This is a genomic window from Nonomuraea montanisoli, assembly GCF_013363975.1.
GTDB lineage: Bacteria > Actinomycetota > Actinomycetes > Streptosporangiales > Streptosporangiaceae > Nonomuraea > Nonomuraea montanisoli.
The window spans coordinates 1-226,375 of sequence record NZ_JABWGN010000005.1; the positions used below are offsets into that span (position 1 = coordinate 1).

At 71.9% G+C, this 226,375-nt stretch carries 211 protein-coding genes and 4 tRNA genes (1 of these 215 cut by a window edge); 104 read left to right on the forward strand and 111 right to left on the reverse strand.

All coding sequences use genetic code 11. From position 1 onward, the window contains the following. Positions 1–474 precede the first annotated feature (474 nt). A complete protein-coding gene (locus HTZ77_RS48170) occupies positions 475–2,592 on the forward strand; it encodes a S9 family peptidase (protein ID WP_328808556.1) in 2,118 nt (705 codons plus the stop codon). Then, positions 2,589–3,590 (forward strand): L-glyceraldehyde 3-phosphate reductase, encoded by a 1,002-nt coding sequence (mgrA, locus tag HTZ77_RS12605; RefSeq protein ID WP_175589744.1) that lies wholly within the window; start codon positions 2,589–2,591, stop codon positions 3,588–3,590. Before HTZ77_RS48170 ends, mgrA begins: the two co-directional genes overlap by 4 nt. Here the strand turns inward: mgrA and HTZ77_RS12610 are convergent. Then, the gene (locus tag HTZ77_RS12610) at positions 3,559–5,937 is read right to left on the reverse strand and encodes a lysylphosphatidylglycerol synthase transmembrane domain-containing protein (RefSeq protein ID WP_175589745.1); all 2,379 of its coding nucleotides are present in this window, start codon (positions 5,935–5,937) and stop codon (positions 3,559–3,561) included. The genes mgrA and HTZ77_RS12610 overlap by 32 nt on opposite strands. A gap of 251 nt (positions 5,938–6,188) precedes the next feature. On the opposite strand from HTZ77_RS12610, the gene HTZ77_RS12615 reads away from it, so the two are divergent. After that, positions 6,189–8,228, forward strand: a complete 2,040-nt coding sequence (locus tag HTZ77_RS12615; protein ID WP_175589746.1) for a molybdopterin-containing oxidoreductase family protein — start codon at positions 6,189–6,191, stop codon at positions 8,226–8,228. On the opposite strand, the gene HTZ77_RS12620 is transcribed toward HTZ77_RS12615, so the two are convergent. Further along, a complete protein-coding gene (locus HTZ77_RS12620; protein ID WP_175589747.1) occupies positions 8,194–8,979 on the reverse strand; it encodes an alpha/beta hydrolase family protein in 786 nt (261 codons plus the stop codon). The genes HTZ77_RS12615 and HTZ77_RS12620 overlap by 35 nt on opposite strands. Before the next feature lie 67 nt (positions 8,980–9,046). Between HTZ77_RS12620 and HTZ77_RS12625 the strand changes: the two genes are divergently transcribed. Next, entirely contained in the window at positions 9,047–9,589 is a 543-nt protein-coding gene (locus tag HTZ77_RS12625; RefSeq protein ID WP_175589748.1) for a PadR family transcriptional regulator, read from the forward strand. On the opposite strand, the gene HTZ77_RS48705 is transcribed toward HTZ77_RS12625, so the two are convergent. Then, entirely contained in the window at positions 9,568–10,491 is a 924-nt protein-coding gene (locus HTZ77_RS48705; protein ID WP_175589749.1) for a GNAT family N-acetyltransferase, read from the reverse strand. The genes HTZ77_RS12625 and HTZ77_RS48705 overlap by 22 nt on opposite strands. Positions 10,492–10,552: 61 nt before the next feature. Between HTZ77_RS48705 and HTZ77_RS12635 the strand changes: the two genes are divergently transcribed. Then, a complete protein-coding gene (locus HTZ77_RS12635) occupies positions 10,553–10,939 on the forward strand; it encodes a VOC family protein (RefSeq protein ID WP_175589750.1) in 387 nt (128 codons plus the stop codon). On the opposite strand, the gene HTZ77_RS12640 is transcribed toward HTZ77_RS12635, so the two are convergent. Beyond that, positions 10,936–11,376, reverse strand: a complete 441-nt coding sequence (locus HTZ77_RS12640) for a hypothetical protein (RefSeq protein WP_205302594.1) — start codon at positions 11,374–11,376, stop codon at positions 10,936–10,938. The genes HTZ77_RS12635 and HTZ77_RS12640 overlap by 4 nt on opposite strands. Before the next feature lie 82 nt (positions 11,377–11,458). Next, the gene (locus tag HTZ77_RS12645; protein WP_235994649.1) at positions 11,459–12,256 is read right to left on the reverse strand and encodes a class I SAM-dependent methyltransferase; all 798 of its coding nucleotides are present in this window, start codon (positions 12,254–12,256) and stop codon (positions 11,459–11,461) included. Positions 12,257–12,359: 103 nt separating this feature from the next. Between HTZ77_RS12645 and HTZ77_RS12650 the strand changes: the two genes are divergently transcribed. The 5 genes from HTZ77_RS12650 (at position 12,360) to HTZ77_RS12670 (ending at position 17,157) form a co-directional block, all read left to right on the forward strand. Beyond that, positions 12,360–14,165: an acyl-CoA dehydrogenase gene (locus HTZ77_RS12650; protein ID WP_175589752.1), complete on the forward strand. Its 1,806-nt coding sequence runs from the start codon at positions 12,360–12,362 to the stop codon at positions 14,163–14,165. 155 nt (positions 14,166–14,320) lie between these two features. Further along, complete coding sequence (locus HTZ77_RS12655) at positions 14,321–15,259, forward strand: MBL fold metallo-hydrolase (protein ID WP_175589753.1); 939 nt, start codon at positions 14,321–14,323, stop codon at positions 15,257–15,259. A 65-nt stretch (positions 15,260–15,324) separates the two neighbouring features. Continuing rightward, positions 15,325–15,549: a DUF6458 family protein gene (locus HTZ77_RS12660; RefSeq protein ID WP_175589754.1), complete on the forward strand. Its 225-nt coding sequence runs from the start codon at positions 15,325–15,327 to the stop codon at positions 15,547–15,549. Between the two features lie 73 nt (positions 15,550–15,622). Further along, positions 15,623–16,156, forward strand: coding sequence for an RNA polymerase sigma factor (locus HTZ77_RS12665; protein WP_175589755.1), 534 nt, complete (start codon positions 15,623–15,625; stop codon positions 16,154–16,156). After that, a complete protein-coding gene (locus HTZ77_RS12670; RefSeq protein ID WP_175589756.1) occupies positions 16,156–17,157 on the forward strand; it encodes a CU044_5270 family protein in 1,002 nt (333 codons plus the stop codon). The genes HTZ77_RS12665 and HTZ77_RS12670 overlap by 1 nt, the downstream gene beginning before the upstream one ends. Here HTZ77_RS12670 and HTZ77_RS12675 read toward each other — a convergent pair. From HTZ77_RS12675 to pdhA, 4 genes are all read right to left on the reverse strand, one after another. Next, positions 17,147–17,440, reverse strand: a complete 294-nt coding sequence (locus tag HTZ77_RS12675; RefSeq protein ID WP_175589757.1) for a Dabb family protein — start codon at positions 17,438–17,440, stop codon at positions 17,147–17,149. The genes HTZ77_RS12670 and HTZ77_RS12675 overlap by 11 nt on opposite strands. Positions 17,441–17,523: 83 nt before the next feature. After that, complete coding sequence (locus HTZ77_RS12680) at positions 17,524–19,026, reverse strand: dihydrolipoamide acetyltransferase family protein (protein ID WP_175589758.1); 1,503 nt, start codon at positions 19,024–19,026, stop codon at positions 17,524–17,526. 16 nt (positions 19,027–19,042) lie between these two features. Beyond that, entirely contained in the window at positions 19,043–20,023 is a 981-nt protein-coding gene (locus tag HTZ77_RS12685; RefSeq protein WP_175589759.1) for an alpha-ketoacid dehydrogenase subunit beta, read from the reverse strand. After that, complete coding sequence (pdhA, locus tag HTZ77_RS12690; protein WP_175589760.1) at positions 20,020–21,114, reverse strand: pyruvate dehydrogenase (acetyl-transferring) E1 component subunit alpha; 1,095 nt, start codon at positions 21,112–21,114, stop codon at positions 20,020–20,022. Before pdhA ends, HTZ77_RS12685 begins: the two co-directional genes overlap by 4 nt. Positions 21,115–21,338: 224 nt before the next feature. Here pdhA and purS point away from each other — a divergent pair, with 224 nt between their 5' ends. The 4 genes from purS (at position 21,339) to purL (ending at position 25,322) form a co-directional block, all read left to right on the forward strand. Then, positions 21,339–21,584 carry a phosphoribosylformylglycinamidine synthase subunit PurS gene (purS, locus tag HTZ77_RS12695; RefSeq protein ID WP_175589761.1) on the forward strand — a complete coding sequence of 82 codons (246 nt, stop codon included), beginning with the start codon at positions 21,339–21,341 and terminating at the stop codon, positions 21,582–21,584. Between the two features lie 221 nt (positions 21,585–21,805). Next, entirely contained in the window at positions 21,806–22,192 is a 387-nt protein-coding gene (locus tag HTZ77_RS12700; RefSeq protein WP_175590240.1) for an ATP-binding protein, read from the forward strand. 134 nt (positions 22,193–22,326) lie between these two features. Beyond that, complete coding sequence (gene purQ, locus HTZ77_RS12705; protein WP_175589762.1) at positions 22,327–23,007, forward strand: phosphoribosylformylglycinamidine synthase subunit PurQ; 681 nt, start codon at positions 22,327–22,329, stop codon at positions 23,005–23,007. Next, the gene (purL, locus tag HTZ77_RS12710) at positions 23,004–25,322 is read left to right on the forward strand and encodes a phosphoribosylformylglycinamidine synthase subunit PurL (RefSeq protein ID WP_175589763.1); all 2,319 of its coding nucleotides are present in this window, start codon (positions 23,004–23,006) and stop codon (positions 25,320–25,322) included. Before purQ ends, purL begins: the two co-directional genes overlap by 4 nt. Positions 25,323–25,379: 57 nt before the next feature. Here the strand turns inward: purL and HTZ77_RS12715 are convergent, their stop codons facing one another. Continuing rightward, complete coding sequence (locus tag HTZ77_RS12715; RefSeq protein WP_235994650.1) at positions 25,380–26,183, reverse strand: collagen-like domain-containing protein; 804 nt, start codon at positions 26,181–26,183, stop codon at positions 25,380–25,382. Between the two features lie 232 nt (positions 26,184–26,415). Between HTZ77_RS12715 and HTZ77_RS48175 the strand changes: the two genes are divergently transcribed. The 5 genes from HTZ77_RS48175 to HTZ77_RS12740 are packed head-to-tail and all read left to right on the forward strand — an operon-like array spanning position 26,416 to position 31,152. Continuing rightward, positions 26,416–28,434, forward strand: a complete 2,019-nt coding sequence (locus tag HTZ77_RS48175; protein ID WP_328808557.1) for an adenylate/guanylate cyclase domain-containing protein — start codon at positions 26,416–26,418, stop codon at positions 28,432–28,434. 34 nt (positions 28,435–28,468) lie between these two features. Next, complete coding sequence (locus HTZ77_RS12725) at positions 28,469–29,131, forward strand: Crp/Fnr family transcriptional regulator (protein ID WP_175589765.1); 663 nt, start codon at positions 28,469–28,471, stop codon at positions 29,129–29,131. After that, positions 29,121–30,581: an MFS transporter gene (locus HTZ77_RS12730; protein ID WP_328808558.1), complete on the forward strand. Its 1,461-nt coding sequence runs from the start codon at positions 29,121–29,123 to the stop codon at positions 30,579–30,581. The genes HTZ77_RS12725 and HTZ77_RS12730 overlap by 11 nt, the downstream gene beginning before the upstream one ends. A 29-nt stretch (positions 30,582–30,610) precedes the next feature. Then, positions 30,611–30,835 (forward strand): hypothetical protein, encoded by a 225-nt coding sequence (locus tag HTZ77_RS12735; RefSeq protein ID WP_205302596.1) that lies wholly within the window; start codon positions 30,611–30,613, stop codon positions 30,833–30,835. Beyond that, positions 30,832–31,152, forward strand: a complete 321-nt coding sequence (locus HTZ77_RS12740) for a type II toxin-antitoxin system PemK/MazF family toxin (protein ID WP_175589766.1) — start codon at positions 30,832–30,834, stop codon at positions 31,150–31,152. Before HTZ77_RS12735 ends, HTZ77_RS12740 begins: the two co-directional genes overlap by 4 nt. On the opposite strand, the gene HTZ77_RS12745 is transcribed toward HTZ77_RS12740, so the two are convergent. After that, positions 31,145–31,894 carry a methylenetetrahydrofolate reductase gene (locus tag HTZ77_RS12745; RefSeq protein WP_175589767.1) on the reverse strand — a complete coding sequence of 250 codons (750 nt, stop codon included), beginning with the start codon at positions 31,892–31,894 and terminating at the stop codon, positions 31,145–31,147. The two genes, HTZ77_RS12740 and HTZ77_RS12745, sit on opposite strands and share 8 nt — an antisense overlap. Positions 31,895–31,903: 9 nt before the next feature. Continuing rightward, positions 31,904–32,557 carry a TetR/AcrR family transcriptional regulator gene (locus HTZ77_RS12750; RefSeq protein ID WP_235994680.1) on the reverse strand — a complete coding sequence of 218 codons (654 nt, stop codon included), beginning with the start codon at positions 32,555–32,557 and terminating at the stop codon, positions 31,904–31,906. Between the two features lie 68 nt (positions 32,558–32,625). Between HTZ77_RS12750 and HTZ77_RS12755 the strand changes: the two genes are divergently transcribed. After that, positions 32,626–34,065, forward strand: a complete 1,440-nt coding sequence (locus tag HTZ77_RS12755; protein ID WP_328808559.1) for an MFS transporter — start codon at positions 32,626–32,628, stop codon at positions 34,063–34,065. On the opposite strand, the gene HTZ77_RS12760 is transcribed toward HTZ77_RS12755, so the two are convergent. Together HTZ77_RS12760 and HTZ77_RS12765 are read right to left on the reverse strand one after the other, a co-directional pair. Continuing rightward, the gene (locus HTZ77_RS12760; RefSeq protein ID WP_175589769.1) at positions 34,020–35,906 is read right to left on the reverse strand and encodes an ABC transporter ATP-binding protein; all 1,887 of its coding nucleotides are present in this window, start codon (positions 35,904–35,906) and stop codon (positions 34,020–34,022) included. The two genes, HTZ77_RS12755 and HTZ77_RS12760, sit on opposite strands and share 46 nt — an antisense overlap. A 46-nt stretch (positions 35,907–35,952) precedes the next feature. Further along, the gene (locus HTZ77_RS12765) at positions 35,953–37,956 is read right to left on the reverse strand and encodes a PhoX family protein (protein ID WP_175590245.1); all 2,004 of its coding nucleotides are present in this window, start codon (positions 37,954–37,956) and stop codon (positions 35,953–35,955) included. 214 nt (positions 37,957–38,170) lie between these two features. Here HTZ77_RS12765 and HTZ77_RS12770 point away from each other — a divergent pair, with 214 nt between their 5' ends. After that, a complete protein-coding gene (locus HTZ77_RS12770) occupies positions 38,171–38,611 on the forward strand; it encodes a sterol carrier family protein (RefSeq protein ID WP_328808560.1) in 441 nt (146 codons plus the stop codon). A gap of 15 nt (positions 38,612–38,626) precedes the next feature. Here the strand turns inward: HTZ77_RS12770 and HTZ77_RS12775 are convergent, their stop codons facing one another. Beyond that, entirely contained in the window at positions 38,627–39,679 is a 1,053-nt protein-coding gene (locus HTZ77_RS12775; protein ID WP_175589771.1) for a DUF4190 domain-containing protein, read from the reverse strand. A 197-nt stretch (positions 39,680–39,876) separates the two neighbouring features. On the opposite strand from HTZ77_RS12775, the gene purF reads away from it, so the two are divergent. Both purF and purM read left to right on the forward strand, forming a co-directional pair. After that, entirely contained in the window at positions 39,877–41,313 is a 1,437-nt protein-coding gene (purF, locus tag HTZ77_RS12780; protein WP_175589772.1) for an amidophosphoribosyltransferase, read from the forward strand. Continuing rightward, positions 41,310–42,335, forward strand: coding sequence for a phosphoribosylformylglycinamidine cyclo-ligase (gene purM, locus HTZ77_RS12785; RefSeq protein WP_175589773.1), 1,026 nt, complete (start codon positions 41,310–41,312; stop codon positions 42,333–42,335). The genes purF and purM overlap by 4 nt, the downstream gene beginning before the upstream one ends. Before the next feature lie 245 nt (positions 42,336–42,580). Here the strand turns inward: purM and HTZ77_RS12790 are convergent, their stop codons facing one another. Both HTZ77_RS12790 and HTZ77_RS12795 read right to left on the reverse strand, forming a co-directional pair. Beyond that, the gene (locus HTZ77_RS12790; RefSeq protein WP_175589774.1) at positions 42,581–42,799 is read right to left on the reverse strand and encodes a DUF3073 domain-containing protein; all 219 of its coding nucleotides are present in this window, start codon (positions 42,797–42,799) and stop codon (positions 42,581–42,583) included. Positions 42,800–42,950: 151 nt separating this feature from the next. Further along, on the reverse strand, positions 42,951–44,030 hold the full coding sequence (locus HTZ77_RS12795) for a Leu/Phe/Val dehydrogenase (RefSeq protein ID WP_175589775.1): 1,080 nt from the start codon (positions 44,028–44,030) through the stop codon (positions 42,951–42,953). A gap of 107 nt (positions 44,031–44,137) precedes the next feature. Between HTZ77_RS12795 and HTZ77_RS12800 the strand changes: the two genes are divergently transcribed. Then, complete coding sequence (locus tag HTZ77_RS12800; protein ID WP_175589776.1) at positions 44,138–45,001, forward strand: hypothetical protein; 864 nt, start codon at positions 44,138–44,140, stop codon at positions 44,999–45,001. Between the two features lie 322 nt (positions 45,002–45,323). After that, the gene (bldC, locus tag HTZ77_RS12805; RefSeq protein ID WP_013133571.1) at positions 45,324–45,527 is read left to right on the forward strand and encodes a developmental transcriptional regulator BldC; all 204 of its coding nucleotides are present in this window, start codon (positions 45,324–45,326) and stop codon (positions 45,525–45,527) included. A gap of 203 nt (positions 45,528–45,730) precedes the next feature. Here the strand turns inward: bldC and HTZ77_RS12810 are convergent, their stop codons facing one another. Further along, the gene (locus HTZ77_RS12810) at positions 45,731–46,381 is read right to left on the reverse strand and encodes a TetR/AcrR family transcriptional regulator (protein ID WP_328808561.1); all 651 of its coding nucleotides are present in this window, start codon (positions 46,379–46,381) and stop codon (positions 45,731–45,733) included. 161 nt (positions 46,382–46,542) lie between these two features. On the opposite strand from HTZ77_RS12810, the gene HTZ77_RS12815 reads away from it, so the two are divergent. From HTZ77_RS12815 to HTZ77_RS12830, 4 genes are all read left to right on the forward strand, one after another. Then, entirely contained in the window at positions 46,543–47,583 is a 1,041-nt protein-coding gene (locus HTZ77_RS12815) for a LacI family DNA-binding transcriptional regulator (RefSeq protein WP_175589778.1), read from the forward strand. A 121-nt stretch (positions 47,584–47,704) separates the two neighbouring features. Next, positions 47,705–47,953 (forward strand): hypothetical protein, encoded by a 249-nt coding sequence (locus HTZ77_RS12820; RefSeq protein ID WP_175589779.1) that lies wholly within the window; start codon positions 47,705–47,707, stop codon positions 47,951–47,953. A 64-nt stretch (positions 47,954–48,017) separates the two neighbouring features. Continuing rightward, the gene (locus tag HTZ77_RS12825) at positions 48,018–48,902 is read left to right on the forward strand and encodes an N-acetylmuramoyl-L-alanine amidase (protein ID WP_175589780.1); all 885 of its coding nucleotides are present in this window, start codon (positions 48,018–48,020) and stop codon (positions 48,900–48,902) included. Continuing rightward, the gene (locus HTZ77_RS12830; protein WP_175589781.1) at positions 48,899–50,509 is read left to right on the forward strand and encodes a beta-N-acetylhexosaminidase; all 1,611 of its coding nucleotides are present in this window, start codon (positions 48,899–48,901) and stop codon (positions 50,507–50,509) included. The genes HTZ77_RS12825 and HTZ77_RS12830 overlap by 4 nt, the downstream gene beginning before the upstream one ends. A gap of 35 nt (positions 50,510–50,544) precedes the next feature. Here HTZ77_RS12830 and HTZ77_RS12835 read toward each other — a convergent pair whose 3' ends face one another. From HTZ77_RS12835 to HTZ77_RS12845, 3 genes are read right to left on the reverse strand one after another with little or no spacing between them, the layout of a single operon-like run. Beyond that, positions 50,545–51,096, reverse strand: a complete 552-nt coding sequence (locus HTZ77_RS12835) for a GNAT family N-acetyltransferase (RefSeq protein ID WP_175589782.1) — start codon at positions 51,094–51,096, stop codon at positions 50,545–50,547. Beyond that, on the reverse strand, positions 51,093–52,175 hold the full coding sequence (locus HTZ77_RS12840; RefSeq protein ID WP_175589783.1) for a quinone-dependent dihydroorotate dehydrogenase: 1,083 nt from the start codon (positions 52,173–52,175) through the stop codon (positions 51,093–51,095). The genes HTZ77_RS12835 and HTZ77_RS12840 overlap by 4 nt, the downstream gene beginning before the upstream one ends. Before the next feature lie 6 nt (positions 52,176–52,181). Then, complete coding sequence (locus HTZ77_RS12845; RefSeq protein ID WP_175589784.1) at positions 52,182–52,832, reverse strand: response regulator; 651 nt, start codon at positions 52,830–52,832, stop codon at positions 52,182–52,184. An 18-nt stretch (positions 52,833–52,850) separates the two neighbouring features. Between HTZ77_RS12845 and HTZ77_RS12850 the strand changes: the two genes are divergently transcribed. Then, on the forward strand, positions 52,851–53,225 hold the full coding sequence (locus HTZ77_RS12850) for a tautomerase family protein (RefSeq protein WP_175589785.1): 375 nt from the start codon (positions 52,851–52,853) through the stop codon (positions 53,223–53,225). Between the two features lie 9 nt (positions 53,226–53,234). Here the strand turns inward: HTZ77_RS12850 and HTZ77_RS12855 are convergent, their stop codons facing one another. After that, on the reverse strand, positions 53,235–53,918 hold the full coding sequence (locus HTZ77_RS12855; RefSeq protein ID WP_175589786.1) for a hypothetical protein: 684 nt from the start codon (positions 53,916–53,918) through the stop codon (positions 53,235–53,237). Between the two features lie 89 nt (positions 53,919–54,007). On the opposite strand from HTZ77_RS12855, the gene lpdA reads away from it, so the two are divergent. Further along, entirely contained in the window at positions 54,008–55,387 is a 1,380-nt protein-coding gene (gene lpdA, locus HTZ77_RS12860) for a dihydrolipoyl dehydrogenase (protein ID WP_175589787.1), read from the forward strand. A 55-nt stretch (positions 55,388–55,442) separates the two neighbouring features. On the opposite strand, the gene HTZ77_RS12865 is transcribed toward lpdA, so the two are convergent. Both HTZ77_RS12865 and HTZ77_RS12870 read right to left on the reverse strand, forming a co-directional pair. Then, a complete protein-coding gene (locus tag HTZ77_RS12865; RefSeq protein WP_175589788.1) occupies positions 55,443–55,895 on the reverse strand; it encodes an anthrone oxygenase family protein in 453 nt (150 codons plus the stop codon). Between the two features lie 56 nt (positions 55,896–55,951). Continuing rightward, the gene (locus HTZ77_RS12870) at positions 55,952–57,808 is read right to left on the reverse strand and encodes a serine/threonine-protein kinase (protein WP_175589789.1); all 1,857 of its coding nucleotides are present in this window, start codon (positions 57,806–57,808) and stop codon (positions 55,952–55,954) included. Positions 57,809–57,828: 20 nt separating this feature from the next. Here HTZ77_RS12870 and HTZ77_RS12875 point away from each other — a divergent pair, with 20 nt between their 5' ends. Both HTZ77_RS12875 and HTZ77_RS12880 read left to right on the forward strand, forming a co-directional pair. Beyond that, on the forward strand, positions 57,829–58,434 hold the full coding sequence (locus tag HTZ77_RS12875) for a GNAT family N-acetyltransferase (protein ID WP_175589790.1): 606 nt from the start codon (positions 57,829–57,831) through the stop codon (positions 58,432–58,434). A gap of 49 nt (positions 58,435–58,483) precedes the next feature. Further along, a complete protein-coding gene (locus HTZ77_RS12880) occupies positions 58,484–59,242 on the forward strand; it encodes a hypothetical protein (protein ID WP_175589791.1) in 759 nt (252 codons plus the stop codon). On the opposite strand, the gene HTZ77_RS12885 is transcribed toward HTZ77_RS12880, so the two are convergent. From HTZ77_RS12885 to HTZ77_RS12905, 5 genes are all read right to left on the reverse strand, one after another. Continuing rightward, on the reverse strand, positions 59,239–59,925 hold the full coding sequence (locus HTZ77_RS12885) for a response regulator (protein WP_175589792.1): 687 nt from the start codon (positions 59,923–59,925) through the stop codon (positions 59,239–59,241). The genes HTZ77_RS12880 and HTZ77_RS12885 overlap by 4 nt on opposite strands. Beyond that, the gene (locus HTZ77_RS12890; protein WP_175589793.1) at positions 59,922–61,091 is read right to left on the reverse strand and encodes a sensor histidine kinase; all 1,170 of its coding nucleotides are present in this window, start codon (positions 61,089–61,091) and stop codon (positions 59,922–59,924) included. The genes HTZ77_RS12885 and HTZ77_RS12890 overlap by 4 nt, the downstream gene beginning before the upstream one ends. A gap of 35 nt (positions 61,092–61,126) precedes the next feature. Continuing rightward, complete coding sequence (locus tag HTZ77_RS12895) at positions 61,127–61,570, reverse strand: hypothetical protein (protein WP_175589794.1); 444 nt, start codon at positions 61,568–61,570, stop codon at positions 61,127–61,129. Between the two features lie 192 nt (positions 61,571–61,762). Beyond that, the gene (locus HTZ77_RS12900; protein ID WP_175589795.1) at positions 61,763–62,956 is read right to left on the reverse strand and encodes a MarP family serine protease; all 1,194 of its coding nucleotides are present in this window, start codon (positions 62,954–62,956) and stop codon (positions 61,763–61,765) included. 108 nt (positions 62,957–63,064) lie between these two features. Next, the gene (locus tag HTZ77_RS12905; protein WP_175589796.1) at positions 63,065–64,108 is read right to left on the reverse strand and encodes an FAD-dependent monooxygenase; all 1,044 of its coding nucleotides are present in this window, start codon (positions 64,106–64,108) and stop codon (positions 63,065–63,067) included. 123 nt (positions 64,109–64,231) lie between these two features. Between HTZ77_RS12905 and HTZ77_RS12910 the strand changes: the two genes are divergently transcribed. Further along, positions 64,232–65,107: a LysR family transcriptional regulator gene (locus HTZ77_RS12910; RefSeq protein ID WP_175589797.1), complete on the forward strand. Its 876-nt coding sequence runs from the start codon at positions 64,232–64,234 to the stop codon at positions 65,105–65,107. Positions 65,108–65,122: 15 nt separating this feature from the next. Here HTZ77_RS12910 and HTZ77_RS12915 read toward each other — a convergent pair whose 3' ends face one another. Next, positions 65,123–65,758, reverse strand: coding sequence for an NAD(P)-dependent oxidoreductase (locus tag HTZ77_RS12915; RefSeq protein ID WP_175589798.1), 636 nt, complete (start codon positions 65,756–65,758; stop codon positions 65,123–65,125). A 97-nt stretch (positions 65,759–65,855) separates the two neighbouring features. Next, complete coding sequence (gene sigJ, locus HTZ77_RS12920; RefSeq protein ID WP_175589799.1) at positions 65,856–66,740, reverse strand: RNA polymerase sigma factor SigJ; 885 nt, start codon at positions 66,738–66,740, stop codon at positions 65,856–65,858. Between the two features lie 182 nt (positions 66,741–66,922). Here sigJ and HTZ77_RS12925 point away from each other — a divergent pair, with 182 nt between their 5' ends. Beyond that, positions 66,923–67,438 carry an RICIN domain-containing protein gene (locus HTZ77_RS12925; protein WP_175589800.1) on the forward strand — a complete coding sequence of 172 codons (516 nt, stop codon included), beginning with the start codon at positions 66,923–66,925 and terminating at the stop codon, positions 67,436–67,438. 284 nt (positions 67,439–67,722) lie between these two features. On the opposite strand, the gene HTZ77_RS12930 is transcribed toward HTZ77_RS12925, so the two are convergent. From HTZ77_RS12930 to HTZ77_RS12955, 6 genes are all read right to left on the reverse strand, one after another. Continuing rightward, positions 67,723–67,983: a Txe/YoeB family addiction module toxin gene (locus tag HTZ77_RS12930; protein ID WP_175589801.1), complete on the reverse strand. Its 261-nt coding sequence runs from the start codon at positions 67,981–67,983 to the stop codon at positions 67,723–67,725. Beyond that, entirely contained in the window at positions 67,980–68,246 is a 267-nt protein-coding gene (locus HTZ77_RS12935) for a type II toxin-antitoxin system Phd/YefM family antitoxin (RefSeq protein WP_175589802.1), read from the reverse strand. The genes HTZ77_RS12930 and HTZ77_RS12935 overlap by 4 nt, the downstream gene beginning before the upstream one ends. 298 nt (positions 68,247–68,544) lie before the next feature. Then, positions 68,545–68,618 (reverse strand) — tRNA-Phe (locus HTZ77_RS12940). A 5-nt stretch (positions 68,619–68,623) separates the two neighbouring features. After that, positions 68,624–68,698 (reverse strand) — tRNA-Asp (locus HTZ77_RS12945). A gap of 100 nt (positions 68,699–68,798) precedes the next feature. Beyond that, positions 68,799–68,871 (reverse strand) — tRNA-Glu (locus tag HTZ77_RS12950). Further along, positions 68,872–70,371 (reverse strand): metallophosphoesterase family protein, encoded by a 1,500-nt coding sequence (locus tag HTZ77_RS12955; protein WP_328808562.1) that lies wholly within the window; start codon positions 70,369–70,371, stop codon positions 68,872–68,874. A 111-nt stretch (positions 70,372–70,482) separates the two neighbouring features. Here HTZ77_RS12955 and HTZ77_RS12960 point away from each other — a divergent pair, with 111 nt between their 5' ends. Together HTZ77_RS12960 and HTZ77_RS12965 are read left to right on the forward strand one after the other, a co-directional pair. Next, positions 70,483–70,833: a metallopeptidase family protein gene (locus tag HTZ77_RS12960; RefSeq protein WP_205302598.1), complete on the forward strand. Its 351-nt coding sequence runs from the start codon at positions 70,483–70,485 to the stop codon at positions 70,831–70,833. 110 nt (positions 70,834–70,943) lie between these two features. After that, the gene (locus HTZ77_RS12965; RefSeq protein WP_328808563.1) at positions 70,944–72,227 is read left to right on the forward strand and encodes an MFS transporter; all 1,284 of its coding nucleotides are present in this window, start codon (positions 70,944–70,946) and stop codon (positions 72,225–72,227) included. On the opposite strand, the gene HTZ77_RS12970 is transcribed toward HTZ77_RS12965, so the two are convergent. Then, positions 72,228–72,533, reverse strand: a complete 306-nt coding sequence (locus HTZ77_RS12970; protein WP_175589806.1) for a PspC domain-containing protein — start codon at positions 72,531–72,533, stop codon at positions 72,228–72,230. Between the two features lie 104 nt (positions 72,534–72,637). Between HTZ77_RS12970 and HTZ77_RS12975 the strand changes: the two genes are divergently transcribed. The 10 genes from HTZ77_RS12975 to HTZ77_RS13020 all read left to right on the forward strand — a co-directional run bounded on the left by HTZ77_RS12975 (position 72,638) and on the right by HTZ77_RS13020 (position 88,207). After that, a complete protein-coding gene (locus HTZ77_RS12975) occupies positions 72,638–73,792 on the forward strand; it encodes an acyl-CoA dehydrogenase family protein (RefSeq protein WP_175589807.1) in 1,155 nt (384 codons plus the stop codon). A gap of 34 nt (positions 73,793–73,826) precedes the next feature. Continuing rightward, positions 73,827–74,714: an SseB family protein gene (locus HTZ77_RS12980; RefSeq protein ID WP_175589808.1), complete on the forward strand. Its 888-nt coding sequence runs from the start codon at positions 73,827–73,829 to the stop codon at positions 74,712–74,714. Next, a complete protein-coding gene (locus HTZ77_RS12985) occupies positions 74,711–75,115 on the forward strand; it encodes a hypothetical protein (RefSeq protein ID WP_175589809.1) in 405 nt (134 codons plus the stop codon). The genes HTZ77_RS12980 and HTZ77_RS12985 overlap by 4 nt, the downstream gene beginning before the upstream one ends. Before the next feature lie 161 nt (positions 75,116–75,276). Continuing rightward, a complete protein-coding gene (locus HTZ77_RS12990) occupies positions 75,277–75,618 on the forward strand; it encodes a YbaB/EbfC family nucleoid-associated protein (protein ID WP_235994651.1) in 342 nt (113 codons plus the stop codon). Between the two features lie 14 nt (positions 75,619–75,632). Continuing rightward, a complete protein-coding gene (locus tag HTZ77_RS12995) occupies positions 75,633–75,956 on the forward strand; it encodes a hypothetical protein (protein ID WP_175589811.1) in 324 nt (107 codons plus the stop codon). Positions 75,957–75,966: 10 nt separating this feature from the next. Next, positions 75,967–86,553 carry a WXG100-like domain-containing protein gene (locus tag HTZ77_RS13000; protein WP_175589743.1) on the forward strand — a complete coding sequence of 3,529 codons (10,587 nt, stop codon included), beginning with the start codon at positions 75,967–75,969 and terminating at the stop codon, positions 86,551–86,553. Positions 86,554–86,603: 50 nt separating this feature from the next. Further along, on the forward strand, positions 86,604–87,128 hold the full coding sequence (locus tag HTZ77_RS13005; protein WP_175589812.1) for a hypothetical protein: 525 nt from the start codon (positions 86,604–86,606) through the stop codon (positions 87,126–87,128). Next, on the forward strand, positions 87,121–87,675 hold the full coding sequence (locus tag HTZ77_RS13010; RefSeq protein WP_175589813.1) for a hypothetical protein: 555 nt from the start codon (positions 87,121–87,123) through the stop codon (positions 87,673–87,675). The genes HTZ77_RS13005 and HTZ77_RS13010 overlap by 8 nt, the downstream gene beginning before the upstream one ends. A 141-nt stretch (positions 87,676–87,816) precedes the next feature. Continuing rightward, positions 87,817–87,892 (forward strand) — tRNA-Lys (locus HTZ77_RS13015). 45 nt (positions 87,893–87,937) lie between these two features. Further along, entirely contained in the window at positions 87,938–88,207 is a 270-nt protein-coding gene (locus HTZ77_RS13020) for a hypothetical protein (RefSeq protein WP_175589814.1), read from the forward strand. Here the strand turns inward: HTZ77_RS13020 and HTZ77_RS13025 are convergent. From HTZ77_RS13025 to HTZ77_RS13055, 7 genes are all read right to left on the reverse strand, one after another. After that, positions 88,185–88,616 carry a hypothetical protein gene (locus HTZ77_RS13025; protein WP_175589815.1) on the reverse strand — a complete coding sequence of 144 codons (432 nt, stop codon included), beginning with the start codon at positions 88,614–88,616 and terminating at the stop codon, positions 88,185–88,187. The genes HTZ77_RS13020 and HTZ77_RS13025 overlap by 23 nt on opposite strands. 186 nt (positions 88,617–88,802) lie before the next feature. Next, entirely contained in the window at positions 88,803–89,747 is a 945-nt protein-coding gene (locus HTZ77_RS13030; RefSeq protein WP_175589816.1) for an aldo/keto reductase, read from the reverse strand. A gap of 32 nt (positions 89,748–89,779) precedes the next feature. Then, on the reverse strand, positions 89,780–90,529 hold the full coding sequence (locus HTZ77_RS13035; RefSeq protein WP_175589817.1) for an SDR family NAD(P)-dependent oxidoreductase: 750 nt from the start codon (positions 90,527–90,529) through the stop codon (positions 89,780–89,782). Continuing rightward, entirely contained in the window at positions 90,526–91,374 is an 849-nt protein-coding gene (locus HTZ77_RS13040; RefSeq protein WP_175589818.1) for a fumarylacetoacetate hydrolase family protein, read from the reverse strand. Before HTZ77_RS13040 ends, HTZ77_RS13035 begins: the two co-directional genes overlap by 4 nt. Then, positions 91,371–92,213, reverse strand: a complete 843-nt coding sequence (locus tag HTZ77_RS13045) for an amidohydrolase family protein (RefSeq protein WP_175589819.1) — start codon at positions 92,211–92,213, stop codon at positions 91,371–91,373. The genes HTZ77_RS13040 and HTZ77_RS13045 overlap by 4 nt, the downstream gene beginning before the upstream one ends. Beyond that, positions 92,210–92,515 carry an L-rhamnose mutarotase gene (locus HTZ77_RS13050; RefSeq protein ID WP_175589820.1) on the reverse strand — a complete coding sequence of 102 codons (306 nt, stop codon included), beginning with the start codon at positions 92,513–92,515 and terminating at the stop codon, positions 92,210–92,212. Before HTZ77_RS13050 ends, HTZ77_RS13045 begins: the two co-directional genes overlap by 4 nt. Before the next feature lie 74 nt (positions 92,516–92,589). Next, the gene (locus HTZ77_RS13055; protein WP_175589821.1) at positions 92,590–94,680 is read right to left on the reverse strand and encodes an alpha-L-fucosidase; all 2,091 of its coding nucleotides are present in this window, start codon (positions 94,678–94,680) and stop codon (positions 92,590–92,592) included. On the opposite strand from HTZ77_RS13055, the gene HTZ77_RS47420 reads away from it, so the two are divergent. Beyond that, a complete protein-coding gene (locus HTZ77_RS47420; protein WP_268959983.1) occupies positions 94,679–94,810 on the forward strand; it encodes a hypothetical protein in 132 nt (43 codons plus the stop codon). The genes HTZ77_RS13055 and HTZ77_RS47420 overlap by 2 nt on opposite strands. Here the strand turns inward: HTZ77_RS47420 and HTZ77_RS13060 are convergent. Genes HTZ77_RS13060 through HTZ77_RS13080 form a run of 5 tightly spaced genes read right to left on the reverse strand, consistent with a single transcriptional unit; the run spans position 94,792 to position 100,245 of the window. Beyond that, the gene (locus tag HTZ77_RS13060; protein WP_205302599.1) at positions 94,792–96,291 is read right to left on the reverse strand and encodes a sugar ABC transporter ATP-binding protein; all 1,500 of its coding nucleotides are present in this window, start codon (positions 96,289–96,291) and stop codon (positions 94,792–94,794) included. The genes HTZ77_RS47420 and HTZ77_RS13060 overlap by 19 nt on opposite strands. After that, positions 96,288–97,211 (reverse strand): ABC transporter permease, encoded by a 924-nt coding sequence (locus HTZ77_RS13065; protein WP_175590247.1) that lies wholly within the window; start codon positions 97,209–97,211, stop codon positions 96,288–96,290. The genes HTZ77_RS13060 and HTZ77_RS13065 overlap by 4 nt, the downstream gene beginning before the upstream one ends. Positions 97,212–97,213: 2 nt before the next feature. Continuing rightward, positions 97,214–98,200, reverse strand: coding sequence for an ABC transporter permease (locus HTZ77_RS13070; protein WP_205302601.1), 987 nt, complete (start codon positions 98,198–98,200; stop codon positions 97,214–97,216). After that, entirely contained in the window at positions 98,197–99,285 is a 1,089-nt protein-coding gene (locus HTZ77_RS13075; RefSeq protein ID WP_175589822.1) for a mandelate racemase/muconate lactonizing enzyme family protein, read from the reverse strand. Before HTZ77_RS13075 ends, HTZ77_RS13070 begins: the two co-directional genes overlap by 4 nt. 9 nt (positions 99,286–99,294) lie before the next feature. Next, on the reverse strand, positions 99,295–100,245 hold the full coding sequence (locus HTZ77_RS13080) for a substrate-binding domain-containing protein (protein ID WP_205302602.1): 951 nt from the start codon (positions 100,243–100,245) through the stop codon (positions 99,295–99,297). A 210-nt stretch (positions 100,246–100,455) separates the two neighbouring features. On the opposite strand from HTZ77_RS13080, the gene HTZ77_RS13085 reads away from it, so the two are divergent. From HTZ77_RS13085 to HTZ77_RS13095, 3 genes are all read left to right on the forward strand, one after another. Then, a complete protein-coding gene (locus tag HTZ77_RS13085; RefSeq protein WP_205302603.1) occupies positions 100,456–101,118 on the forward strand; it encodes a GntR family transcriptional regulator in 663 nt (220 codons plus the stop codon). 141 nt (positions 101,119–101,259) lie between these two features. After that, positions 101,260–101,904: a hypothetical protein gene (locus HTZ77_RS13090; protein ID WP_175589824.1), complete on the forward strand. Its 645-nt coding sequence runs from the start codon at positions 101,260–101,262 to the stop codon at positions 101,902–101,904. Between the two features lie 264 nt (positions 101,905–102,168). Continuing rightward, positions 102,169–102,747 carry an AAA family ATPase gene (locus HTZ77_RS13095; protein WP_175589825.1) on the forward strand — a complete coding sequence of 193 codons (579 nt, stop codon included), beginning with the start codon at positions 102,169–102,171 and terminating at the stop codon, positions 102,745–102,747. Positions 102,748–102,804: 57 nt separating this feature from the next. Here the strand turns inward: HTZ77_RS13095 and HTZ77_RS13100 are convergent, their stop codons facing one another. Continuing rightward, positions 102,805–104,088: an MFS transporter gene (locus tag HTZ77_RS13100; protein ID WP_175589826.1), complete on the reverse strand. Its 1,284-nt coding sequence runs from the start codon at positions 104,086–104,088 to the stop codon at positions 102,805–102,807. A 53-nt stretch (positions 104,089–104,141) separates the two neighbouring features. Here HTZ77_RS13100 and HTZ77_RS13105 point away from each other — a divergent pair, with 53 nt between their 5' ends. Continuing rightward, a complete protein-coding gene (locus HTZ77_RS13105) occupies positions 104,142–105,017 on the forward strand; it encodes a winged helix-turn-helix transcriptional regulator (RefSeq protein WP_175589827.1) in 876 nt (291 codons plus the stop codon). Positions 105,018–105,039: 22 nt separating this feature from the next. Here the strand turns inward: HTZ77_RS13105 and HTZ77_RS13110 are convergent, their stop codons facing one another. Then, complete coding sequence (locus HTZ77_RS13110; RefSeq protein WP_175589828.1) at positions 105,040–105,663, reverse strand: hypothetical protein; 624 nt, start codon at positions 105,661–105,663, stop codon at positions 105,040–105,042. A 63-nt stretch (positions 105,664–105,726) separates the two neighbouring features. Then, positions 105,727–106,395 (reverse strand): SRPBCC family protein, encoded by a 669-nt coding sequence (locus tag HTZ77_RS13115; protein WP_175589829.1) that lies wholly within the window; start codon positions 106,393–106,395, stop codon positions 105,727–105,729. Between the two features lie 152 nt (positions 106,396–106,547). Here HTZ77_RS13115 and HTZ77_RS13120 point away from each other — a divergent pair, with 152 nt between their 5' ends. Then, positions 106,548–107,192 (forward strand): TetR/AcrR family transcriptional regulator, encoded by a 645-nt coding sequence (locus tag HTZ77_RS13120; protein WP_175589830.1) that lies wholly within the window; start codon positions 106,548–106,550, stop codon positions 107,190–107,192. Positions 107,193–107,205: 13 nt separating this feature from the next. Here HTZ77_RS13120 and HTZ77_RS13125 read toward each other — a convergent pair whose 3' ends face one another. Further along, the gene (locus HTZ77_RS13125; RefSeq protein ID WP_175589831.1) at positions 107,206–107,898 is read right to left on the reverse strand and encodes a TetR/AcrR family transcriptional regulator; all 693 of its coding nucleotides are present in this window, start codon (positions 107,896–107,898) and stop codon (positions 107,206–107,208) included. Between the two features lie 75 nt (positions 107,899–107,973). Between HTZ77_RS13125 and HTZ77_RS13130 the strand changes: the two genes are divergently transcribed. The 3 genes from HTZ77_RS13130 to HTZ77_RS13140 all read left to right on the forward strand — a co-directional run bounded on the left by HTZ77_RS13130 (position 107,974) and on the right by HTZ77_RS13140 (position 111,155). Continuing rightward, on the forward strand, positions 107,974–108,870 hold the full coding sequence (locus HTZ77_RS13130) for an alpha/beta fold hydrolase (protein ID WP_175589832.1): 897 nt from the start codon (positions 107,974–107,976) through the stop codon (positions 108,868–108,870). A gap of 159 nt (positions 108,871–109,029) precedes the next feature. Beyond that, complete coding sequence (locus HTZ77_RS13135) at positions 109,030–110,496, forward strand: sialidase family protein (RefSeq protein WP_175589833.1); 1,467 nt, start codon at positions 109,030–109,032, stop codon at positions 110,494–110,496. Between the two features lie 152 nt (positions 110,497–110,648). After that, entirely contained in the window at positions 110,649–111,155 is a 507-nt protein-coding gene (locus tag HTZ77_RS13140; RefSeq protein ID WP_175589834.1) for a hypothetical protein, read from the forward strand. 35 nt (positions 111,156–111,190) lie between these two features. Here the strand turns inward: HTZ77_RS13140 and HTZ77_RS45210 are convergent, their stop codons facing one another. The 6 genes from HTZ77_RS45210 to HTZ77_RS13170 all read right to left on the reverse strand — a co-directional run bounded on the left by HTZ77_RS45210 (position 111,191) and on the right by HTZ77_RS13170 (position 118,796). Beyond that, on the reverse strand, positions 111,191–112,561 hold the full coding sequence (locus HTZ77_RS45210) for a serine/threonine-protein kinase (protein WP_328808564.1): 1,371 nt from the start codon (positions 112,559–112,561) through the stop codon (positions 111,191–111,193). Positions 112,562–112,668: 107 nt separating this feature from the next. Further along, the gene (locus HTZ77_RS13150; RefSeq protein ID WP_175589835.1) at positions 112,669–113,142 is read right to left on the reverse strand and encodes a S26 family signal peptidase; all 474 of its coding nucleotides are present in this window, start codon (positions 113,140–113,142) and stop codon (positions 112,669–112,671) included. Then, complete coding sequence (locus tag HTZ77_RS13155) at positions 113,139–115,028, reverse strand: ABC transporter ATP-binding protein (protein WP_328808565.1); 1,890 nt, start codon at positions 115,026–115,028, stop codon at positions 113,139–113,141. Before HTZ77_RS13155 ends, HTZ77_RS13150 begins: the two co-directional genes overlap by 4 nt. Then, positions 115,025–115,582: a TlpA family protein disulfide reductase gene (locus HTZ77_RS13160; RefSeq protein WP_175589836.1), complete on the reverse strand. Its 558-nt coding sequence runs from the start codon at positions 115,580–115,582 to the stop codon at positions 115,025–115,027. Before HTZ77_RS13160 ends, HTZ77_RS13155 begins: the two co-directional genes overlap by 4 nt. 160 nt (positions 115,583–115,742) lie before the next feature. Further along, the gene (locus tag HTZ77_RS13165) at positions 115,743–115,922 is read right to left on the reverse strand and encodes a hypothetical protein (protein ID WP_175589837.1); all 180 of its coding nucleotides are present in this window, start codon (positions 115,920–115,922) and stop codon (positions 115,743–115,745) included. A 126-nt stretch (positions 115,923–116,048) separates the two neighbouring features. Continuing rightward, complete coding sequence (locus HTZ77_RS13170) at positions 116,049–118,796, reverse strand: BTAD domain-containing putative transcriptional regulator (RefSeq protein WP_175589838.1); 2,748 nt, start codon at positions 118,794–118,796, stop codon at positions 116,049–116,051. A gap of 191 nt (positions 118,797–118,987) precedes the next feature. On the opposite strand from HTZ77_RS13170, the gene HTZ77_RS13175 reads away from it, so the two are divergent. From HTZ77_RS13175 to HTZ77_RS13185, 3 genes are read left to right on the forward strand one after another with little or no spacing between them, the layout of a single operon-like run. Then, complete coding sequence (locus HTZ77_RS13175; RefSeq protein ID WP_175589839.1) at positions 118,988–119,797, forward strand: NAD(P)H-binding protein; 810 nt, start codon at positions 118,988–118,990, stop codon at positions 119,795–119,797. Next, the gene (locus HTZ77_RS13180; RefSeq protein ID WP_175589840.1) at positions 119,794–120,189 is read left to right on the forward strand and encodes a pyridoxamine 5'-phosphate oxidase family protein; all 396 of its coding nucleotides are present in this window, start codon (positions 119,794–119,796) and stop codon (positions 120,187–120,189) included. The genes HTZ77_RS13175 and HTZ77_RS13180 overlap by 4 nt, the downstream gene beginning before the upstream one ends. Positions 120,190–120,199: 10 nt before the next feature. Then, entirely contained in the window at positions 120,200–121,060 is an 861-nt protein-coding gene (locus HTZ77_RS13185; RefSeq protein WP_175589841.1) for a haloalkane dehalogenase, read from the forward strand. 40 nt (positions 121,061–121,100) lie between these two features. Here the strand turns inward: HTZ77_RS13185 and HTZ77_RS13190 are convergent, their stop codons facing one another. Further along, positions 121,101–121,889, reverse strand: coding sequence for an IclR family transcriptional regulator (locus HTZ77_RS13190; protein ID WP_175589842.1), 789 nt, complete (start codon positions 121,887–121,889; stop codon positions 121,101–121,103). A gap of 91 nt (positions 121,890–121,980) precedes the next feature. Between HTZ77_RS13190 and HTZ77_RS13195 the strand changes: the two genes are divergently transcribed. From HTZ77_RS13195 to HTZ77_RS13205, 3 genes are read left to right on the forward strand one after another with little or no spacing between them, the layout of a single operon-like run. After that, positions 121,981–122,913 carry a 5-dehydro-4-deoxyglucarate dehydratase gene (locus tag HTZ77_RS13195; RefSeq protein WP_205302604.1) on the forward strand — a complete coding sequence of 311 codons (933 nt, stop codon included), beginning with the start codon at positions 121,981–121,983 and terminating at the stop codon, positions 122,911–122,913. An 8-nt stretch (positions 122,914–122,921) separates the two neighbouring features. Then, positions 122,922–123,197, forward strand: coding sequence for an ATP-binding cassette domain-containing protein (locus HTZ77_RS47425; protein WP_205302651.1), 276 nt, complete (start codon positions 122,922–122,924; stop codon positions 123,195–123,197). Positions 123,198–123,245: 48 nt separating this feature from the next. Next, positions 123,246–124,736 (forward strand): flavin monoamine oxidase family protein, encoded by a 1,491-nt coding sequence (locus HTZ77_RS13205; protein WP_328808566.1) that lies wholly within the window; start codon positions 123,246–123,248, stop codon positions 124,734–124,736. A gap of 20 nt (positions 124,737–124,756) precedes the next feature. Here the strand turns inward: HTZ77_RS13205 and HTZ77_RS13210 are convergent, their stop codons facing one another. The 4 genes from HTZ77_RS13210 to HTZ77_RS13225 form a co-directional block, all read right to left on the reverse strand. Continuing rightward, positions 124,757–125,041 (reverse strand): hypothetical protein, encoded by a 285-nt coding sequence (locus HTZ77_RS13210; protein ID WP_175589843.1) that lies wholly within the window; start codon positions 125,039–125,041, stop codon positions 124,757–124,759. A 38-nt stretch (positions 125,042–125,079) separates the two neighbouring features. Beyond that, positions 125,080–127,242 (reverse strand): hypothetical protein, encoded by a 2,163-nt coding sequence (locus HTZ77_RS13215; RefSeq protein WP_328808567.1) that lies wholly within the window; start codon positions 127,240–127,242, stop codon positions 125,080–125,082. A 164-nt stretch (positions 127,243–127,406) separates the two neighbouring features. Next, entirely contained in the window at positions 127,407–129,026 is a 1,620-nt protein-coding gene (locus HTZ77_RS13220) for a peroxidase family protein (protein WP_175589844.1), read from the reverse strand. Continuing rightward, complete coding sequence (locus tag HTZ77_RS13225) at positions 129,023–130,330, reverse strand: cytochrome P450 (RefSeq protein WP_175589845.1); 1,308 nt, start codon at positions 130,328–130,330, stop codon at positions 129,023–129,025. The genes HTZ77_RS13220 and HTZ77_RS13225 overlap by 4 nt, the downstream gene beginning before the upstream one ends. Before the next feature lie 234 nt (positions 130,331–130,564). Here HTZ77_RS13225 and HTZ77_RS13230 point away from each other — a divergent pair, with 234 nt between their 5' ends. From HTZ77_RS13230 to HTZ77_RS13240, 3 genes are all read left to right on the forward strand, one after another. Continuing rightward, positions 130,565–131,521: an acyl-CoA desaturase gene (locus HTZ77_RS13230; RefSeq protein ID WP_328808568.1), complete on the forward strand. Its 957-nt coding sequence runs from the start codon at positions 130,565–130,567 to the stop codon at positions 131,519–131,521. Positions 131,522–131,615: 94 nt separating this feature from the next. Then, positions 131,616–132,818, forward strand: coding sequence for a low temperature requirement protein A (locus tag HTZ77_RS13235; RefSeq protein ID WP_328808569.1), 1,203 nt, complete (start codon positions 131,616–131,618; stop codon positions 132,816–132,818). A 100-nt stretch (positions 132,819–132,918) separates the two neighbouring features. Then, the gene (locus HTZ77_RS13240; protein WP_175589847.1) at positions 132,919–133,317 is read left to right on the forward strand and encodes a hypothetical protein; all 399 of its coding nucleotides are present in this window, start codon (positions 132,919–132,921) and stop codon (positions 133,315–133,317) included. 1 nt (position 133,318) lies between these two features. On the opposite strand, the gene HTZ77_RS13245 is transcribed toward HTZ77_RS13240, so the two are convergent. Beyond that, a complete protein-coding gene (locus tag HTZ77_RS13245; RefSeq protein ID WP_175589848.1) occupies positions 133,319–133,786 on the reverse strand; it encodes a hypothetical protein in 468 nt (155 codons plus the stop codon). Positions 133,787–134,038: 252 nt separating this feature from the next. Between HTZ77_RS13245 and HTZ77_RS13250 the strand changes: the two genes are divergently transcribed. Beyond that, on the forward strand, positions 134,039–136,105 hold the full coding sequence (locus HTZ77_RS13250) for a cellulose binding domain-containing protein (protein ID WP_175589849.1): 2,067 nt from the start codon (positions 134,039–134,041) through the stop codon (positions 136,103–136,105). Positions 136,106–136,199: 94 nt separating this feature from the next. On the opposite strand, the gene HTZ77_RS13255 is transcribed toward HTZ77_RS13250, so the two are convergent. Then, on the reverse strand, positions 136,200–137,228 hold the full coding sequence (locus HTZ77_RS13255; protein ID WP_175589850.1) for an NADP-dependent oxidoreductase: 1,029 nt from the start codon (positions 137,226–137,228) through the stop codon (positions 136,200–136,202). A 142-nt stretch (positions 137,229–137,370) separates the two neighbouring features. On the opposite strand from HTZ77_RS13255, the gene HTZ77_RS13260 reads away from it, so the two are divergent. Further along, positions 137,371–138,216: an SCO6745 family protein gene (locus HTZ77_RS13260; protein ID WP_175589851.1), complete on the forward strand. Its 846-nt coding sequence runs from the start codon at positions 137,371–137,373 to the stop codon at positions 138,214–138,216. On the opposite strand, the gene HTZ77_RS13265 is transcribed toward HTZ77_RS13260, so the two are convergent. The 4 genes from HTZ77_RS13265 to HTZ77_RS13280 form a co-directional block, all read right to left on the reverse strand. Further along, entirely contained in the window at positions 138,213–139,028 is an 816-nt protein-coding gene (locus tag HTZ77_RS13265) for a transcriptional regulator domain-containing protein (protein ID WP_175589852.1), read from the reverse strand. The two genes, HTZ77_RS13260 and HTZ77_RS13265, sit on opposite strands and share 4 nt — an antisense overlap. Before the next feature lie 91 nt (positions 139,029–139,119). Then, complete coding sequence (locus HTZ77_RS13270) at positions 139,120–139,563, reverse strand: GNAT family N-acetyltransferase (protein ID WP_175589853.1); 444 nt, start codon at positions 139,561–139,563, stop codon at positions 139,120–139,122. Between the two features lie 87 nt (positions 139,564–139,650). Continuing rightward, positions 139,651–139,878, reverse strand: a complete 228-nt coding sequence (locus tag HTZ77_RS13275; RefSeq protein ID WP_175589854.1) for a hypothetical protein — start codon at positions 139,876–139,878, stop codon at positions 139,651–139,653. 11 nt (positions 139,879–139,889) lie between these two features. Further along, entirely contained in the window at positions 139,890–140,189 is a 300-nt protein-coding gene (locus tag HTZ77_RS13280) for a hypothetical protein (protein ID WP_175589855.1), read from the reverse strand. A gap of 479 nt (positions 140,190–140,668) precedes the next feature. Between HTZ77_RS13280 and HTZ77_RS13285 the strand changes: the two genes are divergently transcribed. Further along, entirely contained in the window at positions 140,669–141,757 is a 1,089-nt protein-coding gene (locus HTZ77_RS13285) for a hypothetical protein (protein ID WP_175589856.1), read from the forward strand. Between the two features lie 11 nt (positions 141,758–141,768). On the opposite strand, the gene HTZ77_RS13290 is transcribed toward HTZ77_RS13285, so the two are convergent. The 3 genes from HTZ77_RS13290 to HTZ77_RS13295 form a co-directional block, all read right to left on the reverse strand. Beyond that, the gene (locus HTZ77_RS13290; protein WP_175589857.1) at positions 141,769–142,134 is read right to left on the reverse strand and encodes a DUF4260 domain-containing protein; all 366 of its coding nucleotides are present in this window, start codon (positions 142,132–142,134) and stop codon (positions 141,769–141,771) included. 91 nt (positions 142,135–142,225) lie between these two features. Beyond that, the gene (locus HTZ77_RS47430; RefSeq protein ID WP_268959984.1) at positions 142,226–142,357 is read right to left on the reverse strand and encodes a hypothetical protein; all 132 of its coding nucleotides are present in this window, start codon (positions 142,355–142,357) and stop codon (positions 142,226–142,228) included. Next, positions 142,354–142,557 (reverse strand): hypothetical protein, encoded by a 204-nt coding sequence (locus tag HTZ77_RS13295; RefSeq protein ID WP_175589858.1) that lies wholly within the window; start codon positions 142,555–142,557, stop codon positions 142,354–142,356. Before HTZ77_RS13295 ends, HTZ77_RS47430 begins: the two co-directional genes overlap by 4 nt. A gap of 171 nt (positions 142,558–142,728) precedes the next feature. Between HTZ77_RS13295 and HTZ77_RS13300 the strand changes: the two genes are divergently transcribed. Further along, on the forward strand, positions 142,729–143,988 hold the full coding sequence (locus HTZ77_RS13300; protein ID WP_175589859.1) for a C39 family peptidase: 1,260 nt from the start codon (positions 142,729–142,731) through the stop codon (positions 143,986–143,988). 136 nt (positions 143,989–144,124) lie between these two features. Here HTZ77_RS13300 and HTZ77_RS13305 read toward each other — a convergent pair whose 3' ends face one another. The 3 genes from HTZ77_RS13305 to HTZ77_RS47435 form a co-directional block, all read right to left on the reverse strand. Then, positions 144,125–144,910 carry a hypothetical protein gene (locus tag HTZ77_RS13305; protein WP_175589860.1) on the reverse strand — a complete coding sequence of 262 codons (786 nt, stop codon included), beginning with the start codon at positions 144,908–144,910 and terminating at the stop codon, positions 144,125–144,127. Positions 144,911–144,980: 70 nt separating this feature from the next. Continuing rightward, on the reverse strand, positions 144,981–145,577 hold the full coding sequence (locus HTZ77_RS13310) for an SLATT domain-containing protein (protein WP_175589861.1): 597 nt from the start codon (positions 145,575–145,577) through the stop codon (positions 144,981–144,983). After that, entirely contained in the window at positions 145,574–146,074 is a 501-nt protein-coding gene (locus HTZ77_RS47435; RefSeq protein ID WP_175589862.1) for a DUF4231 domain-containing protein, read from the reverse strand. Before HTZ77_RS47435 ends, HTZ77_RS13310 begins: the two co-directional genes overlap by 4 nt. A 130-nt stretch (positions 146,075–146,204) precedes the next feature. Here HTZ77_RS47435 and HTZ77_RS13320 point away from each other — a divergent pair, with 130 nt between their 5' ends. From HTZ77_RS13320 to HTZ77_RS13335, 4 genes are all read left to right on the forward strand, one after another. Continuing rightward, on the forward strand, positions 146,205–149,657 hold the full coding sequence (locus HTZ77_RS13320; RefSeq protein WP_175589863.1) for a toll/interleukin-1 receptor domain-containing protein: 3,453 nt from the start codon (positions 146,205–146,207) through the stop codon (positions 149,655–149,657). 139 nt (positions 149,658–149,796) lie between these two features. Then, entirely contained in the window at positions 149,797–154,125 is a 4,329-nt protein-coding gene (locus HTZ77_RS13325) for a HAMP domain-containing protein (RefSeq protein WP_235994654.1), read from the forward strand. Between the two features lie 66 nt (positions 154,126–154,191). Next, positions 154,192–156,558: a SpoIIE family protein phosphatase gene (locus HTZ77_RS13330; protein ID WP_175589864.1), complete on the forward strand. Its 2,367-nt coding sequence runs from the start codon at positions 154,192–154,194 to the stop codon at positions 156,556–156,558. Between the two features lie 143 nt (positions 156,559–156,701). Continuing rightward, the gene (locus HTZ77_RS13335) at positions 156,702–157,466 is read left to right on the forward strand and encodes a LamG domain-containing protein (protein ID WP_175589865.1); all 765 of its coding nucleotides are present in this window, start codon (positions 156,702–156,704) and stop codon (positions 157,464–157,466) included. Positions 157,467–157,471: 5 nt separating this feature from the next. Here the strand turns inward: HTZ77_RS13335 and HTZ77_RS13340 are convergent, their stop codons facing one another. After that, a complete protein-coding gene (locus HTZ77_RS13340) occupies positions 157,472–157,873 on the reverse strand; it encodes a hypothetical protein (RefSeq protein WP_175589866.1) in 402 nt (133 codons plus the stop codon). 185 nt (positions 157,874–158,058) lie between these two features. On the opposite strand from HTZ77_RS13340, the gene HTZ77_RS13345 reads away from it, so the two are divergent. From HTZ77_RS13345 to HTZ77_RS13355, 3 genes are all read left to right on the forward strand, one after another. Continuing rightward, complete coding sequence (locus tag HTZ77_RS13345; RefSeq protein ID WP_235994655.1) at positions 158,059–158,496, forward strand: nuclear transport factor 2 family protein; 438 nt, start codon at positions 158,059–158,061, stop codon at positions 158,494–158,496. A gap of 208 nt (positions 158,497–158,704) precedes the next feature. Next, on the forward strand, positions 158,705–159,952 hold the full coding sequence (locus HTZ77_RS13350; protein ID WP_175589867.1) for a glucokinase: 1,248 nt from the start codon (positions 158,705–158,707) through the stop codon (positions 159,950–159,952). A 199-nt stretch (positions 159,953–160,151) separates the two neighbouring features. Next, entirely contained in the window at positions 160,152–160,307 is a 156-nt protein-coding gene (locus HTZ77_RS13355; protein WP_175589868.1) for a hypothetical protein, read from the forward strand. A 243-nt stretch (positions 160,308–160,550) separates the two neighbouring features. On the opposite strand, the gene HTZ77_RS13360 is transcribed toward HTZ77_RS13355, so the two are convergent. Together HTZ77_RS13360 and HTZ77_RS13365 are read right to left on the reverse strand one after the other, a co-directional pair. Further along, positions 160,551–160,964: a pyridoxamine 5'-phosphate oxidase family protein gene (locus tag HTZ77_RS13360; RefSeq protein WP_175589869.1), complete on the reverse strand. Its 414-nt coding sequence runs from the start codon at positions 160,962–160,964 to the stop codon at positions 160,551–160,553. 123 nt (positions 160,965–161,087) lie between these two features. Further along, a complete protein-coding gene (locus HTZ77_RS13365) occupies positions 161,088–161,501 on the reverse strand; it encodes a winged helix-turn-helix transcriptional regulator (RefSeq protein WP_175589870.1) in 414 nt (137 codons plus the stop codon). 137 nt (positions 161,502–161,638) lie between these two features. Here HTZ77_RS13365 and HTZ77_RS13370 point away from each other — a divergent pair, with 137 nt between their 5' ends. Then, positions 161,639–162,493, forward strand: coding sequence for an SDR family oxidoreductase (locus HTZ77_RS13370; protein ID WP_175589871.1), 855 nt, complete (start codon positions 161,639–161,641; stop codon positions 162,491–162,493). Positions 162,494–162,637: 144 nt separating this feature from the next. Further along, entirely contained in the window at positions 162,638–163,591 is a 954-nt protein-coding gene (locus tag HTZ77_RS13375; RefSeq protein WP_175589872.1) for an NAD-dependent epimerase/dehydratase family protein, read from the forward strand. A 9-nt stretch (positions 163,592–163,600) separates the two neighbouring features. Here HTZ77_RS13375 and HTZ77_RS13380 read toward each other — a convergent pair whose 3' ends face one another. The 4 genes from HTZ77_RS13380 to HTZ77_RS13395 all read right to left on the reverse strand — a co-directional run bounded on the left by HTZ77_RS13380 (position 163,601) and on the right by HTZ77_RS13395 (position 166,792). Further along, on the reverse strand, positions 163,601–164,095 hold the full coding sequence (locus HTZ77_RS13380; RefSeq protein WP_175589873.1) for a hypothetical protein: 495 nt from the start codon (positions 164,093–164,095) through the stop codon (positions 163,601–163,603). Between the two features lie 100 nt (positions 164,096–164,195). Next, positions 164,196–165,209: an NAD(P)/FAD-dependent oxidoreductase gene (locus HTZ77_RS13385; protein WP_175589874.1), complete on the reverse strand. Its 1,014-nt coding sequence runs from the start codon at positions 165,207–165,209 to the stop codon at positions 164,196–164,198. Next, positions 165,206–165,736, reverse strand: a complete 531-nt coding sequence (locus HTZ77_RS13390; protein ID WP_175589875.1) for an isoprenylcysteine carboxyl methyltransferase family protein — start codon at positions 165,734–165,736, stop codon at positions 165,206–165,208. The genes HTZ77_RS13385 and HTZ77_RS13390 overlap by 4 nt, the downstream gene beginning before the upstream one ends. A 3-nt stretch (positions 165,737–165,739) precedes the next feature. Beyond that, a complete protein-coding gene (locus tag HTZ77_RS13395; RefSeq protein WP_175589876.1) occupies positions 165,740–166,792 on the reverse strand; it encodes a type III polyketide synthase in 1,053 nt (350 codons plus the stop codon). A gap of 161 nt (positions 166,793–166,953) precedes the next feature. On the opposite strand from HTZ77_RS13395, the gene HTZ77_RS13400 reads away from it, so the two are divergent. Beyond that, on the forward strand, positions 166,954–167,814 hold the full coding sequence (locus HTZ77_RS13400; RefSeq protein WP_175589877.1) for a UbiA family prenyltransferase: 861 nt from the start codon (positions 166,954–166,956) through the stop codon (positions 167,812–167,814). Between the two features lie 3 nt (positions 167,815–167,817). Here the strand turns inward: HTZ77_RS13400 and HTZ77_RS13405 are convergent, their stop codons facing one another. Next, positions 167,818–168,987, reverse strand: a complete 1,170-nt coding sequence (locus tag HTZ77_RS13405; protein WP_328808570.1) for an NAD(P)/FAD-dependent oxidoreductase — start codon at positions 168,985–168,987, stop codon at positions 167,818–167,820. 125 nt (positions 168,988–169,112) lie between these two features. On the opposite strand from HTZ77_RS13405, the gene HTZ77_RS13410 reads away from it, so the two are divergent. Next, positions 169,113–169,481: a nuclear transport factor 2 family protein gene (locus HTZ77_RS13410; RefSeq protein ID WP_175589879.1), complete on the forward strand. Its 369-nt coding sequence runs from the start codon at positions 169,113–169,115 to the stop codon at positions 169,479–169,481. A 90-nt stretch (positions 169,482–169,571) separates the two neighbouring features. On the opposite strand, the gene HTZ77_RS13415 is transcribed toward HTZ77_RS13410, so the two are convergent. The 7 genes from HTZ77_RS13415 to HTZ77_RS13445 form a co-directional block, all read right to left on the reverse strand. After that, positions 169,572–169,907, reverse strand: a complete 336-nt coding sequence (locus HTZ77_RS13415) for a cupin domain-containing protein (RefSeq protein ID WP_175589880.1) — start codon at positions 169,905–169,907, stop codon at positions 169,572–169,574. Between the two features lie 13 nt (positions 169,908–169,920). After that, positions 169,921–172,662 carry an ATP-binding protein gene (locus HTZ77_RS47445; protein WP_175589881.1) on the reverse strand — a complete coding sequence of 914 codons (2,742 nt, stop codon included), beginning with the start codon at positions 172,660–172,662 and terminating at the stop codon, positions 169,921–169,923. Between the two features lie 54 nt (positions 172,663–172,716). Next, positions 172,717–173,214: an RrF2 family transcriptional regulator gene (locus HTZ77_RS13425; protein WP_175589882.1), complete on the reverse strand. Its 498-nt coding sequence runs from the start codon at positions 173,212–173,214 to the stop codon at positions 172,717–172,719. 5 nt (positions 173,215–173,219) lie between these two features. Beyond that, a complete protein-coding gene (locus tag HTZ77_RS13430; RefSeq protein ID WP_175589883.1) occupies positions 173,220–174,080 on the reverse strand; it encodes an ABC transporter permease in 861 nt (286 codons plus the stop codon). 38 nt (positions 174,081–174,118) lie between these two features. After that, positions 174,119–174,952: an ABC transporter ATP-binding protein gene (locus HTZ77_RS13435; RefSeq protein ID WP_175589884.1), complete on the reverse strand. Its 834-nt coding sequence runs from the start codon at positions 174,950–174,952 to the stop codon at positions 174,119–174,121. Between the two features lie 10 nt (positions 174,953–174,962). Next, entirely contained in the window at positions 174,963–176,021 is a 1,059-nt protein-coding gene (locus HTZ77_RS13440) for an ABC transporter substrate-binding protein (protein WP_175589885.1), read from the reverse strand. A 98-nt stretch (positions 176,022–176,119) separates the two neighbouring features. Next, positions 176,120–178,246 carry a SpoIIE family protein phosphatase gene (locus HTZ77_RS13445; protein WP_175589886.1) on the reverse strand — a complete coding sequence of 709 codons (2,127 nt, stop codon included), beginning with the start codon at positions 178,244–178,246 and terminating at the stop codon, positions 176,120–176,122. Positions 178,247–178,401: 155 nt separating this feature from the next. Between HTZ77_RS13445 and HTZ77_RS13450 the strand changes: the two genes are divergently transcribed. Further along, positions 178,402–179,184, forward strand: coding sequence for a CPBP family intramembrane glutamic endopeptidase (locus HTZ77_RS13450; protein WP_175589887.1), 783 nt, complete (start codon positions 178,402–178,404; stop codon positions 179,182–179,184). A 42-nt stretch (positions 179,185–179,226) separates the two neighbouring features. Here the strand turns inward: HTZ77_RS13450 and HTZ77_RS47450 are convergent, their stop codons facing one another. From HTZ77_RS47450 to HTZ77_RS13475, 4 genes are all read right to left on the reverse strand, one after another. Beyond that, the gene (locus tag HTZ77_RS47450; protein WP_205302606.1) at positions 179,227–180,492 is read right to left on the reverse strand and encodes a hypothetical protein; all 1,266 of its coding nucleotides are present in this window, start codon (positions 180,490–180,492) and stop codon (positions 179,227–179,229) included. Between the two features lie 91 nt (positions 180,493–180,583). Continuing rightward, positions 180,584–183,841, reverse strand: coding sequence for a discoidin domain-containing protein (locus HTZ77_RS13465; RefSeq protein WP_235994656.1), 3,258 nt, complete (start codon positions 183,839–183,841; stop codon positions 180,584–180,586). Further along, positions 183,838–185,250, reverse strand: a complete 1,413-nt coding sequence (locus HTZ77_RS13470) for a glycoside hydrolase family 43 protein (RefSeq protein ID WP_175589888.1) — start codon at positions 185,248–185,250, stop codon at positions 183,838–183,840. The genes HTZ77_RS13465 and HTZ77_RS13470 overlap by 4 nt, the downstream gene beginning before the upstream one ends. Positions 185,251–185,977: 727 nt before the next feature. Further along, positions 185,978–186,577: a helix-turn-helix domain-containing protein gene (locus tag HTZ77_RS13475; RefSeq protein WP_175589889.1), complete on the reverse strand. Its 600-nt coding sequence runs from the start codon at positions 186,575–186,577 to the stop codon at positions 185,978–185,980. A 164-nt stretch (positions 186,578–186,741) separates the two neighbouring features. On the opposite strand from HTZ77_RS13475, the gene HTZ77_RS13480 reads away from it, so the two are divergent. Continuing rightward, positions 186,742–187,665, forward strand: a complete 924-nt coding sequence (locus HTZ77_RS13480; protein ID WP_175589890.1) for an aminoglycoside phosphotransferase family protein — start codon at positions 186,742–186,744, stop codon at positions 187,663–187,665. A gap of 23 nt (positions 187,666–187,688) precedes the next feature. Here the strand turns inward: HTZ77_RS13480 and HTZ77_RS13485 are convergent, their stop codons facing one another. Continuing rightward, positions 187,689–187,898, reverse strand: a complete 210-nt coding sequence (locus HTZ77_RS13485) for a hypothetical protein (RefSeq protein WP_175589891.1) — start codon at positions 187,896–187,898, stop codon at positions 187,689–187,691. Positions 187,899–188,189: 291 nt separating this feature from the next. Between HTZ77_RS13485 and HTZ77_RS13490 the strand changes: the two genes are divergently transcribed. From HTZ77_RS13490 to trpS, 3 genes are all read left to right on the forward strand, one after another. Further along, the gene (locus tag HTZ77_RS13490; protein WP_175589892.1) at positions 188,190–189,620 is read left to right on the forward strand and encodes an MFS transporter; all 1,431 of its coding nucleotides are present in this window, start codon (positions 188,190–188,192) and stop codon (positions 189,618–189,620) included. Positions 189,621–189,893: 273 nt separating this feature from the next. Further along, on the forward strand, positions 189,894–190,121 hold the full coding sequence (locus tag HTZ77_RS13495; RefSeq protein WP_175589893.1) for an ArsR/SmtB family transcription factor: 228 nt from the start codon (positions 189,894–189,896) through the stop codon (positions 190,119–190,121). Positions 190,122–190,293: 172 nt separating this feature from the next. Continuing rightward, complete coding sequence (trpS, locus tag HTZ77_RS13500; RefSeq protein ID WP_175589894.1) at positions 190,294–191,406, forward strand: tryptophan--tRNA ligase; 1,113 nt, start codon at positions 190,294–190,296, stop codon at positions 191,404–191,406. A 411-nt stretch (positions 191,407–191,817) separates the two neighbouring features. On the opposite strand, the gene HTZ77_RS13505 is transcribed toward trpS, so the two are convergent. Both HTZ77_RS13505 and HTZ77_RS13510 read right to left on the reverse strand, forming a co-directional pair. Continuing rightward, a complete protein-coding gene (locus HTZ77_RS13505) occupies positions 191,818–191,973 on the reverse strand; it encodes a hypothetical protein (protein ID WP_175589895.1) in 156 nt (51 codons plus the stop codon). After that, positions 191,970–192,125, reverse strand: a complete 156-nt coding sequence (locus HTZ77_RS13510) for a hypothetical protein (protein WP_175589896.1) — start codon at positions 192,123–192,125, stop codon at positions 191,970–191,972. The genes HTZ77_RS13505 and HTZ77_RS13510 overlap by 4 nt, the downstream gene beginning before the upstream one ends. Before the next feature lie 210 nt (positions 192,126–192,335). Here HTZ77_RS13510 and HTZ77_RS13515 point away from each other — a divergent pair, with 210 nt between their 5' ends. Further along, on the forward strand, positions 192,336–192,713 hold the full coding sequence (locus HTZ77_RS13515) for a hypothetical protein (RefSeq protein ID WP_175589897.1): 378 nt from the start codon (positions 192,336–192,338) through the stop codon (positions 192,711–192,713). Here HTZ77_RS13515 and HTZ77_RS13520 read toward each other — a convergent pair. Further along, on the reverse strand, positions 192,643–193,539 hold the full coding sequence (locus HTZ77_RS13520; RefSeq protein WP_328808572.1) for a LysR family transcriptional regulator: 897 nt from the start codon (positions 193,537–193,539) through the stop codon (positions 192,643–192,645). The genes HTZ77_RS13515 and HTZ77_RS13520 overlap by 71 nt on opposite strands. A 36-nt stretch (positions 193,540–193,575) precedes the next feature. Between HTZ77_RS13520 and HTZ77_RS13525 the strand changes: the two genes are divergently transcribed. Both HTZ77_RS13525 and HTZ77_RS13530 read left to right on the forward strand, forming a co-directional pair. After that, a complete protein-coding gene (locus HTZ77_RS13525; RefSeq protein ID WP_235994658.1) occupies positions 193,576–194,313 on the forward strand; it encodes an SDR family NAD(P)-dependent oxidoreductase in 738 nt (245 codons plus the stop codon). A gap of 73 nt (positions 194,314–194,386) precedes the next feature. Further along, on the forward strand, positions 194,387–195,310 hold the full coding sequence (locus tag HTZ77_RS13530) for an NADP-dependent oxidoreductase (RefSeq protein WP_175589898.1): 924 nt from the start codon (positions 194,387–194,389) through the stop codon (positions 195,308–195,310). Here HTZ77_RS13530 and HTZ77_RS13535 read toward each other — a convergent pair. Further along, positions 195,307–196,515 (reverse strand): alpha/beta hydrolase family protein, encoded by a 1,209-nt coding sequence (locus HTZ77_RS13535; protein WP_175589899.1) that lies wholly within the window; start codon positions 196,513–196,515, stop codon positions 195,307–195,309. The two genes, HTZ77_RS13530 and HTZ77_RS13535, sit on opposite strands and share 4 nt — an antisense overlap. 186 nt (positions 196,516–196,701) lie before the next feature. Here HTZ77_RS13535 and HTZ77_RS13540 point away from each other — a divergent pair, with 186 nt between their 5' ends. Beyond that, a complete protein-coding gene (locus tag HTZ77_RS13540) occupies positions 196,702–197,619 on the forward strand; it encodes a hypothetical protein (RefSeq protein ID WP_175589900.1) in 918 nt (305 codons plus the stop codon). Between the two features lie 29 nt (positions 197,620–197,648). Here HTZ77_RS13540 and HTZ77_RS13545 read toward each other — a convergent pair whose 3' ends face one another. After that, on the reverse strand, positions 197,649–197,831 hold the full coding sequence (locus HTZ77_RS13545; RefSeq protein WP_175589901.1) for a hypothetical protein: 183 nt from the start codon (positions 197,829–197,831) through the stop codon (positions 197,649–197,651). A gap of 46 nt (positions 197,832–197,877) precedes the next feature. Here HTZ77_RS13545 and HTZ77_RS13550 point away from each other — a divergent pair, with 46 nt between their 5' ends. Both HTZ77_RS13550 and HTZ77_RS13555 read left to right on the forward strand, forming a co-directional pair. Then, the gene (locus tag HTZ77_RS13550) at positions 197,878–198,204 is read left to right on the forward strand and encodes a hypothetical protein (RefSeq protein ID WP_175589902.1); all 327 of its coding nucleotides are present in this window, start codon (positions 197,878–197,880) and stop codon (positions 198,202–198,204) included. A gap of 93 nt (positions 198,205–198,297) precedes the next feature. Next, complete coding sequence (locus HTZ77_RS13555) at positions 198,298–198,453, forward strand: hypothetical protein (protein ID WP_175589903.1); 156 nt, start codon at positions 198,298–198,300, stop codon at positions 198,451–198,453. Between the two features lie 359 nt (positions 198,454–198,812). Here the strand turns inward: HTZ77_RS13555 and HTZ77_RS13560 are convergent, their stop codons facing one another. From HTZ77_RS13560 to HTZ77_RS13575, 4 genes are all read right to left on the reverse strand, one after another. Beyond that, positions 198,813–199,079, reverse strand: coding sequence for a hypothetical protein (locus HTZ77_RS13560; protein ID WP_205302607.1), 267 nt, complete (start codon positions 199,077–199,079; stop codon positions 198,813–198,815). 380 nt (positions 199,080–199,459) lie between these two features. Then, a complete protein-coding gene (locus HTZ77_RS13565) occupies positions 199,460–200,623 on the reverse strand; it encodes a pyridoxal phosphate-dependent aminotransferase (RefSeq protein ID WP_175589905.1) in 1,164 nt (387 codons plus the stop codon). 76 nt (positions 200,624–200,699) lie between these two features. Beyond that, the gene (locus tag HTZ77_RS13570) at positions 200,700–202,778 is read right to left on the reverse strand and encodes an ATP-binding protein (protein ID WP_235994704.1); all 2,079 of its coding nucleotides are present in this window, start codon (positions 202,776–202,778) and stop codon (positions 200,700–200,702) included. Positions 202,779–202,824: 46 nt separating this feature from the next. Next, complete coding sequence (locus tag HTZ77_RS13575) at positions 202,825–205,170, reverse strand: LuxR C-terminal-related transcriptional regulator (protein ID WP_175589907.1); 2,346 nt, start codon at positions 205,168–205,170, stop codon at positions 202,825–202,827. A 199-nt stretch (positions 205,171–205,369) separates the two neighbouring features. Between HTZ77_RS13575 and HTZ77_RS13580 the strand changes: the two genes are divergently transcribed. After that, a complete protein-coding gene (locus HTZ77_RS13580) occupies positions 205,370–206,566 on the forward strand; it encodes a cytochrome P450 (protein WP_175589908.1) in 1,197 nt (398 codons plus the stop codon). A gap of 15 nt (positions 206,567–206,581) precedes the next feature. On the opposite strand, the gene HTZ77_RS13585 is transcribed toward HTZ77_RS13580, so the two are convergent. Next, positions 206,582–207,376, reverse strand: a complete 795-nt coding sequence (locus HTZ77_RS13585; protein WP_328808573.1) for a DeoR/GlpR family DNA-binding transcription regulator — start codon at positions 207,374–207,376, stop codon at positions 206,582–206,584. A 286-nt stretch (positions 207,377–207,662) separates the two neighbouring features. On the opposite strand from HTZ77_RS13585, the gene HTZ77_RS13590 reads away from it, so the two are divergent. The 4 genes from HTZ77_RS13590 to HTZ77_RS13605 all read left to right on the forward strand — a co-directional run bounded on the left by HTZ77_RS13590 (position 207,663) and on the right by HTZ77_RS13605 (position 213,138). Continuing rightward, entirely contained in the window at positions 207,663–208,964 is a 1,302-nt protein-coding gene (locus tag HTZ77_RS13590) for an extracellular solute-binding protein (RefSeq protein WP_175589910.1), read from the forward strand. Further along, positions 208,961–209,878, forward strand: coding sequence for a carbohydrate ABC transporter permease (locus HTZ77_RS13595; protein ID WP_175589911.1), 918 nt, complete (start codon positions 208,961–208,963; stop codon positions 209,876–209,878). The genes HTZ77_RS13590 and HTZ77_RS13595 overlap by 4 nt, the downstream gene beginning before the upstream one ends. Continuing rightward, a complete protein-coding gene (locus tag HTZ77_RS13600) occupies positions 209,875–210,687 on the forward strand; it encodes a carbohydrate ABC transporter permease (protein WP_328808574.1) in 813 nt (270 codons plus the stop codon). The genes HTZ77_RS13595 and HTZ77_RS13600 overlap by 4 nt, the downstream gene beginning before the upstream one ends. Before the next feature lie 111 nt (positions 210,688–210,798). After that, on the forward strand, positions 210,799–213,138 hold the full coding sequence (locus HTZ77_RS13605; RefSeq protein WP_235994659.1) for a LuxR C-terminal-related transcriptional regulator: 2,340 nt from the start codon (positions 210,799–210,801) through the stop codon (positions 213,136–213,138). 189 nt (positions 213,139–213,327) lie between these two features. On the opposite strand, the gene HTZ77_RS13610 is transcribed toward HTZ77_RS13605, so the two are convergent. Beyond that, on the reverse strand, positions 213,328–213,522 hold the full coding sequence (locus HTZ77_RS13610) for a DUF5999 family protein (RefSeq protein ID WP_175589913.1): 195 nt from the start codon (positions 213,520–213,522) through the stop codon (positions 213,328–213,330). Between the two features lie 136 nt (positions 213,523–213,658). Continuing rightward, positions 213,659–215,611 (reverse strand): beta-galactosidase, encoded by a 1,953-nt coding sequence (locus tag HTZ77_RS13615; RefSeq protein ID WP_205302608.1) that lies wholly within the window; start codon positions 215,609–215,611, stop codon positions 213,659–213,661. A 147-nt stretch (positions 215,612–215,758) separates the two neighbouring features. Between HTZ77_RS13615 and HTZ77_RS13620 the strand changes: the two genes are divergently transcribed. The 6 genes from HTZ77_RS13620 to HTZ77_RS47455 all read left to right on the forward strand — a co-directional run bounded on the left by HTZ77_RS13620 (position 215,759) and on the right by HTZ77_RS47455 (position 221,280). Next, positions 215,759–216,337, forward strand: a complete 579-nt coding sequence (locus HTZ77_RS13620) for a TetR/AcrR family transcriptional regulator (RefSeq protein ID WP_175589914.1) — start codon at positions 215,759–215,761, stop codon at positions 216,335–216,337. Positions 216,338–216,433: 96 nt separating this feature from the next. Next, entirely contained in the window at positions 216,434–217,186 is a 753-nt protein-coding gene (locus HTZ77_RS13625) for an SDR family NAD(P)-dependent oxidoreductase (RefSeq protein ID WP_175589915.1), read from the forward strand. Positions 217,187–217,486: 300 nt separating this feature from the next. Next, positions 217,487–218,119: a GOLPH3/VPS74 family protein gene (locus tag HTZ77_RS13630; protein WP_175589916.1), complete on the forward strand. Its 633-nt coding sequence runs from the start codon at positions 217,487–217,489 to the stop codon at positions 218,117–218,119. A gap of 54 nt (positions 218,120–218,173) precedes the next feature. Further along, on the forward strand, positions 218,174–219,658 hold the full coding sequence (locus HTZ77_RS13635; RefSeq protein ID WP_175589917.1) for an APC family permease: 1,485 nt from the start codon (positions 218,174–218,176) through the stop codon (positions 219,656–219,658). A gap of 10 nt (positions 219,659–219,668) precedes the next feature. After that, positions 219,669–220,274: a GNAT family N-acetyltransferase gene (locus tag HTZ77_RS13640; protein WP_175589918.1), complete on the forward strand. Its 606-nt coding sequence runs from the start codon at positions 219,669–219,671 to the stop codon at positions 220,272–220,274. Positions 220,275–220,386: 112 nt separating this feature from the next. Then, complete coding sequence (locus HTZ77_RS47455; protein ID WP_175589919.1) at positions 220,387–221,280, forward strand: ACT domain-containing protein; 894 nt, start codon at positions 220,387–220,389, stop codon at positions 221,278–221,280. A 36-nt stretch (positions 221,281–221,316) separates the two neighbouring features. Here HTZ77_RS47455 and HTZ77_RS13650 read toward each other — a convergent pair whose 3' ends face one another. Continuing rightward, positions 221,317–224,115 (reverse strand): helix-turn-helix transcriptional regulator, encoded by a 2,799-nt coding sequence (locus tag HTZ77_RS13650; RefSeq protein WP_175589920.1) that lies wholly within the window; start codon positions 224,113–224,115, stop codon positions 221,317–221,319. A gap of 185 nt (positions 224,116–224,300) precedes the next feature. On the opposite strand from HTZ77_RS13650, the gene HTZ77_RS13655 reads away from it, so the two are divergent. Next, entirely contained in the window at positions 224,301–225,086 is a 786-nt protein-coding gene (locus tag HTZ77_RS13655) for a DUF2306 domain-containing protein (RefSeq protein ID WP_175589921.1), read from the forward strand. A gap of 10 nt (positions 225,087–225,096) precedes the next feature. Here the strand turns inward: HTZ77_RS13655 and HTZ77_RS13660 are convergent, their stop codons facing one another. After that, positions 225,097–225,861 carry a TetR/AcrR family transcriptional regulator gene (locus tag HTZ77_RS13660; RefSeq protein WP_175589922.1) on the reverse strand — a complete coding sequence of 255 codons (765 nt, stop codon included), beginning with the start codon at positions 225,859–225,861 and terminating at the stop codon, positions 225,097–225,099. 104 nt (positions 225,862–225,965) lie between these two features. On the opposite strand from HTZ77_RS13660, the gene HTZ77_RS13665 reads away from it, so the two are divergent. Beyond that, a protein-coding gene (locus HTZ77_RS13665; RefSeq protein ID WP_175589923.1) for a DUF418 domain-containing protein crosses the window boundary here: on the forward strand, positions 225,966–226,375 show its 5' portion. It continues 790 nt past the right edge of the window; the window shows 410 of its 1,200 coding nt (coding positions 1–410); its start codon is at positions 225,966–225,968; the stop codon falls past the right edge of the window.

Sequence of the window (226,375 nt, forward strand, 5' to 3'; positions counted from 1 at the left end):
CTCCATTAAAGGTCTGATACCCAACTAAAAAGGAATCCGTCACCGGCTTTCGCCGATATGACGGGGTCATGCATTGTTCATGCACTGGCTTTTAACACACTGTTGAGTTCTCAAGAAACGGACGCGTTCTCCCCGGTCCTACGAGAGGCGCTTTTCGTTTCGTTCGTTCGTTGTGTCTTTATTCTTTCAGCGACCGTATTTTCTGTCAAATTCGGCGCTTTCGGAATTCCGACCGCACCCCGTCTCCGGGGCAACCCCTCTAACTTACCAGCCCGCAGCCATGCTCCGAACCGACTCGCCAGAGGGGGGTTGTCGACGATCGACACAGCCCATGCCGAATCCACCGGAGTGGAGAAGAAGGGTTGTGCCGCACCTCGTCGGCTTCACAAGATTAGCAGCGCCCCTGAGTGCTCGGACCGTCTTCGTCGAGCTTCCCGGCCACAGAAGGATTACGGCCGAACATAGACTCCCCACGTGAGCAGCGAAACCCAAGCGACGACGCCTCCGGTGGCGAAGAAGGTTCCGACCGAGCGCACCCATCACGGCGACACCGTGATCGACGAGTACGCCTGGCTCGCCGACAAGGACGATCCGGACACGGTCGCCTATCTGGAGGCGGAGAACGCCTATCTCAAAGAGCACACCAACCATCTCGGCGATCTCCAGGAGCGGCTGTTCCAGGAGATCAAGGGCCGGGTCCAGGAGACCGACCTGTCGGTGCCGAGCCGCAAGGGCGGCTGGTGGTACTTCTCCCGCACCGAGGAGGGCAAGCAGTACGCCGTCTCGTGCCGCGTGCCGGCGTCGGGCGAGACCCCGCCGGAGATCAAGCCCGGCGAGCGGCTCGACCAGGAGCTGGTCCTGCTCGACGGCAACGAGCTGGCGGGCGACAGCGAGTTCTTCTCCGTCGGCGTGAGTTCCGTCTCGCCCGACGGCACGATGCTCGCCTACTCCACCGACTACAAGGGCGCCGAGCGCTTCACGCTGAGGTTCAAGAGCCTCGTGACCGGCGAGGTGCTGGCCGACGAGATCGAGGACATCTTCTACGGCGGCGCGTGGTCGTCCGACGGCTCGACGTTCTTCTACACCCGCGTGGACGACGCGTGGCGGCCGCACCAGGTCTACCGTCACACGCTCGGCACGCGCGACGACGTGCTCGTCTACGAGGAGTCCGACGAGCGCTACTGGGTCGGCGTCTCGCTCACCCGCAGCGAGAAGTACCTCGTGCTGGGCGCGGGGAGCAAGATCACCAGCGAGGTGCGCGTCCTGGACGCCGCCGACCCGACCGGCGAGTTCCGGATCGTCCGTCCCCGGACGGTCGGCGTGGAGTACGGCGTCGAGCACGCGGGCGGCTTCTTCTACGTGCTGCACAACGAGAACGCCGAGAACTTCGAGCTGGCCACCGCCCCGCTGGACGACCCCGGCACGTGGACCCCGCTGATCGCGCACCGCGACGACACGCGGCTGCTGGAGATCGACGCGTTCGCGGGCCACGCCGTCGTCCACTTCCGGCGCGACGGTCTCACCGGCATCCGGGTCCTTCCCTACGGGGAGAGCGGGGACGGCTGGCGGGCGCGGGCCGAGGCCGCGGCCGGGGCCTCCGCGTACGAGATCGAGTTCCCCGAGCCGCTGTACGACGTGAGCCCCGCGGGCAACCCCGAGTTCACCACCGGGCGGCTCCGGCTCGGCTACACGAGCATGGTCACCCCGTCGAGCGTCTACGACTACGACCTGACCGCCCGCGAGCTGATCCTGCTGAAGCGGCGCGCGGTGCTGGGCGGCTACGACCCGGACGACTACGAGCAGTTCCGCGAGTGGGCGACCGCGGAGGACGGCACGCGGGTGCCGATCTCCCTGGTCAAGCGGAAGGACACCGCCACGCCCGCGCCGACTGTCCTGTACGGCTACGGCAGCTACGAGACCTCCATCGACCCGGGCTTCTCGGTGCCCCGCCTGTCGCTGCTCGACCGCGGCTTCGTCTTCGCCGTGGCCCACGTGCGCGGCGGCGGCGAGCTGGGCCGGCGCTGGTACGAGGACGGCAAGCTCACGCGCAAGCGCAACACGTTCACCGACTTCGTGGCGGCGGCCCGGCACCTGAAGCAGGCGGGCTGGAGCGGGCGCGTCGTGGCCCGCGGCGGCTCGGCCGGCGGCCTGCTCATGGGCGCGGCGACCAACCTGGCTCCGGAGGAGTTCGCGGGCGTGGTGGCCGAGGTGCCGTTCGTCGACGCGCTCAACACGATCCTCGACCCGTCGCTGCCGCTGACGGTCATCGAGTGGGACGAGTGGGGCGACCCGCTGCACGACGCCGACGTCTACGCGTACATGAAGAGCTACACGCCGTACGAGAACGTCGACGGCCGGACGTACCCGCCGATCCTGGCCATCACCAGCCTCAACGACACGCGCGTGCTCTACCACGAGCCCGCGAAGTGGGTCGCCCGGCTGCGGGCCACCGCGGCCGGCGGGCCGTTCCTGCTGAAGACCGAGATGGGCGCGGGTCACGGCGGCCGGAGCGGGCGTTACGACGCGTGGCGCGAGGAGGCGTTCACGCTCTCCTGGATCATCGAGCGAGGCACCGAGGGGAGCGCCGCGTGACGTACACGGCGGACGCGGGCCGCTACGAGCGGCAGCCGTACAACCGGAGCGGCCGGAGCGGGCTGCGGCTGCCGGCCGTCTCGCTGGGCCTGTGGCACAACTTCGGCGACGACCGGCCGATCGCGACGTCGCGGGAGATCCTGCGGCGCGCGTTCGACCTCGGGGTGACGCACTTCGACCTGGCCAACAACTACGGCGTGCCGTACGGCTCGGCGGAGCGCACCTTCGGCCGCATCCTGCGCGAGGACTTCGCCCCGTACCGGGACGAGCTGGTCATCTCCACGAAGGCGGGCTACGACATGTGGCCCGGCCCGTACGGCGAGTGGGGGTCGCGCAAGTACGTGCTGGCCAGCCTCGACCAGTCGCTGCAGCGGATGGGCCTGGAGTACGTCGACATCTTCTACAGCCACCGTCCCGACCCGGACACGCCGCTGGAGGAGACGATGGGCGCGCTGGACCGGGCGGTGCGCTCGGGCAAGGCGTTGTACGCGGGCGTCTCCAACTACTCGGCCGAGCAGACGGCCCAGGCCGCGCGGATCATGCGGGAGCTGGGGACGCCGCTGCTCATCCACCAGCCGTCGTACTCGATGATCAACCGGTGGATCGAGGAGGGCGGCCTGCTCGACACGCTGGAGGAGTCGGGCATGGGCTGCATCGTCTACTCGCCGCTGGCGCAGGGGCTGCTGACCGACCGCTACCTGCAGGGGGTGCCGGCCGGGTCGCGGGCGGCGACGAGCAGGTTCCTGAGCGCCGACGACATCGACACCAAGCTGGCGGGCGAGCTCAACGAGGTCGCGCGGGGCCGCGGTCAGACGCTGGCGCAGATGGCGCTGCTGTGGACGCTGCGCGACCCGCGGGTGACGAGCGTGCTCATCGGCGCGAGCAGCGTGCGGCAGCTGGAGGACAACGTGGCGTGCGTGGACGGCCCGGCCTTCACCGAGGACGAGCTGCGCGAGATCGACCGCATCACAGAGCCTCGTCGCGCTGGAGATGGGTGAACGCGGCCCAGCCGGGCAGCACCGGCAGCCAGAACGTGAGCAGCCGGTAGAGCAGCACGGCCGAGGTGGCCAGCGGCGCGTCCAGGCCGGCGACGGTCAGGCCGAGCGTGAGCGAGGCCTCGACCGCGCCGAGCCCGCCCGGCGTGGGCGCGGCCGAGCCTATGGCGTTGGCGGTGAGGTAGACGACGGCGACGGTGGTGAAGCTGAGCGAGCCACCGAACGCCGCCACGCACGCGTCGAGGCAGGCCACGAAGGCCAGAGTGATCATGAGGGTGCCGGAGCACGCCTCGATCATCTTGCTGGGCGACTGGAGCACGTCGAGCAGCCGCGGCAGCACGTTGGAGAACAGCCGCCGCATGCGCGCGGTGACGAGCCGGCGCAGTTGCGGCACGCCGAGGAGCACCACGGCCAGCACGGCGACGGCGAGCATCGCCACGACCAGCCCGCGGGACGGGGTGAAGGACGTGGCGGTGTTCGACCCGGTGATGTAGGCGAACAGCAGCAGCAGCCCGATGTGGAAGATCAGCATGACGAGCTGCGAGGCGCCCACGCTGGCCATCGCCGACGCGGGTGAGATGCCGCGCTTCTGCAGGTAGCGGGTGTTGATGGCGATGCCGCCCACAGCGGCCGGCGCGACCAGCTTGACGAACGACGACGCGAACTGCACGAGCACGGTGCGCCAGAGGGGCAGGTGCTCGGGCACGAACCCGCGCAGCATGAGCGCGGCGGCCACGAAGCTGACGAACGAGGCGACGAGCGCGGCGCCGGACCACGCCCAGTTGGCCGTGGTGACGACCTGGACGAGGTTGACCCGGCTGAGCTGCGACAGCAGGAAGTACGCGGCCAGGGCGCTGGCGATGATGGTGACGAGGGTGCGCGGCCGGAAGCGCTCCAGCCGGATCTCCTCGACCTTGCTCTGCGGCTTGAGCGCGACGATCTGCTCGCGCAGGTTGCCGAGCAGGGCCTTGTCCTTGGCCAGGGCCGCGCGGGTCTCGCGGGTGAGCGCGATGCGCTGGAGCAGCGGCAGGGCGGCGGCGAGCGCGTCGGGCCCCATGACGGCGGCGGCGGAGCGGACGGAGCGCTCGGGCCCGACGCGCAGCGCGAGGTAGGTCAGGAGCTGGGCGACGTCGAGCCGGAGCAGCAGGTCGCCGGCCGCGATCTCGCCGCTGCGCGCGTCGGTCAGCACGACGCGGCCGGCGGGATCGAGGTGGATGCCGTCGCCGGTGAGCCGCCGGTGGGCGAGCCGCTGGATCTGCAGCAGCTCGATCTGCTCCCAGATCTGGGCGAGCACGTTGTCGTCGATCTCGGAGTCGGGCACCTCGTCGAGGGGCCGGGTGTCGAGGTGCTCGTAGGCGAGCAGCGCGGCCTCGGTGCCGATCTCGCTGGTGCCGAGGAGGCGGGGCGTGCTGGCGCCGGCGGCCTGGGCGGCGTAGGCCATGAGCGCCTCGCGTTCCAGCTCGGCGCGGAGCGAGCGGATCGCGCGGCGGCGGGTCTCGGAGTTGAGCCGGATGCGCCGCCACAGCCGGTACGGCAGGCCGGCCACCTGGCGGTCGCGGTCGAGGACGGTGACGTCGAGGCTGCTGCCGTCCTTGAGGCCGATGGCGTAGCGGCGGCTGCCCTGGTGGTCGTCGTCGATGCGGCGGGCCGAGACGGGCGTGAAGGACAGCTTGCGCAGGGCGGCGACGACGGCGTTGCCGGGGGGCCGGGTGTTGGGGCTGCCGACGCCGTACAGGGTGCCGTAGCCGATGGCCATGCCGAGCAGGACGGTGGTGACGCCGCCGACGAGCGTGATCTGGTAGCCGGTGAAGAAGGCGAGGGCGTACAGCCCGATGACGGTCCACATGAGGGCGCGCCAGGTGGGGCGGCGGGAGATGCGGACCGCCGTGGAGTAGGCGATGACCGAGGTGAGCAGCGTGTTGAGCGGCTCGATGTCGCGGTTGCCGGTCAGCAGCAGGCGCAGGTCGACGGGTCCGGCGGTGACGATCCAGCTCCCGAGCAGGAACGAGATGACCATGCCGAGGATGGCGGCGACCAGGCCCTCGGCGACGCGCAGGCCGTCGCGGTGGAAGACGCGCTCGACGGCGAAGGCGACGGGCACGACGAGCAGCGCGGCGCCGCCCAGGAACGTCGCGACCCGGCTGAGCAGCTCGGGCAGCCGGGTGGCGCCCTCGGTGACGTCCTTCTCCAGGCCGTTCAGGGTCTGCTTGGCGACGAGCGCGATCAGCAGCACCGCGACCATGGCGGCGAGCGTGGCGCCGAAGCGCAGCAGGTCGGAGGGTCTGCGCAGGCGTTGCGGGAGGAGCGGCTCGACCACGTAGACGTCGTGGTCCGGGCGCGCCTCAGTCACGGCGGGATCCCCTTCCGTGAGGTCCCCCGTGTCGTCACGTTCCCTGATGTCGGCCACCGACAGCGATTCTGCACCTTCCCGGCCGGACCGTACGATCTTTGGCCGTTAGTGTCCCTAATCGTCACCTCGGTCATCGAACCAGGGGTGACGGGTGGTCTCCCTTCGATTTCTACCGCCGCGAGCACCGTGGCGCGTCACGGGGTCCCCCGGTGCGCTCGGAGGAAGGGATGCTGCCCGCATAAGCTGACCACATGTCGGGCGAATTGCGAGTTCTGGGGGCGTGTCCGCTGGACTGCCCGGACGGCTGCTCCTGGGTGGTCACCGTCGAGGACGGCGAGGCCGTGAAGCTGCGCGGCAACCCTGACCATCCCTACACCCGAGGCGCCCTCTGCGTGAAGGTGAATCGTTACCTGGAGCACGCCCGGGCGGAGGACCGCATCCTGTATCCGATGCGCCGCACCGGCCCCAAGGGGTCGGGGCGGTTCGAGCGGATCTCGTGGGACGAGGCCCTGGACGAGATCTCGGCCCGGCTGCGCGGGATCGTCGAGGAGCACGGGGGCGAGGCGATCTGGCCGTACCAGGGCACCGGCTCGCTCGGCTACCTCCAGGGGTGCGAGGGCGCGGCCGGGCGGCGGTTCTGGAACGTTCTGGGCGCCTCCAAGCACTGGCTGAACATCTGCTCCAGCGCGGGCAACTCCGGCCTGACCCTGGCCAACGGCACCCCGGGCGGCATGGACACCGAGGACTTCGCGCTGTCCCGGCTGATCCTGCTGTGGGGGACGAACCCGCTGACCAGCGGCCACCACCTGTGGAAGTTCGTGCAGGAGGCGCGGGCGAACGGCGCGTACGTGGTCGCGATCGACCCGATCCGCACGAGGACGGCCGACCAGGCGGACGAGCACCTGGCCATCCGGCCGGGCACGGACGCCGCGCTCGCGCTCGGCCTGCTCAACGTGGTGCTGGCCGAAGGGGCGCAGGACGAGGAGTACCTGGCCGAGCACACGGAGGGCTGGGAGACGTTCCGCGAGGAGATCCTGGCCCACCCGGTCGAGCGGGTGGCCGAGATCACCGGCATCCCCGCCGGGGCCGTCCACAGCCTGGGGATGAGGCTCGCGCGCACGAGGCCGACCGCCATCCGCGCCACGATGGGCATCCAGCGGCACGAGGGCGGCGGCACGGCGGTGCGGACGATCAACGCGATCGCCGCCGTCACCGGCGACTGGCGCCACCCGGGCGGCGGCGTGGCCTACTCCACCAGCGGCCACGTGCACCTGAACATCGACCCGCGGGACGACCTGCTCGCCCGGCCGGTGCGCACGCTGACGATGACGCGCCTGGGCTCGGAGCTGGCCCCGGAGCGGGACTCGGTCAAGTGCCTGTGGGTGTACGGCGCGAACCCGCTCGGCTCCACCTCCGACACCGGGGCGATCAGGCGCGGGCTGGCCCGCGAGGACCTGTTCACGGTGGTCATGGAGCACTTCCCGACCGACACGGTGGACTACGCCGACATCGTGCTGCCCGCGACCATGCAGATCGAGCACGCCGACCTGCACGCCGGCTACGGGCACATGTACCTGCAGTGGAACGAGCCCGCGGTGGAGCCGCCCGGCGAGTGCCTGTCCACGACGGAGACGTTCCGCCGGCTGGCCCGGCACATGGGGATGACCGAGCCGTCGCTGTACGACTCGGACCTGGAGCTGGCCGAGCAACTGCTCGCGAGCGACCACCCGTCGATGGAGGGCGTCACGCTGGACCGGCTACGCAAGGAGGGCTGGGTGCGGATGAACTACCCCAAGCCGTTCACGCCGTTCGCCGAGGGCTTCCCGAGGAGGTCGGGCCGGACGCGCTTCCCGTCGCGGGGCAAGGCGTACGTGCCGTCGCTGTCGGCGAGGGAGGCGGGCCGCGGGCCGTACCCGCTGACCCTGATCACGCCCGCGGCGCACATGTTCCTCAACACGACGTTCGCCAACAACCCCGAGCTGCGGCGCCGCGCCAAGGACCCGGTGGTGCTGGTCAACCCGGCCGACGCGACCGCGCGGGGGCTGGAGAGCGGACGGCTCGCGCGGGTGCACAACGACGGCGGCGAGTTCCTGGCCGTGGTGGAGGTGAGCGACCGGGTGGCGCGGGGCGTGGTGGCCTCGCCGAAGGGACACTGGCCGAAGCACGTGCCGGGCGGCGCCAACCCGAACGCGGTGGTCCGTGAGGCCGACGCCGATCTCGGCCGGGGCGCGGTCTACCACGACAACCTGGTCGAGGTCACCCCTTGCCCGGCTGACGGTGCCGGTTCATGAACGTGAGGACCCGGTCGAGGACCTGAGGGCCGTAGGAGGCGCCGAACATCGCGGAGGCGTGGGCGCTCTCGCCCTTGACGACGAGGAGCTCGTCGGCGGCGGCCTTCGTGGCGGCGGCGTGGGCGGCCTGGAGGTCCGCGGCGCCGCCGTAGCCGTCGTTCTCGGTGCCGATCTGGAGCAGCGGCGCGGTGATCTTCGCGGCGTCGCCGGGGTCGATCGCGCCCGACAGGGCCACGATCCCGGCGGTCCTGCCGCCCAGCCGGGCCGCCGCGAGCGGCGCGGTGGTGGCGCCGATGGAGCCGCCGACGAAGAACAGCCGCTTGACGCCCTTCTCCTTGGCCAGCCGCTTGGCCATGGCCACGGCGACGTCCTCCGGCGGGGTCCTGCTGTCCCTGGCGTACAGCAGGACGCGGTAGCCGGCCGCCACGAGGCGGTCGGAGAGCGGGCGCCAGGTGCAGACGTTGCCGTTGCGCTCGTACGTGATCACCACGCCGGTCTCGCCCTTGCCCGTGACGACGCCGGGCAGGTCGTCGCCGTAGGTGAAGATCCTTCCGTCGTCCTCGGTGAAGCAGCCGCTGACGTTCGGGCCGGTGACCACCGGCGACGGCGTCGGGGTCGGGGTCGGGCCGGCCGTCGTCGCGGACGGGGTGGTGGGGGTCGCCGGCGGCGGGGCGGCGGTGGTGGTGCTCACTGTGCCCCCGCAGGCGGTGAGCACCACCAGGAGTCCCGCCAGGCCGATGGTCGCGCGCATGCCGTCCCCTCTCCGCAGACTATGTCAGAAGTGACATAGTCTGCGGCAGAATATCCTTGGGCGCACGATGACCTCAACGCTTGGGTACGCGATTCTGGCCGTGCTGGCGCGCGGCGAGCGCACGGGCTACGACATCGCCGCCGCCATGCGCCGGCCCGTGTCGTACTTCTGGACGGCCCGGCACAGCCAGATCCACGCCGAGCTGCAGAAACTGGCGGCCGGCGGGCTCGTCGCGTTCGACGCCCGGCACGGGCCCGGGCCGCAGGACAAGAAGGTCTACCGGCTGACGCCCGAGGGCGGCGACGCGCTGCGGGCGTGGGTGACCGAGCCGCCGCGCGAGCGGCCCGAGCGCGACGAGCTGGTGCTCAAGACGTACGCGTCGTGGCTGGCCGACCCCGGGCTGCTCAGGCGGCTGTTCGCCGAGCAGCTCCGGGTGCACGAGGAGCGGCTGGCCGAGTACGAACGCGAGGAGGAGCGGTTCGGCGGGCCTCCCGACCCGGGAGACCCGCGCTTCGGCAACTACGCGACGCTGCGCTGCGGGCTCGGCTACGAGCGGCACCGCGCCGAGTGGTGCAGATGGATGATGGCTCAGCTCAGCGCGAGCTTGTAGCCCTCGTGGGAGGCGGCGAAGCCGAGCGAGTCGTAGAAGCGGTGCGCGTCGGTGCGCGTCTTGTCGGAGGTGAGCTGCACCACCGCGCAGCCCCGGGCCCGCGCCCGGTCCACCCCCCACTGGATCATCCTGCGGCCCAGGCCCTGTCCCCGCGTGGAGGAGGCGACCCTGACCGCCTCGATCTGGCAGCGCTCGGCGCCCAGGCGCGACAGGCCGGCCAGGTAGGTGAGCTGCATGGTGCCCACGACCTTGCCGCCGACCTCGGCCACGATCAGCTCGTCGTAGGGGTTCGCGTCGATGCGGGCGAACGCCGTCAGATAGCGCTCGTCGGCCGGGTCGCCCTCACGGCGGGCGCCCAGCGGGTCGTCGGCCAGCATGGCCACGATCGCGGGCACGTCTTCGGCCCTGGCCTCGCGGAACAGCAGTGACAGCGCGTACTGCGACTCACCCGCGTCGGGGTTGGACGGCAGCCTCATGGTCTGGCCGGTGGGGGTGAATCCCCTGCGCCGGTAGAGGGCCAGGGCGGACTCGTTGGAGTCCACGCACCACAGCCGCACCTCCTCGGCGCCCGCCGCGCGGGCTCCGGCGATCACCTCGTCCACCAGCAGCGAGCCGACCCGGCGGCCCCGGGCCTCCGGCGCCACCCACATCGCCAGCAGATGGACCCCGCCCTCCTCCTCCCGGGCGCACACCAGCCCGAGATCGGCCGTGCCGTCGGCGGCCACCAGCCACCGCGACTCCGGCGCGCCCAGCCGCTCCGCCCACTGCTCGGGCGTGAAGTCCTTCTCCCTGGCGTACGTGGACGCGAACGCCTCCGGCGCGTCGAGCAGCGCCCTCAATCTGATCTCCCGCAGGCGGTCCACGTCGCCCACGCCCAGCTCCACAAGCACGATGTCCGGCATACCGGGCATCATGCCAGTAACCGGCTTGACGGCTTTGCCGGTGTCACGATTGGGTGATCACATGATTGAGATCCACGCCGTGACCATCGACGCCGCCGACCCGTACGAGCTGGCGAGCTGGTGGAGCAACGCCACCGGGCTGCCGCTCCACGAGGAGAACGAGCCAGGCGACGACGAGGTCATGCTCCGCACCAAGCAGGACCCCTTCCTGCTGTTCATCCGCGTCCCCGAGGGCAAGACCGTCAAGAACCGCGTCCACCTCGACGTCAACGGCACCGAGGGCCGCACCCGCGACGAGGAGGTCGAGCGCCTGCTCGGGCTCGGTGCCACCGTCTTCGAGGACCACCGCAAGGCGGACGGGACCGGCTGGGTGACCCTGCACGACCCCGAGGGCAACGAGTTCTGCGTGTGCCGCAGCCAGGCCGAGAAGGACGGGCTGCTGGGCTAGCGCGCGCGGCCCTTCATGGTCACGGCCAGGATGCCGGCGATCAGGTAGACCAGCGCGCCGTGCCAGATCGCCTGGAAGGCCGAGCCGAACACGCCCTCGCCGTCGAGCACGAGCTGCACGGGGTAGTCGAGGACCGTGGCGATGCCGGCGGGCAGCAGAGCGAACTTCCACGGGTGGTTCAGCGCCCACCGGCGGGCCTGCCGGGTCACCCGGTCGCCCTCGTCCGGCTTGGAGACCGCGCCGATCGCGGCGATCAGGGCGAACAGGTTGATGCCGAGGCCCAGCGCCCACACCAGGTCGCCGTCGCCGAGCAGGGCCCCCAGGCCGAAGCTCGCGCCGGCCACCACACCGCCACCGACGGCCGCGGCCTTCCAAGGGGCGCCGCGCAGCGCGGCACCGGACAGCGAGACTTCGTCGCGTCGAGTGATTTCGTTCATAGGGCCAGGGTGCCTCGCCGGTCACCCTGGCCACATCGGGGTTCGTCCCTGATAAGTCCCCTACCGGCCGCCGCGACCGGGGTCACTCCCACCAGATCGTCACCCAGCGCTCGCGCGGCAGCGGCCACATGCCGAGTTCGAGCGCGGTCTCGGCGACCTCCTCGGCGCGGGACGGATCGAGGCAGATCCGGCGGCAGGCGCCGGCCGCCAGCTCCTCCAGGCTGCTGAATCGTTCCAGCGGCGCCTCGCGTTCCTCGACGTTGACCCGGTACCCGAGGGCGGCGGCCAGCGCGACGCAGTCCTCGGCGATCGGGCGCACCGGCCGGTTGACGCCGTGGAAGTGCTCCCACAGCGGGGTCAGCCAGCTCATGGGGTGGCGGTGGGTGAGCTCGATCACCACCCGCCCGCTCGTGCGCTCGTCGAGGGCGCGCAGGAAGCCGGCCAGGTCGGGCACGTTGTAGACGACGTGCGCGGCCACCGTCACGTCCGCCGCCGGCACCTGCTCGACCACGTCGGGCCAGCGGCCCTCGACCGTGGTGTGCGCGACGCCCAGCTTGTCGGCCCGCACCGCCAGCTCGGCCAGCATCGCGGCGGAGGTGTCGACCGCGTACAGGTGGCCGATCCGCTCGTGCAGCGGCAGCGAGGCGGCGCCCGTGCCGGCGCCGACGTCGAGCAGCGCGCCCCCTTCGGGCAGGGCCTGCGCGAGCCGGGTCATCGTGGGCCCGTCGTCGGGCTCGGCCAGCGCCCTGTCGGTACGCGCGGCGAAGCGGACCGGCGAGTGGCCCCACGGGTCGGCGGGGGCGTTCGCCAGGATCTCGGGCGGGATGGCCCACGATTCCAGGCGTTCTCGCCAGCGCGCGGCGAGTTCTTCGGCGTCCATGGAGATGAGCATGCCACGCATATCCGCTGTTACCCGCGGGTAGCATTGGGAGTAAGGTTACTAGCCAGTAGATAAAGACCTCGGGTCAAGGAGATCAGCACCCATGGGCCACTACAAGAGCAACCTGCGTGACCTGGAGTTCAACCTCTTCGAGGTGTTCGGGCGAAACGAGATCCTCGGCACGGGCCCGTACGCGGACATGGACGAGGACGTCGCGCGCAGCATCCTCGACGAGGTCAACAGGCTGGCCACAGGGGTGCTCGCCGATTCGTTCGAGGAGGGCGACCGCAACCCGCCAGTCTTCGACCCCGAGACGCGCACCGTGACCGTCCCCGCGGGCTTCAAGAAGTCGTACCAGGCGCTGCTCGACGGCGGCTGGGCCAACCTCGACCTGCCCGAGGACCTCGGCGGCCCCGGGATCCCCCGCAGCCTCGCCTGGGCCACGGCGGAGATGATCCTCGGCGCCAACCCCGCGCTCTACATGTACGCCGCGGGCCCCAACTTCGCCTACACCCTGTGGAAGCTCGGCACCCCCGACCAGAAGCGCTTCGCCCAGCTCGCCATCGAGCGCAACTGGGGCGCCACCATGGTCCTCACCGAGCCCGACGCGGGCTCCGACGTCGGCGCCGGCCGGGCCAGGGCCGTGCGCCAGCCCGACGGGAGCTGGCACATCGAGGGCGTCAAGCGCTTCATCACCAGCGCCGAGCACGACATGACCGAGAACATCTTCCACCTCGTGCTGGCCCGCCCCGAGGGCCACGGCCCCGGCACCAAGGGCCTGTCCATGTTCCTGGTGCCCAAGTACCACGTGAACCTCGCCAACGGCGAGCTCGGCGAGCGCAACGGCGTCTACGTCACCAACGTCGAGAAGAAGATGGGCCTGAAGGTCTCCACCACCTGCGAGCTGACCTTCGGCGACCGGCACCCGGCGATCGGCTGGCTCGTGGGCGAGGTCCACGAGGGCATCAAGCAGATGTTCATGGTCATCGAGCACGCCCGCATGATGGTCGGCACCAAGGCCATCGCCACGCTCTCCACCGGCTACCTCAACGCGCTGGAGTACGCCAAGTCGCGGGCGCAGGGCGCCGACCTGACCCGCATGGCCGACAAGTCCGCGCCGCGCGTGACCATCGCCCACCACCCCGACGTACGCCGCGAGCTCATGCTGCAGAAGGCGTACGCCGAGGGCATGCGGGCGCTGGTCCTCTACACCGCGACGTTCCAGGACGCCATCCAGATGGACCCGGACGACCGGCACGCCCACGCCATGAACGACCTGCTGCTGCCCCTGGTCAAGGGCGTCGGCTCCGAGCGGTCGTACGAGCTGCTGGCCCGCTCCCTGCAGACCCTGGGCGGCTCCGGCTACCTCCAGGACTACCCGATCGAGCAGTACATCCGCGACGCCAAGATCGACTCCCTGTACGAGGGCACCACCGCGATCCAGGGCCTCGACCTGTTCTTCCGCAAGATCCTGCGCAACCAGGGCGCCGCCGTCGGCGCGCTGCTCGCCGAGATCGACGCCTTCGCCGGCTCCGAGGCGGGCAACGGCCGGCTCAAGGAGGAGCGCGCGCTGCTCGCCGAGGCCGCCGCCGACGTCAAGGCCATGGGCGACACCATGGCCGGCTGGGCGCTCGGCTCGCTGGAGCAGCCGCAGGAGGTCTACAAGGTCGGCCTCAACACCACCCGGCTCCTGCTCGCGCTCGGCGACCTCGTGATCGGCTGGCTGCTGCTGCGTCAGGCCGAGGTGGCGCTGGCCCGCCTCGCGGACGGCGAGGACCCCTTCTACCAGGGCAAGGTGGCCGCCGCGTCGTTCTTCGCCAAGACCGTGCTGCCGCGCCTGGCGGCCGAGCGGCGCGTGCTCGACGGCACCGGGCAGGAGCTCATGGAGCTGCCGGAGGCGGCCTTCTAGCGACGGTTCCCTCCGTGCTGTGCCTCGACGCCCGCTCCGGCCCCCGGAGCGGGCGTCCCGCGTCCTGGGCCGACGGCGCGGCGGGGGCGTCCCGGCCGGGCGCCCCGGCGGTACGGTCGGGACCAGCCGGGCGCCCCGGCGGTACGGTCGGGGCCATGAGCGCCACTCCCCACGACCGCCCGCTCCCCCCGCCGCGCGTCGAAGAGGTCTCCGACGGCGTGTACGCCTACGTCCAGCCCGACGGGAGCTGGTGGATCAACAACACCGGGTTCCTGGCCGGGCGGCGCGGCGTCATCGGCATCGACGCCTGCTCGACCGAGCGTCGCACCCGTGCCTACCGCGAGGCCGTCGCCCGGGTGACCGACCGGCCCTTCACGACGCTGGTCAACACCCACCACCACGGCGACCACACCTTCGGCAACCACCTCTTCCCCGAGGCCACGATCGTCGCCCACGAGCGCACCCGCGAGATGGTCCTGGCCGAGGGCATCCCCGCCTACCGGGCCGCGTGGTCACCCGAGGTCGAGTGGGGCGAGCTGGAGGCCGTGGCGCCGTTCCTGACCTACACCGACGGCGTCACCCTCCACTCCGACGAGCTGCGCTGCGAGGTGCGCCACGTCGGCACCGCCGCGCACACCACCAACGACTCGTACGTGTGGATCCCGGAGCGCCGCCTGCTGTTCTCCGGCGACCTGCTCTTCAACGGCGGCACGCCGTTCGTGCTCATGGGCTCGGTGGACGGCGCGCTGGAGGCGCTGGACCGGCTGGAGGAGCTGGGGGCCGAGACGATCGTGCCCGGCCACGGCGACGTGTGCGGCCCCGAGGTGATCGGGCGGGTGCGCGGCTACCTGCGCTTCGTCCGCGTGGCCGCCGAGCGCGGCCGGACGGCGGGGCTCACACCGCTGGAGACGGCCCGCGAGACCGACCTCGGCGATTGGGCGGGCCTGCTCGACCCCGAGCGGATCGTCGGCAACCTGCACCGCGCCTACGCCGAGCTGGACGGCCTGCCGAGGGGCGGCGACCTCGACCTCGTCGCGGCCGTCGGCGACATGATCACCTTCAACGGGGGCCGCCCGCTCTCGTGCCTCGCCTGAGGGTGTGATCGCCTTTACTCGGGTATGACCGTGGGCGTACTCGCCGTTCGTCTCCGGAGGTCGTCATGGGTGTCGGGGTCAGCATCTTCATCCTCACGCTCGGCGCCATCCTCAAGTTCGCCATCGAGCCGGACGTGTTCGGCGACGCCGTCCACATGGACGTGATCGGCCTCATCTTCATGATCGTCGGCGGCCTCGGCATCCTGCTCAGCGTCGTGCTGGCGCCCCGGCGCGGCCGTACCTCCGACGACCGGCTGATGCACCGCGAGAACAACCCGCCGGAAATCTGACGGATTCCTGGGAAGGGTCCTCGGGGAGCGGGCAATCACGGGTGTCCATGTTCCCCGGCAAGGAGACCCTTGCATGATCGCATCGCTCGACGGAGCGGTCGCGGACCCCGAAAGATTCGCGACCGTCTTCGACGCCCACTACGAGGAGATCCGCCGTTACCTGGGACGCCGGCTCGACCTCGACGTCGCGGAGGACCTGGCGGCCGAGACCTTCCTCGTCGCCTTCCGCCGCCGGCACAGCTTCGACGCCTCCCAGGGCGGCGTCAGGCCCTGGCTGTACGGCATCGCCACCAAGCTCGTCGGCCGGCACCGGCGTGCCGAGGTGCGGCGCTACCGGGCGCTGGCCCGGTCCGGGCCGCCGCGGCACGACGACGGCCATGATCAGCGGATCGTGGACCGCGTCTCCGCGGGAGTGACCGTGCAGAGGCTCTCGGCCGCGCTGGCCGGCCTGTCGCGCGGCGAGCGCGACGTGGTGCTGCTCGTCGCGTACGGCGGGCTCACCTACGACGAGGTCGCCGCGGCGCTCGGCGTCGCCAACGGCACCGTCGCCTCCCGGCTCAGCCGGGCCCGCACCAAGCTGCGCGACTCCCTGGGGGTGGAGGTCTGATGAGGGAATTCCAGTTCGTCGACGACGTCATGCCGGACGTCCCGCCCGCCGACGACGCGCGGGTGCTCGCCGTACGGGCCGAGGTGCTGGACGGGACCCGGCGGCGGCGGGGGCTGCCCGTCTGGCCGCGCGTGTCGCTCGCGGCGGCGGCCGTCGCGAGTGTGCTGGTGGCCGGGTCCGTGGTGGTGCCCCGCCTGGGCGGTGAACAGGCCGGGACGGCGTCTCCCGCGGCCACGGCGGACCGGCGCGCCACGACCAAGGCGGTTCCCCTGGCCACGCCGTCATCGCCGCGGGCCGCGCTCGACGCGGCGGCGGACCGGCTCGCCGCGCAGCCGCCGGGTACGGGGGCGTGGTGGCGGCGGGAGGCGATCCGGACGCAGCGGCTCAAGAGGACCTCGTACACCGTCGAGGACCGGGTCACGGAGGTCCTGTGGATCGACCGCAAGGGCAAGGAGCGGTACGTGCAGGGGCGCGTGTCCTCCAGCCTGCCGACCGCCGCCGACAGGAGGGCCTGGAAGAGGGCCGGTTCGCCGAAGCTCTGCGGCGACCAGGACAAATGCCGGATGGGCAGGGTCTTCTTCAACCCGCTGGCGCTCAAGCGGATGACGCTGCCCGAGGAGGCCGGGGAGCTCAAGGCGCTGCTGCTGAAGCACCGTCCGACGGACGGGTCGACCGGGGAAGAGGAATGGCTGTGGGCCACGGCGCACTGGGTGCTCCTCGACACCGCGGCGACGCCCCGCACGAGGGCGGCCGCCTACCGGATGCTGGCCGGCCTGCCCGGCACGGACGTCGTCGGACGGGTCTCGGACGCCGAGGGGCGTACCGGGATCGCGCTGCAGCACGGCAAGGCCGACATCCGACAGCAGATGGTCATCGACCCCGGGAGCGGCGACCTGCTGGCCCTTCAGACGGTGCTGGCGAAGGGCGGCGAGGTGCTCGGCTCGTTCGCGGTGCGGCGGCTCGGCTGGACGGACGAGCAGCCGCCCAAGGCTACAGACTGAGCTGGACGGCGGCGCGGCTCGCCAGGATGGGCTTGATGTACTCCGCGATCACCGCCTGGTGCCCCGCGTCGTCGCGGTAGACCAGGTAGTCGTCGAGGTCGTCGAAGTCGGCGACCACCGCGAAGTCGTGGTTGCCCTGGTTGATGCCCGCGTCGGGACCGAAGGTGTACGCGCGGATCTGCGGGATGGCGGCCGGCAGCGTCCCCAGCGCGGTCGCCACCGCCGCCTTCTGCTCGTCGGTGGCGTCATCGGTCCAGGTGAACAGCGCGACATGGCGAATCATGCGATCACCCTATCGAGGCGCGCCTCGCCGGTCCGGCCTGGGGCGGACGACTCGCGGGGGCCGTCCGCCCTGGGCTTCACGCGTCAGTTCCAGGCGAGCATGCGCAGCGGGTCCTCCAGCATGGCGCCGACGTCGCGGAGGAACAGCGAGCCCAGCTCGCCGTCCACGATCCGGTGGTCGAACGACAGCGCCAGCGTGGTGACCTTGCGCACCGCCAGCTCGCCGTCCACCACCCAGGGCATGTCCCTGACCTGGCCGAAGGCGAGGATCGCGGCCTCACCCGGGTTGAGGATGGGGGTGCCCGTGTCGACGCCGAACACGCCCACGTTCGTGATCGTGAACGTGCCGCCCGCCATGTCGGCGGGCTGGGCGCGGCCGGCCCTGGCCGTCTCGGCCAGCTCGGTGAGCCGCCTGGCCAGGTCGGGCAGGGACAGCTCGTGGGCGTCCTTGACGTTGGGGACCACGAGGCCGCGCGGGGTGGCGGCGGCGATGCCCAGGTTCACGTAGTGCTTGACCACGATCTCCTGGGCCTGCTCGTCCCAGGCCGAGTTGATCATCGGGTGACGCCGCGCGGCGACGAGCACCGCCTTGGCCACGAGGAGCAGCGGCGAGACCTTGACCTCGGCGAAGTCGGGCAGCTCCCGCAGCCGGCGGACCGCCGCCATCGTCTCGGTCACGTCCACCTGGAGGAACTCGGTGACGTGCGGAGCGGTGAAGGCGCTGGCCACCATGGCCTGGGCCGTCATCTTCCGCACGCCCTTGATCGGGATCCGCTCCTCGCGCTCCGCCGTCCGGGTCGTCGCGCGCTCCCCAGCCGGCGCGGCGGGCTGGGGGGATCGGGCGGCGGCGTGGACGTCGTCGCGGGTGATGGTGCCCTGCGGGCCGGAGCCGGTCAGCGTGGTCAGGTCCACGCCGAGGTCGCGGGCCAGCTTGCGCACCGGCGGCTTGGCGAGCACCGCCACCCGGCCGGGCGCGCCCGCCGGAGCACCTGCGAGGGCGGCCGGAGCGGGCGTGGCGGGAACGGGCGCGGACGCCACGGCTGCGGGCTGCGCCGGCACCGCCTGGGCGGCTGCCGCGCGTTGCGCGCCGGCGGGGGCGGCGGGGGCGGCGGCCGGGGAGGACTTGCGGGGGCGGCGCTTGGTGGCGCCGGTCTTCACCCCGTAGCCGACCAGGACCGCCTGGCGCTCCTCCTTGGGCGCCGGGCTGCCGTGGACGCCCGGCTCGACGGCGCCCTCCGCGGGCGGCCGCGGCACCATGTCGTCGGCCAGCGCCTCGCCACGGCCGGGCGCCTCGTCCGCGCCGGACGCGGCCTGCCCGGTCGGGGCCTGCGCGGGCGATCCGCCTTCCTCGGCCGTGTCCACGGCGATGATGGCCACGCCGACGTCCACCGTCTGCCCCGCCTCGGCCATCAGGCCGGCGACCACCCCGTCCCACGGGATCGGCAGCTCGACGATCGACTTGGCCGTCTCGATCTCGACGACGATCTGGTTGACCTTGACCGCGTCGCCTTCCTTGACGTGCCAGCGGACGATCTCCGCCTCGGTCAGCCCTTCGCCGACGTCGGGGAGCTTGAACTCACGTCGCATGAAAACGAGTCCCCTCTCAGAAGCCGAAGGAGCGGTCGACGGCGTCGAGCACCCTGTCCAGGTCGGGCAGGTAGTGCTCCTCCAGCTTGGACGGGGGGTACGGGGTGGAGAAGCCGCCGACGCGCAGCACCGGCGCCTCCAGGTGGTAGAAGCACTGCTCGGTGATCCGGGCCGCCAGCTCGGCGCCGAACCCGCTGTTGACCGGCGCCTCGTGCACCACCACGACCCGGCCCGTGCGGCGGACGGAGTCCATGACGAGCGGGGTGTCGAGCGGGTTGAGCGAGCGCAGGTCGATGACCTCCAGGGACCTGCCGTCGTCCTCGGCCGCCTTCGCGGCCTCCAGGCAGGTCTTGACCATCGGCCCGTACGCGACGAGCGTGGCGTCGGTGCCCGGGCGGACGACCTTGCCCTTGTCCAGCGGGGTCCACCAGCCGGTGTCGGCGGTGTCGATGTCGGCCTTCTCCCAGTAGCGGCGCTTGGGCTCGAAGAAGATGACCGGGTCGTCGCTGCGGATGGCCTGCTGGATCATCGTGTACGCGTCGGCGGGGTTGGAGCAGGCGACCACGCGCAGGCCGGCGGTGTGGGTGAAGTACGCCTCGGGCGACTCGCTGTGGTGCTCGACCGCGCCGATGCCGCCGCCGCAGGGGATGCGGACGACCACGGGCAGCTTGATCGCGCCGAGCGAGCGCATCGGCATCTTGGCGAGCTGGGTGATGATCTGGTCGGCCGCGGGGAAGACGAAGCCGTCGAACTGGATCTCGCACACCGGCCGGTAGCCGCGCAGCGCGAGGCCGATGGCGGTGCCGATGATGCCCGACTCGGCGAGCGGGGTGTCGATGACCCGGTCCTCGCCGAAGTCCTTCTGCAGGCCGTCGGTGACGCGGAAGACGCCGCCGAGCTTGCCGACGTCCTCGCCCATGATGAGGACCTTGGGGTCGTCCTCCATGGCCTTGCGCATGCCCTCGTTGAGCGCCTTGGACAGGCTCAGGATCGTCATCGCTGCTCGAAGCCCTCCAGGTAGGCGGCGTACTGGGCGCGCTCCTCGTCGATCAGCGGATGGGGCTCCGCGTAGACGTGGTCGAAGATGTCGAGCGGCGCGGGGTCGGGCATGGCCAGGCAGCGCCTGCGCAGGTCGGCGCCGAGCTGCTCGGCCTCGGCCTCGACGGAGTCGAAGAACGCCTGGTCGGCCAGCTCGTTCTTGAACAGGTACGACTTGACCCGCTCGATGGGGTCCTTGAGCTTCCACGCCTCCAGCTCGCTGGCGACCCGGTAGCGGGTGGGGTCGTCGGTGGTGGTGTGGGCGCCCATCCGGTACGTGTACGCCTCGATCAGGGTCGGGCCCTGGCCCTCGCGGGCGTTCTTGAGCGCCTGCCGGGTGACCGCCAGGCAGGCGAAGACGTCGTTGCCGTCGACGCGGATGCCGGGGAAGCCGAAGCCGGAGGCCCGCCGGTAGAGGGGGATGCGGGTCTGCTTCTCCAGCGGCTCGGAGATCGCCCACTGGTTGTTCTGGCAGAAGAACACGATCGGCGCGTTGAAGACGCTGGCCCAGATGAACGACTCGTTGACGTCGCCCTGGGAGGTGGCGCCGTCGCCGAAGTAGGCGATGGTGGCCGAGGGCGCGTCGTCGCGCTGGACGCCCATGGCGTAGCCGACCGCGTGCAGGGTCTGGCTGCCGATGACGATCGTGTACAGGTGGAAGTTGTGCTCCCTGGGGTCCCAGCCCCCGTGGTTGACGCCCCGGAACAGGCCGAGCAGCTTGACCGGATCGACGTCGCGGCACCAGGCGACGCCGTGCTCCCGGTAGGTCGGGAAGGCCATGTCGGCGTCGGTCAGGGCACGGCCGGAACCGATCTGGGCCGCCTCCTGGCCGAGCAGCGAGGCCCAGATGCCGAGCTCGCCCTGGCGTTGCAGGGCGACGGCCTCCAGGTCGATGCGCCGGACGAGCACCAGGTCGCGGTAGAGCGACCTGACCTCTTCGGGCTTGAGGTCGATGTCGTAGTCGGGGTGCTCAACGCGCTCACCCTCCGGGGTGAGGAGCTGGACGAGCTCCGGAGGTGCTGCGGCACCACGAGAGGCGTCGGCGGTCACGTGCCACTCCTGTGCGGTCGGGGCCAGTTTGGGCGGGATTGCCACCTCATGCCGGCCTTGTGAGCGTCGGACCATGTGGTGGTGGTTCGTACGCATGTGGGGACATCGTGGCAGACGTCACAGCCCTCCGCGCAAGCCCCATGCACTTCCCCGTTCCCGTTGTACCGTCTGCCACACGCGCCGGTAGGCTGGCTTTCCCAACCCGCCGTACCAGGAGGAACGCAGTGGCGCGCGTCATCGTAGACGTCATGCTGAAGCCGGAGATTCTCGACCCCCAGGGCCAGGCGATCGCCCGCGCACTGCCCCGCCTGGGCTTCTCCGGGGTGTCGGAGGTGCGCCAGGGCAAGCGCTTCGAGATCGAGCTGGACGGCCCGGCCGACGAGACGGCGCTGGCAGAGGTCCGTAAGATGGCCGAGACGCTGCTCGCCAACACCGTGATCGAGGACTACAGCGTCCGGGTTGAGGGCTAGACATCACATTTGGTGGCCGGATTTCCCCTTGGGGGCTTAAAGCCGGGTTCGGGCGTGCCACAATGCCACGGGCGTGCCAACAGTAAATAACAACAGCGTGATTTTGCGGTTAGCCCCGTTTTCACGGGGAAACCTACTCCAGGTGACATTCCGGAGCCCGGAGGAGTCCGGTGGATATTGAGTTCTCGTTGGCACTGCCCCGGGATGCGATCGGCATACCGATGGTGAGGCGGGTGCTCGGAGACGCGATGCGCTCGCTCAGCGTGAGCGAGACCTGCATCTCCGACATGCTGCTCGCCGTCTCCGAGGCGTGCTCCAACGCCGTACGGCACGGCGGTCCGGGCAACCGGTACGAAGTGAGCGCGGCGATCGGCTACGGCCGCTGCGACGTGCGCGTGGCAGACAACGGCGGCGGCCTCCCCTCCATGCCGCTGCACTTCCCTCCCTCCGACACCGAGAACGGCCGGGGGCTGCTCATCATGCGCTCCGTGGTCGACGAGATCTCCTTCGGCGTCACTCCCGGCCGGGGCACCACGGTCCACCTGCGCAAGCTGCTGTCCTGGGACGACGAGGCCGAGGCCCGTCCCCGCGAGCTCGCCGCCGTCTGACCGCCCGCGCGACCCTCCGGCGCATGCCCGGCGAGGAACATCCGGCCGCACCCGATAACCTGGGGTGAGCCGCCCCCGTACACCCTTGAGAGACGGTGGCGCGCGTGCGCATTCCTCAGAAGGGGACGACTGTCATGAGCGCTGCCCGTGTGGGCGTAGTCACGTTTCCAGGAACTCTCGACGACCAGGACGCCGCCAAAGCCGTGCACCTCGTGGGCGCGCAGGCGGTTCCGCTGTGGCACGCCGACCACGACCTGAAGGGGGTCGACGCGGTGTTCCTGCCGGGCGGCTTCTCCTACGGCGACTACCTCCGCTGCGGCGCGATCTCCCGGTTCGCGCCGCTCATGGACGAGCTCATCCCGGCCGCCCGCGCCGGGCTGCCCGTGCTCGGCACCTGCAACGGCTTCCAGATCCTCTGCGAGGCCCACCTGCTGCCGGGCGCGCTGACCCGCAACGCCTCGCTCCACTACGTGTGCCGCGACCAGCCGCTGCGCGTCGAGCAGAACGCCACCGCCTGGACGTCGGCCTTCGGCCAGGGCCAGGAGATCGTGCTGCCGATCAAGCACGGCGAGGGCCGCTACGTCGCCTCCGCCGACACGATCGCCGAGCTGGAGGCCACCGGCCGGGTGGCCCTGCGCTACGTCGGCAACCCGAACGGCTCGACCAACGACATCGCCGGCATCACCAACGAGGCGGGCAACGTGGTCGGCATCATGCCGCACCCCGAGCACGCGGTCGAGGAACTCGTCGGCGCCCCCAGCACCGACGGCCTCGGCTTCTTCACCTCCATCCTCAAGAAGCTGGTCAACGCATGAGCGCCGACTCCGTCAAGCGAGCACACAGCACCCCGGACGAGCCGATGCCCTTCGCCGAGCTGGGGATGAAGCAGGACGAGTACGACCGGGTCAAGGAGATCCTGGGCCGCCGTCCCACCGGCTCCGAGCTGGCCATCTACAGCGTCATGTGGTCCGAGCACTGCTCGTACAAGTCGTCCAAGGTGCACCTGCGGCAGTTCGCCACCAAGGCGCCGAAGTCCGAGGCGCTGCTCGTCGGCATGGGCGAGAACGCCGGCGTGGTGGACATCGGCGACGGCTGGGCGGCCACGTTCAAGATCGAGTCGCACAACCACCCGTCGTACGTCGAGCCGCACCAGGGCGCGGCCACCGGCGTCGGCGGGATCGTGCGCGACATCATGTCGATGGGCGCCCGCCCGATCGCGGTGATGGACGCGCTGCGCTTCGGCGCCGCCGACGCTCCCGACACGCGGCGGGTGCTGCCCGGCGTCGTCGAGGGCATCAGCCACTACGGCAACTGCCTGGGCCTGCCCAACATCGGCGGCGAGGTCGTCTTCGACCCCTGCTACATCGGCAACCCGCTGGTCAACGCGCTCTGCGTCGGCCTGCTGCGCAAGGACCAGATCAAGCTGGCCACCGCGCCCGGCCCCGGCAACAAGGTCGTCCTGTTCGGCGCCTCGACCGGCCCCGACGGCATCGGCGGCGCGTCGGTGCTCGCCAGCGCCACGTTCGAGGACGAGTCGCACGCCAAGCGGCCCGCCGTGCAGGTGGGCGACCCGTTCATGGAGAAGCTGCTCATCGAGTGCTGCCTGGAGCTGTACGCGGCCGACGTGGTCGTGGGCATCCAGGACCTCGGCGCGGCCGGCGTCTCCTGCGCCACGACCGAGCTGGCCGCCAAGGGCACCGGCGGCATGAACGTCGACCTCAACCTCGTCCCGCTGCGCGACCCGTCGCTGCGGCCCGAGGAGATCCTGATGAGCGAGTCCCAGGAGCGCATGATGGCCGTCGTGCGCCCCGAGGACATCCCGGCGTTCATGGCGATCTGCGAGAAGTGGGACGTGCCGGCCACCGTCATCGGCGAGGTCACCGACACCGGCCGCCTCGTGATGACGTGGGACGGCGAGGTCATCGTGGACATCCCGCCGGGCACCGCCGCCGACGAGGGTCCCGTCTACGAGCGCCCCTACCAGGAGCCCGCCGGTCAGGCCGCGCTCAACGCCGACACCCCCGACCGGCTGGAGCGGCCCGCCGACCTGCGCGCGACGCTGCTGCGGCTGCTCGGCTCGCCCAACCTGGCCGGCAAGGAGTGGGTGACCTCCCAGTACGACCGCTACGTCCGCTCCAACACCGTACTGGCCCAGCCGGCCGACGCGGGGATGCTGCGGATCTCCGAGGTGATGGCACCGGTGCGCAGGAGCTCGGCCGGAGAGAGCGAAGCCAACGAAGGCCGAAGCGGGCGCACCCATGAGCACGCCGAGCCGACGACGCGCGGCATCGCGCTCGCCACCGACGGCAACGGCCGCTACGCCAAGCTCGACCCGTACGCGGGGGCGCAGCTCGCGCTGGCCGAGGCGTACCGCAACGTCGCCGTGACCGGCGCCAAGCCGCTCGCCGTCACCAACTGCCTCAACTTCGGCTCGCCCGAGGACCCCGAGGTCATGTGGCAGTTCGCCGAGGCCACCCGCGGCCTGGCCGACGCCTGCCGCACCCTGGGCGTGCCCGTGACCGGCGGCAACGTCTCCTTCTACAACCAGACCGGCTCCGCCGCCATCCACCCGACCCCGGTCGTCGGCGTGCTCGGCGTGATCGACGACGTGGCCCGGCGGGTGCCGTCCGGGTTCACCGGCGAGGGGCTGCGGGTGGCGCTGCTCGGCGACACCCGCGAGGAGTTCGGCGGGTCGGAGTGGGCGCACGTCGTCCACGGTCACCTCGGCGGGCTGCCGCCGCAGGCCGACCTGGCGGCCGAGCAGGCGCTGGCCACCGTGCTGGTCGAGGCCGCCCGGCACGGGCTCCTGGAGGGCTCGCACGACCTGTCCGACGGCGGTCTGGCGATCGCGCTGGCCGAGGCGTGCCTCGCCCGGGGCGTCGGCGCCACCGTGACGCTCAACGACGACCCGTTCATCGGGCTGTTCAGCGAGTCGGCGGCGCGGGCGCTGGTGACGGTTCGGCCGGAGGCGTTCGAGGACTTCGCCGCGCTCTGCGCCGAGCACGAGGTGCCCTGCTACGGGCTGGGCGTCACCGGGGGCGACGCGCTGGTCGTCGAGGGCGTGCTGGAGGTGCCGGTCTCCGAGCTGCGCGAGACCCACACGGGGACCCTGCCCGCCCTGTTCGGCTGAGGTCTGTGACGTGGTGAGGGCCGGTACGGTGCGCCGTACCGGCCCTTCGCCGTCTGGTCAGGAGGTCTTCTTGAGGCAGACGACGTAGACGCTGCCGGCGCTGCCGCCGCCGGAGAAGTCCTTGTCGTTGTCGTTGGCCTTGGTCGCGGTCACCGACCAGCCGTTGCCGCTCGGCATGCTCGACAGGGGCCGGTAGCTCTGGTTGAGGCTGAAGCCGCCGCCGGTGACCAGCTCGCCGGTGCCGCAGGAGACGGAGCCGGAGCCGCCGCTGAGCGTGGCGCTCTTGGTGTAGCTCGTGTAGGTGGCGCCGTCCTTGCCGTTGACGCCGTCCTTGCCGTCCTTGCCGGGGAGGCCGTTCTTCCCGTCCTGACCGTCCTGACCATCCTTGCCGGGGAGACCGGGCTTGCCGTCCTTGCCGTCCTCGCCGTCCTTGCCGGGCTTACCGGGCAGGCCGTCCTTGCCGTCCTTGCCGTCGACGCCGTTCTTCCCGTTGAGCCCGTCCTTGCCGTCCTCACCGTTCTTGCCGTTGAGGCCGTCCTTGCCATCCTTGCCGGGCAGGCCCTGCGGACCGCGGGGACCCTGGGGGCCGGTGTCGCCCTTCGGGCCCTGAGCGCCGGTGTCACCCTTCGTGCCCTCCGTGACCGTGGTGGTCGAGGTGCCGCCGCCGATCACCATCTGGATCTCGGTCTTCCGGCACGGGGTGGAGGGGTTGACGATGCGGGCGTACCGCGACTTCTTGTTGACGCACGCGTACACCTCGCCGCCGGACGAGGCAGTGGCGACGCCACCGACGGCGAGGAGCGACAGCGCGAGCGCTCCGACAGTGGCGAGCGTGAGCGTGCGCCCACCGCGAACCTTCATAGCCACGGCTTTCCTTCCAAAGAACTGTTGCTCGTGTTGAGCATGAGGTTCACGTTTCAACCGTTCCAGGGGATGACAGCCACTACATAACGTGTTCATCACGACACATTTCGTGACTCGGGTCGCTGACACGACTTGACCCGTCAAGATGATCGGCTCCGCGTAAAAGGACGCACTCGACGGAGGCGCCCCCGATGGATAATCGGGTCAGCCCACGCGACGGAGGATGACCGTGCCGACGGAGAGCCCCTACCTCCCGCCCGCCACACAGCCCGTGCGGGGGGTCGTCTGGGCCCTTCACCTGGCGCTGCCGCTGCTCGGCCTCTGGCTCCTGCTCAGCGAGCCGCACCTGAACGTCATGTGGCAGCACAACCCCAGCCACTTCTGGATGATCATCATGGTGGCCGGGATCAACGTGGTGCTCGGCGGGCTCATCAGCCAGGCGTCGTCCCGGCGCGCGGACGCCCGGCTGTTCCTCGTGTCGATGGTCTTCCTGACCAGCGCCGGGTTCTTCTTCCTGCACGGGCTCGCCACACCCCGGGTCATCCTGCCGACCGGGTCGGTCGGGTTCGACCTCGGACAGCAGGCCGGGCTCACCGTCGCCGCGGGGTTCGCGTTCGCCTCGGCGCTGCCGCTGGGCGAGCGGGCGGCGGCGGCCGTGCTCGCCGCCCGCCACCTGATCCGCGGCGCGCTGGTCGGCTTCATGATCCTGTGGGGGCTGGCGTCGCTGGTCGACGGGCTGACACCGCTCAGCGAGCCGCCGCTGACCGCGTACTCCTCCTGGGTGGCGTGGGCCTCACTGCCCGGCATCGTGCTGTACGTGGCGGCGGCCGTGATGATGTTCCGGCTGCACCGGCGGCGGCCCTCGGCGATGCTGGTCAGCCTCATCACCGCGTACGCGCTGCTCGCCGAGTCGATGGCGGCCGGGATGTCGCAGCACAACTGGCACCTGACCTGGTGGGAGTGGCACCTCCTGCTGACCTTCGCGTTCGTGTTCGTCGCCTACAGCGCCTACCTGCAGTTCCGGCGCGAGGGGTCGAGCGCGGGCCTGTTCGACTCGGTGGCGCTGTCGGCGACCGTGGCGCGCATCCGGGCGCAGTACGACGAGGCGCTGGAGGAGCTGGTCGAGCACGTACGGCGGGGCGAGCCGCTGGCCGCGACCCGGCTGTCCGGCAAGTTCCGGCTCAACGAGGGCCAGGCCGCCGTGCTCGACCGGGCGGGCCAGGCGCTGGCCAACGAGCGGGAGCTGTCGGAACGGCTGGCCGCGCTCGTCGACGTGAGCACGCGCACCCGCGTCGGCCTGCCCGAGACCGAACTGCTGACCGACGCGCTCGAACGCGTCCGCCAGGCGTTCGGCGAGGTGCGGATCGGCCTGGTCTCGGACGGCCGCGCCCACATCGGCTCCCGCGAGTACGACTTCCCCGGTCACCAGCCCGAGCGGCGCGACCACCTGCTCGCCTTCCCGCTGACGGTCAAGGGCCGGCTGGCCGGAGCGCTGGAGGTGCCCGTCGGCCGCACCCCGCAGGACGAGGCACTGGCGGCCACGCTGGCCGGCCAGCTGTCGATCTCGCTGGAGAACGCCCGCCTCTACCAGGAGCTCGACACCCTGTTCCGGCAGTACATGTCGCCCGACGTGGCGCAGGCCCTGCTCGCCGACCCGTCGCAGGCGGAGCTCGGCGGACAGCTCAAGGAGCTGACCGCGCTGTTCGCCGACCTCAAGGGCTTCACCACGTTCTCCGAACGGGTCACGCCCGGCGAGATCGTCGAGATGCTCAACCGCTACCACTCGGCGGCCGTGCCGTGCATCCTCGACAACGGCGGCACGATCGTGCAGTTCGTCGGCGACGCGCTGCTCGCGCTGTTCAACGCCCCCGCCACGCAGCAGGACCACGCCGCGGCCGCCTGCCGGGCCGCGCTGGCCATGCAGCGGGCCGCCGCCGAGATCGCCGAGGAGGTCTCCTGGGAGCGGGTGGACGACGTGGAGTGGCCGACGTTCCGGGTCGGGGTCAACACCGGGCCGGCCCTCGTGGGCAACATCGGCAGCCCACAGCTGCGCGGCTTCAACGCCATGGGCGACTGCGTGAACGTGGCCGCCCGGCTCCAGTCGCTCGCCGAGCCGGGCACGGTCGTGGTCGGCGAGACCACGCTGCGGCAGCTCGGCTACGGCGCCGAGGTCACGCCGCTGGGGAAGCTGAGCCTCAAGGGCAAGGAGGAGCCCGTCGAGGCGTACGTTCTGACCTCCTTGCCATAGATCGGGCGACCACTTCGCGGACATAATCGGGCGCATGAACCCTGAGCCCGGCGAGTTCCTCTCCATGCTCACCCCCGACGAGGTCGCGGCCCTGCGCGCCGCCGGCCGGCCACGGCGGTGGGAGCGCGGGTCCACCGTGATGTCCGAGGGCGACACGTCCGACTGGGTGCTCGTGCTGACCGAGGGCCGGGTCAAGGTGTCCTCGCACACCAGCAGCGGCACCGAGGTGGTGCTGGCCGTACGCGGGCCGGGGGCCCTGCTCGGCGAGATGTGCGCCATCGACGGCTCGCCCCGCTCGGCGACCGTGACGACGCTGGAGCCGATCGCCGGCATCGTGATCCGCGACTTCCCCGCGTTCCTCCAGACCCATGGGCGGGTGGCGGTGCTGCTCATGCGGCTGATCACCGGACGGCTGCGCGACGCCGACCGCAAGCGCGTCGAGTACGGCGCGTTCGACACCACCGGACGCGTGGCGACGCGGCTGCTGGAGCTGGCCGACCGCTACGGCGAGAAGACCAACGGCGGGGTGCGGGTGGCGCTGCCGCTCTCCCAGGACGAGCTGGCCGGCTGGACCGGCGCCTCCCGCGAGGCGGTGAGCAAGGCGTTACGCACCCTGCGCGACCGGGGCCTGATCGAGACGGGCCGGCGGCGGGTGGTGATCCACGACCTGGAGGGGCTGCGCAAGCGTGCGCGCTGAGGAGCTCGGCTCCCGCGGCTCGACGGCCGAGTACTCCTCCCGGATGCGCTACGCCTGGCGGGTGTGCTCGGTCACGAGCCTCGGCCTGGTGCTGATCGGGATCGCCGGGAGCACGCTCAACGTGGCGCTGCCCTCGGTGGTGCGGCACTTCCGGGCGGGGCCGTTCGAGTCGGGCTGGATCCTGCTGTCGTTCCTGCTGGTCAACACGGCCACCCTGGTGTTCTTCGGCCGGGTGGCCGACCTGGTGGGACGGCGCGAGGTGTACCTGGCGGGCTTCGCCCTGTTCACCGCCGCCTCGCTGCTGGCCGGGTTCGCCCCCGGGGTGTGGTTCCTGGTCGCGATGCGCGTGGTGCAGGCCGTCGGGGCGGCGATGATCCTGGCCAACGGCACCGTCATCATCACCGACGCGTTCCCGCCGGACCGGCTCAGCCAGGGCATGGGCGTCTACATCGGCACCCTGTCGGTGGCCCAGCTCGCCGGGCCCACGCTGGGCGGTCTGATCGCCGAGACGGCCGGCTGGCAGTGGATCTTCTGGGTCAACGTGCCGGCCGGGATCGTGGCGCTGGCCTGGGGCGCCATGACGCTGCGCCGCATGCCCCGCGGGCCGCGGCAGCCGGTGGACGCGCTGGGCAACGCGCTGGTGTTCGCCGCGCTGTCGGCCCTGCTGCTGGCCCTGTCGGAGGCGGGCTCGGCCGGCCTGACCGCCCCGGTGGTGATCGCCGGCGCGGCGGTGTTCGCGGTGCTGGCGCCGGTGATCGTGCTGGTGGAGCGGCGGGCCGCGCATCCGGTCCTGGACCCGCGGCTGTTCGGCGGGCGGCTGCTGGCCTGCGCCAACCTCGCGTCGTTCTGCAACGCGATGGCGCGGGCGTCGCTCATCCTGCTGGCGGCGCTGTACTTCCAGGCGGCCCGGGGCGTGGACGCCTTCACGGCCGGGCTCGGCGTGCTGCCGGTGCCGGTGGGCATGGCTCTGGCCTCGCCGGTCACGGGCGCGCTCGGGCGGCGGGTCTCGCCGTACGCGCTGGCCGTGGGCGGGGCGCTGATGAGCGCGGCGGGGCTGGCGGCGCTCGCGCTGACGGCGGGGGCCGGCACGCCGTACTGGGCGATCGGCGTGGGGCTGTTCGTGGCCGGGTGCGGGAGCGGCGCGTTCCTGACCGGCAACACCACGCACGTGATGCAGGCGCTGCCGGGCGGGAGCCTGGGGGTGGTCAACGGGTTCCGGCTCATGGTCATGAACGTGGGTGTCGTGCTCAGCGTGGGGCTGGCGCTGAGCGTGCTGGCCGCGTCCGTGGGGCCGTCGCTGGGGGCCCAGGTGTACGCGGGGACGCTGTCGGAGCTGTCGCCCGTGGGGGTGGAGCGGCTGATGGACGGGTTCGCGCGGGCGTACACGGTGCTGTGCGGCGTCGCCCTCCTCGGCGCCGCCCTGTCCGCCCTCGCCCGCTCCCGCGACTGATGTGTTACAAAGTGTGTTACATTCGGGTCATGGGAACGCTCAACGTCCGCACCGATGAGGCGATGGAGACCGCCCTGCGCGCGCTGGCGGGAGAGACGCGCAGCCGATCGGAGGCCGTCCGCTACGCCCTCCTTCGCACCTACAAGGAGATGCTGCTCGAACAGGCCGCGGCCGATGCGGAACGACTGCGGAACGACCCGGACGACCAGGCGGAGATGCTGGCGATCCAGCGCTTCATGGGCGTGGCGGAGTGATCTTCCGGGGCGCGATATACGAGATCAAGGCGCTCCCGGCAACTCGCGACCATGAGCGGCAGGGCCGCCGCTACGCCGTGATCATTGAGTCCGACCGCTTCACCACGAGCACGGTGACGGTGGCCCTGACCTCGTCGAGCGCGGGACCTGCCGTCTACCGCCCCGAGATCGAATTCGACGGCACGAAGTCCCGCGTTCTCACTGACCAGATCTACTCCGTGCCCCCCTCGCGTCTGGGCGACTTCAAGGGCGCACTGGAAGCACACGAGGCTGCGGACCTGGACCGGGCGTTGATGCTGAAGCTCGGCCTCATCTGAGGACGCCGGACAGGCGCGCCTCCACGTCGCGGTAGCGGCTCACCGGGATCAGATGGACGCCGTCGAACGCCCCGGAGTCGCGGATGGCCAGCACCCGCTCGCAGGCCGCCTCCACGCCCGCCATCCGGTCGGCCGCCACCCGGCGCACCAGGTCGTCCGGGATCGCGATGTCGGGGATCGCCGCCGAGAGGGCGTGCGCGTGGCGCTCGCTGGCGATCACGATGACGCCCGCGTACACCGGCGCCTCCACCTGGTTGGCCTCGCGCCAGCGCAGCAGCGCCTCCATCGAGAACCCGGCCTGGACGAACAGGAAGTCGGCCGCCCGCTTCCACGCGGGCAGGGGGCGCAGACCGGCCGCCGCGCCGACCTGGACGCCCGGTGAGAACTCCCTGGCCTCCTCGATCATCGAGCGCACCGTCAGGTCGCTGGTGCGGTTGCCGCTCGCCGGCTTGTCGCCGTAGACGAACAGGAAGCGCTCGACGCCGTAGGCGGCGGCCGTCAGCAGGTCGCGCCGGAACCCGAGCAGGTTGCGGTCGCGGGAGTTGAGGCAGGCGATGCTGCGCCCGCCCATCGCCTGCACCTCGTGCGCCACGGCCACGCTCGACACGGTCGCCCGGCCGATGTGGTTGTCGGGGATGAGGAAGGTGTCGGCGACGGTGCTCAGCGTGCCGATCTGGTGACGCACGCGCTTCAGGTCGGGCTTGGTCGGCGGCTCGATCTCGCACACGAGCTGGAAGGTCATGATCAGACCCTAACGGCGGGCGGCCAGGGATTCGATGCCGCTGAGGATGAGGTCCACGCCGAAGACGTCGTACGTCTCGCGGGAGATGCCGCCGACCATGGGCGCCGCCATCTCCACCAGGTACGGGTAGCGGTCGGCGGGCAGCGACTGGAGGCCGACCCGCTTGCGCCGGACGATCTCGGCCGCCTCCTCCTGCGTGTACCGCGCGGAGTAGTGGACGGGCGCGTCGGCGATGGCGATGGCGCTCTGCAGGATGTACTTGGAGATCAGGCAGCTCTGCTCCGTGTCGAAGCCCGCCTGCCGGGCCAGGCCGAGGGCCTGGTTCCAGACGGCGAGGAAGCTCGGCACCGCGACCTGGTCGACCTGCTCCAGCACGCTCTTGGCGCACGGGTGGGTGCGCAGCAGCCCGACCAGTCCCTCGATGAGGTCGCGCATGCTCTCGCGCCACGGCCGGTCGTCGTCGGGCTCGGGCGCGAACCCGGCGATGAGGTGGTCGGCCAGGCCGATCACGAGCTGTTCCTTGTTCTTGAAGTGCCAGTACAGGGCCATCGGCGTGACGCCGAGGTCGGTGGCCAGGCGGCGGATCGTCACGGCGTCGAGCCCCTCGGTGTCGCCGATCTCCAGGGCCCGCTCGACGATCGCGGTCGCGCTCAGTTTTCCCATCACGGTTGACAACTATACGCCGTACAAGTTAGCTATACGACGTACAAGTACGGCGTATAGGAGTTCCCGTGGACCGGAAGAAGTGGTGGGCGCTCGGAGCGGTGACGCTCGGCACCTTCATGACCTATCTCGACAACAACATCGGCAACGTGGCGCTGCCGACGATCCAGCGGGAGCTGGGGCTGACGATCTCCGGGCTGGAGTGGATCGTGAGCGGCTACATCCTGGTGTTCGCCGGGCTCATGCTGGTCGGCGGCCGGCTCGCCGACGTGATCGGCCCTCGGCGGACGTTCCTGGCCGGCCTCGCCGTCTTCACGCTGTCGTCGCTGGCCGCGGGCCTGGCCACCGGGCAGGCCGCGCTCATCGCGGCCCGCGCGCTCCAGGGCGTCGGCGCCGCGCTGCTGACCCCGACCACGCTCTCGCTGATCGGCCAGATCTTCCCCGACCCCGGCGAGCGGGGCCGGGCCGTGGGCATCTGGAGCGCGACCGGCTCGCTGTCGATGGCGCTCGGGCCGCTGGCCGGCGGGTTCATCAGCGAGCGGCTGCACTGGGGCTGGATCTACCTCATCAACGTGCCGATCGGCGCGGTGACCTTCGGGCTCGCGCTGTGGGCGGTGCGTCCCGCCTTCACCCGAGTGCGGCGCAGCCTGGACGTCCCCGGCCTGGCCACCTCCGCCATCGCCCTGGTCGCGCTGACGTACGCGCTCATCGAGGGCGAGGGCGCCGGCTGGACCTCCCCCGAGATCCTCGGCGCGCTCGCGGTGGCGGTGGCCGCCGCCGTGGCGTTCGTGCTGGCGGAGACGCGGGCCGCCGAGCCGATGATCGACCTGTCGGTCTTCCGGTCGCGGGTGTTCTCCGGCGGCGCGCTGACCAGCGGCCTGTGGTCGTTCGGCGTGTTCGGCGTCTACTTCTTCAGCGCCCTGTGGCTGCAGAACACGCTGGGCTTCTCCCCCATCGAGGCGGGCGCCGCGTTCGTGCCGATGGCCCTGGTCATGGCGGTCGTCGCGATGCTGTCGCAGCGGATCAGCGCGGCGATCGGCATCGCCCGCACCGTGGCCGCCGGCATCGCGCTCATGGGCGTCGCGCTCTACCTGATGTCGGGTGTCGGCGCCGACGGCGGCTACGGCGACGTGCTGCCCTGGTTCGTGCTGTACGGCGTCGGCGCCGGCATGCTGGTCCCGCTGACCGCCGCCGTGGTCGGCGCGATGCCCGCGGGCCGCTCGGGCGTCGCCTCCGGCGTGCTGAACGTCTCCCGTCAGGTGTTCGGGCTGCTCGGCATCACGGTCCTCGGCGCGCTCCTGAACGCCCACCGGGGCGGCAGCGCGGACCCGGCCGCCTTCGTGGACGCCTACCGGTTCACGCTGGTCGTCGCCGCGACCATCGTGCTGGTGGGCGTCCCGGTCAGCCTGTACGCGCTGCGCTCCCGGCGGGCGTCCGACGCCCCGGAGGGCGGCCCGGCCGCTCAGGCGGCCCCGGCCACCCCGGTTACCGCCGGCTCGGCGAACTGAGTGCGGTACAGCTCCTCGTAGCGGCCGCCCGCGGCGAGGAGCTCGGGGTGGGTGCCCCGCTCGACGACCTGCCCGTCCTCGATCACCAGGATCTGGTCGGCCGCGCGGACCGTGGACAGCCGGTGCGCGATCACCACCGCGGTACGGCCGGCCAGCGCCTCGCCCAGCGCCTCCTGGACGGCCGCCTCGGAGGTGGAGTCGAGCGCGGCCGTGGCCTCGTCCAGGATCACCACCCGGGGCCGGGCGAGCAGCAGGCGGGCGATGGTCAGCCGCTGCCGCTCGCCGCCCGACAGCCGGTAGCCACGCTCGCCCACCACGGTGTCGAGCCCGTCGGGCAGCGACTCGACCAGCGCCCCGAGCCTGGCGCGGCGCAACGCGTCCCAGACCTCCTCCTCCGTCGCCTCCGGCCGGGCGAACAGCAGGTTGGCCCGGATCGTGTCGTGGAACAGGTGACCGTCCTGGGTGACCATGCCGAGCGTCTCGCGGATCGAGGCGGCGCTCAGGTCGCGCACGTCCACCCCGGCCAGCCGGACGGCGCCCTCGTCCACGTCGTACAGGCGGGGCAGGAGCTGCGCGATCGTGGACTTGCCCGCGCCGGACGAGCCGACCAGGGCGACCATCTGGCCGGGCTCGGCCCGGAACGAGACGCCGTGCAGCACCTCGACCCCGCCGCGGTTGTCGAGGGCGGCGACCTCCTCCAGCGAGGCGAGCGACACCTTGTCGGCCGAGGGGTAGGCGAAGCGCACGTCGTCGAACTCCACCGAGACCGGCCCCTCCGGCACGGCCACCGCGCCGGGCCGCTCCTTGATCAGCGGCTCCAGGTCCAGCACCTCGAAGACCCGCTCGAAACTCACCAGCGCGCTCATCACGTCCACGCGGGCGCTGGCCAGCGCCGTCAGCGGGGCGTACAGGCGGGTGAGCAGCAGCGCCAGCGCCACCACCGAGCCCGCGTCGAGCTGGTGGCGCAGCGCGTAGAAGCCGCCCAGGCCGTACACGAGGGCCAGGGCGAGCGCGGAGACCAGGGTCAGCGCGGTCACGAACACCGACTGCGCCATCGCGGTGCGGACGCCGATGTCGCGCACCCGCCGGGCCCGCGCGGCGAACTCCTCCGACTCGCGGACCGGCCGGCCGAACAGCTTGACCAGGGTCGCGCCCGGCGCGGAGAACCGCTCGGTCATCTGCGTGCCCATCGCGGCGTTGTGGTCGGCCGCCTCGCGCCGCATCCGGGCCAGCCGGACGCCGACCCGCCGCGCCGGCAGCACGAACGCCGGGAGCAGCAGCAGGGCCAGCAGCGTGATCTGCCACGAGATGCCGACCATCACGGTGAGCGACAGCACGAGCGTCACGACGTTGCCCGCGACGCTGGACAGCGTGTCGGTGAACGCCCGCTGCGCGCCGATCACGTCGTTGTTGAGGCGGCTGACCAGCGCACCGGTACGGGTCCTGGTGAAGAACGCGATCGGCATGCGCTGCACGTGGTCGAAGACGGCCGTGCGCAGGTCGAGGATCAGCCCCTCGCCCAGGCCGGACGACAGCCACCGGTTCACCAGTCCGAGGCCCGCCTCGGCGACGGCCAGGCCGCCGATCAGCGCGGCCAGGCCCACCACGACGCCGAGCGGCTCACCCTTGCCGATCGCGTCCAGCACCCGGCCGGCGAGCACGGGAGGCGCGACCGCCAGCGCCGCCATCACGATGCTGAGCCCGAGGAACAGCGTGATCCTGCGGCGGTGGGGCCGGGCGAAGCCCCAGACACGGCGGAGCGTCGCCCGGGAGATCGGGCGACGCTCCTTCTGGTTGCCCATCGAGTAGAGCTGCTGCCATGCGATCACTTCCATGCTCATGCATGGAAGCGTAGGACCTCAAGTTAACTTGAGGGCAACAGCTTTTTCAGGCGCCGATCTTCTTGCCCTGGGTGTGCCAGGTGACCGCGACCGACGGCCGGGGCTGGCCGCCCTCGCCGTCGGGCCAGTGGCTGACCGGGCTGTCGGGGGTGGCGCCGTCCACCTCGCCCGGGTGCTGCACCGCGACGAAGACGCTGCGCTGGTCCGAGGTGACCATGGGGCCGCAGGTCTCGGCGCCGATCGGCACCGTGAGGAACTGGCGCACGTGCCCGCGCTCCCTGCCCCGCACCGGCGTCACGAACAGGCCGTCGTTCGTGCCGAGCGCGTTGCCGTCGGTGGCGATCCACAGGTTGCCGTCGCGGTCGAAGGCCACGTTGTCGGGGCAGGAGATCGGCGAGACCTTGGTCTTGTCGTAGCCGGCGAAGTAGGTGGCGGGGTCGTTCGGGTCGCCGCAGACCAGCGCCAGCGACCAGGCGAACACGGTCGAGGCGGCGTCGTCGCGCCGCTCCACCAGCTCCAGGACGTGGCCGTGCTTGTTCGACGGGCGCGGGTTGGCCTCGTCCACCTGCGCCGGGGCGCGGTTGGAGTTGTTGGTCAGCGCGATGTAGACGGCGCCGTTGACCGGGTTGCGCTCCACGTCCTCCGGACGGTCCATCTTCGTGGCGCCCACCTTGTCGGCGGCGGCGCGGGTGTAGACCAGCACCTCGGCGGCGGTCATGCCGTCCACGAACGACTTGTCGCCCGAGACCAGCGGGATCCACTCGCCCGACCCGTCGAACGCGCCGTCCGACGGCAGCTTGCCGGAGCCGTCGATCTCGGCCGCCGGGCTGTCACCGGTGAACTTGGCCACGTACAGCGTGCCCTCGTCCAGCAGCTTGCGGTTGTGCCGGTCGAAGCCGTGGATGTAGCGGTCCTTGGAGACGAACTTGTAGACGTACTCGAAGCGCGAGTCGTCGCCCATGTAGACGACGACCCGGCCGTCGCGGGCCAGCGTCGTGTTGGCGGCCTCGTGCTTGAAGCGGCCGAGCGCGGTCCGCTTGACCGGCTCCGCGTCCGGGTCGAACGGGTCGATCTCCACGACCCAGCCGAACCTGTTGACCTCGTTCGGGTGCTTGGCCAGGTCGAAGCGCTCCTCCACGCGGTCGAAGCGCCGGTTGCCGGAGGCGATGCCGGACGGGATCGTGTAGCGGGAGATGTACGGCTTCTGGGCGGCGGGCACCTTGTCGCCGTTGATGAAGTACTGGTCGAAGTTCTCCTCGGCGGTCAGCACCGTGCCCCAGGGGGTGGTGCCGCCGGAGCAGTTGTTGAGCATGCCGACCGGCTTGACCCCGGCCGGGTCGCCGACCGTCTTCAGCAGGTCGCTGCCCGCGGCCGGGCCGGTGAAGCGCATCGGCGTGAGCGCCGTGATCCGGCGGTTGTAGCGCCTGCGGCCCCTCGTCACCAGCTTCCACTGGCCGGTGCCGCGCACCCGCTCCACCTCGACCACCGAGCCGCCGTGGGCGGCCAGCGCGATCCGGATCTGCTCCTCGGGGGCCGCGGTGCCGTCCTTGTAGCCGCGGAACATCAGGGCCTCGTTGGTGTACTCGTGGTTCACCCACAGCAGCGCCCGGTCGCGGCCCATCGGGAACATCGTCACGTAGTCGCAGTTGTAGCCGAACTGCTTGGCCTGCGCCTCGGCACTCTGGTTGTCGAAGTCGAAGGCGGGGGCATCGGGCAGCACCGGGTCGCCCCAGCGCGCCACCACGGCCGAGGTGTAGCCGTCGGGCACGCGCAGCGCGTCGTCCTTGTTCGGGGGCACGGGGCTGAAACGCAGGTCGCCGCCACCGCTGTACAGGGCCGCGTCCTCCGCGACGGCCTCGGGGGTCGGCTCGGCCAGCGCGGGCACGGCGCCCGCCACGCCGGCGCCCACGACCAGCGCGCCGAGGGCGCCGGTGCGCAGCACGCCCCGCCGGGTCAGCGCCTCGGCCACGACGTCGCCGAAGTAGGCGTTGCCACTCGCGTTGCCCACCTCGTGCGCGCACGCGTTGCCGCAGCGGAACTGGCAGGTCATCGCCGAACGGCCGGACTTGTGCGGGCTGGTGAGCAGCGGAAGGTGCCGGTTCGCCACGGGTACTCCAAAGGTGTGCACGGTAGTTCGGCCTGGACGCTACGGCTGGTGTCGGAACCAGAGGTGAACGGGAACCTCCGGGACGATGAACGCTCCCGGGGAGCAAACGGGCACCCGGCGGGGCTCATCCCACCGCCGGACGGAGCAGAATGGGCGGGTGCCACCACGCAGACCGGACCCCGAGAAGCTGAGGGCCGCGCTCGACGCCCAGCTCGTCGCCCTCGACCAGCCCGCGTACGACGGCCCCGCCGCCGCGCTGCCCGGCGCGCTGGTCGAGGCCGTGCTGACCGCCTACGACCGGGGCCTGGAGCCCGAGCGCGACGCCGCCCGGCAGGCCGTGCGCCACCTGCTCGACCGGCTCGCCACGACCGCGCCCGGCCGCACGGTCGAGGTGCGGGTCCCGCCGTACGCGGCGGCGCAGGTCATCGAGGGGCCCCGGCACACCCGCGGCACCCCGCCGAACGTCGTGGAGATGAGCCCACGCACCTGGATCGAGCTGGCCGTCGGCCGCCGGGGCTGGGGCGAGGCCGTGGCCGAGGGCGCCGTCGCGGCGAGCGGGGCACGGGCGGACCTGTCCGCGCACCTGCCCCTCGCCTGAACACCCCGCAGATCGTTACCGGGGACGGTCGATCCAGGGGAACCTGCTCCGGAAGCACTGGTCGGCGAGCTGCCCGGGCAGCCGGCCGCAGTCCTGCACCACGCTCCAGAACCACATGGCCACGATCGTGAACAGGATCAGCGCGAGGACGCTGATCACGATCCCGGCCAGGGCGCGGCCCTTGCCCACGCCCCTGCTGAGCGCGACCCCGCCGAACACGATCGACAGGATCGCGGTCAGCACGCCGGCGAAGCAGACGAACACGAGGAACGGGCTGGCCACGCCCAGCACCAGCGACGCCGTGGCGAGGCCGCTGCCCGGCGGGGCCTTCTGGTAGGAGGGCGGGTAGCCACCGGGCGGCGGCGGCGCGTACCCACCGGGGCCCGGCATGGGGCCGTAGGGGCCTCCCCCGGGCGGCCCGCCGTACGGGCTGGAGGGCGAGGTGCCGGGCGGGGCCGGCTCGCCGTACGAACCGGCGGCCCCGGGCGGGCCGGAGGCCGGAGTGCCCGCCGCGTACGGACCCGACGGGGCCCCGGCCGCGTACGGACCTGATGGCGCGCCTCCCGCGGCGCCGGGCGCGCCCTCAGGAGCGCCGGACGGCGGCTCGAAGCGGGACGGGGCCGACGTGCCCGGCGGCGTCGGAGGCGGCTCGGCCGTGCCCTCCCAGCCGGGATAGGCCGGGGTGCCGCCCGGCACCGGGTACGCCTGCGTCTTCTCCGCGTCCGGCTCCTCCTCGCCCGGCCGGCCGCCCTGGACCCGCGTCGGGTCCGGGACCTCCGGCGTGGTGGGCTGGTCGGGCCCCGGCGGATGCACCGGCGGCTCACCCCCGGGCTCCGGCGCCGGCGCGGGACGCGGCTCACCGCCGGGACGCGGCCTCTCGGGCTGTGGCACGACGGGAGGCACCGGGCCGAGCGGCGGCTCCGGCGTCCCCGGACCGGCCGGCGACGGGCCGCCGGCCTCGTCGGGCGCCGAGGGGCCGCCTGAGCCGAGGTAGTCGTCGCCGTCCTCCCGGCCCTCGCGCGGCTCCTGCCCCGGGCGGGGCTGGTTCGGATCCCCAGGTGTGGTCACGTCTGCGTCTCCCGACGGGTTTTGCATGCCGAACACTTCACCCTTACGCGCGCAGCAGCCCGGAAAGGGTGTGACACGGTAAAACCCCGTCCATCCTTGGGACACCATGCGTCCAAGACACCCCTGTTTCCCCGCCTGTGCCCGCGATCCGCACCCGGGTGTACGAGCAGCGAAGCGACCGACCTAAACTGAACTACGTGCTGAAAGGCGACGGCCGGCTCGGCCATGACCTGGACCCCGACGATCGAGCTCCCAAGGACGCCTGCGGCGTCTTCGGCGTGTGGGCACCAGGCGAGGAAGTGTCCAAACTCACCTACTACGGGCTGTACGCGTTGCAGCACCGCGGCCAGGAGTCCGCGGGCATCGCGGTCAGCGAGGGCAGCCGCATTCTCGTCTACAAGGACATGGGCCTGGTGGCCCAGGTCTTCGACGAGTCCGTGCTGGGCACCCTGCGCGGTCACCTGGCGATCGGCCACTGCCGCTACTCCACCACCGGCTCCAGCGTGTGGGAGAACGCGCAGCCGACGCTGAGCTCCACCGAGGTCGGCGGGCTGGCGCTGGCCCACAACGGCAACCTCATCAACACCCCTGAGCTGGCGCAGCGCCTCAACCCGGGCGTGACCAGGGCCACCACCGACACCGAGGTGCTGGCTGCGCTGCTGGCCCAGGACCGCAGCAGGTCCGTCGAGGACGCGGCCGCGGAGCTCCTGCCGCAGGTCAAGGGCGCGTACTCGCTCGTGTTCATGGACGAGACCACCCTTTACGCGGCGCGCGACCCGCAGGGCATCCGCCCGCTGGTGCTGGGCCGCCTGGAGCGCGGATGGGTGGTCGCCTCCGAGACGGCCGCCCTCGACATCGTGGGCGCCACGTTCGTCCGGGAGATCGAGCCCGGCGAGCTGCTCACGATCGACGAACAGGGCGTCAGGTCGCGCCGCTTCGCGCTGGCCGAGCCCAAGGGGTGCCTGTTCGAGTACGTCTACCTCGCCCGTCCCGACACCACGATCGCCGGCCGGGGCGTCCAGGTGACGCGGGTCGAGATCGGCCGCGTGCTCGCCCGCGAGCACCCCGTCGACGCCGACCTGGTCATCCCCACGCCCGAGTCCGGCACGCCGGCCGCCGTGGGCTACGCCGAGGCGAGCGGCATCCCGTACGGCCAGGGCCTGGTGAAGAACTCCTACGTCGGCCGCACGTTCATCCAGCCGTCGCAGACCATCCGCCAGCTCGGCATCCGCCTCAAGCTCAACCCGCTGCGCGAGGTGGTCCAGGGCAAGCGCCTGGTCGTCGTGGACGACTCGATCGTGCGCGGCAACACCCAGCGCGCGATCGTCAAGATGCTGCGCGAGGCCGGGGCCAAGGAGGTGCACGTGCGCATCTCCTCGCCGCCGGTGTCGTGGCCGTGCTTCTACGGCATCGACTTCGCCACCCGGGCCGAGCTGATCGCCGGCTCGCTCTCGGTGGAGGAGATCCGGGCCTCGCTCGGCGCCGACTCGCTCGGCTACATCTCGCTGGAGGGGCTCACCCGGGCCACCACGATCCCCGCCGAGCGGCTCTGCCGGGCCTGCTTCGACGGCTCGTACCCCATCCCCATCGACCAGGACAACGTCGGCAAGTACGTACTGGAGAGCAAGGCGTGACGAGCTACGAGGCCGCCGGTGTCGACATCGAGGCGGGCGAGCGCGCGGTCGCGCTGATGAAGGACAAGGTGGCCCGCTCGCGCCGGCCCGAGGTCGTGGACGACGCGAGCGGCTTCGCCGGGCTGTTCGACGCCTCGGCGCTGCTGAAGTACGAGCGGCCGCTGCTCGCGACCTCCACCGACGGCGTCGGCACCAAGGTCATGATCGCCCAGCGGTACGGCAAGCACGACACGATCGGGATCGACCTGGTCGGCATGGTCCTCGACGACCTGGTGGTGTGCGGGGCCGAGCCGCTGTTCATGACCGACTACATCGCCTGCGGCAAGGTGGTGCCCGAGCGTGTCGCCGAGATCGTCGGCGGCATCGCCGAGGGCTGCCGGCTGGCCGGCGCCGCGCTGGTGGGCGGCGAGACGGCCGAGCACCCGGGGGCGATGGGGCCCGACGAGTACGACCTGGCGGGCGCCGGCACGGGTGTCGTGGAGGCGTCGGCCATGCTCGGGCCCGATCGGGTGCGCGAGGGCGACGTGGTGCTGGGGCTCGCCTCCTCGGGCGTCCACTCCAACGGCTACTCGCTGGTGCGCCACGTGGTGCGCGAGGCGGGGCTGTCGCTGGAGGCGGAGCTGCCCGAGCTGGGCCGGCCGCTCGGCGAGGAGCTGCTGGAGCCGACCCGGATCTACTCCCTCGACTGCCTGGCCCTGGCCCGGACGGTGGAGGTGCACGCCTACGCGCACATCACGGGCGGCGGCGTCGAGGGCAACCTGGCGCGCTCGCTGCCCGGTCACCTCGACGCGCTGCTCGACCGGTCGTCGTGGACGCCGCCGGCGATCTTCTCGGTGCTCGCCGGGCACGGCCGCATCGAGCAGAAGGACATGGACCGGACGTTCAACCTGGGCGTCGGGATGGCCGCGATCGTCGCGCCGGAGGCCGCCGACGAGGCGGTGCGGCTGCTCACGGAGCGCGGGGTGCCGGCGTGGGTGCTCGGCGAGGTCGTTTCCGGCTCCGGCCAGGCCCGCTACCGCTGACGACCCGGGGGGCCGTGGCCGCTCGCCCGAGCGGCCCGGCATCCGGGTTCACCGCACCGAACGACACCGTTCATGTCGCCGTTCATGTCGCCGCGAGGCTCGGTGCACGGAGGCGTGGGAGCGCCCGAGGCGCGACGAAAGCCCCACGGACGGGTGTCCGTGGGGCCCTGCACGATGGAACACGCCATCTCACCCGGCGCGGAGAGATCTCGCCGGGTGAGCGGCCGCGTCAACGAGACGAGCGGCTACCGGCGGCCGGAGCGGCCGTCGTCGTCGCTCGTGTAGTCGTCGGCGTAATCGGCATAGCGATCCGCGAGCTCGTCGTTGAGGTCGTCGGAGTCGTCATTGCTGGCGTCTCCGACCCCGAGTTCGTCGCGAAGACGGTCAAGATCCGTGCCACCGCTGTTGTACTTCAGCTGGCGAGCAACCTTGACCTGCTTGGCCTTTGCTCGGCCGCGCCCCATTGGCTCGACCCCCTCATGTGGGGTCGTCCCCGACCCCTCGTCGCTAACGCACCACACGCTGACGCCACCTGACTATGGGCGTCAGCCTATCGTTCGCCTATTACCGTACCTGTTTTGTGCCCAGCTCGGTACGTCGTATGGGCGCGGGGCGTCAGTGGCCCAGCCAAATGGCCCGAATCCGCCCGACTTCCGACATTCTGCGCTCCGCTAGCCTATCGGCTGCGACGGCCGGCGGAACGCCCTCGTCGCTCGCGATCGCGAAAATCTTGAGCGTGGTGTCGTAGATCTTGGCGGCCTTGGCCCTGGCCCGTTCCATGTCGAAACCGCCGATCTCGTCGGCCACCTGGATCACCCCGCCGGAGTTGACCACATAGTCGGGGGCGTACAGGATGCCACGCTCGGCCAGTTGCTTCTCGACGCCGGCGTGCGCGAGCTGGTTGTTGGCCGCCCCGCAGACGATCTTCGCGCGCAGCCGCGCCACGGTGGCGTCGTCGAGGGCGCCGCCCAGCGCGCACGGGGCGAAGACGTCGAGGTCCGCGCCGGTCAGCGCGTCGGCGTCGGCCACGACGTCCACCTCGGGGTGCCGCAGGCGCACGCGCTCCACGGCGCGCTCGTCCACGTCACAGATCACGACGTCGGCGCCGTCCTCGCGCAGCAGCTCGACCAGGCGGTGGCCGACCTTGCCGACACCCTCGACGCCGACCCGCCGGCCGTGCAACGAGGGCGTGCCGTACACCCGCTCGGCCGAGGCGCGCATGCCCTGGAAGACGCCGAAGGCGGTGAGGATGGAGGAGTCGCCGGCGCCGCCCTGGGCGAGCGTGCGGCCGGTCACGAAGCGCGACTCCCGCGAGGCGATGTCCATGTCCTCGCTGTAGGTGCCGACGTCGCAGGCGGTGATGTAGCGCCCGCCGAGCGACTCGACGAAGCGGCCGTAGGCGCGCAGCAGCGCCTCGCTCTTGTCGCGCGAGGGGTCGCCGATGATGACGGCCTTGCCGCCGCCGTGGTCGAGCCCGGCCAGCGCGTTCTTGTAGGACATGCCGCGGGAGAGATTGAGCACGTCGGCGAGCGCGGCCTGCTCGCTCTCGTACGGGTAGAACCTCGTGCCGCCGAGGGCGGGGCCGAGGGCCGTGCTGTGGATGGCGATGATGGCGCGCAGGCCGCTGCGCGGGTCGGCGCAGAAGACGACCTGTTCGTGCGCGTCCTTGTGAGACGGGTCGAAGACGTCGGTCACGGTAGTGACTCCCTGTCCGGTCCGCCGCTCCTTCGCGGCGGGAGATCACCTCTCAGGGTAATGGCCGCAACGGTGCAAGCAGGTTGTCTTCATGACACGATGCCTCCGTGCTGCCCTATGCCGCGTATCTCCGTGTCTACGAGCCGTTGACCGCCTTCCCCGAGAACGAGCGGAAGGCATGGGCCGAGTACGCCGAATCACGTGACCGTCCGCGCCGCGCGAACGCCCTGAACGCCGAGCACGGCGAGTCGATCAGGCGCCTGCTCGGCAGGCCCCCTCACCCGGTTCCCGCCCAGGAGAGCCCCAACGCCTATCTACGGCGCGTGGAGGACCGTCTCTATGTCTGCCCCTGGCAGACGCGGCTGCGCTCGTGGCTCGCGTTCTCACGGCTGCGCGGCGCCACCCCCGCCAAGCTGATGGACCGGCTGGTCCCCAAGGCGATCTCCGACCAGACGGCCGACGACTTCGACAGGTACAAGCGCGCGGCCGGCTCCTCCGCCCTGCGCACCCACATCCGCACCACGGCGTGGCACGTGCCGTCGTCGTGGTTCGTGCCGTTCGACGGCAACGAGCGCTGGCTGGTGCTCGGCGGCGCGGGCCCGGGACAGGACGTGACGACCGCCACGGGGCGCAACCTCATCTACGTCACCTCGATGGCGCAGGCCCGCCGGCGCGCGGCCCGGGCCCTGCAGGTCCTGCGGCGGCACCTGGGCGAGGTGGCGGCGCACATCGACGTGGAGGACGTGGCGCGCTGGCTGGAGGAGTTCCACCCGCATTCGCTGGTGGAACTCGACTACGGCGGGCTGGTGCACCTCATGGACGACGACGCGCTGCAGGCCGACCAGTCGGTGGCGGAGCTGTCGGCCGCCCTCACCGGCCTGGACACGGGTCAAGAAGAGCTTGCCTACGCCATGTATCAGAGGGTCATCCTGCGCTGGAAGTCAATGCAACTTCTGGAATCTGCCAACTGAACCCCAATACAACCGTCTGACCTGCATGAGTAGGTCATGACTAGCGGCTGCTCGCTTCTGCGAACTGAGCAGTTTGCCGTTTTCACTGCGATACCACGAAACGTGTCGCTAGAATCACCGAGCGTGACATCGCCATGGGGGCGGGCAGTTGGGTCAAAGAAGGGCTCGCCAATCGCTCTGCGTGGCGGTATGGTCACTTCGGGTGATGCCGCATATGGGCCAGAAAAGCCGCACGCTTTGGGCCATAGGGGGACATCCGTGACACGCGCACAGGCAGTCACAGGATCGCTGAGCCGGTCCACACGGAGGAGAGGCCGCACAAATGTCAGCTCGTACACCCGAGGCCGAGCCACTGCTCACGCCCGCCGAGGTCGCGACCATGTTCAGGGTCGACCCCAAGACCGTCACGCGGTGGGCCAAGGCGGGCAAGTTGACGTCGATCCGCACCCTCGGAGGACACCGGCGTTACCGGGAGACCGAGGTTCGCGCGCTTCTGGCGGGCATTCCGCAGCAGCGCTCGGAGTAAAGCCGAGGTCGTCACGGACCTCAGGGGGGTTGAAGGGTGGGCCTGGCCGGCGGCCCGGTCCACCACTGTGACGACGGACGTCGCTCTGGGAAGTTGGCGCCGCCCGCCCGGCGCCATTCTTCCGGCCCGCGAGCCCTCCGGGCCGTGAGTCTTCCGGCCCGCGAGCATCACGCTCCGTAAGGGGCGTCCGGCCTCGCGGAGGGTCACCCCGGGCGGTCTCCCGTCAGCGCGTGGAGGAGCCGGGCGGCCTCACCGTCATGGCGTGCGGCGACACCCAGCAGGGCGGTCATGTGCTCCACGAGGAGCCGCTCCAGCTCCGCGCGTCCCATGTCGCGGTGTTCGAGCCAGTCGAGCCCCGCCGTCTCCACCGAGGCGATCCACGACCGCAGCGTCGCCCGGAGCACCGGGCTGGGCTCCGTCACCCGCATCTGCCTCTGCACCAGCAGGAACAACCGCCGGCGCACCCCGTCCACGATCTCGCCGACCTCGTCCGCACGACCGGCCGGGCCGCCGCGCAGCAGCGCCGCGTAGCCCGCCGCGTGCTGCTCCACGAAGTCGAAGTAGCTGGCGAGCCCCGTGGCCAGGTCCTCCAGCGGCCGGCCGTCGCCCTGCGGCACCAGCCGCGACTCCAGCCGCTCCGCCGCGCTCCTCAGCGCGGCCACGTAGAGCTCCTGCTTGCCGCCGAAGTAGTGGTAGACCAGCGCCCGCGAGGCCCCCGCCCGCGCGGCGACGTCGTCGATCGAGACGTGCTCGACGTCACGCCCGCCGAACAGCTCCAGGGCGGCCGCGATCAGTTCCTCGCGGCGACGGTCGACGGTCAGCCTGCGCCGCGCCGGCCGCGTCGTCTCTGTCACAGGCAGCACAGTACAACCAGCCTGATACCCGACCGGATGCGCCATAGCGGACAACTGTCGCCATGGTCAATATGAGGCTTCCCTAACCCCAAGCCGTACCCTGCGGGGAACTCGATCGTTTGGTGAGACAGGTGCCCATCTTCGCATCGCGGGGGAGACACATGTCAGGACCACCCGTCAAGGCTTCCACCATCAACGACCTCCGGGACATACCTCGACCAAGACCCACCATCCGCAACGTCGCCGAACGTGCCGGCGTCTCGAAATCGCTGGTCTCGCTCGTGCTGCGGGGCTCACCGCACGTCAGCGAACACCGGCGGCAGGCCGTGCTCCAGGCCGCCCGCGAGCTCGGCTACCGGCCGAACGCGGTCGCGCGCAGCCTGGTCGAAGGCCGTACCCACCTGGTCGGCGCGCTCGTCGCCGACCTGCACAACCCGTTCTACGCCGAGGTCCTCGACGGCCTCCAGGAGAGCCTGCACGGCGACGGCCTGCGCATGCTCATCGGCAACAGCCAGTGGGATCCCGCGTTCGAGGACGAGGCCGTGGAGGCCTTCCTGGAGCTGCGGGTCGACGGGCTGGTGCTGTTAGGCATCGCGCCGACCAGCGAGACGCTGATGGAGGCCACCTCCTACACCCCGACGGTCGTCGTCGGGGAACGTGACATCGAGCTCGGCGGCGTCGACATCGTGGTCGACGACGACCAGCTCGGCGCCCGCCTGGCCATCGACCACCTGGTGCAGCTCGGTCACAAGCGGATCGCGCACATCGAGGGCGCCCGGCCGACCCGCTGCGAGGGCTACCTCGTGGCGATGCGCCGGCACGCGCTCGCCCCGTACATCATGGTCGAGGCCGCGGAGTCGACCGAGGAGGGCGGGCGCGAGGCCGCGCTCGCGCTGCTGACCCGCGACCCCAGGCCCACGGCGATCTTCGCCGCCACCGACGCGGTGGCGCTCGGCGTGCTCTCCGCCGCGGCCGAGCTCGGTCTCGCCGTGCCGGGCGACCTGTCCGTCGTCGGCTACGACAACACCCACCTGTCCGCCTCGCGCCACATCTCCCTCACCTCCGTCGACCAGCCGCGCCGCGCCATGGGGCGCTCGGCGGCGGCGCTGCTGAGCGACCGCATCGGGGACCCCGCCAAGGTCGCACGGCTGCGCCAGGTCACCCCCGAACTCGTCGTACGGCGCAGCACGGGCCCCGCCTAAGAGCGGCCAAAGCCTCGGTCAACAACACCCGGACCGCCCACCGCCTGGAGGTTTACTCGTCAGGGTCATGCGATGCGCGGCCGTGCACGGTGCGGTCGCGAATCTGATCCGGGGGACAGTCATGCGTGATCCAGAACTGGTTTCCTGCGCCCAGCGCGCCGCGTCGGAACTCGAACGCGCCTGGGCGCAGTGGCGGGCGAGCCGGGGTCGTGCCGGCGACACCGGCGCCGAGTCCGTGGCCAGCTACGTCGCCCACTCCCTCGACCACCCGTGGGGGCGTCCCCGCGTCGTCCTCGGCCTCGACGCCGAGGACGCGCGGGAGCTGGCCGCCCTCCTCCAGCGCCAGGAGGTCGGCGAGCGCGTCTGGTGAGAGCTTCTCCCCGCCTTGGGGGAACGCGTGGGGACACGGCGCGCCGTGACGTAAGTTGGAGTTCATGCGTGCTCTTCCCGTCACCCTTCTCACCGCCTGCGGCCTGCTCGCCACAGCGTGCGGCACGGCCGGCGCGAGCGGCTCCGCGAGCCCCGCCGCCGGCGGCCACGCGGCCGGCGTACCGGCCGGGCAGGTCGCCACCCAGGCCGCCCCCTCGGCGGCCCCGGGAGCCGGGCGGGGAGCCGGCGGGGCGTCGCGCGACCAGGCCACCGGCACGGCCCGGGCCGAGTCGCTGGCCGGCAAGGTCGTGGTCATCGACCCCGGCCACAACGGCGGCAACTACCGCGACCCCAAGGCCGTCAACCGCAAGGTCAACGTGCTGACCCAGTGGAAGGCGTGCGACACCACCGGCACGTCCACCAACGACGGCTACACCGAGGCGGCCTTCTCCTGGGACGTCTCCAACCGGCTGGCCAAGATCCTCAAGAGCAGGGGCGCCACGGTCAAGCTGACCAGGTCCGACAACAACAGCGTGGGCCCGTGCATCACCCAGCGGGCCGCGATCGGCAACCGCGCCAAGGCCGACGCCGCCATCTCCATCCACGGCGACGGCTCCGCGCCCGGCAACCACGGCTTCCACGTGATCATGCCGAAGAAGATCAACGGGCCGGTCGACCCGGTCGTCGGCGACTCGCGCAGGCTCGGCCTCGCCGTCCGCGACGCCTACCACAAGGGCACCGGCGTGCCCTACTCCACCTACATCGGCAGCAAGGCACTCGACTTCCGCTCCGACCTCGGCGGCCTCAACCTCTCGACCGTGCCGAAGGTCTTCATCGAGTGCGGCAACATGCGCAACGCGGCCGAGGCGGCCAAGTTCCGCGACCCGGCGTTCCGGCAGCGGGTCGCGCTGGCGCTGGCCAACGGCATGCAGCACTATCTGCAACCATGATTCCTCGCCCCCGCCTGGTCCGTCACCTGTCCGGCTCCTGCGAGCTGACCCCCGGGTCCGTCGTCTCCGGCCCCACCGAGGCGGCCGACGCCGTCCGCGTGGCGCTGCCGGGGCTCGACCTGCGGCCCGGCGACTCCGGTGACATCGACGTACGGCTCGACCCGGACCTCGGGCCGGAGGCGTACCGGCTGGTCACCGGGTCGCGTGGGGTGGAGATCACGGCGGGCGGCCGGGCCGGGGCCTTCCACGCGGCGCAGACGCTCCACCAGCTCCTGCCCGACGCCTCCTTCCGCGCTCCCGCGGGTCCCGGTCACGGCCGCGGGTGGAGCGTGCCGGGCGTGCGGGTCGAGGACGAGCCGGTGTTCGGCTGGCGCGGGCTGCACCTCGACGTGGCCCGGCACTTCTTCCCCAAGCGCGAGCTGCTGCGCCTGGTCGACCTCATGGCGGCGCACAAGCTGAACCGGCTGCACCTGCACCTCGTCGACGACCAGGGCTGGCGGGTGGAGAGCAGGGCGTACCCGCTGCTGCACGAGGTGGCCTCGCACCGGCCGCGCACGGCGGTCCACCAGCGGGGCGAGCCGGAGCTCTACGACGAGGTCCCGCACGGCGGCCACTACACGCTGGACGACCTGGCCGAGATCGCCGCCTACGCGCGGGCCCGTGAGGTCGTGGTCGTGCCGGAGATCGACGTGCCCGGCCATGCCTCGGCCGTCCTGGCCGCCTACCCGGAGCTGGGCGCCACCGGCGAGCGGTACGACGTGCTCGACCGCTGGGGCATCTCCCCCGCGATCCTGTCGCCCCTGCCGCCCACGGTCGAGTTCCTGACCACGATCTTCGACGAGCTGATCGGCGCCCTCGGCCCGACCCCGTTCGTCCACATCGGCGGCGACGAGGTGGTGCTCGACCACTGGACGGCCTCGGCCGAGATCGACGCCTACCGCGCGTCGCTGGGACTGGAGTCGATGCCCGCGCTCCAGGCGTGGTTCCTGCGACGGCTGGCCGACGCGCTGGCCGAGCGGGGCGCGCGAGCCGTGGTGTGGGACGAGGCGTTCGTCAGCGGCGAGCTGCGGCCCGACACGGTGGTCATGCCGTGGCGCGGCATGGGCGTCGGCCGCCGGGCCGCCGCGGCCGGTCACGACGTGGTGGCCACGCCGGTGTTCCCGCTCTACTTCGACTACGCGGAGTCGACGTCGCCGGAGGAGCCGGCGGCGATCGGCGACACGATCACGGTGGCGGACGTGGCGGCGTTCGTCCCCGCCCCGGCGGAGTGGACGGACGAGGAGCGCTCGCGGGTGCTCGGCGCGCAGGCCCAGCTCTGGACCGAGCGGATCGCCGACGCCCGCACGCTGGACTACCGGATCTGGCCGCGGGCGTGCGCCCTGGCCGAGGTCACGTGGGGCGGCCGGGCCGGGCCGGACTTCGCCGACCGGCTCCAGGCCCACCTCGGGCGGCTGGACGCGCTCGGCGTGGAGTACCGGCCGCCGGCCGGGCCGCGGCCGTGGCAGCGGCGCCGGCCGTACCGGGCGGGCGCCGTGCGGGTCGCCGACGTCATGGACCGGCTGGAGAGCATGACCCACGACGCGGAGTCCACCCGGCCCAGCGTCTAGGCCCGCCTCCGGGCCCGCTCAGCCTGCGGGCCGGCTCAGAGCTTGGGCGGGCGGTCGTTGAGGACGCGCTGGAAGAGGCGGTGGTCGCGCCACTCGCCGTCGATGTGGATGTAGCGCGGCGCGACGCCGTACACCTCGAAGCCCGCCTTCTCCAGCACCCGCTGGGAGGCCACGTTGTGCAGCAGCGTGGCCGCCTCGACCCGGTGCAGGCCCAGCCGCTCGCCGGCGTCGCGGCAGACCTCCATGACGGCGCCGGTGGCCAGGCCGCGGCCGGTGTACTCGGCGTCGAGCCAGTAACCGAGCGCGCCACTGGCGAAGGCGCCGTACACGATGTTGTTGAGGTTGACGCAGCCGACGATCCGGTCGCCGTCGGCCAGCACCCACGGCATGGTCCGGCCGGCGCGGCACTGCTGGAGCTGCGCCTCCAGCCGCTCCGTCTGGCCGGTCAGGGTGAAGAACGTCTCGGGCCGGCGAGGGTCCCAGGGGCGCAGGTGCTCGCGGTTGCGCACGAAGGCGTCGGTGAGCGCCTGGGCGTCGCCCTCGGCGACGGGACGCAGGACGACGCCGCCGCCCAGGAGGGTCGTCATCGTGCGGCCTCCGAGGTGCCGGTGGCCGGCGCGGTGCGGCCGATGACGTCGGCGATCGAGGTGAAGCCGTGGCGGCGGACCCGGCGCGAGAGCTGCCGGTGGATGGTGGAGGCCCACAGCGGCCCGCCGTACACCCAGCCGGTGTAGCCCTGCACCAGCGTGGCCCCGGCGAGCAGCCGCTCCCACACGTCGTCCACGTCCTCGACGCCGCCGACCGAGACGAGCGTGAGGCGGTCGCCCACGCGGGCCCGCAGCCGCCGCAGCACCTCCAGCGAGCGCGCCTTGAGCGGACGGCCCGACAGCCCGCCGGTCTCGCCGCCGTGCCTGATCGTGGTGTTGGTCGCGATGATGCCGTCGAGGCCGAGCTCCAGGGCCAGATCGGCGACCGCGTCCACGTCCTCGTCGGCGAGGTCGGGGGCGATCTTCACCAGCAGCGGGGTGCGGCGCGGGGTGCCGTCGGCGACCTCCTTGACCGCGGTGAGCAGCGGGCGCAGCAGCGAGACGGCCTGCAGGTCGCGCAGGCCCGGCGTGTTGGGCGAGCTGACGTTGACGACGAGGTAGTCGGCCAGCGGCGCGAGCTGCCTCGCGCCGGCGACGTAGTCGGCCGCCGCCCCGGACTCCGGCACCACCTTGGTCTTGCCGATGTTGACGCCGACCACCACCGGCACCCCGCGTACGCGGCGCAGGCGGCGCGCGGCGGCGGCGGCCCCGGCGTTGTTGAAGCCCATGCGGTTGATGACCGCCCGCTCGCGCACCAGCCGGAACAGGCGGGGCCGTGGGTTGCCGGGCTGGCCGTGGGCGGTGATCGTGCCGACCTCCACGTGGCCGAAGCCGAGCGCGGCGGCTCCCTCGGCGCACGCGGCGTCCTTGTCGAAGCCGGCCGCGAGCCCGAGCGGGCCTGGGAAGTGGACGCCGAACGCGCTGACGCGCAGTGCGGGGTCGTGGGGCGCCAACGCCTTGTGGAGCAGCCGCTTGACCAGCGGCAGCGCCGACAGCAGCGCGAGCGCGCGAACAGTGAGGTGGTGCACGGCCTCGGCGTCGAAGCGACGCAAGACCTGCGAGAACACGAGGCGATACATCAGGGCTCAGGCTACCAAGCCGGCCTCGTGGGCGATGATCGCGGCCTGTACGCGATTGCGCACGTCCAGGCGGGTGAGGATCGCGCTGACGTACGCCTTCACCGTGCCCTCCACGACGTGCAGCCGCCTGGCGATCTCCGCGTTGGACAGGCCGGAGCCGAGCAGCGCGAGCACCTCCCGCTCCCGCTCGGTGAGCGCCGCCACCCGGTCGCGGGCCACGGCGCCGCGCGACACCCGTCCGGCGGCGAGCTGCGTGATGACGCGCTGGGCCACCCTCGGCGACAGGTACGCGGCGCCCCCCGCGACGGCGTGGATCCCGGCGATCAGCTCCCGAGGGTCTCCCGACTTCAGCAGGAAGCCGCTGGCGCCCACGTCGATGGCCCGGGCGATGTAGTCGTCCTCGCCGAACGTGGTGAGCATCACCACGGCCGTCCCCGGCGCCGCCCGGCGGATCTCGGCCGCCGCGGCCAGGCCGTCCAGGACGGGCATGCGGATGTCCAGCAGGGCCACGTCCGGGTGGTGGCTGATGGCCAGGTCGACCGCCTCCCGGCCGTCGTCCGCCTCGGCGACCACGTCGAGCGACGGGTCGGCGGCGAGGATCGCCCGCACACCGGCCCGGATCATGGCCTCGTCGTCGGCCAGCAGCAACCGGATCATCCCCCTATAGTGGCGCACATGGCACAGGTGAAGCTCTACGGGCGGCGTGACGTGTGGGCGGAGCGGCGGCGCGAGGTGTCGGACCTCGTCCACTCCTGCCTGGTCGAGGCGTGGGGACTGCCCGAGGACAAGAGGTTCCACCGGTTCCTGCTGCTGGACGCCGACGACCTGATCTGCCCCCAGCGCGGCGACGGCTACCTGATCATCGAGGTGCTCTGCTTCACCGGCCGCAGCGACGAGGCCAAGCGGGCGCTCATCCGCGCGCTCTACGACCGGCTGCCCTACCCGGCCGAGGACGTGGAGATCACCATCGTGGAGATGCCCAAGGTCAACTGGGGGATCCGCGGGGTGCCGGCGGACGAGCTGGCCCTGACGTACAAGGTGGACGTGTAGCCACGGGCGTCAGCCCAGGGTGCCGAGGACCACGGCGCCCGCGCCGATCGCCAGCGCCAGCGGGACGGCCCACCACCGGGGCGCGGGCCCCTCGCGCAGGACCCTCACCCCGTACGGCACCAGCGCCACGCACAACCCCCCGACGGCCAGGACCGACATCGGGCCGGTGCCCTTGAGCACCCCGATCGGCAGCGCCGTCATCAGCCCGAGGGCGACGCTCCGCACGGGGCCCAGCGTCCCGGTCCGCCACAGGCCGGCGGCCAGCACGGTCCACCCGGCGAACACCACCACGTTGAACGGCTGGAAGACGTGGAACGCGCCGTAGGCGGCGGCCACGGCCCGCTGCGCGGCGGCCAGGCCCTGGACGTCCACGAGCTGGAGGGCCAGGTGGCTCACCCCGGCGTGGAAGGCCCGGGCGAACAGGCCGGACAGCACCATCGCGCCGCCCCAGAGCACCAGCCGGGAGCCGGGCGAGCGGCGCACCAGCCCGAGCACCCCGGGCCACAGCAGCGCGCCGCCGAGGGCGAAGCACCCGTACGAGGCGGACATCAGAGCGGGCGCGTCGGCGAAGGCCGCGAGCTGGGCCGGGAAGAACCCGTCGTACCCGATGCGGAGCAGCACGCCGGCGAGCATGAGGACGGGCGCGAGGGTCAGGCTGACGCCTTCGGCCCAGCGTCCGGGGAAGTCGGTCATGATCCGATCCAAGCCGCCGACAGGCGCCGTTTCACTGGGGCAGGGGCGAGGGTCAGGGGTAGACCTGGGTGGACGGTATGGTCCGACTCATGAGCACTCACTATGACGTCGTCGTTCTCGGCGCGGGTCCCGGAGGGTACACGGCCGCGGTCCGCGCCGCCCAGCTCGGGCTGCGCGCAGCGGTCATCGAGGAGAAGTACTGGGGTGGCGTCTGCCTGAACGTGGGCTGCATCCCCTCCAAGGCGCTGCTGCGCAACGCGGAGCTGGCTCACATCTTCCACAACGAGGCCAAGACCTTCGGCATCAGCGGCGAGGTCACCTTCGACTACGGAGCCGCCTTCACGCGCAGCCGCAAGGTGGCGGACGGCCGGGTCAAGGGCGTCCACTACCTGATGAAGAAGAACGCCATCACGGAGTACGACGGCCGCGGCACCTTCCTGGACCCCAACTCGATCCAGGTGAACGGCGAGACGATCACGTTCGACCACTGCATCATCGCCGCCGGCGCCACCACCCGGTTGATCCCCGGCACGTCGCTGTCGGAGCGCGTGGTGACGTACGAAGAGCAGATCATGACCGGCGAGCTGCCGGGCAGCATCATCATCGCGGGCGCGGGCGCGATCGGCGTGGAGTTCGCGTACGTGCTGCACAACTACGGCGTCAAGGTGACGATCGTGGAGTTCCTCGACCGGATGGTCCCGCTGGAGGACGAGGAGGTGTCGGCGGAGCTGGCCAAGCGGTACAAGCGGCTGGGCATCGAGGTCCTCACCTCCACCCGGGTGGACGCCATCGACGACACGGGCTCCTCCGTCAAGGTCACCGTGACGCGTGACGGTCAGCAGCAGGTGCTGGAGGCCGACAAGGTGCTGCAGGCGATCGGCTTCCAGCCGCGCGTCGACGGCTACGGCCTGGAGAAGACCGGCGTGGCCCTCACCGACCGGGGCGCCATCGCGATCGACGGCCGCTGCCGGACGAGCGTGCCGCACATCTTCGCCATCGGCGACGTCACGGCCAAGCTCATGCTGGCCCACGCCGCCGAGTCCATGGGCATCATCGCGGCCGAGACCATCGGCGGCGCGGAGACCATGGAGCTGGACTACGTGATGATCCCCCGGGCGACGTACTGCCAGCCGCAGGTGGCCAGCTTCGGCTACACCGAGACGCAGGCCCGCGACCTCGGCTACGACGTGAAGGTGGCCAAGTTCCCCTTCACCGCCAACGGCAAGGCCCACGGCCTCGGCGACAGCGCGGGCTTCGTCAAGGTCATCAGCGACGGCAAGTACGGCGAGCTGCTCGGCGCCCACCTCATCGGCCCCGAGGTCACGGAGCTGCTGCCGGAGCTGACGCTGGCCCAGCAGTGGGACCTGACGGTGCACGAGGTCGCCCGCAACGTCCACGCCCACCCGACCCTGGGCGAGGCGGTCAAGGAGGCGATCCACGGCCTGGCCGGCCACATGATCAACATGTAGGACCGATGACTGAGGAGATCGGTACGGCCCTCGCCGTACCGATCGTGCCCGGCGGCTAGACCAGGACGAGCGCCACGCCGGCCAGCACGAGGGCGGCGACGCACGACAGGCTGCGCACGTGGTTCCACGTCGTCCAGCGCGGCGCGTACGCGGACCAGTCCAGGCCGCCCGCCTCCAGCGCGTTGTTCATCGGCACGTTGAGCACCGCCGTCGTCGCCAGCGTGCCGAGCAGGTAGACGGCCGCCGCCGCCAGGAAGAGGACTCCCGCCGAGGTGGCGCCGTCGACGAGCAGGAGCACCCCGGTCACCAGGGACGCCACGGGCGCCAGCAGGAAGACCGGCAGGAACAGCGGGTTGAGGATCTTCGTGTTGATGCTCCGCATGGCCGCCGTGGCCTGGGCCGGCTCGATGGCGCCGAAGGCGGGCATGATCGTGGTCGAGAAGACGTAGAAGAGCCCCGCCATGAGCCCGTTGAACAGCAGGGAGATGATCGCGAAGACCGTGGACATGTCCCGATGATCCCAGTCTTCCGACGGGACGGCCACCGGGTGTCCCGCTCGCCGTCCTACCAGGTGACGGTGGGACTCTCCTTGCCGCCGCCCCACAGGGGTGTGCCGGCGGCCTTCCACCGCTGGCGCACGTCCTGGAGCTGCCCGACCCTGGCCACGTGGGCCTTGAACGGGCCGCACATGGCGACGCCGGTGGCCGCGGGTGCGAGGTTCTTGCAGATGAACGGCTGCGTGGTGACGTGTTCGGCTTCGGTGTTGTAGAGCTGCAGGTGGATGTTCCACTCGCCCGGCGCGGCCTTCCTGAGCCTGCCCTTCATGAAGATCGTGTCGCCCATCACGGCGATGCACGGCGACATCAACGCGCGCGTGCCGGGGCCCGCGGAGATCCAGGAGCGGCACTGCCAGTCCGGCGTCGTGCCCCGGCCCGGGGTGTCCGTCTCCGTGTCGTCGTCGGGCTTGTCCTCGTCCGTCTCGTCGGTGGCGCTCGGTTTGGGCGAGGTGACGCGCTTGGTCGGGCCGGGGGCCGGTTCGTGGGTGGTGGTCTTCGTCTTCGGCTGGGTGGACGGGGGGTCGGCGGGCTCGGCGGTGGTGCTGTCACTCACCTTGCGGGCCGTGCCCCCCTTGTGCTCGTCACGCTTCCCGGTGCCCGAGGTGGTGACGGGTGTCGTGGGGGTGGACTGGACGACGGCGAGGGGCGGGTGGGACGCGGAGTCCTCGGCCATCACGGCGCCGGGTGAGCGCCAGGGGGCCACGTAGGCGACGGCCGCGGCGCTGACCGCCAGGGCCGCGGCGGCGGCGGAGAGCACGACCACCCGCCTGCGCGAGCGCCGCTCCGGACCGCGCCCGGGGCCTCCTGGAGCGGCGGGTCCTCCAGGGCCGGCCGGTACGGCCATGGGCGAGGACGGGACGGGCGGATCGGCCGAGCCGGCCTGGGAAGGCGCGGTCGGGCCGGTCTGAGACCCGGTCGTGCCGGTCGGAGCGGATGGGGAGGCGGCGGGCGCGGGTGGGATCTGCGGGCTCAGCGGGCTCAGCGGCTCGGAGGTGACCGACGGCGCCTCGCTCCGCGCCACCGGCGGAAGCGCCGCGAGACCCGCCAGCGCGGGCGCGGCCTCGCGCAGCGCCGCCAAGACCTCCGCCGCGGCGGGACGCGTGGCCGGGTCCTTGGCCGCGCACGCCGAGATGATCGCCCACAGCGGGTCGGGCATCCCGGGCAGCCGCCGGGGCGCGGCCATCGCGTGCTGCCGGATCAGCACCATCGGGTGCTCCCCCACGAACGGCGGACGCCCGGCGAGGAGCTCGTACAGGATCAGCCCGAGGGCGTACACGTCCACGGCGGGCGTCGCGGCGTCGCCGTCGGCCACCTCGGGCGCCAGGTACACCGGCGTGCCGATGACGGCGCTGGTCTGGGTGATCCCGGGGCCGTGCAGGATGCGGGCCACCCCGAAGTCCGTGAGCCGCACCTGTCCGGTGGCCCGGTCGAGCAGGACGTTGCCCGGCTTGACGTCGCGGTGGACGACGCCGATCTCGTGCGCGGCAGCCAGCGCCCCGGCGATCTGTGCCAGCAGCGCCGCCGCCTCCGCCGGTGGCAGGGTGCCGCGCCGCTGGATCAGCGCGCGCAGGTCGCCGCCCTCGACGAGGTCCATCACCAGGGCCAGGCGCTCGCCCTCGACGACGAAGTCGCGGACCGTGACGATGTTGGGATGGCGTAAGGTGCGCATCACCTGACGTTCCTGGATGAAGCGCAGCACCAGGTCCTGGTCGGCGGCGAGGCCGTCACGCAGCAGCTTGACCGCGACGACGTCGCCGGAGTCCCGGTGCCGCGCCCGCCAGACGGTGCCCATGCCGCCGGCGCCGATCTCGTCCAGGAGCACGTACCCGCTGCCCAGCGAAACCTCGGGCCCGTCCGCCTTCAACCGCTTTCCCCCTCCGGAAGATGGAGATCACAATAGCCAGGAAGATCCGCCTCCAGATAGATGGAGGCGAACCGCCCCTCCCGATCACGTCCATCGCGACCGATCGGTTCGATCTGCTCCCGCTGACCGTCGGGCACGCCGCCGAGATGGCCGCGGTCCTCGCCGATCCCGCCCTGCACGCGTTCATCGGCGGCGAGCCGCTGGACGAGGACGCCCTGCGGGCCCGCTACGCCCGCCTGGCCGCCGGGTCGCCGGATCCGGCCGTGTCGTGGCTCAACTGGGTGATCCGGGTACGCAACGAGGGCCGGCTGGCCGGCACCGTACAGGCCACCGTCCAGCACACGGGGCCCATGGCCGAGGTCGCGTGGGTGGTCGGCACCCCGTGGCAGGGACGCGGCGTCGCGACCGAGGCCGCGCGCGGGCTCGTCGCCTGGCTGCGGGCGGCCGGGGTGCGTACGGTCGTCGCGCACATCCATCCCGGCCACGCGGCGTCGGCCGCCGTGGCGGCCGCCGCCGGCCTCTCCCCCACGGACGTGTGGCAGGACGGCGAGATCCGCTGGACGACGCCGCCGGAACCAGCGGAACGCCCGGATCGTCCCACTCAGGCACAACCCAGTGACTCCTGAGATCTGAGAGGCCCCAGTGGTGTCAGTGTCAGGCCGTACGTTATCCGCAGTGCTTTCGGTGCTCTCGACGGCGAGCGCCATCCTTCTCATGAACGTCTCGCCCGCCCTGGGCGAGTCCCCCGTCCCGGTCGAGGCCCGCTCCGCCGTCCTGGCGCAGTCCCCGACCGCGAGCGCCCCCGACGAGCCCGTCTGCGTCCGCGTCAAGGGCGCGGCGGCGTGCGTGGGCCCGGACGGCAGCGACCGGCCCGGGATCACCATCGAGGACACGGCGCCGGACAAGCTCCACGCCGTGGTCGAGTACCACCTCGACGGCTACCTCGGCACGAAGTACGTCATCCACAACCTCGGCCGCGAGGGCGACATCCGCGGCAGCCGCGGGATCGGCTCGGTCGTCACCTTCCGGGCCTCGGTCTACCAGGGCGGCCACCGCGTCAGGACCAGCCGCTGGAAGACGGTCCGCGACGCCACGAAGTACCCGGTGCGCAGGGAGACCCGCGTCACCCCGGCCTCGGCCCGGGCCCGCTCGCAGGTGTGCACCTCGACGCGGAACGCGGCCACGCTCTGCTTCTCCGGCAAGAAGGGCGGGAACACGGTGGTCTTCGTCTGCGACACGCGCGCCGACGAGTACCAGGCCCGCGCGGAGTACTTCGTCGGCGGCGACCCGACGGCCCGCTTCGAGATCCACCAGCTCGCCGGTCAGAACACCTGCGGCAAGGCCGAGCACGGCGGCGTGACGATGAGCATGTACCGCGCGTCCCTGTTCGACGAGAGCCACCGGGTCGCCACGCAGCTCTACAAGTACCACTAGGCGGGCGGCGGCCCGGCCCGGCCCGCGGGCCGGACCAGGCCGCTCTCGTACGCGAGGATGACGAGCTGGACCCGGTCGCGCACGCCGAGCTTCGCGATGGCCCTGGTGATGTGGGTCTTGGCGGTGAGCGGGCTGATGACCAGGCGCTCGGCGATCTGGACGTTGGACAGCCCGAGGGCCACGAGCCGGACCGCCTCCAGCTCCCGCGCGGTGAGGGCGGCCAGCCGCTGCCCGTCGCCGGGAGCCGGGTCCTGCCGGTGGGCGAACTGCTCGATCACGCGGCGGGTGACGCCCGGGGACAGCAGGGCGTCGCCCGCCGCGACGGCGGCGACCGCTCGGCGCAGCTCGGCGGGCTCGACCTCCTTGGTGAGGAAGCCGCTGGCCCCGGCGCGCAGCGCCGCGAAGACGTGCTCGTCGGTGTCGAACGTGGTCAGGATGACCACCCGGCAGGCGGACCCGGCGGGGCCGGTGAGGATGCGCCGGGTGGCGGTGATGCCGTCGCCGCCCGGCATGCGGATGTCCATGAGGACGACGTCGGGCCGGGTGCTCGCCGCCAGAGCCACCGCCTCCTCCCCGGTGGCGGCCTCGCCGACGACCGTGATGTCCCGGGAACGGGCCAGCAGGCTGCGGAACCCGGCCCGGACGAGCGCCTGGTCGTCGGCGAGCAGCACCTTGATCGTCATGCCTTCCAGCCTGCCACGGGGATCTCGGCCCGCACCGCGAAGCCGCCCTGCACGGGCCCCACGGTGACGCAGCCCCCGAGCGCGCTCACCCGCTCCCACATGCCGATCAGGCCGTGCTTCTCCCTGATCCCGGCGCCGTCGTGGCCGCCCCGGCCGTTGTCCGCGACCTCGACGGTGACGATCCGAGCCCCGTACTCGACCGTCACCTCGACCTTGGACGCCCTCGCGTGCTTCAGCGTGTTGGTCAGCGCCTCCTGGACGACGCGGTGGACGGCCACGGCCGGCGCGGCCGGGACGGACGAGGGGTCGCCGCGCTCGTCGAGGACCACGTCGAGTCCGGCGGCCCGGGCGTCGGCGGCGAGCGTGTGCAGGGCGGCCAGATCGGGCTGGGGAGCGATGTCGCCGGCGCCGTCACGCAGGACGCCGATCAGCGAGGCGAGGTCGGCCATCGCGCGGTTCCGGACGTTCTGCGCCAACCGCAGCGCGGCGGCCGCCTCGTCCGGGGCCTCCTGCAGCGTGTCGGCGGCGACGTTGAGCTGGACACCGACGACCGCCAGGGTGTGGGCGACGATGTCGTGGACCTCTCGGGACACCCGCAACCGCTCCTCGGCGTCGCGGGCGCGGCCATCGCTCTCCTGCAGCCGCTCCCGCCAGCGCGCGACGCTCGCGTACGAGAGACCACCGGCGATGAGGATCACCAGCAGCAGCCCCTCTCCGGCGATGTGGGTGACGAAGCGGCCGACGTCCCAGTCGGCGGCAGGCCAGAGGCCGACGACCGCGTAACCGAGCTGGGCGACGCCGATGAGCGTCACCCACCGCACGTGCCGGGTGGTGGCGGCGCTGAAGTACGCGGCCGACGCCGGCCAGATCCAGCCGCCCTCGAAGGAACTCCCGGAGCGGTAGACGAAGATCGCGACGATGGACAGCAGAAGAACGGTCATGGGCAGGCGGCGCCGCACGAACATCAGCCCCCCGAGGAACAGCACGAACGGCACCAGGCCGTCCCACGGCGCTCCGCGGACCTCGGCGGCCATGGCGCCGGTGAAGACGCCGACCACGGTGAGCACGGCGAGTGCGGCGTCCCCGAGCCTGGCCGCGTGCCGGACCGGGGCCGGTTGCCGCGGGGCGAGGACCGCTGCCTGTCGCGGTGGGGGGATCGCGGCCAACCGGATGAACCTTTCTGCGTGGGTGACCAGGCGGGTCAGACGTGGGTGACCAGGAGGGTCACGCCCATCTCGTCGCCGCAGCTCACCATGATGGGGCCGACGCCGTAGCCGATCTGACGGGCGAGGGTGGCCTTCGCCACGAATCCTTCAGGATTGTCGTCGATGATGCGGATGTTGGTCAGGGTCGGCCTCTGGATGACGCCGCCGATCACCTCCTTGAGCTTCTGGCCTCCCCCGCAGTTGCCGGTGATCGTGATCTCCTGGCCCCGCCTGGTCGTGGGGTTGGGGCTGACCTGGACCACCGCCCTGGCGCCCTTCGGCGGCTTCGGCGCGGCCGTCGTGGCGGCGGCGTCGGCGGGACCCGTCGTGGCGGCGGCGGGACCCGTCCGGTCGGCGGCGGACGCGCCGGCGGCTCCCTGCCCCAGCAGGCCCGCCGTCAGGATCAGCCCGGCGACGGTGGCGATCGATGCCCTCTTCAAGATGATTCCTCCGTGAATGCGACGTGCGTGGGCGATCCCCGCTCGGAGATCGCCGGCGCAACGCTAGGGCGGGCCACGGCGGCGGCGCGTCCTCCCTCGGCCGTCACTTGAGGGCGCACCATCCGGAGTACGGGCTACGCCGGATGGTGCAGCCGACATCGCCGCTCCACCGGATGGTGCAGCCGGGCCGGGCTAGTCGCACCCGCGGGTGCCGGCGGGCGTGGTGGCGGTGGCGGCCATGCGGGCGTCGGCGGACACTTCCGAGGCGGTCAGCGCGTACGCCGTCTCCGCCTGGCCGGTCACGGCGGCGAAGACGACGCCCAGCACCTGGCCGCCGGGGGTGAGCAGCGGCCCGCCGGAGTTGCCGGGCCGGACCAGGCCGCGGATGAGGTAGACGTCCCGCGTCACGTCGACCTCGCGGTAGATGTCGGGGATGATGGCCGTCTTCCGGGCGGCGATCCTGGCCGGGCTCGGCGCGTACCCCTGCCCCTGGGGGTAGCCGGCCACGATGGCGTCGCCGCCCTTGGCGGCCTCGCCGTGGAAGGCGAGCGGCGGCAGGCCGGCGTTCGGCACGTAGAGGACCGCGACGTCGCGCCGCGGGTTGAAGCGCACCACCGTGGCCGGGCGCGACTGCCCGGTGTGGTCGATGATCTGGAGCGCGGTGTCCACGCCCGCGACGACGTGCGCGTTCGTCATGACGTGGTCGGGCGCGAACACGAACCCGGTGCCCTCGATCTGCTTGTTGCAGGAGCGCGCGGTGCCCCGCACCTGCACGATGCCCGGACGCGCCTGCTGGAGCCCGGCGGCGTTCAGCACGGCGGGGTCGGGCGCGCGCACGTCGACGGTGGCGTCGCCCCTGATGGCGTCGAGCACCGGCGGGAATTCGGACCGGTCGATGAATTTCTTGAACGGTTTCTGCCAGGCGCGCACGCCGTCGGGCATCGCGTGGTCGACGGCCGACAATAACAGCGAGCCGCGAATCTGTTCCACGACCGGCGCGAATGCGCTGGAGACCAGCAGGCTGCCCACCATCCAGGAAATGACGAGCACGGACAGGACCCCGGCTATTGTGCCGCCCACCGCGTCCAGCAGCCTGGCCCGCTGTTGTTCCTGCACATAGGAGCGCACCACGGCGCCCAGCGTGGAGCAGACGAGCTGGCCCAGTATGGCCGCGACCAGCACGACCACGACCGCGACCAGGATCTGCATGAGGTCGCCGTCGACCAGTGCCGCGGCGACGGGCGGCGCGACGAAGACGCCGAACACGCACCCGCCGACGAAACCGACGAAACTCATCACCCCGAGGACGAATCCCTGCCGGTAACCCGAGACGCCGAATCCGATCGCCATGGCGAGCAGAACGAGATCCAGAAGATCACCACGCACGCGGCAAGGAAACCACAGGCTCATCCCGTTTCCCAGCCTCGTTTTCCACCGGATTCCCGATGACCAGGAAAAAGGGCCGGAGAAATAAGATTTCCCCGGCCCGGTGCGTCACCCGCCGAACATGGCGACGGCCTCCCGGCCGTGCTTCTGGTTCTCCACCACGTACGGCCGCAGCTCCTCCTCGTAGGCCAGGAACGCGGCGGCGTGGTCGCCGGCCGAGGCGGCCAGGTGCCGGGCCAGCGTGTGCGCGCCGATGAGGGCCTGCCAGGTGCCCATGCCCGAGGTCGGCGCGGCGCAGTACCCGGCGTCGCCGACCAGCACGACGCGGCCCTGCGACCAGCGGTCCGCCTCCACCTGGCACGCGGAGGAGAAGAGGAAGTCGGAGGCGGAGGCCATGTCCTCCACCAGGCGCGGCACCACCCAGCCCGCCCCGGCCATGCGCTCGCGCACGATCTCCTCCTGGCGGTCGCGTTCCATGAGGTCGAGCTCCGCCGAGTCGGTGCCGAAGGACATGCTGACCGTCATCCGGTCGGCGTCGGCCGCGCTGAACAGGTAGACGGCCCTGCCCTGGGCGCTCTGCAGCACTCCTCTGTGGTCCAGGGCGAGGTGGTTGGCGGTGGTGAAGCCGACGCCGGACATGCCGAGGTGGCGCACGAACCGCTCGTGCGGGCCGAACGCCAGCCGCCGCACCGTGGAGTACACGCCGTCGGCGCCGACCACGAGGTCGAAGACGCCGGGCTCGCCGCGCTCGAACTCCACCCGCGCGCCCGAGTCGTCCTGCGCGATCCGGCTGATGGAGTCGCCGAACACGTAGCGGACGCGCCCCGCGGTGAGCCGGTGCAGGATCGCGGTCAGCTCGCGCTTGGGCACCTCCAGGTCGCCGGCGAACGCCTCGGCCGGCAGCTCCCCGATCTTGTGCCCCTCGTCGTCCACGAGATCGGTGCCGCGCATCATGGTCTCGTGCCCGCGCACCTCCTCCAGGATGCCCATCCCGTCCAGCACGTCGAACGCGGCGCCGCGGAAGTCCACCGCGTACCCGCTGTCGCGCAGCGCGGGGGCGCGCTCCACCACCGTCACCTCGAAGCCGTGGCGGTGCAGCCAGTACGCCAGGGCGGGCCCGGCGACACTGGCACCGGAGATGAGGACCTTCACGTTCCACTCCTACGAACAGGGAGGATTCCGACAAGGCTCTCAGCATCGAATAAGGTGCCTGGCTGGAACAACGACGAGTCCGGCAACGGTGCGTCAATCCAGACTTAACGATCCAGAGGGATCATGGAGCTGCGCGACATCGAAATCTTCCTGACCCTGGCGGAGGAGCTGCACTTCGGACGCACGGCCGAGCGGATGCGCCTCACCACCGCCCGGATCAGCCAGTCGATCAAGAAGCAGGAGCGCGACCTCGGCGGCCCGCTCTTCGAGCGGAACAGCCGCACCGTGCGGCTGACGCCCCTCGGCCGGCAGCTACGCGACGAGCTCCAGCCGATCAGCCTCGCCCTGCGCGACGTCATGCGGCGCGCGCGGGCCGCCGCCACCGGCGTCACGGCCACGCTGCGGATCGGCATGACGAACGGCAACGGCCACGACCTGCGCCCGTACTGGGACACCTTCCGCGCCCGCCACCCGCAGTGGGAGCTGCGGTTCCGGCACGCGCCCTTCGTGGACCCCTTCCGCGGGCTGCGCAGGGGCGACGTCGACGTCCTCGTCACCTGGCTTCCCATCGCGGAGCCCGACCTGGTGATGGGGCCGGTCCTGTTCAGCGACGCCCGCGTGCTGGCGGTGGCCGTCGACCACCCGCTCGCCGCGCGGCCGTCCGTAACGGTCGAGAGCATCGCCGACTTCCAGCACTCCGGGTCGACGTCGGTCCCCGACTACTGGGAGTCGGCCTTCGTCCCCTCCCACACCCCCGGCGGACGTCCCATCGAGCGCGGGCCGCTCGTCACGTCCGCCGACGAAGTCCTGACTCTCGTCAGCACCGGCGAGATCGTCAACGTCTTCCCCGCCCACAGCGCCCGCTATCTGGCCCGGCCCGACGTGCTCTGGCTGCCGCTCACCGGCATGGAGCGGTTCAGCTTCGGCCTGGTGTGGCGCGGCGAGGCGGAGAACGACGTCATCCGGGCCCTGGCCGCCGTCGTCCGCGACCTGACCTGAAGGTCCACGACAGGCTCAGTTGCCGATCGCCAGGGCCGAGTGGAGGGGCCCGCGCTCGTCCAGGCAACGCAGCACGCAGTCGGCCAGGTCGGCGCGTGACACCCGCACGCCGCCGCGCACGTTCCGGTCGATGGCGCTGCGGTAGGAGCCGGTACGTGGCCCCTCGGTGAGCTGCGGCGGGCGGACGATCGTCCAGTCGAGTCCGCTCGCCCGGACGAGTTCCTCCATGCGGCGCATGTCCGCGAAGGCGTGCCTGAGCAGGCGGTTGAGGACGGGCTTGACCAGGCGGGTGAGCGGCCCGTCGCCCTCCCTGACGAAGCCGCTCGCGCTGACCACGACGAGCCGGCGCACCTCCTCGGCCTCCATCGCCTCGATGATCGAGGCCGTGGCGTCGGCGCACACGGTGGTGGGACCGCGCCCGCGCGGGCCGATGGCCGACACCACCGCGTCGTGTCCCGCGACGGCCGGCCGGATCGCCGCGGGGTCCATGACGTCCGCCTTGACCACCGTGAGGCGGGGGCCGCGGAGGTCGTGGCGCTCCAGCGCGGCGGGGTCCCTGACCACGGCCGTCACCTCGTGCCCGGCTTCCAGCGCTTGCCCGACCACCCGCCACCCGGTGCCCCCGGTGGCGCCGAACACAGTGATTCTCATGACGCACCTCGGTCGGTTCGGTCCACTTGGATAGTGAGTACTAACTAACCTCTCCAGGATGAGTGAGTGCTCACTAACCTGTCAACTCCCGGACGGCTCAGGCGTCCAGCACCGTCAGATCGAGCCCGTTCAGCCGTTCCGGATCGGACAGCACGTCGATGGCGACGATCCGGCCCTCCGTGACCGTGAACGCCATGACGGACAGCGGCCGCCCCTCCACCGCGACGACCACACCGGCCGCCCCGTTGATCAGCACCGGCCGCGCGAACGGCGAGAGCCGTCCGAACATGACCGCCTGCGCGGCCACCGCCCGCGCACCGGAGATCAGCACGGTCTGGCGGGCACGCGCGGTGCCGCCGTCCGAGCGCAGCACGACGTCCGGGTGCAGCGCGGACACGAGCCCGTCGAAGTCGCCGTCGCGGGCGGCGGCCAGGAACGCGTTCACCACGTCGCGCTGCCGCCCGAGGTCCGGGTCGGGCGAGGGCGCCTGGCCCCGCACCCGGCGGCGCGCCCGGCTCGCGAGCTGCCTCGCCGCGGCCGGGGACCGCTCGATCATCAGCGCGATCTCCTCGAACGGCACCGCGAACATGTCGTGCAGCACGAACGCGAGCCGCTCGGCCGGCGCCAGCGTCTCCAGCACCACCAGCAGCGCCAGCCCGACCGAGTCGGACAGCACCGCCTCGCGCTCCGGGTCGGCCCCCTCCTCAGGGCCGATGATCGGATCGGGGACGCGCACGTCGAGCGGGTCCTCGCGCCGGTGCTCGCGCGAGCGCAGCACGTTCAGGCACACCCGGGCCACCACGGTGGTCAGCCACGCCCCGAGGTTCTCCACCGCGCGGGTGTCGGCGCGGTCGAGCCGCAGCCAGGCGTCCTGCACGGCGTCCTCGGCCTCGCTCACCGAACCGAGCATCCGGTAGGCCACCGCCCGCAGATGCGGCCGTTCCTCCTCGAAACGCTCCGTCAGCCAGTCCCGTTCGTCCACCGTGTCACGTTCCTCTCTCGCAGGTACGAACGGTAGACCCGCGGAACGCGACGGATGTGACAGGACCCGGTCACGCACGAGCCGGACATGAACGAATTTCGGAATCTTCCGTGAACCAACGCTTAACGCGCCGCATCTCACGCAGGGAGTGATCACCACTCGCTGAAGGGATGCGAACCAAGATGAGCAGAAACCTGCTGGTGAAGTTCGGCACGATGCTTGCCGTGGTTGCTTCGGGCGCCGCGCTGATGTCCACGCCGGCCGAGGCGTCCGCCGGCAAGCGGCTCAAGCTGGCCGACTACGACCTCTGCCTGGACGTCAAGGACTTCAACGGCAAGAACGCCGCCCCGGTCCAGCTGTGGAAGTGCAACCACAACGCCAACCAGCTCTGGACCATGGGCGGTGACGGCACGATCCGGAGCGCGCTCAACGGCAAGTGCCTCGACATCAAGGACTTCAACGGCAAGAACGCCGCCGTCGTGCAGCTGTGGAAGTGCAGTGGAAACTCGAACCAGAAGTGGTACCTGGGCGGTTCGAAGTACAGCGACTCCGGCTACCGCACCATCCACAGCCGGATGAACAACAAGTGCGTCGACGCGAGAGTCCGGCTCCACACCACGGAACGCCCGCACAACGGCACCCCGATCCAGACGTGGAAGTGCCACGGAGACTACAACCAGTCATTCATCTGGAGCTGAGCCGATCCCGGCCGGGGGACGCGCCCGGCCAACGCGCATTCGAGCCATGAGGGCAGTCGTGCCGGCACCTGCTGTCCTCCTGACATACGCGAACGCAGTCATCGAAGGCCGAGACCGCCGGCGGTTCTGCCAGAGCCGAGACGATCAGCTTGGCGACCTCCGCCGGTCCGCGCACGGAGGTGTCCACCTCCAGCGCCGGGACCCCTCGAACAGAGCGAGGTAGTGAGCCAGCATCTGTGGTGCGATCACCGCCTGGGGAGATCACGTCATGGCCGAGCCGAACGCTACTTCTCGTAGTGATAGCGACAGGCGGCAATCATGATGGTGTCGTCGTTGACGCGGTAGACGAGCCGGTGCTCTGAGGTGATGCGCCGGGACCAGTAGCCGGACCATTCGTACTTCAGCGGCTCTGGCTTGCCGATGCCTTCGTTCTCGTTGCGGGCCACGTCGGCGATCAGCTGGTTGATCCTCTTGAGGATGCGTCGATCTTCTCGCTGCCAGTAGCAGTAGTCCTCCCAGGCGAGCTCGTCGAAAAAGATCTTCACGAGGTGGCGTCCTCATCGGCCAGTTCGCGGACGGTGCCGCCTCCAGCCTCCAGACGGGCAACCGCCTCTGACAGCCGTCTGCGGTTGACGGGTGAGGCCATCAGATAGAGCGTCTCGCGCATCGATTCGTATTCGCGCTGCGACACCATGACGACGCCTTCTCCGCCGGGGCGGGTGATGAGGACTTCCTCCTGGTCGTCGATGACGGCGTCGAGGGTGGCGGCGTAGTTGGCCCGCGATTCGGACATGGTCATCACCTTCATGCCATCAGTGTACATGATGATGTACATCTAGGGTGGAGCAGCAGCGCGCACCGAAGTACGCGATCGTCACGGCCACTACGCAACCTTCTGATCTGTAGGGAATGACAGGCGCCGCGTTCGTGCGTGGTGAAGCAGCGTGAGTCCACGGTGCTCCTCATGAACGCTCACACCTTCATCGAGGAGCCTCTGTAGTTCCTCGGCGTCATCAACGGATGCTCCATCGCGACGTTGCTGTCACAGAACACGAAAACGCCCCGGAGCGATAATCGCTTCGGGGCATCTTGGCTGTTCAAAAAGGTGGTCAGGGGCAGGGTCGAACTGCCGACCTTCCGCTTTTCAGGCGGACGCTCGTACCAACTGAGCTACCTGACCCAGAGCGGTCCTGACGGGACTTGAACCCGCGACCTCCACCTTGACAGGGTGGCGAGCACTCCAAACTGCTCTACAGGACCTTGCTTGTCTTGCTGTTCTTGCCTTGCGACTCGCTTAGCTTACCAGTTCTTCGGAGGTCTTCGACCTGCCGTTTCCCCGGTAGCGCCAGGCGCTTCGCGGTGCCCCCAACGGGATTCGAACCCGTGCCGCCGCCTTGAAAGGGCGGTGTCCTAGGCCGCTAGACGATGGGGGCTCAGGTTTCCCTGTCGCCTTCCGTCGGAGACCTCTGAAGCATAGGGGACGATTGCCCCTGATGCCAAAGTGGCGGGCCGGCGGCCGGCGTTCGCGTGCCGCTCACGGTTCCCGATGGCGTCGGGGCGTTCGTCGGCGCTGGGGAAATCATACGTCCCGGGTTCTCCTCCACGTGACGCTGGATGTACACCGACTGCTCCCCCAGCCCGCCGAGGGTGATGTCGTCCCAGGCCCGCAGGCGTTTCGTCTCCCTGTCGAAGTACAGGACGGACGCCTGCACGGGGGTCGGCTCGGCGTGTTCGAGGGCGCGCAGGCCGGCGCCGCCGGTGGAGCCCTGGACGAGGACGCGCGTGCCGGTGGGCAGCATGGTGGTGGAGCGGGCGTGGGCGTGCCCGGCGAGGACCATGGGCGTGGCGCCGGAGAAGCCGCGGCCGATGATCCCGTCGTGGACCGCCACCAGGTCCGGCTTGCCGGTCCGGGCGAGGTGGTCCCGTCCCCACTGCTCGAGCTTGGCGGGGTCGGAGTCGACCGCCACGGACTTGTCCGGGGTGAAGCGCGGGTCGCCCAGGCCGTAGATGGTCAGGCCGCCCACGCTCTGCGACCTGTCGTCCAGCACGACGGCGTTCTTCTGCTTCGCGACGGCCTTCTGGGTGGTCATGGAGTCATGGTTGCCGCGGATGTAGACGTACGGGACGCCGAGCCGGCCGATCTCCTCCACGAACTTGTTCTCGGGCTTGGTGCCGTGGTCCGAGATGTCACCCGTGTCGATGATCATGTCCACGGCGAACTGGTCCTTCAGGGACCGGATCACGTTCCAGGCGAGCGGGTTGAGGTGGATGTCCGAGACGTGGAGCACCCGGATCGAGCGCGGGTCACCGTCGTACAGCGGCAGCGTCGAGACCGTGTCGTACAGCTTCGAGACGTTCGTCACGAGCTTGGTGAGCTGCGACCGGTACGACTCGAACTTCGTCACGATCGACTCCGCGCTGCCCACCAGCGACGGCGCCGCGGCGATCAGGCCGGAGTAGCGCGGCTCGACCAGCGAGTTCGGCCGGAACGTGGAGGCGGCGAGCACGCCCGTGCCGGCGAGCCCCACTGAGGCGGCGAGCAGGCCGAGCAGCGCGACCTTGGGCCGCCTGAACACCAGCACCCCCGCCACCAGCGCCCCCGCACCCGCGCACAGCAGCGAGCGGATCACCAGGGCGCGCACGCCGTCGAGCAGGTCGCGCTCGATGATGCCGGGCAGCCGGTCGGCCAGGCGCGGGTCCTCGATGAGGGCCTTGGCGCGCTCCTGGTCGATGTTCTCCAGGGTGATGCGCAGCCGCAGCGGCGCGTCGTGGGTGTGGAAGGTGAGCGTGCCCAGCGGGCTCGCGTCGACGACCGTCTCGCCGTGCCAGGCGGGACGGAGCGACATCCCGGTCTCGACGGGGCCCACCTGGGCCCGCACGGTACCGCTGAGGAAGATGCCGAGCCAGGCGCCGACGGCCGCGACGACGAGCACGGCCGCGACCCTCGACGCTCTGGACGTGATGACGGTCCGGAGGATGCGAGCGAGGTTCATATGCCTACGTGCCTACCCGCGTCGCGAGACCTACCCGCCTCGCGAGGCAGAATGGCACATGTGATCGAGGTTACGCGGGAGAAGTTCGAGGAGCTCGTCGCCGAGGCGCTGGACACGATCCCCCCTGAGCTGACCCGTGTCATGAACAACGTCGTCGTCACGGTGGTGGACGATCCGCCCCAACCCAACCTTCTGGGCCTGTACACCGGAATTCCCCTTACCGAGCGTGGCGACTGGTACTCAGCGGTTCTTCCCGACCGGATTGAGATCTACCGCAATGCGATCTGCCGGGTCTGCGACACCGAGGAGCAGGTCGTCCGGGAGGTGCGGATCACGGTGGTGCACGAGGTGGGGCACCACTTCGGCATCGACGACGCGCGCCTGCACGAGCTGGGCTGGTGACCCGGAGGGCGCCGGTTGCCCTCTTCTGCTTGCGGTACGTGGCCTGATCAGGCACCTTAGGTGACGTACTGAATACTCACAGTCAGGCACAGCGGAGTCCAATGGGGGCCATGCGGACGCGACGGCTGCCGGGACGGCATCGCCGTGCTGAAGATCACCAAGCCACCTACGGCGAGGTCCTCGCCATCGGCGAGTTCCGGGCCCTCTGGTACGGCCAGGGCCTGTCCCTCCTCGGCGACCAGCTCGCCCAGGTGGCCCTCGCCGTCCTCGTCTACGACCGCACCGGCTCGCCGCTCGCCACCGCCGCCGTCTACGCGCTGACCTACCTGCCGTCGATCGCCGGCGGCCCGCTGCTGGCCGGGCTGGCCGACCGGTTCGCCCGCAGGGGCGTCATGCTGGCCTGCGACCTGGTGCGCGCGGTGCTGGTGGCCGTCATGGCGCTGCCGGGCATGCCGTTCGCGGTGCTGTGCGCCCTGGTGTTCCTGGTGGTGCTGCTCGGCGCGCCGTTCTCGGCCGCGCGCGCGGCGTTGCTGCCGGAGGTGCTGGAGGGCGACCGGTACGTCGTCGGCACGGCGCTGCAGAACATGACGAACCAGGCGGTCCAGATGCTCGGCTTCGCCGCGGGCGGCGCGGTGATCGCCACGCTGGGCCCGTACCGCGCGCTGGCGCTCGACGCCGCCACGTTCCTCGGCTCGGCGCTGATCCTGGTCTCGGGGGTACGACGGCGGCCGTCGGCGGCGCCCGAGGGCGACCGGCCGTCCATGTGGACGATGACGAGGGAGGGCGCGCGGCTGGTCTTCGGCGACAAGGGGCTGCGCACGCTGGTGATGTTCGCCTGGCTCTGCGGGTTCTACGTGCTGCCGGAGGGGCTGGCCGCGCCGTACGCGGCGACTCTGGCCACCGACACGCTGCCCGCCCCGGTCGTCACCGGGCTGCTGATGGCGGCGATGCCGACGGGCACGGTGCTCGGGGCGTTCCTGTTCAGCAGGTTCGTCTCGCCGTCGCGGCGGTTGCGGCTGATGGGCTGGATGGCGGTGCTGAGCTGTCTGCCGCTGGTGGTCAGCGCGCTGCGGCCGCCGCTGGTCGTGGTGCTGGCGGCCTGGGTCCTGTCGGGGGTGGGCGGGGCCTACCAGCTCGCGGCCAACGCCGCGTTCGTGCAGCGGGTTCCCGCCGAGCGGCGCGGGCAGGCGTTCGGGCTGGCGCAGTCGGGGCTGATGGCCGCGCAGGGCGCCGGGATCCTCGTGGGCGGCCTGGCCGCCGAGAGACTCGGCCCGGAGCTCGTGGTGGCGCTGGCCGGCGTCATGGGAGTGACGTGCGCGGCCGCGCTGGCCATGCTCTGGACCGAGTCCCGGACTGACGGCCCCCGCCGGGTCCGCGCCTCGGCGCCCACCTGATCACTGCTGGGGCTTCTGCTCGTCGTTCCAGGAGGCGGGGGTGTCGGTGCTGTTCTGCCAGGTGGACTTGGCCTGCTGCTTGGCCAGCACGTCCTGGACGATCGAGGTGTCCCTGCCCTGCTCCGGCATGAGCAGCCAGCCGATCGCGTACAGGCCGACCCCCACCCCGCCGAAGAGCGTCGCCACCGCGAGCGCGATGCGAACCAGGTTGGCGTCGACGCCGAGGTACTCCCCGACGCCCGAGCAGACGCCCCCGATGATCCTGCCGTCGTGAGTCCTGCGCAACTGCTTGATGTTGTCGTTCATGTCTCAAGAGTGCCCCCGCGGCCCTCTTTGGCACATCGGGAATCACCCTGTAGAAACCCTGGTAGCCCCTTACGTGTAGGCGCTTGTGCGAGGAGAGGATCGCGATGGACGACCTGCTGCGCGTGGACGACCGGCTCAACGGGGATCAGCGGCTGATCCGCGACACGGTGGCCTCGTTCGTGTCCGACCGCGTCCTGCCGCACGTGGCCGACTGGTTCGAGCAGGGCGTGTTCCCGGCGCGCGAGCTCGCCCCCGAGCTGGGCTCGCTCGGGCTGCTCGGCATGCACCTGGAGGGGTACGGCTGCGCCGGCACCGACGCCGTGTCGTACGGCGTGGCCTGCCGCGAGCTGGAGGCCGGCGACTCGGGGCTGCGCTCGTTCGTGTCGGTGCAGGGCTCGCTGGCCATGTTCCCCATCTGGCGGTACGGCTCCGACGAGCAGAAGGAGGAGTGGCTGCCCCGGATGGCGGCCGGCGAGGCGATCGGCTGCTTCGGCCTGACCGAGCCCGACCACGGCTCCGACCCGGCCGGCATGCGTACCTACGCCAAGCGCGACGGGTCCGACTGGATCCTCAACGGCTCCAAGATGTGGATCACCAACGGCTCGGTCGCGGACGTCGCGGTCGTGTGGGCGCAGACCGACGAGGGCATCCGCGGCTTCGTCGTGCCGACGTCCACGCCGGGCTTCTCCGCCCCTGAGATCCACCGCAAGCTGTCCCTGAGGGCCTCGGTGACGTCGTCCCTGTACTTCGACGACGTCCGGCTGCCGGGCTCGGCCGTACTGCCCGGGGTGACGGGCCTGAAGGGTCCGCTGTCGTGCCTGTCGGAGGCGCGTTTCGGCATCCTGTGGGGAGTCGTGGGCGCGGCGCGCGCGTGCCTGGAGGCTGCGGTGGAGTACGCGAGGACGCGCGTGCAGTTCGGCAAGCCGATCGGGTCGTTCCAGCTCACGCAGGAGAAGCTCGCGTGGATGTACGTGGGCATGGCGCAGGCGTCGCTGACCGCGTTCCACCTGGGCGAGCTCAAGGACGCGGGACGTCTGGAGCCGAAGCAGGTCAGCTTCGGCAAGCTGGCGAACGTGCGCGCGGCCCTGGACATCGCCCGGGAGGCGCGCTCGGTCCTGGGCGGCAACGGGATCACCCTGGAGTATCCGGTCATCCGGCACATGAACAACCTGGAGAGCGTGCTCACGTACGAGGGCACGCAGGAGGTGCACCTGCTGACGCTGGGCAAGGCGCTGACGGGGCTCGACGCGTTCCGCTGAGCCCGCCCCGCCCCGCTGCGGGCAGACTGGTCGCATGAGGAGTGATCTTCACCCGGCCACGCCTTTCGAGGAGCGGCTCCTGGCCGCCCGTGAGGACGGCCAGGAGGCCCTGTGCCTGAGCCTGCTTCGCGACGCCGACCTGGCACTGCCGATCACGGCCGCCGCGGCGGGCGGGACCGGCGCCTCCGCCTGGGCGACGGCCGCGGACTCCGAGCGGACCTGGTTGCTGGCCTACACCTCCGTCGAGGCGATGCGCCTGGCCACCGGCGGCGTCGCCACGCACTGCCGGGTCGCCTCGCTGGCCGAGCTGGCGGCCGGCTGGCCCGACCCGGCCTGGGGCCTCGCGGTCAACCCGGGTCTGCCGACCGCGTTCCTGCTGGAGCCGGGCACCGTGGCCCGGCTCGCGGTCCCGACGCTGGCGCAGGACCTGCTGCTCGACCCCGCGTCGGGCGTGCCGACGGTCCAGAAGCTGCTGTCACCCGCCGACGTCCACGACCTGCTGACCGGGGAGGAGCCGCGGGTGTCCGGCTACTGCCACCACGCGCTGGACGTCTCCCACATCGCCACGCCCGCCGTCCTCGCCGAGGCTCTGGGCCAGCCCGGCATGGTGACCGGGGACGGGTCCCTGATCATCCTGCGCTGGCGGCCGGTCGGCTTCAACCTCTACCGCACGCCCTACGGGGGGATCGACGCGGAGAGCAGGGCCGCGGTGGCCGGCTGGGTGGTCGAGGAGCCGCCGTTCGTCGGGATGGGCCTGGTGCCCAACGCCGATCACGTCGTCCGCGAGTACAAGGTGTACGGCGTGGGCCTGCCGCACGGCGCGGAGATCTGGGAGCTCACGTCGAAGGGGACCGAACACCGGCGCGCGATGTACCACGGCGACCTGCGGCGGTGGCTGCTGGTGGGGAGGCGGACGGCGTGAGCCGGCATTTCTACCGGGTCCGCTGGCGGGGCGCGGTGTATGTGGCCGCCCCCGAGCCGCATTCCCTGGAGCTGTGGGTACGGCTGCGCAGCCCCGAACCCGTGGAGGGTTTCGAGCAGGTCGAGCCGGGATGTCATGTGCGCACGGTTCCGGTCACGGAGTGCGACGGTCTGGAGTTCGTCTCGACGGTGTGCCGGTGGCGCGGCGAGCGTTTCGACGTGCACGACGAGCGGGACGGGAAGCTGCTGCTCGAATACCTGGGCGGCTCCGCTCTCACCGCGCGGGAGCTGGGGCTGGAACGGGTCGAGCGGGGCGTCTACCGCCTGTGGGTTCCCGCCTCGGAGGTCACCGGCCTTCACCAGGAGGCCGTACGCCTGGATATCGGCCACCACCGCAATTGATCTCAGGCTCTTGTCTATTGATGTTCATGTGACGGAAACTTAGGGGAAATACGACAGTGTCGTAAGAGACACAAACGGGCTTGAGGTCTGGGGGTGTCATGGATTCGCCTGATCGGCCCGACGTAGCGGGAATGAGGGCGTACGCCGAAGAACTGCAAGGCATGTTCCAGCGCATCCAGGACGCGGGCGCGGAGTTGCACGCCAAGGCCAGGGCGATCCAGGTCACCGAGACCTCACGCGATGGCCTGGTCTCGGTGACGGTGAGTGCCCGCGGCGAGCTCGTCCGGCTGGACCTCGACCCCCGCATCTACCGGCGACCCGACGCGCGGCACCTGGCCGACACGATCGCGGAGACCGCCCGGCGGGCGACGGCCAGAGCCCAGGAGCGCGTGGTCGAGATCTTCGAGCCGGTGATCCCGACCGAGGAGATCCAGGCGCACCTCAACGGTGACCTCGAAGCCGTCATGGCGCGCCTCACCGAGCGGATGGGAGGCACACGCTGAAGCCCTGGGATGGCGTGGACGTCGCCAAGCAGGTCGTGGAGCTGGGCATCTCCCAGTGGAGCACGATGGCCGAGGACTGGGAGCAGGAGGCGCCGCAGCTCATGGCGGCGGTCAGCGAAGCGCTGGCCGCCGCGCCGTGGGGCAACGGGGTCGAGGGCCTGCAGTTCAAGACCGCGCATTTCAACGGCGGCGGTCCGAACCAGATGCTCACCCAGTGCGCCGAGCTGACCACGCAGATCACCGACGCCGGCGAAAGGCTGCGCACGACCGTGGACAACACCCTGCACGCGAACGCGGTCACGTACGAGGACGTCACCAACGGGCTGAAGGAGATCTGAGGCCCAGGACGTGACCTTCAACGGCACCTCCAGCCCCGTCAGCGTCGGCGGCGCGGGGATCGGCGACCCGTCGACCGTGCGCATCGACCGGGACGTCATGCCCGCCTGGGAGACCAACGCGCTGCCCCCCTGGGTGGTCAACTGGCTGATCCCCATGCTGTCCGCCGGCCAGAAATGGCCGGAGGCCAGCGAGAGCGGGCTGTCGAAGCTGTGCCAGGCGTACGAGGACCTGGGCAAGGGGGTCACCGGCTGCACGCCGCGGGCCGGCGCGGCCGCGCGTACCATCGTGACCGGCTGGAGCGCGCCGGCCACCGCCAACTTCCTCACCAGGGCCAAATTCCTGTACGGCCACGAGGGCGGGATGACGGGCGTCGCCAGGAACTCGACGGCCTACGCGCAGCAGGCGAGCAACTTCGCCGTCGAGACCCAGTACTCGAAGCTCTCCATCAACGTGGCGTTCTGGGTCACGGTCGTCGCCATCGCCATCGCCATCATCGTCAACTTCTTCACCGCGGGATCCTCCACCGCGCTCATCGGCCCGGCCGCGGCCGGCGCCCGCGCCGCCATCAGCCGCATCCTCGTCAGGCTCGCGATCGCCGGCTCCAGGCCGATCACCGCGACGCAGCTCGCGCGGGTGAGCACGCTCAGCGGCGCCACCGGTCCCGGCCTGATCAGCAGGGTGCTGGCCACCGAGTTCGGCCACGAGCTCGTCGAGGAGATCGGCGAGGAGTTCTTCATCGACGCGGTCGCCCAGTACCAGCAGATCAAGATGGGCACCAGGAAGGAATGGGACTTCGACCGGTCCATGGCCGCGATCCTCGGAGCGGGCGGCGGCGCGATCGTGGGCATGAAGGTCGCCGGGCCCGTCTCCCGCGTCACCGGCCGCGTGCCGGGGTTCGCGGGCCGGGCGCTCACCACCGGCGTGACCAACACGATCGCCTCCCCCGTCGGCAGCTTCATCGCCAACGGCCTGGTCTACGGCCAGTGGGAGAACCCGTTCACCTACGACAGCATGACGGGCGGCTTCTTCGGCGGCGCCGGGCGCACCGGATCCATCAGCCCGTTCAATCCCTCGGTGGCCTCGGCGGTGATCCACCCGCTGACCACTCTGGCCTCCGCCTACGACCTCGCGGCACGCGCCGACGCCGCCCGCGCGGCCGGCGGCCCGCCGGGAGGAAGCCCGGACGGGAGCCCGGTGGGCGGCGGGCCCGGCACCGGGGGTGGCCCCGGCTCCGGCGGCGGTCACCAGGGCGGGCTCGTGAGCGTGCCCCAGCCCGCGGCGGCCGGCGCCCCGAGGGCGGCCGGCTCCGCACCGCACGCCCCCGCGATGGCGGGCGCCGGGCCGTCGGCCACGGGCCGGAGCGACGGCGACGGGCGCGGGGCCGTCGCGCCGGATCCGGGCGGGTCCGGGGCCAGGCACGGCTCCGCCTCCCGGGCACACCCGGCCCAGGCCCACCAGGCCCAGGCCCATCCGGCCCAGGCGGACGCGCAGTCCTCCCAGACCGGCGCCTCGCCGGAGCCGGGTGAGAGCGCGCACCGCCCCTCCGGCCGAGGCGGCGCGTCCGGGCAGGGCCAGACGGGGACGGCGCCGCAGTCCTCGCCCGACACGGCACAGCCCCTCTCGCCCGAGTCGCCCGATTCGGGGGAGGGGACGGGCCGGCGTGCCGCCGACGGGCAGACGCAAGGGAGGGGTGACGCCGCTCCGCAGCCGGACCACCCGACCGCGCGGCCGGACGGTCAGCCCGCCCATGCCTCCGGTGCGGCATCCCCCGCCGGCCCGACCGCGACAGGCGACCAGAGCGCGACCCCCCAGCCGGCCCAGCACGCGCAGCAGACGGATCCGGCCGGCCACGGAGCGGGGAACACCGCCGCCTCCTCCGCGGGGCAGGCCGCCGCGATCACCGCCCAGGCCGCCGCCGAGCGGGCCCGCACGGCTCTGATCGGCGCGCTCGCCACGGACTTCTCCAACGCGGTGATCGGCCCGACCGGAGACCTCCTCATCACCTCCGACTCCGGCGTGCGCATGATCCCCGCCGCCACCATGAACCGCCTGCGCGCCGCTCTGGACACCCGCGCCCAGGAGGTCACCAACACCGCGGACCTGCAGGCGGAGGCGACCGCGATGCTGACGGTCGCCCAGGAGGGCGAAACCCCCGCCCCCTCCACCGCGCCCGGTCAGGGCGCCCCGGCGGCCGCGGCGCCGGCCAGCAGGCCGGGAACGGTCACCTCGCGACCGGTCCCCGGAACCAGACACGTGCCCGACGGCCGCCAGGGCCCCGACCTGACCCTGGACGAGGTGCACCGCGCCCTCTCCGAGCTGCACCCACGCCACTTCCTCGACGAGGAGGTGACCGGGTTCACCTGGCTGGAGGCGGGCCGCCTGCTGGCGGTCCGGACGAAGTCGAACGGCACCTTCTACTTCCGCCCCGTCATCGGGTGGACGGACGTCGCGAGCGCCCTGCTCAGCCACCGGTCCCGCCTCGGGCTGGGCCAGGAGGAGGTCGCGAACGGGGCGGGTTTGTCGGTCGGCGAGTACGCCCGCCTGGAGGAGGGCCGAGGGCGGCGTCCGTCCACGCGGACGCTCACCGCCCTGTCCCAGGCCCTGTCCCTGACGGACAACGAGACGGCCGCCCTGCTGCGCATCGCCGACGAGGGCGGCATGAGCCCGGGCCTGATGGGCGAGACCAGGATCCGCACGGGCACCAGGAGCGACCCGCACCTGGTCCATTTCGGCCCGCGCATCGGCGAAGGACAGGTCTCCCGGGTCTGGCTGCACGAGATCACCGACACCCTCCAGGAGGTGCTGGCGGGCGACGAGCGCGGACGGCGGCGCATCCTGCCGCACCGGCGCGGCGAGAACACCCGCGACATGTGCGTGCACGCGCAGCTCAACGAGCTGGAGCTGCTGGCCGACAAGTGGCGCAAGGCTTCCACGCCGGCCGAGCAGCGCCGGCTCGCCGTGGACTTCGACGGCGTGTCCCGCCAGTTGCTCGAACGCGGCCAGAACCCGCCGCCACCGCCCTGGGCGCCCACGCCGGGCACGCGGACCCAGCAGGCCGCGTCCTTACCCCGCAAGGACCCGCAGATCCACCACATCGAGGACGTCATCGACGCGCTCGTGAAGGCCGAGGACGCGCTCCGGCGGCAGATCCAGGCCAAGACCCGGAGCGCCGAGGAGGCGAAGGAGCAGGCCCGCAAGGCGACGCGTGAGGCCCGCAAGGCGGCCAAGCAGCACGACCAGGGGCGCTTCACGCGGGCGCGCAAGGAGCGGCAGAAGAACCGGTCCCTGCGGGCCGCTCGGGCACGCAAGCTCAGGATCGCCGCGGCCTACCGCGCCGCGCTGACCGAGGCCACGCAGGCCCGGGAGACGTACGAGCAGCTCCTCATGGCCATGAAGCAGCCGAGCGCGGCGACCCGCCCCGGCGAGGTGGGCATGGGTCACATCGCCCGGTCCCTGGAGGCCAAGGCCCGGCGGCAGCACCAGGGCTACCTGGACGCGCTGGCGGTGGCGCTGCCGCAGGAGATCAGCCTGTCCGCTGCCCTGCCGACGGGCCGGCTGCCCCATCTGACCAAGCTCACCGCCACCGTCAACAAGATGCTGGCCGACAACAAGTCCGACTACACGTTCACGCCGCTGGAGCTGGAGCAGGCCCTGCGGGCCGACTTCCACAAGGCCGTCTCCCCCGACGGCGTCGTGCTGCGGGTGGGCCGCGGGCCGTCGGCGGCGCAGGTGCGGGTCAAGCTCACCCTGTCCGACCTCGCCGAGGTGATCGATCCGGCCATCAAGGGGTCGGAGATGATGGTGGGCCTGTTCTTCCAGTCGGGCCGCACGGCCACGAACACCGAGTCGAGCAGTGCCGGCGTGTCCGCGGGCTTCAGCACCACCGCTCTGGCTCCGATGATGGCCGAGGGCGAGATGGCCAGGAACCTGGTCGAGATGCTGGGGGTCAGCGTCGGGGCCAGTGTCGGGCGCGGCTCGTCGGCCAGCGTCGGGGCCGGGGCGTTCGCGCAGGGCGGCTACGTCGCCGACGACAGAAGCGAGCCGCTGCTGTTCGACGCCGACGCGAGCTGGCGCGTCGAGGTGCGCACCTCGAAGTCCGGCGGCTGGTCCGACAGTGTCACGGTCGCCTCCGGCGCCCCGGGCGACGCCACCGCGCAACGGCTCTGGCTCTCGCAGTCCTACGCCGACCAACCCCCGCGCAAGCTGGCGCGGATCGACGAGGCCAAGCGCGACCCGAAGTTCCCTCGGCACGTCCTGGCCTACATGACCGGGCTGGAGGGCGGTCTCGACGCCGTCGCGGCGGCGCTCGGCGGCGACTACACCCAGGTCGGTGCCCCCGCGCACGACCAGCTGCGCACGTTCATCACCGAAGAGCTGCCCCTGCAACTGCGTGAGGCGGTCAACGGCACCTACGAGCGCGTCCTCACCAGGAACGGCCAGCCCCACGCGAGGGTCATCGCCGACAGCAGGGTCGTCAGGGTGCGGTGCGAGCCGCTGGGCGGCGCGAACGCCGAGGAGTGGGAGGAGGAGGTGCTCACCGACTTCGTCGCGCTTCCGGGCGGGGCGTCCTCGGGCAGGTCGGTGGAGGGCAACGCCTCCGCCGGCCTCAAGACCCCCGGGCTGGCGGACGTCAACGGCCCCGGCGACTACCGCCCCACCATCGGGCCCAGGGTCAGGGGGAGCAGGTCGGTGTCGCAGTCGTACTCCGCGACCGCGAGCAAGCAGGCGATCCACCCCAGCGTGCACAGGAAGACCAGCCCCAAGCAGAGCTACAAGCTCGTCGTGGAGACCACGTTCTGGGTGGAGGTGTTCGGCAAGCCTCCGGTCAAGCTGCAGCCGGTGCGGAGCACGGCGGTGGTGGGCATGCGGGAGTCGGCCGCCTACCGCTACGGGCTGCCCGTCGACAGCGCGGCGCTGGTGTACAAGGACGGCCGGCCGTTGCTCGACGCGGACGGCAACCAGGTGCTGCGCGGCGATCCGCGACCCGGTCCGCCCCCGGGCCGCAAGGACGCGCTGCCCGTCTGGCTCGGCGACGGTCCCGGGCAGATGCGCGGCGCGGGCCCCGCTCTCGTCGGGGAGATCACGGGTCTGGACGAGTTCCGCAGGAAGGTGCTGGACGAGCTCGCGAAGCGGGGCATCATCCCGAAGACCGTGGACGGCAGGCCCCAGTACGCGTCCAACGCGCTCGAACGCGCCAGCCAGATCCTCAACGAGCAGGAGGTCAAGGAGCAGCTCTCGGAGCACCGGATCCGGGCCGCCTACGACTCGCTGGCGCAGGACGGCATCCGCCTCGACCTGACGCTGCAGGGCCTGAACGGCGCCAAGCAGGAGTACACGCTGCACCTGTCGCTGAAGCAGGTCTTCACCGAACGCACCCCCTTCAAGCACACCGACTCCGAGACGGTGGTCAACCTCGACATCGGCTCCGACACCTCGGCCCGGGGCGTGAGCCGGTCGCGGACGTACGCGGGCGGCGCGTCCATCAGCGAGAGCGACGGACCCGACCAGGGCCACGACGGCCTGACGCACGAAGTGGGCGCCAACGGCGGCGGCAACCGCACCCGCACGGTCGGCTCCAGCGACGGCACCACGGACAACGTGGTGGGGCTGAACGAGAGCGGCGATCTGGTCGCGACCACCATGCTGGGGCACGACCTGATCGGCGCGCTGGAGCACAACGGCGAGACGACGATGCTGGCCAAGGAGAGAGGCCAGGCCGAGCTGAAGTTCGCCGCCGACCTCCTGCCGGAGGAGAACGGCAGCGCGCCGGCGCCCCTCGGCAAGCTGTCCGAGAAGGCGCGGAGCAAGCTGCTGATCCTGCACATGGACGTGCCGGGCAGTCACGAAGCCGCCCGGCGGGTGGCGCCCAGGGGCATGCGCGCCGGCTCCCGGGCCCTGCAGATCGTCACCGCGCTGCTGAACGTGCGCAACCTCGTCTCCCACACCAAGCTGTTCACCCGGGCGGTGACCGCCGCTCTCGGCTCGAGCGCCGAGAACCTTGCCTCCCGCTCCTCGCTGTCGGTGGAGGGCGAGCTCGGCGAGGCGGAGGTGATCGCCGCCGTCGACCACGTCAACGGCGACATCCTGTTCGGGCTCGGCAGCGCCGGCGTGTCCTGGGGCGGATCGTCGGGCGTGTCCGTCGGCACCTCGGTGAGCGCCTCCGACCTCGACGACGGAGGCACGTCGAGCGACGGAGCCGCGGTGTCGCTGCCCTCCCGGTCGGGAGGCACCTCCGACTCCACCTCGATCCTCGACATCTGGGGCAACGAAGAGCTCACGATCAAGTACGGCCGCCAGTACATCATCCGCGCGTCGGCGACGCTCACGTTCACCGGCTCGGAGACCGCGACGCACGCGCAGCGGTCATCGAGGGGCGGGGTCTCCTACGGCGAGACCCGGACGGAGACGGCGCAGGGCACCGTGCTCGGCATGATCGCCGAGTACGAAGCGCTGCAGATGTACATCGACGGCGAGCTCAAGCTGCCGGGAGCGCTCGTCGCCGACGCCGTCGAGCGTTTCCTCAACCACAGTCTCGACCTCGACCCCAGCGTCGCCGTGCCCTTGGTCCAGCGCTACGTCAAGGACGTGGCCAAGGCGCGCAAGGCCGGTGCGGACGTCAGCTACGCGGCGCGGCACACCCCGCAGGTCCTGCTCGCCAGAGTCAAGGAGGTCATGGGCATCGCGCCCGACCCGGCGGCTCAGCACGGCCGGCGCCGGGGCAACCCCGAGAAGGCCCTCAAGCGGACCCTCAGCGCCGCGGCGGATCTGCTCGCACGCTCCCAGGACGTCGTGCTGGCGCCCTCGCACGACCGCGCGCTGGGCACGAGCACGGTGGAATCGCTCGACGTGACCGAGAAGCGCGGCTGGAACTGGCAGCGCGGCAAACCGCGCAAGCGCGGCAAACCGGTGTCGATGATGGACGCGGTGACCCGGGCCGTGAACAACGCGATCCCCGGAGCGGTGGAGGGCAGTCCGACCCTGGCCGAGGAACTGGCGGTCAACTTCTCCGACAAGGCGGCCCGGGTCCACGTTCTCGACATGTGGTCGGCCCGAGGGTACGAGAAGAGCTACCACGTGCAGGGCACCACGCCGGGCTCGCAGACCGAGGAGGTGACGGTCAGGGCCCGGCTGGTGCCGGCCGACCCCAAGAACCCCCGACGCGCGAAGTTCCTCTCCCACACGAACGAGGCCGGGACCATCATCCAGCGGTACCGTTACACCGATCGCACGCACTCCAGGTCGTACAACGGCTCCTACGCGGTCGGCGTGGACTACAACACCTCGGACGCGAGCAACGGTTACGGCGGCGGCGTGTCCACGGACCGGGGCCGCTCGTACACGAGCTCGATCAACCGGCAGAGCGCCAGGCTGAACCGGATCGGCCTGTTCAACGGCCTCGACCGGGTCCGGCAGGACATGGTGCTCGTCATCGAGGTCGAGCGCAGGCCGGTGCGGGGCCGGGTGAGGGGCCATGTCCACAGGGTGACCGGCAAGCTCCGGCGCAGGTTCCGTCGTGCGCGGCCGGTCACCTTCAGAGCCGCCCTGACCCGGTATCTGCCGACGGGCATGATCAGGCCCGCGTCCGAGGATCCCGGGCCGCTGCAGACCGTGCCCGATCCGCGGCGGGTCGAGCTGCTGCCCGGTCAGTTCCCGTCGTCGATCTGGGAGGACCCGGACCGGCCCAGCCTGTACGACGTCATCGTGGCGCAGCTCACGAAGATGACGGGCGCCACGGCGGTCGACGAGATCCGTCCCGAGCTGGTCAGGCGGCTGCTCCCGTCCTCGCTGCTGACCGCGTTCGAGCGGATGGCCGAGCCCGCCGGTGAGGTGCTCGTGCGGACGGCCAGGCAGGGGTTCAGGAGCCAGGGCACCGAGGTGAACGTCAAGGCCCACCTGTCGGACCTCACCGTCGTCTCCGGGCCGTTCGAGGCGGAGATCGGAGAGGTCGACCGGGCGGCCGACGCCCAGAACGCGACCGTGTCGCGCAGCCACGTGCTCCCGATCGGCATGGGCGGCAGCGCCAAGGACAACCAGACGGGTCTCGACGGCGGCGTGCGGGTCGGCGAGCAGGCTTCGGAGAGCGTGAGCGACCACCACGGGGGACGGCGCGAGCGCAGCATGTTCCGGAAGGGCCCCGCGTACGTCGTCCGGCTCAGGGTCGACTACGACCTGACCTTCCAGAACGTGGCCCGGCTGCGGGACGGCCGCGAGCACCCCGTCGGCAAGCCCATCCACCTGCCGGGCGCCACCGGCGGCGAGGTCGACGTGGTCCTCTTCGCGGACGAGCTGGCCGACCTGCAGGCGCGGATGGAGGCGAACGCGAGGGTCGCGCCGCCGGACACCGGGCGGCGGACCTTCAGGTTCGTCCCCGAGCCAGGTCGCGAGGGCATGATCGACGCCCTGCGGGACGCGCGGCTGGCCGCCCGCGAACGCGGCGAGGTGGCCGTCGTGGCGGTCAGGGACAAGTACGGCCTCCACCGCTACCACGCCCACCCGGACGGCTCCCTGCGCAGCATGACCACCGACGGCTGGTTCGCCGAGGCGTTCGCCACCCTTCCCCCGCTGGTGCTGGAGGCCGCCTCGGCCTTCGGCCTCGACCTGCGCGAGGTCTACCTGACCTCCGACGAGCCCGGCACCTTCACCCACCAGGTCAAGGCCGCGCTGATGGCGCGCGGCGTCCTGGCGGTCGACGACCGGAAGCCGGACTGGCCGGCCGAGCGGCGGCTCACGAGCCAGCCGGTGGGCGGGAGCGTCAGCCAGGGCGTGACGGCTCCCAGCGTGACCTCGCCCGCGATCGAGGGCACCCCCTTCTCCCGGTCGGCCCGCCCCGCCTCAGTGCCGGACCTGACCGTGGCGGAGGTACGCGCGCAGGCCGTCGCCGCGGCCGACCTGGGCGGGGGCGCAGCACGCATCACGTGGGCCACGGGCGACACGATGACCGTCCAGGTGCCCGCCGGGCCCGACCAGCACGTCCGCGTGCTGATGGAGGATCCGGGCGAGGGCCTGAACGCGGCCGTGGAGCCACGCGCCGGCACGGCGGACGACCCGCACGTGATCCGGATGGGGGCGCGCATCCACCCGGAGGTGGTGTCCTCGGTCCTGGTCCACGAGCTGTCACACGTCCTGCAGGAGGCGTCCGCCGTCGCCGCGGGTGCGCCGCAAGGCGTCGTACGGACCTCGCTCGCGCAGGAGCAGGCCGAGGGCACCGACCACTGCCTGCTCCCGCGCCTGAACGAGCACGCCCACCTGTCCGACAAGTGGCGCGCCGCCACCGACCGCGCCACGCGCGCGCTCCTGGCGGACGCGATCGACGCCATCGCCGCCGACATCGGGCGGCGCGGCCACACCCCGCCCGCACCGCCGTGGGGGACGGGCCCGCGCGCGCCCGTCCCCGCTGAGCCGCAGAGCAGGATCGCCCGGCTGCTCAGCGGCGGAACCGCCACGGGGCTGGACACCTCGCCGGCGGGGCTGTCCAAGGTGGCCGCCATCGCCGGCGTGGCCGACGTGAGCCCGGTGCCGGGCCAGGTGAAGCAGTTCACGGTGACCACGGCCGGCGGCCGGTTCACCCTGGAGCTGGTCGAGGCCGCACGGGACGCCACCGAGGTGAGCGTCGAGGCGCGTACCAGGGACCGGCTGACACTCCGGGTGCCCGCGGAGGGCGGGCCCCGGGTGACGGCCGCGGTGGCCGAGCAGGTGGCGGGGCACGCGGCGATCCTGGCCGGACGGTCCGGCGAACGGCTGCTCGGGCCGGGCCCCGTGGTGTCCCCGCGGGCGCTCGGCGTGCCCGACGCCATGACGCTCGCCCGGCTCCGCGGCCTCGCCCAGGTGATCTCCGAGGCCGGTCCCCGTGGCGCAGCGGCCGCGCGGTCCGCGCTGCGCGCCGAGATGAGCCGGGCGGGACTGGCGCCGGGCCAGGACGGAGCCGCCGCCAGGCTGCTGGCGCTGGCGCGGTCGGGCCAGCTCTCCCCCACCGACGTCGCGGCCATCCGGGGCGGGGAGACGTTGCCCGAGACGGCCGCGGCCGCGGCGATCGCGCGCGCGGCGGCGCTCATGGGCGCACGGGTCCAGGTGCTCGGCCCCGGCCTGCTGGACATCGTGATCCCCGGCCGCCCGCCCATCCCCGTCGAGGTCCGGCCGGAGCGGGCCGGGGCCCCCGAGCCGGGCGTGCTGACCTACCAGCTGGACGGCCGCCTCACGATCGGCGCGAACGAACGAGCCGCGGCCGCGACCGCCGCCGCGGCCGTCGCCCGAGCGCGGGGCGGGCACCCCGGCCACCACGCCGCGCTGGCCGAGCTGCACGAGGCCGTGCGACAGGCGCGCGCGGCCACCACGACCCAGCGACCCGGCCGGCTCGGTGTGCTGTTCGACCTGCTGACCACGGCCCCGGCGGAGGTGTGGCGGCTCCTTCCGGAGCCGGTGGCCGCCGAGCTCGCCGAGCTCAGGAACGGCAAGCGCCCCCGGGACTGGCCCGCGTACCTGAAGCGCCTGCGCATGCTCGCGAACACGACCGGCTGGTGGCCGCCGGAGGAGCCCGAGGAGCCGGAGCAGCCTGGCCCTGCGGAGGCGCCGTCGGAGGAGCGCGTGATCGCGGTGTGAGGGGGCACGACGGCGTTCCGGCATGATGGGCTGTCGAGGAGAGGACGACTATGGGATTCGCGGTGGCGCGGACGAGGGACGAGGCGCATCTCTACCTCGACCTGCACCCGTGCGCGTGCGGGTCGGCGGAGACCGCCTGGCGCAGCGGGCTGGTCGACGTCGAGGGCGAGCTGGTCAACCGCTACACGGGCGTGTGCGAGGAGTGCGGGGCCACCCGCGAGTACCTGTTCGGGCTGCCTGAGCGGCCCGTGACGCCCGTGGCCTATCCGACGTTCGGCGGGTCGGAACCGTCGGAGCTGCTCGACGCGGGCGAGTGGCTGTGGGTGGCCGACCTGAGCGCCGGCAACGTGCCCGTGGACGACCAGGCCGAGGCGCGGCGGGTGCTGCGGGTCGCCACGGCGGCCGTGGAGGAGGTCGTCAAGTTCGTGCCGCCCGGCGCGGACGCGGTGCCCGACGACGCGTTCTGGTCCGAACGCGGGCAGGGCATGCGGGCCACCGAGCCCGGCAGGTTCGAGCTCGACCGGCTCCTGGTCGTGCGCGACACCTACCAGGAACTGGCGGCCGGCCATGCCTGAGCGTGGCCTGGGCCGTTCACTGGTGGAGGCGTACCTCTACCTCGATCTGGTGGCGTACGACGGCGAGCCCGGGGCGTCGCGACAGGCGACGGTCACCCGGGAGCAGGACGGGGTCGTGGTCGGTCTCGGCACCACGGAGATCCTCGTCCCCTACGAGGCCGAGGCCGGCGCGCGAGAGGAAGGAGCGCTCTTCGGCTCCGGCCTGTCCGAGCTGATCGACCCCGGGCAGTGGGTCCTGATCGCCACGACGTACGCGAGCCGGGCGCTGGAAGGCGCGCTGTTCCACGCCGCCGACCCGTCAGGCGAGCACCGCTACGAGGATGTGGCAGCCGACTGGCGCTTCGCCGCCGAATCCATCGCCGAGGCGCTGAAGTTCTTCCCGCCGGACGAGGACGAGCTGCCCCCGGACGCGTTCTGGACCGAGCTCGGCAGGTCGCTACGCGAGTCCGAGCCGGACCGGCTCACCAGGCAGAAACTGGAGAGCGACCTGGCCCTCTACCACCAGAGCCTGGACGACTTCCACCGCCTGAACGCCGACCCGGAGTGAGCGACGGCGGGAAGCGGACGGCGGGGCGTGGCCGATGTCCCGGCTCGGCCGGGACATCGGCGGGGGCGCCGATCCGCTACTGTGATGGGGCGAGAACGGCGTCGCGTACCGGACGGTAGTCTCTGTACTCTTGCTGTGCATGGGGCGTTAGCTCAATTGGCAGAGCTGCGGACTTTTAATCCGTAGGTTCCGGGTTCGAGCCCCGGGCGCCCTACCACTCCTCGCCTCGCGTCCGAAGCAGCCGTGTGCCAGTCGTCGCGGAATGTACGCGGAATGGATCTCGGTGCGTTTTCCCAGGTCGGCTCCGGGATTCGGCGGCGTTCCGGAGGCATTCCCCGAACTCATGGGCCGGGCGCACGAGATGTCAGCCTGGTTCGCGCTCGTCGAAGGCCGCTATGAGGACGTCGTCGACGCCGCCCGGATGGGACACGCTGTCGCCGGCCAGACCAGCGCCATGGTGCAGCTCACCTTGCAGGAAGCCCGCGGCCTGGCTCGCATCGGTGACGGCATCAGGCCGCACGCGCGATCGTGACGATCGATCGGCTGGTATCGGAGACGGTCTCATGCTGCCAGCCGCCGTACTGTGCCTCGATCTCGAAGCCCGCCTCGTGCAGGAATGCGCCAAGCTTCGATACATCCAGGAATCGCATGCTCGCCCGATCGACGCGTAGGACGGTGCCGTCATGAGCGCTGGTGGTTTCGGTGACGGTCACCACGTCGTCGACCACCGACTCGACCTGGTGTGACACGTGAAGCGTGCGCCCGCTGCCCTCCACGACCTCGCTGGCGTTCGACGGCTTCCACTCCTCCCACTCGCGCACCTGCGGGTTACGCGTGTCGAAGGCGAACCGACCGCCGTCACGTAGCGCCCTCCTGATCGCGATCAGCGACGCGGACAGCTCTCCATCGGTCACGAAGCACTGGAAGGCATTACTGGCCATAGTCGTTAGGTCGAATTCGCGATCCCAGGATGCGTCCGCCGCAACGCCGGCAACCCACTCGATGTCCGTGCGACGCAGGTCATAGACACGTCCCGCTTGTAGTCCGTAGGTTCCGGGTTCGAGCCATCGGCCTCAAGAGCCCTGAAGCAAAGCCCCAAGGCGTCGAAACTCCCTCGAGGCATCCGATCAAAAGCGAATTGCGGTTCCGCCCAGTAGCCGCTCCTCGGCGAGTTCGTCCCACAACCGGTCGGGGACGGGCGCGGCGACCAGGGCGGCGTTGCGACGGACTTCCTCGGCGGACCGGACTCCCACCACCACGGAGGTGACCGCAGGGTGGCGGAGCGGGAAGGCGAGCGCGGCCTGCGGAAGGGTGACTCCGTGGCTCTCGCACACTGCGGCGATTCGCCGCGCCCGCTTCAGCAGCTCGTCGGATGCGGGCGCGTAGTCGTAGGTGCCCTGCGGGTCGTGGGTGGCCAGCAGCCCGCTGTTGAACACGCCTGCCGCGAGCACGGACACCCCGCGTTCCAAGCAGAGCGCCAGCAGTCCCGCCTCGGCTGACTGGTCGAGCAGGGTGTAGCGGCCGGCGAGCATGACCAGGTCGACGTCGGTTTCGCGGACGGCACGGGCGAGCGGCTGCCACCGGTTCATACCGACGCCGACACCCTTGACGACTCCCTGGTCGCGCAGCTCCAGCAGGGCGGGCACAGCCTCGTCGACTGCCTGTCGCCAGTGGTCGTCGGGGTCGTGTACGAGTGCGATGTCGATCGAGGAGAGACCCAGGCGGTCAAGGCTGTCCTCCAGCGAGCGGCGCACGCCCTCGGCGGAGAAGTCCCACACCCGCCGGTGGTCTGCGGGCACGTCGAAACCCTGGTCGTCACGGCCGCCGCCCTCGGCAGGGACCAGCAACCGGCCCACCTTGGTGGAGAGCCTGAACGACTCGCGGGGTCTACTGGCCAGGAAGGCGCCGAGCCGCCGTTCCGACAGCCCGAGGCCGTAGTGCGGCGCGGTGTCGAACAGCCGGATGCCCGCCTCCCAGGCGGCCTCGATCGCTTCTTCGGCCTGGGCGTCGGAGACGGCGGAGAACAGGTTGCCGATCGGCGCGGCACCGAAGCCGTACGGGGTGAGTTCCATGGTGGCCAATCTGCGGCGCGAACGGTGCGAGATCAGGAGGATGGGGGTCGCAGGCGCAGGCCTTGCATGCCGCCGTCGACGGCGAGCACGGTGCCGGTGGTGGAGGCGGCCTGCGAACTGGCCAGGTAGGCGATCGCGTGTGCGACCTCCTGCGCGCTGACCAGCCGGCCCATCGGCTGGCGTTGCTCCAGGGCGGCCCGCTCTGCCACGGGGTCGGGCGCGTTGTCGAGGAGCCGCTGGACCCAGGGGGTGTCGGCGGTGCCCGGGTTGACGCAGTTGACCCGGATGCCTTCGTGGACGTGGTCGGCGGCCATGGCCAGGGTGAGCGACTGGATCGCGCCTTTGGTCGAGCTGTAGAGCGCCCGGTTCGGCAGACCCGCGGTGGCGGCGATCGAGCAGATGTTGACGATCGCCGCACTCTTCGACACCCGGAGGTACGGCAGGGCCGCCCGAGTCACTCGGGCCAGGCCGAGCACGTTGACGTCGAAGACGCGGCGCCACTCCTCGTCGGGGTTGTCCGCGACCGTCCCGGCCGCGCCGATCCCGGCGTTGTTCACCAGGACGTCGATGCCTCCCAGCGCGTCCGCCGCCTCTGCGACAGCCGTACGGACCTGGGAATCGTTCGTGACATCGGCTTTGACGCCGAGGAACGGCGCACCGGGCGGATCCAGATCCAGGCAGGCCACCCGGGCACCTCGGGCGGCCAGCAGCGTGGCGGTGGCCAGGCCGATGCCCGAGCCGCCGCCGGTGATCAGAGCGGTCAGGCCCTCGAAATCGGTCATGGCGCTTCCTTCACGGTCGAACGCTGGCGGCCGAGCCCGTCGATCTCCAACTCGACGACGTCGCCGGGCGCCAGGTAGGGGAAGCGGCCGGACAGGGCGACACCCGCGGGGGTTCCCGTGTTGACGAGGTCACCCGGGTCCAGCACGGTGAACTGCGACAGGTGCCAGATCAGGCAGGCGACATCGAAGATCATGTCGGCGGTGGTGGAATCCTGGCGCGGCTCGCCGTTCACCCACGAGCGCAGTCCCAGCGTGCCGGGAGCCTCGTCCGGAATGACCAGCCAGGGGCCGAGCGGGTTGAAGGTCTCGCTGCTCTTGCCCTTGGACCACTGGCCACCCGACAGCTCCAGTTGGAACGCGCGCTCGGAGACGTCGTTGGAGACCGCGTATCCGGCCACGCACGCCAGCGCCTCCGCCGGGGAGTCCAGGTAGCGGGCGGTGCGGCCGATCACGACGGCCAGCTCGACCTCCCAGTCCGTCTTGACCGAGCCGCGCGGCAGCATGATGTCATCGAACGGCCCGACCACGGTGTTCGGCGGCTTGTAGAACACCACCGGCGACTCCGGCGGGGCGCTGCCCGACTCGGCGGCGTGCGCGGCGTAGTTCATGCCGATGCACACGACCGCGCCAGGCCGGGCGATCGGCGCGCCGACCCGCAGCCCGGTCACGTCGAGCTCCGGCAGGTCGCCCGCCTCGTGCGCCAGCCGTACCCGATCGAGACCTCCCGACGCCAGGAACGCGCCGTCGATGTCGGCCGTCACCGCCGTCAGGTCGTGGTAGGTGCCGGTGCCGTCCAGCAACACCGGCCGCTCCGACCCTGCGGGCCCGATGCGTAGCAACTTCATTCGTCAACCTCTGGTTTGGGCAGGGCATACACATGCCGGGCGGTTCCGGCGAAGACGGCGTCACGTTCGGACGTGCTCAGCTCCGCGGTGAGGGTTTCGGCAAGAGCCACTACCTCGCCGTACGAAGCGGCGAGCTCGCAGACCGGCCAGTCGGACCCGAACATCACCCGTTCGGGTCCGAAGCAGTCGAACACATGCGAGGCGTAGGGGGCGATGCCGGTGCTGCTCCAGGAGGTCCACGACGCCACGGTGACCAGGCCGGAGAGCTTGCAGCTGACATTGGGCAGTGCGGCCAGGGCGCGGATCTCCCCGGCCCAGGGTTCGAGGCCCCCGGCGGCGATCGGCGGACCGCCGGCGTGGTCGAGGACGAATCGCACCTCGGGGAGCCGCTGGGCCACCGATCGCGCGACAGGCAGCTGATCGTGCCGTACCAGGAGGTCGTAGGCCAGCCCGGCCGTGCCGAGGTGGTCGAGACCGCGCATCACTGCGGGCCTGGCCAGCCATTCGCGGTCCGGCTCGTCCTGCACTTGATGACGGATGCCGACCAGCGGTCCGGTCAGACCGGCCAGGCTGTCGCCGACCGCCGGGTCGGCGAGGTCGACCCAGCCGACCACTCCGGCGATGAGCCCGCCGGAGTCCGCCGCGACGGCCAGGAACTCCTGGGTCTCCTCCAGCGAGGAGACCGTCTGCACCAGGACGGTGCGGTTCACGTCGGCCGCGCTCGTCGCGCTGCGCAGATCGTCGATGCCGTACGGCCTGCGCAGCGGGTCCAGTCCCGCCATCCATGGATAGACGCGGTCGCGGGGATCCCAGAGATGGTGGTGGGCGTCGATCCTCACGGCAACTGCCAGACCAGGTGCGGGAGGGCGGCGGCGGGGTCGAAGTCGCCGTCCAGGAGCAGGTTGATCCTGGCCTGCCACGCCTTGTCCGCCGGGTGGTCCCGCAGGTGCTCCTTGAGGCGCTCGTAGTCCTCCACCTCTACCAGGTGGAACAGGTCGAGCCCGGACCGCCAGATCCGCCAGCTGTGCACGCCGCCCTCCCGGAGGGCGGCGTCCAGGTCGTCGGGAATGACCGCGTGGACCGCCTCGTACTCGGTCTCCTTGCCCGGCTTGAGCCGGGTGTGCAGGACTAGCGTCTGCATCAGGCCTCCTGCCAGATCTTCCCCTGCGGGAAGAAGTAGGCATTGATCGACGAGGTGTGGATGGTTCGGGCCTGTCATCGCTCCCCGAGCACTTCCACCTCCGACATGACCAGGTAGTCCGTACCGGCGAGCTGAACGCGGACATAGCGCCCGTTGGCGTTGACCGGGACCTCGGTGGGACGGCCCGCGGCGGCCGACTGATGCACCGCGTGCACTCCAGGGGTCCTGAGCGCCTCGTCCAGCGAGGCGGGAAGCGGGTGGTCGGAGGTCAGGACATAGTAGTCGCGCAGCCTTTCCATGCAGCAGTCGTCGCGATTCCACACGCGAACGGAGTTGATCGACTTGGCCGCGCCCAGGTCGACCTGCCACCACGGTTGCGGCTCCAGTCCGGTGTGCGACAGGGAGTGATCACTGTGGGCGCCGCTGGTGTTGCCGTCGACAGCCAGGTTGGGCGGCCCGTCGTAGGCGACGCTGGACTGGCTGGCGGGCGCGTTCAGCGCCAGGTTGGCGCGGGTCACCTCGACAGGAGTCGTGACGTGCGTGGACAAGCCGTCCACGTGGACGGTCGTGTCGATCTGGTATCGGGCGTATTCGGCGTCAGGCGCCACGCTCATCGTGGTGCTCAGCTTGCGCGTCTGGCCCGGCTTCAGGAACTGCTCGCGGAAGGCGTCCGGTTGGAAGGTGAACGGTCCGTCCGTCCTGACCCGGATGTCGGCCAGGGGGATCTGCCGGTCGCCGGTGTTGGTGACAGCGATGTCGACCGGGGCGGTCTTGCCGCGTTCGATGCGGGCGGGCGCGGTGACGCCCGAGCGGATGAGGGAGGCTCCTGGTGTGTCGAACTTGAACACGTAGGCGTGCTTCAGCGTGGTCGATGCCGGCAGGTCGACGATCAGCCGCCCGTTCTGCTGCCGCCACGGCAGCGGCTTGCCGTCCCCGCCGAGGAGGGTCACCTTGGTACCCGGCCTGACGGGCAGGGTGTCGGCGAGTTCGAGCGTACGGCCCGGCCAGTTCAGGGCCGTGACGTAGAGGGCGTTCTGCCTGGTGGTGAAGCGCACGGGCACGTTCGCCGTCTTGTCCTCGAAGTCGTTCCAGTAGGTGGTGCCGCGGATCGCCTCGCCGTTGGTCCGCATCCAGGCGCCGAGGTCGCGCAGGACCTGCTGCTGGTACTCGGGAATGGTGCCGTCGACGCGCGGCGACATGTTCAGCAGCAGGTTGCCGTTCTTGCTGACGATGTCGACGAACATGTCCACGATCGTCTCGGAGGTGAGCTGCCGGTACGGCGGGCGGATGTCGAACCAGCCCTGGATGGTCTCTGCGGTCTCCCATTTGAACGGCTCGATCGAGGCCAGCTTGGTCCGCTCCGGCGTCAGATAGTCGGGCTGGCGGCGGCCCGAGTGCTCGCCGGGCGCGTCGGTGAGCTTGCACCGGTTGTTGATCAGGACTTCCTTGGGCTGGTCCCGGTTCTTCGCCTGGTTGTAGTAGTGCGCGACGGTGGGGGCCAGGTTCCAGTAGGCGGTGTTGCGCACCCAGTCGCCGTCGCACCAGATGAGGTCGGGATCGTAGGTGTCGATCAGCTCGGTCATCTGGTCGTTCATGAACGCGGGGTAGCTCTCGACCGGCTTGTACCCGGTGTACGGGATCTCCTGGCCGGTGTAGGGGTTGCGCGGCTGCTTGCCGGTCTCCGCGGGGTTGAGCCACTCCCACAGCGAGTAGTAGGCACCCCGCCTGAGCTCGGGCGCCCGCTTCTTCGCCGCGGCGAACAGCTCCCCGACCAGGTCCCGGTGCGGCGGCTGGACCACCGAGTTGCGGTCGGAGTACTTGCTGGGGAACAGGGAGTATCCGTCGTGGTGCTTGGTGGTCAGCACGAAGTAGCCGGCGCCGGAGTCCTTGATCAGGTCCACCCACGATTCCGGGTCGAACCTGGTCGGCTGGAAGTCCTTGAAGAAGTCGTCGTAGTTGACGTTCTCACCGTATTTCTCCCGGTGGAACTTCCAGGTCGCGGAGTTCGGGGTGTTCATCGAGTTCTGGTACCACTCGTCCTGGCCGGGGACACTGGTCGGCCCCCAGTGGATGAAGACGCCGAGTTTGGTGTCGTTGAACCAGGCGGGCGCCTGGTGCCGGGACAGCGACTCCAGAGTGGGTTCGAAATCGGGAGTCGTCGCCATGGAGGGAGTTGTCGCCATGGAGGGAGTTGTCACCGTGGAGGGAGTTGTCACCGTGGAGGGAGTTGTCGCCATGGAGAGGGTGAGGAGTAAGGCGAGGCCTACGTTCATGGCTCAGATCTCCTTTGAGTGAATGAGCCTGATCACGGCTTGGCTGGTCCGGTCGTAGTGGTGGTCGTTGTCGAGCTCGCCGCGTATCCGGAAGTCGCGCATCACCAGCACGCGATCGGCCAGCGTGATCATCTCGGCCAGGTCACTGGTGATGAGCAGGATGGCCATGCCATCGGCGGCGAGCCCCCAGATCAGCTCGTGGAAGGCGCCCTTGGTACGCACGTCGATGCCGACGGTCGGCTCGTCGATGATGAGGATCTCTGTCTCGGCCGCGAGCCACTTGGCCAGCGACACCTTCTGCTGGTTCCCGCCGGACAGCTGCCCGGCGAGCTGGCGGGACGAGGCGAGCTTGATGCCGAGCCGGTCCACCCACATGCTGACCAGCTCGCCCTCGCGGGCCGGCGACACGTGGCCGAGCGCGCCGGCGATGCGCCCCCAGACGGTCACGGCGATGTTGCGCGAGACCGGCTGGTCGAGGAAGAGGCCCTCCTCCTTGCGGTTCTCGGTCACGTAACCGATCCGGTGCTTGGCCAGGGCCTGCCGTACGTCCTTGATGACCACGTTCTTTCCGCGCACCCGCACCGAGCCCGACTCGATGGGCTCGAGTCCGAGCAGTGCCTTGGCCAGCTCCGACCGGCCGGATCCGACCAGGCCGTAGAGTCCGACGATCTCGCCCGGCCGGACGGAGAGCGAGACCTCGCGGTGGCCGGCCGCCGTCGAGATCCGGTCCAGCTCAAGTACGGCGGGCTGGGTGGCAGGCGGGCGCGGCGGGAACGACAGGGCCTCCCGCGAGCGGCCCACCATGAGATCGATCAGGTCGTCCCTGGCGTGATCGGCGATCGGCTCGGCGTCCAGCACCGTGCGGCCGTCGCGCAGGACGGTGACGGTGTCGCAGATCGCGAAGACCTCCTCCAGCTTGTGGCTGACGAAGAGCACCCCCGCCCCGGAGTCGGCGAGCTTGCGGACGACGGTGAACAGCAGCTCCGCCTCCGCCGGGCTGACCGAGGCGGTGGGTTCGTCGAGCAGCAGCACGCGGCTCTCGCCGTACAGGGCCTTGGCGATCTCGACGAGCTGCCGTTGAGCGACCGACAGCCTGTCGACCCGCACATCGGGGTCGAGGTCGACGTCGAGCAGACCGAGGATGCGCCGGGCCTCCGCCCGCATGTGCGCCCGGTCGACCAGGCCGCGCCGTATCGGAAGCCGCTGCAGGGCGATGTTCTCGGCCACCGAGAAGGCGGGGATGAGGTTGCGTTCCTGATGGACCGCGCCGATCCCGGCCTGCGCCGCCTCGGTCGGCGATCTCAGCGTCACCGCCTCACCGCCGATGAGCAGGCGGCCCTGGTCGGGGCGCTGCACTCCGGTGAGGATCTTGATGAGGGTCGACTTGCCCGCGCCGTTCTCGCCCAGCAGGGCGTGCACGGAGCCGGCTTCCAGCCGCAGGCTCGCACCGTCGAGGGCGCGGACGCCGGGAAAGACCTTCACCAGCTGGTCTGCGACGATCACGATGAACCCCCTGACCGGCGCGTCTCACGCGCGCGGGTGAGCACGACCGTGCCGAGCACGACGGCGCCGACCACGAAGTTCACCCAGCTCGGCTGGAGGGAGAACTCTGCGCGCGCGCTGTCGACGAGGCGCACGATGAACGCCGCCAGCACAGTGCCGAGCACCACGGCCGTGCCGCCGGTGAGCACCGCGCCGCCGATGATCGGGGCGGCGAAGCTGGGCAGCAGCCAGTCCCCGCCGATGCTTCTGTTGACACCGGGAGAGACAGCCACCGTCACCACGGCCGTGATGGCGACCACCAGACCCGACAGGGTGTGCGCGAGGATGACGGAGCGGTCGTTGGAGACGCCTGACAGCGTGGCGGCCAGCGGGTTCGAGCCGGAGGCCAGCATCCTACGGCCCGGCGCCGCGGCCCTGAAGAACATCGCGACCAGCGCGGCCACGCCCAGAGCGAGCAGGAAGACGAGTGGGATGTTCAGGACGGACGCCTGGCCGAACTCCTTCAGGCCGGGTGAGTAGTCACTGACGGTTCGGGTCCCGACCAGGCGGTACTGCGCGCCGATCAGGATCGTCATCGTGGCGAGCGTGACGATGAACCCGTTGATACGGGTGAACACCACCAGCGCACCCGTCAGCGCGCCGACGGCCGCGCCGAGCGCCAGCCCGATCACGATGGCGGCTGGGGCGGGAACGCCGAGATCGGCCATGAGCACACCCATCGCGCAGGCGAGGAACCCGCCGAGCGCGCCGACGGCCAGGTTGAGCTGGCCGACGCTCAGCGCGATCATCTGGGCCAGGCCGATCAGCACCGGCACGGGCAGGAACTGGAAGAAGGTCTGCACGGCGTTGCCGGAGGCGAACGCCCCGCCTGACGCCACCACGAGCGAGAGGTAGCCGGCGACACAGATCGCGATGAGCATCCTCACGATTTCACCCCCCGGCGTTGAAGGAAGCGATCGGCGGACAGCGCGAGCAGGAGGATGACGCCCAGGTACACGTTGAGATATTCCAGGCCGATCCCGACCAGTTCGAGCCCTCTGCGGATCACCAGGGTCAGCGACGTGCCGAGGAACGTGCCGATGACGGAGACCACTCCCCCGGCCATTGCGGTGCCGCCGAGAATCGCGCCGAGGAAGGAGGGCAGCAGGAACTCCTCGCCGATCGTCGCCCGGAACGACCCGGTGGCGACCGCGAGCATGAATCCGGCCAGCCCCGCCAGCAGCCCGCTCAGCAGGTGCGCGGTGACCACCCGGCGGCGCGTCGGGATGCCCGACAGCTCGGCGGCGAGCGGGTTGGACCCGGTCAGCAACAGCTCCCGGCCGGGCCGCGTGCCGTGGTAGAGGTATCCGAGCGCCAGCATCGGCGCCACCGCGAGCAGCATCATCTGCGGTACGGCGGGCGACCCGCACACGTTGCCCAGGCACACATCGCCCAGCGAGTACTGGCGCAGCTCGCGCATGCCATCGGGTTTGACGGTGAAGGCCGCGTTCGCGGTGAGCGCCGTGTAGACGACCGGGATCAGGCCCAGGAGCGCGAAGTCCATCGCGAGCGTGACCACGAAGGAGTTGACCCCGGTCCTGGCGATGATCCAGCCGGTGAAGGCGCCGATCGCCGCGCCCGCCAGGAGGCCGATGCAGAGGCCGGCGTACAACGGCAGGTGGAGCCGGTCGTAGGACAGCCCCATGAACATCGCGGAGAACGCCGCCATGCGGCCCACCGCGAGGTTCATGTGCCCGATGGAGAGCACGACCATCTGGGCCAGCCCGACGACGGTGTAGATGGCGATGTCGCGCAGCAGCGGGAAGAGCACGAGCCGCTCGTCGAAGAAGGCCGGGCTCAGCGTGCCGAACACGACGACGAGCACGACGATCAGGCCGAGCAGTCCGAACAGGGGCTTGCGGGTGCTCACGCCATCCGCCGCCTGTCGATGGCGTCGCGGTCCCAGTCGATGCCGAGCCCGGGGGTCTCGGGGGCGACGGCGTGCCCGGCCACGATCTCCAGCTCGCCGTGGGTGATGGCCCGCAGCTGCGGGATGTGTTCCACGTATCTGCCGTTGGGGATCGCTGCGGCCAGGCTGACGTGCAGTTCCATCAGGAAGTGCGGGCAGACGGCGACGTTGGCCGCCTCGGCGAGGTGCGCCACCTTGAGCCACGGGGTGATCCCGCCGACCCGTGCCACGTCCACCTGGACGATGGAGGCGGCGCCCGCGGCCAGGTATTCGCGGAATTGGCCGATGGAGTACATCGACTCGCCGACGGCGACCGGGATCGACGTTGACCGCGCCAGGTGGGCGTGGCCGGACAGGTCGTCGGCCGGCATCGGCTCCTCGAACCAGAAGATGTCGAGAGCCTCGAACGCGCGGGCCCGCCGCGTCGCCTCCGCATGGGTGAAGGACTGGTTGGCGTCGACCATGATGTCCATCGCCGGTCCCACGGCCTCGCGGACCTCGCGCAGCCGCTCCACGTCCTCGTGAAGGCTGGGCTTGCCGACCTTGATCTTGACTCCCGGCCAGCCGGCCTGCTTCGAGGCCTTGGCACCGCGAGCGAGCTCGTCCGCGGACAGGTGCAGCCAGCCTCCCTCGGTGTCGTACATCGGCACCTGCCGCCTGAACCCGCCTGCCAGCCGCCACAGCGGCTCACCGGCCCGCAGGCAGCGCAGGTCCCACAGGGCGGTGTCCACCGCGGCGAGCGCGAGCGAAGTGATCGCCCCCACGGCCGTTGCCCTGGTGTGCGCGAACAACTCGAACCACAGCCGCTCGATGTCCCGTGCGTCCTGCCCCACCAACTGCGGGAGCAGGTGTTCGCGCAGCATGGACAGCACCGCCCGGCCGCCGGTCCCGATGGTGTAGGCGTAGCCCGTGCCGGTGTTCCCGTCGTCGGTGCCCAGCTCGACGAAGATCGTTTCTTGCTTGACGAAGGCCTGCACGGCATCCGTCCGTACGGTTTCCACTTCCAGGTCGACGAGGTAGGCGTCGACCTGACAGATCTTGGTCACCCATGGCTCCTAGCGGCAGGAGAGCAGCTCAGCGGCGAACCGCTGCTTGATCTGCTCGGACGTCTTGCGCCGCTCGGTGTCGTAACCGTCGACGTTCTCCTTGGTGACGAGGAAGGACCCGGAGTCGATCACCACTCCCGGCTGCCGCATCGTGCACTGCTGACTCTGCAGCAGCGCCAGCGCCCACGAGCCGACGTAGGCCTGCCCACGCGGGTTCTGCGCGATCGTCGCGTAGGCCGATCCCTCGCGGATCGCGCGGAGGATCTCCGGATCGTCGTCGATCGCCACCACCTTGATCGGCAACCCGGCCTTCTTCACGCCCGCGGCCGCGGCCACGGCGGGGTTGTAGGCCGTGCTGACGATGCCGCCGATCTCCTTGCCGCGCGCGGCCAGCAGGTCGGCCACCGCCTTCTGGGCCGTCTGCAAGTCCTTGTCGACGTCGGCCACGACGGGCAGGAGCTTCACCGCGCCGGAGGTCTCCTCCACCGCCTTGTCCACGCCCTTGATCCGGCGCTGGGTGTTGGCGTCGACGTTGTTGCCGGTCAGGTGCACGAGCACGCCCTTGCCGCCCATGGCGTCAATGGCCGCCTTGGCCGCCTTGTAGGCCGCCACCTCGACGTCGGTGGACAGGCAGAAGTCGGCTTCGTTGGTGTCCCCGGCGGGGCACGAGGCGAGCGAGGCGACGGCGAAGCCCTTGCTCTTGAGGTCGCCGAAGGTCGTGTTGATGTCGGTGGGAGAGACTCCGAAGACGCCGAAGGCGTTGTAGCCCTGGGCCGCCAGCGAGTCGAGCAGGTTGTTCTGCTTGGCCTGATCCCATTCTGCGGTCTCGTTGAAGACGACCCCGCCCAGATGGAAGTCGGCGGCCGACTGGCGCGCCGCCTCCTTCCAGGGCTGAAAGTACGGGTGTGCGCCGCCGGGCACCAGCGCCACCTTGACCTTCGAGCCCTCCCGGAGCTCCACAGGCCCCGAAGCCGTGGCGGTGGAGGCAGCAGTGGGGACGGCTGCGGATTCTGTGGGTCGGGTGCTGCAGCCGACCAGGCCGAGCAGGATCAGGCAACAGGCTGCTGATGGAGCGATTCTCATGTTGAATCCGAGATCGTATAGGAAATATCCTGGCTGATAATGCTAGGGTGAGTCGAAGTAGTCAAGGGGTCGTCGAAGGGATGTCGGGTGACCGGGATAGCCCTGCCGCAGCGCACGGTGCTCTCAGACAGCGTCTACGAGGCCGTCAAGGCGCTCATCATGGATCACACCCTCGAACCGGACGCGAAGATCAACATTGACGCGCTGACCCGCCTTCTCGAGGTCTCCCATACCCCGGTCCGCGAGGCCCTGGCCCGCCTCGAGTCCGACGGGCTGGTCATCAAGCTGCCCCTGCGCGGCTACAGCATCAGCCCGCTGCTCACCCGCAAGGAGTTCGAGGACCTCTACGAGCTGCGACTCCTCCTGGAGCCGCCCAGCGCACGCCGCGCCGCGGAGGCGATGACCCCGGAGGGCAGGCGGGCGCTGCAGGAGGAGATGACCTCGTGCGAGGAGGCCCCTTCGGGCAGCCACTACGAGGACTACAAGGCCGTCACCGCCCACGACGCCCGCCTGCACGACCTGATCATGGCGCTGGCCGGAAACGACGCCATCCGGCTCGCGTTGGAACGCACCCACAGCCACCTGCACCTGTTCCGGCTGCACTACGGCAGCCCGATCGGCTCCCGGGCGCTGGAGGAACACCAGGCGATCGTCACCGCCCTGGTGGCCGGCGACCCCGCCGAGGCGGAGTCCACGATGCGCGCCCACCTCGAACGCGCCCGCGACCGGCTGTCGGCCGCCTTCGAGTAACCGCGGCGGGAACGTTCACCCCTCGCGTCCCCTCGGATACTGAGCTTGGCAAAAGTGAGAAGACGGTGTGATCATCGCCTACTGCAAGGGCGTGAGGGGCAACAGAGGTCCCAGCTTGATCAACCACTGGAGACAAGGGTGATGGACAAGGACGTCGCAGAGGAGCAGGCCGACATCGTCGCCACGCTGCTTCACCATGCGCACACACCGCTCACCGGCTCCGTGTACATCCGCGGAATTCTTCCGGCACCGGCATCCGAACCATCGGTGTGCGTGGTCCTCGGCCCCCCGAACGGATCAGTCGACGAACCCGACCAGATGGTCGGCTATGACATCCCCTACCACGTCGGCGACCACTACCTGACCGGCCCCAACATCGCCGGGATCCTCCGCACGGTCTGCGCAGGCATCGGCCTCGACCCCGGCAGCCACGTCGGCGACCTGATGGGAATCCCCCTCATCACGGTGGATGACCCCTTGTCCGTCGATCTCTCCCCGTGCACACCTGAGGACAACGCCTACACGATTCTGCGCACCCTCGTGTGGCCCTGGAGTGAGGAATATCCTGATCCACTCTTGCTGGGATTCCTCTTCTGCACCGCAGACAGACTCCGGCTCTACCTGGCCTCCAGCCGAGTCCCGGAAGGCGTCGTCGCGGTGGACACGCGCCCGTCAGGAGCCCTCACGGCTCTCTTGGCCGCGCTTCCGACTCTCATCACCGAGACTTCGCGCTACGCCGAACCCGATCCTTACTCCGTCCGCCTGGTCGACCTCACCGACTGGTAGGAAGTCCCGGACATTGCGCCGGTGCACGCATCAGGGCCCGATTCACTAGCTCGCCTGGCCGGGAGGTGCAGGGAGAGTACCGCCCTCACGATCGCCTGACTGTGGCGGGCCGCCGTTTCCGGCTGGGGGCGATCGGTTCCGGGTTCGCGGCGAGCCGCCTTCGAGATGGGCGGCCAGGTCGCTGCGCATACGGCCTGGAGGCCGTTCTCTCGCGCGCCCGTGCTCGGGCCGCGCAAGCAGCACGCCATGACCTAATATCAGCCAATGCTCGTGGTCCTCGTGAACGGCCTGCCCGGAGCAGGCAAAACCACCCTGGCCAAGCCACTCGCCCACGAGCTTGGTCTGCCCCTGTTCAGCAAGGACCGCATCAAGGAAACGCTGGCAGACCACATCGGCATCACTCCACCCGCCGGACTCACCGGCCGCCAGTGGAGCCGGCGACTCGGCGTCGCAGCAGGTGAGACCCTCTGGGCCCTACTCGCCGACAGCCGCCAGGGCGCGGTACTGGAGAGCTTCTGGCCGGTCAGCCTCCGACCAGTGGTGGTTGGCGGACTCCACCGTGCGGGAGTACAGACAGCACACGAAGTCAGGTGCACGGTCCCCCCTGCCATCGCACGTCAGCGCTACGAAGAACGCGAAGCAAGCAGACACCCGATCCATCAGGGGATCCTCGTCAGCGATCAGCACTGGGAACAGCGGACGCTCGAAGCCGAGCCGCTCGATCTCCACCACACCTACCACGTGGACACAACCTGGCCCGTGGATGTCAGATGTCTGGCGACGGAGATCCGCAGAAATAGCAACACGGGCGCCTCCGGCGAGGGCACTCCGGCTCCAGGATGATCACCCGCCAGGTATCGGGACCAGGGCCGGCGTGACTGCTCCAAGCTCCCAAGGGGGCTAGGCCTGTTCGGCGTCAGCGGTCAAGGCCGGCGAGCCGGTCGATTCGTCGCCCTGCCGGTAGTCGGTGAGATCGCGCAGGCGCCGGATCGGTGAGGCCAGCAGGACCAACGGCATGCAGGCGGCAGCGACGACGAAGAGCATCAGGGCGACCCGGCCGCCGAGAACCCCGGCAACGGCTCCGGCGGCCAGCCCGCCGATCGGGATCGCACCCCAGGAGACGAAACGGACTGTCGCCATCACCCGGGGCAGCAGGTCGGGCGGGCTGGCGATCTGGCGGTAGGTACGGGTCACCACGCTGAGCACCACCACGCCGGCGGAGAAGACCACGTTGCCGACGGCGAAGGCGGCGAAGCCCCGCCAGCCGGTGCCGAGGGGCACGACGAGCGCCCCGGCGAGCGAGACGAATCCGGCGACGATCAGGGCGCGGGCGGTCCCGACCCTGGCCGTGATCCGGTTCGTCAGGGCGGCGCCGATCAGCGTGCCGACGCCGTCCGCCGCCAGCAGCAGGCCGACGAAGCCGGGTTGGGCGTGCAACTCGCGCACGAGGTACAACGCGTAGAGCGCGTGCTGGGCCCCGCAGACGGCGTTCGCCGCGGTGGCGGCCCACATGCACGGCCCCATCACCGGGTGGTGCACGACGAAACGCCAGCCTTCCCGGATCATCGCGCGTACCGGTGGCCAGCGGTCGGGGGCCTCCGCGCGGCGTTCGGGCAGGGTCCGCAGCAGCAGGGCCGAGACGAGGTAGCTGGCCGCGTCGACGAGGAGGGTCGGCACCGCCCCGAACACCTGGACGACGAGACCGCCGACGGACGGCCCGGCGAGCTGGGTGGTGGCGTGGGTGCCGGAGGTCAGGCTGTTACGGGACTGCAGCTGCTCCTTGCTCACGATCGACGGCAGGAAGGTCGAGTTGGCGACGTCGAAGATGACGTCCGCGAAGCTGATCACGAGGGCCACGATCATCAACTGGGCGACCGTCAGACAGTCCAGCCACCAGGCCAGAGGTATGGAGACGACCGCCGCCGCGCGTGCCAGGTCGGCGACGACCTGAACGCTTCGCATGGGCAGTCGCTGCACCATCACCCCTGCGGGCAGGCCGATCACGATCCAGGCGACGTAACCGGCGGCGGCGATCATGCCCATCTCCAGCGCGGAGGCGTCGAGCACCGTCAACGCCGTCAGCGGCAGCGCCACCGCGCCCACCGCCGAACCGACCGCGCTGGTCGTGCCGGCCGTCCACCATCGCCAGAAGACGCTCGCGCCGCGCGCACTGCCGACTGCCATCTCGACATCTCCTCGGTGAGTTCCAGAATGGAACGCACTCTATACTGGGGCGTGTGAAGCGCGCTGATCTGTCCGACGCCGACTGCGGAATCGCGCAGGCGCTCGGAGTGATCGGTGACTGGTGGACGTTCCTGGTGGTGCGGGACATCGCCGGCGGCACCACCCGCTTCGACGGCCTTCAGCGCGCGCTCGGCGTCAGCCGTCGCGCTCTGGCCGAGCGCCTGGCCGGCCTGGTCGAACACGGGGTACTGGCGAAGCGGCTCTACTCCGATCGCCCGCCGCGCTACGACTACCTGCTGACCGCGAAGGGCGAGGGCCTGCTGCCGGCGCTCATCGCGCTGCAGGACTGGGGCACCAGGCATGTGATGGGCGACGGGGCGCTGACCGCGACCAGCGAGGAGGGGTCCGCCGAGACCCGTCGGGTGCATGAGCTGATCAACAGGCGACTGCCGGACGTCGTTCTGGAACGACACGACGGCGAGCGGGTCTCCCCCGGCGCGACGGGCGGCGCCTGGACCCTGCTCTACTTCTTCCCCGGCGCCTTCGCCCCCGGCACCCAGGATTTTCCGCCCGGCTGGGGTGACATTCCGGGTGCGCAGGGTTGCACGGTGGAAGCCCTCACCTACGCGTCACGGCATGCCGAGTTCGAGGCGTCCGGTGCGGTGATCCGAGGCGTCAGCACCCAGCGCCCGGACCAGTTGGCCGCCTTCGTCGCGCACGCGAGGTTGCCCTACCCTCTTCTGTCCGACCAGGACGGCAAGCTCGCGGCCGGGCTGCTGCTGCCGACCTTCCGGGTGGCCGGCGTCGACCGCTTCAAGCGCCTCACCCTGCTGGCCGACCCCGACGCGATCATCCGCGCGGTGCAGTTTCCGATCAGCGATCCGGCCGGCTCGGTGGACGAGATGCTCGCCCTCGTCCGCGGTCGATGACCACCCGCATGCGCCGGCGCGATCAAGGCAGCTCGCCGACCGGGGCGACGATGTGCGTGCCACCGCCGGTGCAGCGCCAGATGGCCGTCTCGTGCTCGTATCCGGCGTACAGGCCGCGATTGTGCGCGGCGCAGACAGGCCAGACTTTCATCGTCATTCCCATGATCGTTTCCTGGACGGCCTCGGCGACCTCCCCCAGCGCCCATTGAACGTTGCTGCCCGCGATGGCGTCGATGCCGTTGCCGTGATAGCCGCCCCGGAACTCCGCCCAGGCGCGCGCCCTGCTGTCCCAGTCGTGGGTGATCAGGCGAAGCGTACCGGCGACCCCGCCGGTACGGACGTCGCGCTTCACGACCTCCAGCGCCTGCTCCAGCGTCGTCCACAGACGGGGTTCGAGCGTGAATCCCGGCTGGAAGCCGGCTTCGCGGAGAAGGGTCTCGCCCAGGCGGGTCAGGTCGGCCGGGGTCAGCTGGGCAGTGGGGCGTTCGAGGAGCTCCCGCGTGGCCGGAGTGCCTTCGCCCCATTCCTCCAGCAGGAACGCCAGTCCGAGGAGGGGTTCGGCGTCAAGGCCGCCGTCGCGCAGTGCCGTGTAGATCCGGCCCAGCAACTCGTCCTCCAGCTGTTCGGCCTGCTCGTCGGAGTGCACGCTGCAGTGTCGCCCACCGCGTGAACCCCCGGCAAGCAGGCGGCCCTGCGGTGAGGTCGGACCTCAGGCCAGGCCGCCGTCATGGCCGGCCTCGGCAGTGGTCTTCAGGTCGGTCAGCCAGGCCTCCAGGCCCGCGCCGAGGTAGCCGGTGGAGGTCGGCACGTCGGCCTCCACCTGGGCGCCGGTCCAGGTCTCCTCGGTACGGACCAGCACGCCACCCTTGACCTTGGTGAAGTTCCAGACGTGGACACCCCGGTCGATGCGCAGTCCGTCGCCGATCGCGGGCCCGGTCCAACGGATGCACTGGTTCTCCTCGGCCTGCCGGACGGTGGAGGTGATGACCAGGGTCGTGGCGGGGGTCGTGGCCGTCTCGGGCACCGGGGTGGTCCACCGGAACCGCGAGCCCGGGCGCAGCTTGCCGGAGTCCAGGCGCTTCGCGCTCGCGACCGGCGGCTGCCACGACGGCCAGCGCTCCACGTCGGTCTGCAGCTTCCAGATGGTGCGCAGTGGCGCCTTGATCAGGGTCTCGGTGCGGTACCGGATCTTGGCGGCCGGGTCGACGCTCTGGCCGCCGCAGGTCAGGGGTGCCGGGTGGGGCCGCTCGGCGGCGGCGTTCCGGGCGTGGCCGGCGGCGGCGGATGACGGCGAGGCCACTGCGAGCGTGCCGGCCATGGCGAGCGGGATGGCGAACAGCGCGGCCGACCGACCGGCCCGGCGGGTGAACTCGGACATGGTTTTCCTCCTCGGTGCACGGGTGAGATCCGGCGAGCCGTTGTTACCCGGGCTCGCGTTAGTTAGAAGCTATAACGCACTTCCTGTTTACGTCAATAGCGTTGGTGATACCCTCTAACCATGTTCGACTGACGGAGAACGGCGAGGCGCCCATGGACGGAGACGCGGCGAGCCCGCGCGAGCGCTACCGAGCGCAGGTGCAGGGAGAGATCAAGCAGCACGCGTGGGAGCAGATCGCCACGACGGGCGTGTCCGCGTTGTCACTGAAAGCGATCGCCAAGCATCTGGGCATGAGCGGCCCTGCCCTCTACCGGTACTTCGCCGGCCGGGACGAGCTGATCACGGCGCTCATCCGGGACGCCTACCGCAGCCTCGCCGACACCCTCCGCGCGGCGTACGACTCCGGCGCCGAGGTCGCCGGCCTGGCTCATGCGGTGCGCGATTGGGCTCAGAGCGACCCGCACAGGTACTTCCTGATCTACGGCACACCCGTTCCCGGGTATCACGCGCCCGCCGACACCACGGCGATCTCGAACGAGATCATGACGGTGCTGACAGGCGCGTTCCGTGAGGCCGGTGTCCCGCCCTCGGACAGCCCGTTCGAGGCCCATCTCGACGGCCATCGGCAGTGGGCGGCCGACCCGTCGGTGCCGACGGCGGCTCTGCGCCGGGCGCTGTCCTTCTGGACCCGGCTGCACGGCGTGCTGTCCCTTGAGCTCGCCGGCCACTTCGCCGGAATGGGCATCGACCCCGCGCTGCTGTTCGCCGACGAACTCGACGATCTGCTGCGGCCCTGACCGGCGCCGGACGTCACCCCGGCAGCCCCAGGCCGGCGAGAAGCTGCCGGGTCATGCGCTCGAACGACTGCCCGGGATCCTCGGGCGGGTCGAGGGACGAGCCCGCCATGGCGGCCGCGATCAGAGGGTGACGTCCGTCGGCGGCGAGCTGGGCCCGGTAGGCCGCCTGGGCGGCCTGGCGGGCCGTGGGCGTTCGCCGTTCCTGAAGCTCGAGCTGCGCGAACAGCATCACCAGGCCGTTCAACAGGCTGATGGCTTCGAGCTTGCGGCGTCCCGTCATCGGTACGTGCTGGAGAGCGCGCAGCGCGTACTCCAGGTAGTCGGCGGCGCGAGGGCCCAGCCGGGTTCGCTCGACGGGGACGTCCAGGAGCCAGGGGTGCCGCAGGCAGAGGTCTCTGGTGCGGGCGGCCAGCGAGAGGAGGTCGTCGATCGGGTCGCCGGTGAGCGGGACGCTCAGGTCGACCTCGCCGGTCACGGCGTCGTGCATCAGGTCGATGAGGTCGTCACGCGTGGCGACGTACCGGTAGAGGGAGGCCGGGCCGGTGCCGAGCGCCTTGGCGATCTGCCTGGTGGACACCGCCGCCAGGCCGCCCGCGTCGGCCAGGTCGATGGCGACCGCGGCGATCTGCGCCCGGCTGCGTTCGGGGGCGGGACCGCGCGCGCCCCGCTCGGGTCTCAGCCATATGCTCGCCGGCTCCTCGGGCACCCGTTCTCCTTCCGCTCTGGCATGCCGCTATCGTAAATTACCGCGAACATCGATCGCAGTATTGGGGAGGCAGTCGTGCAGACATCTCAGGCGTGGACTCCGGTCCGCTGGGCCGCGCACGGTGACGTCCGCCTGGCGTTCGACCGGCTGACCGGCGACGATCGGGGAGAACCGCTGCTGCTGATCACCGGCCTCGGCGTCTCCCGGCTGTGGTGGCCCCAGGGACTGAGCGAGGCATTCGGCGCGGGCGGCTTCGCCGTGGCCCGCTACGACCAACGGGACGCGGGGCAGTCGACCCGCCTGCCGGCCACCACGGCCCGCAGCCCGGTCGCGGCGCTGTTCGGCAGGCGCGGCGCGGCCTACACCGCGGAGGACATGGCCGACGACGCGATCGCCGTGATGGACGCGCTGGGCTGGGAGTCCGCGCACCTGTTCGGCGTCTCGCTCGGCGGCGCCATCGCCCAGCGCGTCGCCGTCCGGCACCCCGGTCGGGTCCGGACGCTGACGACGATGTCCGCCGTCCCCGGCGACGCGGCGGGCCTGGAGACCATCCGGTACGTCCGGCTGAGCACGCTCGTCAGGCTCTCCCGCCTGAAATATCCCGACACGGTGGAAGGCGACATCGAATCCGGTGTCGCTGTCGCCCGGCTCATCTCCTCGCCCGGTTACCCGTTCGACGAGCGATCCACCCGCGAGGCGATCACGCGCATCGCCGACGCGGGCGTCCGGGACGCGCGCAGCCAGAGCCGTCAGATCGGCGCCCAGTGGCACGGCCCGCCGATCAGCACGATCAAGGCGCCCACGCTGGTCCTGCACGGGGAGGGCGACCCCCTGATCCGCCTCAGCGCGGCCCGCCGGATCGCGGCCCGCATCCCGGGCGCCCGCCTGCGGATCCTGCCAGGCGTCGGCCACGAACTGCCCGAGCCCGTATGGGAGACGATCGTCGGCGAGGTGCTCGGCCTCCAGTCCTGAAGATCTTCCCGGAGCTGAACAGTGGGTTAACGGACAGGACGAAACTGATCTTGTTGCAGTACCCTGCCCTTGATCGTTTACCCGGCTCGCTGGGTACGCCCCGCGCCCCGGCGAGGCGGTTACGCGCCCTCTTGGACCCATCAAAGATGAGGAAAGCTCGTGATCCGACGTTCCAGGGCATCGTTAACCGCGGCGGCCATCCTGCTGGCCGGCGCCGTTGCACAGCCCGCCTTCGCGGATGATGCCGCAACTCCCCGACCTGCGGTCGTACGGCCGGTCTCGGGCTTCAGCCCGCTGCCCGCAGGCTGCGGGCTTCCCCCCGGCGACGGCTACACGCTGAACCCCAACACCGAAGTCCTGCCCATGCTGGCGCGGGACCCGAACCGCCCGTGGCACCTCGTCACGGTCTTCCAGCAGGACCGCTGGAACCGGTACGGCAGCAACGGCGCGGTCACCGCCGTGTCGGAGGACTACGGTCGGACCTGGCAGCGGTCCGAGAACCTGCCCGCCTTCTCCCGGTGCAACGGCGGCACGACCGCCAACGGCGGAGACTACGACGTCACGACGGACAACTGGGTCACGGTCGCACCCACGGGCACCGCGGTGGCCGCGTCGTTCTCGCTGTCCCGCACCGGCGAGGTGACCGCCATTCTGGTGTCCCGGTCCGCCGACGGCGGCTGGACCTGGGACGCGCCGGTCACCCTGCAGCGCGACGACAACCCGCGGTTCTTCAACGACCGCCCCTCGGTGACCGCGGACCCGTACCACCCGGGCGTGATCTACGCGGTGTGGGACCGTATCGACAACCAGTCGACCGACACCGAAGAGAACTGGGTGCAGCCCATCTACCTGGCGAAGTCGACCGACGACGGGCGCACCTGGACCACGAGCAAGGTCTACGACGTCCCCACCAACAGCGGCGTCATCGGCACCCAGCTCGTGCCGCTCCCGGACGGGACGCTGCTGATCGGCATGCACCACGAGACGGACACCGAGGGCGCCACCCAGGTCATCCGCTCCACCGACGGCGGCCGGACCTGGTCGGCGCCGACGCTGAACGTCCCCGCCCCGCTCGCGGTGGGCCCCCGCATCCCGGACCCGGACAACTCTGGGGATCCGGTGCGTAACGCCTCCCTGCCGCTGCTGGCCGCCCAGCCGGGCACCCAGGTGGTGAACGCGGTCTGGCAGAGCCAGGACGCCGACGGCACCTTCCACGTGGCCTACTCACGGTCGACCGACGGCGGGAAGAAGTGGTCCAGCCCGGTCCGCGTGGACCGGACGCCCACCGGCTCCGCCGCCGTACCGGCCGTCGCCGTGTCCCGTACGGGGACCGTGGCGGTCACGTACTACGACTTCCGCAACAACACGCCCGACGCCGCCACCCTGCCCACCGACGTGTGGGCCGTGACCTGCGCCAAGAGCTGCACGCAGTCCGGGGCGTGGCGCGAGCAGCACCTCGAGGGGCCGTTCGACGCGCGGAAGGTCCCGGCGACGAGTGTCGGACGCCTGGTCGGGGACTACACCGGCCTGGTGTCGACCGGCACGGGCTTCACGGCCGTGTACGGCGTCACCACGGGCGATGTCGCCAACCCGGTGGACGTCCACAGCGCTGTCTTCTCCGGCTGAGCTCGCGGGCACGCCCGAGGAGATGTCGTCACTGGGCGAGTACGCCCGTGACACCACGGAGAGCCGGCGGCCGGCCGGGAGCACGTCACCCGGCCGGCCGCCTGACAGCCACCGTGCCCTGCCGGAATACCGGCGTGATCTACGCTGGCCGCATGAATCCACAGGCTGTGGACTGGGCGGCGATCCCGGGGCCGACGTGGTACCGGCCTGAGGACGTCGTGAAAGCCTTCGCCGACCTGCTCGCGAGTCCTCCTCGTGAGGACCTGGATGAAGGGCACGGCATTCGGTCGGCCGTAGGAAACGATCACGCCGGGACGCTTTGTCCGGCAGCCGTGGCAGGGACCGACGTGTTGTTGGGCGTCATCGCCGACCACCCCGGACCGCCCAGGCAGATCGCCCTTTGCGTTCTGCTCGATTGGTGGGGGTGCTTTCACCCTGAACCAGGCTTCGAGACGTACACCGGCCAGGAAGGAGAGACGATCGACGTCATCACGGCGATCGTCGAGCGGGTCGGACGAGCGACCGGCGCCCTTCGGGCGATCGCGGAACGCGACCCTCATGCCGGCGGCCTCATCCGAGAGCTGATCGCAGCGCATGGTCAGGGATGGACGGTCGTCGGTTCCAGCCCCGACGGCAACGCGACCGATCTCCGAGGTTGACCGCTGAAGCGGTGCCGGCGGTCACGCCGGTCCCGTCAGCACACCTGGGGGATGCACGTGAACGGGTTCTCCATGGTGGGCTGCTGCCACGGCGGAGGTGGGGCGGCGGTGGTCTCGGGTTCCCGGTCCGGGACCGTCGTCCCGGAGGGCGGGGCGGTGGTCGCGTCCCGCCGGGGTTCGTCGTCGGGCAGCGTCACCACGGGCCTTCCCGTGCGGGCGGGCTTGGCGGTCGGCGCGGGGGTTCTGAGGTGGGGCGTCCGCTTGGGGGCCGGGGGCGGGGTCCGGCGTTCCGTCTTCGTGGACGCCACCGTGGCTGCGGCCGTGGTGGGCCGCACCGCGGGCTGGGGTGTCGCGTCCCCCACGGCGGGTGACGAGCCGGCCGGGTCGTCGCCGCCGGAGTTGAGCAGCACCCCGCCCGTCACGAGGAGCGCCGCTGCCGCCGCGCCGCCGGCGATCGTCACGGCCAGCGTACGGCGGCGGCGTCGCCCCCGAACGGCCGGCGGGCCCGCGGACCGCCCGGAAGGCGCCTCCGCCCCGGCGATCCCGGCAGGCGCGCCGGAGTGTCCGGGTAACGCCACCCGTTGTCCGAGAGGACGCCCCGGGTGGGAGGAGGTCAGTCCCGCCACCAGGTCCTCCGCGCCGGGCCTCCGGGCCGGGTCCTTGGACAGGCCGGCGGTGACGAGCGCGAGCAGCGTCCCGTCCAGCCCGGTGATCACCGGCTCCTTGTTGAGGATGCGGTTGATCACCGCCGGGGTGGAGTCCGCGCCGAACGCGGGCCGTCCCGAGGCGGCGAACACCATGGTCACGCCCCACGCGAAGACGTCGGCGGCCTCCGTCACCGCCTCCCCGCCGAGCTGCTCCGGCGCGAGGTAGGACGGCGTCCCCATCGTCGATCCGGTCGAGGACACGCCCGGCGCGTCCAGAGCGCGGGCGATGCCGAAGTCGATCACGACGGGACCTTCCGGCCCCATCAGGATGTTGGCGGGCTTGAAGTCCCGGTGCAGGATCCCCGCGCGGTGGATGGCGGCCAGCGCCGTGGCGGTGCTGATCGCCAGGCGTTCCAGCGCGGCGCCGCGGCGCGGCCCCTCCCGGGTGACCAGCTCGCGCAGCGAGGGCCCGGGCACGTACTCGCTGACGATGTACGGCCGCTGGCCCGCGAGGTCGGCGTGGAGCACGGGCGCGGTGGAGAACCGGGCCACGCGCCGGGCGATCTCCACCTCGCGCAGGAACCTGTTCCTCGCCTCGGGGTCGCCGAGCAGGCCGTGGTGGAGGAGCTTGACGGCGACCTGCTCGCCGGTCGCCGTCCGTCCCAGGTAGACGACGCCCTGGCCGCCCTCGCCCAGCCGTGCCGTGATGTCGTACGGGCCCAGCCGCCGCGGATCGTCGTCCATCAGCGGTTGGTTCACTCTGGCCCCCCAGAACGCGTCAACACTGCATGAAAGGTATCAGCGTGGTTGTCGCTACGTCCCCCCGTCGCGATCAAGCCCACCCGGTTCGGGTCAGGAGGCGCGGGTCATGGCTGGCCGACCTTGCGGAGCACCACGCCGAGCAGCCGGTCTGTCGTCATATATCCGGCATGGCGAGAGTCGTGGGACCGGTCTGGATTGTCACCCAGCACCACCAGGTGCCCGTCGGGCACCCGGGTACCCGGCGCCGTGCGCAGCGCGGGCACCGTGTCCCGCGGTATCGGGTCGCCCGGCACGGCCGCGACCCGCTTGACGATCCAGCGCGGGCTCAGCTCCGCTCCCTCCTCCGGCCGTCCGTCCGGCCCCGGCCGGTGGCCCAGACCGGCGAGGACCACGACCTGCCCGTCACGCAGCGAGCGGGCCGGCGTGCGCCGCACCACCAGCCGCTCCCCCGGCCGGTACGTCGGCAGCATGCTCTCCCCCTGAACGGTCACCACCACGTACCGCCGCCGCACCCACACGACGGCCAGCGCGACGACGACACACGCGACCGCCGCAGCCACCACGACGCCCCCGGTCACCGCGCCGCCCCCGTCGGTTGCACGTCGTCCCGGTAGCCGGCGGCCTGCCGGGTGAACAGCCGGGCGTACGTGCCGTCGTCGGCCAGCAGCGAGGCGTGCGTGCCCTCCTCGGTGACGCGGCCGTCGGCCAGCACCACGATCCGGTCGGCCTCACGGACCGCGCCGAGCCGGTGGGAGATCACCACGCTGGTGCGTCCGGACCGCAGCCGCGCGAGCCGGGTGTGGATCTCGTACTCGGCCTCGGGGTCCAGGCCGGAGCTGGGCTCGTCGAGGATCATCAGGTCCTGGTCGCTGCGCAGGAACGCCCGCGCGAGCGCCAGCCGCTGCCACTGCCCGCCCGACAGCAGCACGCCTGACGAGCTCGGCACCCCCGAGGTCGGCGCGTCCTCCGCCTCCGACGATTCCTCCGGATCCGGGTCGAACTCGCGGCTCAGCAGCGTGTCGTAGCCGCGTGGCAGGGCCACGAGGGCGTCGTGGACGCCCGCCTCCCGCGCCGCCCGCTCGATCCGCGTCCCGTCCTCGACGGCGCTCAGGTCGCCCACCGCGATGTTGTCGGCCGCCGTCAGCTCGTACGCCACGAAGTCCTGGAAGACCGCGCCGATACGGGAGCGCAGCGTCTCCGGCGGCACGTCGCGGATGTCCACGCCGTCCCAGAGGATCGCTCCGCGCGTCGGGTCGTAGAACCGGCACAGCAGCTTCACCAGCGTGCTCTTGCCGGCGCCGTTGAGGCCGACGAGCGCGACCGTGGAGCCGTTCGGGATGAACAGGTCGACCCCGCGCAGCACCCACGGATGGTCGTCGCCGTACCGGAACCACACGTCGCGCAGCTCGATGCCCCGGCGCAGGGCGGGGAGCGACTGGGGATCGCGCGGCGCGGGCAGGTCGGAGCCGGCGGACACGACCTCGACGTGATGCCGGAACGTCAGAAGCTGCTCGTAGGCCATCACCCCGGCCGACACCATGACGTTCAGCGCCGCCTGAACTCCGGCCGAGGCCGCCACGAACATCGCCACATCCCCCACGCCGAGCTCGCCGCGACCGGCCGCGAGGATCGTCCAGACCAGCCCGGCGCCGACCACGGACGCCGAGACCGCCGAAAGGCTCGCCTGCACGACGAACTCCCGCCGGTCCATCCGGCGGCGGGCGGCGTCGGCGGTCCGCAGCTCGGCCAGCATGCGAAGGCGCAGGAAGTCGCCGAGGCCGAAGAGGCGGATCTCCTTGGCGGCGTCCGCCGTCGACATCAGCTGCGCGTAGAACACCTCACGGCGCTCGGCCGGCCCGATCCGCCACAGCATCGCGACGCGCTGCCGCGACATCCGCAGCTCGATGAGCAGCGCCGGCACGGCCGACAGCAGGACCAGGGCGGTGAACGTGGGGCTGATCACCGCCAGGGAGCCGACGAAACCCGCGACGGTCACCGCGCCGCGCGCGGTGGAGGTGGCGGTGTCCACCAGCCTGCCCGGGTTGGCGGCGCTCTGCTGGGCCAGGCGTAGCCGGTCCAGGAACGCGGGGCTCTCGAAGCGGGTCAGTCCCGTGAAGCGGGTCACCGCGGCGAACAGCTCGTCCTTGGCGCGCAGCGCCGCCCGGCGGTCCACCTCGCCGCGCAGGTACTGCGTGGCGTGCGCGGCCGCCGCGGCGACCGTCGTCACGACGGCGATCGTCACCGCCAGGCCGAGCAGCGCGGCGGTCCGGCCGTGCGCCAGGCCGTCCAGGACGGCCTTCGTCAGCCAGGCCAGGGCGACCGGGGTGGCGGCCCCGACGAGCGTGGCCGCCATGTACCCGAGCACGTGGGCGGGCGCCGCCCGCCACACCATCCCGGCGGCGCGGGCCGCGCATCCCGCCAGGCGGCGGGGCGTCGGCTTCGCGTCCGGCGGGCGGCTGGTCACGCCGGCGACCCGACCGGCAGCCGCGAGATCTTGGGCGCCGTCGCGAGGAGCTTGCCGCCCTCGGCCACCTGGTAGAAGGTCGGGAACGCCTGCAGCTTGAACGCCTCGGCGACCTGGGGCGGCGTCGCCTCCTCCACGATCACCCGCGCCACCGGCGACAGCGTCGTGACCAGGTGCGCGACGTCGCCTTCCCGGCCGTCGACCACCGCCACCACGCGGGAGCGGTCCTGACCGGCGGCCCAGGAGGCCAGCTCGGGGAGCTGCTCACGGCAGCCCGCGCAGTCCGGCGACAGGAACGCGACGACGGTGCCCTCGGCCAGGCCGTCCCGCGTGACGCGGTCTCCGTCCACGGTCGTCGCGTCGAAGTCGCCCACGGCCTCGCCGATGGCCGCGCCGGCTCTCACCCCGGACAGGCCGCCGGAGCCGACGACCTCGTACAGGGCGTCGATGAGCTTCGTGTGCTCCTTGATCCGCCGGACCAGGCCGAGGGTCAGCAGCAGGTTCACCAGGCACAGGAGGCCCAGGAGGACCATGATGGCGACCAGATAGGGCACAGGACACCTCCGTGTCGAAAGTTCACAGGGTGTGCCCGGCGGCGGACGGCCGCCGCCGGGCACGGGTCATCGCGACGGGCTCGTCACCATGAGGACGGGTGCGGGCGGCCTGGGGGCCGCGGCCCGCGCGCGTCGCGGGGACGAGCGTCCGCAGGTGTCGTCAGGCGCAGGACCTGGTGGACACGCAGCTGCCGCAGTGGTGGGAGCCGTTCGGGTAGTAGCAGCAGTACTTCCAGGTGGACTTGCTGCAGCACTGGTAGTCGCAGTCGGTCGCCCGAGCCGCGGTGTGGGGGGCGAACAGCTCCAGGAGCCGGTCGGCCATCCTGTTCATGACACGCATGGAACCTCCCTGTCGACGCTCCGGGCACGGCTTCCCGCACCCGGCGCGGCGGACGGGCGGCTCATCTCACGAGGCCACCGTCCCGCCGCTCGTCGCAGAGACTGCGTCAGAGGTCTGAGCGATTTCTCAATGATTTCTCAACGGCCGTTCTTCCTGACCATGGGCGGCGACGCGGTCGCGCACCGTACGGGCCCGGGCGTCGCCGACGGCGTCGTAGCACCGGGCCGCCCGCTCCCAGGCGTCGAGGGCGGCCGCGGTGTCGCCCGCCGCCACGTGCGCCTCGCCCAGGCGGACCAGCGTCTCGGCGGCGGGGTACAGGTCGTCGCACCGGCGGAAGAGCTCCACCGCCCGCTCGTAGCAGACCACCGCCTGCGCCTGCTCGCCCATGGCCTGCAGGATGTACGCGATGCTGTCCCAGGCGTGCGCCTCGCCCTGGGCGTACCCGTGCTCGGCCAGGATGCGCTGCGCCCGGCGGCAGTCGGCCAGTGCCCGCTCGTGGTCGCCGTGCTGGGCCCGCAACCATCCCGCGTTGTTCAGCGCCCGCGCCTCGCCGACGACGTCGCCGGCCCGCCGGAACAGGTCCCGCGCGCACAGCAGGCTGTCCAGCGCCTCGCCGGGTCGCACCACGATCAGCGAGGCCGACAGGCCCATCTGGACGTGCGCCTCCAGAGCCGGCTCGTCGAGTGACCGGTGCAGTTCGACCGCCCGCTCGAAGTGCTCGACCGCCTCCTTGTGGCCGCCGAGCCTGGCGTGGGCTCGGGCGACGCTGTTGTGGCAGCGGGCCTGGGCGAGCGGGTCGCCGGCCCGGCCGGCCGCCTCCAGCGCCACGCCCTGGACCCGCAGGATCTGCTCCCACGGGCCGCGCCGGTGCATGAACTCCGCGAACGCCCACGCCAGCTCGTACGCGTGCCGGTCCAGCCCGGCCCCGGTCGCCTCCGCCAGCAGCCCGGGCAGCGCCGCGCACTCGTCGGCGTACCAGCGCAGCGCGTCGGCCTGCCCGGCGAACCGCTCCGCCACGGCCCCTCGCGCCCGGGGGTGTGGCTCCAGCTTCTCGCGGTGCGGATAGCAGACCTCGCTCGCGGCGCACGCCGAGTGCAGGTAGTAGTCGAGCAGCCGCCGCGTCGCCCCGCGCCGCACCGCCCGGCTCTCGGCGGCCCGCTCCTGCTCGGCCGCGTACGCGCGCAGCAGGTCGTGCAGGCGCAGACGGCCGGGCGCGGGGACGTCGACCAGGTTGGCGCGTTCGAGCCGGGCGACCAGCTCCCTGGCCCGGTCCACCGGCACGGCGGCCAGGCTCGCCGCCGCGGCGAGCGGCAGGTGCGGGCCCGGGTGCCGGCCGAGGCGGCGGAACAGCCGGATCGCCGGCTCGGGCAGGTCCCGGTACGACCGTCCGAACACGGTGCGCAGGTCGATCGCCGGGTCGCTGTGGGTGAACGGCTCCAGGTCCGCGCCGGTCCGGGAGAGGTCGGCGGCGACCTCGGGCAGCGGCTGGTCGGCGCGTCCGGCCAGTTGCGCCGCGACGATCGCCAGGGCCAGCGGCAGCCGGCCGCACCGGTGGATGATCTGCTCCGCGGCCTCCGGCTCGGCCGCCAGCCGCGACTCGCCCAGCCGCGCGGCCAGCAGGTGGTAGGCGTCGTCGTCCGGCAGGACGTCCAGCCGGATCAGGGAGGCGCCCTCGGCGACCGCGAGGCCGGACAGCTCGGCGCGGCTGGTGATCAGCGTCGCGCAGCCCGGCGCGGCGGCCAGCAGCGGGCGCACCTGCTCGGCGCCGTGGGCGTCGTCGAGCACGACGAGCACCCGGCGGGAGGCCAGCATGCTGCGGTAGAGCCCGATCCGGGCCTCGACGCCGGACGGCACCTGGGCCTCCGGGACGCCGAGCGCGCCGAGGAAGCGGGGCAGGATCATGGCGGCGTCGGCGGCGTCGACCCTGCTGAGATCGGCGAAGAGCTGCCCGTCGGGGAAGCGGTCGCGGTTCAGGTGCGCCCAGCGCAGCGCGAGGGACGACTTGCCCACCCCCGGGGGTCCCGAGATGGCGCAGATCGCCGCGGTCGCCGCCGGGTCGCCGGTCGCGACGGCGGCCAGCCGTTCGAGCTCGGCCGCCCGCCCGACGAAGAACCGGAGATCCACCGGCAACTGGGCCGGGACCACGCCGGCGGTCTCGGCCGCGTCACCGGACAGCAGCAGCATCCGGTGGACGCGGCGCAGCTCCGCGCCCGGCTCGACGCCCAGCTCCTCGGCCAGCGTCCGGCGCACCCGGGCGAAGTGCGCCAGCGCCTCGGCGGTCCGCCCCCACGCGTGCAGGGCCTCGATGAGCGCCGCCGCCAGCAACTCGTCCAGCGGGTACTCGTCGGCCAGCGGCGACAGCGCCGCGACGGCCGCGGCGGCGTCGCGGCCGGTCATCATCCGCGCCCAGCGCAGCGCGGTCTCCTTGCGCTCGTCGCGCAGGCGGTTGCGGGCCCGCTCGGCCCACTCGCCCGGCAGCCCGGTCAGCGGGTCGCCGCGCCACAGCGCGAGGGCCTCGCCCAGCAGCGGGGCGGGATCCGGCTCGGCCATCGCCTGGTCGGCGAGGCCGCGGAACCGCGACACGTCGACCGCGGACTCGTCCACGTCGAGCAGGTAGCCGCCGAGCCGGTGGACGACCGCGCCGTCGTCGCCGAGGATCTCGCGGCGGATGCGGGTGATGACCGTGTACAGGGTGTGCCGCGCGCCGGCCGGGACCTGGTCGCCCCACACGCGGGCGAGCAGCGACTCGACCGGCACGACCCGGCCGGCCTCCCAGGCGAGCGCTGCGAGGGCGAGCGCGACCTGCGGGGGCCGCACGGGCCGCGGACGGCCCGTGCGCTCCACCTCGACGGGTCCGAGCAACCGAATCAGCACGACGTCCATCCCTTGCTCGTGGATCTTCGAGCGTAACGAACGCGGCGGCGCCGGCGCCGACGGTTCCGCGCTGCCGATGATCTTTTCTCGACGAGGTTAGTCATCCGACTGACTTGCTGTGGACACACGCCCCCGCGACCCGCTAGAGTGTCATTCAGTCAGCCAACTAACTAACTCTCTAGGAGAGCAACATGATCGTCGTCACCGGAGCCACCGGCAACGTCGGCCGCGCACTCGTCGACGCCCTCGCCTCAGCCGGGGAGCAGGTCACGGCCGTGTCCCGCCGGCCCGCCCAGGTCCCCGACGGAGTACGCCACCACCGCGCCGACATGGACGACCCCGCGAGCCTCCGGCCCGCCCTGGACGGCGCCGCGGCGCTCTTCCTGCTCGTGGCGGGCGACGACCCGCACGCGATCCTCAAGGAGGCGGCGGGCGTCGGGCGGGTCGTGCTGCTGTCCTCGCAGGGCGCGGGCACCCGGCCCGAGATCTACCGGCACCCGGCCCTGTTCGAGCAGACCGTACGCGAGTCGGGAGCGGACTTCACGATCCTGCGGCCGGGCGGCTTCGCCTCCAACTCCTTCGCCTGGGCCGAGTCCGTCCGGACCGCGCGCACCGCCGCCGCGCCCTTCGGGGACGTCGGCCTGCCGGTCATCGACCCGGCCGACATCGCCGAGGTCGCCGCCGCGGTGCTGCGCGAGCCCGGGCACGCCGGCCGTACGTACGAGCTGACCGGACCGGCGCCCGTCACCCCGCGCGAGCGGGCGGCGGCGATCGGCGAGGCCCTCGGCGAGCCGGTGCGGTTCGTCGAGCAGACCCGCGAGGAGGCGCGGGCGCAGATGCTCCAGGTGATGCCCGAGCCCGTCGTCGAGGGCACGCTGGCGATCCTCGGCGCGCCCACGGCGGCCGAGCGGGCCGTCAGCCCCGACGTCGAGCGCGTGCTCGGCCGCGCCCCGCGCGCCTTCGCCGAGTGGGCCGCCCGCAACCTCCCCGCCTTCCGGTGATCGCCGCCGCCCTCCCCGGCGCCGCGGCCGAGCGCTTCCTGGCCGAGCCGCGCCTGGCCACCCTCACCACCCTGCGCCCCGACGGCTCGCCGCACGTGGTCGCGGTGCGCTTCACCTGGGATCGCGCCGCCGGCCTGGCGCGGGTCCTGACCACCGGCTCCACCCGCAAGGCCAGGAACCTCTCCCGGCCGGGCGGGCGCGCGGCGCTCTGCCAGGCGGAGGGGTTCCGGTGGGTGACGCTCGAAGGCGCCGCCACCGTCCACGACGCCCCCGAACGGGTGGAGGAGGGCGCACGCCGTTACGCCGCCCGCTACGGGGCGCCGCCGCCGAACCCGCCCGGCCGCGTGGTCATCGAGATCGCGGTCGACCGCGTCATCCGACTCAACCTCTGAGGAACCGATCATGCCTGTTCAGCACGTCCTCGACTCCACCGTCCACTACCGGGAGTCCGGCTCCGGGACGCCCCTCGTCTTCCTGCACGGCAACCCCACCTCCTCCTACCTGTGGCGGAACGTCATGCCGGCCGTGGGCCCCGGGCGGCTGCTGGCCCCCGACCTCATCGGCATGGGCGAGTCCGGCAAACCCGACATCGCCTACACCTTCGCCGACCACGCCCGCTACCTCGACGCCTGGTTCGACGCGCTCGGGCTGCGCGACGTGGTGCTGGTCGGGCACGACTGGGGCGGCGCCCTCGCCTTCGACTGGGCCGCGCGCCACCCGGACCGGGTACGCGGCATCGCGTTCACCGAGACCATCGTCAAGCCGATGACCTGGGAGGAGTTCCCCGAGGACGGCCGCGAGCTGTTCCGGGCGATCAAGACCGAGGGCGTCGGCGAGGCCATGCTCCTGGACGACAACGCCTTCATCGAGCAGGGCCTGCCGGGCAGCACGGCGACGCCGATGTCCGCGGGCGACCTCGACGTCTACCGCAAGCCGTACCCGACGCGCGAGAGCAGGCTGCCGCTCCTGCGGTGGGCGCGCTCGATGCCGCTGGACGGCGAGCCCGCCGACGTCGTGGCCAGGGTCGAGGCGTACGACCGGTGGCTGGCGGCCAGCGCGGACGTGCCCAAACTGCTGATGACGTTCGCGTACGGCGCGGGGGTGATGGTGCGCGACGACATGGTCGCGTGGTGCGCCGCCACCATGGCGGGCCTGGAGATCGAGCGCTCCGACGCCGTCGCCGGGCACCACACGCCGGAGGACCAGCCCGCTCTGATCGCCGCGGCCGTCTCGGCGTGGGCGGACCGGCACGGCCTGCGCTGACCCGCCGCCCGGCCGCCCTCCAGCAGCCGACGGACCCGGCTCAGCGGATGATGCGCGCCCGGGCCCGCAGCAGGGCGGCCACGATCGTCTCCTCGCGCTCGGGGCTGAGCCGGACGATGGGGATGGAGCAGCTCAGCGCCTCGTTCGGCGCCGAGCCGAAGTCGAGGGCGACGGCGAAGCAGCGCAGGCCGATGGTCGACTCCTGCTCGTCCACGGCGTGGCCCCGGCGGCGGATCTCCTCCAGCTCCGCGCGCAGCGCCGTCCGGTCGGTGATCGTGTGCTCGGTCCGCGCCTCCAGCCCCGGCGGCAGCAGCGCGTCGACCTCCTCCCAGGGACGTCCGGCGAGGATCGCCTTGCCGAGCCCGGTCGCCCAGGACGGCAGGCGCCGGCCGGGCCTGGAGACCACGGCGAGGGAGTGCCGCGTGATGTTGGTGGCCAGGTAGACGACCTCGGCGCCGTCGAGGCGCGCCAGGTGCACGGTCTCGCCCAGGTCGCCGTGCAACTCGTCCATCACGGGCTGCGCCCGCTGGACGACGTCGTCCCGCTCGACGTACGCGGCCCCCGCGCGCAGGGCGCGGATGCCGATCCGGTAGCGGCCGCCGCCGTCGGTCTCGATCCAGCCCGTGTCCACCAGCGTGGTCAGCAGCGCGTAACCGCTGGCCCGCGGCATTCCGAGGGCGGTCACCACCTCGCGCAGCGAGCACGCCCGAACCGCGGAGCTGAGGTATTCGAGCACCGCGATGGTCCGCTCGGCCGACTTGACGCTGCGGACGCCACCACCTCCCCCTTCGGCGGGCTCGCCGGACGGCTCCAGGACCTGTTTCGTCATCGACCACCTCTTGACGCCTGTGGAAACGCCAACTTAATGTCTCGGCTACAAATATAGACGTCGTCTCTATATGTAGACAAGAGGTTCGCCGTTGATTCCCCCCGCCCTTTCGCGACTCGCCTCGCTCTCCGGCTTGCTCGCCTTCCCCGTCACGCCGTTCACGGAGACGGGGGACGTGGATCTGGCCCGTCTCAGGACCCACCTCGACGACATGCTCGCCGCGGAGCCCGGGGCGATCTTCGTCGCCTGCGGGACCGGCGAGCTGGCGTCGCTGACGGCCGGCGAGCAGCGGGCGGTGGTCGAGGCCGCCGTCGAGCACGTCGCCGGAGCGGTGCCCGTGCTCGCGGGAGTGGGCGGCGGCACGCGGACGGCCGTGGAGCTCACCCGCGCCGCCGAGGCCGCCGGAGCCGACGGCGTGCTGGCGCTCCCGCCGTACCTCCAGGTCGGCCCGCCGGCCGGGCTCGTGGCGCACTACCGGGAGGTGGCGGCGGCCACGGACCTGGGGGTGATCCTCTACCAGCGCGGCACCGCGATCTTCTCCCCCGAGGCGGTGGCCGAGCTCGCCGAGGTGGACAACATCGTCGCGCTGAAGGACGGGCACGGCGACATGGAGCTGCTCCAGCTCATCCGGACCGCCACCGGCGGGCGGCTCCCCCTGCTGAACGGCCTGCCGACCGCCGAGATCCACGCCCGTTCCTACGCCGGCGTCGGGGCCCGCGCCTACTCCTCCGCGGTGCTCGCCTTCCTCCCCGAGGTCGCCACCGCGTTCTTCCGGGCGTTCGACACGGGCGACGACGCGACCCAGGAGCTCCTGCTGCGCGAGTTCTACGCGCCGCTCGCCCGGCTGCGCCAGACGACCCCCGGTTACGCCGTGTCGCTCGTCAAGGCCGGCCTCGCCCTGCGCGGGCGCTCCGCCGGCCCCGTACGGGCGCCGCTGGCCCAGGTCACCCCGGAGCACCGCGAGCAGCTCGCCCGCATCATCGACCGCGGGCTCGCCGCCCTCGGCGCGACAGCCGTCGCCTAGCACGCGGCCTGCCCGGCCCCCCAGTCGGCGAGTCCGGCTGCGGCAAGTCGACGCTCGCCCGGGTGCTGCTCATGCTGGAGCGCCCGGACCGGGGCCACGTCAGGTTCGAGGGGACTGACCCGTTCGCCCTGCGGGGCAAGGAGCTTGGCTGCAGGTTCCGGACCCGCTGCTGGAAGGCCGAGGACGTGTGCGCCCGGGAGGCGCCGCCCCTGATGGCGCCGGCCGGCGAGCCGGCGCACGCGGCGGCCTGCCACTTCCCTCTCCAGGACGCGGCGGCCCGGTAGGCGCCCAGCTCTGGATCGTCACGTAAAGCGATTCTACAATCGCTTTACGTGACGACGAAGGAGCGTGAAGCCCTGGACGAGAGCCGGTCGATGTCGTCGGCGCCCAGACCGAGTCATGATCTCAGAGTCCCGCCCGGCGTGGTGGCGACGGCCGAGCGCGGCCTGGCCGGCGGCGGCCGCCCCCGCAAGCGCGTGCTCGTCATCGGGGGCGGCATGGCCGGCCTGGTGGCCGCGTACGAGCTGATGCGCCAGGGGCACGAGCCCGTCGTGCTGGAGGCCCAGCAGCGGGTGGGCGGGCGCGTGCTCACGCTGCGCGGGTTCGCGCCCGGCCTGTACGCCGAGGCGGGCGCGATGCGCATCCCCCGCGTGCACGACCTCACGCTCGCCTACTGCGCGAAGTTCGGCCTCAAGCTGCGGCCGTTCGTCATGGGCAACCCCGCCGCCCTGGCCTACATCCAGGGCGTCAGGACCACGCTCGGGCAGCTCAACGACAACCCCGGGATCGTCGACTTCGGCCTGGCCGAGCACGAGCGCGGCCGCACCTACGAGGACCTCTGGCGCACCGCCACCCAGGAGATCCACGAGCTGTACGAGCGGGAGGGCGAGAACGCGCTCGACCGCATCTGCGCCGAGTACGACCGCTACTCCATCCGCAGCTTCCTGCACGAGCGCGGGTTCTCCGAGGGCGCCATCGAGCTCTACGGCGTCATGAGCTTCCGGGAGGCCAACCTCAACGCGGCGGTCATCGAGCAGTTCCGCGAGATCATCGGGCGGGCGTTCGAGGACATGCAGGAGATCGAGGGCGGCTGCGACCTGCTGCCGACCGCCTTCTACCACGAGCTCAGGAACCACGTCCGCTTCGGCCACGAGGTCACCGCCATCGAGCAGGACGACCACTCGGTGACCCTGCACGTCCGCACCGCCTCGGGCCGCACGACGTTCACCGGCGACCACGCGATCTGCACGATCCCGTTCTCGGTGCTGCGCGACGTCGAGACCAGGCCCGCCTTCTCGCGCCGCAAGCAGCGCGCCATCCGCGAGCTGCACTACAACGCCTCCACCAAGATCCTGTTCCAGGTACGGCGGCCGTTCTGGGAGCGCGGCGACGGCATCGTCGGCGGCACCACGGTCACCGACCTGCCGATCCGGCGCATCTGCTACCCCTCGCACCCCGCGCCGGGCGACGAGCGGGCGGTGCTGCTGGCCAGCTACACCTGGGGCCAGGACGCGCTGCGCTGGGGCGCGATGTCCCCACAGAAGCGGATCGAGCAGGCGCTGGAGGACGTCGCCAAGATCCACCCCGAGATCCACGACCACTTCGAGTTCGGCGTCACCCACTCCTGGTACAACGACCCCTACGCGGCCGGGGCGTTCGCCCTGTTCGAGCCGCATCAGCAGACCAGCCTGCACGACGCGATCGTCGCGCCGGAGGGGCGGGTGCACTTCGCGGGCGAGCACTGTTCGCTGTGGCACGCGTGGATCGAGGGGGCGCTGGAGTCGGGGCTGAGCGCGGCACAGGCGGTGCACGAGGCGCCCTGACCCCGGCCCGCGGGTGCGGGTCAGTGCGCGGCGGGGCGGACGCTGTCGGCGTAGTGGCGCAGATGGGCGGCGGCCGTGGTGAGGTCGGCGGCGGCGGTCGTGCAGGCGGCCAGGTGGGCGTTCACCGCATGGCGCAGCCAGCGCGGCGCGACGCCGCCCGCCTCCAGCCGCTCGCTGATCTCACGCAGGCGCTCGGCGCACTCGGCCAGCGCGCGGGCGTCGGTCTCCAGCACGACCGCGTGCGCGGTGATCGGCGCGGGATCGGCCGGACGCCGGGCCGGTCGCCGAGCGGGGGGACGGCGCATGTGGACCTCCGATCAGAGGGTGGAGTGTGCTGCCGGGCTCAGGTGGTCGGCACCGGGACGGCGGCGTCACGGAGGGTCCGGCGGGCGGTGGCCGACAGGCAGAGCAGCGGGCGGGCGCCGTCGAGACCCAGGTCGCGGAGCAGGCGGGCCAGCGGGTGGGCCGACCCGGGCGCGACGGTGAGCCGGAGCCAGGGCGCGGGGTGCAGCAGAGCCCGGCCGCGGGCCCGAACACAGGAGCGCAGCGTCGTGCCCGCGGCCCGCGCGTAGCCGACCAGGTCGCGCTCGCTCACCGGCAGCCCGGGACCGAGCCGCCCGCCCAGGACGAGCAGCCACTCCCCCGCAGCGGCGCTCCCGGCCGCGCTGTCCCCGTAAGCCCCGGCCCGAGAGGCTCCGCCGAGTCCGGCGGTGATGCGGGCGAGCCCCCTGGCCAGCCCGAACTCCAGCGGCAGCAGCGACGGCTCGCCGCCCCACAGCCGCGGCGCCAGGGCGGCGACGACGGCGGTGTCCACCACGGAGCCGGCCAGGAAGACGCCCGAGCGCCGCCGGTCGGCCCCGCGCACCAGGTCGTACCAGCCGAGCGGCCCCCGGGCCCGCCACGGGCCGGGCACGACGACGCCGACGTGGAGCTCGCGGTGGACGCCCACGCTCGTGCGCCGGTTCCAGGCGGCGTGCACGGCGACGAGGGCGCGGCCGGCGACCCGCACGGCGGGGCCGAGCCCGGTCCCCTCCAGGAGCGCCGCCGCCACCGCCGGGTTCGCGGCGAAGTACGCGGTGAGCGCGCCGCCGTCCTGGCACCGGATCGGCAGCTCCACCCGGCCGCCCGGGCCGGGCACCGCGTGGGTGGGGACGGTGAGGAAGGGGAACCCCTCGGGTTCGGGCGGGTGGTCGAACAGCCGGTAGACCTGCGAGCGCACGACCGGCCCCCGGTACGGCGCGAGACGCCCGTCGATGTGGTCGCGGGCCTCGGGCAGGTCGGTGGCGATGTTGGCGACGTAGCGGTCGATGCTGTGGCAGAGCGGGAACAGGTGGGTGGCGTCGGAGTAGTCCACCACGTACCAGTCGGGATGCAGGTCGAAGCAGCCGCCTGCGCCCTGGCCGTCGAGGGTGGGGACGATGTCGTGCTGGTTGGTGACGCTGGCGACCCAGGTGTCCGGGTCGGCGGGCCGTTTGAAGTCGACGGGCGCGCCGACCGTGATGGCGTGGGTGACGGTGTGGCGGGCGCAGAACCCGGGGTCCTGCGCCAGGTTCATGACGGCCGCGCCGCCCGCGCTGTGCCCGATCAGAGCCAGTTCGGCGCCCTCGGGCAGGCCGTAGTCGGCGACGGCCTTGGCGAGGGCGCGGCTGTACGGGCTCGCGGCCAGCACGGCGCTGCTGAAGGCGCCGAGCAGGTCCTGGGGCGAGTCGTGGTCGGGCCGTCCGGACCGCATGCCGGGCGCCTGGACGACGTGGCGCACCACCCCGTCGGGGCCCTCGACGCTCTGGATGAGGACGCGGCCCGTGGTGCCGATCACGCTGATGTTGCCGAGGAAGCCGAGCAGGGATCCCTTCGTGGCCAGCCGCGCGGACTCGGTCTCGGCCGGCTCGACCCGGCGCGCGGCTCCCTCGCCCCTGTCGAGCACGGCGACGGCCCGGTTGCTCATGCCGGTGACCGGGTCGGCCGTGGCGTAGCCCGTGCCCGTGGCGATCAGCCAGGCGGTGGCGTCGTTGAGCGGGTTCTCGTCCAGCAGCGCCCGCAGGGCGAGGACCTCGCCGAAGACGGGGGCGAGCTGGCTGAGCACGCGCACGGCGCCGCGGTCCGCGAGCAGCGCGCGCAGGGCGCGGACGGCCTCCAGGTCGCGGTCCGCGGCGGCCGCCTCGACGAGCCGGTTGAGCATCGGGTCTCCGGTCAGCTCGGGGTGGTCGACCGCGACGGCCGCGATCCGCAGCCGCAGCGAGGTGGCCAGGACGCGTACGGCCAGGCTCTCCGCGCCCGCGAGCGCGCCGAGCGCGGCGGCCAGGGACACGGGCCGGCCACCCGCGGGAGCCCACCCGAGGCCCCTGCCGTCGGTGATCGCGCGCAGCAGCGCCCGCTGGGTCCGCCAGCCCGCGGAGGGTGCGTGCGGCAGGGCCTTGAGCAGGGCGCCGTCGGTGAGGGCGGCCGTGGCGTGGACGGCCGCCCCGCGGACCGTGACCCCGATGTCGACCAGCTCACGCGCCGCCACCCGCAACGACTCCGCCGCCGGCCCGATCCCCTCCCCCTCCGGACCGCGCGACGCTTCCGAGGCCGGGCCGTCCCCCTCCGGACCACGCGACGGCTCCGCGTCCGCGGCAGACTCGCCGCCCGCCGATACACCCGACGGCTCACCGGCCGCGCCGGGGTCGCCGGTCATCGGGTCGCGCCGCGGGTCGTGCCGGCGCGGGAGGCGGCGGCACCGGGGACGGCGGCGCGGGTCATGCTGACGAAGCGGGGACGCGGGCCCTCGGGGACGTTGCGGCGCACCACGTCCGACAGCCTCCTCGTGGACGCGATGATCCGCATGCCGGTCGGCGAGAAGGTGGCGGCGTTGAACACCCGCGGCGCCAGCAGCGGATTGGTCAGCGCCTGGGAGAACGCGTCGATCGCGATGATCTTCGTGAGGAGGGGCGGCAGGATGGCGTCGGGAGATCCGGGCTCCTCGGCGAACAGCCCCACGTACAGGTCGAGGTCGTCCACGTCGCGATAGAGCTCCCGCAGCGCGCCGCTGACCCGCCGGTCGCCGGAGACGTGCTCGAAGCGGCGCACCCGGGGGAACCGGCAGTGCTCGCGGTAGCTGTTGTAGGGGGCCAGGGCGAGGGCCCGGGAGTCGGCGATGCTGGCCGCGTCCACCTCCCGGAGCAGCGGGTCGGTGTTGAACAGGCCGATCCGGCCGGCGCGCTGGCGTGAGGCGTCCTCGAAGAGGCGCCCGAGGCCCGGTCCGGGGATCAGCGCGCCGCCCAGGAGCGTGTCGGCCATCGGCAGCTCGCGGCCGCCCACCGACAGCCGCGAGGGGATCAGGCCGTGCCAGCGGTAGACGAGGTTGAACTCGACCGACGCCCAGTTCTCGCGGTGCCACGGCGCGCGGGCCAGTAGCGTCGTCAGGCCCGGGTCGAGGGTGAAGCGGAAGTGGTACGGGGTGATGTGGTTGATGTACTCCTCGACCACCAGCTTGATGAGCAGCACGATGAGGATGTTGCGGGCGGTCTGGAACAGCCGCTCGTCGTCCCAGCGCGGATGGGCCTCGGCGAGCCGCCGGGCCACCCTGTTGTGCTCGCGCAGGAACAGCACCGTGAGCATGGTGAAGCCGATCTGGATGTTGCCCCGGTCGCTGCCGGTCGCGAACAGGGTGTCGCGCTGGGCGTCGGTGAGCTCGTCGAAGCGGATCACGCTCAGCGGGGCGAACTCCGGCTTGATCTTGCCGTTCTCGCACAGGTGGGGCGGGAACTCGCCGCCGTCGATGATCTGGCTCTTGAGCAGCCCGCCGTCGAACGCGCGCAGCGCCGCCGTCGCGTCCTGGTGCAGGCCGTAGAGCTGGTTGAGGTCGATGTGGTGGTTGGAGCTGTTCTTGCGCGGGTCGCGCGGGACGTTGACGTCGCCGCGCAGGAAGCCGTCGGTGAACCACTGGGCGAAGTAGGCGAACAGCACCGTGGAGCGCGGGCACGGGATCATGGCGTCGCCGCGGGTGAACAGCTCGGCGGCCCGTTCGGGGGTGGGCCGGCCGTCGCCCGCCGCGGTGTGCGGCGGCAGGTGCCGGCCGCTGTAGGTGCGGTCGGTGAGCGACGCCCAGGACGTGTAGTCGCCCATCGTGCTCAGCGGCTCGGGCCGCGGGGGCATCTCACGGACCGCGTGGTCGATCAGCGAGGCGTTGAGGCGACGCCGGAGCGGCGGGACGGCCTGCGCGAGGTCCCAGAACGGCCGGCCGTTGGTGAGCGCCAGGAACCGGAGCCGGTTGGCGGCCCCGTCGACCGCGATGCCGCGCGCGCTCGTCATGCCTGCTCCCCCTCGGTGCCGAGGCCGAGCACGAACCGGTCGGGGAAGATCCCGTGCGAGCGGATCACCCGCCCTTCCGGTGGCGGGAGCAGGCGTACGCCGGGGCGCAGCAGCAGGCGGCGTACGACCTCGCAGATGACGACCCGGGCGGGATGGACGCCGAGGCACGCGTGGTGGCCGTGACCGAAGAACAGGTGGTGGTGTCCGGGCCGGTCGAGGCGGAACGCGTCGGGCTCGGTCACCACGTCCGCGTCGAACATGGCCGAGGCCGGCGCGGCGAGCACGAACGTGCCCGCGGGGATCAGCGTGGCGCGCGGCGTGCCGGCGGCCAGCACGTGGTCACGCTCGCACAGCCGGGGAAGCAGCTTGAAGAACGGGTTGAACCGCAGCGCCTCCCAGACGTGGGCGTCGAAGCGAGCGGGATCGGGCTCGGCGGCCGCCTCGACGGCCCCGGCCAGCACCTCGGGACGCAGCAGGAGCTGCTCGACCGCCTCGGCCATGGCGCCGGGCGCGCTCTCCACGAAGCCCAGCGGCAGGCCGGCCATGTTGACCACGATGCGCTCGTCGTCCACGCCGATCCCGGCGGGCAGGACGGTGTCCGCGAGCCGGGCGAACACGTGGTCGGGCACCTGCTCGCCGGCCCGCCGGGCGGCCCGGAGCCCGGCGAGCCGGTCGCGCAGGTACGCCGTCATGTCGGCGCCCGCCTGGGCCGACGCGGCCTGGAGGTCGGGGTCGCCCGCGAAGTTGGCGAAGCCGTCGGTGACGATCGCCCGCGTCCACCGCGACAGGGTCTGCCGGTCGGGGCCGGGGAAGCCGAAGTACGTCGCGCAGACCTCCAGCGCGACGTGGCGGAACAGCGTGTGGACGGCCTCGACGCGGCCGTGCGGCCAGGCGGCGTCGAGCGCCTCGTCGGCGACCCGCCCGGCCAGCTCGCGCACCCGGGCCGTGTCGCGCTGGTCGAGCATGACCTGCATGAGGCCCCGGTCGCGCCAGTTCATCGCCGTGGCGTCGCGGCCCAGCATGAACGGGCCGCCCAGCGCGGCGTCGAGGCGCGGGCCGAAGGCGCGTACCGAGAAGACCGACTCGTGGGAGAGCACCTCGGTGACGTCGGCGAAGCGGGTCACCACCGTGAAGGCCGGCGTGACGAAGACGGGACGCCGCTCGCGCAGCTCGGCGAACAGGGCGCGCCATTCGGTGCGCATCCACTCCCGCACGAGGCCGAACGCGGACATCGGGTCGCGGGCCAGCGCCTCGTCGTATCGGTCGAGATAGCCGCCCGTGGTCGTCTGACCGGCAGCGCCCATGCCAGTGGCCCCTTCCGTCTGAAGCCGGAGCGAACAGAGATCATCACGTTGTGTAGCCACAATCTAGACAGGGACGCGGCGTCGGCTCAGGGTTACGGTGCGCAGTGTTTTGATTCCTTGCAGTGACGATGTCGTCACTTCCCGGCCATTGCCGTGGCGAGGGGACGCGGCCTTTGAATGGTGAGCCTGAAGGGTGAGCCGCAGCATCCCCCTTCGCTGATCACGGGAGGTAGCGTGACGTCGTCGGCCATCCCCCAGCCGGGCTCGGGCACGGCGGAGACGGTGACGGTCACCACCGGCCGCCGCACCGCCTACCTGGTCGTCCTCGTCGTGCTTCCCGTGCTGCTGCTGGTGCTCGCCGTGCCCGCCGTGTGGGGGTGGGGCATCGGGCCGCGCGACCTGGTCATCGCGGTGGTGATGTACCTCGTCAGCATCTTCGGGATCGCCATCGGCTACCACCGGCTGTTCACCCACCGGGCCTTCCGGTGCCGCCGGCCGCTGCGCGTCGCGCTCATGCTGGCGGGCGGCATGGCGGTCGAGGGCCCGGTCACGCTGTGGACGGCCGAGCACCGGCGGCACCACAAGTACGCCGACCGCGAGGGCGACCCGCACTCCCCGTGGCGCTACGGCGACGACGGCTGGGCCCTGCTGCGCGGCATGGCCCACGCCCACGTCGGCTGGTTCTACACCGCGCGCCGGCGCTCCAGCCGCCGGCACTGGGTGCCCGACCTGCTGGCCGACCCGGACGTGCGCCGGTTCGACGCCGCCTACCCGGCCGTCGCCGCGCTGTCGTTCGCGCTGCCGGCCCTCGTGGGCGGGCTGTGGTCGTGGTCGTGGACGGGCGCGTGGACGGCCTTCTTCTGGGGCGGCCTGGTCCGCTACGCCGTGGTCCATCACGTCACGTGGTCGGTGAACTCCGTCGCCCACACCTTCGGCGACCGCCCGTTCCGCACCCGCGACCGCTCGTCGAACGTGTGGTGGGTGGCGCTGCTGACGCTCGGCGAGGGCTGGCACAACTGGCATCACGTGGAGCCGACCTGCGCCCGGCACGGGGTGCTCCGGGGCCAGGTCGATCCGAGCGCGCGGCTGATCCGCTGGTTCGAGCGGGCCGGCTGGGCGTACGGGGTGCACTGGCCCGACCCCGCCCGGCTGCGAGCCAGGCTCGCGGACCGCGACGCCTCACCCGGCTGACGCGCCCGCCGACCCCAGGGGGTCCTGTGCCGGTGCCGGCCCCGGCAGGGGGTCCTGTGCCGGTGGCCGGCCGCGGCGAAATATCGTCGGAGGCGTGTCATCTCCCATGCGGCCACCGGGCGCCAGGCTCCGCATCCCGATGAGCGCGCGTGCGGTCGACGAGCCGCACCGCGTCTCCAGCCAGCTTGAGCTGCTGTTCGACCTCACGTTCGTGGTGGCGGTCGCGGCGGCCACCGCCCAGTTCGCGCACGACGTCGCCGCGGGTCACGCGCTTGCCGGGCTCGTCCTGTTCCTCCAGGTCTTCTTCGCGATCTGGTGGGCGTGGATGAACTTCACCTGGTTCGCCTCGTCGTACGACACCGACGACGTCGCCTACCGGCTGCTGACCATGCTGCAGATGGGCGGCGTGCTGGTCCTCGCCGCCGGCGTGCCGGCCGCGGCGGCCGAGGCCGACTACCGCGTCATCACGATCGGCTACCTCATCATGCGGGCCGCCCTGATCGCGCAGTGGGTGCGGGCCGGCGTGGAGGACCCGGCGAGCCGGCGTACCGCGCTGCGTTACGCGAGCGGCATCGCGGCCGTGCAGGTGGGCTGGGTGATCCGCCTGGTGCTCGCGGAGTCGGACGCCCTGCCTCCGGCCGCCCGGGTGCCGTCCTTCGCCGCGCTGGCCGCCCTGGAGCTCCTGGTGCCGTGGTGGGCGGAGCGCGGCGGGTCCACCGCCTGGCACCCGCACCACATCGCCGAGCGCTACGGACTGTTCACGATCATCCTGCTCGGCGAGAGCGTGCTCGCCGTGACCCGGGGGGTCACGGCGGCGCTGGAGTCGACCGAGGTCGGCGGCTCCCTGGTGGTCATCGCCGTCTCGGGGCTGGTCCTGCTGTTCGCCCTGTGGTGGCTGTACTTCCTCGCGCCGGCGGGCGAGGGGCTCAGCGACCGCCGCCATCGGTCGTTCCGGTGGGGATACGGACATTACGGCGTGTTCGCGGCTCTCGCGGCTCTGGGCGCCGGCCTGGAGGTCGCGGTCGAGCAGACCGGGCACCACGTCGCGGCGTCGCCCTTGACGATCTGCTACGCCGTGGCGATCCCGGTCGGCGTGTTCCTCGTCCTGCTGTGGCTGGTCCACGCGGCGATCGCGGACCGGCCGGTCGTCCGCCCCGCCGTGCTGCTGGGCGGGGTCGCCGTCATCCTGCTGCTGCCGCTCGCGGCGGCGACGATCGGCGTGGCCGGGGTGGTGGCGGCGATCGCGGGCGTCTGCGTCCTGCTGATCGCCGCCGCCGTCGCGTGGGGATCCGCCTAGATCCCCCGTTCCGGGCGTATGGTGGACGTACGGCGACGCAAAGGATTGCATGATCAGCGAGTACCCCGGGCCATCCACGGAACGGCGGACGCGCCGCCGCGTGACCGAGTCAGCCGTCTTCGACGCCCGCTCCCGGCCCCCGGCAGAGGTCGAGCACTGGACCTGCCCGCACGGCCGGCACGCCGGGCAGGGCTGTGTGACCTGTTACCAGGCCGCGGCCGACGCCGATCCGGCGCTGCCGGTCTGGGAGGTCGCGGCGTGGTTCACCTCCGCCCGGCCGATCCCGATCAGGGCCCTGCACGACGTGCACCGCCACGGCCACCACTTCGCGCTCGACCAGCCGTCCACCCCGCTGATCTTTCTGCTGACGGGGCAGCTCCGGGCGGCCCAGGCGGTGGAGGCGGTGGCGGGGCTGGTCGGGTTCCTGGTGCAGAACCGGCACATCGTGGACGAGTTCACCGTGACGGAGGTCCGCGCCGTCCACTCCCTGACGGGCTGAGCTACTTGGAGAGGTAGAGGACCTTCCAGGTGCCCGCGTACAGGCAGGTGTCGGAGGGCTTGGTGGCGCTCCTGGGCTGCGCGCAGACCTTCAGCTCGACCTGGTAGACGTCGTGGTGGCTGAAGGAGAACCGCTTCGGACCGCCGTACGAGCAGTCGCGGAAGCTGTGGTGCATGAACGGCAGGTTGTTCGAGGAGTCCCGGTACGTGACGCGGAAGACGGCCCAGCCGCAGGTCGCGGTGGAACGGGTGTTGTCCTGGACCGTCCCGGCGATCTTGACGACGTCGGCGGCCGGGATGTCGGCGTGGTCCTCGCCCGAGGCGGCGAGGGTTCCGGCGGCCTTCGCCGCGTGGCCCGGGGCGTAGTACGGGCCCCAGGAGGTGGCCGCGGCCGCCTGCGCGGCGGGGGCGAAGGCGATGAGGGTGGCGGCGAGACCGGACAGAGCGATCAGGGGACGCGCGATCGACATCGGAGAGTTCCTCTCTCGTGACTGACCTCTCGTGACTGACCGCAATGTCCGTCATACCGCTTTCAACCGGCTTGCGAGGTGGCGGCAGGCTCAGGCGCACGGGTGAAACTTTCACGTCCGGATCTCTGGTCCCCGGCCGTCCACCGGCGTCTTCTCGCACGTGCCGGGCCCGGCCGCCAGTGATCCTTTACAGGCGGCCGGGGCGGACCCAGCATGAGGCCACCTCGATCACCGCGCGTCGATTGGACCCCCATGCGGACTCACCGGCTCTGCGCCGCCACCGCCTCGACGGCGCTCCTGGGCGCCCTCGTCCTCGCCGGGCCGGGCACGTCCGCGGCGAGCGGGGCCGAGGCGGCAGTGAAGATCACCGTGAACGCCAACGCGGGCCTGGCGACGATGCCCGACACCGGGTTGGGGATCAACGACGCGATCTGGGACAAGGAGCTGGGCACCACCGCGGTGTCCGACCTGCTGAAGAGCGCGGGCGTGCGGATGGTCAGGTACCCGGGCGGCTCCTACGGCGACATCTACCACTGGAAGACCCACACCGCGCCGGGCGGCTACGTCGCCCCGGGCACCGACTTCGACACGTTCATGGCCGCCCTCCAGTGGACCGGGGCGCAGCCCATGATCATCGCCAACTACGGCACCGGCACGCCGGAGGAGGCGGCCGACTGGGTGCGGTACGCCAACGTCACCAAGAAGTACGGGGCCACGTACTGGACGATCGGCAACGAGAACTACGGAAACGGCCACTACGGCTCGGAATGGGAGGCCGACAACCACCCGGACAAGAGCCCCACGGCGTACGCGAACGGCGTGGTCGCGTTCGCCGACGCGATGAAGGCCGTGGACCCCGCCATCAAGGTCGGCGCGGTGCTCACCATGCCGGGCAACTGGCCGGACGGGATCGTGGCCGGCGGCGACCCCGCCACGTGGAACCAGACCGTGCTGACCGTCGCCGGCTCGAAGATCGACTTCGTGGACCTGCACTGGTATCCGGGCGGGAGCACCGCCGCGGAGTCGCTGGCCAAGCCGGAGCAGATCACGGACGCGGTGCACCTGGCGCGGGAGCAGATCGCCCGCTACGCCCCGGCCGACGCCGGCCGCATCGGCATCAGCCTGACCGAGACGAACGTGGGCGTCGGCCCGAACACCCAGCCGGGCGCGCTGTTCCTCGCCGACGCCTACAGCGGGCTGCTGGAGAGCGGCGTCTTCACGGTCCAGTGGTGGAACGTGCACAACGGCATCGGCACGGTCTCTACGGTGGCGGGCCGGACCGACTACGGCGACTTCGGCCTGCTGTCCAGCGGCACCTGCCTGGCCGACGGCACGACCTGCGAGCCGCCGCTGAACACGCCGTTCGCGCCGTACCACGGCCTGACCATGATGAACGCCTTCGCCCGCCCCGGCGACCGGTTCGTACGGGCCGGCACCGACGACCCGCTGGTCACCGCGCACGCCGTACGCCGCCCGGACGGCGACCTGGCCGTGCTGCTGGTGAACAAGGACCCGGACAACGCCCGCACGGCCGCCGTCGCGTACACCGGCTACACCCCGGCCGCCGCCGCGCCGACCGTCCACACGTACGTCAACGGCGGCACCGGAGTCACCACCGCGCAGACGGGCACCGCGACCAGCCGGACGCTGCCGCCGTACTCGCTGACCACGCTCGTGCTGCACCCGGCGAGCCAGGTCAGCGGGGAGCCGGGCGCGCCCGGCCGGCCCACCGCGTCCGCCGTCACCGACCGCACGGCCACCGTCACCTGGCCGGCCGCCACGGCGGGCGGGCACCCCGTCGCCAAGTACGAGCTGCACCGGCAGAACGGCGCGATCGACGAGCAGCTCGGCGAGACCACCGGCACGTCGTTCACCGTCGCGAACCTGACCCCGGGCACCCGCTACACGCTCAACGTGCTGGCCCGCGACACGGCGGGCAAGGTCAGCCGGCCCTCGCCGCCGCTCACGTTCACCACCGGCAGCCCGGCCACGAGCACGTGCACGGTCAGGTTCACCGACAACAACGACTGGGGCAACGGCTACGTCGCGGGCGTGGACATCACCAACAACGGTCCGGACGCGATCGACGGCTGGACGCTCACGTTCGACTGGCCGACGGCGTGGCAGCGGATGAACGGCGGCTGGAACGCGACCTGGGAGCAGAACGGCCGCACGGTCAAGGCCACCAGCCTGGACTCCGGCGGCCGGCTCGCGGCACGCGGGGGGAGCGTGAGCGCGGGCTTCGTGGCCGGGTACACGGGCCCGAACCTCCTGCCGCCGGTCTTCACCCTGAACGGCACGGTCTGCCACACGGCCTGACGACGCTCCCCCTCCATGCCGCTCTGCTCCTCGACGATGCGGCCGAGACGGCGGGCGGCCGAGACGGCGGGCGGCCGAGATGGCGGGCGGCCGGTCACCCGGCGGCTTCGCTCGCGGGTGTGAGGCGGATGAGCATCTTGCCGGTGTTCGCGCCGCGCAGGAGGCCGAGGAAGGCGTCGACGGCGTTGTCGAGGCCGTCGACGACGGTCTCCTGGCTGCGCAGGGTTCCCTCGCGCAGCCAGGAGGCGGCGAGCCGGGCGTACTCGCCGGCCAGGTACTGGTGGTCGCTGACGAGGAAGCCGCGCAGCGTCAGCCGCTTGCCGACGGCCAGGGCGAGGTTGGTGGGGCCGGGGACGGGCTCGGTGGCGTTGTACTGGGAGATGGCGCCGCAGAGCGCGACCCGCCCGAAGGTGTTGAGCGCGTCGAGGGCCGCCTGCAGATGGTCGCCGCCGACGTTGTCGAAGTAGACGTCGATGCCGTCGGGCGCGGCGGCCGCGAGCTGGCCGCCCAGGTCTCCGGCGCGGTAGTCGATCGCGGCGTCGTAGCCGAACTCCTCCACCAGGCGCCGGGTCTTCTCCGGGCCGCCGGCGGAGCCGATGACCTTGGACGCGCCCAGGTGGCGGGCCACCCGCCCGGCCACGATGCCGACGGCTCCGGCCGCGCCCGAGACGAACACGACGTCGCCCTCCTTGACCGGCGCGACCTCCTTGAGCCCGGCGTAGGCGGTGAGCCCGACCATGCCGAGCGCGCTGAGATAGGTCCGCGCGGGGGCGATCTCGGTGTCGACGACCCGCGCGTGGGAGGCGTCGAGGAGCGCGTGGTCGCGCCAGCCGCGGGAGTGCAGCACGGTCGCGCCGACCGGCACGCCGGGGGCGTTGGAGGCGATGACGGTGCCGACCGCGCCGCCGTCCATGGGCGCGCCGAGCCGGAACGGCGGGACGTACGACTTGACGTCGTTCATCCGGCCGCGCATGTAGGGATCGACGGACAGCCAGTCGTTGCGCACGAGGATCTGTCCCTCCTCCGGGTCGGGCAGCGTCGACTCGACCAGCTCGAAGTCGGCCGGCTTCGGCTCGCCGACGGGACGGGCGATCAGGTGGACCTCACGGCTGGTCACCGGCATAGCACACCTCCAGATTTCCGTTTCATGCATTTATGTCCAGTTTGTCGGTCGAGTCGGGCGATCATTGACTCGGCCTCACGTACCGAACTAGATTCTAGATACCGACTGGTCGGTTAACCTGGGTCACCCGAGGACGGAGCGCATGAAGGCTGCACGGCAGGCATGGCGGCGACTGGAGCCCGTCCACGGCATGATCTACTTCGTCCCCGAGGCGACGCGCCGCTACGCCGAGCTGGGGCTCAAGAGCCGGGCCGGGTACTTCGCCTCCCGGAGCGCCGCGATGGGGCGCACCTCGGCCGAGCAGGTCATCGCGACGTTCTACAACTTCTGCCCCGATCTCGTACGGCGGGCGCTCCCGGCCGCCTGGGACGTCGTCACCCCCGAGGACATGCTGACCGCCCGGTCCGACGCCGCCGCCGAGGCGCTTCGCCGGGCGGGCGTCCACGAGCTTCCCCATCTGGACGAGACCGTCGGCCTCGCGCGCCGGGCGGCCCTCGCGGCGTGCGAGCACCTGGAAGGTCGCCCGCTGTTCGCCGCGCACGCCGCCCTGCCGTGGCCCGAGGAGCCGGTCCGGCAGTTGTGGCACGCCCAGACGCTGCTGCGCGAGTTCCGCGGGGACGGCCACATCGCGGCGCTGCTCACCGAGGGCGTCGGCGGCCTGGAGGCCCTGGTGCTGCACGGGGCCAGCGGCGAGGTGCCCTCGGCGGTCCTCCGGATCAGCCGCGCCTGGCCGGAGGAGGAGTGGGCCGCCGCCGTGGACCGTCTGCGCCGGCGCGGCCTGCTCGGCGAGGACGACACCCTCAGCGCCGAGGGCACGGCCCTGCGCCGGCACATCGAGGACCGCACCGACGCTCTCGCGCTTCCCGCGTACGGCGCCCTGGGCGAGGAGGGCTGCGAGCGGCTGGCCGAGCTGGCCCGCCCGTTCGGCCGCGCGGTGGTCGATGCCGGGCTGCTCGACCTGAGCGGGCTCCGCAAGTCCGAGGACTAGGCCTGTTTCGGCGGCCGCGTCGAGATCAGGAAGAGGGCCGAGGCGGCCAGGAGACAGACGAATCCCAGCGCGGACAGCGCCATGACCAGGCCCGGCGTGCTGACGGCCGGCATGCTGAGCGCGATGACGCCGAAGACCGCCACCAGCAGGTGTCCCCAGACCCGAGGCTGGATGCGACTGACCGGCCGGCGGCTGAGCAGGGCCGGCGTCCGCCCGGTGACCCACGTGTAGACGCCGGCCGCGAGGTGGACGACCACCAAGACGCCGATGACCACTCGTAGCACCGTCCCGAAGTCCATCGGCGTCAGCCCCCTCTCCCGCGGGACAGACTGCCGGACGGGCGGACGAAGATCAAGGCCGGGCTGGTGCCGGTCCGGTCCGGGGCGTTTGGCGGCGAGGGCGATCACGTCCGCCGGCTCGTCCAGCTCCCCCGGGTCCTCGGTCAGCCGGGCGACCGCCAGGCGGATGTGCGGGCGGCCCGGGCGTACCAGGTAGCGGCTGCCCGGGGCGGCCGAGATGCCGTGCGCGGCGAGCGTGACCAGGGCCTCCGGCTCGTCGTGGACCGGCACCCACAGCACCAGGCTGTCCCGGCCGCCCGTCGTCACCTCTCGGGCGGCGAGGCGGGTGGCGAGCGCGGCGCGGCGCCGGGCGTAGGTCTCGCGGGCCCGCTCCAGCTTGCCCATGTCCGGGTCCGCGAGCAGGCCGGCCAGCGTGTCCTGCAGGATGCGGCTGGTCCAGCCGGTGCCGTAGCTGCGCAGCACACGGACCCGCTCCACCGCGCCCGCCGCCCCGCCGATGACGGCGAGCCGCAAGTCAGGGCCGTATGACTTCGCCCGCCGAGGTGCTGGACAACCCGAGCAACCCGCGCACCCGGGCGTTCCTCAGCAAGGTCCTCTGAGGCCGCTACAGCGGGTGGGTGAGCAGGCGGCGGCCCTCGTCGCGGAAGCCGCGCCGGCCGTAGTAGGCGAGCAGGTGGCTCACGTCGTGGCCGTTGGGCGCGACGACGATCTCGACCGCCGTGCATCCCCGTTCGGCGGCCCAGCGGAGGCTGTCCTCGATGAGCCGCTCCGCCTCGCCCCGCCGGCGCGCGTCCGGGACGACGTACAGGTCCTCCAGCTCGGCGAGCGACCCGGATTCCAGCCCGAACGAGGTCGTGGTGATCGCGAACGCGACGGCGCGGCCCTCCTCCTCACTCACCGCGACGCGGGCGGCGGGCGAGGCGACGAGGTGGGCGAGGTTGGCGCGCAGGTCGTCGCGCGAGGTGGTGAAGCCGTCCTCGGCGTAGAAGTCGACGGCCATGGCGAGCAGGGCGGGCAGGTCGCCGGGGAGCGCGGCGCGGATCGGCATGCGGGCCATGATGACCGCCCCGCCGGCCTCCGGGCCAGCGGATTTCCGCCCGCCCGCCCTGTGAAGGACGGGGGGCGGGGCGGGCGGTCAGGCGGTCGGTGGAGCGTCCCTTCCCGGCGTACGGGGTTGCAGGTGGCGGGCGACACCCGCGACGCACGCCGTGATCGCCGCCAGGAGGGCCATCGCGCCCTCGACGCCGATGCCGGCGCGCAGGAGCAGGACCGCCGCCCCCGCGACGATCACGACGACGACGATCACGGCGGCCCTTGCCCCGGGCGCGGGCAGCGCCGGGAGGTGACAGTGCGAAATGCCCATCGGAGATCCTTTCAACAGGTGGGTCGGCGTCGCCCGGGAGACGGCGGGCTGCCGGACGCGGTCTGCTCGTCGGCCCAGAACTCGATCAGCTCCTCGGGGGTCAGCCGGTCGGCGGGGCGGCCGGGCGGGGTGCGGCCCGTGGCCAGCGCCCAGGTCGTCACCAGGAGGATGAGGAGCTGGTCGTCGTCGTGGGCCCACGGCCCCGGGGGACGACCCGGCCGCCGGTCTCCGGTGACGCGCAGGAAGGTGTGCGGAGCGGCGGCGGCGCACGGCATGAGCTTCTCCATCGTCGGCGGTCGGGACGCGCTCAACACTGCCGAGGCGACGGGCTCGGGTGCCACCGATGCAAACACCTCCGGACAACTCCGGAGCAGATAGCGCTATATCCGGATAAGCGTGTCAATGCAGTGACGCGTGTCGTCCGGAGCCGTTCAGCGTCGTTCAGTGTCGGCCGGTATCGTCCGGAACCGTCCGGAATGATGCGGAATGATGCGGATGTGTACGCGGCGGGACGTCGGCGCGGGAAATCTTGGGCGGCGCGGTCACCGGTTGATCCCGGACGATGGGAAATATCGGATCTCGCCGTGCTTGTGCGTCCACTGGTGCCAGGATGACTTCAGTTATTCGCCGTTTATCAAAGATCACTCATTTTCCGGCTGGGACGATGGCTGAACTACCTCACGACGGGGCCCCGTACCCCTTCGTCATGCGGCTCAGGGAATTGCACGCGCTGGCCGGATCCCCTGCGCTGTCCGAGTTGTGCCGGTTGTCACGCTCCAACAAGGCATGCATGGAGCTGAGGAAGAGCACCGTCTCCGACGTCCTGACCGGCAAACGGAAGCGGGTGCCGAAGTGGACGTTCGTCCACTCGTTCGTCACGACCTGCGCCACGGCGGCCGAGCAGGGCGGCCTGGACGTGGGCGGCATGGGCGACATCCAGGCGTGGTACGTGTGCTGGCGGGCCGCGCACGACGCCGCCGCGCTCACCCCGCTCCCCGCGCTGAGCGGCGCCACGGCGCTGGCCGTCGCACCCCCCGCGGCCGTCCTCGCGCCACCACCCCAGCCGGTCCCCGCCGACTACCCACCGCGGCCCCAGCCGGTCCCCGCCGACTACTCGTCGCGGCCCCAGCCGGTCCCCGCCGACTGCCCGCCGCGGCCCGTCGCCGGGTCGGCTCCGGCGGTCGGCGCCGAGCCCGCGGACCCGGCTTCCGGCGTGCTGCCGTGGCGGCCCCGGAGGTCCGTCCCCGGCGACCTGCCCGAACCGCACCTCCTGCATGCGGGGCCCGGACCAAGCGAACGGCCGGAGCCCGTGCCCGACGAGGGGGCGGAGCCTTCGGAGCCCGTGTCCGAGGAGGAACGGGAGCTGCTGCGGATCTACGGCAGGACCGGGCTGCGCCTGCTGCGCGAGAGCGACCCCGCCGACGGCCGGGACTGCATGCGGCTGGCCGTGGTCACGCTGCTGAGGAACCACCCGGACGTGGCGCGCGACTGGCTGCGCCGGGCCGGGGACGCGGGCAGGCACGAGGCCACCGAACTGTTCAACCACCCCAGGCCCGAGGACCGCGCCGCCGGGCACGCCTACCTCCACGGCATCGGCTACCAGGAGGCCGAGCCGCCCCGGGTCAGTTACGCGATGTTCTTCTTCCGGCTGGCGGCGGCGCGGGGTCACGCCGGGGCGGCGTTCCGGCTGGCCAAGGCGCACCGCGCCCACCGGGAGGACTGGACGGCCGAGAAGTGGCTGCGGCGCGCCGCCGAGGGCGGGGACCCGCTCGCGGCCTCCGTGCTGGACGGCGCCCGGTCGGCCACGGGCGGGATCGACCCGGCCCTGCTGGCGGACCTGCTCGACCGGATGCCCGCGCCGGAGGTCCCGCAGGCATAGGGACGCGGGGGTCAGCGGGGCGGGGAGGTCGGGCGGCGGCCCAGGGCGCGTTCGACGGCGATGCGGGTGAGCCACCCGAGCCCCGCCGTGAACAGGGGCGGCCAGGAGACCTGCCCCACGGAGTAGCCCACGAGGATCGCCAGCGGGATCCACACCCTGTGGACGGCCCCGTACAGCGGGCCGGGCTGACGGACTCCCGCGAACCTTGCCAGATCGGGCAGCACCAGGAACACCAGCATGGCCAGCGTGGTCGGCAGGCCGTACTTCTGGCTCTCGAAGATCGCGAAGGCGGTCAGGAAGAGCGCGAGCGCTCCCCAGGCGATCCTGCGCGCCCACTCGGCGGCGCCGGGAGGAGCCGCCGGACTCTCGGTGGTCACGGAGGCAGCGTAGTGACCCACCAGATTCCGGGTGATACCGGGCAGGGGTGGCGAGCGCGGGGAGGGGGTCCGCGCTCGCCACGATCTCAGCTCAGGAGCCCAGCGTGTCGGTCCAGCCGGCCTCGTACGTCGTCACCGACGTCTTGCCCTTCAGCGGCTTCCCGTTGACGGTGGTGTCCACCGACGCCCCGACCGCCAGCATGGCGCCGGTGTCCACCGTCACGCCGTACCTGGCGTCGACGTTCTTCCTCTGTAGGTGTACGTCAGCTTCACCGTGCTCCCGCCCTGCTTGGCCCGCTCGACGCCGGACATGCCGGACAGCGCCTGGTACGCGGCGACGCGGACCGGCTTCGGCGCCGGCAGGTCGTAGAGCAGGCGGGCGTACGCGCCCTTCACCCAGATGTCGAAGTCGGAACGGGTCAAGAGGAATCCTCTTGACGGCTGCGCAAGCGAGTCACGGGCTGTTTACAGCCTGTTGACCCGGCGGTCGGCACCCACCGCCCTTGCTGGGCATACGTAGATCTCCCGATGTGCCGACATACCCGATCTGTCTAATCTCGGCCGCGTCGAGCGGCGTCCGAGCAAGGTGGGTTGATGCGCGCGTTATCCATGTTGGTCTCCACCGTCCTGGTGGTCACGACTCTCACCTCCCCAGCCGCTGGAGCGGTCCGGGCCAAACCGGCGACCGGCACCTCGGACGTCGCCTACCGGCGCTCCGACTTCTCCACCGGCACCCCCGAGGGGACGGCGGGCGACGGCAACGGCCTGACCTTCGCCTCCGCGATCGGCACCACCGACTACACCGACGCGCTCGGCACCAGGACGTGGGAGTACGCCCGCTGGACCGGTCCCGAGGAGCAGATCGGCTTCCCCGCCACCGAGCTGATCGCCTCCTGGACCGCCGACATCCCGGCCGGGAGCTGGATGCAGGTCGAGGCGCGCGCCCGCAACTCCGCAGGGCTGACCAAGTGGTACGTGCTGGGCCGCTGGGCCTACGGCGAGGACGCCATCCGCCGCACGTCGGTGCCCGGCCAGGGCGACGCCGACGCCACCGTCTCGGTCGACACGCTGGTCGCCGCGGCCGGCCGGCAGATCGACGCCTACCAGCTCCGCCTCACCCTCTACCGGACGCCCGGCTCCGGCGTCACGCCCCGGGTGCGCACGCTCGGCGCGATGGCCTCGTACGTGCCCGAGCGCAAGACCGTGCCGGCCAGCCCGGCCGGCGGCGCGTGGGGCGTCGAGCTGCCCGTGCCGCGCCGCTCCCAGAACGTCCACGAGGGCCACTACCCCGAGTGGGACGGCGGCGGGCAGGCCTGGTGCAGCCCCACCTCGACCACGATGGTCCTCGGCTACTGGGACAGGTGGCCGAGCGCCGAGGACACCGCCTGGGTGGACCCCGCCGACCCGAACCCCGAGGTCGACTACGCCGCCCGCTACAGCTACGACCACGCCTACCAGGGCGCGGGCAACTGGCCGTTCAACACCGCCTACGCGGGGCGCTACGGCATGGACGGGTTCGTGACGCGGCTGCGCTCGCTCACCGAGCTGGAACGCTTCATCTCCGCGGGCATCCCGGTGATCACGTCGCAGTCGTTCAAGAAGGGCGAGCTGCCGGGCGCCGGGTACGGGACCAACGGGCACATCATGGTGGTCGTCGGCTTCACCGCCACCGGCGACGTGATCGCCAACGACCCGGCCTCCTCCAGCAACGACGCCGTGCGGCGGGTCTACCCGCGGGCCGACTTCGAGAACGTCTGGCAGCGCAGCTCCAGCAGCGGCGGCATCGTGTACGTCATCCACCCGCCGGGGCACGCCTTGCCGGCGAACATCCCGGGCGTGCCCGCCAACTGGTGAGCCACGGCCCCTGCCTCCTCAGGCTCCGGGGCCCGTGAAGTCAAGCCTCCGTGGCGTCACGGGCCCGTGGGGGCTGCGAGCCCGTGAGGTCAGGCGCCCTTGGTCCCCGTGGGGTCGAGCGCTCTTGGTCCCAGGGTCACGGGCGCAGGGTCGTGGGGTCGATGACGCGCAGGCGGGGGTCGGCCGGGTCGTAGCCGAGGCGGGCCACCAGGTCGCCCGTGCCACCGGGCCCGTCACCCGCGCGCCCGTCCCAGACGACGACCGCCCGGGGCCCGGGGTCGAGCGCGCGGGCCGTCTCGACCATCCGCGCGTTGGCCCGCGCGAAGACCCGCGCGTCCACCTCCGCACCGACCCGCGCGCCCGTCCCGGACCCCGCCTGTGCGTCCACCTCCGTATGGACCCCCGCACCCGGCGCGGCCCCCGCATCCGCGTCCGCCTCCGCATGGACCCCGGCGCCCTGCAGGGCCTCCGCCTGCACGTCCGGCGCGGCAGTTGAGCGTGCCCCTGCCTGCGCGTCCGGCGCGGCCGTTGAGTGTGCCCCCGCCCCCCACTCAGCGTTCGGACGAGCGTGCGCGTCCGGCGGGGGGAGGACCTGCGCCCGGGCGGTCACCGCCGCGAAGCGCTCCCGCCACTCGGCCCCGGCGGGTCCGGGCATGTCCACCGACTCCCGGACGAAGTCCTCCGGCGGCAGAGCGAGGCACACCACGACCCGGGCACCGCGCCGCAGTGCCAGCTCGGCACCGATCAGGTCGGCGCCGCGCGCCCCGCCGCACACGACCGTGGTGCCCGGCCCGATCCCCCACTCGCCGAAGACCGCGTCCATCTCGGCCGCGACCCGGCCGGCCACGCTCTGTGGGAAACGCGGTGGCCGACGGTCAGGCATGTCGATGAGATGGCCGCTGACGATGAGCGCGCGTGTCACCGGTCCATCATGACGCACCGGCCTTCCCAGCCCCCTATATCGACTTATCCGGAAACCGGGCGTTTCGGGGTCATTTTTCGGGATCGGCGAGATGGGGGGCCACGGCCGGCTCCTCCGGCGCGGCGGCGGATTCCTCCCTCTGCACCAGGAGCTGCCCCCACTGCCCGTTCTCGGTGCGGAAGATCTGCTCGATGCGGTCCATCTCGGCGGTCACGTCGGCATCCGGCCCGGCCGCGTCCCAGTCGATGGCCGCCGCGTCCAGGTTGAGCGCGGCGTCACCGTACAGCTTCTCCAACTGGGCGAACCCGATGAGCGCCTCGAACCCCGTCACCGCGCCCGCCAGGGCCGCCAGCACGGCCGCCGCCACCCCGCACGCGGCCCGCCCGGTGCCGGCGGCGAACTGCCCCGCGACACCGGCCAGCGCCGACAGGAACAGCAGCAGGTTGCGCACCATGAGCGCCTGCCGGTGCGCGGCCGCGTACTCGTCGGCACGGGCGTGGTAGAACGCCTGCTGGTCGGCGATGCGCAGCTCCCGATAGAGCGCCCGGAACGACGCATCCCGGGCGCTCACCTCCACGGGCCCGCCGCGCACGGGCACCTCCCGGGCGCTCACCTCCGCGAGCCCGTCGTGCCGTGGCGCCTCCACCGGGCCGTCGCGGTCGCTCATTCCGGCTCCTTGTCGGCGTGGATCGCGTGCACGGCCCGGCGCAGCGCGATGTCGCGGTCGCGGCCGGCGTACGGCCCGGCCATGGACAGGTAGCGGAAGTGCAGCGCCCGCAGCCGCTCGGCCTTGGCCCGCGCCTCCAGATAGCTGCGCAGCGTCTCGCTCTCCCCCGCGTACCGGGCGCTGGTGGCCAGCGCGACGCCCACGACGGCGAGCAGGATCGCGGGCCACCGCTCGCCCGACAGGATCGCCTGGAGCCCGCCCAGCCCGGTGATGAGCGCGGAACCGAGCAGCACGAGCATCTGCTGGCGGCGGTAGCGGTTCTGGTCGCGCAGCGCGATGGCGTCGTAGCGGGCGAAGGCCGGGGCGACCTCCCGGTCGAGGACCGCGAAGTCGGCGGCCAGCTCGGGGTGGGCGGCGCGCTGTCCGGGCGGGATCACGGGGGCCGAGACGGCGGAGGAGCGCAGCCGGGGAAATCTCGCGAACAATGCGTGCCGCACGCCACCTCCAGATCCCGGAAAGGCTCACCTGAATGTACGAGAACGGAGAAGAGCCTTCAACGGAGTCGTCCATTGTTAGGCTTGACGGTGAAACATCGGCGTCCCGACGGGCAGCGGCACGACCGGAGAGGTGATCCCGGCGAGCGAATTCCCCCCATTCCCGGCGAAAGTTCCGATCGTTTACGACGCCTTCATCTCCTACAGCAGGGCCAAGGACGCGCCCATCGCCAAGGCGCTGCGCGATGAACTGCATAGGTTCATCCGCCCTTGGTACAAAATGCGCGCTTTACGGATTTTTCTTGATCAGGCGAGCCTGTCGGCGAACCCCGGGCTGTGGCCGTCGATCCGCGAGGCGCTCGACTCCTCCCGCTGCTTCATCCTGCTGGCCTCCCCGGAGGCGGCGGTCTCCCCGTGGCCGTCGCGGGAGATCGAGCACTGGCTGGCCGGCCACCCGGTGGACGACCTTCTCCTCGTGCTGACCGACGGCACGCTGGAGTGGGCCGGCGACGGCTTCGACATGGCGCGGTCGAACGCGTTGCCGGCCGTCCTGCGCGACGTGTACCCCCAGGAGCCGCGCTGGGTGGACCTGACCTGGGAGCGCTCGCGCGACGGGCTGCACATGCGCGACCCCCGTTTCGGCGACGCGGTGGCCGAGCTCGCCGCGCCCCTGCACGGGCGGCCGAAGGAGGACCTGACCGGCGAGGACGTCCGGCAGCACCGCCTCACCCGGCGGCTGGTCGTCGCGGTCGCCGTGGCGCTGGCCGTGCTGGCGGCGTCCGCCTCGGCCGCGGCCGTGGTGGCCACGCGCAACGCCGACGAGGCGAACCGCCGGTTCCTGGCGGCCGAGTCGGGGCGGCTGGCCGCGCTCGCGCTGACCGACCGGGCCGGCCGGATGGACGCGGCCCTGGTCCTTGCCGCCGAGGCGTGGCGCACCGCCCACACCGTGCAGGCGCGCGGAAGCCTGCTGTCGGTGACGCACGAGGCGATGCGCGGCATCGTCGCGTTCCCGCGCATCCGGCCGGGCGACCCGGTGCCCTTCTCCCTGGGCACGGTCGCGGTCGCCCCCGGCGGACGCGTGGTCGCCGCCTCCCACTACGCCGAGGCCGGCTCGGCGGGCGCCCCGCTGGACGGGCGGATCTACGTGTGGACCGAGGGCCGGCCGTTCGCCCGGGTGCTGCGCGGTCCGCCTGAGGAGATCAGCGAGGTGCGGCAGCTCGCGTTCGGCCCGGACGGGCGCTTCCTGGCCGCCGCGGGACAGGACGGCGATGTCCGGGTGTGGGACCTGACGACGGGCGCCGCGCGGACGCTCGCCGCGTTCTCCTCCGACGCGATGAGACCCATGGCGGTGTCGGCCGACCATCGGCGCGTGGCGGCGCAGGCGGGGGCCGGGCGGGTGGTCTTCGCCGACCTGCTCACCGGCGAGCCTGCGGGTGAACGGGCCGGCACCCTGTTCGGGATCGCCCCCGACGGGCGGCACGCGTTCGGCAAGGACCGTGCCGAGTACCCGGTGCTGTGGGACATGACCTCCGAGCGCAGCGTGCGGCTCCAGTATCGGGGGCCGTACGAGAACGCGGGGCTCAGCCCGGACGGACGGCTGGTGCTGCTGGCCACCGGGGGCGACGCGGACCGTCTGTCCGTCTTCGACGCCCGCACCGGGGAGCCGCGCTGGAGCGCCCGCCCGTCGAAGGGCTCACGGATCGTGGCCATGACCGCCCGCCCTGTCCCGGCCTCGGGCACGGCCGCCGGAAAGGGCGCCCCTCTCGCCGAAGGCGCGGGTCTCCGAGAGGGCGCGGGCCTCGAAGACAGCGCGGATCTCGGAGGGGGCGCGGACTTGGGAGACGGCGCGGGTCACGGAGACGGCGCGGGTCTTGGGAGGAGTGTGGAAGGAAGCGCGAGCGCGGGCCTCTCGGAGATCACCGGTGGAAGCAGGGAGAGAGATCCCGGAAAGTCCGGTCGCGGCGGCGGGGTGAAAGGTGGTCCGGAGGGCGCGATCGTGGCCGTGTGGACGGCCGACGGCCGGATCGGCGCCTACCGGGCGTCCGACGGGCGGCGCACCCGCCTGTCAGCGCGGATGACCGTGCCGGACATACCGGACCCGCGACCCGTCCTGCGTTTCAGCCCCCAGGGGGCCGTGCTCGCCGCCGGAGTGGCGGCCGGCAGGAACGCGCAGAAGCTGAGCCTGCTGGACGCCCGTACCGGGAAGACCTTGGCACAGGCCCGAGCCGACGGCGCCGCCTTCTCCGCCGACGACCGGACGGCCGTGTGGTGGGGCTCGGACGAGGCGGCGGCCGTCGCGACCGCCACCGGGGCCGTCGGCGCCAAGCAGTCCCTCGACCTCGTCCATGCCTCCGCGGTCTCCCCTGACGGCCGCCTGCTGGCCCTCGTCTCCTCTCAGGAGTCGACGACCGAGGTCACCTTGTGGGACCTGACCGAGGACCGGCCGCGCCCCCACCCGCTCCCCGGCTCCCTCGACGGGCTGGAGGCGCTCGGCTTCAGCGACGACGGCCGCCGTCTGGTGGCGGTGGGCGGCAGGGGCGCGGCGGTCGTGTGGGACACCGAGACCGCGCTGCGGCCGGCGCGTGTGGCGACGATCCCGTTCGCGGCCGACACCCTGCCGCGGATCGTCCCGGCGCCCGACGGCACGCGCGCCGCCCACCCGGGGCCCGGCGCGTCCGTGGCGCTGCGCGACCTGCGTACGGGCCGCGACGCCAAGCTGCTGGACCTCCCGGCGGAGCAGACCCTCGACGGCTTCGTCTTCTCCCCCGACGGCCGATACCTCCTCGTCACGACCGGCGGCGAGCACCTGCTGTGGAGCATGGCCGAGGGCCGGATCGCGGGGCGGCTGCCGGCCACCGGTGAGGCCCGCTTCAGCGGTGACGGGCGGGTGCTCGGCGTCGCGGACGAGGACCCGGCGACCGGCCGCACGACCGTGGTGGCGCGCCGCGTCCCGGGGCTGGCGGAGACGGGCCGGGTCGTCCTGTCGGACTACGCCCAGCCCGAGGGGCTGACCAGCACCCGGCTGAAGGCCCAGTGGACGCTGAACCACGCGGGCGACCGGCTGGCCGAGACGCTGACTCCCGGCCAGTACGCGGAGCGCGAGGTGGCCAACGGACGCCGGATCCTCGGCTGCGACCAGCGGGCCGTGGTGAACAGCACCGGCTCCGGGCAGCCCGTGTACGCGCCGGGCGAGCGGGAGCTGGCGGTGCCCGGCGACGACGACGTGCTGCGCTTCCTCGACCTGCGCGCCTGCGGCACGCGGCGGACGCTCAGGACCGGCTCGGGCGATCTGGCGTTCAGCCCCGACGGCGCGCTCCTCGCGGGTGGCGAGCCGCTGCGGCTGTGGGACGTGGCGACCCTGGAGCCGCTCGGCGAGCCCCTGTTGGACACCCTCCAGGGCGGCCTCCAGTTCACGACGCGCGGCTCGCTGCTGGCCGCCGATCCCCAGGGGACGCTGCGGGAGTGGCCGCTCGCGCCGGAGGCGCTGGCGCGGCGCGCGTGCGTGCTGGCCGCGCGGGGCCTGACCCGCGAGGAATGGGAACGTTATCGCCCGCCGGGCGATCACACCGGCAGGTGTCCGGCATGACGTGGCTTGACCACACCGGTACGGTTCTTCTGACCGTGCCAAACGACTGTTTACTTGCCGGTACATTCACAGCGCGGCCAAGCGACCGGCCGCCCGTTATGCCCCATATAGCGATAATGATGTTCGAGCATGCGACCGCATGCGGTTGAGCGGAACGAGGGTGGAGATGGGCGAGACGACGGCCGGCGGCTCCCGTCAGCAGGCACGTCCCGGCCGGGGCGTGAGCAAGGCGCAGGAGCCCGAGCTCCGGCAGTTGCTGGCCGGGCTGACCGCCGTGCGTGACGGCGACTTCGGCACCAGGCTGCCCACCGACGCCGGTGGCCTGCTGGGCGAGATCGCCCTGGTCTTCAACGGCATGGTCGACCAGCTCTCGCTGTTCACCTCCGAGGTGACCCGCGTGGCCCGCGAGGTCGGCACCGACGGACGGCTGGGCGGCCAGGCCGAGGTGCCCGGCGTGTCGGGCACGTGGAAGGACCTGACGGAGTCGGTCAACGCCATGGCCGGCAACCTCACCAGCCAGGTGCGCTCCATCGCCGAGGTCACCACCGCCGTCGCCAAGGGCGACCTGTCGCAGAAGATCACCGTGGACGCCCGGGGCGAGATCCTGGAGCTGAAGAACACCGTCAACACGATGGTGGACCAGCTCTCCTCGTTCGCCGACGAGGTCACCCGCGTCGCCCGCGAGGTCGGCACCGAGGGACAGCTCGGCGGCCAGGCCGACGTGAAGGGCGTCGCCGGCACGTGGCGCGACCTCACCGACTCGGTGAACTACATGGCCGGCAACCTCACCGCCCAGGTCCGCAACATCTCGCAGGTCGCCACCGCCGTCGCCCGCGGCGACCTCTCCCAGAAGATCACCGTGTCGGCCCGGGGCGAGATCCTTGAGCTGAAGAACACGCTGAACACGATGGTCGACCAGCTCTCCTCGTTCGCCGACGAGGTCACCCGCGTGGCCCGCGAGGTCGGCACCGACGGACGGCTGGGCGGCCAGGCCGACGTGAAGGGCGTGTCGGGCACCTGGAAGGCGCTGACCGAGTCGGTCAACGTCATGGCCGACAACCTCACCGCCCAGGTCCGCTCCATCGCCGAGGTCACCACCGCCGTCGCCAAGGGCGACCTGTCGCAGAAGATCCGGGTGGACGCCCGGGGCGAGATCCTGGAGCTGAAGGAGACCATCAACACGATGGTGGACCAGCTCTCGGCCTTCGCCGACGAGGTCACCCGCGTGGCCCGCGAGGTCGGCACCGAGGGGCAGCTCGGCGGCCAGGCCACCGTGCGCGGCGTGTCGGGCACGTGGAAGGACCTCACCGACAACGTCAACTTCATGGCCTCCAACCTGACCGGCCAGGTGCGCTCCATCGCCCAGGTGGCCACCGCGGTCGCCAAGGGCGACCTGTCACAGAAGATCACCGTGGACGCCCGCGGCGAGGTCGCCGCGCTCGCCCAGACGATCAACACGATGGTCGACACGCTGTCCGCGTTCGCCGACGAGGTCACCCGTGTCGCCCGCGAGGTCGGCACCGAGGGACAGCTCGGCGGCCAGGCCCGGGTGCCCAACGTGGCCGGCACCTGGAAGGACCTCACCGACAACGTCAACTCGATGGCCGACAACCTGACCAACCAGGTGCGCTCCATCGCCCAGGTCACCACGGCCGTCGCCAGGGGCGACCTCACCAGGAAGATCGACGTCGACGCCCGCGGCGAGATCCTGGAGCTCAAGACCACGATCAACACCATGGTCGACCAGCTCTCCTCGTTCGCCGCCGAGGTCACCCGCGTGGCCCGCGAGGTGGGCAGCGAGGGCCGTCTGGGCGGCCAGGCCGAGGTCGAGGGCGTCTCGGGCACGTGGAAGCGGCTCACCGAGAACGTCAACGAGCTGGCCGGCAACCTCACCCGCCAGGTGCGCGCCATCGCCGAGGTCACCAGCGCCGTCACCTCCGGCGACCTGACCCGCTCCATCACGGTCGACGCCGAGGGCGAGCTGGCCGACCTGAAGGACAACATCAACTCGATGGTGGGCTCGCTGCGCGAGACCACGCGGGCCAACCAGGAGCAGGACTGGCTCAAGTCCAACCTGGCCCGCATCTCCAGCCTCATGCAGGGCCACCGCGACCTCAGCGCCGTGGCCGAGCTGGTCATGAACGAGCTGGCCCCGCTCGTGACCGCGCAGTACGGCGCGTTCTTCCTCGCCGAGGAGGCGCCGAGCGGCGCGGTCCTGAAGCTCATCAACGCCTACGGCTACCCGGCCGACACCGAGCGGCCCGCGCGGTTCAAGCTCGGCGAGTCGCTGGTCGGCCAGGCCGCCCGCACCCGCCGCACGATCGCGATGGACGGCGTCCCGGCCGACTACGTGAAGGTGTCCTCCGCACTCGGCGAGACCGCGCCCAGCTCGGTCATCGTGCTGCCGATCGTGGTCGAGGAGCAGGTGCTCGGCGTCATCGAGCTGGGGTCGGTCTACGCGTTCACGGCGGTCCACCGGGCCTTCCTGGACCAGCTCATGGAGGCCATCGGCGTCAACGTCAACACCATCGTCGCCAACGCCCGTACCGACGAGCTGCTGGTCGAGTCGCAGCGGCTCACCGCCGAGCTGCAGGCCCGCTCGGAGGAGCTGCAGAACCAGCAGGAGGAGCTCCAGCGCTCCAACGCCGAGCTGGAGGAGAAGGCGGCGCTGCTGGCCAGCCAGAACCGCGACATCGAGACCAAGAACCTGGAGATCGAGCAGGCCCGGCAGGAGCTGGAGACCCGCGCCCAGCAGCTCGCCCTGGCCTCGAAGTACAAGAGCGAGTTCCTGGCCAACATGAGCCACGAGCTGCGCACCCCGCTCAACAGCCTGCTCATCCTGGCCCAGCTCCTCGCGCAGAACCACACGCGCAACCTCACCCCGAAGCAGGTCGAGTACGCCAGCATCATCCACTCGGCCGGCTCCGACCTGCTGCAGCTCATCAACGACATCCTCGACCTGTCCAAGGTCGAGGCGGGCAAGATGGACATCGCGCCCGAGCGCGTGCCGCTGCGGCAGCTCCTCGACGACATCGAGGCCACGTTCCGCCCGATGACGACGCAGAAGAGCCTCGACTTCGTCGTCACCACGGCCGCCGGGGTCCCGGTGGACGTGCTGACCGACGACTCCCGGCTCCGCCAGATCCTGCGCAACCTGCTGTCCAACGCGGTGAAGTTCACCGAGACGGGCAGCGTGGAGCTGCACATCGAGCCGGCCTCGGCCTCCGAGGTGCCCGCCTCGGTGCGGATGCACGGCTCGGCCATCGCCTTCCGCATCAAGGACACCGGCATCGGCATCGCCGAGCAGCACCTGGAGGCCATCTTCGGGGCGTTCCAGCAGGCCGACGGCACCACCAGCCGCAAGTACGGCGGCACCGGGCTCGGCCTGTCGATCAGCCGCGAGATCGCCTACCTGCTCGGCGGCGCGATCACCGCGCAGAGCGCCCCGGGCAAGGGCAGCGTGTTCACCCTCTACCTGCCGGTGGCGCGTCCCGACTTCGACGAGCCGCCCACGGGCTCGGCCGTGCAGGAGCGGCCCGCGCGCGAGGCGCTGGAGCCCGGCTCGGCGCCGGCCGCCCCGCCCGCCTCGGCGCCGCAGCCGCAGCCGCAGCAGCGGCGCCTGCTGGTGATCGAGGAGCGTGACCGCGGGCTGCTGTCGCTGGTGGCCGAGAGCGCGGCTGCCGACCTGGCCAACAACCGCGACCGGGGCGACCTGCGCGGCCCCGTCGAGGTCATCACCGCCGTCGGGGTGCAGGAGGCCGCCACGGCGCTCGCCGCCCAGGCGTACCACTGCATCGTGCTGGAGCTGGACATGGCCGACGGCGCGGCGCTGCGCTTCCTGGAGGACATGGACGGCGACTCGGCGCTTCGGGGCGTGCCCGTGCTCGCCTACAACAACTGGCGGCTCGACCCGCGGCAGGAGTCCAACCTGCAGGCCCGCACCGGCACCCAGCCGCTCGAACTGCTCTCCAGCCTGGACGAGCTGCGCGAGCGCATCGCGCTGCACCTGTCGGCCGAGGGGCCGCACGACGTGCTGCCGCTGGTCCGGCCCGAGGAGGTGCACCGGCAGGTCACGCAGGAGGTCGACGACACGCTCGCCGGCCGCACAGTGCTGGTCGTGGACGACGACGCCCGCAACCTGTTCGCGCTGACCGGCATCCTGGAGATCCACGGCCTCCAGGTGCTGCACGCGGAGAACGGCCGCAAGGGCATCGAGACCCTGACCGCCCACCCCGAGATCGACATCGTCCTGATGGACGTGATGATGCCGGAAATGGACGGCTACGCCGCCACGGCGGCCATCCGCAAGATGCCGCAGTACGCCGACCTGCCCATCATCGCGGTGACGGCCAAGGCGATGCCGGGCGACCAGGAGAAGAGCCTGGCCTCGGGGGCGAGCGACTACGTGACCAAGCCGGTGGACGCGGACGACCTGCTGGCCCGGATCCAGCGCTGGCTGAACCGGTAACCCTGGGGCGGGTCATCCGGCCCGCCCGGTCCGTCAGCCGGCCCAACCAGCGTCGAGGAGCAGCACGTGCACGACCCGCAGCAGCCCGCCGATGAGGTCACCCGCCTCGGGCGGTTGGCCGCCACCGTCGATCGGCTGCGCCGCGAGGTGCGCGAGGCGCACGCGGCGGCCGACGGCCGTGCCCTGATCGAGCTGGCCAAGGGCATCCTGGTGGAGCGGCTGGGCTGCAACCCGGCCGAGGCCGCCAGGCAGCTCACCTCGCTCGCCGAGCAGGCCGGGCTCTCGCAGCTCGAACTGGCCGCCGACATCGTCAACCAGGCCGCGCAGGACCGGCTGACCGAGGCGGCCAGCCAGTTCGTCAGCGCGGCCGTCGGCTCGGGCTCGTCGGCGGAGGCGGGCGACCCCGGCGACGACCAGGTGTCGCTCACCGTACGGCTGCGCACGGCGGAGAGCGGCGTCCTCGCCGCGGACGACACCCAGGCGGTCAGCGAGTCGCTGCTCCAGCACGCGCTGGCACCGCTCGGCGCGACGGCCGTCGCCGTGTGGGCGGCCGGTACCGACGGCTCGCTCACCCTGGCGGGCGCGGCCGGGTTCGCGCCCGGGGAAGCGGGCCGGTGGCGGTACGTGCCGCCCGGCGTCGCCACGCCGGCCCGGCAGGCGCTGGAGGAGCGGGGCACCGTGTGGTTCGGCGACGTGTCGGAGGTCGGGCTGCCGTCGATCGGGCACCTGCCCGCCGAGAGCGGCGGCCGGGTCGCGGTCCCCACGGGCGCCGGAGGGCGTGTCCTCGGCGTGCTGGAGATCGTCTGGCCGCACCCGCTGCCGCCGCAGCCGCAGGCGGTGCAGCGGCAGGTGGAGGCGCTGGCCGAGCTGATCTCCCACACGCTGGAGGACCACCCGGAGGCGCGCTCGATCCCGCGCCCGCCCGATTCGGAGCTGCTCGACCTGGCCAACGGCCTGCACGACCCCGCCCTGATCCTGCGTCCGCACCTCGACGCCGACGGGCACCTCGCCGACTTCCGCATCCGGCACGTCAACACGAACTTCGTCGACTTCGCCGGCCGTCCGCGCAGCGCGGTCAACGGGGCGCTGCTGCTGGAGGCGTACCCGATGGCGGCCGACGAGGGCGGCCTGTTCGAGAAGATCGAGCGCGTCCACGCCACCGGCGAGCCGTTCCGCGCCGAGCGGATGCCGCTGACCGCCATCATCGACCAGGTGCCGCTGACCGCGATCGCCAGCGTCAGCATCAGCCGTCACGGCGACTGCGTGCTGCTGCTGTGGCGGGTGCTCGACGAGGCGGCGCGGGTGGCCGGCCTGCTCCAGCACGCGCAGCGGCTCGGGCGCATGGGCGGCTTCGAGGAGAACCTGGTCACCGGCGAGATCACCTGGAACGGCCAGCTCTTCACCCTGCTCGGCCTGCCGCAGACCGCGCCGCCCATCCCGCTCCGGCAGCTCCCGGGGCACGCGCACCCGGACGACGCCGTGGCCCTCGGCCGCTTCCTGCGCGCCCTGCTGCACAACCAGCGGCCCGCGTCCACGGCCTTCCGGCTCCAGCGCACCGACGGGGTGTCGCGGCACATCCGCGTGGTCGCCGAGCCGGTCCTCGACGCCCACGGGCGGCTCCTCAGCGTACGCGGGGCATACCAGGACATCTCCGCACAGCACTGGACGGAGGTGGCGCTCGCCGCCACCCGCGACCAGCTCGCGCACACCGAGCAGCAGGCCGCCGAGCGCAACCGGCTGGCCCTGCAGCTCCAGCACGCGATCATGCCGCCCACGCACGGCCCGATCGACGCGTTCGACCTGCGCATCGGGGTCCGCTACCGCCCGGCCGAGGAGGAGCACCTGGTCGGCGGCGACTGGTACGACTGCGTGGTGCTGCCGACCAAGCAGGTGCTGCTGTCGCTCGGCGACGTGGCCGGTCACGGCATCGAGGCGGCCACCGGCATGGTCGTCCTGCGCAACGCGCTGCGCGGCCTGGCCACCACCGGGGCCGGGCCCGCGCAGCTCCTCACCTGGCTCAACCTCGTCGCCCACCACCTGACCGAGCAGGTGACCGCGACGGCCGTCTGCGCGCTGTTCGACCCGGAGACGCGCGTCCTGCGCTGGGCGCGGGCCGGGCACTTCCCACCGATCATGCTGCGCGACGGCGAGGCGTCGGAGCTGCCGCTGATCGAGGGCGTCCTGCTGGGGGCGCTGTCGGAGGCCAGGTTCGAGGAGGGCAGCGTGCAGCTCCACAAGGACGACGTGCTGCTCATGTACACCGACGGGCTGATCGAGCGCAAGGACCGCAGCCTGGAGCACTCGCAGCGCCAGCTCCTGACGGTCGCCACGGCCGAGGTCTCGTCGCTGGAACAGCGGCTCGACCACCTGCTCACCTACAGCAAGTCCGACACGGACGACGACACCTGCGTCATCGGCATCCAGCTCCGCTGACGGCACCGCTCAGGGCATCACCGGCAGCGCCGTTGACGGCACCGCTCAGGGCATCACCGGCAGCGCCGTTGACGGCGCCGTTGACGGCACCGTGCCCCGGCGGGCGTTGACCCGGGGCGCGGGGCGCTGCTGCACTGGGCGTCATGGCGAGGGTGCTGTCCGTGCTGACCGGGCTGGCCGTGACCCTGGGCGGCGGGGTGGCCTCGGCCGCGTCCGGGCGTCCCTGCGAGGTGCGCTACGACGGCGCCATGGCGTCGCCCGCGCTGGTCGCCGACCGCACGTTCCACGCGCGTCACGGCGCGGTCGTGACCGCGCACGGCGGACGCGTGCTCTCCCTGCCGCGCGGCGGGGGCGACCGGTTCCTGCGCTTCCCCGGCGGGACCTGCGCGGCGGCCCCGTGCCCGCAGGCGATCGTCCGGCCCCTCCGCTCCGGCGGGCTCGTGCCGGACGGCGGGACCGGAGGGTTCAGCTTCGGCGCGGACGTGCGGCTGACGGCCGAGCCGCCGGACCGGGCGGGCATGAACGTCTGGCAGCACGGCCTCGCCGGGCCGGGGCACGCGCAGTGGAAGCTCCAGGTGGACGGCGGCCGGCCGTCGTGCCGCTGGTCGGACGGCACCCGCGTGGTGCTGCTGGGGGCGGGCCCGTACCGGCTGGCCGTCGGGCGGTGGTACCGGCTGCGGTGCGCGCGGGTGGGGGCGGCGCTGTTCGAGCTCCGGGTCCTCGACGCGGCGACGCGCGAGCCGGTGACGCCGCCCGCCCGGGCGGTCGCGCCGATGGGGCCGATCGTGCCGCTCGGCGGGGCCACGATCGGCGGCAAGCGGGTGCACGCCGACCAGGCCGACGCGTCGACCGACCAGTTTCACGGCGACCTGGACGAGGTGTTCTTCCGCGGCGCGACCGCGGGCTGAGCGTGCTAGTCGACGCGCTCGGCGTTGGAGTCGTAGCCGCCCCCGCCCGGGTAGACCCAGGCTCCGATGAGGGTGCGGCCGTCCGGGCTGAAGACGCCCCGGTAGTAGGCGGGGGAGTCGCGCTCGCCCGCCCAGATGGTGAGGGTGTCGTCCACCAGTTCGTAGGTGTAGTCGAGGGTGCTGCCGTCGTCGCCGTAGTAGCGGGACTTGATGTCGGCGCTGGGCTCGGCCATCAGCTTCCGTTCGCGGCCGATGATCTCGATGCCGTAGGTGTCGCCGAGCTGGACGTCCTGCTGGAGGAAGTGGTCGTTCATCCAGCGGTACGTCACGGTGCCCTCGTGTCCCCCGGAGATCTTCCAGGTGCCGACGAGCCTGGACAGGGCCTGCAGTGCGGGGTCATTGATCATCTTGGTCTCCCTCGGGTCGTCGATGGTGTTGACCGGTGCCGGCGTGGAAACTCATCGGTCCGCGATTATCTGTTTTTTGCGAAACTTCCTCAAGGTAGGGAGGCGCATGACCCGGCAGGTAATCGACTCGCGTCAGGCGCGTTCGCGAGACTGGTGCCGCACATCGCGAAGAGAGGGAACGCCTGATGAACGCCACCCGCGAGACCGTCGCGGACCTGCTCGGCCGCATGGCCAAGGGCGACCACGACGGGGCCGCCGAGCTGTTCGCCGAGGAGATCGACTGGCAGCTCGACTGGCCCGGGGAGGAGCACCCCGACACCCCGTGGATCCGCCGGCGCACCGGCCGGGCCGACGTGGCCGGGCACTTCCGCATGCTGGAGGAGTACCACGTGCCCGAGCTGAACGGCACGTCGGTGGCGCGGATCCTGGTGGACGGGCCCGACGCGGTCGTGCTGGGGCACATCAGGCAGACCGTGCGGGCGAACGGGCGCGCCTACACCTCGCCCTTCGCGCTGCACCTCACGGTCGAGGACGGGCTGATCACGCGGTACCACATCTACGAGGACAGCCTCACCGTGGCTCGCGCCCACGCCCGTAACCAGGAAACCGATATTTCCGAATAATTCTCATTATGTCGTGGCGCATTTCCCGCGCCCCGCAACAAATGCCGTTCCTAACCCCCGGACATATTCCCGGATTGAGCCGTCCGGCACAGGGCGAAAATGTCATGATGTGATCCGTACCGCCGCTCGACGGAGCCGTTCCCGGCTTCCGCGCACCACCTCCCACGACAGGGCGCGGCTCGCCGCCTTCGCGGACGGAGACAGGATCTTGCCTGAGGATCGGTCTGGCGGTCGGCCCGGGGGCCGGCTCGACCATCGGTTCCCGCCCGTCGAGCCGGACGGCTCGGGTCTGGCCGGGGTCGACGCCGGCGGCATGACGGTCCACGTGCGGCACGAGCCCTCCGGGGAGCCCGCGGGCGAGACCATCGGGTTCCGGGCGGCCGACTTCGGCTCGCTCGACGCCCTCCTGCACCACTGCCTGACGATGATCGGGCGCATGCCCCGGATCCTGGTCGCGGGCGTGGCCGGGCAGCCGCGCCCCAACGGCGACGTCCGCGTCACCAACCGGCCCGACTGGCCGGTCTTCCGGCGCGACCGCTTCGCCGCGACGTACGGGATCCAGGTGGAGACCGTGAACGACATGGAGGCGACGGTCGCCGGCGTCGGGGAGCTCGACGAGACCGGCTACCAGCGCCTCACCCCCGTCGCGGCCACGGACGTGGGAGAGACGGCGGGCGGGCGGGCGCGGCTGGTCGTCGCCGTGGACTCCGGGGTCGGCGTCGGCCACCTCGACCCCCACGGGCGCCCGCACGGCACCGAGGGCGGCCACATCCCCTGGCAGCCGCGCACCCGCCGCGAGAGCGACTACCTCGCCTGGCTGCGCGCCCTCCGTACCGGCCCCCGCGACCCCGCCCCGGCGACCGTCCCCGGCCCGCACGCCTCCCCTCCCACTCCGGCGACCAGGCCCACGTCCGCGACCACGCCCGCGGCCGCGGCACCCGCCCCGTCGGGCACGCCCGTCCCGTCCGGCGTGCCCGGGGCCGTCTCCGTGGAGGAGTCGATCTCCGGGTCGCGCGGGTTCACGCACCTGTACGACTTCGTGGCCCTGAGCATCGACCCCGCCCCGCTGCTCGCCGCGGGGGTCGAGCGTGCGAGGAGCGAGCGGCTCGGCATCGCCCCGCTCGTCATCGCCGGCGCGCTGGCCGGTGACGAGTTCTGCGTCCAGGTGATGCGGCTGTTCGGCGGGATCCTGGGGCAGTTCCTGCGCTCGATGGCGCTGGTGACGCTCGGCCGGGGCGGCTCGGTCTGGCTGTGCGGGAGCGTGCTCCGCTCGCCGGGGGTGGCCGACTTCCTCATGGCCGACGGCTGCCTGATGGCCGCCTTCCGTCCGGCGGGGGCCGAGCACGCGGACCTCATGGACGAGATCCCGATCCACCTCGTCCACGACCGCGAGATCGGGGTGAGGGGCGCTCTCGCGCTCGGCCGTTCGCGATTTCAATCCACCGGGCGGCATTAACCTGATGATTTTTCCGTCCCGCCGCCTTTACCCGGGACGACGTGACGGTCCGCCTCTAATCCTTATTGACGTGTTGAAGCTGGAAATCATTGGCGACGTGCATTAGTGGGGATACGCTCATTATCAACAGCCCGGCGGGGCCCATAGGCCGTCAACCAGCGGACCCCGCCGGACCATTACCCACCCGAAGGAGGGCGTCATGCCGAAGTCCTCTCGCAACCTGAGGATCAGGATCGACGGAGAGTTCCGGGTACGGCCGCCACGCCGCACCTTTCTCGTCCTCGGCCTGATCGCCGTAGTCGTGACCATCGTCCTGGCAACCGGTGACAACGCGACGGTCCAGCTCTTCCTGTGACCGGCCGGCGCAAGGCCGCCCGCCCTCGCGGCGAGCGGCCTGACGCGCCGGCGCGCACGCCGACGACGGGCCCGCAAGGCGACTCCGATGCGCTCATGATACCCCGGAGTCCGCCAAACGAAAGGGCCGCGCCGCTCATTCACAATGGCCTTCTTCAGGCCATGGATATTCCAAGGATTTTCCGGCGGGCATGGTTTGGGATTATGCGCTCGCGGTCATATCGAGGACGTTTCCCGAGGCGTTCTACGGCGCGGCGGGCACCAGCTCGAATCCGGTGACCATTTCCGGGCGGATGCGGATGACCTGGTCCATCTCCCCCGCCACCCAGGGAGTGAGCAGCTCCCGATAGGAGGCCGCCTCCTCCGGGTCCTCCACGAGCCGCGCGACACCGGTGACGATCACGCTCCAGCCCAGCCGCTCCGCCACGTCCAGTTCGTCGGCCTCGAAGGCCACGACGGCGCCCGCGGGCGCGACCTCGGCGCCGATGACGGTGCCGGGGTTGGAGCGGATGACGATGTGCCCGTCCACCACGATGTGGTTCACCGGGCGCACCGCCGGCAGGGCGTGGCGGGTGAAGACGATCCGCCCGAGAGGCGTGCCCGCCAGCAGCCGCAGCGCGTCGGCCGGCGACAGCTCCTTGAGGTCTCGGGCGGTCATCTCACCGGCCCGCCCGCCGTCATGCGAGACATCCGATTGCGGAACATCCGAACAGTCTGCCGGGGGGCGACTTGCGGAGATAAGGGCCGAAAGTCCCTCTATTTCCGAAATTCAGGCCATCCGTCACCCGGAGCGCCGCTCGTCGTACGCGGCCTGCGCCTCCAGCACCTCGGGCATGTCCGCCTCAAGCTGCTCGATGAGCGCCCACAGCTTCACGGCGGTACGCTCGCCGAGCGGCGTGAGGCTGTAGTCCACCCGCGACGGGAAGCCCTCGCGGGCGCTGCGGTGGACGAACCCGTCGCGTTCGAGCGCCTGCAACGTCTGCGTGAGCATCTTGTCGCTCACCCCGTCGACGCGGCGGCGCAGCTCGTTGAAGCGCATGGGGTGCTCGTGCAGGCCGAGCAGGACCAGAGGGCCCCAGCGGCCGGTGATGTGCTCGAAGGTCACACGTGAGGGGCAGGCGCGGGCGAAGACGTCGAACTCCAGCGCCGGCAGAGTCCGCTCCGCCTCCACGGCGGGCTGTGCGAGTGCGTCCATGCCCTAATGCTACCCCCTGGTTAGCACTTTCTTTTAGTTTGCACTTTCTCAGAGAAAGTGCCAAGGTGGGGGTGTCCGCACGACAGGGGCCCGCCGCCCCGTGCACAGCCCTGCAGACCACCAGGAAAGGGACAACCATGTACGTCGTCACCGGAGCCACCGGAGCCCTCGGCCGCCTCGCCGTCAAGGAACTGCTCGACCGGGTCCCCGCCGAGCAGGTCGCCGCCGTCGTCCGCGACAAGGACAAGGCCGCCGACCTGGCCGCTCTCGGGGTCGAGATCCGCCTCGCCGAGTACGGCGACCCGGCGAGCCTGCGCGCCGCCTTCGCGGCCGGCGACCGGGTGCTGTTCATCTCCGGCAACGAGGTCGGGCAGCGCCCCGCCCAGCACCAGGCGGTCGTCGACGCCGCCAAGGAGGCCGGCGTCGGCCTCCTCGCGTACACCAGCATCCTCGGCGGCCCCAAGGCCGACTTCGACCTGGCCCGCGACCACCAGTACACCGAGCAGGCGATCCTCGACTCCGGCGTGCCCTACACGTTCCTGCGCAACGGCTGGTACTCCGAGGTCTACACCCAGAACCTCGGCCAGTTCCTGGAGCAGGGCGCCATCCTGGGCAGCGCCGGCGACGGCCGGGTCGCCTCCGCCGCCCGCGCCGACTACGCCGCCGCGGCCGTCGCCGTCCTCACCGGCGAGGGCCACGAGAACCAGGCGTACGACCTGAGCGGCGACGTCGCCTGGGGTTTCGAGGAGTTCGCGGCCGAGCTGTCCCGGCAGGCCGGCAAGGAGATCGCGTACCGGGCCGTGACCCCCGAGCAGCAGCGGGAGATCCTCTCCGGCGCCGGCGTGCCCGAGCCCATGATCGCGTTCCTGCAGGACATCGACGGCGCCATCGGGCGCGGTCTGCTCGCCGTCAGGACCGGCGAGCTGTCGCGGCTCATCGGCCGCCCGACGACCCCGCTGGCCGACAGCATCGCCGCCGCCCTGCGCCCCTGACACCCCGCCCGGCCCGGAGCCCCGCGCTCCCTCCGGGCCGAAGCCCCGCACCCGGCCTCCCCCCTGGAATCCCGCACTCCGGGCCCCCTCCGCCCGGCCGGCGGCCCTCGTACGGGGGCGGGCCGCCGGTCTAGGCTGTGGCGCATGCGCGTAGCGGTGATCGGAGCCAGCGGCCACATCGGCACCTACCTGGTCCCCCGGCTGGTCGACGCCGGCCATGAGGTGGTGGCCGTCAGCCGGGGCAAGCGGGAGCCGTACACGCCGCACGGGGCGTGGAAGCGGGTCACCACCGTGACCGCCGACCGCGAGGCCGAGGAGGCGCGCGGCGAGTTCGGACGGCGCGTGGCCGAGCTCGACGCCGACGCGGTCATCGACCTCATCTGCTTCACCGAGGACAGCGCCCGGCAGCTCGCCGAGGCCCTGACCGGGCGCGTCCGCCACTTCCTGCACTGCGGCACGATCTGGATCCACGGCCCGAGCACCCGGGTGCCCACCACCGAGGACCGCCCGCGCCGCCCCATCGGCGAGTACGGCCGCCAGAAGGTCGCCATCGAGGCGTACCTGCTCGACCGGGCGCACCGCGACGGGTTCCCCGCCACGCTGATCCACCCGGGCCACATCGTGGGGCCGGGCTGGGTGCCGGTCAACCCGGCGGGCAACCTCGACACCGGCGTGTTCCAGGCGCTGGCCGACGGCGACGAGGTCACCCTGCCCAACCTCGGCATGGAGACCGTCCACCACGTCCACGCCGACGACGTGGCGCGACTGTTCATGGACGCGCTGGCCAACCCGTCGGCGTCCGTCGGCGAGAGCTTCCACTCGGTCTCCACGACCGCGCTCACGCTGCGCGGCTACGCCGAGGCGGTGGCGGGCTGGTTCGGCCACGAGGCGCGGCTGGCGTACCTGCCGTGGGAGCGCTGGCGCGAGACGGTGCCGGAGGAGCACGCCCGAGTCACCTACGACCACATCGCGCACAGCCCCCACTGCTCGATGGAGAAGGCCGGGCGCCTGCTCGGCCACCGCCCCCGCCACACCTCGCTGGAGGCCGTCGCCGAGGCCGTGGACTGGCTGGTGCGGGAGGGCCGCATCACGCGCTGACCGCGCCGATCAGTGGCCGGCCACGAACGTCTTCAGCAGGATGACGATCAGCCCCAGCACCAGGTTGATCACCGCCGACGCCATGATCCCGCTCCTGTCCGACCCCGACGTGACCGCCGCCGCCACGGCCCAGGCCACCTGGCTGGCCACCGCCACCCCCAGCGCCACCCACGTGGCCACGGCGTCCGACAGCCCCAGCGCCCAGGCGATCGCCGCTGCCGCGGCCGGGGGGAAGGCGGCCTGGGCGACCGGCCACTCCACCCGTCCCGCCGCGCGGATCCTGCGCCAGGTCATCGGGTGCAGGCCCCGCTCGACCAGCCGGACGTACACGTGCGCGATCCAGAACACCACACCCGTGCTGATCAGCAGGGCCACGAGGTCGGCGGCCGTGCTGGGCGTGCCGGCCGCGGTGCCGGCGACCACGGACGCGGCCAGCAGGGAGCCGTACACCGCGCCCCCGTACTCGACCGGCTCCGGGACGGCCTCGCTCTCGCGCGCGTTCATGGCACCAGTCTCCCGACGGGCTCCGCGGACCGACAGTGCGACGTGCGGGCCTATGCCCAGATTTGGGACGGCGGGGCGGTCTCCCGCGCCGCACGGGCCTTCACGCCAGCGCGCGGACCGTGGCCGTGAAGACGGCCGGGAGGCGCTGCGCGGCCGGTACGACGAGGCGGGCCGTGCCCGGACGGCCGGCCACGTACACCAGCGCGCCCGTGAGCAGCCGGTGCGCCCGCGAGATCCGCGCCCATGCCCGCTCGTAGTCCTGCGGCCGGCCCCGCCGCAGGGAGTCGACCAGGGACCGCGCGCACCGCGCCGCCAGCGAGACCCCCTCGCCGGTGAGCGCGTCGGTGTACCCGGCCGCGTCGCCCACCAGCAGCACCCGCCCGGCCACGCGCGAGCGCACGCGCTGGCGCAGCGGCCCGGCGCCGCGCACCGCCGTCGCGGGCGCCCCGTCCAGCCGGGCCGGCAGGCCGGGGAACGCCTCCAGGTGCTCCTCGTAGCCGCCCCGGCGGGTGCTGAGGATCGCCACCCCGACGAGGTCGCCGGCCACGGGCGTCACGTACGCCTCGCCGGCGCCGGACCAGTGGACCTCCACGTGGTCGTTCCAGGGGGCCACCCGGTAGTGCCGGCGCAGCCCGTACCGGCGTGGCCGCGTGTCGGGCAGGCCGAGCCCGAGCGAGCGGCGGATCGGCGAGTGCAGGCCGTCCGCCGCCACGAGCCAGCGGGCGCGCAACCCGCCCGCCTCGACGCCGTCGCCGTACTGGCGCACGGACGACACCCGGCCGGTGACGGTCTTGACGCCCAGCTCGGCGGCCCGGCGGGCCAGGGCGGCGTGGAGCACGGTCCGCCGCACCCCGAGGCCCTCGGCGTCGTGGAACGCGGCCCGCGCCGAGTGGCGGCCGTCGAGGTAGTGGATGCCGCGCAGCGGGCGGCCCGTCAGCTCCACGCCCATCGCCGTCAGCGCCGCCACCCCGCCGGGCATCAGGCCCTCGCCGCACGCCTTGTCCACGGGCGTGGCCCGCGGCTCCACCACCACCGCCTCCATCCCGGCCAGGGCGGCGTGGATCGCGGTCGCCAGGCCGGCCGGCCCGCCCCCGGCCACGAGGACGTCGATCACGCGGCGGCCCGCCCGGCGGCCATGGCCAGCGCCGTGTTCTCACAGCGGATGCGTACGACCATGAGGACCGCGTTGAGCACGGTGAACGCCAGCGCGGTGACCCACGCGGTGTGGACGAGCGGCAGCGCGGCGCCCTCCACGACCACGGCCACGTAGTTGGGGTGCCGCAGCCACCCGAACCGGTACGGCCCGCGCGTCACGAGCGGCAGCCCCGGCACCACGATCACCTGGGTGTTCCAGCGGGGACCGAGGGCCGTGATGCACCACCAGCGCAACGCCTGGGCCGCGACGACGAGCGCCAGCATCGGCCAGCCGAGGGCGGGCAGGAACGGCCGGTCGGCCAGCGCCACCTCCAGCGGCGCGCCGGCGAGCAGGCCGGTGTGCAGGGCCACCATCCAGGGGTAGTGGCCCTGGCCGGCGACGACACCGCCGCGTTCGAGGCTCCAGCGGGCGTTGCGGCGGGCGATGCGCAGCTCGGCCAGGCGTTCCAGGCCGACGAGCAGGACGAGCGTCAGATACCAGAGCATGGGTCACCAGCGCAGGAGGACGAGTTCGGAGCAGAAACCGGGGCCCATCGCGAGCAGCAGGCCGTACTCACCGGGCCGCGGGCGCCGCTCGTCGAGCGTGTCGCCCAGCACGTGCAGCACGGACGACGACGACAGGTTGCCGTTGGCGGCGAGGGATCGCCAGGTCAGCTCCAGGGCGCCGGCGGGCAGGTCGAGCACCTCGGCCACGGCGTCCAGCACCTTGGGCCCGCCGGGATGGCACACCCAGACCGCCATGTCCTGCGCGGTGAGCCCGTGTTCGGCGAGGAAGTCGCGCACGTCGTCGGCCAGGTAGCGGCGGACCATGTCCGGGACGCTCGCGTCCAGCAGCACGCCGAACCCCGTGTCGCGCACCTCCCACCCCATGACGTGCGCGGAGTCGGGATACAGGTGCCCGCGCGTGGCCACCACGGCCGGCCCGTGCGCCTCCCGCCCGGCGCCGCAGGCCACCACGGCCGCCGAGCCGTCGCCGAACAGCGCGCTCGCGACCAGGTTGGCGGGCGAGGCGTCGCCGCGCTGCACGGTCAGCGAGCACAGCTCGACCGACAGCAGGACCGCGACGTGGTCGGGCCAGCCGCGCAGGTAGTCGTGCAGCCGGGCGATCCCCGCCGCCCCGGCCACGCAGCCGAGCCCGAACACCGGCAGCCGCTTGACGTCGCGCCGCAGCCCGACCCGCTCGACCAAGCGGGCGTCCACCGAGGGCGCGGCGACGCCCGTCACCGACGCGAACATGATCAGGTCCACGTCCTCCGGCTCCAGCCCGGCCGCCTTGATCGCCCCGCTCACGCTCTCGGCGCCCAGCTCGACGGCCGTGGCGATGTACGCCTCGTTGGCCGCGCCGAAACCGTCGAGCCCGGCGTACTCCTCGATCGGCAGGGCGAGGTGGCGGAAGTCGACGCGAGCGCTGCGGTGCAGCCGGTCGAGCAGCCGCCGGTCCGCGCCGCCGGGCAGGCACATCCGCGCCGCCATGTCCGTCAGCTCCGCCTGGGGGTAGCGGTTGGGCGGGAAGGACGTACGGACGGCAGCGATACGGGTCATGTGCGGTCTCCGGCTCGTGGCGCTGTACGACTCCGACCTTCCGGACGATTCCCCCCCGGACGACCGCTAAGCCATCGCGATGACCACAATCCCCTGCCATTTCGATCATCCCTGGCGAGCGCGGTCCGCGACGGCGTGCGGGGGCGGCCTACGATCGGGGAGTGACTGGCGGTGAGGCGACGCGGCCGGGCGGCCTGTGGCGGACGGCCGGCGGGCTGGCGCGGGCGTGCCATCCGGGCCCGACCGTCGCGGTGACGTCCCTGGTGACCGCGCTCGCGGTGGCGAGCGGACGCGACGCGGCCGGGTGCGCGCTGGTGGCGGCGGCCGTGCTCGCCGGGCAGCTCTCGGTCGGGTGGTGCAACGACGCGGTCGACGCCCGTCGCGACGTCGCGGCCGGGCGGGCCGGCAAGCCGATCGTGGACGGCGCGGTCAGTGCCGCCGCCGTACGGAACGCCGCGTTCGTGGCTCTCGCCCTGTGCGTGCCGCTCTCGCTGGCCTCCGGGCTGCTCGCCGGGTCCGCGCACCTCGTGGGCGTGGCCGCCGCGTGGGCCTACGACCTGGGGGTGAAGGCCACGGTCTTCTCGTGGGCGCCGTACGCGGTGGGGTTCGGTTCGCTGCCCGCCTTCGTGACGCTCGGCCTGCCCGGACACCCGTGGCCGGCGTGGTGGGCGGTGGCCGCGGCGGCGCTGCTCGGGTGCGGCGCCCACCTGGCGAACGTCCTGCCCGACATCCCCCACGACCTCGCCGCCGGGGTGCGCGGGTTGCCGCAGCGGCTCGGCGCGGAGCGCACGCGGCTGCTGGCCCCGCTGCCGCTGCTGGCCGCGACGTGGCTGCTGGTCTTCGCGCCGCCGGGCGAGGCGGGGGTCGCGGGATGGCTGGCGGTGGCGGTGACCGGGGCGCTGGTGGCGGCGGGCACGCTGCTGCACGGCCGGTCGGCGCGGGCGCCGTTCGCCGCCGCGATCGGGGTGGCGGCGGTGGGCGTCCTCGTCCTGCTCGCCAACGGCCCGTCCCTCACCGCCTGACGCTCACCCGCGACGAGCGCCGGGGAGCAGGTTCGACACGGACTCGCGCAGCCAGCGGCGGCCCACGGCGAGCGCCATCGGCAGCGGCACCATCCCGGCCCCGAGCCCCACCTCCACCAGCAGGTCGAACACCTCCTTGCGCCGGGCCGCCGTGCCGATGGCCGCGTCGATGAACCCCGGCGACTGGGCGAGACGGGCCAGCACGTCGGTGGTCCGCAGATGCGGACCGAGGGCGGCGCGCAGCTTGCGCCGGTAGACGGGCAGCGGATCGCCGGGCGCCTCGACGGCCGCCTCGCCCGCCAGCCGTCCCGACAGCAGGGCGTAGTAGATGCCCTCGCCGGTGAGCGGGTTGATCAGGCTGGCGGCGTCCCCGGCGAGCATGACGCGGCCCGCGCCGGGCGCGGGCCGTCCGGACGACAGCGGCAGGTGATGAGCGCGCAGCTCCCGGGCCGGCCGGTCGGGCAGCAGCTCGGTGAGCCGGCCGTACAGCACCTCCCGGCCGGGCGAGCCGAGCGCGTGCAGCCGGGGCAGCAGCATCCCGAAGCCGACGTTCGCGGTGCCGTCTCCGATCGGGAACGACCACGCGTAGGCGGGCCAGCCCTCCTTCTGCATGGCGATGAGCTGGGCGTCGTCGGAGCCGGGCACGTCGGCGTACCCGCGTACGGCGATGGCCGTGTGCTGGGCCGTGTTGGGCGGGATGCCGACGAGGCGGCGGAGGACGGAGTGGGCGCCGTCGGCCGCCACGACCGCGCGGGCGGCGATGCCCGCGTCGATGACCGGGTACGGGCCGGACTGGTCGATCGCGCGGACCCGGTGGCGGCGGACCTCGACGCCCCGGGCACGGGCGGCCTCGACCAGGCGGGCGTCGAACACGCGGCGCGGCACGACGTGGTTGGGCCGGGCCGCCTCGGCGCTCACCCGCGAACCGCTCGGCGACACCACGGACAGGCGGGAGGTGGGCCGGTAGTCGTCGATGAGGCCGGGCAGGCCGAGCAGGGTCAGCTCGTCCCGGCCGTGGGCCGCGATGCCGTCGCCGCACGCCTTGTCGCGCGGGAAGCCGGCCTTGTCGAGCAGCAGGACACGAGCGCCGGGGCGCAGTTGCCGCGCACGCAGCGCCGCCGCCGCGCCCGCGGGGCCGCCGCCCACGACCACGAGATCCCAGACGTCGTTCACATCCGGACTGTGCCCCAAGTACCTAAGCAAGTACCTAAGCACGACAGATTCCTCGTCCTCGGCGGCTCCGTAACTTTGTGGTCAGAACGAACGACCACGAACGAACGACCACTGAGGAGAGCACCATGAGCGACATCAACGAGCTGGTCCAGCGCTACCTCGCTGCCTGGAACGAGACCGACGCGACGGCCAGGCGGGCGGCGCTGGCGGAGGTCTTCGCCGAGGACGCCACGTACACCGACCCGCTGGTGTCGGTGCGCGGCCTCGACGGCCTGGACGCGACGATCGCCGCCGTCCAGGGTCAGTTCGGCGGGCTGGTGTTCAGCCTCGGCGGGGCCGTGGACGCCCACCACGACATCGCCCGGTTCACCTGGAACCTGGGCCCGGAGGGGGCCGAGCCGCTCGCCGTCGGGTTCGACGTCGCGGTCGTGGGCGAGGACGGCCGGATCAGCCAGGTGCTCGGCTTCCTCGACAAGGTGCCGGCCGGGGCCTGACGCCGGCGGGCGGAGCCTGACTCCGACGGGCGGACCCGACCACGGGTCCGCCCCCGCCCGGACGACCGCGCAGGTCGTCGCCGGACCCGATCACCCGTCGTAGTTGAAGCCGAAGGCGCGCACGCCGGTCTCGGAACGGGGCCGATGGCTGGTCTTCGGCCCGAAGGCGACGTAGGTCCCCGGGCCGTGGGTGCGCTCGCCCTCGATGAGCTCGCCGTGGACCACGAAGTAGGCCTCGCCGTAGGTCTCGTGGACGTCGAGCTCCGGCCACTCGGCGCCCGGCGCGAGATCGATGACCCAGGTCCTGATCCCTTCCATCCCCGGGAGCATCCGCACGTGGACTCCGGGGCCGAGCTCGACGGCGGGGACGGCGTCGACGTCGACCGGCAGTATCTGCCCAGGTAGGACCTGTTCTGGCGGGGTCATCGGGCCAAGGTACTCACAGTCCCAGACTGACGGCAAGGTCCTTGAGCTCGCCGCGGGAGACGACGCCGAGCTTGGGATACGCCTTGTAGAGGTGGTAGCCGACCGTGCGGTGGCTGAGGAAGAGCTGCGCGGCGATGTCCCGGTTGGACAGGCCCTGCGCGGCGAGCCGGACGATCTGCAGCTCCTGCGGGGTGAGCGCCGCCGCCGCCCCTTCCCCCGCGCGCGCCTGCTGGTCCTGGGCGCCGGTCGCGGTGAGCTCGCCACGGGCCCGTTCCGCCCACGGCGCCATGCCGAGCCGGTCGAAGACCTCCAGCGCGCCGTTCAGCAGGCCCCGCGCCTCGGCCTTGCGACGCGCCCGGCGCAGCCACTCGCCGTAGAGCAGCGCCGTCCTGGCGTACTCCACCGGGCGGCTGTCCTGGTCGTGCAGTTTGAGTGCCGCCGCGTACGACTGCTCGGCCTGCTCGTCGGCGCCCAGCAGGCCCCGGCAGCGCAGGACGAGCGCGTCGGCCCAGGGCTGCCGGACCGACTCCGCCCACCGTTCGAACCGTGCCAGCGGCTCGGCCGCGCGTTCCGGCGCCCCGACCCGTACGGCCGACTCCACCAGGTCGGGAGTGGACCGGGTGGCGCAGATGTGGTGGCGCATCGGCTCGCGGGCCAGGCGCTCGAAGCGGGACAGGGCGGCTTCGGCGCGCCCGAGCCCCAGGTCCAGCAGGCCGAGGGACCAGTACGCCCAGGGAGCCCCCGGGGAGATCGCCCCGGGGGCCGCCCCCGCCAGGCCGGCCTCGGCGTGCCGGCCGCAGGCGTCCTCGTCGCCCCTGGCCGCGTCCAGGTAGGCCAGCACGCTGCTGAACTGGCTGACCCACTGCTGTTGCCCGGTGTCGCGGGCGAGATCGAGCGCCTCGGTCGCCGTGGTGAGCGCGTCCCGGTGGCGTCCGGTGAACACCTCGCCCTCGACCGTGAAGAACAGCACCGTGGGCAGCCGTCCGGCCCTGCCGCGTGCCCGGTGTCCGGCCGCGAGCGTGTTCGCCAGCAGGTAGGCGTCGGCGTCCTGGCCCCGGGCCAGTGCAGCGCCGCACAGGATCATCAGGGCCTGGTCGGGCGCCTCGCCGCGGCGGCGTACCGTGTCGAGCGTCTCGCCCAGCGGCGGGGGCGGTTCCGACCCGCCGGTGTTCAGCAGGTGGACGAGGAAACGGGCGATCGGGGCCAGGGGGTCGGTGTCCGTGAACGGCAGCGCCGACAGCCGCTCCAGGGTCGCCGCGAGCTGCCGTTCGCCGAGGTACCAGGCGGTGTGCACGGCCTGGATCAGCAGCTGCGCGGCCTGGGCGGGGTCGGCGCCGTCGATGAGCGCGGCGCCGTCGAGCAGCCGCTGGTGGGCGGCCGGGTAGGAGCCCTTCCAGAAGTCGGCGAGGGCCTGGACGTGGGCCAGCCTCGCCCGCACGGCCGGGGCGCCGCCGGCCCGTTCGGCCGCGCGGCGCGCGAGGTCGCCGGCCCGGTCCAGGTCGCCGGTCTCCAGGGCGGCCTCGGCGGCCATGGCCTCCCGCCGAGCCCTCGCCTCGGGCTCGGCGCTCAGGCGGGCCGCCCGTTCGCAGGCGGCGGCCGCGGCCTCGTAACCGCTGCGTTCCCGGGCGCGGACCGCGGCGCGTTCGAGCGCGGTGGCGGCCTCCTCGTCGGGGCCGGTGGCCGCGGCCGCCAGGTGCCAGGCCCGGCGGTCCGCGTGCTCGGGGCCGTCGAGAGCCGCGGCGAGCGCGCGGTGGACGGCCAGGCGGTGGCCGAGCGGCGCGCGCTGGTGGACGGCGGCGCGGATCAACGGATGGCGGAAGCGGAGGGTGTCCTCGGAGCCGCCGCGGACGATGAGCCCCGCCTGTTCGGCGGGCAGCAGGTCCTCGACGCCCGCTCCCAGGGTGGCGGCGGCCCGCAGGATCGCGGCCAGGTCACCGGCGTCGTCGGCCGCGGCGACCAGGAGCAGCGTCTGGGACGCCGCCGGCATCCGGCTGACCTGGCCGTGGAAGGTCAGCTGCAGCCGGCTGGTCATGGGCAGCGCCCCGGGGGCGAACGCCGCGGCCGGCTCGGCGCCCAGCGCGACGGGCAGCTCCAGCAGGGCCAGCGGGTTGCCCTGCGCCTCGGCCAGCAGCCGGAAGCGCAGCGCGGGCGGCAGCGGATGACGGTCCAGCAGGGCCGCGGCCGCCTCCGGGCGCAGTCCGGACAGGCGCAGCTCCGGAAGGCCGGGCGCCGGGAAGGAGCCCTCGCCGTCACGCGCGGCGAAGAGCATGACCACGCCCTCGGCCCGCAGCCGCCGGGCGGCGAACAGCAGCGCGTCCCGGGACGCCCGGTCCAGCCATTGCGCGTCGTCGACCACGCACAGCAGGCCGTCCTCGCCCGCGTGCTCCGCGAGGAGCGACAGCACCGCGAGCCCCACGAGCATCGGGTCGGCGCCGGCGCCCGATCCGAGCCCGAACGCCGCCTCCAGCGCCGCCCGCTGCGGAGCGGGCAGGGCCGGGAGGCATCCGAGCGCCGGGCGCAGCGCCATCTCCAGCCCCGAGAACGGCAATTCGGCCTCGGACTCGACCCCCGTGCCGCGGAGCAGCCGCAGCTCACCGGCCGCCGCCACCGCCTGGTCGAGCAGCGCCGTCTTGCCTATGCCGGGCTCGCCGCGCAGCACCAGCAGGGCGCTCTCACCGCGGCGGGCTCCGGCCAGCAGGGCCGCGATCGCGCCTGCCTCCGCCTCTCTCCCGCACAGCTCCACCAGCCCGGACATGCCCCAATCCTGGCATCCCCCGTGGTGACGGCCGCCGCCGGCACCGCCCCTGCCTCAGCCGGGCCGAGCGGCGAGGCGGTCGCTCGCCTCGTCCGGAGGAGACGACCCGTCCTCCTGAGCCGGCTGGGGTGGCGTCGAGGTCGAGGGGGTGGGGCGGGCCGGCGGAAGGGTGCCCTCGGCCACGTGGGCGAGGGTGATCTCCGACAGCAGCGTCTCCTCGTGGTCGCGTAAGGCGCTCCACACGTCCGCCAGGGGCCGCGCCACCCCCGGGTACCCGCCGTGGTCACCCCCCTCCGGCACGCCCTCCACCACCGTGATGATGTCGGCCAGGCTGATCTGCTCCTTGGGGTACGCGAGCCAGTAGCCGCCGTCGGGACCGCGCTGGCTGTGCAGGAGGCCGGCGCGGCGCAACTGGAGCAGGATGTTGTCGAGGAACTTGCGGGGGATGCCCTGGGCCGCCGCGATGCGCTCGGCGGGCACCGGCCCGGGTGGGGCGGCGGCCAGCTCGGCGGCGGCTCTCAGGGCGTACTGGGTCCGGGCGGAGATCCGCATGTCGTTCAGGCGGTCACCTGGTGGAGGCCCCAGCGGCGGCGCAGGGCGTTGTCGGCCAGGCCGAACAGCCGGTCCACGAGGATGCCGATGACGAGGATCACGATCATGGTGGCGAGCAGGCCGGGCGAGTCGGCCAGCTCGCGCGCGAAGTGGAGCTGCTCGCCGAGCGACGGCCGGTTGGCGATGATGACGAGCAGTTCGCCGGCCATCAGGGAGCGCCAGGCGAACGCCCAGCCCTGCTTGAGCCCGGCCAGGAACGACGGCAGCGAGGCCGGCAGGATCACGTGCCGGTACAGCGTGAGCCGCCGGAAGCCCAGCATGTGCCCGGCCCGCAGCAGGATGGGCGGGGTGTAGTCGACGCCGGCGATCAGGCCGTTGGCGACGGACGGCGCCGCGCCGAGCACCACCACGAACAGGATCGCGCTCTCGCTCAGCCCGAACAGCAGGATCGCGAGCGGGAACCAGGCGATGGACGGCATCGTCTGGAGACCGGTGATGAGCGAGCCGACGGCGCGCCGCAGCGGCCGGATGCGCGACACCAGCGCGCCGACGACCAGCCCGACGGCGATCGCGAGCGCGAACCCGACGACCGCGCGCCGCAGGGTGACCGTCAGGGCCTGGTAGAACTCGGCCTCGCCGAGGCGGTGGCCGAGCTCGGTGAGCGTGGTCAAGGGCCCGGCGAAGACGTACTCGGGCCACCACCCGGCGAGCACGACGAGCTCCCAGGCGGCGAGCACGAGGGCGACGGCCAGCGCGACGGGCCACGTGCCGGCCCAGGCGCGGGTGAGCAGGCCGGCGCGGCGCGCGGGCGCCAGCTCCAGGGCGTCGAGCCCGGCGATCTGCCGGGCGTGCGTGTCAGCGGCCATCGGGGGCGACCTCCCGGGCGAGGGGTGATGCGTGCGTGTCAGGGGCCATCGGGGGTCGCCTCCTGCGGGACGCGGTTCGGCGCGGCGCCGTGGCGCATGACCTCTGCGCGCAGGCGCTGGGTGATCTCGCCGGCCTGCTCGGCGACCTCGGCCGAGTCGGTACGGCGGGGCCGGGGCAGCGTGACCGGGAAGTCCTCGACGACCCGGCCGGGGCGGCTGGACAGCAGCACGACCCGGTCGCCGAGCCGGACGGCCTCGCGGACGTTGTGGGTGACGAACAGGACGGCGAGGTCGCGCTCGCGCCAGATGCGCTCCAGCTCGTCGTGGAGCAGGTCGCGGGTCATCGCGTCGAGCGCGCCGAACGGCTCGTCCATGAGCAGCACGTCGGCGTCCTGGGCGAGCGCCCGGGCCAGGGAGACGCGCTGCCGCATGCCGCCCGACAGCTCGTGGGGCCGCTTGCGGCCGAACCCCCCGAGGTGGACGATCTCCAGGTACTCCGCCGCCCTGGCCCGCCGCTCCCGCTTGCCGAGCCCCTTGGCCCGCAGCGCCATCTCGACGTTCGCCGAGACCGTCAGCCACGGGAACAGCGCGGGCTCCTGGAACATGAGCGCGATCCGCCGGCGGTCCACGTCGATGCGGCCGGCAGAAGGGGCGTCGAGCCCGGCGACCAGCGACAGCAGTGTGCTCTTGCCGCAGCCGGAGGCGCCCAGCAGGCAGACGAACTCGCCGGGCGCGACGTCGAGGGCGACGTTGTCCAGGGCCAGCAGGCTCGCCTTGCCCTGCCCGTACGTCTTGGAGACGGCCTGGAGGCGGACGGCGGGCTGCTGCCCGTCCACCCGCCCGCCGGCCTGCTCCGTCAGCGGAGCGGTCATGGCACCTCCGTCACTTGTCCGAGATGGGCGACTGGCCCTTGGCGGCCAGGACCTCGTTGAGGATCTTGAGGTCGTAGATGCCGTTCAGGTCGACCTGGTCCAGCAGGCCCACCTTGGTGGCGTGCTCGGCGCTGGTGACCAGCGACGAGGCGATCGGGTCGTCGGTGAACGTGATGTTCTTGAACGCGCTGTCGAGGACCTCGGGCTTGAGCGCCTTGCCGGTCAGCTTCTGCAGCGCGGCGTTGGCGGTCCGGGCGGAGCCGGCCGGGTCGGACTTGATCAGGTCGTTGGCCTCGACGTGCGCCTCGACGAGCTTGCGGACCGTGTCGGGGTGCTCCTTGAGGAACTCCTGCCGGACGATCAGGTGGGTGATGACGAACTGCTTGTTCGGCCACAGGTCGCGCTCGTCGACGAGGACCTTGCCGCCGCTCTCCTTGATGAGGCGGCTGGCGAACGGCTCGGGCACCCAGGCGCCGTCGATGTCGCCGGTGGCGAACGTCTGGATGGTCTGGGAGTTCTCCTGCGGGACGATGTGGACGTCGCCGCCGCCCTTGGTGTCGGCCTTGAGGCCCTTCTCGGTCAGCCAGTAGCGCAGGGCGACGTCCTGGGTGTTGCCGAGCTGCGGGGTGGCGATCTTCTTGCCCTTGAGCTGCTCGGGCGTGGTGATGCCGGGCTTGACGACGAGGAACACGCCGCCGGAGGCCGCGCCCGCCACGATCTTGATGGCCTTGCCCTTGGACTTGGACCAGGCGTTGATGGCCGGGTTGGGGCCGACGTAGGTGGCGTCGACGGCGCCGGAGAAGACGGCCTCGATCGCGGCGGGGCCGGCGTTGAACGTGCTGGTCTTGAGCGTGGTGCCGCTGCCGAGGTGCTTGGCGTACAGGCCCTTCTCGACGCCGACGAGCGCGGTGGCGTGCGTGATGTTCGGGAAGAACCCGAGCCGCACCTCGGCCGGTGCGGCGCCGGCCTTGGAGTCGCCGCCGCCGGACCCGCCGCAGGCCGCGGTCAAGGTCGTGAGTGCCAGAGCCGCCACGGCGGCCACCACCCCGCGAAGCCCGCGTGCGTTCATTGGTTCTCCCTATTTCCCACTTATTTAGTAGATATAATCTGTTTATAGGGGCATAGGAGCATGGCGTCAAGGCGGGTGTTCCAGGTATCCGGGCGATCTCAGAGGTGCTTCAGCAGCAGCAGCGCGATGTCGTCCGTACGCTGCTGGACGTCGAGCGCGTGGTCGATGAGCGTCTGCGCGACCATGGCCAGCGGACGGCCGGAGCAGCGGGTGAGGCGGCGGCCCAGGGCCTCCATGCCCTCGCCGATGTCGATGCCCGGCGCCTCGATCAGGCCGTCGGTGTAGAGGGCCAGCATCGACCCGGGCGGCAGCGGCAGCTCCACGATCGGGTAGTCGGCGTCCGGGTCCAGCCCGAGCAGCAGCCCCGAGGGCATGTCGGCGACCTCCGCGGGCGCGCCGGGCCGGAGCAGCAGGGGCGGCAGGTGGCCGGCGCTGGCCAGGCACACCAGGTGCCGCTCCAGGTCGAGGTTGACGTACAGGCAGCTCGTGAACAGGTCGGGCGCGAGGTCGATGAGCAGCCGGTTGGTGTGGAAGAGGACCTCGCCGGGGCTCGCGCCCGCGGTCGCGTGGGCGTGGATGGCGGTGCGCACCTGCCCCATCAGGGCGGCGGCGGTCATGTCGTGGCCCTGGACGTCGCCGATGACGGCGGCGGCCGTGCTCTCGTCCAGCCTGATGAGGTCGTAGAAGTCGCCGCCGATGTCCATGCCGCGGGTGGCGGGCAGGTACCGCGCGGCCACGTCCAGCCGGGGCACGCTGGGCAGCGCGTTCGGCAGCAGGCTCGCCTGGAGGGCCTCGGCCAGGTGGTGCTTGACGTCGTAGAGCCGGGCGCGCTCCAGGGCCTGGGCGACGAGCCCGGCCAGGGAGGTGAGCGTGGCCCGCTCGTCGGCGGTGAAGACGTGCGGGTGCTCGTACGCGAGGACGACGGTGCCGATGGGACGGTCGGAGGCGATGAGCGGGAGCACCGCCCAGGCGGCCATGCCGGGCTGGGGCACCGCGTCGCGATGCCTGGTGGTCAGTTCCTCCCAGCTCCCGAAGAACGCGGCCTCGCCCGTGAGCATGACGTGCTGGCTCGCGGTGTGCGCCGTGAGCGGCAGGCCGTCGAAGTGGTCGATGACCTCCGGCTCGTAGTTGCGGGAGCCGACCACCAGCATCCGGCCGTTCTCGGCGAGCAGGATGGCCATGCCCTGGGCGTCGCAGACCACCATGACCTGCTCGGCGACGAGGTCCACGACGTCCTGGACGGTGACGGCCCGGGTGAGGGTGGTCGCGAGGTGGACCAGGTTGTAGAGCGTGTCGGCCCGGATCGGCCTGATGAGGTGCCCGGTCTCCCCCGGGACCTCCTGGCGGACCGGTCCGGGGACGGGGACGATCCGGACGCTGATGCCCGACGGGTCGGAGTGCAGCTCGAAGGCCAGCCGCTCGCCGCGCGGATTGCACGCGGTGAACGCGGTGACCTGGTTGCTGAGCGCGGCGGCCCGGTAGTTGTCCTCGAAGACCGGGTCCCGCAGCCACGGCAGTACCTCCCAGGGCCGGGCCCCGACCAGCTCGGAGAGCTTGCCGCCGAGCAGGTCGGCCGCCGTCTGGGTCATGAACGTGACGCGGCCGTCCATGTCGAGCGCGCAGCACCCCTCGGGCAACCGGTTGACGTAGTCGAGCGCGGCCAGCGCCTCCTCGGGGTTCGCCTCGACGCCGCGGCCGACGGACAGGAGCCGGGGCCGTTCGCCGGCCACGACCGGATGCCCGTTCTCGGCCGCCCGCCGCAGCAGGACGGCCATCCGGCGGCAGTCGAGCTCGATGACGTCCCGCTCCTGCCGGCTGAGCTCGGGGGCGTGCGGCGCGGGCCACAACAGGACGAGCACGCCCCAGTCGTGCTCGTCGGTGTGGATGGGCGCGGCGGCCGTCGAGAAGGGATACGGCAGGGTGAGGGCGGCGTCCGGGTAGTACCGGGCCATCTCCTCCTGGCCGGGCACCCACACCAGGCGCCTCTCGCGCACGGCGGCCGGGCCGGGGACCCTGCTGTCCAGGCGGAGCCTGGACCACTGGCTGGCGATGGGGGTGGGGAGCCCGATCGTCGACTCCATGCGCAGGGTGTCGCCCTCGGGTGCGAGAAGGTAGAGGGCGCCCATGTGCGCCCCGGTGCCGCCCACCGCATGGGCCAGCAGCTCGTCCAGTCCCGGAGCGTCGTCGTCTTCGGGGCCGAAGATGGTGGTGGCCTGGTCGTGCATGGGTGGCGCCTCACTCTCAGGGTGAGTCCTGTACCCGAAAGAACGCTAGTACCCGAAAAATGCCTCTAAAGGACAATATGCCCGAGTTCATGTGATCGGCGCCACCCAGGGGTCGCTTACCCGGGTCTGACGGATCGGGGATTACCCTGCGGACTGTGCACACGCAGCCCGCCCCCACCGGCGTTCCCGTGCTGTCCCGGCGGCTCATCGGAGCCGAGCTCCTCGTGGTGTTCTCCGTGTCGCTCGGCGCCAGCGGCCTGGTGGCGCTCGTCCGGCTGGTGGGCGCGCTCACGGCCCCGAGCGGCCTGAAGAGCCAGCACGCCGTGCTCACCCCGACGCTCGCGCCCGGCCGCCCCTGGCTGGACCTGACGCTCCAGCTCGTGAACATCGCCATCACGGTGGCGCCCGTCGCGCTCGTCGCCTACCTGCTGGTCCGCTCCGGCGAGTCGCTGCGCACGATCGGCGTGGACGGGCGGGAGCCGGGCCGCGACCTCGGCAGGGGCGCCGCCCTCGCGGCCGTGATCGGCGGCACGGGGCTGGCCTTCTACCTGGGCGTCTACGCCGCGGGGGTCAACCTCCAGGTGGTGGCCGGGGCGCTGCCCGACGAGTGGTGGCGGGTGCCGGTTTTGGTGCTCGCCGCGGCGCAGAACGGCGTGCTGGAGGAGGTGCTGGTCGCCGGCTACCTGCTGCACCGGCTCGACCAGGCGGGCTGGAGCCCCTGGCGGGCGCTGGCGGTCTCGTCGCTGCTGCGCGGCTCGTACCACCTGTACCAGGGGTTCGGCGGGTTCGTCGGCAACGTGGTGATGGGGCTGGTGTTCGGCCGCCTCTACCAGCGCTGGGGCCGGGCGATGCCGCTGGTCGTGGCGCACACGCTGATCGACGCCGTGGCCTTCGTGGGGTACGCGGTGCTCCACGGCAAGGTGAGCTGGCTGCCCTGACCCCGCCCGCACGCTGAGGGCGCGGGCGGGGCGGGATGACCGTCAGTAGCCGTAGCGGCTCTTCAGGTGCCGCCACCAGTCTCGCAACATCCACGCGTCGAAGTCCGTGATCGAGGTGGCGCTGCCCGCCTTCATGAGGAAGCAGCACTGCCCCGTGGGCGTCCAGTCGTAGAAGTCGTCCAGGCCGAACGAGTGCCCCATCTCGTGCAGCAGGATGTGGATGTTGTCGGCGTCGAGGTTGCCCATGAAGTACTCACTGCCGATGCGCTGGCCCCAGTCGCCGCCCGCGCCGCCGCCGAAGCCGGCGGTGAGCCAGAGCGACATGTCGTAGTGGTGCGACGCGCCGCCCGGGCAGTTGGGGTAGGTCCCGCTCTGGTTGAAGAAGCGGCCGCACGGCTCGGCGCACTGGGGCGCGTTCTCGCGGATGTCGTTGACGTAGATGTCGACGGAGGTGTCGCTCCACTGGAGCTGCGCCCGGTCGCGCACGGCCCAGCCGACCACCTTCACCGGCACCGTGCCGTACGGCCAGCCGTTGTGCCCGGCCATCACGTCCATCCACTTCTCGAACTGGCGGGCCAGGGCGGCGTGGATCTGGTCGCGCTGGGCGGCCGTCACCGTGGCCGTGCTGTCCCATCGGACGCAGTAGTTGATGGAGCCGCGGTTGGCCATGACCTGGTCCCAGCCGTAGTTCCGGAAGCCGTACAGGTTGGGGTAGGTGCTCTCGACGTGCTGCCAGACCTCGTTGAGCGGCGTGACCAGGTTGGCCGGCGGGTTCCAGGTGCCGGGGGTGCCGCCGCCGCCCGACGGGTCGTTGGCGTACGCCTTGACCTCCAGCAGGCCGACCGAGCCCTGGCCGCTCTGCAGCGCCACGCGCAGCCGGGTCGTGCTGACCTGGCCGAAGGTCACCTTGTTGTACGCGTCCACCCGGACCGGGTAGCCGCTCGCGTTCGGGACGTCGGCGTACGCGCTGCCGTTCCAGTACTGCAGCTTCCAGGAGGCGGGGACGCGCACGCCGCCGCCGTCGTCGAAGAAGTAGATCTCGGCCGCCCGCAGGGTCTGCGCGCCGCCCCAGGTCAGCTCGGCCCACTGGGCGCCGGTGTTGGGCCAGGTGCCCCAGCGGCGGTTGGCCGTGTCGTTGGAGCGGGGCGGGTCGATGCCGTCGTTGAGCGCGGCCACGCTCTCCCAGGGAGAGGTGTAGGACGCGCTCGGGGTGGCGGACGTGGCGAGGTTCGTCTCCGCGTACGCCGCCCGCACCGGGATCAGGAAGGCGCTTACCAGCAGGAGCGGTAAGAGGGCCAGGCGTTTCATCGCGCCTCCAGGGTGGGGTCTGTGTCGCCGGACGCCCGGCACGCGCCGCCGTGCGGGGCGGCCCGTGCCGGGCGGGGAGAACATCAGGTGATCATGGTCCGAACGCCTTGACCTCAAGGAGGCCGACGGAGCTGGACCCGTTGCCGGTGAGCAGCACCCGGAGCCGGGTGGTGCTCGTGGCCGTGAACGTCACCGTGTTGTAGGCGTTCTTCGTCAGCGTGTACGCGCTCGCACCGGGCACGTCCACGTACGCGCTGCCGTTCCAGTACTGCAGCTTCCACGACGCCGGCATGTCGATGCCCTCGTCGTCGTCGAAGAAGTACACCTGCGCCCGGTTCAGGTTCTGCGCCGACGACCACGTCAGGTCCACCCACTGCTGCCCGGTCTCCGGCCAGCAGCCCCAGCGCGGGTTGACGGTGTCGTTGGAGGACGGCGGGTCGATGCCGTCGTTGACCGCGTCGACGCTCTCCCAGGACGAGGTGTTCGAGGCCGTCGGGGTGGCCGAGGCGGCCAGGTTGCCCGCGGGCGGCTCCTGCGTGCCGCCCCGGTTGAACACCTTGATCTCGGTCAGGCCCGTCTTGGCGCCGGAGGCGTTGGTGGCCAGCACCCGCATCCGCTGGGCGTTGACCGCGCCGAACGTCACCACGTTGTAGTTGGCCCGCGGCGTCGCCGGGCTCTTGGCCTGGCCGGGCACGCTGACCCACGCGCTGCCGTTGTGGTACTGGATGTCGTACGCCGACGGCGCCCGGTAGGTGGAACTGGCCGGGCGGCTGTCCTTGAAGTACAGGCGCACCTCGTTGAAGGTGCGGGCCGCGCCGAAGTTCAGCTCGTACCAGTCCTGGCCGTTGGGCGAGCCGCCCGCGCCCCAGAACGGCTCGTTGACCGGGTAGCCGTCCACGGCGCCCGCGAGCGTGCTGCCCGAGCCGGTGTACGAGGCGCTCGCGGTGGCGCCGGTGGCCAGGTTGGTCAGGTTGGCCGTCAGGTCCACGCCCGCCTTGGCCAGCATGTCCACCATGCCGGCGCCGGTGTGCGTCACCTGCGCCGGCGCCTGGAGCCCCAAGACGGCCACGTGGTAGGTGACCGTGCCGCTCGTGGTCACGTCGCCGGTGGCCGGGTCCCAGGTGAAGGGGACCAGCGAGCCGACCGTCGCGGCCCGGTTGCCGTTGACGTAGATCGAGTAGCCCTCGGGCACGCCCGGGTAGCGCACGACGCCGTCGGACGGGTCGTCCCAGACGATGGTCAGGTCGGCGTTGCGGTAGCGCAGGTTGTTGACGGTGAAGTGGGACCAGCCGATGTTGATCGGCGACAGCTCCACCTTGGCGTCGTTGCGCGGCCGGAGGCCGGCCACGTCCTCGATCACGGTCCAGTTGCCGCTGCCGAGGATGTTGTGGTGGATCCACGACCGGTAGGTGATCGACGAGCCGTTCCAGTCGGCCCAGAACTCGTTGGCGTCGGGCCACTGGGTGTTGCCGTTGACGTACTGCGCCCAGGCGTTCCAGTAGAGCAGCTTCTTGTACCACGTCGCGTCGATCCACGCGTTGGGGTAGTTGCGCAGCACCGAGGAGATCAGGCGGAACTGCACGGTCGAGTTGATCGTGGAGAAGTTGTTGCTGCCGGTGCCCGAGGCCGCCTTGTCGGCCTGGTCGGCGGTGTAGAAGGGGAAGATCGGGTACTGCGCCGGGTCGTCGAACAGGCGCAGGGCCTGCTTGTAGGTGGCGGTGTTGGGGATCGCGCCGACCGCGAACGGGTAGTAGTTGTTGATCTCCTTCCACGGCACCCACTCGTCGGTGGACTTCAGCCGGTGCTCGAAGAGCTGCCGGTTCGGGTTCCACAGCACGTTGACGATGGCGTTCTGGATCTGCGTGGCCAGGGTCCGCATCTCGGCGGCCTTGGCGGTGTTGCCGACCGCCTCGTACGCCTGGGCGGCGGCCAGCGCGCCGCTGTACTGGTAGGCCGACTCGGCGCGGTCCATGGTGCCGCTCTTCCAGTGGAAGGAGACGGCGTCGGCGTCGTTGCCGGTCAGGGCGCCCCAGTCGTACTCGATGAGCTTGTTGTTGTCGTGGTCGTAGTAGGCGAGCTGCCCCTTGACGTCGCCCTCGGCGTAGCGGGCCAGGTTGCCCGCGATGGCGGGCTGGCCGCCGTGGATCTGGTAGCTGCGCCAGGCCGCCTCGGCGATGTACTGGGTGTAGCTGTTGGACCAGTTCTCCGGGTCGCCCGGGTTGTCGACGAAGCGGCCGTTCTTCGACACCTGGCCGACGCTGAGCCAGTCGCCGTAGGCGTACTTCGGGTCGCGCAGGTACTTGAGGTCGTCGATGTGCATCGGCTGGGTCAGCACGATCGCGTTGTTGTAGCCCAGGACGCCCTCGGTCGAGGTGGGGAACTGGAAGGTCTGCCCGGGGATGTCGGCGTCGAGGTGGTTGAAGCGCATCAGCCACCAGCGGTAGTAGATGTTCTTCTTGATGCCCGGCTCCGGCACGTCGATGTAGGGCACGTTCTGCGCCCACCACCGGTTGTAGGCCCGCACGTGGGTGGCGAAGGCCGTGGCGTTGGAGTAGCCGGCGTACGCGTCGTACTCGGTGCGCGACGCGGGGATCTCGTTGGTGACGAAGCCCATGACGACCTTGGCGGTCACGGTGGCGCCCGGGGCGACGGTCACCGACCGGTTGAGCCCGCCGCTGGAGACCGTGAACCCGTCGCCGGTGAGCCGCGGGTAGATCGTGGTGAGGTTGTTCTTCGCGTTGACCTGCCCGGTCAGCTCGCTGCCGCTGCCCGTGGTGGCGTACGGGGAGGTGGCGCGGAGCTGGAGCGTGGCCGAGCTCGACCCGCTGTTGGTGATGGACAGGTTGGTCACGGCGACGTTGTTCTCGGTGATGAACTTCGTCTGGTTGACCGTGATCGAGCCGCTGGTGTGCACGCTCTTCCAGTGACTCGGCGCCTGCCAGCGGGAGTTGACCTGCTCGGTGAAGGTGCCGGGCGTGATGGCGACGGTGTAGGCGTTGTTGTCGCTGATGCTCTCCCAGTACGCGACCTGGCCCGCGAAGCCGAGCGTGCCCGGTGTGTGGGTCTTCATGAACAGGGCGCGCCCGCGCGTCATCAGCCAGGTGCCGGCCGGGTCGTTGCCGGGCCGGGCGAGCAGCCGGTCCATCCAGAAGTCGGTGCCGGAGCTCTCCGCGTCGTAGATGGCCTGCATCATGTTGCCGGTCGTGTACGAGCCGGGCGCCGCCGGGATCGCCGGCCCGCCGAACGTGGGGTAGCCGATGGTCTGCGCGGCCTGCGCCGGGGCGCCGGCGACGACCGTCCCGGCGACGAGCAGGAGGGCGACCACGGCCCGCCTCATGAGGTGTCTCATGACAGGGCCATCCATTCGAGGACGCCGGTCGAGTAGCCGGACTTCGAGGTGATGCTCAGCCGCAGCCGCGTCGTCGAGACCGCGGGGAACGTCGTGACGTTGTAGGTGTTCGCGGCCGTCCCGCAGGCCGACTGGCCCGGCACGTCCACGTACGCGGTGCCGTTCCAGTACTGCACCTTGCAGGAGGCGGGCAGGTCGATGCCGAGGTCGTCGTCGAACCAGTAGGTGGCGGCCCGGCTGATCGACTGGGCGCTGTTCCAGCGGTACTCCAGCCACTCGGTGCCCTGGTGGTCCCAGTTGCCGTAGGCGCCGTGGCTGTGGTCGGCCGAACCGCTGGGCACGTACCCGTCGTTGACGGCGGCCAGCGTTTCCCACGACGAGACGTACGAGGTGGACGGCGTCGCGGTCAGGGCCAGGTTGGTGCCGGTCGGCGGCCCGCCGGTACCGCCACCGGGACCCGTGGTCTGGACGACCTTCTGCATGGTGCCGTCGGCGTTCCAGTAGAGCCTGTCGAGCGTCACCGAGCGCCGGAAGTCGCCGCCGCCCGGGCTGCCGGCGTTGTGGTAGACCATGTACCACTGGCCCTTGAACTCGACGATCGCCAGGTGGTTGGTGGTCGAGGTGACCTGGCCGAGCACCACGCCGCGGTGGGTCCACGGGCCGAGCGGGCCGCTCGCGGTGGCGTAGCGGATGCAGGCGTAGCCGGAGGCGGCGCAGCCGGAGTCGTTGGCCGAGTAGGCGAGGTAGTAGACGCCGTTGCGCTTGAACATCCAGGGGGCCTCCCAGAAGTTCGAGACGCCCTGCGGGGTGATGACGGAGCCGTCCAGGTTGATCATGTCCGGCTTGAGCTTGGCGGCGCGCAGGCCGTAGTAGGAGCCCCAGTAGATGTAGGACTGGCCGTCGTCGTCGGTGAAGACGGTCGGGTCGATGTTGAGCGGCGAGGAGTTGGGGGTGCTGTCGCTGATCAGCGGGCCGCCCTTGGCGTCGTGGAACGGGCCGAGCGGGCTGTCGCCGACGGCCACGCCGATGTCCATCCAGCCGGCGCCGTTGCCGTTGACCGGGACGTACCAGTAGTACTTGCCGTTCTTCGGCTCGACCTCGCCGGCCCACGCGTCGGCGCCGGCCCAGGAGAAGTCTGAAATTTTCAGCTTGGCGCCCTGGTCGGTCCAGGTGGTCGCGTCGCCGGAGGTGAAGACGTGCCAGTCGCGCATGACGAAGTTGGTGCCGCCGGCGGGGGCCTCGTCATGGCCGGTGTAGAGGTACATGGTGTCGCCGACCACCTGGGCGGCCGGGTCTGCCGTGTAGAGGGCGGTGGTGACGGGAGCGGCGGCGGGGGCGGGTGCCGCGGACGCGACGACCAGCCCCAACGCGGCTAACGCGCCGAGGATCGTGGTGCGTGGGCGGGTCATGCGGGACTCCTGAGGGGTGGTTAACCTAGCTCTTGCTTGGTTAGCGATAACATTTCTTGACGGCGGACGGGCGATCTTTCCGTGATTGGCTTGATCAACGCGCTGGGGCGCGGCGCCCTGAGTGTTTGCGATATCAAAAGCGCCGTCAAGACCCAAAATGATCGCCCAGTTCACAGCAGCGCTTGGGCAGATGTGAGCCCTGTGGGCGAAGGTCAAAGGCAAGGCCCCTCCATGGGGGCGCTTCACGCCTTTCGAGTCGGGACAGTCTTCCCAGGGGGGCTCCCGTCCCCCCTTCGACCCCCCGTTGACCACGCGTCTGGACAGGGGGACGAAAGCCTGACGTGGCTGACTACCGTGCGTCGCCGCACAGCAGAGCGGTCCACACGTCATGGGCCTGACGCAGCGGCCACCGGTAAGTCTCCTCGATGTCGCACCGACGAGGATGCCGCAGCGTACGGCGAATGAAGGCCTGGCCGGAGGCCTGGCACAACTCGTACGACATCGCGCGGCACTCGCAGGTCCACGCCGGCACACGAACCCGATCCACGCCGCGCAAGGGCGGGTGCCAGACCAACCGCATGTGCTCGCGTCGCGGCGAAGCCACGTGTGGACTCGGACACTCGCCCCCGACGATCATGCCAGGCCGTCCAGGGCCAGCCCGCACCACGAGGAAGTCCGGCGGATGTCGTCGTAGCGGAGGGCCACGCGACGTCCGACGGCCACCGGGTCATCGACGGGACCGAACGCCCATCGTCCGGTCCGCGGGGATGTCCGCCCCGACCACCACCGGTGGCACCGGCCGTCCGTCCAGACCACCAGGCCGGCCCACATCGTCGAACTGGCGCGTCTGCGTCATCAGCCAGCCGACCAGATGCAGCAGCTTGCCACGGAGGGGGCGGGCCGACCGGTCAGTCGCCACGAGCGCGTCGGCCTCGTACAGCATCGCGGGCAGCACGGTCGCGATCTGCGCGTAGCGGTCCTTCCTCCAGAGCGGCATCGACGCCACCAGGACGTCTTCCAGTCCTGTCCGGGTCGGCGCCTCCGCGGGCGAAGCGTCAAGGCCGTGGAGCGCTCGCCGTACCCACGCCCAGGCGAGGCGCGTCTCGCCGTCCGCAGGCTCAGCTTCGAGCCGGGTCATGAGTGAGGTGGTCGGCACCCTCAGGGCCACAGCGATCTTGCGTAAGGTCTCCAGCCGCACGTCTCTACGCGCGTCCTGCTCCAGCTTGCGGATGAGGGAGGCCGACACGCCTGCGAGGTCTGCCAGACCTTGCTGCGTCAGGCCTCGGCGCTTGCGGACGCCGCGAATGCGTTCGCCGATCGTGGCCACGCACCCACTGTAAGCGCGCATGACCCCGTCGTCGCTGCCCCCGGAGATCGTTTCCCGGTTAGGGTGGGGGCATGCTTTGACGCCTGCCCGGCACTCGGGCGCCCCCTCGGTCTCCTTCGTTCATCGCACCTGTGTTTGAGCTGACTGACGAAGGGGATTTCCGCATGACCAAGTCGATCTCTATCGACGTTCCGGATGTGTTCGCCGCGTCGTATGGCGCGCACGGCGCCGAGGCGCGGGCATGGATCGCCGAGCTGCCCCGGCTGGGCGGCGAGTTCCTGGATCGCTGGGGGCTGCGGCCTGACGGCCGGCCCGCGTATGGCATGGCTTCGCTCGTCCTGCCCGTGCTCCGGTCCGACGGGACTCCCGCTGTCCTGAAGTTCCAGCAGGTCCGGGAGGAGACCGCCGGTACGGCCACCGGCCTGCGGGTGTGGAACGGCAACGGCATCGTGCGCCTGCTCGATCACGACGAGAGCAGCGGCACGCAGTTGCTGGAGCGGCTGGATGCGGCTCGGCCCCTGTCCACGATCTCCGACGACACCACGGCCCTGCAGATCCTGGCTGAGCTGATGGCGCGGCTGACCTCGGTGCCCGCCCCGCGCGACGTGCGGCGGCTGGCCGACATCGCCGCCGCCATGCTCGACCAGGTCGAGGGGGCGGTGCCGGCGCTGCGCGACCCCGCCGAACAGCGGCTCCTGCGCACCTGCGCGGCCGCCGTGGCCGAACTGGTCGGCGAGCCCGGCGACCGTCTGCTGCACTGGGACCTGCACTACGACAACGTTCTCGCCGGGGAACGGGAACCCTGGCTGGCGATCGATCCCGAACCGCTGGCCGGCGACCCGGGGTTCGAGTTGCTGCCGGCACTGGACAACCGGTGGGATGAGGTGGAGGCCACCGGCGATGTGCCCGGCGCGGTGCTGCGGCGCTTCGACCTGCTGACCGAGGTCCTCGGCCTGGACCGGCGGCGGGCGACCGGCTGGACGTTCGGCCGCGTGCTGCAGAACGCCCTGTGGGACATCGAGGACGGCAAGGCCGCACTGGAGCCCGCCCAGGTCGCCATCGCCACGGCCCTGCTGCGCCGTGGGTGAGGACGCGGACAGAGCCAGGCGCGTCACCTGTGCAGCAGCCTGCCACGGAGGGAGCGGGCCGACCGGTCGGTCGCCACGGGCGCGTCGGCCTCGTACAGCATCGCGGGCAGCACCGTCGCGATCTGCGCGTAGCGGTCCTTCCTCCAGAGCGGCATCGACACCGCCAGGGCGTCTTCCAGTCCTGTCCCGGTCAGCGCCTCCGCGGGCGAACCGTCAAAGCCGTGCAGGCTCACGCGCCTCTCGTCGTGTCTGAGGTTCCATCAGCGCTTGAGGCTTCCAAGCCATCGGCTCAGCATGATCGACGCCGAGCGCGGGAAAAGTCTCCGAGGCCGGTTCAACGACAGGCTTGAAGCCATGAGTGCTGGTGACTACGAACAATCCGGTGGGGTGCCTTCCATCAGGACAGGCGGCCCGCGACCTGGCGACGATCTGACAGACGGGGCGAACGACTCCATCGCCCCGCCCGGTGCATCCGCATTCGGCCGAGATCGCGGTGGCCTTCTCTCGACGACGGAGGTGACCGCGTGAACGTCGCCCCGTCTCCCGACCCACCGTCCTGGCGGGAACTGCTCGGGACGGAACACCTCGGTGCGGCGATCGTGCTGGCCGGCGGGGTACTGGTGGCTGCGATCAACATCTACCTCGCGGCGAGCCTGCTGCCGACCGCGGTGTCCGATCTCGGTGGCGAGAGCTTCTACGCGTGGAACATGACCATTTACCTCGTCGCCATGGTGGTCGCGACGATGCTCACCGGTCGGTTGCTGTCCCGGCGGGGAAACGTCGGCGCCTATCTTCTGGGCTTCGCCACGTTCACGGCAGGCTCCGTGGCCTGCGCGCTGAGCCCCGCGATGGTCGTGCTGCTGCTCTCCCGCGGCGTCCAGGGGCTCGGCGCCGGGCTGCTGTCCGGGCTGGGGTTCGCCGTCATCCGGTCGGCGCTGCCGTCGCGCCTTTGGACGCGCGGTGCGGCGCTGATGTCAGCGATGTACGGCGTGGGCAACTTCACCGGCCCGGCGCTCGGTGGCCTGTTCGCCCAGTTGGGCGTGTGGCGCCTGGCGTTCGCGGCCATGGCAGTGCTCGCGGCGCTGTGCGGTGCGATGGTGCCTCGCGTGATGCCGCCCGGTGAACGCAGCGACGTGCGCCCGCCGATCCCCGCCGTGTCGCTCTCGCTGGTCATGGCAGCGGCGGGTGCCGTGAGTGTGGCGGGAGTGCTGCCGGGCACGCTCGCGAAGGCCGCGGGCATCGCGGGGGCGTTGCTCCTGGTGGCCGGGTTCGTCGTCCATGAGCGACGAAGCGAACTGCGGGTCTTCCCGCAGGCGACGTACCGGAGGGGGTCGTCGCTGAAGTGGATCTATCTGACGCTGGGGCTGCTGTCCTTCGGCGTCGCGGTCGAGTCGTTCCTACCGTTGTTCGGTCAGCGGCTGGCGGGGTTGCCGCCGCTGGTGGCGGGGTTCTTCGCCGCGGCGATCTCGCTGGGGTGGTCACTCACCCAGATCGGCAGTTCTTCGGTGATGGGGGACCGCGGGGTGCGGCGGTTGTGCGTGCTCGGCCCCGTGTTGCTGGCTCTGAGTCTACTCGTCCAGGGACTTCTGCAGCGTGCGGACACGCCGACCTGGCTGGTGGCCATCTGGGTGCCGGTGCTGCTGGTCGCGGGTTCGGGCATCGGGCTGGCTTATCCGCACCTGTCGGTGGCGGCGATGTCCTGCATCCCCGACCCGGAAGAAGGAGCGCGGGCGGCCACGGCGATCGCCACGGTGACGAGCCTGTCGATCGCGTTCGGGACGGCAGTCGCGGGAGTCCTGCTCAACCTGGGCGGCGAGTCGATCCTCGACTCGGCACGGTACGTGCTGTTCGGGCTGCCGATCATCTGTGCGCTCGGCACCCTGACCGCATGGGCAGCGAATCGCACCAGGCGGCTGGAGCAGGCCGGCCAGGCCCCGCTCCGCCTGGGTTCGTAACCCGTTCTCCGGCACCAGGTCAGGGGCGGGGAGTCACCAGCTCGTCGCCGGCGGGCCGGTGGACTGACCCGTGCGGCCCCTCCCGCTGCCCCTTCGCGGGTCACTGTCCCGCCGACCCCTCGCGGATCAGCAGCAGCCGGCCCCGGACGCCGCCGGCGCGTTCCGCTCGTCGGTCTGATCGGCGGCCTGGTCGGCGGTCGGGCCGGCGGTCGGGCCGGCGGTCGGGCCGCAGGCGCACCGCTGGGCGAGGACGACGCGGCCGAGCCGGCGTGGATGTTCAAAGCGCTCTCCGATCCCGTCCGGTTGCGGTTGCTGTCCCTGATCGCCTCGCATGAGGGCGGGGAAGCGTGCGTGTGCGACCTGACCGGCCCGTTCGACGTGTCCCAGCCGACGATCTCCCATCACCTGAAGATGCTGCGGAAAGCCGGGCCGGTCGGCTCCGAGCGGCGCGGAGCATGGGAGCCGTCGATCTTGCCTGGGTCCGGGGAGCTGACGTTATGATGGGCTTATGCGTCTTTCGTCGTGTCTGAGCTGGTGGCGCTCCTCATAGGAGCGGCCGCCTCGCAGGCATGAAGAAAAGGGCCGTTCGGACGGACGGCCCTTTTGTGTTCCCTGGACCAGGGGTGCGGCGTCCTGACGGCGACATCGACCCGACCCACCAGGAGACCACCTCATGGACACCACCCTGCAGACCACGGATTCCGAGGCCCTCACCTCCGACGCCTCCACCGACCCGATCGGGACTTCCGCCGCGCAGGGGCGCAGCGCGGTGCTGGAGGAGCTGATCCTCCAGGACCCCGGACAGTTCCGGGTGCTGACCGGCGACCGCCCCACCGGACGGCTGCATCTGGGTCACTACTTCGGCACCCTCCACAACCGGATGCGGCTGCAGAACCTCGGCGTGGAGACGTTCGTCATCATCGCGGACTACCAGGTCCTGACCGACCGCGACATCGCCGACAACCTGACCGAGTACGTCGAGGAGCTGGTACTCGACTACCTCGCCATCGGCGTGGACCCGGCGCGCAGCACGATCTTCACGCACAGCGCCGTCCCCGCCCTCAACCAGCTCATGCTGCCGTTCCTCAGCCTCGTCTCCGTCTCCGAGCTCAACCGCAACCCCACGGTCAAGGACGAGATCGCCCACTCGCGCCAGTCCGCCGTCAGCGGCCTGATGTTCACCTATCCCGTCCACCAGGCCGCCGACATCCTCTTCTGCAAGGCCAACCTGGTCCCGGTCGGTCAGGACCAGCTCCCCCACCTCGAGATCACCCGGACCGTCGCCCGCCGCTTCAACGAGCGCTACGGCAACGGCACTCCCGTGTTCCCCCGTCCCGACGCCCTGCTGTCGAACGCGCCGCTGCTGCTGGGCATGGACGGCACCAAGATGAGCAAGAGCCGGGGCAACGCCATCACCCTGGCCGCCGACGCCGACGAGACGGCCCGGCTGATCAAGGGGGCGAAGACAGACTCCGAGCGCTTCATCACCTACGACCCGGTGACCCGCCCCGAGGTGTCCTCGCTCCTGCTCCTGACGGCCCTGTGCCAGAACCGCGCCCCCGAGCAGATCGCCGCCGAGATCGGCTCCGCGGGAGCCGCCGCGCTGAAGAGGACCGTGACCGAGGCGGTCAACGAGTTCCTGGCTCCGATCCGGGCCCGCCGGACCGAGTTGGCGCAGGACCGCACCCACCTGCGCCGGGTGCTGCGCGAAGGCAACGAGAGGGCCAACGCCGTGGCCGACGCCACGCTCGCCGAGGTGCGTACCGCCATGAACAGCCATTACTGACCGATCTTGGGGCACGCCGCACGGTTCGGCGTGACCCTTGCCATGTCCGGCACCCTCGCTGTCGGCGGGCTGGAAGCCGTACCGGGGCTTCCGGACGCTCACCCCATGAGTCAAGGTGGGGTCCGCCAAGCTCATCATGGAGAACTACGAGGAGTACGACTGCCGCTGGGACAGCCCGTACTACATGCTCTGGCTGAGGAAGTAGCCACGGGCGCGATCCGGCGTCCCACCCGCCGAGCCGGCCGGCACACTCGCCGAGCCGGCCGGCACGCTCGCCGAGCCGCGAAGCGGGAGACGGACTCCGTACCCGGTCGCGCCCCGCGTGAGCCTGGCGGCGTCGCAGGCCGGCGTGCCGGGGACAGGCATCCGGGCCCCGAGCGCCTCTCCTCTCACAGCAGCATGTGTGGCTGATCACCCGGCGCAGATGGCGTGGATCTCCAGCTCGTAGTCCTCGTCGCCGGTGTAGTCGAAGGCGACGGTCCAGCCGTTCGTGGCGGGCTGGCCGGCCTTGAGCGCGCCGAGGGACAGCGCCGTGCCCGACCTGTTGAGCGTGCCGCCACCACTCACGACCGCGGTGTCGGCATCTCGCCCTCGGGGCCCTGCGGTCCTTGAGGTCCGGGTTCGCCCTGCGTGCCGCCGCCGATCACCAGCCGCTGCTCGGTCGCCCGGCACTGGATGGACGCGTTCACCACCCGGGCGTACCGCGTCTTCTTGTGCACGCATACGGACACCTGACCGGTCGCCGATGAGGCGGAGGCGACGCCGCCCGCGACGAGAAGCGACAGGGCCAACGCTCCGGCCCCCGCGAGAGCGAGAACGCGATGACGACGAATCATCCTGGGCGCGGCTCACCTTTCCCGAAACCTGTGGCATGAGGAAGATCGGGTGCCGAAGGTATTCGGCGGCCCTTGTCGCCCGCTTGGAGCTTCTTGCGGCAGGACACCGGGCACGTCTTCGAGCACGACGTCTACACCGTGCTCATGGCCGCCGACCCGACGCTGAGTCCGGACGCCCTTGACCAGGTCCCGGAGCACAAGCGGCCCGTCCTCAAGCCCGAGCTCTTCGAGTTCTACGCCTCCCGGTACTCCCGGCACACCATCGCCGTCTGCTGCGACGTGAAGGTCGACCACTGGGTGCTCTTCGGGACGGACGAGGCGCCCGAATGGGGTGAGCCCGTCGAGTACCAGCAGAAGATGCGCGGTCGCCTGCGAACAGCGGTGCTGCGGCGGGTATCGGCTAGAGGCGTGTCGCGGTTCGGACGAGGTCGGCGACGGCTTTGGATCTGCTGTGTGGCGGCCAGGCGATGACGGTCGTGACGGCCGGTGCGTCCGGCACCGGCACGATGGCGTGGTCGTCGCGGAGCTGGTCTCGGAGCGACTCGGGTACGACGGCGCAGGCCAGTCCGAGCGCGATCAGTTGGAGCAGTTGGGTATGGTCGCGCACCTGCGGGCCGGGGCCGTCCGGATGGCCGCCATCTCGTCCAGGCCAGCGCGGCAGGGGCAGGTCCGTCTGGGCGTTGACCTCGACCAACGACAGATGCGCCCGGTCGGCGAGGGGATGACCCTTGGGCAGGACCACGACCTGCTGTTCGGTGTGCAGATCCTCGGTGTCGAATCCGGCTGTCGTGTCGTAAGGCCGGTGGAGCAGAGCAACGTCGGCACGCCCGGTGCGCAGCAGACTTTCCGGCTCGCCCGGCCCGCACAGCATCACCTCGACGGCCACGGCGCCCGGTTCAGCGGCGTAGGCGTCCAGAAGCTTCGACAACAGTTCCCTGGACGCTCCGGCCTTGGCGGCCAGGACCACACCCGGCTGGTCGTCCGCGGCACGGCGGGTGCGGCGCTCGGCGGCTTCGACCGCGTCGAGCGCTGTCCGGGCCTCCCGCAGCAGCACCGACCCGGCCTCGGTCAAGGCGACGGCGCGAGCGGTGCGGTGCAGCAGAACGACTCCGAGCCGCCGTTCCAACTGCTGGATCGCCCGCGACAGTGGTGGTTGCGCCATCGCGAGCCGTTGTGCCGCCCGCCCGAAGTGCAACTCCTCGGCGACGGCGACGAAGTATCGCAACTCCCGCGTCTCCACCAGCGCATCGTATCCGGCGCTGACCACGACCAATACCCGTGCGGTATCGCCGCTCACCTGACCGGTCTTGGACGCCCCACCCGAGTCCGCAACATGATCGACGGCATGAGTGAACGGACGATCGCGCTGGTGACCGGCGCGAACAAGGGAATCGGATACGAGATCGCCGCAGGCCTGGGCGCCCTTGGCTGGCGAATCGGTGTGGGCGCGAGGGATCAACACCGCCGCGACACCGCGGTCGAGAAACTGCGCGCGGCCGGGGCCGATGCGTTCGGCGTGCCGCTCGACGTCGCCGACGACGCAAGCGTCGCCGCCGCGGCCGAGCTGATCGCCGGCCATGCCGGAGGGCTCGACGTCCTGGTCAACAATGCCGCGATCACCGGCGGTATGCCACAGACACCGACCACGGTCGAGCCCGCGACCGTGCGAGCTGTCGTGGAAACCAACGTGATCGGCGTCATCCGGGTCACCAACGCGATGCTGCCGATGCTGCGCAACTCGGCATCACCGCGGATCGTCAACATGTCCAGCAGCGTCGGCTCGCTCGCCCTGCAAACCACCCCCGGCATCGACATGGGCCCGGTTCCCGCCGCCTACTTGGCCTCGAAGACCTTCCTCAACGCCCTCACCATCCAATACGCCAAGGAACTGAGCGACACCAACATCCTGATCAACTCCGGCTGCCCCGGCTTCACTGCCACCGACCTCAACGGCTTCCAAGGCATCCGCACACCACAACAGGGCGCGGCCATCGCGATTCACCTCGCAACCCTGCCCGACGACGGACCGACCGGCGGATTCTTCGACGACGCCGGACCGGTGCCCTGGTAATGGCCACACCGGCACGAACCATTCCCGTTCCCGACGTCAGCCGCGCATCGCGCGCCACAGGAGAAGCAACACAATGACAAAGGCGGTCAGATACGACGAGTTCGGTGGAATCGAGGTGTTGCGGGTCGCCGAGGTCGACCGGCCAGCGCCCGAGTACGGGCAGGTCCTCGTGCGGGTCAAGGCCGCAGGCATCAACCCCGGTGAGGCGGCCATACGCACCGGCGCGATGGCCGACATCTTTCCTTCGACCTTTCCATCCGGGCAGGGCAGCGACCTCGCCGGAGTCGTCGCCGAGGTCGGCGCCGGAGTCGACCGATTCGTGGTCGGCGACGAGGTGATCGGGTTCTCCGAGCGGCGGGCGTCACAGGCCGAGCTGGTCCTGGTCGACGTCGACAACCTCACCCCCAAGCCGGACAGCATCTCATGGGAGGTGGCGGGCGGCCTGTACGTCGCCGGAGTGGCTGCGTGGGGGGCAGTGCATTCCATACAACTCGACAGCGGGGAGACCGTCGTCATCTCCGCAGCAGCCGGAGGAGTCGGCTCGCTCGCCGTTCAGCTCGCGCGCCGTGCCGGAGCCACGGTCATCGGCCTGGCGAGCGAGCACAACCATGAGTGGCTGCAGACACACGGCGTGATCCCGATCGCCTACGGTGACGGCGTCGCCGATCGGATCAAGGCCGCCGCACCGAGCGGCATCGATGCCTTCATCGACACCTACGGCGGCGGGTACGTCGAACTGGCCCTGGCTCTCGGCGTCGCGGTCGAACGGATCGACACGATCGCCGACTTCGCGGCAGCCGCGAGGTACGGAGTCAAGACCGAACCCGGAACCAACGCCAGACCTGGCGCCGAGGTACTCGCCGAACTGGCCGCCCTGATCGCCGACGGACACCTCGAAGTCCCGATCGCCAACGTCTACCCGCTGACGCAGGTCCGCCAGGCCTACACCGAACTCGAACGCCGACACACCCACGGCAAAATTGTGCTCAGACCCTAACCGGCACCATGCAACGCAGCGCGCTCGTGGCAGCTCTCCATCGACGGCGAGCAGAATCGGACTTCGGGGTAGCGCCGCGAGGGCTTGTCGAGCAGGGGCTGAGCTTTGCCGCGCAGGTGCAGGTCGAGGAAGGCTTCGACGTACGTGCGAGTGATGTCCGTCGAGCGGGCGCCCTTCAGGCCGCCACCGAGATCCACACCGAGCTGCTGGAGCAGCATGTCGTAGTCGGTGAAGGACGGGTGCACCGCTCCCTGCACCACCAGCCAGCGCCTCCACCCGGCCAGGTGCTGCCAGTCACGTTCCCACGTGCTGTCACCTGACGGGGCGCCCATGAACATGAACGGTCGCGCCAGCCCGCTCTCGGGGATCGGGAGGAACATGCTGCCGTCCATGTTGATCCCGGCGCGCACCCGGGCGTCCTTCAGCATGGTCTCCGGGGCGGCGGCCCCTCCGATGGACTGACCCGCCATCGCGATCCGGGCGGGATCGATCAGGGTGGCGCCCTTCCACGCGGGGTGGGGACCGGTCAGCTGGTCGAGCACGAAGGAGATGTCGACCGCCCGGTTTCGGATCACCTTCTGGCCGAAGCCGTCGGCGTTGATGTTCTCGCAGGCGGCACAGGTGGTGACGCGCCCGTCGGGGAAGGTGGTGGCGAAGTTCTCGTAGGTGTGGTCGACGCTCGCCACCACGTACCCTCTGCTCGCCAGGTCCTCGGCCAGGCTGGTGAGCGAACTGCGCGGCCAGGTGAAGCCGGGCGACATCACCACGAGCGGCAGGCTGCGGCGGCGTCCCGCCGGCTCGGCGCCGGTGAAGGCGTTCGTCCGCGTCCGGCTCAGCCCGTCCGGCGGCACCTTCTCCAGTTCCTTGATTCCCGAGCCCTTCAGGAGCAGCTCCGACTCCTTGAGCGTGACGTACGGGGCGCGCCGCCCGTCGCGGGCCGCCGTCGGATACCACAGAGAGACCATGAGCTCCCTCGCCTTGGCCGTGGAAACCCACGGATCAGGGCGAGAGGTGTCCGTCAGATGCAGGGACGTCGTGCCGACCCGGTGCGGGCCGGTTGGTTCGGGGAGATGCGGCGCGCTTGGTGCCGCGGCAGCGGCGGGGGCCGGCGCCCAGAAGGTGGAGGCCGTGAGGGCGAGCAGTCCCGCGACAGCGGCCAGACGTACCGGTCTTCTTCGCGCCGGGGAGGGGTGGTCGTTTGCCATGGAGTCGATCTTGCAGTTGCGGATCGGCCTCGGCATCGGCCGTGGGTCCATGACCTCATCGGCCGAACGGTTGATCTCCACGCTCGACCGGACATGGAAGTACACGTTTGATCTCCCTGTCGACGCCGTTCCCGGGCGGCTATGGTGCGCCGTACCCCGATTTGATCTAGATCGCAGGAGCGCGCGGTGATGCACGTGAGGGAGCCGGACTGGGCATACGTGGCGAGGTCGCTGGTCAAGGTCCTGGCCGTCACCGCGGCCCTGTTCCTGGCCTTCAGCGCGGCCGACCGGATGCTGTGGGTGTTCATGGACTCCGATGACGAGCGGATGGTCCGGTTGTACGGCACGGCCGCCCGCATCGCGAACCCGGACAAGCGCCTGACGCACGGCTACGGCGATGGCAGGTGGCTGCTGAAGAAGAGCTACACGCTGCTGGGAGAGCCGCGCCGGGCCGGCCCCAGCGAGGGCGAGACGGAGTACGAAATCGCGGAAAACCTGTTCGGCACCATCCAGGCTCCCTTCCTGGACGGGCCGTCCGGCAGCCTGGCCGACGCGATCGGTTCTGTGGACGCGGAGCTCGGCGTCGACGAGGCGCTGACGGAAAGGGTCCGGAAGACCATCGATGAGCTTCCCCAGACGCTCGACGCCGTCGCGGTCGTGGAGTTCGCGCACTCGATGACCACCGAGCGGCTCGTCGCCTTCAACCGGAGGCACAGGGTCTGCGGAGGGGCGGACGTCTCCTACATGTACTCCCCCTCCTACTACGACGACTCCAGTGAGCCGGCCTCCCTGAACGCAGTGGTCTGGAACCGCGGCATGACTGAGGACGACACCCAGGCGGGCCTCACCTATCAGTGCGAGACCGAGCCCTGGGCGGCCCTGACGGAGTTCCGCAGATGGGTCGGGTTGCTTGACGAGGGGGACGACCTCAGCGCATTCGAGTTGGATTACGGATGGCTCACGGGGGCGGCCAAGGAGGGCGTCGTGTACGGGCTCGTCGTCGACCGCTGGAAGCTCGCCGAGCTCGGCAAGCTCCTCGACGACCCGGAGGTGCGGACGGTTCACCTCGCCGACGTCGCCTTCGACCTCGGCGGGATGGGGTAGCGGTCTCAGGCGGTTCCACCACGCGAAGCTCACTGGTTCGTCCGGCGTGGCCGCCCGATGTCCGCCCGTGTCGATACGGTGCGGCCGTGGCTGACATTCGCACCGTCAAAGATCGGGATGGTGCCATGCACATCTGGTGGTACGACGCCTGCGTTCAAGAGACGACGCCACACCATGTCGCGGACCGCCTGCTTGGCCTGATCGATGGTCACGCCTCACCTGTCTCTACATGGTCGCCATCAGGGCGAAGAGCCGGTCATGGACATGCTGAACCCAGGCTTCCCCACGCCACTGCCGCAGTTCTCCACCAGCTGCGAACGTCAGGTTAAGACCGCCTCCCCCGCGTGTCAGCTCCACCGTGTCAATGGTCCGGTGTACGGCGTCCGCGGCTTCGTCGAGCTTGTGCTGGCGAATCAGGGCCAGGCTGAGGTTGCCAAGGCGGAGTGGGCGGCCGACGCCCTGGCTCGCGGGGTCGACGTGCAGTGGGGCGAATGGCTCCAGGGTGGCCGGTTCGTCTCGCTCGGCCTGATCTGCTGCTGTCCCAACCGACACGTCATGCACCGCTGCCCGACCGGCGCCAGCTGACACGGCCTGCGCAGGACAGAGGGCAGGGAGGGCCACCTCATTACGTCACCCAAGTCACAGACAGTCAGCTACGGCGAAAGTACGGTGAGGTACATGGGTGAGAAGGATGAGGGCGACGACAAGCAGCAGCCCGCGGTCTGCGGCACCTGTCTCGGCGCCCAGGGCGAGTGGATGGAGCTCAACGGAAAGAAGAACCAGGAGCGCACGTGGGTGTCCTGCACGTCATGCGACGGGACAGGACGACGGTGAGCAGTCTTGTCTGACCGGATCACCTGCCCCGAGTGCGAAGGACGCGAAGGCCTGCGGATCGGCAGTCTGTTTCTCAGCTGCCAGTTCTGCGGTGGACTCGGCTGGGTGGGCGACACCAACGAGCCCGCCGAACGCTCCGAGACACCTCCGCCGGTCGGCCCTTCGCCAGTGTGGGAGCACAAGGTCTGGTCAGACCCGTACGTCGCCTCACAACTCGGCTGCCGGTACTGCCTCGGCAGCCGCCACATCACCAGCATCGACGAGGAGGCCGGCACAATGAGGACGGTCTCCTGCGTCTGCGCCGCGTCTCTGTAGCAGGGCACAACACAGTAAGGCCCTCGCCCACTACGAGTGGGGCCTCACGTGGAAGTCGTCGTCACGCGGATGTTGCACATCTCGGCCACGGCTGAGTCCAGCTTGACCCTGTCGGTGGCGGTGGCGACTTCTGCCTCCAACGCCTGGAGGCGTGCCGCACGGGCGGGGTGGCGCTGGATCTCCACAAATTCGCCCCATTGCCGCAAGAAGCTTCGCAGAGGGGCCACGGTGTCCTGCCGCACCGCCTGCTCGGTCGCCTCGTCGAGATGGTCGACGAACCGGTCGAGGTAGGCCGGAGCGATCTGAGCCACTGCCGCCCGAAGGGCAGCGGTGGTCAATGGCGGGCGAGGGATCAGTGCGCCACTGCCTTGATGCGGGGCGGGCATCTTCGACCTCCAATCTGTGAAGCCTCCGAATCTGTGAAGCCTCCGAATCGCACATCTCCTCCGAGGTGAAGGCTCGGGTAAGCCAAGCTCTCGACTCAAGACGGCCAAGCGGGGCCGGGGTGCTCGAGGGGCGGAGCCCCTCGACCGGGGTTTGGGGCGAAGCCCCAATCAGACACTGTCTGAGCCTGAAGGCGCGAAGCGCCCGACCCGGCGAAGGCCGCGCCTTTGAAGCCGGGGTGTGAGGGCCGCGCCCCCACTCGACACAGTCTGAGCCCGCGAGGGCGAAGGCCATGCTGGTGAAGCTTCTATGCCGACAACGACCCCGCGCGCCGGTGGTGCGACCCCGTCACCGGGATCTCGTGCAGGCTCCCCGAGTACAGGAACTGCGTCATCCCGATGAGCAGCCGCCGCACGTCCTCCTGCGGCCGCACCACCAGGCGCAGGAACTGGCTGGTCGTCCCCAGCTTGTTGCCGCACTCGCGGACGTACACGCCGTGCTCGGCGAGCAGGTGGTCGCGCAGTGGCACCCCGTCGTGGCCGGGCGGCAGCTTGACCAGCAGGAAGTTGCCCTGCGAGGAGTAGACCGACAGCTCCGGCATGGTGCTGAGCTGCTGGTACATCACCCGCCGGTCGTTGTTGAGCCGCCGCAGGCTCTCCCGGTACTCGGTCATGCACTCCTTGAGCAGGAACACGATGACCTCGGCGAAGGAGTTGAGGTTCCACTTGGGCAGCGCGTCGCGCACCTTGGCGGCCAGCGCGGGGTTGGCCACCATGTAGCCGAAGCGGATGCCGTGCAGGCCGAAGTTCTTGCCCAGGCTGCGCAGCACGATGACGTTCGGCCGCACCGCCGCCTCCCCCGCCACGCCCGCGTACGGCTCGGCGTCCACGAAGTCGCCGAACGACTCGTCCACGATGACCAGGTCGAGGTCGATGAGCTGGTCCAGCAGGCGCAGCACCTCGTGCTTGGGCAGGTAGCCGCCGTCGGGGTTGTTGGGGTTGCAGATCACGGCGACGCGCGAGCCACGGGTGCGGATGAACGAGACGTAGTCGTTCACGTCGAGGGCGAAGTTGCGGCTCTCCAGCAGCGGATACATGTCCACCCGCTTGCCGGTCTCCAGCGGCTGGTCGGTCCAGCGGCCGAAGGTCGGGATCGGGACGGCCAGGCTCTCGCGCACCAGCAGGTGGTCGATCCAGGTGATCAGCTCGGTGGAGCCGTTCCCCATCGCCACCGTCTTCGGGTTGAGCCCCATGGTCGAGCAGAGCTCGGCCGTGATCGTGTCCGCGTCGCTCGGGTAGTACTTGAGGATCGTCTCCAGGTTCCGGCCGAGGTACTCGAAGATCTCGGGGGTCGGGAAGTACGGGTTGCAGGGGATGCAGAAGTCGACCGGTGGGCGCCGGTCCGAGGAGCCGCGCAGCAGCGAGAAGTACGAAGGACTGTGCGCCTGAGCACGCAACAGGCTGAGCTCCACGACACCTCCATGGGCACGCGTCGGACGTGGGGAGGTACGCGCCGCCCCGCCACCCGGTTCAGGCCACCACCATGCGTCAGCCGCCGATCGCGTGGACGACGGCGCGGTCGAGGCCGTGCCGGGCCCCCTCGCGGAAGGCCGTGGTGAAGTCCCGGTCGCCCAGCACCCGCCGCGACTGTTCCACGCACCGCTCGTGCCACGTCGCGTGGTACCACAGCCGGGTCGGCGAGGAGTCGACCGCCTGCCACAGCGCGTGCGCCGCCCCCAGCACCCAGGCCGCCCGCGCGTGCTCCCCGCCCGCGCAGGCGATCCACGCCAGCACCTCCAGGCACTGGGTGAGGCACCAGCGGTCGTTGATCTGCGCGGTGAACGCGGCGGCCTCGCGCACCAGCGACTCCGCCCGCTCCCGGTCGCCCAGGCTCCAGGCGGCGATGCCGAGCGAGAGCTGGGCGTAGCCGCGCGACAGGGCCGCCTGCCGCGCCTCGCACAGCGCCAGCAGCTCCTCCCCCAGCGCGGCGGCCCGCTCCGGGGCGTGGACGGAGCCGTAGGTGGCCGCGAAGTACAGGTCCAGCGCCACGCCGGCCACGTCGTCCACGGCCCGGTGCAGGGCGATCGACTCCTCCAGCAGCTCCAGCCCCCGGCGCGCGTCGCCGGCCACGTACGCGGCGATCCCCGAGATGCGGACGACGTACGGCAGGAGGCGCTCGTCGCCGGTGTTCACCGCGAACGCCTGGCTCTCCGCCAGCCGGGGCATGGCCGAGGCCACGTCGCCCTGCCGCAGGGCGAGCATGCTGTCCACCCAGAGCGCCGTGGCGCGCGCGGCGCAGGGCTCCGGGGACAGCTCGAGGCTGCGTTCCAGCCAGTAGCGGCCCTCGGTCAGCGAGCCGGAGGGCAGGCTGAACGACCACATCGTCCCGGCGGTCTCCAGCGCGACGGCCCCCATGCCCGGTTCGCTCAGGGAGAGCTCCAGGGCGGCGCGCACGTTCGGCTGCTCGCGCTGGAGCAGCCGGTAGCGGTCGAGCTGCTGGGGGACGAGCTCGTCCACCCGGTTGTCGCACGCCAGGTCGCGGTAGTGGCGGACGTAGCGGCGGCGCATCGTCCGGTCCTCCTCCGGCTGGAGCCGCTCGCCGCCGTACGCGCGGATGCACTCCAGCATCCGGTACCGCACGCCGTCGTCGCAGCGCTCGCTGAACAGCACGGACTTGTCCACCAACCCGGCGATCAGGTCGAACACCTCGACGGCGGTGATGCCGTCGCCCCCGCAGACCGCCTCGGCGGTGTCCAGGTCCACGCCTCCGGGGAACAGCGACAGCCGGGCCCACAGCCGCTGCTCCGCCGGCGAGCACAGCCGGTAGCTCCAGTCCATGGTGGCGCGCAGCGTGCGGTGGCGCGGCAGCGTCACGGCCCGGCCCGGGGCCGGGGCCGGGATCTCCAGGAAGTCGTCCAGCTCGCGCATCAGCCCGTCGAGCCGCAGCGTGCGCAGCCGCACGGCGGCCAGCTCGATGGCCAGCGGGATCCCTTCGAGGCGCTGGGCCAGCCGCGCCACGGACCTCGCGTTGCGGGCGTCGACCTCGAAACCCGGCCACACGCTCGCCGCGCGGTCGGCGAACAGCCGCACCGACTCGTGGCGGGCGATCTCGCGTGGCGGGCGGGCGGGATCGGGCACCGCCAGCGACGGCACCGCGAGCACCTGCTCGCCGTACACGCCGAGGGTCTGCCGGCTGGTGACCAGGACCCGGACGCGGGGCGCGCCGCGCAGGATCCGGTCCACCAGGCGGACGCAGTCCTGCAGCAGGTGCTCGCAGTTGTCGAGGACGAGCAGCATGCGCTTGTCCGACAGGTAGTCGACGAGCAGCGCCGTGGCGTCGGGGCCCTCGTCGCGCAGCCCCAGGTCGGCCGCGACGGTCGGCACCAGCAGGTCGCCGGTCTCCAGCAGGCTCAGCTCGATCACGTGGACGCCGTCCTTGTACCCGCCGCGCAGGCCGTCGGCGATGCGCAGCGCGAGGCGGGTCTTGCCCACCCCGCCCGTGCCGGTCAGCGTCAGCAGCCGCCCCTGGGACAGGATCTTGCGCGCCGCGGCCAGCTCTCTCCTGCGGCCGACGAAGCTCGACGCCTCCTTGGCGGGATCCGCCCGCGCCTGGTCACCGTCGGCCATCGGTCTCACGGCGCACCTCCCGGTCGCTGCCCGTCCACCGGCGATCTCACGGCGCGCCTCCCGGTCCCGGTTCGTTCGCGGGGCGTTCCTGGCGGCCGACCCAGGACGCGATCTGCACGCGCGAGCTGAAGCCGAGCTTGCTGAGGATGTTCTCGACGTGCCCCTCGGCGGTGCGCTGGGCGATGACCAGCGAGGCCGCGATGGCCTTGTTGCTCATGCCGCGCGCGACCAGCCGGGCGATCTCCATCTCCCGCTGCGTCAGCGGCGAGGACTCGCTGCGCCGCTCGTCGCCGCGCCCGGCGTCGCGCAGCGCGTACGCGACGAGCTCGGCGGCGCTCATCGCCTTCCCCTTGCGGAAGGCCGTCTCGAACGAGCGGTCGCCGACGGCGGCCCGCGCCGCCTCCTCGCACGCCTCGTGGTAGACCGACAGGCTGCCGAACAGCGGCCCGCCGAACCCCCGCCGGATCTCCTCCAGCCCGCCGAGCAGCGTCGCGGCCCGCCGCCCGTCGCCCTCCCCGGCCGCCATCCAGGCCAGGGCCTCGGCGCAGAGCGCGATGCCGAGAGGGTCCTTGAACGGCTCCTTGAGCCTGATGGCCGCGCGCTCCATCTCCACCGCGCGCCGCGTGTCGCCCTGTTTCCAGACCTCGATCCCGTACGTCCACAGCGTGTACGACCGGAACCAGCGCTCCTCGCGGGTCTGGCACAGGCTCAGGCACTCCTCGAAGCTCTCGACCGCCTGCGCGCCGCGCCCGAGCAGCGACCGGGTGGTGCCGAGGTAGATGAGCGCGTTGGCCGCGAGCATGTCGTCACCGGTGGCCCGGCCGCAGGACAGTGCCGCGCCGAGCAGCCGTTCCGCCTCGGGCAGGTCGCTCTGGAGGAGCGCGGCCAGCCCCTCGACGTAGGAGGCGCCCCCTTCGGCGGTGTCGTCGCCGAGCGTGCGGGCGAGCTCGCGGTACTCCTTCAGCAGGGCGGCGGACACCGCGAAGTCGCTCTGCAGCACCGCGATGCGCGCGTCGACGCCCAGCGCCCACAGGCGGGCCGGCCCCGGCGCGGGGTCGGCGGCGAGCAGGTCGTCGAGCCAGCGGCGCGCCTCGCGCGGCGCGTCGGCGGCGATCCAGTAGAAGCGCAGCGCGGCGGCCAGGACCAGGCCCTCCTGGGCCTCGCCGGGCGTGCACAGGCAGTGGTCCAGCGCGGAGCGGAGGTTGTCGTGCTCCAGGCGCATGCGCTCGTACCAGGTCACCTGGCCGGGGGTGAACCACTCGTGGTGCATCCGGGTCGCCAGGTCCACGTACCAGGCGCGGTGGCGGCGGCGCAGCTCCGCCTCCTCGCCGGACTCGCGCAGCCGGTCGCGGCCGTACTGGCGGATGGTCTCCATCAGCCGGAAGCGCACCATCGGGCCGTGCTCCTCGCGCATCAGGATGGACTTGTCGACCAGGCCGATGATCACGTCGACGATCTCCTCGGCGGCGATGCCGCCACCGGAGCAGACGTGCTCGGCCGCCTCCAGGTCGACGCTGCCGGAGAAGACCGACAGCCGTGCCCAGAGCAGCTGTTCCTGCTCGGTGCACAGGGCGTGGCTGTAGTCGATGAGCGCTCTCAGGGTCTGCTGGCGCGGCAGGCGCGCCCGGGAGCCCGTGGTGAGGAGCCCGAAGCGGTCCTCCAGCCGGGCGAGGAGCTGGTCGGCGGAGATCACGCGCAGCCGCACGGCGGCCAGCTCGATGGCCAGCGGGATGCCGTCCAGGCCCCGGCAGATCCGCGCCACGGTCTCGCGGTTGTCGTCGGTGATCTCGAAGTCGGGCACGACGGCCTGGGCCCGCTCGGCGAACAGCCGCATCGCGTCGAACCGCTCGGCCGGCTCGCCGACCGGGCGCGTGCCGTTCGTCCTGGGCACCGGCAGCGCGGGCACCACCATGGTCTGCTCGCCCGCGGCGCCGAGCGCCTGCCGGCTGGTGGCGAGGATGCGCAGGCCGGGCGCCGCGCGCACGAGCGTCGCGGCGAGGACCGCGCAGTCGTGGCGCAGGTGCTCGCAGTTGTCCAGCACCATGAGCGTCTGCCGCTGGCGCAGGTGGTCGGTGAGGACCTCCATGGGCTCGCGGGAGGAGTGGTCCACGATGTGCAGGTTCTCGATCAGCGCCTGGACCAGCACCGCCGGGCTCTCCAGGGCGGCCAGCTCGATCAGGCAGACCCCGTCACGGAAGGCCCGCTGCACCTCGGCGGCGACCCGCAGGGCGAGCCGGCTCTTGCCGACCCCGCCCACACCGACGAGCGTCACCAGCCTGGAGCCGGCCAGCAGCCGCTTGACCTCGGCGATGTCGTGCCGGCGGCCCACGAAGCTGGTCAGCTCGGCCGGCAGCCCGGCGGCGCTCCAGCTGTCAGTTCCCCGTGACGTCATGACTGCTCCACGACCTGATGGCCGGTCCCCCTCCTCGTCGTCGCCGGCCGTCAACCTCAGCGTACGCCTCTCCCGGGACCCGCCCTCCGAGGTCGTCGCAGGTCAGAGCCACGCCGAAGATTCGATCTTGCGCATCGCCGACGGGTTGGTACCGTCTTCGTCAGGAGCGGTCAGGATCGCCGGTCACCCGGGGGGACACATGACGGACACCTCGCTGATGCCGCTGCACATGCGCCGGGACGGCTTCGGCCCCATCCCCGAGCTGGGCGCGCTGCGCGACGAGGAGGGCGTCCGGCGGGTCATGACCCCGTTCGGCGTGGAGGCGTGGCTGGTCACCCGCCACGCCGACGTCCGCGCGGTCCTCGGCGACGCCGAGCGCTTCCCGCTGGCCCAGATCGGCCTCGGCCGGCTGCCCGGCGCGCCGCCGGTCAGCGACGAGGAGTTGGCCGTGCTGCGGGCGGGCAACCTGCTGGCCCACGACCCTCCCGAGCACACGCGGCTGCGGCGGCTGCTGACGCCCGAGTTCACGCTGCGCCGGATGCGCCGGCTGGAGCCGCGCGTCACGCGCATCGTCGAGGACCACCTCGACGCGATGGAGAAGGCCGGCCCGCCGGCCGACCTGGTGCAGGCGTTCGCGCTGCCGATCCCGTCGCTGGTGATCTGCGAGCTGCTGGGCGTCCCGTACGGCGACCGCGAGGGCTTCCAGCACCGCACCAGCCGGATGCTCGACGTGTCGGTCCCCGTCGAGCAGCGCGTGAAGCTGCAGATGGAGTCGCGCGCCTACATGTCCGGGCTGGTCGAGCAGGTGATGGCCGACCCCGGCGAGGAGCTGCTGGGCATGCTGGTGCGCGAGCACGGCGACGAGCTGACCCAGGCCGAGCTGGCCGGCATCGGCAGCCTGCTGCTGTTCGCCGGCCACGAGACCACCTCGAACATGCTCTCGCTCGGCACGCTGGCCCTGCTGCGCCACCCCGACCAGCTCCGGCTGCTGCGGGAGGAGCCCGAGCGGGCCGACGCCGCGGTGGAGGAGCTGCTGCGCTGGCTCAGCATCGTCCACTCCGGCACCAGCAAGGTCGCCGCCGCCGACACCGAGATCGCCGGGCAGACGATCCGGGCGGGCGAGCTGGTCATCTGCGCGCTGCCGACCGCCAACCGCGACCCGGGCCTGCTGTCCGACCCCGACGCGCTGGACATCACGCGGGGCGCGCCGGGCCACGTGGCCTTCGGCCACGGCGTCCACCACTGCCTGGGCGCGCCGCTGGCCCGCATGGAGATGCGGATCGCGTTCCCGGCGCTGCTGCGCAGGTTCCCGGAGCTGCGCCTGGCCGAGCCGGGGCCCATCTTCCGCTCCTTCCACCTCGTGTACGGCCTGACCTCGCTGCCCGTCGCCTGGTGACCCGGCCGCGGGTCGCTACGGCTCGGTGACCTCGGCGACGTCCACCCGGTGGTGCCGGTCGCGCAGCCGCTGGATCGCCTCCGCCGGGGCGCGCGAGTCGACCACGATGATGTCGAACGCCTCCAGCGGGGCGACGCGGTGCAGGGCCACCCGGTCGAGCTTGGTGTGGTCCACCGCGAGGACGCAGCGCGTGCCGGAGGCGAGCATGGCCCGCTTGACCAGCACGATCTCCTGCTCCTGGTGGAAGGCGTGCCGGTCGGACACGGCGGAGGTGGAGACCACGACCGTGTCGGTGTTCATCGCCTCGACCGCGTCGACGCAGGCCACCCCGAGGAACGAGTCGTGCGTGGGGTAGTACTCGCCGCCGAGCGCCATCAGCCGGATGCCCGGCACGGGCGCGAGCAGCCGGATCGCCTCCAGGAAGTTGGTCACCACGGTCAGCGGGGTCACCTCGCCGAGATGCCGGGCGACGGCCAGCGCGGTCGTGGAGTCGTCGAACATGACGGAGCTGCCCGGCTCGATCAGCCCGACCACGTGCCGGGCGATCGCCTCCTTCTCCGCCGTCTGGGCGGTCTTGCGGTAGGCGATGTTGCTCTCGAACACGCTGGACGCCTGCGCGCTGGCCCCGCCGCGGAACTTGCGCACCATGCCCTGGCTCTCCAGCAGGTCCAGGTCGCGGTGGACGGTCATCACGCTGACCTCGAAGATCTCGGCGAGCTCGGTCATCGAGACCGAGCCCTGGCGCATGACGTGCTCGGCCATCGCCTGGCGCCTGCTGGCCCCACTGGCCGCGCGTGGACGCGACTTCACTGCTAGCGCTCCCATGTCTGGATGCCGATGTCTGAATGCTCGTACCGTGAAGGTCATGCCGCGTACGGCCGGGTTCGTTACGGGGACTCAATCTCTCACACCCTTGACACCTCGGGGAGTGGCTCATAGTCTCCACGCAACATCACAAGTTCACACTCTTTAGCGTTAGATTTAACGCCTCCCTCCAGATGTTGTCAGACGGCCCAGCATCTCGGCCCCTCTCGATTAAAACGTTCGCATAACGCCCACCCCCCGCCCGCGTGGGACCTGCACGGAGGAGACCCCCATGACCGACCTACGCGAAGCCCGGATGAGCCGCGCCCAGTTCTTCCGCATGATGGGCGGGCTGGCCGCGGCCGCCGCGGCGACCGCCGCCTGCTCCACCAAGCCGCAGACCACCACCGCGCAGGGCCAGCCGGCCGCCACCGAGCTCAAGTTCGTCGGCGTCGCCGACCAGAAGGCTCCCATGGACGAGCTGATCGCCGCCTACAAGCAGGCCAAGCCCGGCGTCTCCCTCACCACCACGTTCGCGCCGCCGGACCAGGTGCAGACCTCGGTGCGCACCCAGCTCGGCGCCGGCAACGCCCCCGACCTGCACGTCGTCTATCCGGGCAACGGCAGCGCCATGTCGATGAGCCAGATCGCCAAGGCCGGACTGCTCGCCGACCTGTCCGACCAGGCGTGGACCCAGACCATCCCGTCCGGGTTCAAGCCGGCCTTCCAGCAGGAGGGCAAGACCTACCTGTACTCGGCGGGCTCGTCGGTCATCGGCGCCGTCTACAACACCAAGGCGTTCCAGAAGGCCGGCATCGACGCGCCGCCCACCACGTGGACCGAGTTCCTCGCCGTGTGCGACAAGCTGAAGAAGGCCGGGATCACCCCGATCGCGCTCGGCGCCCAGACGCCCTGGGTCACCCAGCTCATCACGTACGCGCTCGTCCCCTCCACCGTGTACGCCAAGGACCCGACCTTCGACGACAAGCAGCTCGCCGGGCAGACCAGCTTCGCCCAGTCCGGCTGGCGCCAGGCCATGGAGATGTACCTGGAGCTGCAGAAGCGCGGCTTCTTCAACGACAACCCCAACGGCACCACCTTCGAGCAGCAGATCTCCATGGTGGCCACCGGCAAGGCCGGCATGGCGATCCAGGTCTCGGCCGTGCTGCCCGACTTCCGCAAGGCGGCCACCAGCCCCGCCGACCTGTCGATGTTCCCCGTGCCGGGCGCCGACTCCGCCGACCAGGTGTGGATCCCCGCCGGCGTGGTCGTCGGCCTCGGCGCCTCCGCCAAGGGCAAGAACCTGGCCGAGGCCAAGGCGTTCATCGACTTCCTCGGCAAGCAGGAGAGCATCAACCGCTGGGCCAAGGCCATCTCCGCCATCCCGCTCACCCAGGACTCCGGCTCCACCATCGACCCGGCCGTCCAGTCGTTCCTGCCCTTCACCAAGGACCGCGCCGTGCCGTTCATGGACCAGCGCTGGCCGAACGCCGAGGTGCAGCCCGTGCACTTCGCGGTGATCCAGGAGCTGCTCGCCGGCAAGTCCAAGATCGACGACGCCCTGAAGAAGATGGACGAGGCATACGCCAAGTGACCGCGAACATCGCCCGCGGGAGCCTCCCCTCCACGGCCCGCAAGCCGTGGGGGAGGTTCAGCTCCCTCTCCCCGTCATGGTTCTTCGCCCTGCCCGCGCTGCTGGTCTACGCCGCGGTCGTGCTCTACCCGAGCCTGGCCGGCATGGTCTACGCCTTCACCGACTGGAGCGGCCTCGGCGAGGACAAGTCGTTCGTCGGGCTGGCCAACCTCACGGCCATGTTCCACGACGAGCAGGCCATGGGCTCGATCGGCAACACGCTGCTGCTGACCGTGACGATCGTCGCCGTGCAGAACGGCGTGGGCCTGCTGCTCGCGCTCGGCGTGCACGTGAAACTGAGGAGCCGCGCCGTCCTGCGGGTGGTGTTCTTCGCCCCGGTCGTGGTCAGCCCCGTCATGGTGGCCTTCCTGTGGAAGTACATCTACAACCCCGACCCGAGCGCCGGGCTCAACGGCGTGCTCGGCACCCACATCGACTGGCTCGGCGACCCGTCGCTCGCGCTGTGGTCGATCGCGGGCACCGTGGTGTGGCAGTACGCGGGCTACTCGATGGTCATCTTCCTGGCGGGGCTGGAGGGGATCCCGCCGGAGCTGCACGAGGCGGCCATGATCGACGGCGCCGGGACGTGGCAGCGCTTCCGGTACGTCACCTGGCCGCTGCTCGCGCCGTCGCTGACCATCAACCTCATGCTGTCCACGATCGGCGGGCTCAAGCTGTTCGACCAGGTCTTCGCGGCCACGAACGGCGGCCCCGGCTACGCCACCGAAACGCTCTCGACGGTCCTGTACAAGCAGGCGTTCGTCTTCGGCAAGTTCGGCTACAGCACCGCGATCGCGCTGGTGCTGGCGCTGTTCGTGGCGGCCGTGTCGATGATCCAGCTCTACTATCTCCGCAACCGTGAGGTGGCCCAGTGAAGCGGACGTTCCTGCTGGAGATCGTCATGGTCGCCGTGGCCGTGGCGTTCCTCTTCCCGGTGTACGCGCTGATCACGCTGTCGCTGAAGGACCCGGCGCAGATCGCGCACAGCCCGCTCTCGCTGCCCGCGCCGCCCACGCTGGACAACTTCGGCAAGGCGTGGACGGCGGCCGCGCTCGGCCCGTCGCTGGTCAACAGCACGGTGATCACCGTGGTCAGCCTGGTCGCGCTGGTGGCGCTCGGTTCGTTCGCGGCCTACTACCTGGCCCGGGCCAAGAGCCGCATGGGCTACGGACTCTACGTCCTGTTCCTGCTCGGCATCGTGCTGCCGTTCCAGCTCGGCATGATCCCGCTCTACCAGCTCGTCTCCGACCTCGGGCTCATCGGCAGCCACGCCGGGATGATCGTCTTCTACACGGGGATCCAGCTCCCGTTCACCGTGTTCCTCTACACCGGCTTCATCCGGGCCCTGCCGCGCGACTACGCCAGCGCCGCCCAGATCGACGGCGCCTCGCACTTCACCGCGTTCACCAAGGTGGTCTTCCCGCTGCTGCGGCCCATCACGGGCACGGTGCTGATCCTCAACGCCGTGTTCATCTGGAACGACTTCTTCACCCCGCTGCTGTACCTCGGCGGGTCCGGCTTCGAGACGATCCCGGTGAGCGTCTTCGCGTTCGTCGGCCAGTACGTCTCCGACCACGGCCTGGTCTTCGCCGGCCTGGTGCTCGGGGCGCTGCCGGTCGTCGTCGCCTTCCTGCTGCTGCAGCGCTACGTCATCAAGGGCTTCGCCAGCGGTCTCAAGGGATGAGCGGGCGCCGGGTCCCCGCCTTCCCACCCGTGGTGACCAGCGCATAACCTTGAGGGAACGGCTCGGGCGTAACCCGGTGGCCCGGCCGACGGGGCTTTCATGATGCTGGCGATGAACGACACCAGGCGGCAGCAGTGCGTCAGGCTGCCCGCGGAGGTGACCAGCTTCGTAGGGCGTCGGCACGAGGTGGCCGAGGTCAAGCGACTGCTGTCCACGTCACGCGCGCTCACGCTCACCGGCGTGGGCGGGGTCGGCAAGACCCGGCTGGCGCTGCGGGCCGGGCTCGACATGGCGCGCGACTTCCGCAGCGGCGTGTGGTTCGTCGAGCTGGGCTCGCTGGAGAGCCCCGACATGCTGGCCCAGGTCGTGATCGAGGCGCTGGAGATCCGCCACCAGAGTGCCCGCTCCCCGCTGCGGGTGCTCACCGACTTCCTGGCCGACAAGAGCGCCCTGATCATCCTGGACAACTGCGAGCACCTGGTGCGCGAGAGCGCCGTCCTCGCCGAGGCGCTGCTGCGCGCCGCGCCCGACCTGCGCATCCTGGCCACCAGCCGCGAGGCGCTGGGGTTCGCGGGCGAGCGGATCCTGCCGGTCCCGACGCTGCCCATGCCCGGCCCCGACGGCGCGGAGCTGCCCATCGAGTCGCTGGCGCGCTCCGACGCCGTGCGCCTGTTCACCGAGCGGGCCATGGCCGTCCTGCCGTCGTTCGCGCTCACCGAGGACAACCGCGACATCGTCCTGGAGATCTGCCACCGGCTCGACGGCCTGCCGCTCGGCATCGAGCTGGCCGCGGTCCGGCTGCGCGCCCTGTCGCTGCGGCAGCTCCTGGACCGCCTGGACGACCGGTTCCGGCTGCTCACCGCCGGCTCCCCGGCCGAGCCGCCGCGCCACCAGACGCTGCGGGCGCTCATCGACTGGAGCTACGCGCTGTGCTCCGAGAAGGAGCGGCTGCTGTGGGCGCGCGCGTCGGTCTTCGCGGGCGGGCTCGACCTGGAGGGCGCCGAGGCCGTCTGCTCCGGCGACGGCATCGAGCACGAGGAGGTGCTCGACCTCGTGTGCGCGCTGGTCTCCAAGTCCATCCTGATCAGGGAGGAGAACGGCTCGCGCGTCCGCTACCGGCTGCTGGAGATCATCCGCCAGTACGGCCTCGAACGGCTCGCCGCCCACGGGGAGCAGGGCGAGCTGCAGCGGCGCCACCGCGACTACTACCGGGAGCTCGCGGCCGAGGCGCGGGGACAGCTCTTCGGCCCCTCGCAGGTCGCCTGGTTCACCCGGCTGCGCCACGAGCACGCCAACCTGCACAGCGCCCTCGAACGCTGCCTCACCGACCCGGACGAGGCCGGAGCGGGCCTGGAGATGGCCACCGACCTGCTCTACCACTGGATCACCGGCTACTACCTGGGCGAGGGCCGCCGCTGGCTGGACCGCGCGCTGTCCAGCGGCGCGGGCGCCCCCGAGGCGCGGGCGCGGGCGCTGTGGGCGGGAAGCTGGCTGGCCATCATCCAGGCCGACGTCCCCGCCGCGGCGGAGATGCTCAAGGAGAGCCAGAACCTGGGCGAGCGGCTGGGGCTGGAGGAGGTCCTCGGGTACGTCGCGCTGTACTCCGGGATGATCGCCATGTGCGAGGGCGACACCGACGGGGCCATCGAGCTGTACGAGCACGCCCTGGCCCGGCACCGCGCCCTGGACGACCCGGTGGGCACCACCCTGGCCCTCATCCGGCTCTCGCTGGCCCACTCCTTCCGCGGCGACTCCGACCGGGCCATCGCGATGGGCGACGAGTGCCTCGCCGTGGCCGACGCGTACGGCGAGGGCTGGCACAAGGCGTACATGATGATGGCGCTCGGCGTGGACGTCTGGCGGCAGGGCGACCTGGAGCGGGCCGCCGCGCTGGAGGCGGAGAGCCTGACCTTCAACCGCGCGCTCGGTGACCCGCTCGGCGTGGGGGTCAACCTGGAGGTGCTGGCCTGGATCGCGACCACCGAGCGCGACCACCGGCGGGCGGCGCGGCTGTACGGCACCTTGCGGACCATCTGGCAGATGATCGGCGCGCCGCTGTCCGGCTTCGGGCATCTGGCCCGCTACCACGAGCAGTGCGAGCGCCTCACCCGGGAGGCGCTCGGCCGCTCCGCCTTCGAGACGGCCTTCGAGGAGGGCGCCCGGCTCTCCTACGACCAGGCGCTCGACTACGCGCTCCAGAGGGACGAGCGCGTCGGCGAGCGCTCCGCCGGCGGCGGTGAGCGCCCGGCCGCCAAGGGAACCGGACCGCTCACCCGGAGGGAGACGGAGATCGCCCGGCTCGTCGCCCAGGGGCTGACCAACAAGGAGATCGCCACCACCCTGGTGATCTCCCAGCGCACCGCCGAGAGTCACATCGAGCACATCATGAGCAAGCTCGGCTTCCACTCACGGGCCCAGGTGGCGGTCTGGGTCAACGAGCACGACGGCTGACGAGGGGCCCCGCGGGCCCGCGTCGGTCAGTACGGGAGGCGGCGGCCGGACGGGGTCCGCAGGTCGAGGCCGGACTGGCCGGGGCTCGGCTTCTTGGACTTGCGGATCTGGATCCTGCGCACGGGCTGCGTTTCCTTTCGTCGCGCTCGCTGCGCCGCCGGAGGCGGCGGCTCTTTCACAGGAGCCGCCTCAGGCGGCCGTTCCACAACAGACGGGCCCGATGGAGACGCTGCGGCCGTCCGGCATCAGCTCGCCCGTGTCGTCGAAGATCACTACACCGTTGCAGAGGAGGCCCCACCCCTGCTCGGGGTGGAAGGCCACCAGGCGGGCGGCGTCGTGGCACGGGGCGTCCGCCGGTGGACACGGCGGCTGGTGCTGGCACATGGCTCGTCCCTCTCTGCTTCTTCTCGGGTCGGCTGAGCCCATGTCTAAGCACCCAGACTGCCCGGCGCAGGGAAACAGAACGACGGGATAAATCCCTAATTCGGTACCTAGGCGTCCGTACGTAGGTAGTGAGAGGTCAGGAAACGGCCAAGAGCCGGACCACGCGGAACTCCCCCGCGGGGATCGTGAGCGCGCCGTCCACCGGCCGGCCGTCGGGCAGGGTGACGCCCGTGGCCGGGACCGCCGCCGCGGCCTCCGTGTGGTTGATCGCGAACAGGTACGACCGGCCGTCCGGGTGCGCCCGCCGTACGAGCTCGACCCCGGGGTGGGACGTGGTGGCGAGCCCGGCGTCCGCGCAGACCTCGGCCACCACGCGCCCCAGGAGGTCGACGTCGGGCAGCGTGGTCAGGTAGTGGGCGGTGCCGTCGGCCCAGGTGTTGCGGGTCCAGGCCGGCTCGCCGGTGGCGTAGGTGTCGAGGACCTTGGCCGTGGTGGCGTGCGCGAGCTCGCTCCACACCGTGCCCGTGCCGCCGCCCGCGACCGTCACCGGCTCCTCCGGCGCGAGCGGGAAGAACTCCTCGACCGTCACCCCGAGCAGGTCGCGGAACGCGCCCGGGTAGCCGCCCAGCCGCACCCGGTCGTGCTCGTCCACGATCCCGCTGTACGGCGCGACGAGCACGGTGCCGCCGGCCGCCGCGAACCGCTCGACGTTCGCCGCCCCCGCGTCGCTGATCAGGTAGAGGGCGGGGACGACGACCAGCCGGTACCCGGACAGATCGCCCTCGGGGTGGGCGACGTCGCAGGTGACGCCCGCCTTCCAGAGCGCGCCGTACCACTGGCGGATGATCTCGACCGGGTCGCGGTGCGTGGTCGGCTGGGCCGGGTGGTCCTCCGCCCAGATGCTGGCGTAGTCGAGCAGGATCGCCGCGTCGGCCGTGACCGTGCTGCCCTCGACCTCGGCCAGGTCCTTCAGCAGCGCGCCGAGGGCCTTGACCTCCCGCCAGATCTTGGTGTCGGTGCCCGCGTGCGGGACCATCCCCGAGTGCCACTTCTCGGCCCCAGCCCGGGAGGCCCGCCACTGGAAGAACATGATCGCGTCCGCTCCCCTGGCGAGGTGCTGGACGGAGTTGCGCAGCAGCTCGCCGGGGCGCTTGGCGGGGTTGTGGCCCTGCCAGTTGACGGCGCTGGTGGAGTGCTCCATCAGCAGCCACGGCCGGCCGCGGTTGAGCGAGCGGGCGAAGTCGGCGGAGAAGGCGAGGTGGACGTGGGGGTCGTCGCCGATGAGGTAGTGGTCCGAGGAGACGGGGTCCATCTCGGGGGCGTAGGTCCAGTAGTCCATCTCCCAGTGCATCCCGGCCATGAGGTTGGTGGTGGCGGGGACGCCGGGGGTCAGGCGGGCGAGCAGGTCGCGCTCGGCCCGGTAGAGGTCGAGCACCGCGTCGGAGCAGAACCTGCGGTAGTCGAGCTGCTGGCCCGGGTTGGTGAAGGTGGGGGTCGCCCGGGGCGGCAGGATCTGCTCCCAGGCGCTGTAGCGCTGGGACCAGAACGCGGTGCCCCAGGCGTCGTTGAGGGCGTCGAGCGTGCCGTGGCGCTGGCGCAGCCAGACACGGAAGGCGGCGGCGGAGGCGTCGCAGTAGCACCGGACGTTGTGGCAGCCGTACTCGTTGTGGATGTGCCAGACGGCCAGCGCCGGGTGGTCCCGATAGCGCAGGGCCACCTGCTCGGCGACGCGCAGCGCCCGCTCCCGGTAGATCGGCGAGCTGGGGCAGAAGCCCTGCCTGCTGCCGTAGGACAGCCTGCGGCCGTCGGCGTCGACGGGCAGCGCCTCGGGGTAGGTGTGCCCGAACCAGGGGGGCGGCGCGGCCGTCGGCGTGGCCAGGCACGCCTGCACGCCGTTCTCGGCCAGCAGGTCCATGACCTTGTCGAGCATGCCGAAGTCGAACCGGCCCTCCTCGGGCTCCAGGAACGACCACGAGAAGATGCCGACGCTGACCCGGTTGACCCCGGCCTCGCGCATGAGGGCGACGTCCTCGGCCCAGGTCTCCTCGGGCCACTGCTCAGGGTTCCAGTCGCCGCCGTAGACGATCAAAGGGTGCTCCTCGCGGGACGCGTTCGGGGGACGCGGTGCCGCGCCAGGGGGTATTAAAACGTTCTTCTTCCCTCGCGACAAGGCGCCTCCCTGGTCGGGCTCCGCGAAAATTGACCACTCGTTCCAGAAAGGGGTAGTGTCCCGGACATGGCCAGGAGCAAGGAGTTCGACCCCGGCGCGGCGCTCGACGCGGCGCTCGAACTGTTCTGGGAGCGCGGCTACGAGTCGACGTCGATGGCCGACCTCGTCGACCGGCTCGGCATCGGCCGGGCGAGCCTGTACGCGACGTTCGGGGGCAAGCACGAGCTCTACATGAAGGCGCTGGAGCGCTTCACGGAGCTGCAGAATCCGTCGGCCGTCGAGCTGCTGTCCCAGCCGGGGCCCGCGCTGCCGGCCGTCCGGGGGCTCGTCGAGTCGTTCGCCCGGCAGTCGTCCTCCAAGGAGGGCCGGCACGGCTGCATGATCGTCAACGCGGCGGCCGAGCTGCTGCCCCGCGACGAAGAGGTGTGCCGGTTCGTCGAGCGCAACTGGGACGGCCTGGAGACGGCGCTGACCTCGGCGCTCATCCGGGCGCGGGCACAGGGCGAGCTGGACGCGGACAAGGACCCGCGCGCGCTGGCCCGCTTCCTCATCGTGGTGCTCCAGGGCATGCGGGTCATGGGCAAGGCGTCACCCGATCCGGCCAGGATGCGCGACGCGGCGGCCCACGCCCTCAGCCTGCTGTGATCCACCGAGCTCTCTTCGGCATGCCCACTATCTGGAACGTTCGGTCTAATTGAAAGCCCGCCGAGAGGCGGCGGGCCGTGAAGAAAGAGGTTCGCCATGAGATTCGCCGACAAGGTCGTGCTGGTCACCGGCGCCGGCTCCGGCATCGGCCGGGCCACCGCGCTCGCCTTCGCCCGCGAGGGCGCCCGCATTGTGGTCGCCGGGCGCAACAGGGAGCCGCTGGCGCAGACCGTGAAGCTGGCCGAGGAGGCCGGGGGCACGGCCACGGCGGTCACGGCCGACGTGACCCGCGCCGCGGACGTGGAGCGGCTGGTGGCGGAGACCGTCGCGGCGTACGGGGCGCTGGACATCGCGGTCAACAACGCCGGCGTCCTCACGATGGGACGGGCGGGCGAGATCGACGAGGCCGACTGGGCCCGTACGCTCGCGGTCAACACCACCGGCGTGATGCTGTCCATGAAGTACGAGATCGCCCACATGCTCACGGCCGGAGGCGGGGTCATCGTCAACGTCTCCTCGCAGATCGGCGCCCACAAGCGCATCCCGGGCACGGGCGCGTACGCGGCGAGCAAGGCGGCGGTGACCGCGCTGACGCGGACGGCGGCGCTGGAGTACATCCGGGAGGGCATCCGGATCAACGCCGTCAGCCCCGGGCCGCACGACACGACGATGTCGCTGCGTCCGGGCGAGACGGAGGCGGACCGGGCCGTCCGCCTGGGCGAGCAGCTGCCGGTCGGGCGGGTCGGCGCGCTGGAGGAGGCGGCGTCCGGGATCCTCTGGATCGCCTCCGCGGAAGCGGGCTTCACGGTGGGCCACGACCTGGTGATGGACGGCGGCTCCACCATCTGATCCGGGCCCACCGGGCTGACGCCGTGTGTCCCCTGGGACGCCAGGGGACAAGGTGACGATCTTCAATAAGGCGGATAAATCATCATATAGAGCATTAATGCATCCAATGGTGGGGCTCGGCGATAAATGGGGCCTAGCCGCAGAGATGGCGTTCTTGATAAACATTTTCGCGCCACCAGCACGCGATTTCATGAACCGGCCATCCATTAAGGGCGATAGTGAGCGAACCGATTCGGTTGTCCTCCCACCGGACGCACCCCGTTCGCCGACTGTCGCGACGCACTCGGCGGGAGAACCCGGTTGCTGGCCGATGACTTCTTCCTCGTCGCGTGGGACACGACCGGCACGGGCAAGCCCCGCCTGTACCTCCAGGGCCTGACGTTGGGCCTGGCCGGGGCCCTGATCGGCGAGCTCGTCCTGGAGAACCGGCTCACCGTGAGCGGCACGCGGCTCCAGCTCCTCGACCACCTCCCGCTGCGCGAACGCGTGGCCGACGCGACCCTGGCCGACATCGCGAATTCCCCCCAGCACACCGACGTGCGCACCTGGCTGGCGTACCTGGCGCAACGCTCCCTCGACGATGTCACCGGCCGATTGCTGGCCATCGGACTGCTGGAATGCGTGACGCCTAAATTGTTGAAACACAAACAGAATCGCTATTTCGCCACGGAGTTCGGACCCGCCGTCTGGCCGTCCACCCGGCTGCGCCTCTCGCTGGTCCGCCGTCAGCCGCTGAACCCGTACGACATGCTGCTGGCCGCGCTCGTGGACGCCTGCGGCATGACCGACACCGTCGTCGAGGACCCCGCGCACCGGCCCACCGCGCACCGCTACCTGGCCGCCGTGCTCGCCGCCATGCCCCAGCCGCTGAGCGACCTGAGCCGCCACGTCAGCGCGGCGGTCGGCGACGCCGTGCTCACCTACCGCACCTGACCCCTGTCCCGAACCCGTTACGCACCCGTTCCGAACCCCCCAGAGAGGTACCGGATGCCCGTCGCCCCCTCCCCCACCCGCCCGGATCCGATCGCCGGCGCGCTGGCCGCCGACCGGCTCGGCGCGCCCTCGGTGGTCTACTTCGTGCTGTCGGCCGCGGCCCCGCTGACCGTGGTCGCCGGCGTCGTCACCACCGCGTACGCGGTCACCGGCATCACCGGCCTGCCCGTCGCCTTCCTGGCCGTGGGCGCCGTGCTCGCGGTCTTCGCCGTCGGGTACGTCGCGATGGCCCGCCACATGGCCAACGCCGGAGCCTTCTACACCTACATCAGCCGGGGCCTCGGCCGCCCCGCCGGCATCGCCGCGGCCTGGGTGGCGCTGATCGCGTACAACGCGCTCCAGGTGGGCCTGTACGGCGCGTTCGGCGCGGCGGCCATACCCCTCGTCGAGCGGTGGACCGGCGTCTCGCCGCCCTGGTGGCTGCTGTCGCTGGTCGCGTGGGCGCTGGTGTCGGTCCTCGGCGTGATGCGGATCGACGTCAACGGCCGGCTCCTCGCCGTCCTGCTCACGGCCGAGGTCGCCGTGATCCTGCTGTTCGACATGGCCGACGTCGCCGGGCCCGCGCCGGCCGGCCTCTCGATGGAGACCCTGTCGCCGGGGGCGCTGTTCGTGCCGGGAGCGGGCGCGCTGCTGATCACCGCCACGCTGGGCTTCGTGGGGTTCGAGTCGGCCGTGGTCTTCTCCGAGGAGAGCCGCGACCCGCGCCGTACGGTGCCGACCGCCACGTACGCCTCGATCGTCATCATCGCCGGCCTGTACGCGCTGTCCGCCTGGGCGATGACGGTCGCGACCGGGCCCGCGAAGATCGTCGAGGTGGCCCGCCGCGACGGCGCCGAGACCATCTTCGTCATCGCCTCCGCGCAGCTCGGCGGCGCCGTGGTGGACATCGCCCGGGCGCTCTTCGTCACCAGCCTGTTCGCCGCGATGATCTCCTTCCACAACACCACGGCCCGCTACTTCTTCGCCCTCGGCCGCGAGCGCGTGCTGCCCGCCGTGTTCGGCCGCACCCGGCCGCGCACCGGCGCGCCCAAGGCCGGCTCGATCGCGCAGAGCGTGCTCGGCTTCCTGGTGATCGTCGGGTACGCGGCGCTGGGCCTGGACCCGCTGGTGCAGCTCTTCTTCTACGGCGGCACCTTCGGCGGCTTCGGCGTGCTGCTCCTGGTCTTCGCCACCTCGATCGCGGTGATCGCGTTCTTCTCCCGCGAGCCGAGCGGCGAGGACGTCTGGCGGCGGCTGGTCGCGCCGGTGCCGGCCGCGGCGGCGCTGGCCGTCATGGTCTTCCTGGCGGTGAGCAACTTCTCGACCGTGCTCGGCGTGCCCGAGGGCGATCCGCTGGCCTGGATCCTGCCCTCCGTGTACGGCGTCGCGGCCGTGGTGGGCCTGGTGTGGGCCTTGGTGCTGCGCTCCGGGCAGCCGGCCGTCTACTCCCGGGTCGGGCTGGGCGCCAAGGCCGCGACCATCCACGATCTCGCCCGCTGAGGAGCCTTCCATGACCTGGTCGTCCCGCACCCCCGTGATCCGCCGCGCCGGCGCCTACGACGTGGCGCGCGTCGCGGAACTGATCGCCACGGCGTTCGCGCCCCTGGCCGCCGTGTCGTACCTCGTGCCCGAGCCGCGAGGACGGCACGAGATCATGACCGCCGACTTCCGGATCCTGGTCGAGCACGCCGCCCGGCACGGCGAGATCGACCTGATCGACGACGCGCCGGCCGTGGCCGTCTGGTTCCCGCGCGTGGGGCCGCTGCCCGAGCCGCCCGGCTACGAGCAGCGGCTCGCGACGGCCACCGGGCCGTGGCTGGAGCGCTTCCTGCTGCTGGATTCGCTGTTCGACAAGCACCATCCGGACGAGCCGCACCACCACCTGGCGTTCCTGGCGGTCCACCCGTCGCGGCAGGGCCGAGGGCTCGGCAGCGCGCTGCTGCGCCACCACCACGCCCGGCTCGGCGGGCTGCCCGCGTATTTGGAGGCGAGCAGCCCGCGCAGCCGCGATCTGTACCTGCGGCACGGCTACCTGCCGCGCGAGACGTTCGCGCTGCCGGACGGCGCGACGTTCTGGCCGATGTGGCGTCCGGGAGACGTCCCGTCGGCCGCCTGACCTCGTGGGACACGCGTGACGTCACACGCAGGTCACCTGGTGCGCGCGGTTTAATGCCGCCGCAATGCCACGGATCGTGGCCGCGTAACAGCCGGTGGTGAGACTGGCGGCCATGAGCGATGCACCGAAGGCGATCCACCCGCGCGCTGGAACCTGCCGCCCGCACCACGCGCGCTCCTGGCGGCGGGAGGCCGTCGAGGTGGCCGCGCTGTTCCTGGCGGTCGGCCTGGCCCATCTGCTCGCCACGCTCCTGGGCCACACGGACCCGGGCCCGGTCGTGCTGGTCGGGCTCGGCGCCGCGCTGGTCGTCGGCTCGGCCGTCCACAAGCGGCTGCACGGCGGCCCGCCCTCCGGAGCGGGACGGCGGGGCGCGAAGGGGTCCAGAGCGGGACGGAGGGGCGCGAAGGGTTCCGGCGCGCCCCTGCCCGAGGGCGGCGCCGGGACCGTCATGAGCCTGTGGCGGATCAGGATGCGCGTGGTCGAGCGGCCCGGCCGCCTCGCAGAGGTCGCGGGCGCGTTCGGCCGTCTGGGGTGCAACATCCTGTCCCTGCACATCGCGCCCACCGGCAGCAGCGCCATCACCCCGGCGGGCTGCGACGCGCTGGACGAGTTCGTCGTGGAGGCGCCCACGGGCCTGGAGCCGGACGCCCTGCGCGCCGCGCTCGCCGCCGCGGGCGGGCTGGACGTGTTCGTCGTCCCCGCCCGGGTCAAGGACCTCACCGACCCCGGCGTCCAGGGGCTGCTGCTGGCCCGCCGGGTCCACGACGATCCCGGGCAGCTTCCCCAGGCGATGGGCGAGCTGCTGCGCGCGCCCGAGGTCGAGTGGCGGCGCCCGGGCGAGACCGTGGCGGAGGAGGCCGAGCTGAACAGCACGATGGTGGTCTCCGTCCACCCGGAGCGGGCGCTGCTGCTGCGGCGTCCCGGCCTGCCGTTCACGCCGACCGAGGCCGCCCGAGCCGCCGCACTGGCCGCCGCCGCCCGCGACGCCCGCTACAGCCGTACGTGAACGGCCGCGACGCCGCAGCCGGGCGCCGGTGACCCGTCAGTCGAGGTCGAGGTCGCGGAGTTGGGCGCGCGTCGAGATCCCCAGTTTGGGGAACGCCCGGTACAGGTGCGAGCCCACCGTCCGCGGGCTGAGGTGCATCCGGGCGCCGATCTCGCGGTTGCTCAGCCCCCTCGCGGCGAGCCTGGACACCTCCCGTTCCTGCGGGCTGAGCAGGGCGGCGACGCACCGGCTCCGGCGGGGCGGACCGCCACCGGCCGCCCGGAACCGGTCGCGCGCCCGCCGCGCCCAGGGTTCCGCCCCGAGCGCGTCGAACGTCTCGCTCGCAGCCCCGAGCATCGCCTGGGCCTCGGCTCTGCGGTGCTCGCGGTGCAGCCACTCGCCGTACAGGAGCTCGGTCCGGGCCCGGTCGAAGGGACGCTGGTCGGGCCCGAAGCACGCCAGCGCGCTGCGGTAGTGGGACTCGGCGTGGGCGTCGTCCGAGAGCAGCGCGTGGGAGCGATGCTTCCCGGCCAGGGCCGCGGGACCGCGGACACCGCCGGTCCGGGATTCCACGGCCCTGACGATCCGCCGGGCCGGCTCCGGGTCCCCGGCGCGTACGGCGGCCTCGACCAGGTCCGGGAGCATCGTGAGCGCGACGAAGTCATTGGCGTGCGGCGCACCGCGCTCGAACAGGCGCATCAGCTCCGCGAACGCCTCGGCCGAGGCGCCCTCCCCGAGCGCCAGCAGGCCCAGCGCCCCGGTGGCCGTCGCGGCGGCGGCGCGCTCGCGCAGCGGGAACGCGACCTCCAGCGCCTCCCGGGCATACCGGCGGCATGCCGCCGCGTCGCCGCGCACGGCGGCGAACCGTGCCGACTGGGCGAGGAAGGTGGCCGTCCACCCCTGTTGGCCGGTCTCGTAGCTGAACCGGAGACCTTCCTCGGCGTGCGCGGCGCCCTCCGCCCAGCGCCCGAGCCGGAACTCGATGTCGGCGTGGTAGGACAGCACCTCGGTCAGCAGCGCGGCAGATCCCTCGGCACGGACCCGGCGGCCGGTGGATTCGGCGAGCCGGAGGGCCTGGCGGTCGTCTGGCCCCATCCAGCCGATCACGGTCGCCCACATCCACTGCCGCTCGTCTCCCCCGCCCCGGCCCGCGGGCAGGGCAGCCGGCAGTTCCCACAGCTCGGCGCCGGTGACGATCCCCTCGAAGCCGCCGAGGAGACCTTCGGCGGCGCGGAGCGTCGCCGGTGAGCAGGCCAGGGCGGTGATGCGCCGGGTCGCCCGCAGCGTCGCCTCCATGTCCCCGGCGCGCAACGCCGACCCGGCCGCGAGCAGGAGCGTCCAGGCCGCCTCCTCGGGCTCGGCGGACGCCAGGAGTTCGGCGCACCGCGTCAGGTGCGCGAAGGCGATGGCGGGGTCCCCGCCGTACAGCTCGATGGTGCCGTTGAGCTGCGCCAGTGTCACGGCAGGCACCGGCTCGGCCATGACCTGGTCGACGAGAGTCCTGGCCAGGCCGGGCCGGCCCGCGTCCAGCGCGACGAAGGCGGCGGTCACCGTCCGGTGGCGACGATCGGCGGGCGACTCGCTGAGCCGCGCGGCCTGCCGCAGGACGGAGATCGCCGCCGCCGCGCCGCCGCGCCGGCGGGCCGCGTCGGCGCTGCGCTCCAGCGCGGCGGCGATCCGCTCGTCCGGCGTGGTCGTGACCACGGCGCGGTGCCAGGTCGCCCGATCGTCCTCCCCGGCGGCTCCCAGGTGCTCGGCGATGGCCAGGTGCGCGGCCCGGCGACGGTCGAAGGACGCGTCGGCGTAGACGGCTGAGCGGAGCAGGGGGTGCCGGAAGCGGAGGTCGATCCCGCCGAGGTGCACCAATCCCGATCCCTGCGCCCCGTTCAGGGCGTCCGCGGGCAGGCCGAGCCGGGCGGCGGCCCCGAGGACGGTGCCGGCGTCCCCGGTCTCCTCGGCGGCCGCCACCAGCAGTGCCGCGCGGCCGTCCGCCGAGAGGGCGTCGACCTGGCGCAGGAACGCCGCTCGCACCCTGGCGCTCACCGGCAGGGTGCCGAGCATGGCGAGATCGGGCATCGCGAGATCGGGCATCGCGCGATCGGGTTCGTGGAGCCGGGCCAGTTCGATCAGGGCGAGCGGGTTACCGCCCGCCGCCGCGACGATGGCGTCGCGCCGGCGGTCCGGCAACGTCCAGCCGTGCGCGTCGAGCAGCCGCGCCGCGTCCTCCGGCGGCAACCCGTCCAGCGCCAGTTCGGTCAACCCCGCCGTGTTGACCGGCGGCGGCTCGGGCTCGCGTACGGCGAGCAGCATCGCGACGGGCTCGTCGGCCAGCCGGCGGGCGGCGAACAGCAGGGCGGCGGCGGAGGCCCGGTCCAGCCACTGCACGTCGTCGACCGTGACCAGCAGCGGGCGGTCCGCCGCCACCGCCGCGAGCAGGGTCAGGACCGCCGCCGCGACCAGGTGGTCCGAGGCGGGAGAGCGGGTGAGGCCGAGAGCGCCGCGCAGCGCCTCCGCCTGGACGCCCGGGAGCGCGTCCAGGCGGTCGAGCACCGGCCGCAGCAGCCCCAGCAGCCCGCTGAACGCGTGCTCCACCTCGGACTCCACACCGGCACACGCGAGCACCCGCATGGGCGCGGGGGCGGCCGCGGTCGCGAGCCTCGTCGCGGTCGCGGGGGTGGCCGCGCTCGTGGGGGTGGCCGCGGTCGCGGGACTCGTCGCGGTCGCGGCGGCATGGCGCAGCAGCGCGCTCTTGCCGATCCCGGCCTCACCGCGCAGGACCAGCACCCCGCTGCGTCCTTCCCTGGCGTCGGCGAGCAGCCGCCCGATCGCCTCCCGCTCCCTGTTCCTGCCGTACATCACGGGCTCCTGCCGTACATCACGGGCTCCTGACGTTCGTCACGGGCGGCGTCCGCCGGTCCGCCGGAGGGGTCCCGTACGACTGCAGTCGGTTCGACTCTGGCCCCGGATCCGCGCCCCCGCGAAGCTGACGGCGATCGGCGGGCGTCGCGCGCCCGCCCCCCACGGTGACGAGGAGACCTTCTGTGGCCACGACGTTGACGGGATCGGGCCCGGCGCCCGGCGAGGAAGGGGCGGAGGCGTCGCCTGCGCGCCGCAAGGCGGGGCCGAGCCGCCGGCGCCAGCTCGGCTGGGTCGTGCCGCTGCTCATCGTGATGCTCGGGTTCGTGGTGTACTCCCTGCCGCCGTACCTCACCTTCGACCCGGCGCAATCACGGGTGGATGTGTCTGATTCGCCGGCATTCTTCTATCCCCTCCTCGTGGCGCACATCATCTTCGGCACGGTCGCCCTGCTGACGGGGTGCTTCCAGGTGTGGCCGTGGTTCCGGCGCTCCCATCCGAAGGCCCATCGCTGGATGGGGCGGGCGTACTTCTTCTGCGGGGTGTTCCCGGCGGGGATCACCGTGCTCGGGGTCGCCCCGTTCGGCCACACCGGGTTCGGCGGGAACACCGGCAACACCATGCTGGGACTGGTGTGGCTGATCACCGGTTTCGCCGGGTGGCGGATGGCCCGGCAGCGGCGCTTCCCCGAGCACCGCAGGTGGATGATCCGCAGCTTCGCGCTGACCACGTCCATCGTGGCCAGCCGGCTGTGGGCCGGGGTGCTGCTCGCCGTCCAGCTTCCCCGGCTCGACAGCGCGTACGGCGGCGACCAGCAGGCGATGATCGCGGCGGTCGGCTCCGCCGGCGTCTGGCTCAGCTGGGTCGTCAACCTGCTGCTCGCGGAGTGGTGGCTGGAGTACACGGACCACACCGGCAAGCCCAAGTCCCGTGGACGCTCGCGGGCACGCGCGGCCTCGCCCGCCGGCTGATACGCGCACCTCAGGGACCGGAGCTCTCGATCCGCACGGCGACACCGTCCAGGATGAGGTCCAGGCCGAGCGAGAAGTCCGCGTCGGCGGCCGTCTCCGCGGACGTGGCCGGCGGCGGCGCCTGGAACAGCGCCGAAGAGAAGAGCCGGGCCGTCTCGGGAAACCGTTCCGGGTCCACCAGCCGCACCAGCGCCCGAGCATGGTCGCGCGCGGCCTCCGCCTGCTCCTGACCTTGTGCTCTGCCCTCGGCCAGGTCGCTGTGCTGACGCACCGACTGGAGCACGTAGCCGCCGATCACCGACAGGACGCCGACCCGGTGCGCCCAGTCGAGGCCGGTGCGGGACATGATCGCCAGCGCGGCCTCCATCCAGGCGATCTGGTTCGGCCCCGAGGGCGGCCCGGAGATGGGCACGCGGGTCAGCCACGGCCGCCGCCGGAACACCGCGCGCTGCGCGAGCGCCCACCCGCGCAGCCCTTCGCGCCAGTCGTCGGTGTCGAGGGCAGGCGGCGTCCCCACGGCGTGGTCGGTCATCAGCGCCAGAAGCTCCTCCTTGGACCCGACGTGCCTGTAGAGCGACATCCCGGTGAAACCGAGGCTCTTGGCGACCTTGGGAAGGGTCACGCCGCCGAGCCCGTCGCGGTCGGCGATCTCCACCGCCGCGGCGACGACCAGGTCGACGTCCAGGGTCGCGGGCCGCCCCAGACGCGATGACTCCGACGGCTCCGGGACCCGCCACAGCCGACGCAGTGCTGCCGGAACGTTCTCGCTGGTCATGGCTCCCTCGCTGGCCCTGGAAGATCGGGGACTCATCATGGCAGAGCCTCATTAGTATACGTGTGATACTTTCTCTCACAAATTAAGTCGGGGAAGGAACAGACATGAGCATGGACACCGCGTCGCGGACATCGAGAGGGCCGGTGCGGCGCACCGAGCGCGCCCTCGCACCGGACCTGGCCCGGGGAGCGATGCTGCTGATCATCGCGCTGGCCAACGCCGCCGGGGTCGTCTTCGCCGGCGAGCCCGGCCTCGACGCCACGCCGGAGGGCGTCGAGGGCGTCCTGAACTTCTTACTCTTCGAGCTGGTCCACGCCCGCGGGTACCCGGTCTTCGCCATGATGTTCGGCTACGGCCTCGTCCAGCTCGCCCGCCGTCAGGACGCCTCCGGCGCCACGCCCGAGCGGGTCCGCTCGGTGCTGATGCGGCGCAACCTCTGGCTCGTCGTCTTCGGGTTCGCGCACGCGACGTTGCTGTACTACGGCGACTTCCTCGGCGCGTACGGGATCGTCGG

Excerpts from the sequence above, each read along its gene's own strand:
- HTZ77_RS12615 (WP_175589746.1), top strand. The coding sequence starts at position 6,189 with ATGTCGGGCGAATTGCGAGTTCTGGGGGCGTGTCCGCTGGACTGCCCG.
- HTZ77_RS12620 (WP_175589747.1), bottom strand. The coding sequence starts at position 8,979 with ATGCGCGCGACCATCGGCCTGGCGGGACTCCTGGTGGTGCTCACCGCC.
- HTZ77_RS12625 (WP_175589748.1), top strand. The coding sequence starts at position 9,047 with ATGACCTCAACGCTTGGGTACGCGATTCTGGCCGTGCTGGCGCGCGGC.
- HTZ77_RS48705 (WP_175589749.1), bottom strand. The coding sequence starts at position 10,491 with ATGCCGGACATCGTGCTTGTGGAGCTGGGCGTGGGCGACGTGGACCGC.
- HTZ77_RS12635 (WP_175589750.1), top strand. The coding sequence starts at position 10,553 with ATGATTGAGATCCACGCCGTGACCATCGACGCCGCCGACCCGTACGAG.
- HTZ77_RS12640 (WP_205302594.1), bottom strand. The coding sequence starts at position 11,376 with ATGAACGAAATCACTCGACGCGACGAAGTCTCGCTGTCCGGTGCCGCG.
- HTZ77_RS12645 (WP_235994649.1), bottom strand. The coding sequence starts at position 12,256 with ATGGACGCCGAAGAACTCGCCGCGCGCTGGCGAGAACGCCTGGAATCG.
- HTZ77_RS12650 (WP_175589752.1), top strand. The coding sequence starts at position 12,360 with ATGGGCCACTACAAGAGCAACCTGCGTGACCTGGAGTTCAACCTCTTC.
- HTZ77_RS12655 (WP_175589753.1), top strand. The coding sequence starts at position 14,321 with ATGAGCGCCACTCCCCACGACCGCCCGCTCCCCCCGCCGCGCGTCGAA.
- HTZ77_RS12660 (WP_175589754.1), top strand. The coding sequence starts at position 15,325 with ATGGGTGTCGGGGTCAGCATCTTCATCCTCACGCTCGGCGCCATCCTC.
- HTZ77_RS12665 (WP_175589755.1), top strand. The coding sequence starts at position 15,623 with ATGATCGCATCGCTCGACGGAGCGGTCGCGGACCCCGAAAGATTCGCG.
- HTZ77_RS12670 (WP_175589756.1), top strand. The coding sequence starts at position 16,156 with ATGAGGGAATTCCAGTTCGTCGACGACGTCATGCCGGACGTCCCGCCC.
- HTZ77_RS12675 (WP_175589757.1), bottom strand. The coding sequence starts at position 17,440 with ATGATTCGCCATGTCGCGCTGTTCACCTGGACCGATGACGCCACCGAC.
- HTZ77_RS12680 (WP_175589758.1), bottom strand. The coding sequence starts at position 19,026 with ATGCGACGTGAGTTCAAGCTCCCCGACGTCGGCGAAGGGCTGACCGAG.
- HTZ77_RS12685 (WP_175589759.1), bottom strand. The coding sequence starts at position 20,023 with ATGACGATCCTGAGCCTGTCCAAGGCGCTCAACGAGGGCATGCGCAAG.
- HTZ77_RS12700 (WP_175590240.1), top strand. The coding sequence starts at position 21,806 with ATGGTGAGGCGGGTGCTCGGAGACGCGATGCGCTCGCTCAGCGTGAGC.
- purQ (WP_175589762.1), top strand. The coding sequence starts at position 22,327 with ATGAGCGCTGCCCGTGTGGGCGTAGTCACGTTTCCAGGAACTCTCGAC.
- purL (WP_175589763.1), top strand. The coding sequence starts at position 23,004 with ATGAGCGCCGACTCCGTCAAGCGAGCACACAGCACCCCGGACGAGCCG.
- HTZ77_RS12715 (WP_235994650.1), bottom strand. The coding sequence starts at position 26,183 with ATGAAGGTTCGCGGTGGGCGCACGCTCACGCTCGCCACTGTCGGAGCG.
- HTZ77_RS12725 (WP_175589765.1), top strand. The coding sequence starts at position 28,469 with ATGAACCCTGAGCCCGGCGAGTTCCTCTCCATGCTCACCCCCGACGAG.
- HTZ77_RS12735 (WP_205302596.1), top strand. The coding sequence starts at position 30,611 with ATGGGAACGCTCAACGTCCGCACCGATGAGGCGATGGAGACCGCCCTG.
- HTZ77_RS12745 (WP_175589767.1), bottom strand. The coding sequence starts at position 31,894 with ATGACCTTCCAGCTCGTGTGCGAGATCGAGCCGCCGACCAAGCCCGAC.
- HTZ77_RS12750 (WP_235994680.1), bottom strand. The coding sequence starts at position 32,557 with ATGGGAAAACTGAGCGCGACCGCGATCGTCGAGCGGGCCCTGGAGATC.
- HTZ77_RS12760 (WP_175589769.1), bottom strand. The coding sequence starts at position 35,906 with ATGAGCATGGAAGTGATCGCATGGCAGCAGCTCTACTCGATGGGCAAC.
- HTZ77_RS12765 (WP_175590245.1), bottom strand. The coding sequence starts at position 37,956 with ATGACCTGCCAGTTCCGCTGCGGCAACGCGTGCGCGCACGAGGTGGGC.
- HTZ77_RS12790 (WP_175589774.1), bottom strand. The coding sequence starts at position 42,799 with ATGGGGCGCGGCCGAGCAAAGGCCAAGCAGGTCAAGGTTGCTCGCCAG.
- bldC (WP_013133571.1), top strand. The coding sequence starts at position 45,324 with ATGTCAGCTCGTACACCCGAGGCCGAGCCACTGCTCACGCCCGCCGAG.
- HTZ77_RS12815 (WP_175589778.1), top strand. The coding sequence starts at position 46,543 with ATGTCAGGACCACCCGTCAAGGCTTCCACCATCAACGACCTCCGGGAC.
- HTZ77_RS12820 (WP_175589779.1), top strand. The coding sequence starts at position 47,705 with ATGCGTGATCCAGAACTGGTTTCCTGCGCCCAGCGCGCCGCGTCGGAA.
- HTZ77_RS12825 (WP_175589780.1), top strand. The coding sequence starts at position 48,018 with ATGCGTGCTCTTCCCGTCACCCTTCTCACCGCCTGCGGCCTGCTCGCC.
- HTZ77_RS12830 (WP_175589781.1), top strand. The coding sequence starts at position 48,899 with ATGATTCCTCGCCCCCGCCTGGTCCGTCACCTGTCCGGCTCCTGCGAG.
- HTZ77_RS12835 (WP_175589782.1), bottom strand. The coding sequence starts at position 51,096 with ATGACGACCCTCCTGGGCGGCGGCGTCGTCCTGCGTCCCGTCGCCGAG.
- HTZ77_RS12840 (WP_175589783.1), bottom strand. The coding sequence starts at position 52,175 with ATGTATCGCCTCGTGTTCTCGCAGGTCTTGCGTCGCTTCGACGCCGAG.
- HTZ77_RS12845 (WP_175589784.1), bottom strand. The coding sequence starts at position 52,832 with ATGATCCGGTTGCTGCTGGCCGACGACGAGGCCATGATCCGGGCCGGT.
- HTZ77_RS12850 (WP_175589785.1), top strand. The coding sequence starts at position 52,851 with ATGGCACAGGTGAAGCTCTACGGGCGGCGTGACGTGTGGGCGGAGCGG.
- HTZ77_RS12855 (WP_175589786.1), bottom strand. The coding sequence starts at position 53,918 with ATGACCGACTTCCCCGGACGCTGGGCCGAAGGCGTCAGCCTGACCCTC.
- lpdA (WP_175589787.1), top strand. The coding sequence starts at position 54,008 with ATGAGCACTCACTATGACGTCGTCGTTCTCGGCGCGGGTCCCGGAGGG.
- HTZ77_RS12865 (WP_175589788.1), bottom strand. The coding sequence starts at position 55,895 with ATGTCCACGGTCTTCGCGATCATCTCCCTGCTGTTCAACGGGCTCATG.
- HTZ77_RS12875 (WP_175589790.1), top strand. The coding sequence starts at position 57,829 with ATGGAGATCACAATAGCCAGGAAGATCCGCCTCCAGATAGATGGAGGC.
- HTZ77_RS12885 (WP_175589792.1), bottom strand. The coding sequence starts at position 59,925 with ATGACGATCAAGGTGCTGCTCGCCGACGACCAGGCGCTCGTCCGGGCC.
- HTZ77_RS12910 (WP_175589797.1), top strand. The coding sequence starts at position 64,232 with ATGGAGCTGCGCGACATCGAAATCTTCCTGACCCTGGCGGAGGAGCTG.
- HTZ77_RS12915 (WP_175589798.1), bottom strand. The coding sequence starts at position 65,758 with ATGAGAATCACTGTGTTCGGCGCCACCGGGGGCACCGGGTGGCGGGTG.
- HTZ77_RS12925 (WP_175589800.1), top strand. The coding sequence starts at position 66,923 with ATGAGCAGAAACCTGCTGGTGAAGTTCGGCACGATGCTTGCCGTGGTT.
- HTZ77_RS12935 (WP_175589802.1), bottom strand. The coding sequence starts at position 68,246 with ATGAAGGTGATGACCATGTCCGAATCGCGGGCCAACTACGCCGCCACC.
- HTZ77_RS12960 (WP_205302598.1), top strand. The coding sequence starts at position 70,483 with ATGGCACATGTGATCGAGGTTACGCGGGAGAAGTTCGAGGAGCTCGTC.
- HTZ77_RS12965 (WP_328808563.1), top strand. The coding sequence starts at position 70,944 with ATGCGGACGCGACGGCTGCCGGGACGGCATCGCCGTGCTGAAGATCAC.
- HTZ77_RS12970 (WP_175589806.1), bottom strand. The coding sequence starts at position 72,533 with ATGAACGACAACATCAAGCAGTTGCGCAGGACTCACGACGGCAGGATC.
- HTZ77_RS12975 (WP_175589807.1), top strand. The coding sequence starts at position 72,638 with ATGGACGACCTGCTGCGCGTGGACGACCGGCTCAACGGGGATCAGCGG.
- HTZ77_RS12980 (WP_175589808.1), top strand. The coding sequence starts at position 73,827 with ATGAGGAGTGATCTTCACCCGGCCACGCCTTTCGAGGAGCGGCTCCTG.
- HTZ77_RS12990 (WP_235994651.1), top strand. The coding sequence starts at position 75,277 with ATGTTCCAGCGCATCCAGGACGCGGGCGCGGAGTTGCACGCCAAGGCC.
- HTZ77_RS13005 (WP_175589812.1), top strand. The coding sequence starts at position 86,604 with ATGGGATTCGCGGTGGCGCGGACGAGGGACGAGGCGCATCTCTACCTC.
- HTZ77_RS13010 (WP_175589813.1), top strand. The coding sequence starts at position 87,121 with ATGCCTGAGCGTGGCCTGGGCCGTTCACTGGTGGAGGCGTACCTCTAC.
- HTZ77_RS13020 (WP_175589814.1), top strand. The coding sequence starts at position 87,938 with ATGTACGCGGAATGGATCTCGGTGCGTTTTCCCAGGTCGGCTCCGGGA.
- HTZ77_RS13025 (WP_175589815.1), bottom strand. The coding sequence starts at position 88,616 with ATGGCCAGTAATGCCTTCCAGTGCTTCGTGACCGATGGAGAGCTGTCC.
- HTZ77_RS13030 (WP_175589816.1), bottom strand. The coding sequence starts at position 89,747 with ATGGAACTCACCCCGTACGGCTTCGGTGCCGCGCCGATCGGCAACCTG.
- HTZ77_RS13035 (WP_175589817.1), bottom strand. The coding sequence starts at position 90,529 with ATGACCGATTTCGAGGGCCTGACCGCTCTGATCACCGGCGGCGGCTCG.
- HTZ77_RS13040 (WP_175589818.1), bottom strand. The coding sequence starts at position 91,374 with ATGAAGTTGCTACGCATCGGGCCCGCAGGGTCGGAGCGGCCGGTGTTG.
- HTZ77_RS13050 (WP_175589820.1), bottom strand. The coding sequence starts at position 92,515 with ATGCAGACGCTAGTCCTGCACACCCGGCTCAAGCCGGGCAAGGAGACC.
- HTZ77_RS47420 (WP_268959983.1), top strand. The coding sequence starts at position 94,679 with ATGGAGGGAGTTGTCGCCATGGAGGGAGTTGTCACCGTGGAGGGAGTT.
- HTZ77_RS13055 (WP_175589821.1), bottom strand. The coding sequence starts at position 94,680 with ATGGCGACGACTCCCGATTTCGAACCCACTCTGGAGTCGCTGTCCCGG.
- HTZ77_RS13065 (WP_175590247.1), bottom strand. The coding sequence starts at position 97,211 with ATGCTCATCGCGATCTGTGTCGCCGGCTACCTCTCGCTCGTGGTGGCG.
- HTZ77_RS13090 (WP_175589824.1), top strand. The coding sequence starts at position 101,260 with ATGGACAAGGACGTCGCAGAGGAGCAGGCCGACATCGTCGCCACGCTG.
- HTZ77_RS13095 (WP_175589825.1), top strand. The coding sequence starts at position 102,169 with ATGCTCGTGGTCCTCGTGAACGGCCTGCCCGGAGCAGGCAAAACCACC.
- HTZ77_RS13100 (WP_175589826.1), bottom strand. The coding sequence starts at position 104,088 with ATGGCAGTCGGCAGTGCGCGCGGCGCGAGCGTCTTCTGGCGATGGTGG.
- HTZ77_RS13115 (WP_175589829.1), bottom strand. The coding sequence starts at position 106,395 with ATGTCCGAGTTCACCCGCCGGGCCGGTCGGTCGGCCGCGCTGTTCGCC.
- HTZ77_RS13120 (WP_175589830.1), top strand. The coding sequence starts at position 106,548 with ATGGACGGAGACGCGGCGAGCCCGCGCGAGCGCTACCGAGCGCAGGTG.
- HTZ77_RS13140 (WP_175589834.1), top strand. The coding sequence starts at position 110,649 with ATGAATCCACAGGCTGTGGACTGGGCGGCGATCCCGGGGCCGACGTGG.
- HTZ77_RS13165 (WP_175589837.1), bottom strand. The coding sequence starts at position 115,922 with ATGCGTGTCATGAACAGGATGGCCGACCGGCTCCTGGAGCTGTTCGCC.
- HTZ77_RS13175 (WP_175589839.1), top strand. The coding sequence starts at position 118,988 with ATGATCGTCGTCACCGGAGCCACCGGCAACGTCGGCCGCGCACTCGTC.
- HTZ77_RS13185 (WP_175589841.1), top strand. The coding sequence starts at position 120,200 with ATGCCTGTTCAGCACGTCCTCGACTCCACCGTCCACTACCGGGAGTCC.
- HTZ77_RS13190 (WP_175589842.1), bottom strand. The coding sequence starts at position 121,889 with ATGACGAAACAGGTCCTGGAGCCGTCCGGCGAGCCCGCCGAAGGGGGA.
- HTZ77_RS13210 (WP_175589843.1), bottom strand. The coding sequence starts at position 125,041 with ATGCGCCGTCCCCCCGCTCGGCGACCGGCCCGGCGTCCGGCCGATCCC.
- HTZ77_RS13220 (WP_175589844.1), bottom strand. The coding sequence starts at position 129,026 with ATGACGAGCGCGCGCGGCATCGCGGTCGACGGGGCCGCCAACCGGCTC.
- HTZ77_RS13225 (WP_175589845.1), bottom strand. The coding sequence starts at position 130,330 with ATGGGCGCTGCCGGTCAGACGACCACGGGCGGCTATCTCGACCGATAC.
- HTZ77_RS13245 (WP_175589848.1), bottom strand. The coding sequence starts at position 133,786 with ATGTCGATCGCGCGTCCCCTGATCGCTCTGTCCGGTCTCGCCGCCACC.
- HTZ77_RS13250 (WP_175589849.1), top strand. The coding sequence starts at position 134,039 with ATGCGGACTCACCGGCTCTGCGCCGCCACCGCCTCGACGGCGCTCCTG.
- HTZ77_RS13255 (WP_175589850.1), bottom strand. The coding sequence starts at position 137,228 with ATGCCGGTGACCAGCCGTGAGGTCCACCTGATCGCCCGTCCCGTCGGC.
- HTZ77_RS13260 (WP_175589851.1), top strand. The coding sequence starts at position 137,371 with ATGAAGGCTGCACGGCAGGCATGGCGGCGACTGGAGCCCGTCCACGGC.
- HTZ77_RS13270 (WP_175589853.1), bottom strand. The coding sequence starts at position 139,563 with ATGCCGATCCGCGCCGCGCTCCCCGGCGACCTGCCCGCCCTGCTCGCC.
- HTZ77_RS13275 (WP_175589854.1), bottom strand. The coding sequence starts at position 139,878 with ATGGGCATTTCGCACTGTCACCTCCCGGCGCTGCCCGCGCCCGGGGCA.
- HTZ77_RS13285 (WP_175589856.1), top strand. The coding sequence starts at position 140,669 with ATGGAGCTGAGGAAGAGCACCGTCTCCGACGTCCTGACCGGCAAACGG.
- HTZ77_RS13300 (WP_175589859.1), top strand. The coding sequence starts at position 142,729 with ATGCGCGCGTTATCCATGTTGGTCTCCACCGTCCTGGTGGTCACGACT.
- HTZ77_RS13310 (WP_175589861.1), bottom strand. The coding sequence starts at position 145,577 with ATGAGCGACCGCGACGGCCCGGTGGAGGCGCCACGGCACGACGGGCTC.
- HTZ77_RS13325 (WP_235994654.1), top strand. The coding sequence starts at position 149,797 with ATGCGGTTGAGCGGAACGAGGGTGGAGATGGGCGAGACGACGGCCGGC.
- HTZ77_RS13335 (WP_175589865.1), top strand. The coding sequence starts at position 156,702 with ATGGCGAGGGTGCTGTCCGTGCTGACCGGGCTGGCCGTGACCCTGGGC.
- HTZ77_RS13340 (WP_175589866.1), bottom strand. The coding sequence starts at position 157,873 with ATGATCAATGACCCCGCACTGCAGGCCCTGTCCAGGCTCGTCGGCACC.
- HTZ77_RS13345 (WP_235994655.1), top strand. The coding sequence starts at position 158,059 with ATGAACGCCACCCGCGAGACCGTCGCGGACCTGCTCGGCCGCATGGCC.
- HTZ77_RS13355 (WP_175589868.1), top strand. The coding sequence starts at position 160,152 with ATGCCGAAGTCCTCTCGCAACCTGAGGATCAGGATCGACGGAGAGTTC.
- HTZ77_RS13360 (WP_175589869.1), bottom strand. The coding sequence starts at position 160,964 with ATGACCGCCCGAGACCTCAAGGAGCTGTCGCCGGCCGACGCGCTGCGG.
- HTZ77_RS13365 (WP_175589870.1), bottom strand. The coding sequence starts at position 161,501 with ATGGACGCACTCGCACAGCCCGCCGTGGAGGCGGAGCGGACTCTGCCG.
- HTZ77_RS13370 (WP_175589871.1), top strand. The coding sequence starts at position 161,639 with ATGTACGTCGTCACCGGAGCCACCGGAGCCCTCGGCCGCCTCGCCGTC.
- HTZ77_RS13375 (WP_175589872.1), top strand. The coding sequence starts at position 162,638 with ATGCGCGTAGCGGTGATCGGAGCCAGCGGCCACATCGGCACCTACCTG.
- HTZ77_RS13380 (WP_175589873.1), bottom strand. The coding sequence starts at position 164,095 with ATGAACGCGCGCGAGAGCGAGGCCGTCCCGGAGCCGGTCGAGTACGGG.
- HTZ77_RS13390 (WP_175589875.1), bottom strand. The coding sequence starts at position 165,736 with ATGCTCTGGTATCTGACGCTCGTCCTGCTCGTCGGCCTGGAACGCCTG.
- HTZ77_RS13395 (WP_175589876.1), bottom strand. The coding sequence starts at position 166,792 with ATGACCCGTATCGCTGCCGTCCGTACGTCCTTCCCGCCCAACCGCTAC.
- HTZ77_RS13410 (WP_175589879.1), top strand. The coding sequence starts at position 169,113 with ATGAGCGACATCAACGAGCTGGTCCAGCGCTACCTCGCTGCCTGGAAC.
- HTZ77_RS13415 (WP_175589880.1), bottom strand. The coding sequence starts at position 169,907 with ATGACCCCGCCAGAACAGGTCCTACCTGGGCAGATACTGCCGGTCGAC.
- HTZ77_RS47445 (WP_175589881.1), bottom strand. The coding sequence starts at position 172,662 with ATGTCCGGGCTGGTGGAGCTGTGCGGGAGAGAGGCGGAGGCAGGCGCG.
- HTZ77_RS13425 (WP_175589882.1), bottom strand. The coding sequence starts at position 173,214 with ATGCGGATCTCCGCCCGGACCCAGTACGCCCTGAGAGCCGCCGCCGAG.
- HTZ77_RS13430 (WP_175589883.1), bottom strand. The coding sequence starts at position 174,080 with ATGGCCGCTGACACGCACGCCCGGCAGATCGCCGGGCTCGACGCCCTG.
- HTZ77_RS13435 (WP_175589884.1), bottom strand. The coding sequence starts at position 174,952 with ATGACCGCTCCGCTGACGGAGCAGGCCGGCGGGCGGGTGGACGGGCAG.
- HTZ77_RS13440 (WP_175589885.1), bottom strand. The coding sequence starts at position 176,021 with ATGAACGCACGCGGGCTTCGCGGGGTGGTGGCCGCCGTGGCGGCTCTG.
- HTZ77_RS13445 (WP_175589886.1), bottom strand. The coding sequence starts at position 178,246 with ATGCACGACCAGGCCACCACCATCTTCGGCCCCGAAGACGACGACGCT.
- HTZ77_RS47450 (WP_205302606.1), bottom strand. The coding sequence starts at position 180,492 with ATGAAACGCCTGGCCCTCTTACCGCTCCTGCTGGTAAGCGCCTTCCTG.
- HTZ77_RS13465 (WP_235994656.1), bottom strand. The coding sequence starts at position 183,841 with ATGAGACACCTCATGAGGCGGGCCGTGGTCGCCCTCCTGCTCGTCGCC.
- HTZ77_RS13470 (WP_175589888.1), bottom strand. The coding sequence starts at position 185,250 with ATGACCCGCCCACGCACCACGATCCTCGGCGCGTTAGCCGCGTTGGGG.
- HTZ77_RS13480 (WP_175589890.1), top strand. The coding sequence starts at position 186,742 with ATGACCAAGTCGATCTCTATCGACGTTCCGGATGTGTTCGCCGCGTCG.
- HTZ77_RS13495 (WP_175589893.1), top strand. The coding sequence starts at position 189,894 with ATGTTCAAAGCGCTCTCCGATCCCGTCCGGTTGCGGTTGCTGTCCCTG.
- trpS (WP_175589894.1), top strand. The coding sequence starts at position 190,294 with ATGGACACCACCCTGCAGACCACGGATTCCGAGGCCCTCACCTCCGAC.
- HTZ77_RS13525 (WP_235994658.1), top strand. The coding sequence starts at position 193,576 with ATGATCGACGGCATGAGTGAACGGACGATCGCGCTGGTGACCGGCGCG.
- HTZ77_RS13530 (WP_175589898.1), top strand. The coding sequence starts at position 194,387 with ATGACAAAGGCGGTCAGATACGACGAGTTCGGTGGAATCGAGGTGTTG.
- HTZ77_RS13535 (WP_175589899.1), bottom strand. The coding sequence starts at position 196,515 with ATGGCAAACGACCACCCCTCCCCGGCGCGAAGAAGACCGGTACGTCTG.
- HTZ77_RS13550 (WP_175589902.1), top strand. The coding sequence starts at position 197,878 with ATGGACATGCTGAACCCAGGCTTCCCCACGCCACTGCCGCAGTTCTCC.
- HTZ77_RS13555 (WP_175589903.1), top strand. The coding sequence starts at position 198,298 with ATGGGTGAGAAGGATGAGGGCGACGACAAGCAGCAGCCCGCGGTCTGC.
- HTZ77_RS13570 (WP_235994704.1), bottom strand. The coding sequence starts at position 202,778 with ATGGCCGACGGTGACCAGGCGCGGGCGGATCCCGCCAAGGAGGCGTCG.
- HTZ77_RS13575 (WP_175589907.1), bottom strand. The coding sequence starts at position 205,170 with ATGACGTCACGGGGAACTGACAGCTGGAGCGCCGCCGGGCTGCCGGCC.
- HTZ77_RS13580 (WP_175589908.1), top strand. The coding sequence starts at position 205,370 with ATGACGGACACCTCGCTGATGCCGCTGCACATGCGCCGGGACGGCTTC.
- HTZ77_RS13590 (WP_175589910.1), top strand. The coding sequence starts at position 207,663 with ATGACCGACCTACGCGAAGCCCGGATGAGCCGCGCCCAGTTCTTCCGC.
- HTZ77_RS13605 (WP_235994659.1), top strand. The coding sequence starts at position 210,799 with ATGAACGACACCAGGCGGCAGCAGTGCGTCAGGCTGCCCGCGGAGGTG.
- HTZ77_RS13610 (WP_175589913.1), bottom strand. The coding sequence starts at position 213,522 with ATGTGCCAGCACCAGCCGCCGTGTCCACCGGCGGACGCCCCGTGCCAC.
- HTZ77_RS13620 (WP_175589914.1), top strand. The coding sequence starts at position 215,759 with ATGGCCAGGAGCAAGGAGTTCGACCCCGGCGCGGCGCTCGACGCGGCG.
- HTZ77_RS13625 (WP_175589915.1), top strand. The coding sequence starts at position 216,434 with ATGAGATTCGCCGACAAGGTCGTGCTGGTCACCGGCGCCGGCTCCGGC.
- HTZ77_RS13635 (WP_175589917.1), top strand. The coding sequence starts at position 218,174 with ATGCCCGTCGCCCCCTCCCCCACCCGCCCGGATCCGATCGCCGGCGCG.
- HTZ77_RS13640 (WP_175589918.1), top strand. The coding sequence starts at position 219,669 with ATGACCTGGTCGTCCCGCACCCCCGTGATCCGCCGCGCCGGCGCCTAC.
- HTZ77_RS47455 (WP_175589919.1), top strand. The coding sequence starts at position 220,387 with ATGAGCGATGCACCGAAGGCGATCCACCCGCGCGCTGGAACCTGCCGC.
- HTZ77_RS13650 (WP_175589920.1), bottom strand. The coding sequence starts at position 224,115 with ATGTACGGCAGGAACAGGGAGCGGGAGGCGATCGGGCGGCTGCTCGCC.
- HTZ77_RS13660 (WP_175589922.1), bottom strand. The coding sequence starts at position 225,861 with ATGACCAGCGAGAACGTTCCGGCAGCACTGCGTCGGCTGTGGCGGGTC.